This window comes from Roseobacter litoralis Och 149 (assembly GCF_000154785.2).
Lineage (GTDB): Bacteria > Pseudomonadota > Alphaproteobacteria > Rhodobacterales > Rhodobacteraceae > Roseobacter > Roseobacter litoralis.
This window is the reverse complement of the sequence record NC_015730.1, coordinates 4,208,498-4,439,183: the sequence shown is the minus strand read 5'-3', so window position 1 is coordinate 4,439,183 and position 230,686 is coordinate 4,208,498. Positions and strand designations below refer to the sequence as shown.

222 protein-coding genes and 2 pseudogenes (2 of these 224 cut by a window edge) are annotated in these 230,686 nt (G+C 57.0%); 98 read left to right on the top strand and 126 right to left on the bottom strand.

The genetic code is table 11. The annotated features are described in order from the left end of the window. On the bottom strand, positions 1-470 hold the 5' portion of the coding sequence (locus RLO149_RS21310; RefSeq protein ID WP_013964156.1) for an LOG family protein. Its footprint begins 367 nt before the window's first position; the window shows 470 of its 837 coding nt (coding positions 1-470); its start codon is at positions 468-470; its stop codon lies beyond the left edge, outside the window. A gap of 171 nt (positions 471-641) precedes the next feature. Between RLO149_RS21310 and dapD the strand changes: the two genes are divergently transcribed. From dapD to rnr, 6 genes are all read left to right on the top strand, one after another. Further along, positions 642-1,469 carry a 2,3,4,5-tetrahydropyridine-2,6-dicarboxylate N-succinyltransferase gene (dapD, locus tag RLO149_RS21305; RefSeq protein WP_013964155.1) on the top strand — a complete coding sequence of 276 codons (828 nt, stop codon included), beginning with the start codon at positions 642-644 and terminating at the stop codon, positions 1,467-1,469. 137 nt (positions 1,470-1,606) lie between these two features. Beyond that, positions 1,607-2,485, top strand: a complete 879-nt coding sequence (locus RLO149_RS21300; RefSeq protein WP_148264416.1) for a hypothetical protein — start codon at positions 1,607-1,609, stop codon at positions 2,483-2,485. 9 nt (positions 2,486-2,494) lie between these two features. Beyond that, a complete protein-coding gene (locus RLO149_RS21295) occupies positions 2,495-2,848 on the top strand; it encodes a hypothetical protein (RefSeq protein WP_013964153.1) in 354 nt (117 codons plus the stop codon). Positions 2,849-2,915: 67 nt separating this feature from the next. Beyond that, positions 2,916-4,061 carry a succinyl-diaminopimelate desuccinylase gene (dapE, locus tag RLO149_RS21290; protein WP_013964152.1) on the top strand — a complete coding sequence of 382 codons (1,146 nt, stop codon included), beginning with the start codon at positions 2,916-2,918 and terminating at the stop codon, positions 4,059-4,061. Next, positions 4,058-4,657 (top strand): TIGR04282 family arsenosugar biosynthesis glycosyltransferase, encoded by a 600-nt coding sequence (locus RLO149_RS21285; protein WP_013964151.1) that lies wholly within the window; start codon positions 4,058-4,060, stop codon positions 4,655-4,657. Before dapE ends, RLO149_RS21285 begins: the two co-directional genes overlap by 4 nt. A gap of 5 nt (positions 4,658-4,662) precedes the next feature. Further along, a complete protein-coding gene (gene rnr / locus RLO149_RS21280) occupies positions 4,663-6,918 on the top strand; it encodes a ribonuclease R (RefSeq protein WP_013964150.1) in 2,256 nt (751 codons plus the stop codon). On the opposite strand, the gene RLO149_RS21275 is transcribed toward rnr, so the two are convergent. Further along, positions 6,915-7,607 carry a glutathione S-transferase family protein gene (locus RLO149_RS21275; protein ID WP_044025779.1) on the bottom strand — a complete coding sequence of 231 codons (693 nt, stop codon included), beginning with the start codon at positions 7,605-7,607 and terminating at the stop codon, positions 6,915-6,917. The genes rnr and RLO149_RS21275 overlap by 4 nt on opposite strands. Positions 7,608-7,804: 197 nt before the next feature. Here RLO149_RS21275 and RLO149_RS21270 point away from each other — a divergent pair, with 197 nt between their 5' ends. Beyond that, positions 7,805-9,160, top strand: coding sequence for a lytic murein transglycosylase (locus RLO149_RS21270; protein WP_013964148.1), 1,356 nt, complete (start codon positions 7,805-7,807; stop codon positions 9,158-9,160). Positions 9,161-9,200: 40 nt separating this feature from the next. Here the strand turns inward: RLO149_RS21270 and RLO149_RS21265 are convergent, their stop codons facing one another. From RLO149_RS21265 to RLO149_RS21235, 7 genes are all read right to left on the bottom strand, one after another. Continuing rightward, on the bottom strand, positions 9,201-10,379 hold the full coding sequence (locus RLO149_RS21265) for an ABC transporter permease (protein ID WP_013964147.1): 1,179 nt from the start codon (positions 10,377-10,379) through the stop codon (positions 9,201-9,203). Positions 10,380-10,382: 3 nt separating this feature from the next. Next, positions 10,383-12,023 carry an ABC transporter permease gene (locus RLO149_RS21260; protein ID WP_013964146.1) on the bottom strand — a complete coding sequence of 547 codons (1,641 nt, stop codon included), beginning with the start codon at positions 12,021-12,023 and terminating at the stop codon, positions 10,383-10,385. Positions 12,024-12,026: 3 nt separating this feature from the next. After that, complete coding sequence (locus RLO149_RS21255; protein ID WP_013964145.1) at positions 12,027-12,314, bottom strand: DUF1330 domain-containing protein; 288 nt, start codon at positions 12,312-12,314, stop codon at positions 12,027-12,029. 72 nt (positions 12,315-12,386) lie between these two features. Continuing rightward, positions 12,387-13,493 (bottom strand): extracellular solute-binding protein, encoded by a 1,107-nt coding sequence (locus RLO149_RS21250; protein ID WP_013964144.1) that lies wholly within the window; start codon positions 13,491-13,493, stop codon positions 12,387-12,389. Between the two features lie 120 nt (positions 13,494-13,613). Next, the gene (locus RLO149_RS21245) at positions 13,614-14,729 is read right to left on the bottom strand and encodes an ABC transporter ATP-binding protein (protein ID WP_044025477.1); all 1,116 of its coding nucleotides are present in this window, start codon (positions 14,727-14,729) and stop codon (positions 13,614-13,616) included. A 237-nt stretch (positions 14,730-14,966) separates the two neighbouring features. Further along, positions 14,967-16,364: an aspartate aminotransferase family protein gene (locus tag RLO149_RS21240; protein WP_013964142.1), complete on the bottom strand. Its 1,398-nt coding sequence runs from the start codon at positions 16,362-16,364 to the stop codon at positions 14,967-14,969. 78 nt (positions 16,365-16,442) lie between these two features. Beyond that, positions 16,443-17,291: a GntR family transcriptional regulator gene (locus tag RLO149_RS21235; protein ID WP_342626639.1), complete on the bottom strand. Its 849-nt coding sequence runs from the start codon at positions 17,289-17,291 to the stop codon at positions 16,443-16,445. On the opposite strand from RLO149_RS21235, the gene RLO149_RS21230 reads away from it, so the two are divergent. From RLO149_RS21230 to RLO149_RS24430, 6 genes are all read left to right on the top strand, one after another. Further along, positions 17,291-18,373 (top strand): polyamine ABC transporter substrate-binding protein, encoded by a 1,083-nt coding sequence (locus tag RLO149_RS21230; protein WP_013964140.1) that lies wholly within the window; start codon positions 17,291-17,293, stop codon positions 18,371-18,373. The genes RLO149_RS21235 and RLO149_RS21230 overlap by 1 nt on opposite strands. A gap of 81 nt (positions 18,374-18,454) precedes the next feature. Continuing rightward, positions 18,455-19,582 (top strand): ABC transporter ATP-binding protein, encoded by a 1,128-nt coding sequence (locus RLO149_RS21225; protein WP_013964139.1) that lies wholly within the window; start codon positions 18,455-18,457, stop codon positions 19,580-19,582. A gap of 37 nt (positions 19,583-19,619) precedes the next feature. Next, a complete protein-coding gene (locus RLO149_RS21220) occupies positions 19,620-20,495 on the top strand; it encodes an ABC transporter permease subunit (protein ID WP_013964138.1) in 876 nt (291 codons plus the stop codon). Continuing rightward, positions 20,492-21,310, top strand: coding sequence for an ABC transporter permease (locus RLO149_RS21215; RefSeq protein WP_013964137.1), 819 nt, complete (start codon positions 20,492-20,494; stop codon positions 21,308-21,310). Before RLO149_RS21220 ends, RLO149_RS21215 begins: the two co-directional genes overlap by 4 nt. Next, positions 21,310-22,281: an NAD(P)/FAD-dependent oxidoreductase gene (locus tag RLO149_RS21210; RefSeq protein ID WP_013964136.1), complete on the top strand. Its 972-nt coding sequence runs from the start codon at positions 21,310-21,312 to the stop codon at positions 22,279-22,281. Before RLO149_RS21215 ends, RLO149_RS21210 begins: the two co-directional genes overlap by 1 nt. 40 nt (positions 22,282-22,321) lie before the next feature. Beyond that, positions 22,322-22,636 carry an FAD-dependent oxidoreductase gene (locus RLO149_RS24430; protein ID WP_083825494.1) on the top strand — a complete coding sequence of 105 codons (315 nt, stop codon included), beginning with the start codon at positions 22,322-22,324 and terminating at the stop codon, positions 22,634-22,636. Here the strand turns inward: RLO149_RS24430 and RLO149_RS21205 are convergent. Next, complete coding sequence (locus RLO149_RS21205) at positions 22,633-23,313, bottom strand: flagellar hook assembly protein FlgD (protein WP_013964135.1); 681 nt, start codon at positions 23,311-23,313, stop codon at positions 22,633-22,635. The genes RLO149_RS24430 and RLO149_RS21205 overlap by 4 nt on opposite strands. Positions 23,314-23,322: 9 nt before the next feature. Then, positions 23,323-24,660: a flagellar hook-length control protein FliK gene (locus RLO149_RS21200; RefSeq protein WP_013964134.1), complete on the bottom strand. Its 1,338-nt coding sequence runs from the start codon at positions 24,658-24,660 to the stop codon at positions 23,323-23,325. Positions 24,661-24,776: 116 nt separating this feature from the next. Between RLO149_RS21200 and RLO149_RS21195 the strand changes: the two genes are divergently transcribed. From RLO149_RS21195 to RLO149_RS24230, 7 genes and pseudogenes are all read left to right on the top strand, one after another. Continuing rightward, complete coding sequence (locus RLO149_RS21195; protein WP_013964133.1) at positions 24,777-25,058, top strand: rod-binding protein; 282 nt, start codon at positions 24,777-24,779, stop codon at positions 25,056-25,058. Then, the gene (locus RLO149_RS21190) at positions 25,051-25,410 is read left to right on the top strand and encodes a flagellar export chaperone FlgN (protein WP_013964132.1); all 360 of its coding nucleotides are present in this window, start codon (positions 25,051-25,053) and stop codon (positions 25,408-25,410) included. The genes RLO149_RS21195 and RLO149_RS21190 overlap by 8 nt, the downstream gene beginning before the upstream one ends. Before the next feature lie 208 nt (positions 25,411-25,618). Further along, complete coding sequence (locus tag RLO149_RS21185) at positions 25,619-26,941, top strand: flagellin (RefSeq protein WP_013964131.1); 1,323 nt, start codon at positions 25,619-25,621, stop codon at positions 26,939-26,941. Between the two features lie 70 nt (positions 26,942-27,011). After that, a complete protein-coding gene (flaF, locus tag RLO149_RS21180; protein WP_013964130.1) occupies positions 27,012-27,383 on the top strand; it encodes a flagellar biosynthesis regulator FlaF in 372 nt (123 codons plus the stop codon). Continuing rightward, complete coding sequence (gene flbT / locus RLO149_RS21175) at positions 27,380-27,784, top strand: flagellar biosynthesis repressor FlbT (RefSeq protein ID WP_013964129.1); 405 nt, start codon at positions 27,380-27,382, stop codon at positions 27,782-27,784. Before flaF ends, flbT begins: the two co-directional genes overlap by 4 nt. After that, entirely contained in the window at positions 27,784-28,572 is a 789-nt protein-coding gene (locus tag RLO149_RS21170; RefSeq protein ID WP_013964128.1) for a DUF1217 domain-containing protein, read from the top strand. Before flbT ends, RLO149_RS21170 begins: the two co-directional genes overlap by 1 nt. Before the next feature lie 135 nt (positions 28,573-28,707). Continuing rightward, positions 28,708-29,418: pseudogene (locus tag RLO149_RS24230) on the top strand (IS6 family transposase). Positions 29,419-29,520: 102 nt separating this feature from the next. Here RLO149_RS24230 and RLO149_RS21160 read toward each other — a convergent pair. The 19 genes and pseudogenes from RLO149_RS21160 to RLO149_RS21065 form a co-directional block, all read right to left on the bottom strand. Then, positions 29,521-29,934, bottom strand: coding sequence for a hypothetical protein (locus tag RLO149_RS21160; RefSeq protein WP_013964126.1), 414 nt, complete (start codon positions 29,932-29,934; stop codon positions 29,521-29,523). Continuing rightward, complete coding sequence (gene flhB / locus RLO149_RS21155) at positions 29,931-31,019, bottom strand: flagellar type III secretion system protein FlhB (protein WP_013964125.1); 1,089 nt, start codon at positions 31,017-31,019, stop codon at positions 29,931-29,933. Before flhB ends, RLO149_RS21160 begins: the two co-directional genes overlap by 4 nt. Next, positions 31,016-31,786 (bottom strand): flagellar biosynthetic protein FliR, encoded by a 771-nt coding sequence (locus tag RLO149_RS21150; protein WP_013964124.1) that lies wholly within the window; start codon positions 31,784-31,786, stop codon positions 31,016-31,018. Before RLO149_RS21150 ends, flhB begins: the two co-directional genes overlap by 4 nt. Next, a complete protein-coding gene (flhA, locus tag RLO149_RS21145; RefSeq protein ID WP_013964123.1) occupies positions 31,783-33,867 on the bottom strand; it encodes a flagellar biosynthesis protein FlhA in 2,085 nt (694 codons plus the stop codon). The genes RLO149_RS21150 and flhA overlap by 4 nt, the downstream gene beginning before the upstream one ends. Positions 33,868-33,869: 2 nt before the next feature. Next, positions 33,870-34,580: a transglycosylase SLT domain-containing protein gene (locus RLO149_RS21140; protein ID WP_013964122.1), complete on the bottom strand. Its 711-nt coding sequence runs from the start codon at positions 34,578-34,580 to the stop codon at positions 33,870-33,872. Positions 34,581-35,003: 423 nt separating this feature from the next. Next, positions 35,004-36,177 (bottom strand): annotated as a pseudogene (locus RLO149_RS21135) (IS3 family transposase). Positions 36,178-36,571: 394 nt separating this feature from the next. Continuing rightward, on the bottom strand, positions 36,572-36,868 hold the full coding sequence (locus tag RLO149_RS21125; protein WP_013961423.1) for a hypothetical protein: 297 nt from the start codon (positions 36,866-36,868) through the stop codon (positions 36,572-36,574). Further along, the gene (gene tnpC, locus RLO149_RS21120; protein WP_013961422.1) at positions 36,868-38,481 is read right to left on the bottom strand and encodes an IS66 family transposase; all 1,614 of its coding nucleotides are present in this window, start codon (positions 38,479-38,481) and stop codon (positions 36,868-36,870) included. Before tnpC ends, RLO149_RS21125 begins: the two co-directional genes overlap by 1 nt. 61 nt (positions 38,482-38,542) lie before the next feature. Beyond that, positions 38,543-38,890, bottom strand: coding sequence for an IS66 family insertion sequence element accessory protein TnpB (gene tnpB / locus RLO149_RS21115; protein WP_013961421.1), 348 nt, complete (start codon positions 38,888-38,890; stop codon positions 38,543-38,545). Beyond that, positions 38,887-39,255, bottom strand: a complete 369-nt coding sequence (gene tnpA, locus RLO149_RS21110) for an IS66-like element accessory protein TnpA (protein ID WP_013961420.1) — start codon at positions 39,253-39,255, stop codon at positions 38,887-38,889. Before tnpA ends, tnpB begins: the two co-directional genes overlap by 4 nt. Positions 39,256-39,575: 320 nt before the next feature. Next, positions 39,576-40,076, bottom strand: coding sequence for a hypothetical protein (locus RLO149_RS21105; protein ID WP_013964119.1), 501 nt, complete (start codon positions 40,074-40,076; stop codon positions 39,576-39,578). Positions 40,077-40,085: 9 nt separating this feature from the next. Continuing rightward, on the bottom strand, positions 40,086-40,817 hold the full coding sequence (gene flgH / locus RLO149_RS21100) for a flagellar basal body L-ring protein FlgH (RefSeq protein ID WP_013964118.1): 732 nt from the start codon (positions 40,815-40,817) through the stop codon (positions 40,086-40,088). A gap of 9 nt (positions 40,818-40,826) precedes the next feature. Beyond that, a complete protein-coding gene (gene flgA / locus RLO149_RS21095; RefSeq protein WP_013964117.1) occupies positions 40,827-41,249 on the bottom strand; it encodes a flagellar basal body P-ring formation chaperone FlgA in 423 nt (140 codons plus the stop codon). After that, positions 41,246-42,031 (bottom strand): flagellar basal-body rod protein FlgG, encoded by a 786-nt coding sequence (flgG, locus tag RLO149_RS21090; RefSeq protein ID WP_013964116.1) that lies wholly within the window; start codon positions 42,029-42,031, stop codon positions 41,246-41,248. Before flgG ends, flgA begins: the two co-directional genes overlap by 4 nt. Before the next feature lie 30 nt (positions 42,032-42,061). Further along, positions 42,062-42,775 carry a flagellar hook-basal body complex protein gene (locus RLO149_RS21085; RefSeq protein WP_013964115.1) on the bottom strand — a complete coding sequence of 238 codons (714 nt, stop codon included), beginning with the start codon at positions 42,773-42,775 and terminating at the stop codon, positions 42,062-42,064. A 2-nt stretch (positions 42,776-42,777) separates the two neighbouring features. Beyond that, positions 42,778-43,047, bottom strand: a complete 270-nt coding sequence (locus RLO149_RS21080; RefSeq protein WP_011566604.1) for a flagellar biosynthetic protein FliQ — start codon at positions 43,045-43,047, stop codon at positions 42,778-42,780. Position 43,048: 1 nt separating this feature from the next. Continuing rightward, positions 43,049-43,375 (bottom strand): flagellar hook-basal body complex protein FliE, encoded by a 327-nt coding sequence (fliE, locus tag RLO149_RS21075; RefSeq protein ID WP_013964114.1) that lies wholly within the window; start codon positions 43,373-43,375, stop codon positions 43,049-43,051. A gap of 53 nt (positions 43,376-43,428) precedes the next feature. After that, positions 43,429-43,818: a flagellar basal body rod protein FlgC gene (flgC, locus tag RLO149_RS21070; RefSeq protein WP_011566602.1), complete on the bottom strand. Its 390-nt coding sequence runs from the start codon at positions 43,816-43,818 to the stop codon at positions 43,429-43,431. A 13-nt stretch (positions 43,819-43,831) separates the two neighbouring features. Further along, a complete protein-coding gene (locus RLO149_RS21065) occupies positions 43,832-44,230 on the bottom strand; it encodes a FlgB family protein (RefSeq protein ID WP_013964113.1) in 399 nt (132 codons plus the stop codon). Between the two features lie 81 nt (positions 44,231-44,311). On the opposite strand from RLO149_RS21065, the gene RLO149_RS21060 reads away from it, so the two are divergent. Continuing rightward, on the top strand, positions 44,312-45,661 hold the full coding sequence (locus RLO149_RS21060) for a FliI/YscN family ATPase (RefSeq protein ID WP_013964112.1): 1,350 nt from the start codon (positions 44,312-44,314) through the stop codon (positions 45,659-45,661). 570 nt (positions 45,662-46,231) lie between these two features. Here the strand turns inward: RLO149_RS21060 and RLO149_RS21055 are convergent. The 8 genes from RLO149_RS21055 to RLO149_RS21020 all read right to left on the bottom strand — a co-directional run bounded on the left by RLO149_RS21055 (position 46,232) and on the right by RLO149_RS21020 (position 54,580). Beyond that, complete coding sequence (locus RLO149_RS21055; RefSeq protein WP_013964110.1) at positions 46,232-47,437, bottom strand: acyl-CoA dehydrogenase family protein; 1,206 nt, start codon at positions 47,435-47,437, stop codon at positions 46,232-46,234. 179 nt (positions 47,438-47,616) lie between these two features. Beyond that, positions 47,617-48,645 carry an AraC family transcriptional regulator gene (locus RLO149_RS21050; RefSeq protein WP_013964109.1) on the bottom strand — a complete coding sequence of 343 codons (1,029 nt, stop codon included), beginning with the start codon at positions 48,643-48,645 and terminating at the stop codon, positions 47,617-47,619. A 212-nt stretch (positions 48,646-48,857) separates the two neighbouring features. Then, complete coding sequence (locus RLO149_RS21045; RefSeq protein ID WP_013964107.1) at positions 48,858-49,058, bottom strand: hypothetical protein; 201 nt, start codon at positions 49,056-49,058, stop codon at positions 48,858-48,860. A 163-nt stretch (positions 49,059-49,221) separates the two neighbouring features. Continuing rightward, on the bottom strand, positions 49,222-50,112 hold the full coding sequence (locus RLO149_RS21040) for an AraC family transcriptional regulator (protein WP_013964106.1): 891 nt from the start codon (positions 50,110-50,112) through the stop codon (positions 49,222-49,224). Between the two features lie 162 nt (positions 50,113-50,274). Beyond that, positions 50,275-51,267 (bottom strand): LacI family DNA-binding transcriptional regulator, encoded by a 993-nt coding sequence (locus tag RLO149_RS21035; RefSeq protein ID WP_013964105.1) that lies wholly within the window; start codon positions 51,265-51,267, stop codon positions 50,275-50,277. 24 nt (positions 51,268-51,291) lie between these two features. Further along, a complete protein-coding gene (locus RLO149_RS21030) occupies positions 51,292-52,269 on the bottom strand; it encodes an aldose 1-epimerase family protein (RefSeq protein WP_013964104.1) in 978 nt (325 codons plus the stop codon). A 63-nt stretch (positions 52,270-52,332) separates the two neighbouring features. Beyond that, complete coding sequence (locus RLO149_RS21025) at positions 52,333-53,520, bottom strand: Gfo/Idh/MocA family protein (protein ID WP_013964103.1); 1,188 nt, start codon at positions 53,518-53,520, stop codon at positions 52,333-52,335. A 4-nt stretch (positions 53,521-53,524) separates the two neighbouring features. Next, positions 53,525-54,580 carry a sugar phosphate isomerase/epimerase family protein gene (locus tag RLO149_RS21020; protein ID WP_013964102.1) on the bottom strand — a complete coding sequence of 352 codons (1,056 nt, stop codon included), beginning with the start codon at positions 54,578-54,580 and terminating at the stop codon, positions 53,525-53,527. A gap of 304 nt (positions 54,581-54,884) precedes the next feature. Here RLO149_RS21020 and RLO149_RS21015 point away from each other — a divergent pair, with 304 nt between their 5' ends. From RLO149_RS21015 to RLO149_RS20975, 9 genes are all read left to right on the top strand, one after another. Continuing rightward, the gene (locus RLO149_RS21015) at positions 54,885-56,480 is read left to right on the top strand and encodes an ABC transporter substrate-binding protein (protein ID WP_013964101.1); all 1,596 of its coding nucleotides are present in this window, start codon (positions 54,885-54,887) and stop codon (positions 56,478-56,480) included. Positions 56,481-56,546: 66 nt separating this feature from the next. Further along, complete coding sequence (locus RLO149_RS21010) at positions 56,547-57,395, top strand: carbohydrate ABC transporter permease (RefSeq protein WP_013964100.1); 849 nt, start codon at positions 56,547-56,549, stop codon at positions 57,393-57,395. Further along, positions 57,392-58,324, top strand: a complete 933-nt coding sequence (locus RLO149_RS21005; RefSeq protein ID WP_013964099.1) for a carbohydrate ABC transporter permease — start codon at positions 57,392-57,394, stop codon at positions 58,322-58,324. Before RLO149_RS21010 ends, RLO149_RS21005 begins: the two co-directional genes overlap by 4 nt. Beyond that, a complete protein-coding gene (locus RLO149_RS21000; RefSeq protein WP_013964098.1) occupies positions 58,324-59,403 on the top strand; it encodes an ABC transporter ATP-binding protein in 1,080 nt (359 codons plus the stop codon). The genes RLO149_RS21005 and RLO149_RS21000 overlap by 1 nt, the downstream gene beginning before the upstream one ends. A gap of 1 nt (position 59,404) precedes the next feature. Continuing rightward, positions 59,405-60,448, top strand: a complete 1,044-nt coding sequence (locus tag RLO149_RS20995; RefSeq protein WP_013964097.1) for an ABC transporter ATP-binding protein — start codon at positions 59,405-59,407, stop codon at positions 60,446-60,448. Beyond that, positions 60,445-61,389, top strand: a complete 945-nt coding sequence (locus tag RLO149_RS20990; RefSeq protein ID WP_013964096.1) for a 3-hydroxyacyl-CoA dehydrogenase — start codon at positions 60,445-60,447, stop codon at positions 61,387-61,389. The genes RLO149_RS20995 and RLO149_RS20990 overlap by 4 nt, the downstream gene beginning before the upstream one ends. Further along, a complete protein-coding gene (kce, locus tag RLO149_RS20985) occupies positions 61,386-62,309 on the top strand; it encodes a 3,5-dioxohexanoate:acetyl-CoA acetone transferase (RefSeq protein WP_013964095.1) in 924 nt (307 codons plus the stop codon). Before RLO149_RS20990 ends, kce begins: the two co-directional genes overlap by 4 nt. Then, the gene (locus RLO149_RS20980) at positions 62,309-63,184 is read left to right on the top strand and encodes an SMP-30/gluconolactonase/LRE family protein (RefSeq protein ID WP_013964094.1); all 876 of its coding nucleotides are present in this window, start codon (positions 62,309-62,311) and stop codon (positions 63,182-63,184) included. Before kce ends, RLO149_RS20980 begins: the two co-directional genes overlap by 1 nt. An 11-nt stretch (positions 63,185-63,195) precedes the next feature. Next, entirely contained in the window at positions 63,196-63,972 is a 777-nt protein-coding gene (locus tag RLO149_RS20975) for an oxidoreductase (RefSeq protein ID WP_013964093.1), read from the top strand. A gap of 92 nt (positions 63,973-64,064) precedes the next feature. Here the strand turns inward: RLO149_RS20975 and RLO149_RS20970 are convergent, their stop codons facing one another. The 5 genes from RLO149_RS20970 to RLO149_RS20950 all read right to left on the bottom strand — a co-directional run bounded on the left by RLO149_RS20970 (position 64,065) and on the right by RLO149_RS20950 (position 71,133). Continuing rightward, complete coding sequence (locus tag RLO149_RS20970; protein ID WP_013964092.1) at positions 64,065-66,248, bottom strand: xanthine dehydrogenase family protein molybdopterin-binding subunit; 2,184 nt, start codon at positions 66,246-66,248, stop codon at positions 64,065-64,067. A 3-nt stretch (positions 66,249-66,251) separates the two neighbouring features. Continuing rightward, positions 66,252-66,713, bottom strand: coding sequence for a (2Fe-2S)-binding protein (locus RLO149_RS20965; protein ID WP_013964091.1), 462 nt, complete (start codon positions 66,711-66,713; stop codon positions 66,252-66,254). Positions 66,714-67,100: 387 nt separating this feature from the next. After that, positions 67,101-68,705, bottom strand: coding sequence for an FAD-dependent oxidoreductase (locus RLO149_RS20960; protein ID WP_013964090.1), 1,605 nt, complete (start codon positions 68,703-68,705; stop codon positions 67,101-67,103). A gap of 124 nt (positions 68,706-68,829) precedes the next feature. Beyond that, complete coding sequence (locus RLO149_RS20955) at positions 68,830-70,464, bottom strand: FAD-binding oxidoreductase (RefSeq protein WP_013964089.1); 1,635 nt, start codon at positions 70,462-70,464, stop codon at positions 68,830-68,832. Between the two features lie 45 nt (positions 70,465-70,509). Beyond that, on the bottom strand, positions 70,510-71,133 hold the full coding sequence (locus RLO149_RS20950; RefSeq protein ID WP_013964088.1) for a glutathione S-transferase family protein: 624 nt from the start codon (positions 71,131-71,133) through the stop codon (positions 70,510-70,512). 356 nt (positions 71,134-71,489) lie between these two features. Between RLO149_RS20950 and RLO149_RS20940 the strand changes: the two genes are divergently transcribed. Then, a complete protein-coding gene (locus tag RLO149_RS20940; RefSeq protein WP_044025476.1) occupies positions 71,490-72,416 on the top strand; it encodes a LysR family transcriptional regulator in 927 nt (308 codons plus the stop codon). Here RLO149_RS20940 and RLO149_RS20935 read toward each other — a convergent pair. The 11 genes from RLO149_RS20935 to RLO149_RS20885 form a co-directional block, all read right to left on the bottom strand. Then, on the bottom strand, positions 72,397-73,587 hold the full coding sequence (locus RLO149_RS20935; RefSeq protein ID WP_044025475.1) for an MFS transporter: 1,191 nt from the start codon (positions 73,585-73,587) through the stop codon (positions 72,397-72,399). The two genes, RLO149_RS20940 and RLO149_RS20935, sit on opposite strands and share 20 nt — an antisense overlap. A 220-nt stretch (positions 73,588-73,807) precedes the next feature. After that, the gene (locus RLO149_RS20930; protein ID WP_013964084.1) at positions 73,808-74,545 is read right to left on the bottom strand and encodes a trypsin-like serine peptidase; all 738 of its coding nucleotides are present in this window, start codon (positions 74,543-74,545) and stop codon (positions 73,808-73,810) included. 365 nt (positions 74,546-74,910) lie between these two features. After that, the gene (locus tag RLO149_RS20925) at positions 74,911-75,996 is read right to left on the bottom strand and encodes an ABC transporter ATP-binding protein (RefSeq protein WP_013964083.1); all 1,086 of its coding nucleotides are present in this window, start codon (positions 75,994-75,996) and stop codon (positions 74,911-74,913) included. Further along, a complete protein-coding gene (locus RLO149_RS20920; RefSeq protein WP_013964082.1) occupies positions 75,993-76,784 on the bottom strand; it encodes an ABC transporter permease in 792 nt (263 codons plus the stop codon). The genes RLO149_RS20925 and RLO149_RS20920 overlap by 4 nt, the downstream gene beginning before the upstream one ends. Beyond that, a complete protein-coding gene (locus RLO149_RS20915) occupies positions 76,781-77,758 on the bottom strand; it encodes an ABC transporter permease (RefSeq protein WP_013964081.1) in 978 nt (325 codons plus the stop codon). Before RLO149_RS20915 ends, RLO149_RS20920 begins: the two co-directional genes overlap by 4 nt. 77 nt (positions 77,759-77,835) lie before the next feature. After that, a complete protein-coding gene (locus RLO149_RS20910; RefSeq protein WP_013964080.1) occupies positions 77,836-78,942 on the bottom strand; it encodes an ABC transporter substrate-binding protein in 1,107 nt (368 codons plus the stop codon). 44 nt (positions 78,943-78,986) lie between these two features. Continuing rightward, positions 78,987-80,093 (bottom strand): NAD/NADP octopine/nopaline dehydrogenase family protein, encoded by a 1,107-nt coding sequence (locus RLO149_RS20905; protein WP_013964079.1) that lies wholly within the window; start codon positions 80,091-80,093, stop codon positions 78,987-78,989. Beyond that, entirely contained in the window at positions 80,090-80,677 is a 588-nt protein-coding gene (locus RLO149_RS20900) for a peroxidase-related enzyme (RefSeq protein ID WP_013964078.1), read from the bottom strand. Before RLO149_RS20900 ends, RLO149_RS20905 begins: the two co-directional genes overlap by 4 nt. Continuing rightward, positions 80,677-81,156 (bottom strand): hypothetical protein, encoded by a 480-nt coding sequence (locus RLO149_RS20895; RefSeq protein ID WP_013964077.1) that lies wholly within the window; start codon positions 81,154-81,156, stop codon positions 80,677-80,679. The genes RLO149_RS20900 and RLO149_RS20895 overlap by 1 nt, the downstream gene beginning before the upstream one ends. Continuing rightward, on the bottom strand, positions 81,153-82,625 hold the full coding sequence (locus RLO149_RS20890) for an NAD(P)-binding domain-containing protein (protein ID WP_013964076.1): 1,473 nt from the start codon (positions 82,623-82,625) through the stop codon (positions 81,153-81,155). The genes RLO149_RS20895 and RLO149_RS20890 overlap by 4 nt, the downstream gene beginning before the upstream one ends. Before the next feature lie 35 nt (positions 82,626-82,660). Continuing rightward, positions 82,661-83,998, bottom strand: coding sequence for an MFS transporter (locus RLO149_RS20885; RefSeq protein ID WP_013964075.1), 1,338 nt, complete (start codon positions 83,996-83,998; stop codon positions 82,661-82,663). A gap of 181 nt (positions 83,999-84,179) precedes the next feature. On the opposite strand from RLO149_RS20885, the gene RLO149_RS20880 reads away from it, so the two are divergent. Continuing rightward, positions 84,180-84,896, top strand: a complete 717-nt coding sequence (locus tag RLO149_RS20880) for a VIT1/CCC1 transporter family protein (protein WP_044025474.1) — start codon at positions 84,180-84,182, stop codon at positions 84,894-84,896. Positions 84,897-84,914: 18 nt separating this feature from the next. On the opposite strand, the gene RLO149_RS20875 is transcribed toward RLO149_RS20880, so the two are convergent. After that, on the bottom strand, positions 84,915-85,523 hold the full coding sequence (locus RLO149_RS20875; RefSeq protein ID WP_013964073.1) for an enoyl-CoA hydratase/isomerase family protein: 609 nt from the start codon (positions 85,521-85,523) through the stop codon (positions 84,915-84,917). After that, entirely contained in the window at positions 85,520-86,269 is a 750-nt protein-coding gene (locus RLO149_RS20870; protein WP_013964072.1) for an SDR family oxidoreductase, read from the bottom strand. The genes RLO149_RS20875 and RLO149_RS20870 overlap by 4 nt, the downstream gene beginning before the upstream one ends. 133 nt (positions 86,270-86,402) lie before the next feature. Between RLO149_RS20870 and RLO149_RS20865 the strand changes: the two genes are divergently transcribed. The 6 genes from RLO149_RS20865 to lpxK all read left to right on the top strand — a co-directional run bounded on the left by RLO149_RS20865 (position 86,403) and on the right by lpxK (position 92,662). Next, a complete protein-coding gene (locus tag RLO149_RS20865; RefSeq protein ID WP_013964071.1) occupies positions 86,403-87,911 on the top strand; it encodes a DUF2125 domain-containing protein in 1,509 nt (502 codons plus the stop codon). A gap of 84 nt (positions 87,912-87,995) precedes the next feature. Beyond that, on the top strand, positions 87,996-89,342 hold the full coding sequence (locus RLO149_RS20860; RefSeq protein ID WP_013964070.1) for a TldD/PmbA family protein: 1,347 nt from the start codon (positions 87,996-87,998) through the stop codon (positions 89,340-89,342). Further along, on the top strand, positions 89,329-90,105 hold the full coding sequence (locus RLO149_RS20855) for a 3'(2'),5'-bisphosphate nucleotidase CysQ (protein ID WP_044025473.1): 777 nt from the start codon (positions 89,329-89,331) through the stop codon (positions 90,103-90,105). Before RLO149_RS20860 ends, RLO149_RS20855 begins: the two co-directional genes overlap by 14 nt. Positions 90,106-90,183: 78 nt before the next feature. Then, entirely contained in the window at positions 90,184-90,426 is a 243-nt protein-coding gene (locus RLO149_RS20850; RefSeq protein WP_013964068.1) for a DUF4170 domain-containing protein, read from the top strand. Positions 90,427-90,432: 6 nt separating this feature from the next. Beyond that, on the top strand, positions 90,433-91,680 hold the full coding sequence (locus RLO149_RS20845; protein WP_013964067.1) for a 3-deoxy-D-manno-octulosonic acid transferase: 1,248 nt from the start codon (positions 90,433-90,435) through the stop codon (positions 91,678-91,680). Beyond that, a complete protein-coding gene (gene lpxK, locus RLO149_RS20840; RefSeq protein ID WP_013964066.1) occupies positions 91,667-92,662 on the top strand; it encodes a tetraacyldisaccharide 4'-kinase in 996 nt (331 codons plus the stop codon). The genes RLO149_RS20845 and lpxK overlap by 14 nt, the downstream gene beginning before the upstream one ends. A 78-nt stretch (positions 92,663-92,740) precedes the next feature. Here the strand turns inward: lpxK and RLO149_RS20835 are convergent, their stop codons facing one another. Next, on the bottom strand, positions 92,741-93,412 hold the full coding sequence (locus RLO149_RS20835; RefSeq protein WP_013964065.1) for a DsbA family protein: 672 nt from the start codon (positions 93,410-93,412) through the stop codon (positions 92,741-92,743). 13 nt (positions 93,413-93,425) lie between these two features. Beyond that, complete coding sequence (locus RLO149_RS20830) at positions 93,426-93,935, bottom strand: DUF721 domain-containing protein (protein WP_013964064.1); 510 nt, start codon at positions 93,933-93,935, stop codon at positions 93,426-93,428. A gap of 84 nt (positions 93,936-94,019) precedes the next feature. Here RLO149_RS20830 and mutY point away from each other — a divergent pair, with 84 nt between their 5' ends. Then, positions 94,020-95,087, top strand: coding sequence for an A/G-specific adenine glycosylase (mutY, locus tag RLO149_RS20825; RefSeq protein ID WP_013964063.1), 1,068 nt, complete (start codon positions 94,020-94,022; stop codon positions 95,085-95,087). A 190-nt stretch (positions 95,088-95,277) separates the two neighbouring features. Here mutY and RLO149_RS20820 read toward each other — a convergent pair whose 3' ends face one another. The 3 genes from RLO149_RS20820 to RLO149_RS20805 all read right to left on the bottom strand — a co-directional run bounded on the left by RLO149_RS20820 (position 95,278) and on the right by RLO149_RS20805 (position 97,791). Then, a complete protein-coding gene (locus RLO149_RS20820) occupies positions 95,278-96,375 on the bottom strand; it encodes a site-specific DNA-methyltransferase (RefSeq protein ID WP_044025774.1) in 1,098 nt (365 codons plus the stop codon). An 89-nt stretch (positions 96,376-96,464) separates the two neighbouring features. Next, the gene (locus tag RLO149_RS20815; RefSeq protein WP_013964061.1) at positions 96,465-97,094 is read right to left on the bottom strand and encodes a ribonuclease HII; all 630 of its coding nucleotides are present in this window, start codon (positions 97,092-97,094) and stop codon (positions 96,465-96,467) included. 199 nt (positions 97,095-97,293) lie between these two features. Further along, positions 97,294-97,791, bottom strand: a complete 498-nt coding sequence (locus tag RLO149_RS20805; RefSeq protein ID WP_013964060.1) for a hypothetical protein — start codon at positions 97,789-97,791, stop codon at positions 97,294-97,296. A 24-nt stretch (positions 97,792-97,815) separates the two neighbouring features. Between RLO149_RS20805 and RLO149_RS23875 the strand changes: the two genes are divergently transcribed. The 4 genes from RLO149_RS23875 (at position 97,816) to RLO149_RS20790 (ending at position 99,777) form a co-directional block, all read left to right on the top strand. Continuing rightward, the gene (locus RLO149_RS23875; RefSeq protein ID WP_158308174.1) at positions 97,816-97,968 is read left to right on the top strand and encodes a hypothetical protein; all 153 of its coding nucleotides are present in this window, start codon (positions 97,816-97,818) and stop codon (positions 97,966-97,968) included. After that, complete coding sequence (locus RLO149_RS20800; protein ID WP_013964059.1) at positions 97,965-98,252, top strand: hypothetical protein; 288 nt, start codon at positions 97,965-97,967, stop codon at positions 98,250-98,252. Before RLO149_RS23875 ends, RLO149_RS20800 begins: the two co-directional genes overlap by 4 nt. Position 98,253: 1 nt before the next feature. Further along, positions 98,254-98,928 carry a winged helix-turn-helix domain-containing protein gene (locus RLO149_RS20795; RefSeq protein ID WP_013964058.1) on the top strand — a complete coding sequence of 225 codons (675 nt, stop codon included), beginning with the start codon at positions 98,254-98,256 and terminating at the stop codon, positions 98,926-98,928. Between the two features lie 78 nt (positions 98,929-99,006). Continuing rightward, positions 99,007-99,777 carry an HpcH/HpaI aldolase family protein gene (locus tag RLO149_RS20790; protein WP_013964057.1) on the top strand — a complete coding sequence of 257 codons (771 nt, stop codon included), beginning with the start codon at positions 99,007-99,009 and terminating at the stop codon, positions 99,775-99,777. Here RLO149_RS20790 and RLO149_RS20785 read toward each other — a convergent pair. Then, positions 99,774-100,925, bottom strand: coding sequence for a DUF3095 domain-containing protein (locus RLO149_RS20785; protein ID WP_013964056.1), 1,152 nt, complete (start codon positions 100,923-100,925; stop codon positions 99,774-99,776). The two genes, RLO149_RS20790 and RLO149_RS20785, sit on opposite strands and share 4 nt — an antisense overlap. 152 nt (positions 100,926-101,077) lie before the next feature. Between RLO149_RS20785 and RLO149_RS20780 the strand changes: the two genes are divergently transcribed. After that, positions 101,078-102,100: an aspartate-semialdehyde dehydrogenase gene (locus RLO149_RS20780; RefSeq protein WP_013964055.1), complete on the top strand. Its 1,023-nt coding sequence runs from the start codon at positions 101,078-101,080 to the stop codon at positions 102,098-102,100. 77 nt (positions 102,101-102,177) lie between these two features. Here the strand turns inward: RLO149_RS20780 and RLO149_RS20775 are convergent, their stop codons facing one another. The 6 genes from RLO149_RS20775 to RLO149_RS20750 form a co-directional block, all read right to left on the bottom strand. Beyond that, entirely contained in the window at positions 102,178-102,732 is a 555-nt protein-coding gene (locus tag RLO149_RS20775; protein ID WP_013964054.1) for a hypothetical protein, read from the bottom strand. Beyond that, positions 102,729-104,576: a glycerophosphodiester phosphodiesterase family protein gene (locus RLO149_RS20770; protein ID WP_013964053.1), complete on the bottom strand. Its 1,848-nt coding sequence runs from the start codon at positions 104,574-104,576 to the stop codon at positions 102,729-102,731. Before RLO149_RS20770 ends, RLO149_RS20775 begins: the two co-directional genes overlap by 4 nt. 122 nt (positions 104,577-104,698) lie before the next feature. Next, positions 104,699-105,109 (bottom strand): hypothetical protein, encoded by a 411-nt coding sequence (locus RLO149_RS20765; protein ID WP_013964052.1) that lies wholly within the window; start codon positions 105,107-105,109, stop codon positions 104,699-104,701. A gap of 36 nt (positions 105,110-105,145) precedes the next feature. Further along, the gene (locus tag RLO149_RS20760) at positions 105,146-105,457 is read right to left on the bottom strand and encodes a P-II family nitrogen regulator (RefSeq protein WP_013964051.1); all 312 of its coding nucleotides are present in this window, start codon (positions 105,455-105,457) and stop codon (positions 105,146-105,148) included. A 4-nt stretch (positions 105,458-105,461) separates the two neighbouring features. Further along, positions 105,462-106,439, bottom strand: coding sequence for a sodium-dependent bicarbonate transport family permease (locus RLO149_RS20755; protein ID WP_013964050.1), 978 nt, complete (start codon positions 106,437-106,439; stop codon positions 105,462-105,464). Between the two features lie 80 nt (positions 106,440-106,519). Beyond that, the gene (locus RLO149_RS20750; RefSeq protein ID WP_013964049.1) at positions 106,520-107,170 is read right to left on the bottom strand and encodes a carbonic anhydrase; all 651 of its coding nucleotides are present in this window, start codon (positions 107,168-107,170) and stop codon (positions 106,520-106,522) included. 145 nt (positions 107,171-107,315) lie between these two features. Here RLO149_RS20750 and RLO149_RS20745 point away from each other — a divergent pair, with 145 nt between their 5' ends. The 3 genes from RLO149_RS20745 (at position 107,316) to RLO149_RS20735 (ending at position 109,933) form a co-directional block, all read left to right on the top strand. Further along, the gene (locus RLO149_RS20745; RefSeq protein ID WP_013964048.1) at positions 107,316-107,696 is read left to right on the top strand and encodes a hypothetical protein; all 381 of its coding nucleotides are present in this window, start codon (positions 107,316-107,318) and stop codon (positions 107,694-107,696) included. A gap of 63 nt (positions 107,697-107,759) precedes the next feature. Then, positions 107,760-109,142 carry a leucyl aminopeptidase family protein gene (locus tag RLO149_RS20740; RefSeq protein WP_013964047.1) on the top strand — a complete coding sequence of 461 codons (1,383 nt, stop codon included), beginning with the start codon at positions 107,760-107,762 and terminating at the stop codon, positions 109,140-109,142. Continuing rightward, the gene (locus RLO149_RS20735; protein WP_013964046.1) at positions 109,139-109,933 is read left to right on the top strand and encodes a C40 family peptidase; all 795 of its coding nucleotides are present in this window, start codon (positions 109,139-109,141) and stop codon (positions 109,931-109,933) included. The genes RLO149_RS20740 and RLO149_RS20735 overlap by 4 nt, the downstream gene beginning before the upstream one ends. 12 nt (positions 109,934-109,945) lie before the next feature. Here RLO149_RS20735 and RLO149_RS20730 read toward each other — a convergent pair whose 3' ends face one another. From RLO149_RS20730 to RLO149_RS20720, 3 genes are all read right to left on the bottom strand, one after another. Further along, entirely contained in the window at positions 109,946-110,293 is a 348-nt protein-coding gene (locus tag RLO149_RS20730) for a DUF2794 domain-containing protein (protein WP_013964045.1), read from the bottom strand. Between the two features lie 69 nt (positions 110,294-110,362). Continuing rightward, on the bottom strand, positions 110,363-112,024 hold the full coding sequence (locus tag RLO149_RS20725) for a Y-family DNA polymerase (protein ID WP_044025470.1): 1,662 nt from the start codon (positions 112,022-112,024) through the stop codon (positions 110,363-110,365). 83 nt (positions 112,025-112,107) lie between these two features. Next, a complete protein-coding gene (locus RLO149_RS20720; RefSeq protein WP_013964043.1) occupies positions 112,108-112,725 on the bottom strand; it encodes a TetR/AcrR family transcriptional regulator in 618 nt (205 codons plus the stop codon). 285 nt (positions 112,726-113,010) lie between these two features. On the opposite strand from RLO149_RS20720, the gene RLO149_RS20710 reads away from it, so the two are divergent. The 6 genes from RLO149_RS20710 to RLO149_RS20685 all read left to right on the top strand — a co-directional run bounded on the left by RLO149_RS20710 (position 113,011) and on the right by RLO149_RS20685 (position 117,785). Beyond that, positions 113,011-113,940, top strand: coding sequence for an AEC family transporter (locus tag RLO149_RS20710; protein ID WP_013964041.1), 930 nt, complete (start codon positions 113,011-113,013; stop codon positions 113,938-113,940). A gap of 69 nt (positions 113,941-114,009) precedes the next feature. Beyond that, a complete protein-coding gene (gene fghA / locus RLO149_RS20705) occupies positions 114,010-114,840 on the top strand; it encodes an S-formylglutathione hydrolase (RefSeq protein WP_013964040.1) in 831 nt (276 codons plus the stop codon). Continuing rightward, on the top strand, positions 114,837-115,292 hold the full coding sequence (locus tag RLO149_RS20700; protein WP_013964039.1) for a YaiI/YqxD family protein: 456 nt from the start codon (positions 114,837-114,839) through the stop codon (positions 115,290-115,292). The genes fghA and RLO149_RS20700 overlap by 4 nt, the downstream gene beginning before the upstream one ends. A 20-nt stretch (positions 115,293-115,312) precedes the next feature. Continuing rightward, a complete protein-coding gene (locus tag RLO149_RS20695; RefSeq protein ID WP_013964038.1) occupies positions 115,313-115,945 on the top strand; it encodes an HAD-IA family hydrolase in 633 nt (210 codons plus the stop codon). Next, positions 115,942-116,865, top strand: a complete 924-nt coding sequence (locus RLO149_RS20690) for an ornithine cyclodeaminase family protein (RefSeq protein ID WP_013964037.1) — start codon at positions 115,942-115,944, stop codon at positions 116,863-116,865. Before RLO149_RS20695 ends, RLO149_RS20690 begins: the two co-directional genes overlap by 4 nt. Beyond that, positions 116,862-117,785 carry an alpha/beta fold hydrolase gene (locus RLO149_RS20685; protein ID WP_013964036.1) on the top strand — a complete coding sequence of 308 codons (924 nt, stop codon included), beginning with the start codon at positions 116,862-116,864 and terminating at the stop codon, positions 117,783-117,785. Before RLO149_RS20690 ends, RLO149_RS20685 begins: the two co-directional genes overlap by 4 nt. On the opposite strand, the gene RLO149_RS20680 is transcribed toward RLO149_RS20685, so the two are convergent. After that, the gene (locus tag RLO149_RS20680; RefSeq protein WP_013964035.1) at positions 117,782-119,023 is read right to left on the bottom strand and encodes an MFS transporter; all 1,242 of its coding nucleotides are present in this window, start codon (positions 119,021-119,023) and stop codon (positions 117,782-117,784) included. The two genes, RLO149_RS20685 and RLO149_RS20680, sit on opposite strands and share 4 nt — an antisense overlap. A gap of 133 nt (positions 119,024-119,156) precedes the next feature. On the opposite strand from RLO149_RS20680, the gene zapE reads away from it, so the two are divergent. Beyond that, entirely contained in the window at positions 119,157-120,215 is a 1,059-nt protein-coding gene (zapE, locus tag RLO149_RS20675) for a cell division protein ZapE (protein WP_013964034.1), read from the top strand. A gap of 5 nt (positions 120,216-120,220) precedes the next feature. Here the strand turns inward: zapE and RLO149_RS20670 are convergent, their stop codons facing one another. Genes RLO149_RS20670 through RLO149_RS20655 form a run of 4 tightly spaced genes read right to left on the bottom strand, consistent with a single transcriptional unit; the run spans position 120,221 to position 126,526 of the window. Continuing rightward, positions 120,221-121,495, bottom strand: a complete 1,275-nt coding sequence (locus tag RLO149_RS20670) for a bifunctional folylpolyglutamate synthase/dihydrofolate synthase (RefSeq protein ID WP_013964033.1) — start codon at positions 121,493-121,495, stop codon at positions 120,221-120,223. Continuing rightward, the gene (gene accD, locus RLO149_RS20665) at positions 121,492-122,436 is read right to left on the bottom strand and encodes an acetyl-CoA carboxylase, carboxyltransferase subunit beta (RefSeq protein ID WP_013964032.1); all 945 of its coding nucleotides are present in this window, start codon (positions 122,434-122,436) and stop codon (positions 121,492-121,494) included. The genes RLO149_RS20670 and accD overlap by 4 nt, the downstream gene beginning before the upstream one ends. 58 nt (positions 122,437-122,494) lie before the next feature. Next, entirely contained in the window at positions 122,495-123,394 is a 900-nt protein-coding gene (locus RLO149_RS20660; RefSeq protein ID WP_013964031.1) for a CPBP family intramembrane glutamic endopeptidase, read from the bottom strand. 9 nt (positions 123,395-123,403) lie between these two features. Beyond that, complete coding sequence (locus tag RLO149_RS20655; RefSeq protein ID WP_013964030.1) at positions 123,404-126,526, bottom strand: ABC transporter transmembrane domain-containing protein; 3,123 nt, start codon at positions 126,524-126,526, stop codon at positions 123,404-123,406. A gap of 203 nt (positions 126,527-126,729) precedes the next feature. Here RLO149_RS20655 and ilvD point away from each other — a divergent pair, with 203 nt between their 5' ends. Continuing rightward, positions 126,730-128,493: a dihydroxy-acid dehydratase gene (ilvD, locus tag RLO149_RS20650; protein ID WP_013964029.1), complete on the top strand. Its 1,764-nt coding sequence runs from the start codon at positions 126,730-126,732 to the stop codon at positions 128,491-128,493. 303 nt (positions 128,494-128,796) lie between these two features. Here the strand turns inward: ilvD and RLO149_RS20645 are convergent, their stop codons facing one another. The 4 genes from RLO149_RS20645 to RLO149_RS20630 all read right to left on the bottom strand — a co-directional run bounded on the left by RLO149_RS20645 (position 128,797) and on the right by RLO149_RS20630 (position 135,838). Further along, complete coding sequence (locus tag RLO149_RS20645) at positions 128,797-130,137, bottom strand: S41 family peptidase (RefSeq protein ID WP_013964028.1); 1,341 nt, start codon at positions 130,135-130,137, stop codon at positions 128,797-128,799. 6 nt (positions 130,138-130,143) lie between these two features. After that, entirely contained in the window at positions 130,144-131,286 is a 1,143-nt protein-coding gene (locus RLO149_RS20640; RefSeq protein ID WP_013964027.1) for a murein hydrolase activator EnvC family protein, read from the bottom strand. Then, positions 131,271-132,788: a 2,3-bisphosphoglycerate-independent phosphoglycerate mutase gene (gene gpmI / locus RLO149_RS20635; protein WP_013964026.1), complete on the bottom strand. Its 1,518-nt coding sequence runs from the start codon at positions 132,786-132,788 to the stop codon at positions 131,271-131,273. The genes RLO149_RS20640 and gpmI overlap by 16 nt, the downstream gene beginning before the upstream one ends. 74 nt (positions 132,789-132,862) lie before the next feature. Then, a complete protein-coding gene (locus RLO149_RS20630) occupies positions 132,863-135,838 on the bottom strand; it encodes an error-prone DNA polymerase (protein ID WP_013964025.1) in 2,976 nt (991 codons plus the stop codon). 130 nt (positions 135,839-135,968) lie between these two features. Between RLO149_RS20630 and RLO149_RS20625 the strand changes: the two genes are divergently transcribed. From RLO149_RS20625 to polA, 3 genes are all read left to right on the top strand, one after another. Continuing rightward, positions 135,969-136,436, top strand: coding sequence for a DUF1203 domain-containing protein (locus tag RLO149_RS20625; RefSeq protein ID WP_013964024.1), 468 nt, complete (start codon positions 135,969-135,971; stop codon positions 136,434-136,436). Between the two features lie 80 nt (positions 136,437-136,516). After that, positions 136,517-136,693, top strand: coding sequence for a zinc-finger domain-containing protein (locus RLO149_RS23325; protein WP_083825492.1), 177 nt, complete (start codon positions 136,517-136,519; stop codon positions 136,691-136,693). Positions 136,694-136,789: 96 nt separating this feature from the next. Further along, complete coding sequence (polA, locus tag RLO149_RS20620; RefSeq protein ID WP_013964022.1) at positions 136,790-139,591, top strand: DNA polymerase I; 2,802 nt, start codon at positions 136,790-136,792, stop codon at positions 139,589-139,591. 99 nt (positions 139,592-139,690) lie between these two features. Here polA and RLO149_RS20615 read toward each other — a convergent pair whose 3' ends face one another. After that, positions 139,691-140,443 (bottom strand): hydroxypyruvate isomerase family protein, encoded by a 753-nt coding sequence (locus RLO149_RS20615; RefSeq protein WP_013964021.1) that lies wholly within the window; start codon positions 140,441-140,443, stop codon positions 139,691-139,693. A 75-nt stretch (positions 140,444-140,518) separates the two neighbouring features. Then, on the bottom strand, positions 140,519-141,094 hold the full coding sequence (locus tag RLO149_RS20610; RefSeq protein WP_044025469.1) for a DUF1285 domain-containing protein: 576 nt from the start codon (positions 141,092-141,094) through the stop codon (positions 140,519-140,521). Between the two features lie 69 nt (positions 141,095-141,163). On the opposite strand from RLO149_RS20610, the gene RLO149_RS20605 reads away from it, so the two are divergent. The 5 genes from RLO149_RS20605 (at position 141,164) to RLO149_RS20585 (ending at position 150,245) form a co-directional block, all read left to right on the top strand. Continuing rightward, on the top strand, positions 141,164-142,171 hold the full coding sequence (locus RLO149_RS20605; RefSeq protein ID WP_013964019.1) for an AAA family ATPase: 1,008 nt from the start codon (positions 141,164-141,166) through the stop codon (positions 142,169-142,171). Between the two features lie 71 nt (positions 142,172-142,242). Then, positions 142,243-143,073, top strand: coding sequence for a DUF58 domain-containing protein (locus RLO149_RS20600; RefSeq protein ID WP_044025771.1), 831 nt, complete (start codon positions 142,243-142,245; stop codon positions 143,071-143,073). Beyond that, positions 143,070-145,847, top strand: coding sequence for a DUF4159 domain-containing protein (locus tag RLO149_RS20595; RefSeq protein ID WP_013964017.1), 2,778 nt, complete (start codon positions 143,070-143,072; stop codon positions 145,845-145,847). Before RLO149_RS20600 ends, RLO149_RS20595 begins: the two co-directional genes overlap by 4 nt. Next, positions 145,844-147,886, top strand: a complete 2,043-nt coding sequence (locus RLO149_RS20590; protein WP_013964016.1) for a membrane protein — start codon at positions 145,844-145,846, stop codon at positions 147,884-147,886. The genes RLO149_RS20595 and RLO149_RS20590 overlap by 4 nt, the downstream gene beginning before the upstream one ends. Before the next feature lie 100 nt (positions 147,887-147,986). Beyond that, entirely contained in the window at positions 147,987-150,245 is a 2,259-nt protein-coding gene (locus RLO149_RS20585; protein WP_013964015.1) for a response regulator, read from the top strand. Here RLO149_RS20585 and yaaA read toward each other — a convergent pair. From yaaA to RLO149_RS20570, 3 genes are all read right to left on the bottom strand, one after another. Next, positions 150,230-151,009, bottom strand: coding sequence for a peroxide stress protein YaaA (yaaA, locus tag RLO149_RS20580; RefSeq protein ID WP_013964014.1), 780 nt, complete (start codon positions 151,007-151,009; stop codon positions 150,230-150,232). The genes RLO149_RS20585 and yaaA overlap by 16 nt on opposite strands. Before the next feature lie 34 nt (positions 151,010-151,043). After that, a complete protein-coding gene (gene recQ, locus RLO149_RS20575; RefSeq protein WP_013964013.1) occupies positions 151,044-153,086 on the bottom strand; it encodes a DNA helicase RecQ in 2,043 nt (680 codons plus the stop codon). Positions 153,087-153,194: 108 nt separating this feature from the next. Further along, a complete protein-coding gene (locus RLO149_RS20570) occupies positions 153,195-153,482 on the bottom strand; it encodes a YggT family protein (protein WP_013964012.1) in 288 nt (95 codons plus the stop codon). 156 nt (positions 153,483-153,638) lie between these two features. Here RLO149_RS20570 and RLO149_RS20565 point away from each other — a divergent pair, with 156 nt between their 5' ends. The 13 genes from RLO149_RS20565 to RLO149_RS20505 all read left to right on the top strand — a co-directional run bounded on the left by RLO149_RS20565 (position 153,639) and on the right by RLO149_RS20505 (position 164,284). Continuing rightward, positions 153,639-155,003 carry an MFS transporter gene (locus RLO149_RS20565; RefSeq protein ID WP_013964011.1) on the top strand — a complete coding sequence of 455 codons (1,365 nt, stop codon included), beginning with the start codon at positions 153,639-153,641 and terminating at the stop codon, positions 155,001-155,003. Continuing rightward, the gene (mepA, locus tag RLO149_RS20560; RefSeq protein WP_013964010.1) at positions 155,000-155,929 is read left to right on the top strand and encodes a penicillin-insensitive murein endopeptidase; all 930 of its coding nucleotides are present in this window, start codon (positions 155,000-155,002) and stop codon (positions 155,927-155,929) included. Before RLO149_RS20565 ends, mepA begins: the two co-directional genes overlap by 4 nt. Further along, positions 155,902-156,822 (top strand): esterase-like activity of phytase family protein, encoded by a 921-nt coding sequence (locus tag RLO149_RS20555; RefSeq protein WP_044025468.1) that lies wholly within the window; start codon positions 155,902-155,904, stop codon positions 156,820-156,822. Before mepA ends, RLO149_RS20555 begins: the two co-directional genes overlap by 28 nt. A gap of 69 nt (positions 156,823-156,891) precedes the next feature. Further along, a complete protein-coding gene (locus RLO149_RS20550; RefSeq protein ID WP_013964008.1) occupies positions 156,892-157,512 on the top strand; it encodes a queuosine precursor transporter in 621 nt (206 codons plus the stop codon). 350 nt (positions 157,513-157,862) lie between these two features. After that, positions 157,863-158,282: an alternative ribosome rescue aminoacyl-tRNA hydrolase ArfB gene (gene arfB / locus RLO149_RS20545; protein ID WP_013964007.1), complete on the top strand. Its 420-nt coding sequence runs from the start codon at positions 157,863-157,865 to the stop codon at positions 158,280-158,282. A gap of 193 nt (positions 158,283-158,475) precedes the next feature. Beyond that, on the top strand, positions 158,476-159,366 hold the full coding sequence (locus tag RLO149_RS20540) for a DMT family transporter (protein WP_013964006.1): 891 nt from the start codon (positions 158,476-158,478) through the stop codon (positions 159,364-159,366). 156 nt (positions 159,367-159,522) lie between these two features. Then, positions 159,523-160,137 carry a ribonuclease D gene (locus RLO149_RS20535; protein ID WP_013964005.1) on the top strand — a complete coding sequence of 205 codons (615 nt, stop codon included), beginning with the start codon at positions 159,523-159,525 and terminating at the stop codon, positions 160,135-160,137. Further along, positions 160,134-161,096 (top strand): KpsF/GutQ family sugar-phosphate isomerase, encoded by a 963-nt coding sequence (locus tag RLO149_RS20530; RefSeq protein WP_013964004.1) that lies wholly within the window; start codon positions 160,134-160,136, stop codon positions 161,094-161,096. Before RLO149_RS20535 ends, RLO149_RS20530 begins: the two co-directional genes overlap by 4 nt. Before the next feature lie 5 nt (positions 161,097-161,101). Next, positions 161,102-161,710 carry a hypothetical protein gene (locus RLO149_RS20525; RefSeq protein ID WP_013964003.1) on the top strand — a complete coding sequence of 203 codons (609 nt, stop codon included), beginning with the start codon at positions 161,102-161,104 and terminating at the stop codon, positions 161,708-161,710. A gap of 3 nt (positions 161,711-161,713) precedes the next feature. Next, on the top strand, positions 161,714-162,205 hold the full coding sequence (gene lptA, locus RLO149_RS20520) for a lipopolysaccharide transport periplasmic protein LptA (RefSeq protein WP_013964002.1): 492 nt from the start codon (positions 161,714-161,716) through the stop codon (positions 162,203-162,205). Beyond that, on the top strand, positions 162,206-162,964 hold the full coding sequence (gene lptB, locus RLO149_RS20515; protein ID WP_013964001.1) for an LPS export ABC transporter ATP-binding protein: 759 nt from the start codon (positions 162,206-162,208) through the stop codon (positions 162,962-162,964). Between the two features lie 248 nt (positions 162,965-163,212). Next, positions 163,213-163,779 carry a ribosome hibernation-promoting factor, HPF/YfiA family gene (gene hpf / locus RLO149_RS20510; protein ID WP_013964000.1) on the top strand — a complete coding sequence of 189 codons (567 nt, stop codon included), beginning with the start codon at positions 163,213-163,215 and terminating at the stop codon, positions 163,777-163,779. Positions 163,780-163,819: 40 nt separating this feature from the next. After that, positions 163,820-164,284, top strand: coding sequence for a PTS sugar transporter subunit IIA (locus RLO149_RS20505; protein WP_013963999.1), 465 nt, complete (start codon positions 163,820-163,822; stop codon positions 164,282-164,284). A 257-nt stretch (positions 164,285-164,541) separates the two neighbouring features. Here RLO149_RS20505 and galU read toward each other — a convergent pair whose 3' ends face one another. The 4 genes from galU to RLO149_RS20485 all read right to left on the bottom strand — a co-directional run bounded on the left by galU (position 164,542) and on the right by RLO149_RS20485 (position 168,105). Further along, positions 164,542-165,435: a UTP--glucose-1-phosphate uridylyltransferase GalU gene (galU, locus tag RLO149_RS20500; RefSeq protein WP_013963998.1), complete on the bottom strand. Its 894-nt coding sequence runs from the start codon at positions 165,433-165,435 to the stop codon at positions 164,542-164,544. A 214-nt stretch (positions 165,436-165,649) separates the two neighbouring features. Beyond that, positions 165,650-166,450, bottom strand: a complete 801-nt coding sequence (locus RLO149_RS20495; protein WP_013963997.1) for a 3-deoxy-manno-octulosonate cytidylyltransferase family protein — start codon at positions 166,448-166,450, stop codon at positions 165,650-165,652. Beyond that, entirely contained in the window at positions 166,450-167,250 is an 801-nt protein-coding gene (gene cysQ / locus RLO149_RS20490) for a 3'(2'),5'-bisphosphate nucleotidase CysQ (protein ID WP_013963996.1), read from the bottom strand. Before cysQ ends, RLO149_RS20495 begins: the two co-directional genes overlap by 1 nt. A 255-nt stretch (positions 167,251-167,505) precedes the next feature. After that, positions 167,506-168,105, bottom strand: a complete 600-nt coding sequence (locus tag RLO149_RS20485) for an alpha-ketoglutarate-dependent dioxygenase AlkB family protein (protein ID WP_044025467.1) — start codon at positions 168,103-168,105, stop codon at positions 167,506-167,508. A 144-nt stretch (positions 168,106-168,249) separates the two neighbouring features. Between RLO149_RS20485 and dnaK the strand changes: the two genes are divergently transcribed. From dnaK to radC, 3 genes are all read left to right on the top strand, one after another. Then, positions 168,250-170,226, top strand: a complete 1,977-nt coding sequence (dnaK, locus tag RLO149_RS20480) for a molecular chaperone DnaK (protein ID WP_259650484.1) — start codon at positions 168,250-168,252, stop codon at positions 170,224-170,226. A 78-nt stretch (positions 170,227-170,304) separates the two neighbouring features. After that, a complete protein-coding gene (gene dnaJ, locus RLO149_RS20475) occupies positions 170,305-171,459 on the top strand; it encodes a molecular chaperone DnaJ (protein ID WP_013963993.1) in 1,155 nt (384 codons plus the stop codon). A 101-nt stretch (positions 171,460-171,560) separates the two neighbouring features. Then, complete coding sequence (gene radC, locus RLO149_RS20470; RefSeq protein ID WP_013963992.1) at positions 171,561-172,322, top strand: RadC family protein; 762 nt, start codon at positions 171,561-171,563, stop codon at positions 172,320-172,322. A 4-nt stretch (positions 172,323-172,326) separates the two neighbouring features. Here the strand turns inward: radC and RLO149_RS20465 are convergent, their stop codons facing one another. Then, positions 172,327-173,886 (bottom strand): phosphate ABC transporter substrate-binding/OmpA family protein, encoded by a 1,560-nt coding sequence (locus tag RLO149_RS20465; protein WP_013963991.1) that lies wholly within the window; start codon positions 173,884-173,886, stop codon positions 172,327-172,329. A 134-nt stretch (positions 173,887-174,020) separates the two neighbouring features. After that, on the bottom strand, positions 174,021-176,735 hold the full coding sequence (gene secA / locus RLO149_RS20460; protein ID WP_013963990.1) for a preprotein translocase subunit SecA: 2,715 nt from the start codon (positions 176,733-176,735) through the stop codon (positions 174,021-174,023). 174 nt (positions 176,736-176,909) lie between these two features. Between secA and RLO149_RS20455 the strand changes: the two genes are divergently transcribed. Genes RLO149_RS20455 through RLO149_RS20445 form a run of 3 tightly spaced genes read left to right on the top strand, consistent with a single transcriptional unit; the run spans position 176,910 to position 179,417 of the window. Further along, complete coding sequence (locus RLO149_RS20455; RefSeq protein WP_013963989.1) at positions 176,910-177,767, top strand: peptidylprolyl isomerase; 858 nt, start codon at positions 176,910-176,912, stop codon at positions 177,765-177,767. A gap of 6 nt (positions 177,768-177,773) precedes the next feature. Then, complete coding sequence (gene argJ / locus RLO149_RS20450; RefSeq protein ID WP_013963988.1) at positions 177,774-179,000, top strand: bifunctional glutamate N-acetyltransferase/amino-acid acetyltransferase ArgJ; 1,227 nt, start codon at positions 177,774-177,776, stop codon at positions 178,998-179,000. A gap of 18 nt (positions 179,001-179,018) precedes the next feature. Beyond that, positions 179,019-179,417 (top strand): (deoxy)nucleoside triphosphate pyrophosphohydrolase, encoded by a 399-nt coding sequence (locus RLO149_RS20445; RefSeq protein ID WP_013963987.1) that lies wholly within the window; start codon positions 179,019-179,021, stop codon positions 179,415-179,417. Between the two features lie 333 nt (positions 179,418-179,750). Here RLO149_RS20445 and infB read toward each other — a convergent pair whose 3' ends face one another. From infB to pip, 6 genes are all read right to left on the bottom strand, one after another. Then, positions 179,751-182,225 carry a translation initiation factor IF-2 gene (infB, locus tag RLO149_RS20440; protein WP_013963986.1) on the bottom strand — a complete coding sequence of 825 codons (2,475 nt, stop codon included), beginning with the start codon at positions 182,223-182,225 and terminating at the stop codon, positions 179,751-179,753. Positions 182,226-182,234: 9 nt separating this feature from the next. After that, complete coding sequence (locus RLO149_RS20435) at positions 182,235-182,855, bottom strand: RNA-binding protein (protein ID WP_013963985.1); 621 nt, start codon at positions 182,853-182,855, stop codon at positions 182,235-182,237. 22 nt (positions 182,856-182,877) lie between these two features. After that, the gene (gene nusA / locus RLO149_RS20430; protein ID WP_013963984.1) at positions 182,878-184,494 is read right to left on the bottom strand and encodes a transcription termination factor NusA; all 1,617 of its coding nucleotides are present in this window, start codon (positions 184,492-184,494) and stop codon (positions 182,878-182,880) included. Continuing rightward, positions 184,495-185,085 (bottom strand): ribosome maturation factor RimP, encoded by a 591-nt coding sequence (gene rimP, locus RLO149_RS20425; protein WP_013963983.1) that lies wholly within the window; start codon positions 185,083-185,085, stop codon positions 184,495-184,497. A 143-nt stretch (positions 185,086-185,228) separates the two neighbouring features. After that, positions 185,229-186,122 carry an ABC transporter substrate-binding protein gene (locus RLO149_RS20420; protein WP_013963982.1) on the bottom strand — a complete coding sequence of 298 codons (894 nt, stop codon included), beginning with the start codon at positions 186,120-186,122 and terminating at the stop codon, positions 185,229-185,231. Then, positions 186,119-187,090, bottom strand: a complete 972-nt coding sequence (gene pip, locus RLO149_RS20415; protein WP_013963981.1) for a prolyl aminopeptidase — start codon at positions 187,088-187,090, stop codon at positions 186,119-186,121. The genes RLO149_RS20420 and pip overlap by 4 nt, the downstream gene beginning before the upstream one ends. A 48-nt stretch (positions 187,091-187,138) precedes the next feature. Between pip and ubiG the strand changes: the two genes are divergently transcribed. Continuing rightward, on the top strand, positions 187,139-187,885 hold the full coding sequence (ubiG, locus tag RLO149_RS20410; protein ID WP_013963980.1) for a bifunctional 2-polyprenyl-6-hydroxyphenol methylase/3-demethylubiquinol 3-O-methyltransferase UbiG: 747 nt from the start codon (positions 187,139-187,141) through the stop codon (positions 187,883-187,885). Here ubiG and RLO149_RS20405 read toward each other — a convergent pair. From RLO149_RS20405 to RLO149_RS20390, 4 genes are read right to left on the bottom strand one after another with little or no spacing between them, the layout of a single operon-like run. Next, complete coding sequence (locus RLO149_RS20405; RefSeq protein WP_013963979.1) at positions 187,882-188,325, bottom strand: MarR family winged helix-turn-helix transcriptional regulator; 444 nt, start codon at positions 188,323-188,325, stop codon at positions 187,882-187,884. The two genes, ubiG and RLO149_RS20405, sit on opposite strands and share 4 nt — an antisense overlap. Further along, a complete protein-coding gene (locus RLO149_RS20400; RefSeq protein WP_013963978.1) occupies positions 188,326-189,156 on the bottom strand; it encodes a carbon-nitrogen hydrolase family protein in 831 nt (276 codons plus the stop codon). It lies immediately after the preceding gene. After that, positions 189,156-189,413, bottom strand: a complete 258-nt coding sequence (grxC, locus tag RLO149_RS20395; protein WP_013963977.1) for a glutaredoxin 3 — start codon at positions 189,411-189,413, stop codon at positions 189,156-189,158. Before grxC ends, RLO149_RS20400 begins: the two co-directional genes overlap by 1 nt. Before the next feature lie 39 nt (positions 189,414-189,452). Then, complete coding sequence (locus RLO149_RS20390) at positions 189,453-190,202, bottom strand: ComF family protein (RefSeq protein WP_044025466.1); 750 nt, start codon at positions 190,200-190,202, stop codon at positions 189,453-189,455. Here RLO149_RS20390 and RLO149_RS20385 point away from each other — a divergent pair. Both RLO149_RS20385 and hemH read left to right on the top strand, forming a co-directional pair. Then, positions 190,201-191,019: a methyltransferase domain-containing protein gene (locus tag RLO149_RS20385; RefSeq protein WP_013963975.1), complete on the top strand. Its 819-nt coding sequence runs from the start codon at positions 190,201-190,203 to the stop codon at positions 191,017-191,019. The two genes, RLO149_RS20390 and RLO149_RS20385, sit on opposite strands and share 2 nt — an antisense overlap. Positions 191,020-191,074: 55 nt before the next feature. Further along, positions 191,075-192,154 carry a ferrochelatase gene (gene hemH / locus RLO149_RS20380; RefSeq protein WP_013963974.1) on the top strand — a complete coding sequence of 360 codons (1,080 nt, stop codon included), beginning with the start codon at positions 191,075-191,077 and terminating at the stop codon, positions 192,152-192,154. Positions 192,155-192,220: 66 nt separating this feature from the next. Here hemH and RLO149_RS23975 read toward each other — a convergent pair whose 3' ends face one another. After that, positions 192,221-192,397 (bottom strand): hypothetical protein, encoded by a 177-nt coding sequence (locus RLO149_RS23975; RefSeq protein WP_044025465.1) that lies wholly within the window; start codon positions 192,395-192,397, stop codon positions 192,221-192,223. 141 nt (positions 192,398-192,538) lie between these two features. Further along, positions 192,539-193,150: a L,D-transpeptidase gene (locus tag RLO149_RS20370; RefSeq protein ID WP_013963973.1), complete on the bottom strand. Its 612-nt coding sequence runs from the start codon at positions 193,148-193,150 to the stop codon at positions 192,539-192,541. A 164-nt stretch (positions 193,151-193,314) separates the two neighbouring features. Between RLO149_RS20370 and dalA the strand changes: the two genes are divergently transcribed. Next, positions 193,315-193,860 carry a divisome-associated lipoprotein DalA gene (gene dalA, locus RLO149_RS20365; protein ID WP_013963972.1) on the top strand — a complete coding sequence of 182 codons (546 nt, stop codon included), beginning with the start codon at positions 193,315-193,317 and terminating at the stop codon, positions 193,858-193,860. Positions 193,861-193,864: 4 nt separating this feature from the next. On the opposite strand, the gene RLO149_RS20360 is transcribed toward dalA, so the two are convergent. The 8 genes from RLO149_RS20360 to hslO all read right to left on the bottom strand — a co-directional run bounded on the left by RLO149_RS20360 (position 193,865) and on the right by hslO (position 203,084). Then, on the bottom strand, positions 193,865-194,365 hold the full coding sequence (locus tag RLO149_RS20360; protein ID WP_013963971.1) for a L,D-transpeptidase family protein: 501 nt from the start codon (positions 194,363-194,365) through the stop codon (positions 193,865-193,867). A gap of 87 nt (positions 194,366-194,452) precedes the next feature. Beyond that, complete coding sequence (locus RLO149_RS20355; RefSeq protein ID WP_013963970.1) at positions 194,453-195,232, bottom strand: ion transporter; 780 nt, start codon at positions 195,230-195,232, stop codon at positions 194,453-194,455. Between the two features lie 19 nt (positions 195,233-195,251). Then, entirely contained in the window at positions 195,252-196,478 is a 1,227-nt protein-coding gene (locus RLO149_RS20350; RefSeq protein ID WP_013963969.1) for a class I SAM-dependent RNA methyltransferase, read from the bottom strand. A 38-nt stretch (positions 196,479-196,516) separates the two neighbouring features. Further along, positions 196,517-198,349: an ABC transporter ATP-binding protein gene (locus RLO149_RS20345; RefSeq protein WP_013963968.1), complete on the bottom strand. Its 1,833-nt coding sequence runs from the start codon at positions 198,347-198,349 to the stop codon at positions 196,517-196,519. Continuing rightward, entirely contained in the window at positions 198,346-200,184 is a 1,839-nt protein-coding gene (locus RLO149_RS20340; protein ID WP_013963967.1) for an ABC transporter ATP-binding protein, read from the bottom strand. Before RLO149_RS20340 ends, RLO149_RS20345 begins: the two co-directional genes overlap by 4 nt. A 170-nt stretch (positions 200,185-200,354) precedes the next feature. Beyond that, on the bottom strand, positions 200,355-201,533 hold the full coding sequence (locus tag RLO149_RS20335) for a CCA tRNA nucleotidyltransferase (protein ID WP_013963966.1): 1,179 nt from the start codon (positions 201,531-201,533) through the stop codon (positions 200,355-200,357). Continuing rightward, entirely contained in the window at positions 201,512-202,069 is a 558-nt protein-coding gene (locus tag RLO149_RS20330; RefSeq protein WP_013963965.1) for a CoA pyrophosphatase, read from the bottom strand. Before RLO149_RS20330 ends, RLO149_RS20335 begins: the two co-directional genes overlap by 22 nt. Before the next feature lie 25 nt (positions 202,070-202,094). After that, entirely contained in the window at positions 202,095-203,084 is a 990-nt protein-coding gene (gene hslO / locus RLO149_RS20325; protein WP_013963964.1) for an Hsp33 family molecular chaperone HslO, read from the bottom strand. 81 nt (positions 203,085-203,165) lie between these two features. On the opposite strand from hslO, the gene RLO149_RS20320 reads away from it, so the two are divergent. After that, positions 203,166-203,615, top strand: coding sequence for an NUDIX domain-containing protein (locus RLO149_RS20320; RefSeq protein ID WP_013963963.1), 450 nt, complete (start codon positions 203,166-203,168; stop codon positions 203,613-203,615). Here RLO149_RS20320 and RLO149_RS20315 read toward each other — a convergent pair. Then, positions 203,591-204,880 (bottom strand): PP2C family protein-serine/threonine phosphatase, encoded by a 1,290-nt coding sequence (locus tag RLO149_RS20315; RefSeq protein WP_013963962.1) that lies wholly within the window; start codon positions 204,878-204,880, stop codon positions 203,591-203,593. The genes RLO149_RS20320 and RLO149_RS20315 overlap by 25 nt on opposite strands. 144 nt (positions 204,881-205,024) lie before the next feature. Here RLO149_RS20315 and RLO149_RS20310 point away from each other — a divergent pair, with 144 nt between their 5' ends. Then, positions 205,025-205,357, top strand: a complete 333-nt coding sequence (locus tag RLO149_RS20310) for an Hpt domain-containing protein (protein WP_013963961.1) — start codon at positions 205,025-205,027, stop codon at positions 205,355-205,357. Here the strand turns inward: RLO149_RS20310 and RLO149_RS20305 are convergent. Both RLO149_RS20305 and ilvA read right to left on the bottom strand, forming a co-directional pair. Continuing rightward, a complete protein-coding gene (locus tag RLO149_RS20305; RefSeq protein ID WP_013963960.1) occupies positions 205,354-206,148 on the bottom strand; it encodes an SDR family NAD(P)-dependent oxidoreductase in 795 nt (264 codons plus the stop codon). The genes RLO149_RS20310 and RLO149_RS20305 overlap by 4 nt on opposite strands. An 8-nt stretch (positions 206,149-206,156) precedes the next feature. After that, a complete protein-coding gene (gene ilvA, locus RLO149_RS20300; protein ID WP_013963959.1) occupies positions 206,157-207,389 on the bottom strand; it encodes a threonine ammonia-lyase IlvA in 1,233 nt (410 codons plus the stop codon). A 128-nt stretch (positions 207,390-207,517) separates the two neighbouring features. Between ilvA and RLO149_RS20295 the strand changes: the two genes are divergently transcribed. Next, positions 207,518-208,738 (top strand): argininosuccinate synthase, encoded by a 1,221-nt coding sequence (locus RLO149_RS20295; protein ID WP_013963958.1) that lies wholly within the window; start codon positions 207,518-207,520, stop codon positions 208,736-208,738. A 2-nt stretch (positions 208,739-208,740) separates the two neighbouring features. Here RLO149_RS20295 and RLO149_RS20290 read toward each other — a convergent pair whose 3' ends face one another. Next, positions 208,741-209,439 carry a sulfotransferase-like domain-containing protein gene (locus RLO149_RS20290; RefSeq protein WP_013963957.1) on the bottom strand — a complete coding sequence of 233 codons (699 nt, stop codon included), beginning with the start codon at positions 209,437-209,439 and terminating at the stop codon, positions 208,741-208,743. A 192-nt stretch (positions 209,440-209,631) separates the two neighbouring features. Between RLO149_RS20290 and msrA the strand changes: the two genes are divergently transcribed. Next, on the top strand, positions 209,632-210,294 hold the full coding sequence (gene msrA / locus RLO149_RS20285) for a peptide-methionine (S)-S-oxide reductase MsrA (protein WP_013963956.1): 663 nt from the start codon (positions 209,632-209,634) through the stop codon (positions 210,292-210,294). Here msrA and RLO149_RS20280 read toward each other — a convergent pair. Together RLO149_RS20280 and RLO149_RS20275 are read right to left on the bottom strand one after the other, a co-directional pair. Further along, positions 210,291-211,163 carry a ribokinase gene (locus tag RLO149_RS20280; protein WP_013963955.1) on the bottom strand — a complete coding sequence of 291 codons (873 nt, stop codon included), beginning with the start codon at positions 211,161-211,163 and terminating at the stop codon, positions 210,291-210,293. The two genes, msrA and RLO149_RS20280, sit on opposite strands and share 4 nt — an antisense overlap. After that, on the bottom strand, positions 211,163-213,418 hold the full coding sequence (locus tag RLO149_RS20275; protein WP_013963954.1) for an NADP-dependent malic enzyme: 2,256 nt from the start codon (positions 213,416-213,418) through the stop codon (positions 211,163-211,165). The genes RLO149_RS20280 and RLO149_RS20275 overlap by 1 nt, the downstream gene beginning before the upstream one ends. Before the next feature lie 135 nt (positions 213,419-213,553). Here RLO149_RS20275 and mutS point away from each other — a divergent pair, with 135 nt between their 5' ends. Then, positions 213,554-216,190 (top strand): DNA mismatch repair protein MutS, encoded by a 2,637-nt coding sequence (mutS, locus tag RLO149_RS20270; RefSeq protein ID WP_013963953.1) that lies wholly within the window; start codon positions 213,554-213,556, stop codon positions 216,188-216,190. Positions 216,191-216,217: 27 nt separating this feature from the next. On the opposite strand, the gene RLO149_RS20265 is transcribed toward mutS, so the two are convergent. Both RLO149_RS20265 and hrcA read right to left on the bottom strand, forming a co-directional pair. Beyond that, entirely contained in the window at positions 216,218-216,781 is a 564-nt protein-coding gene (locus RLO149_RS20265; protein ID WP_013963952.1) for a nucleotide exchange factor GrpE, read from the bottom strand. Between the two features lie 9 nt (positions 216,782-216,790). Further along, on the bottom strand, positions 216,791-217,855 hold the full coding sequence (gene hrcA / locus RLO149_RS20260) for a heat-inducible transcriptional repressor HrcA (protein WP_013963951.1): 1,065 nt from the start codon (positions 217,853-217,855) through the stop codon (positions 216,791-216,793). A gap of 113 nt (positions 217,856-217,968) precedes the next feature. On the opposite strand from hrcA, the gene rph reads away from it, so the two are divergent. The 3 genes from rph to hemW are packed head-to-tail and all read left to right on the top strand — an operon-like array spanning position 217,969 to position 220,440. Beyond that, the gene (gene rph, locus RLO149_RS20255) at positions 217,969-218,682 is read left to right on the top strand and encodes a ribonuclease PH (protein ID WP_013963950.1); all 714 of its coding nucleotides are present in this window, start codon (positions 217,969-217,971) and stop codon (positions 218,680-218,682) included. Further along, entirely contained in the window at positions 218,679-219,290 is a 612-nt protein-coding gene (gene rdgB, locus RLO149_RS20250) for an RdgB/HAM1 family non-canonical purine NTP pyrophosphatase (protein WP_013963949.1), read from the top strand. The genes rph and rdgB overlap by 4 nt, the downstream gene beginning before the upstream one ends. Then, on the top strand, positions 219,283-220,440 hold the full coding sequence (hemW, locus tag RLO149_RS20245) for a radical SAM family heme chaperone HemW (protein WP_013963948.1): 1,158 nt from the start codon (positions 219,283-219,285) through the stop codon (positions 220,438-220,440). The genes rdgB and hemW overlap by 8 nt, the downstream gene beginning before the upstream one ends. On the opposite strand, the gene RLO149_RS20240 is transcribed toward hemW, so the two are convergent. The 7 genes from RLO149_RS20240 to hemJ form a co-directional block, all read right to left on the bottom strand. Next, on the bottom strand, positions 220,437-221,330 hold the full coding sequence (locus RLO149_RS20240) for a ParB/RepB/Spo0J family partition protein (RefSeq protein WP_013963947.1): 894 nt from the start codon (positions 221,328-221,330) through the stop codon (positions 220,437-220,439). The two genes, hemW and RLO149_RS20240, sit on opposite strands and share 4 nt — an antisense overlap. Before the next feature lie 9 nt (positions 221,331-221,339). After that, complete coding sequence (locus tag RLO149_RS20235; protein WP_013963946.1) at positions 221,340-222,149, bottom strand: ParA family protein; 810 nt, start codon at positions 222,147-222,149, stop codon at positions 221,340-221,342. Then, positions 222,142-222,741, bottom strand: coding sequence for a 16S rRNA (guanine(527)-N(7))-methyltransferase RsmG (gene rsmG, locus RLO149_RS20230; RefSeq protein WP_083825516.1), 600 nt, complete (start codon positions 222,739-222,741; stop codon positions 222,142-222,144). Before rsmG ends, RLO149_RS20235 begins: the two co-directional genes overlap by 8 nt. An 11-nt stretch (positions 222,742-222,752) precedes the next feature. Continuing rightward, positions 222,753-224,663, bottom strand: coding sequence for a tRNA uridine-5-carboxymethylaminomethyl(34) synthesis enzyme MnmG (gene mnmG / locus RLO149_RS20225; protein ID WP_148264415.1), 1,911 nt, complete (start codon positions 224,661-224,663; stop codon positions 222,753-222,755). Beyond that, entirely contained in the window at positions 224,629-225,915 is a 1,287-nt protein-coding gene (gene mnmE, locus RLO149_RS20220) for a tRNA uridine-5-carboxymethylaminomethyl(34) synthesis GTPase MnmE (protein WP_013963943.1), read from the bottom strand. Before mnmE ends, mnmG begins: the two co-directional genes overlap by 35 nt. A 29-nt stretch (positions 225,916-225,944) precedes the next feature. Further along, the gene (gene rho / locus RLO149_RS20215) at positions 225,945-227,243 is read right to left on the bottom strand and encodes a transcription termination factor Rho (protein ID WP_013963942.1); all 1,299 of its coding nucleotides are present in this window, start codon (positions 227,241-227,243) and stop codon (positions 225,945-225,947) included. A gap of 125 nt (positions 227,244-227,368) precedes the next feature. Beyond that, on the bottom strand, positions 227,369-227,818 hold the full coding sequence (gene hemJ, locus RLO149_RS20210) for a protoporphyrinogen oxidase HemJ (protein ID WP_013963941.1): 450 nt from the start codon (positions 227,816-227,818) through the stop codon (positions 227,369-227,371). Positions 227,819-228,218: 400 nt separating this feature from the next. Between hemJ and RLO149_RS20205 the strand changes: the two genes are divergently transcribed. The 4 genes in view from RLO149_RS20205 to dnaQ are tightly spaced (each overlapping or abutting the next) and all read left to right on the top strand, a layout consistent with a single transcriptional unit that may run on beyond the window. Further along, positions 228,219-228,818: a Maf family protein gene (locus RLO149_RS20205; RefSeq protein WP_044025463.1), complete on the top strand. Its 600-nt coding sequence runs from the start codon at positions 228,219-228,221 to the stop codon at positions 228,816-228,818. Next, positions 228,815-229,648 carry a shikimate dehydrogenase gene (locus tag RLO149_RS20200; protein WP_013963939.1) on the top strand — a complete coding sequence of 278 codons (834 nt, stop codon included), beginning with the start codon at positions 228,815-228,817 and terminating at the stop codon, positions 229,646-229,648. The genes RLO149_RS20205 and RLO149_RS20200 overlap by 4 nt, the downstream gene beginning before the upstream one ends. Further along, the gene (gene coaE, locus RLO149_RS20195; RefSeq protein WP_013963938.1) at positions 229,645-230,238 is read left to right on the top strand and encodes a dephospho-CoA kinase; all 594 of its coding nucleotides are present in this window, start codon (positions 229,645-229,647) and stop codon (positions 230,236-230,238) included. The genes RLO149_RS20200 and coaE overlap by 4 nt, the downstream gene beginning before the upstream one ends. After that, positions 230,231-230,686, top strand: partial view of a DNA polymerase III subunit epsilon gene (gene dnaQ, locus RLO149_RS20190; RefSeq protein ID WP_013963937.1) — the 5' portion only. The gene runs 231 nt beyond the window's last position; the window shows 456 of its 687 coding nt (coding positions 1-456); the start codon lies at positions 230,231-230,233; the stop codon falls past the right edge of the window. The genes coaE and dnaQ overlap by 8 nt, the downstream gene beginning before the upstream one ends.

The following is a 230,686-nucleotide window of genomic DNA, read 5'->3' as shown; positions in this document are numbered from 1 at the left end:
TCGTGCGGCAGCACAATGTTCAGACCGATGGACCGCCCGCCCGCGTCCATTGCACCGCGGTTGCCCGCTTCCATCACGCCGGGGCCACCCCCGGTCACGATCACATGTTCCTTGCCCTCGGCTTCCATGCTCTTGAGGGTCATCAGCCGCGCAAACTCCCGCGCTTCGTCGTAGAAATGCGATAAATCAGCCAGTGTTTTAGTCGCAGCGCTATCCTTGCTCGACGGGCTCGGGATACGCGCGCCGCCAAAAAGCACGATGGTGCTGTTGATGCCAAGCGCGTCCAGATGCATCTGAGGTTTCAGCAATTCCAGTTGCAGCCGGACCGGGCGCAATTCCTCACGGCACAAAAAGTCATCATCCGCAAAGGCGAGCCGATACTGCGGCGCGCGGGTCTGCGGTGTGTCCGGGACCTCGCGAATGGCTTTTCGGTCGGCAGAGGCGTGGCGCAAAGGGTGGCGTCGGTTCATGGATAGTCCTCTTTGATCAATCGCTTTGCGTGCAGGGGCGCATGATGTGCGCCGATATGCAACGGCCTTTCCTACCTAACCCGAGGTTGTTCAACTTTCGTGAACGGATTGCACGGGCGCTGCGTGGCTTGTATAGGCGCGTGGAACACTGTCACCTGAGGGGAGAATCCGATGTCAAATGCTGAGCTGGAAACCGCGATCGAGGCCGCATGGGAGGCGCGCGACAGCATTACGCCCGCAACCAAAGGGGCCCAGCGCGACGCAATCGAAGCCACGCTTGCAGCGCTTGATGGCGGTGGTTTGCGCGTGGCTGAGCGCCAAAGCGATGGCAACTGGCATGTGAACCAATGGGCCAAGAAAGCCGTCTTGCTCGGGTTTCGGATCAAGGACATGGAGATGCAATCCGGTGGTGCGCAAGGCGGCGGCTGGTGGGACAAAGTGGACAGCAAATTCGCCGGTTGGGGTGAGGCAGATTGGAAAGACGCCGGTTTCCGCGCCGTGCCAAACTGTGTCGTGCGCAAATCAGCCTATATCGCGCCGGGCGTTGTCCTGTTGCCGTCCTTTGTGAACCTTGGTGCCTACGTGGACGAAGGCACGATGGTTGACACATGGGCCACCGTCGGCTCCTGCGCACAAATTGGCAAGAACGTGCACCTGTCGGGTGGCGTCGGCATTGGCGGTGTGCTTGAACCTATGCAGGCAGGCCCGACGATCATCGAAGACAACTGCTTCATCGGCGCGCGCTCCGAAGTTGTCGAAGGCTGCATCGTGCGCGAAGGCTCGGTTTTGGGGATGGGCGTTTTCATCGGCAAATCCACGAAAATTGTCGACCGTGAAACCGGCGAATTCACCTATGGCGAAGTCCCGTCAGGCTCTGTGGTTGTCGCGGGGTCCATGCCATCAAAAAACGGTGTGAACCTCTATTGTGCCGTAATCGTCAAAAAAGTGGATGCGCAAACACGGTCCAAAACATCCATCAATGAGTTGCTGCGCGACTGATTTTTACTGAATGTTATTGCTTGGGGCGGTTTCGCCCCAGTAATATCCGCATGATGACCTGATTACGATGCAATCCTGCCCGGATGTCATTTTAGTCAGGTCGCATGAGGAAAATAGCCGCCCCAAAAACTTTCACCATGCTTCAGATCTTGTCTGACCTGCAGAGCGCTGCGGTAGCCGGGTGTTCGGAATTGGCATTGCAGCTTAGCCCGCGCCTGCGCGAAGATCTCAAGCGTCTGGTGTTCGATCAGGAATGCAGGATGTCCACGGCGGATGTCGAAGCGCTGCATGCCGAACTGATGATGGTTGCGTCGATGCCCAACCAGAACCACCCGGCTTTCATGACGGCAACAATCATCCTGCTGGCGGACCGCCTGAACTATGGCGCCGGAGAGGACGATCTTTTCTGGAACTGGAGCGCCTTTCGCGACCGGTTCCGCGAAGCGCCCTCCCCCGTGCGCGCGGCATTGATGAATGGGTTTCGCCGGGCGGATACGCTGGGTCTCGTCAAGCTGGACCAACTGCCCAAGGGCACGGACCTGCGCACCTACGACGAAACAGATCTGACCCGGCTTCTCAAGATCATTGCACGTTCCATGACGGAAGACATGCGGGACGTCGTCTGCACGCTGGCCCCCCAGGAGACCCGCGAAGTGCACCGCAAAGCGCTGGACAACTGCCTGAAAGGCAGCTGCATTTTGTCAGAGTTCGGCGGGTGGTTCCCCTCCGAGGTGATCGAACGGGTATCATTGGACCCTGTGCACCCATCTTACGCGGCGGCCACCGCACTTATGATCCTTGATGCGATCGCGACGCGTGATTGCACCGGTAAAATGGCGCTACGTTATGAAAAACAGGCAGACGATTACATCATGTTGCCAACAGAACTGCGCATCCCGCTCTTGGCGGGCCTGCGGCATCTGCACGAGATGGAAGCGGATTGGGAACCCTATGCCGACTGGCCCGTCGAGCAGCGCCTTGATAAAGCCATTGTGATGCCCTTTGCCAAGCCCTAACTAGGGAACATGACAAAGGAAAAGAAACCCTCGCGCCAGCAGGTCTATACGCTTGTCGTCCAGATTGGCCGCAAGGAAGGCGACGGGCTGCCGAAAAAGGCAACCGGCGCGGCCCTCGTGATCTATGCCAGCGGCATCGACGAAGCAGAGGCCGTGCGCGAAACCGTGGCCATTCTCAAACAGGCGGATACGGCCCCTCTGGATGTGACAGGATATGGTACCTTGCAAGAACGCCTGTCCGAGGGTCATGAAATCAGCGATGAGGAACGCGTGCTGATGCAGCGCGCGCTTGATGAAAACGCCGTTATTGTCGCGCAGATGGAGCCTTTCTACGGGACGTTTCAAACCGAAGAGGCGGAATAAACTGCCGCCCTTGCAGCTTTCGCTCGCACCTGTAGGAATAGGGCTTTGTTAGATACGAGAATACACCATGACCGCTGTTGATCCTGTTCGTCTGACCGCTGATCTGGTCCGTTGCGCATCCGTGACGCCTGCCGATGAGGGCGCGCTGGATATCCTCCACGACGTGCTCAGCGATGCGGGGTTTGACTGTGCATGGGCCGACCGCGGCGGCATTCGCAACCTCTTCGCGCGCTGGGGCAGCAAGGGGCACCCTAAGACTTTTGGCTTTAACGGGCATACGGATGTTGTGCCGATTGGCAATGCGGATGACTGGTCCATGCCGCCTTTTGGCGCTGAGGTCAAAGATGGCATCATGTACGGGCGTGGCACCACGGATATGAAATCAGGCGTTGCGGCTTTTGCCGCCGCTGCGCTGGATTTCGTGCGCGACACGCCCCCCGATGGGGCGATTGTGCTGGCCATCACCGGGGACGAAGAGGGTGATGCAATCGACGGCACGACTGCGTTGTTGGCCTATATGGCGGCGCAGGACGAACAGATGAGCGCCTGTCTCGTCGGAGAGCCCACATGCCCGGATCGCATGGGCGAGATGATCAAGATCGGACGCCGTGGATCAATGACCGCATGGATCACAGTGACCGGCAAGCAGGGGCATGCCGCCTACCCCCACCGCGCATGCAACCCGCTGCCCGCACTTATGCGCCTGATGGACCGGCTGGCCAGCCATAAGCTCGATGAGGGCACCGAGTTTTTTGACCCCTCGACGCTGGCAATTGTCACGGTGGATACCGGTAACCCTGCCACGAACGTCATTCCCGCAAGTTGCTCCGGCACGGTGAATATCCGGTTCAATGATGCACATAGCGGTGCATCCCTGACCGAGTGGATCAAGACAGAACTGTCCAAGATAGAGGCTGAATTCGGGGTCCAGACCGGCCTGCGGATCAAGATTTCGGGGGAGAGTTTTCTGACCCCGCCCGGCCCCCTGTCCGCGCTCGTCAGCAAGGCGGTGAAAGCGCAAACCGGTATCGAGCCGGTGCTCAGCACCACGGGGGGCACATCAGATGCGCGCTTTGTCAAAGATCACTGCCCGGTGGTTGAGTTCGGTCTGGTCGGTCAATCCATGCATCAGGTCGATGAGCACGTCAAAACCGATCACATCGTCGAGCTGAAAGCGATCTATTCGAGAATACTCACCGACTATTTTGCATGAGACGCACCCTTGCGATCATGCTTAAGGAGCCGCGCCCCGGTCGGGTCAAGACCCGTTTGGGCCACGAGATCGGCATGACCAATGCGGCCTGGTGGTTTCGCCATCAGGCAACCGCGCTGATCCGGCGGCTGCAGGACCCACGCTGGGATGTCGTTCTGATGGTCTCCCCGGACAACGAAGGGCTAAAAAGCCGCGTCTGGCCCCGTGGTCTGCGCCGCGTCCCCCAAGGAAAGGGTGATCTGGGCACCCGCATGAAGCGCGCGTTGCGGGGGCAAGGACCCGGTCCGGTCTGCGTCATCGGTGCCGACATTCCGGGGATTGAGCGGCGTCATATTGCGCGGGCGTTCAGGGCGCTTGGCCATGCGGATGCGGTTCTGGGGCCTGCCTATGATGGCGGCTACTGGTTGATCGGTCTGAAGAATGCGCGCCCTGCCCGGCCGCAATTGTTTCAATCGGTGCGCTGGTCAACAGAATTTGCGCTGGCCGATACGTTACGCTCGCTCGGTGATTTTTCAGTGGCTTACGTAGATAAACTGCAGGATGTGGACACAACCGCTGATTTGCGCATGACGGCACGGGGGCAGCGTGCTACCTGACAGGGATGAGCAGCCTGCCCACAAAAAACGACATCCTTGAGTGGATTGAACAAAACCCGACCCTGACCGCCAAGCGCGACATCGCCAAGGCGTTCGGCATCAAGGGGGCCGCGCGGATTGATCTCAAGCGCGTGCTCAAGGAACTTGAGGCCGATGGCCACCTTGAAAAGCGCAACCGCAGCTATCAGGACCCCGAACGCCTGCCGCCGGTCAGCGTCTTGCAGATCACCGGGCCGGATGACGACGGTGATCTGTATGCCAAACCCATGGAATGGCACGGCACCGGGCAGGAACCCATCGTCCTGCTGATACCTCGTGCGTCCGATCCGGCGATGGGCGCGGGGGATCGTATCCTCGCGCGTCTGACGTTGGTCAAGAACGATACACATCACTATGAGGCGCGCCTGATCCGCCGCATCGGCACGAACCCACGCCGTGTTGTCGGCGTGTTCCGCCAGACGGCTGAGGGTGGGCGCATCCAGCCGATTGATAAAGGGTCGGACAAGGAATGGCAGGTTGCCAGCGGGGCAACACATGGTGCCAAGGACGGCGAACTGGTCGAGGCAGAACAAGCCGGACCCAAGGCACGGATGGGATTGCCGCGCGCGCGGATCGTTGAACGCTTGGGCGATCCATCGGCGCCCAAGGCGGTATCGCTGATTGCGATCCACCAGCATGGTATCCCAGACAGCTTTCCCGATGATGTGATCGCAGCGGCAGATGCCGCAAAACCCGTTGGCCCTGAAGGTCGCAAGGATTTGCGCGACCTTCCGTTGATCACCATCGACCCGTCGGATGCGCGGGATCATGATGACGCCTGTTTCGCGCATGCAGATGAGGACCCGAAAAACGAGGGCGGGCATGTGGTCTGGGTCGCGATTGCGGATGTTGCAGCCTATGTGACGCCGGGGAGCGCACTGGATCGCGAGGCGCGCAAGCGGGGCAACTCCACCTATTTCCCGGACCGCGTGGTGCCGATGCTGCCGGACCGGTTGTCCGGTGATCTGTGTTCTCTGCACGAAGGGGTGCCACGGGCCTGCATCGCGGTCGAGATGGTCCTTGATGCCGACGGAAACAAACTGCGCCACCGCTTTTACCGCGCCTTGATGCAATCACCTGCCTCCCTGCACTATGAAGAGGTGCAAGCCGCCATCGACGGCACGGCGAATGAACGCACACAGCCCCTGTTGGAGCCTGTTTTAAAACCGCTCTACGCCGCTTACGCTGCCCTTGTGACGGCGCGCGCCCGGCGTCAACCGCTTGAGCTGGATTTGCCAGAGCGGCGCATCGAATTGGCGGAGGATGGCACCGTCACCTCCGTCAGCTTCAAAGAGCGGCTCGATGCGCATCGCCTGATCGAAGAATTCATGGTGCTGGCGAATGTCGCCGCCGCCGAGACGCTGATCGAAAAGAAATCCCCGCTGCTGTTCCGCGTTCATGAAGAACCAAGCCCGGAGAAACTGGATGCGCTGCGCGAAACCGCCCGCGCCAGCGGGTATAATCTGGCCAAGGGTCAGGTGCTCAAGACCGCGCATCTGAATCGCTTGTTGCAGGAGGCTGCGGGCAGTGACGAGGCGGAGCTGATCAACATCTCCACCCTGCGTTCGATGACGCAGGCCTATTATGGGCCGATCAATCTGGGCCATTTCGGACTGGCCTTGCCGCGCTATGCGCATTTCACCTCCCCCATTCGGCGCTATGCCGATCTGATCGTGCACCGCGCTTTGATTTCTGCCCATGGGTGGGGCAAGGACGGTTTGCGGCCCGAAGACGCAGACGGCCTCGAAGACACCGGCACGCATATCTCGGACACCGAGCGTCGTTCGATGGTTGCGGAACGCGACACGACCGACCGTTACCTTGCCTCCTATCTAAGCGAACGGGTTGGCAGCGAATTTACCGGGCGCGTCAGTGGCATCGCGCGCTTTGGCATCTTTGTTAAGCTGGACGAGACGGGGGCGGATGGTTTGGTGCCGATGCGTTCCATCGGCAACGAGTATTTTCATTTCGACGCGGAAACCATGACCCTGATGGGCGCAGACAGCGGTCAGATCATTGGTCTTGGACAGCGCGCCACCGTCCGTCTGGCAGAGGCGGCACCCATCACCGGCGGGATCGCGCTTGAGCTGCTGGAACTTGAGGGCGCGAAACTGGCGCAGGGGCGCAGATCACCTGCGGGACGCACGCCGCGCAAGCGCGGTGTCAAAGCCAAGCGCAAGGCGGATAAAATCAAACGCAAGGTGAAACGCAGCCGGAGCTAACCGCAGCTTTCCTCGACCCCTGCGATATACGTCATCAAGACCTCATTCCCTGAGATCATCCGGCCCATCGGCGTTACTCCCGGCGATGCGGTTGCGGCCGCCAACATGGGCGCGACAGAGGCATCGGCGGCGGTTGGCTGGTCCCCAAACAGGAATTTACTGTGCCGTAAACGCACGGTGATCGCATCTATATCAGGCTCTATTCTCGCCAAACGTTCCTCTTGGCTGAGCCGACCGAGGCCCTGTGCGTGCAGCCCACTCAGGGTCTTTCTGCGCACACTGGCTGCGATGACATGGCGCAGGCCGGGCGGGACTTGCGAAAAATAGACATCGCGCACCTTGGGCCAAATGGCGTCATCGGCCCATCGGTCGAGCACCAGATGGAAATACAAATGTTCCTCAGACATGCGAATAAAGGCGCGGGCATTGGCCTTGTCGAGGTCCGATAACCCTTTGTTGAAATCCGCACCCTCGCTTTCAAGGTATGCCTGAATACGGTCGCTGTCTGCAATCAACCGGTCCCCTGCGCGGATGGCAGGCAGCTTTCCGTAGGGCATTTTGCGCGGGTCCAGAATATCCTCACGCTCCCATTTCTGGCCGGACATATTCAAGAGATAGGCAGCTTTGACGCAGAACGGGCTCGCCGCAAAGAGCCCGAACGCCGGTGGAAAGGTCAATAGTTTGATCATCATTCAATCCTGCGTGACGTGCAATGCTCAGCGCATGTTAGACAACTCATCTGTGCCGGTGCAACAAGCGCTGCGTAGAACGACCAATCCCTTTCGCTGTCGGCGACAGGCCGCGATAAAGACACAGAGTTCTTTTTCCGAAAGCAAAGTCGCGCTACACTGTCATTAATAATAAAAAACCGTAGCAGGATATTTTCATGAAACGCATGATCTTTTGGTCGGGTATGCTTGGCTTGGTGTTGGGGGCAAATGGTGCTTTTGCCCAGACGTCCGGGCAATCCTTACGGCCCGTAGTGCGCCCGGCCGTTGCGCCGCCGCTAAACATAGTCGACGTAGCCGCGTCAGGCACCGCGATTGAGCAGGTGATGCGACCCAAACTGAGGTCGGATACCATCAAGGGCCAAGCCGAAACTGCTCTTGCGCTGGCCACTTCCGCCGCCGGGTTTGACGCTTGGGTATCAGGCTTCAAACAGCGCGCCACCCGGCAAGGGATCAGATCGGCAACGCTGGACCCGGCATTTCGCGGTGTGACGTTTGACAGTGATGTCATCCGGCGGGACAGAAATCAGTCGGAATTTACCAAGACGATTTGGCAGTATCTTGCAAGCGCGGCCTCGGATCGGCGCATCGCGAATGGCAAGGCGGCACTGGCAAAACATCGCACAACGCTGGAGGCGATTGAGCGGCGCTACGGGGTCGAAAAAGAAGTCGTCGTCGCGGTCTGGGGGCTGGAAAGCGGCTATGGCGCGTATCGTGGCTCAAATGATGTGATCCGCTCGCTGTCGACTTTGGCCTATGAAGGACGGCGCGGCGCGTTTTTCGAAGAGCAACTAATCGCGGCGCTGAAAATCCTGCAAAACGGGGACACGGCCCCGCGCAATATGACCGGCAGCTGGGCCGGGGCCATGGGGCATACGCAGTTTATTCCCACGTCTTACCTTGCCTATGCCGTTGATTTCACGGGCGATGGGCGGCGCGACATCTGGTCGGAGGATCCAACCGACGCGCTGGCTTCCACCGCAGCCTATCTGAAAAACGCAGGCTGGAAAACCGGCCAGCCCTGGGGCGTTGAAGTGCAACTGCCGCAAGGGTTTGACTATGCGCAGGCCAACCGGAGCACCAAGAAGACGCCCGGTGCATGGGCGCGCTTGGGTGTCAGAGACATGAGCGGTCGCAAAGTGGCCAATCACGGGCGCGCGGCCATTCTACTGCCTGCGGGTGCGGGGGGTGCAGCCTTCATGATCTTTGATAATTTCGCCGCCATCGAACGGTATAATGCCGCGGATGCCTATGTCATCGGGGTGGGCCATCTGAGCGACCGTATCAAAGGGGGCGGCCCGATCCGGTCAAGCTGGCCCACGGACGAAAGAGCGCTGACTTTTGCGGAACGCAAGGAAATACAGCAGCGGTTGACCCGCGCAGGGTTCAACACACAAGGCGTTGACGGGCGTATTGGTCCAAACACGATTGACGCAATCCGCGCCTTTCAACGCAACCGTGGTCTGGTTCCTGATGGCTATGCCTCGTCAGCTTTGCTGCAAAAACTGCGGTGAGGTTTACCGCGCAATAGAAAAAGCATTGGCGTCGTTCAGGCTACGCGGGGCTCATCCCGCGTAGTCGTTCAGACCGCCGACGCAGCAATTCCACCACTGTCAGCAGGGCGATTGAGATAAACACGAGGATCGTCGCCACGGCGAGGATCGTCGGGCTGATCTGTTCGCGCAGACCTGTGAACATTTGCCAGGGCAGCGTTTTCTGACCGGCAGAGCCGACAAACAACACCACGACCACTTCGTCAAAGGAGGTGATAAACGCGAAAAGGCCACCCGATATGACACCCGGCAGAATAAGCGGCATCTGCACCCGAAAGAATGTTGTGACAGGGTTCGCGCCCATATTGGCCGCAGCGCGCGTCAGCGAGTTGTCAAAACCCACCAGCGTTGCAGTCACCGTGATGATGACAAAGGGGATACCCAAGGCCGCATGCGCGAGCACAACGCCCATATAGGTGCCCTGCAGGCCGATGCGGCTGTAGAAAAAGTACATACCCGCAGCTGAAATAATCAGGGGCACGATCATGGGTGAAATGAGAATGGCCATGATGGCGCGGCGGAACGGAACATGCGGCTGGCTAAGGCCGATGGCCGCCAATGTACCGAAGGTCACCGAGAGCAATGTCGCGGCCGGGGCGATCTTGACCGAATTGGCCAAGGCACCTTGCCAGTCCGAATTGGTAAAGAAATCCTCGTAGTGTTTCAGCGAATAGCCCGCCGGATCAAAACGCAGCATTTCAGGCGTGAAGGTAAAGAAGTTCTGCGCGTTGAAACTCAGCGGCATGACCACAAGGATCGGCGTGATGAGAAACACGAGGATCGCGCCGCAGATCACACGGAAGGTGTAATGCCACAGGACCTGCCCCGGTGTGAGGTAGGGCACGAGATGCTGACGATAGCGCGACTCGTAGAGCCAAAAGCTCAGCCAGGCAAAAAACCATCCGAATGCCGCCCCGATCAGACCCGCCGGAATACCGCCCATCAGGAACCCGGTTATACCCAGCAGAATGACAAGGCCCCAGACACAGATCTTTTCGTTTTTGATAACCTTGGTCAGAACAAAGGAAACAGCACCCATCAGCGCCGCGCCAATGATAACGCCGAGCAGAGAACTGCCCTGCGCCGTGCCGACCAAAAGGCCGGCAAAGGCACCGAACGCGGCCACAACCGGGACATAAAAGGACGGTTCAGTCCGGGATACAGGTGTCAGGGCTACCATGTGTCAGCCTCCCAATTTCACGTTGTCGATGCCAACAATTCGATCGTAAGCCCAATAGAGCGCCAGAACGACCACCAGCAGAATGGCCCCAAGTGCTGCGGCCAGACCCCAGTTCAGTGAGCTGGAAATGTGATAGGCGATCCGGTTGGAAATGAATGTACCGGTGGTGCCCCCCACAATCTCTGGCGTGATGTAGTACCCAATGGACAGGATGAACACGAGGATGGACCCCGCGCCGATACCGGGCACGGACTGCGGGAAATAGACCCGCCAGAAGGCCGTCCAGTTCGTGGCCCCCAATGACTTGGCGGCGCGCAGATAACTGGGCGGGATCGTTTTCATCACTGAATAAAGCGGCAGGATCATGAATGGCAGCAGAATATGCGTCATCGCGATAATCGTACCGGTCTGGTTGTTGATCAGCGCAAGGCGACTGTCATCCGCAACTATCCCAAGCCAGACAAGGGTATCATTCACGACGCCCTGTTGTTGCAACATCACCTTCCATGCCGAGGTACGCACCAAAAGCGATGTCCAGAACGGCAACAACACGAGGATCATCAGCAGGTTCGCCGTGCGCGCAGGCAGGTTGGCCAGTATCCACGCAACAGGATAGCCGAGCAGAATACAGCTCCCGGTGATCACCAGCGACATGAACATCGTGCGCATGAACAGCATGATGTGCAGCTGTTCGTTCTCCGGGCGCATTTCCGGGCCGTCGGGAGATTTTTTCATATCAACCGCGTTCAGGAAATAGCCGGAGGTGAAATCGGGGGTATAGGTCTGAATTGTCTGCCAGACTTCAATGTCGTGCCAGTCTTCGTCCACCTCGAAAAAGGCCGCAGTAAAATCGACGGTTTCAAACACCGCTGCGGCATTGGCTGCCGCCTGAAGCTCTGCACTGCCTGTGCCGGTGATGCCGGACAGGTCCGCGCCCGCTGATAAGTCCTCATAAAGCGCGGCATAAACCAACGCCCACGGGTCTTCGGTGGTAAGGCGTTCTTCTTCCTCGATCTGAACGAAGGTTGCGAATTCCTCGTAGATGGCAGTCGTTTCCGGCAAGGCGGCAGCGATGTCGTCACGCACCTCGAAAACCGGCTGCGCCTGTCCGCTGTCCTCGCTCCAGCCGTTCATTGCCGTGAGCCATGCGGCTGAGCCCATCAACTGGCTCCAGTTTTCGCCCTCTTTCCAGAAGTCGTTGAGGTCTTCGAACTGGTCCTGATAGACCTCCGCCATGTCATCGACACTGCGGCCTGACTTGCGAAACAGGGATGAAACACCCGTCAGTTCATAGTTGAGCCGCGAGCCCAGACGCGTATGCGCTTTGCGCTCAGCGGCGATAAAGACGTCCTTGAACAGCGCGTTGAACGTTTCCTGCGGTGGGATTTCTCCGGTGTCCGCATCCCATGCTGCCAGCTCGCTCGTGGTGCGGGGCAATGTGTCGGATACAATCTGGTTTTCGACGGAGCGGAACAGCATATCCGCGATCGGCGCGATGAACGTGACCAGCACGAACAGCAACAGCGGCGCAATCAGCAACAGCGCGCGCATCTTTTGGCGGCGCAACGCACGGTTCAGGCTTACTTTGAGCGGGCGGCCATCTGCCGCGAGCATCGGGCCGGAGTGTTCAGCGGTATCGGTCATGGCTCAAACGCCCTCCACAACGATGATGGATCCTTCGGCGTTTGCCTGCCGGATTTTCATGTTTTCCTGATAATCGGGGTCATTGTAGAACGCGAGCGCGTCTGCATAGGACGGGAATTCGATAATGACATGGCGGGGACGGCTTTCGCCCTCAAGGATTTCCGAAGGCCCGCCGCGCGCCAGAAACCGGCCGCCATAGCGTGGCACCAGTTCATCGTTGCGCAGACTGTAAGGCTTATATGCGTCGGCATTCTTCAGACTGATGTTGCCGATGATGTATCCCTTGGGCATTTTTTGTCCCCTTTTATTCTTGTGGGAAGGGCGGATGTACCGCCCTTCCTGATCTCAGACGCTCAGTGGCGCTTATTGGGCCAGCCAAGCCTGGAATTTCGCGTCGATATCGTCGCGATAGTCAGCCCAGAACTCGTAGTTATAGAGGAACGTGTTCTTGGCGTTTTCCGGATCGGTTGGCATGTGTGGTGCCATTTCGATACCCAATTCGGCATGTGTGCCAACCAATGGTGCAGAAGACGCACGCGCGGGGCCGTAGCTGATCCACTTGGACTGGTCTGCCAGACGCTGCGTGTCGGTCGCAAAATATACATAGTCAAGCGCACGGGCCAGACGGTCTTCGGGCAGACCTGCGGGAATGATCCAGCCGTCCAGATCGAAGACCTGAGCGTCCCAGAGCATACCCACGGGCTGTTTCTGCTCCTCGATGACCGAGAACAGGCGACCGTTGTAGGTCGAACCCATGACGATTTCGCCATCCGCCAAAAGCTGCGGCGTGTCCGCACCCGCGGACCACCAGATCACGTCATCTTTGATGGTGTCCAGCTTGTCCAACGCCTGCTGTTGACCTTCGTCCGTTTCCAGCACGTCGTAGACGTCGTCTTTTGCAACCCCGTCACACAGCAGCGCCCATTCCATGTTGTTGATCGGGCGCTTTTCCAGCGCGCGCTTTCCCGGATAACCTTCGGTGTCAAACAATGCGCAGATGGACGTGGGCGGTGTGTCACCAACCATGTCCGTGCGGTAGCCGACAGTGGTGGAGTAGACGATCTGCGGGATGAAGCAATCGCCCACAAGCAGGTCGCCGAAATCCTCGGAAGCTGGTGTTCCGTCTGGCGCTGCGGCCAGCATTTCGTCCGCGTCGATTTCCATCGCCAGACCTTCGTCACACAGGCGCAAGGCGTCAGCGGCAACGACGTCCACCACATCCCATGTGATGTTGCCCGCCTCGTTCATGGCGCGCAGTTTTGACACCGCTTCGGCCGAGCTTTCATCGTTGATGATATTGACGCCGGTCTTTTCCATATAGGGGTTGTGATACGCTTGCTGTTGCGAGTTTGAATACGCGCCACCCCAGCTTACGATGGTCATTTCGTTCGCCATTTCCTCTTCCGCGATGGCCATTCCGGTGGCCATAGTCAACGCGCTTGAGGCCAAAAGCAATTTGGTCAGTTTCATTCATCGTCTCCCGATTTATATGCCCGTTTCGAATGTGAGGCAGGTGACAACGGACTTATTCACCACCTCTTTGAGATCGTGACCCACTAAGGGCACGATACGTCGCGCGCCAAGAACCTGTCAGGCGTCCAAGGCGCGGCAATCTTCTGGCAGCCAACCAATTTCGATGGATTGGCCGGGTTGCAGGCGCTCTACATCAGGCGCATTGCGTGTTTTGATCACGAATTCTTCGGTGCCGGCCACTTTCAGACGCGTCCGGAAGATGTCACCCATATAGATGAACTCCAGCACTTCGGCATGCAGGGTATGCGCATCAGGGCTGAGGCGGTCCTTGTTATATTCGACCCGTTCAGGCCGGATGGAAACACGGGTCCGCTCACCGACCGCCGACACGTTGATCGGTTTGGCATCAATCAGGCCACCATCATCCAACTGGATCAGGCAATGATCGCCCTTGATCTCTTTGACCACGCCTTCAAGCGTATTATTCTCGCCGATGAACTGCGCGACAAAACTGTTTTCGGGCTCCTCATAGAGCTTGTCCGGCGGCGCGAGTTGCTGAATGCGACCGTCATCAAATACCGCGACACGGTCCGACATCGTCAAGGCTTCGGTCTGGTCATGTGTCACATAGACGACCGTGATCCCCAGAGCGTGTGCAAGATTTGTAATCTCAAACTGCAGCGTTTCGCGTAATTGTTTGTCCAGAGCCCCCAACGGCTCGTCCATCAGAACCAGTTCCGGCTCGAAGACAAGCGCGCGGGACAAGGCGATCCGCTGCTGTTGGCCCCCGGAAAGCTGTGCGGGACGGCGCCCGGCAAAATCACCCATCTGCACCATGTCGAGCGCGCGTTTCACTTTCGCCTCGCGGTCCGATTTTCCCATCTTGCGCACTTCCAACGGGAAGGAGAGGTTTTCCGCCACGGTCATATGTGGAAACAGCGCGTAGTTCTGGAAAACCATCCCGATGCCGCGCTTGTGGGGTGGAATGTTGTTGATGGACACCCCGTCAAGTCGGATATCCCCATGCGTCGCCGTTTCAAACCCGGCCAGCATCATCAGGCATGTTGTTTTCCCGGACCCGGATGGCCCAAGCATGGTCAGAAACTCACCCTTTGGCATGAACAGGTTCAGGTCTTTTACGACAAGATTTTCACCATCATAGCTTTTTTGCACACGTTCAAATTCGACGAAGGCGTCGTTTGAATTATTTCCAGCCAAGGTTTGGCTCCCCATTGTTCTTCCGGCGGTTAACCGCGCTTGTTGAGTCAATGTAAAACTACTGTGACACCAGAGTGCAAGCACTTAGGTGGAAATCTGTGGAATTTGCTTTGTAATAGTTAGCTTGACTGCAAAAACCTCAGTCACACGCCAAATAGCCTGCATGAAATACATCATTCAGGCGTTCTGACCGTTTGCGCAGGCCGTGTTCAAAGCAGGATTACAACCAAAAGCTGTATCAAGCCGCTGCTTTCAGGATGCAGCCTTCAAAAGCCCTTTGGATTTGACCTCTGAATAGGCCTCATCGAGGGCCTTGCCTGCGCGTTCGACCAGCGCGTCGATGTCTTCTTGTTGAATGATCAGAGGGGGCGATACGACCATGCGGTCGCCAACATGGCGCATCACAAGGTTGTTCGCAAAGGCCCTGTCGCGGCAGATCGTGCCAATCGTGCCGCGCTCTGATGCGAACTTTGCCCGGCTGTCCTTGTGCGGGGTCAGCGCCAATGACGCCATCATTCCCTTGATGCTCACTTCACCCACAAGCGGATGATCTGCGAGCGTTTCAAGCCCTGCTTTCAACGCAGGGGCTGCCGCAGTGCGCACGTGTTCGATGAGGTTTTCTTCCTGCATGATGCGCAGGTTCTCGAGCGCGACGGCTGCCGCAACGGGGTGCCCGGAATAGGTATAGCCGTGATTGAACTCAGTCTGCCCGATCACCTCGGCCACCTCATCGCAGACGATCGAGCCGCCGATGGGCTGATAGCCAGATGACAAGCCCTTTGCGATCGTCATGATGTGCGGTTTTATTCCCATCACCTCAGAACCGAACCACGCGCCGAGGCGTCCAAATCCGCAGATCACTTCGTCCGCGATCAGCAGGATTTCATATTCATCGCATATGCGCTGGATTTCTGGCCAATAGGTCTCGGGGGGGACGATCACGCCACCTGCGCCCTGCACAGGCTCTGCGATAAAGGCGGCGACTTTGTCCTCGCCAAGCTCAAGAATCTTGGCTTCGAGCTCCTTGGCGCAGGCCACACCGAACTCTTCGGGCGTCATGTCACCGCCCTCGGACCACCAGTCGGGCTGGTTGATATGATGGATGCCGGGAATGGGCATGCCGCCCTGTTCGTGCATGTAGGTCATCCCACCAAGACTGCCCGATCCGACCGACGATCCGTGATATGCATTCTTGCGGCTGATGATATGCGATTTCCCCGGCTTGCCTTTCTGCGCCCAATAGGTGCGCACGAGACGAATATTCGTGTCATTTGCCTCTGACCCGGAACTGGCGAAAAAGATCTGGTTCATGTCCGCTGGCGCTAGCTTCGCAACCTCTTGGGCTAAGGCAATCGCGGGGACATGGGTCGTCATGAAGAAGGTATTATAATACGGCAGTTCTTTCATCTGGCGGGCGGCGGCATCTGCCATTTCCGTGCGGCCATAGCCAATATTCACACACCACAGGCCCGCCATGCCATCCAGAATGCGGTTGCCGTCACTGTCCGTCAGATACACGCCGTCAGCACGGGTAATGACCCGCGCGCCTTTGTTGGCCAAAGCCTCGTTCGACGTGAACGGGTGCATGTGGTGCGCAGCATCCAATGCTTGCAATTCGGCAGTTGGCATATGATTCGAGATAACGGACATGAGGCACCTGACATTTCTTGCAATTTCGGTTTTTAAGCTGAATTCAGAATATGATCAAATTAAGGGGAGTCAATCGAATCAATTCGGTTCAGTTGTCGCATGCAAGGCTTCTCGAATTTGAATCATGCCCTGATGGACATCTTCAGCCATCGCATCATGAACACCCGTCGCGTCGTTGCGGTCCAACGCGGCCAACAAATCTGCGTGTTTATCGGGCAGATTCATGGTCCCATGCCTGCCGCATACAACCCGCAGGGACGGCCCGAATCGCAACCAGAGACGATCAACCGTAGCGGTCATGATGGGGGCTTCCGCGGCTTGGTACAGGGTCGCATGGAAGTGATAATTATGCGTCAGATACCCTTTGATATCGCCTTGCGAGATGGCCGAATTCAGCGCGTTGTCATGCGCACGCAACACCTCTTTCGCGGCATCCCTAATTTTCGAAACAGCGCGACGGGCCAGCTCTGGCTCCAGCGTTTTTCGCATGAATTCAAGCTCTTCAATGCAGTTATGCGTGATAACCGGAACGCTGACACGACGGTTTTCCGTCATATTTAACGCCCCGTCAGAAGTCAGCCTGCGGATGGCCTCACGAACCGGCGTCATACCCGCTTTAAGCGTATCAGCCAGCCCCTGAATAGTCACCGCTTGCCCCGGCGCCATGTCTCCAAAGAGGATCTGGTCGCGGATATCCTCGTAAACGGATTGATGCACCGGGCGTTTTACATATTCCATGAGGCGTCCTTTTGCCTTTTTTCCAAGCAGCGGCAGTGCGTCTTCATCTTCCTTTGCTTGTGCAGAACATGCATCCCTTGCACAAGCTAATCTCGCGTGAAAGCATAACGTGTCTTGCCGAGTTGGGCAAAAGTTGATCAAATTATGTGTAATCGGGAAAAACCCGGCCGCATCAAAGGGAGAATGCAATGAACAAGCTTATGATCACCAGTGCTGTGGTCGCGCTGTCAGCCACGGCAGCGCTTGCCGATGACGTACGTGTTTACAACTGGTCTGATTACATCGACGAGTCGCTGCTTGAAAAGTTCGAAGAAGAGACCGGTATCAATCTGGTTTATGACGTCTTTGACAGCAACGAAGTCCTTGAGACAAAGATGCTCGCCGGCGGCTCAGGTTATGATGTGGTAGTCCCCACCGGAACCTTCCTTCAGCGCCAGATCACGGCAGGTGCGTTTCAAAAGCTTGACCGATCCAAGCTGCCCAATCTGGAAAACATGTGGGATGTGGTAAAAGCGCGGACCGAACAATATGATCCTGATAACGCATACTCGATCAATTACATGTGGGGCACCACCGGCATTGGCACCAACGTCAACAAGGTGCAGGAAATTCTGGGGGCGGACGCGCCGATTGCCTCGCTCAGCTTGATTTTTGACCCGGCGAGCATGGAAAAACTGTCTGAGTGCGGCGTTCACTTTCTCGATGCTCCGACTGAAATGATCCCGGCAGCTTTGAAATATATCGGCGAAGACCCCGACAGCCATGACCCGGACGTAATTGCGAAAGCCGAAGCTGTGTTTGCCGCGGTGCGCCCCTACGTGCAGAAATTCCATAGTTCGGAATATATCAACGCGCTGGCAAACGGTGACATCTGCGTCGCGTTCGGGTGGTCCGGCGATATTCTTCAGTCGCGTGACCGCGCCGCCGAGGCGGATAACGGCGTTGAGATTGTTTATAACGCTCCAACCGAGGGTGCGCTGATGTGGTTTGACCAGATGGCCATTCCCTCCGACGCGCCAAACCCCGAAGGGGCGCATGCATTCCTGAACTTTATGATGGATCCGGAAAACATCGCTGCCGCAACGAACTATGTGTATTACGCTAACGGCAACGCGGCATCCAAGCCGTTTCTGGTCGAAGACGTGATCACGGATACTGCGGTTTACCCCGATGATGCGACCTTGGAAAACCTGTTCACCGTCACGCCTTACCCGGCAAAAGTCCAGCGCGTGGTCACGCGGATGTGGACCAGAGTTAAATCCGGAACCTGAGACAGAACCAAAAGGAGGCGGTGCATCTGTGCCGCCTCCTTTAAACCTGCCTGACCCTTAGGGCTTAAGTAAGGACATGTCGTGAACCAAGTCGTATTTGAACCTTGGACAGATCCAGCACAAAAACCTTTGATCCGGTTTAAGTCGGTGACAAAGAAGTTCGGTGATTTTACGGCAATCGACGACCTGACGCTGGATATTTTTGAGCAAGAGTTCTTTGCGCTGCTGGGCCCGTCAGGATGCGGCAAGACGACGATGATGCGCATGTTGGCCGGTTTCGAGAAGCCCACATCGGGAGTGATTGAACTGGCCGGGGCGGACATCGCGCCCCTTCCCCCCAACAAGCGCGCCGTGAACATGATGTTCCAGTCCTACGCGCTTTTTCCGCATCTGACTGTGTATGAAAACATCGCCTTTGGCCTGCGCCGTGACAGGGTATCGAGTGACGCGCTGGACGCGCGTGTATCTGAAATGCTCAAGCTGACGCGGTTGGAAAAATTCGCGCAGCGCAAGCCGCATCAGATTTCCGGTGGGCAACGTCAGCGGGTGGCGCTCGCCCGCAGCCTCGCCAAAGCACCGAAGCTGCTTTTGCTGGACGAGCCGCTGGGCGCACTGGATGCCAAATTGCGTCAGGCGACACAGTTTGAACTGATGGACATTCAGGAAAAAACCGGCACAACCTTTGTGATCGTCACGCATGACCAGGAAGAAGCCATGACCGTCGCCAGCCGTGTTGCGGTCATGGACGAAGGTCGCATCATGCAAGTTGAGACTCCCGAACGTATTTATGAGGCGCCAAACAGTCTTTATGTGGCTGATTTCATTGGTGAGGTGAATATCATTTCCGGAACGGCACGCGCCGTAGGGGATGAACAGTTCCACATCGACTGGGCAGAAGGGAATGCCCCTTTCGTCGCCACCTCAAGCAGACCCTTTTCCGAGGGGCAACCCTGTCACCTTGCGCTACGCCCGGAGAAAGTCAGCATTCACGCCGAACGGCCAGAGACTGCCGAAAACGCGGTGCATGGCAAGATTCTGGACATCGCGTACCTTGGCAACCTGTCCACCTATCACGTGGAACTGCCGGGCGGGCAGATCATCAAGGCACAGACAGCAAATACGCGGCGGGTATCGCGGCGCAGCTATACTTGGGAAGACACGGTTTGGCTAAGCTGGACATCGACCGCCGGCGTACTTTTGCCGGAATGATACATGCGCCCAAGATAATACCGGGAGGCCTCTGATCATGCAGCGCCTTTTTCTGATCGCCATTCCTTACGCGTGGCTGGTAGCGCTGTTTCTTGTCCCTTTTGGTATCGTCTTCAAGATTTCACTGTCAGACATTGCCTTGGCGATCCCCCCCTATACACCGACGCTGAAGGACGGGTTCGGGGCGTTTATTGCGGGTCTGGATTTCGAGAACTTTGCATTTCTCGCGTCGGATGATCTCTATTGGAAGGCTTATCTCAGCTCGCTGCAAATTGCTGTGCTGTCAACATTCATCACCCTGTGTGTGGGCTATCCAATCGCCTATGGCATGGCCCGAGCTCCAGAAGAATGGCGTCCGACCTTGATGATGCTGGTCATTCTGCCGTTCTGGACATCTTTTCTGATCCGCGTTTACGCGTGGATGGGCATCCTCAGCCAGGAAGGGTTTCTCAACCAGTTCCTGCTGTGGACCGGTATTATTGCTGAACCACTGACGATCCTGAACACGAATAAGGCGGTGTATATCGGGATTGTGTACACCTATCTGCCGTTCATGATTTTACCAATCTACGCGGCACTTGACCGTTTGGATGGCTCCCTGATCGAGGCCGCCGAAGACCTCGGTTGCTCACGTTTTCAAGCGTTTTGGCTCGTCACGATCCCACTGTCAAAAAACGGCATCATCGCGGGCAGCTTCCTCGTGTTTATTCCTGCCTTGGGTGAATTCGTCATCCCGTCATTGTTGGGTGGCTCCGGCACCCTGATGATCGGTAAAGTGCTATGGGAAGAATTCTTCAACAACCGTGACTGGCCGGTGGCCAGCGCCGTCGCCATTGTTTTGCTGTTGCTCCTGATCATTCCCATCGTTCTGTTTCAGCGCAACCAGCAACGGCAGGCGGAGGAAGAGGCATGAACAGGCTCAGCTGGTTCAATGTCACGTCGCTCACGCTGGGATTTGCGTTTTTGTATCTGCCGATGCTTATCCTCATCATATTTTCCTTTAACGAAAGCAAACTGGTCACGGTCTGGGCCGGGTTTTCGACGAAATGGTATGGTGAGCTACTCCAGAACGAAGCGTTTCTGGATGCGGCTTGGGTCACGATTAAGGTCGCGGTTCTTTCCTCTACGCTCGCGACGATTCTGGGCACGATGGCGGCCTATGTGTTGGTGCGTGGCGGGCGCTTCGTGGGTCGGACCTTGTTTTCGGGGATGATCTACGCGCCGCTTGTCATGCCGGAGGTGATCACAGGTCTGTCACTCCTGCTGCTGTTTATTGGCATCGGTCTGGACCGCGGCGTTCTGACGATTGTGCTGGCGCATACGACCTTTTCAATGTGCTTTGTATCGGTCGTGGTCTCGTCGCGGCTGTTGACCTTTGACCGCTCACTGGAAGAAGCCGCGCTGGATTTAGGCTGTTCGCCCTTTGACGCCTTCAGGCTTGTGACCCTTCCGATTATCGCCCCGGCCGTCATATCAGGATGGTTGCTGGCCTTTACCCTCAGCCTTGATGATCTCGTCATCGCATCTTTCACCGCCGGACCGTCCGCAACGACGTTGCCGATCAAGATATTCTCCGCAGTGCGCCTTGGCGTGTCACCTGAAATCAACGCACTGTCGACAATCATGATTGCGATTGTGACGGTCGGGGTGGTTGCGGCATCGCTGGTTTCGAAACGGAGTATGATCCGGCAGAAGAAAGATGAACGCGCCGCAGCCGTCCAAGCCTGATGCAGCGTATTTTCAATGCATATACTTATGGCGAGGGGCCGCGCGCTGGGTGCTGGTGGGATGAAACATGTGATCTGCCGAAACTGAGCGCGTTGAAAGGCGATTTAACCGTCGATGTGGCTATCGTTGGCGGTGGTTTTACAGGTCTGTCCGCAGCGCTGCATCTGGCCACGCAGGGTGTCAAAGTTGCTCTGCTGGAGGCACAAGACATCGGTTGGGGCGCTTCTGGTCGCAATGGTGGTTTTTGTTGTCTTGGCGGTGGGATCGCGAGCGACAATGAGCTGGATGCCAAATACGGGCGTGATGCGCGGCTGGCGTTCCGGCGCGCAGAAAAGGCGGCGGTTCTTTTCGTGGAGGAGACGATCACAAAGCTGGGCCTTGATGTTGACCGCCATTCAGGCGGCGAAACTGAATTTGCCTGCCGCCCCAAAGATATGGCAGCACTGGAGAAAATGGCAAAGCGGACCCATGAAAATTATGGCGTTGACCCAACAATAATTGAACAATCAGACCTTTCAAACTTGGGCATGACCGGCGGGCCGGGGTTTTTCGGGGCTTTGTCGATACCTATTGGATTTGGGCTTAACCCGCGCAAGTTGCTTGCCGGCCTTGCATCAGCGGCGATGAGCGTCGGCGCACGTCTTTTCGCGCACGCGCCTGTTCAGAATATCACCCGAAAGGGTCAAGGACACGACCTAAAGTGCCGGCAAGGCGTTGTGAGCGCGCAACAGGTCATCGTCGCGACCAACGGGTATTCATCCGAAGACGTTCCGGACTGGTTGGCGAGTCGCTTCATGCCGGTGCAATCGACCGTTCTCGTGACACGACCATTGAGTGACGCGGAGCTTGATGCTCAAGGTTGGACAACGGACCAGATGGGGTATGATTCGCAAAACCTGCTGCATTACTTCCGGCTGATGCCAGACCGACGCTTTTTATTTGGAATGCGTGGTGCTTTGCGCTCAGGCTGAAACGCAGGCCCGACAAAAAACGCAAGCAGACTTTCGAAAAATGTTTCCCGCATGGACCAATGTTGAAGCCCCGAATATGTGGTCCGGAATGGTAAGTCTGGCGAGAAACAAACTGCCCTATGTCGGGGAAATCCCGGCTTCAAAAGGTATCTGGACCGCCATGTGCTATCATGGAAACGGCGTTGCGATGGGCAGTTACGCTGGCAAGCTGGTCGCGGACATGGTGCTTGGGCGCGCCACCGGCGAATGCCCCGAAGTGATGTGCAAGCCACTCACCAAATTCCCATTGGGGCGTGCCCGTCGCATATTGATGCCGCCGGTCTATGCGCAGTTGATGCTGCAAGACTGCTTTTAAGGGTCGCTTTGCAGGGATGCTTCGCGCAGCGCTGAAACGTCAGCGGCAGAGACAGGTGATCCGCCATTCAGTATAAATACGGTATCCGTGCCTTCGCGCCGGGCTTCGGTAATTCGGCTGTATGTCTCGGCTGGGGAGGTTCCGATTGTTTGACCGACAGCACGGCTTTCAACCACAAAGCTGTAATTTCCAATTGGCAATGCCGTACCTTTATCATCCAACCCAAACCACTCAATTGGGTCCGTACCGGGTGTTATCGCTTGCCTTTGCACCTCAGAACCGTCCGGTCCGTATGCAACCAGATAAGCTTCATCCGCACCGGCTTCGGATTTTGGCAGTACTGTTATCGGCGAACCGTCAAAGGCCACGGGCGCGGTTGTGCGCGCTTCCATGCCGATCCATGCAGCCATCTGACCAATACTGTTTGAACCGAGTTGAGCGCCCAATTCGGTGAGCAGATCATTTGACAGGACCTGTTGTTCCACCATCGAAAACTGCGCCAACTGGGCCGCATATTCCGAGGAATCTATAGGCTCCAGAGGGTCCTGAAACCGTGCCTGTGCTGTCAGCATTTTCAAGAATGTTTCAAAATCGGAAGACAAGGCGGCGCTGTTGCTTGCCTGTGCTGTTCCCAGTTGTGTTGTGGGCTGTATCGCCTGGGCGTTCAGAATATCCATGTTTTATCCTTACAGTCGAATGTCTACGCCAGTTTGCGCATGCAATTTTGTTTCGTTGGCTTCGGCGACGTCTTCCGCTTCCAAAATCTCTAGCTGGGTAGATTGCACACTACTTCTTTCGTCCGCACCTTCGCCAAAACTCTGCTGCGTTTCCCCTTCGGAGAAGGCAAAATTAATATCGTTGTATCCGATCGCCTCAAATTCGCGGACGAGTTGGTCGATATTACGACGCATCAAATCCAACGTTTCCGGACGTTCCGTGACAATGGTTACGGTGATTCCCGCCTCCACTGCAGATATGTTCATGCGAACACGGCCTAGTTCCTTGGGATTGAGCGAAATTTCAACGGGACGGTCCGGCAGTTTTTGCAGTGCCTCGGCCATCTGGCGCGCAATCGCGGCAGGTGTTTCTGCACGCCCCAGAAGCTGATTAAGCGGCGTCGTCGCTGTAGATGATGTGCCACGGGATTCTGTCGCGCTTAGCGCTTCAATGTTTAATGCGCTTGTCGAATCCAAAAGCGTCTTTTCTTTACCGGCATCCACTTTGGCAAGGGGCGTCATTGGCACCATCGTTGCGGCTTGCGGAGTATTGGTTGCAGCCGGTGTAACCTGCTGACCCTGAGTGTCAGAACGCGATAAAACCGCCCGCGCTGCCAACTCTTCACTGAGCTTTATTGACTTCAGCTTTTCGGACACGTGATCATTGGAGGTAGGAGCGTTCACACCAGCGACTGGCGTGTTTTCCCGTGTGACCAAAGCTGCGGTCATGGACTGCGCGTCACTTCGTACGCCTTTTGCTGGTTGTTCTGTAAGTCGTTCTGATGTTGGCAACACCACATTTTCTGCTGCTTTGGCAGTCACAAAAATCTCCGCAGCCGAGGCCGCGAGTTTCTTGGTTACGCCAGCACTTTCACTGGGTTTTGCCGCATCTAAAGGCGGTGCTTGCACAAGGTCTTGTGTATTCGCGCGTTTCGCATTGCTCAGCTCGGCGGTTGGTGATGTTGCCTCGCTGTCAGGCAATTTCCCCGCCTTGCCGCTATCCACAATCGCAAAGGCCGGCTGATCAGCAGCTGCGGCCTCACTAGCTTCTGTGTCCGAATTCGAAGGGTTCTCGGGTGACGCTTCGTTGTCCTCTAGCGCACCCGTTTCATCCCCCGACTGCTGGTCCTCGGATGCTGCTTGTGCATCTTCGGCTTGCTGTTGTCCGGTCCTCTCTAGATCATCGCCAGTCGCAGCATACTCTTCCGCGAATGCTTGGTTTTTCGCGTCTGAAGTATCAGTCTTCTTGTTTTGGGCAGCCTTGCCCGTTTGCTGGGATGATGTCTGTGTCGTCAGTATATCAAGCATGTCGCCTCCGGGAATTCTTCCGCGTTTCTGGCACTGTTGTTACATAGCTTAGTTACCGCTTCTTTACTGGTTGCATGCAATATCACTGAAAGTAATTGCAATTGGAGCTAGTTAGAATGACAGAGCTTTCATCGGTGGCCGGGATGCCACCCAGTTCAACCGCGCGAAATGAACAGGCGCTACGAGAAGCTGCCAACAAGATGGAGGCAAGCTTCCTGGCAGAAATGCTCAAGTCCGCCGGTTTGGGCAAATCAAGCAGTGAATTTAGCGGTGGCGCCGGTGAGGACCAATTCGCGTCGTTTCTGGTTCAGGAGCAAGCGATGATGATGGTCAAGGCCGGCGGAATCGGCCTATCCGAAGCGCTTTTTGAATCCCTGAAGGAGAAGAGTCATGAGTAATGTTGTAGGTAGTGATGTCGTCGGTGCGCTCGATGATGTGCTGGAAAAGGAGCGTGAAGCGCTTTTGAGCGGCAACCTTGAGGCAATCGGACGCTTGCTGGAGCAGAAAGAATCACTGATTGAAGAACTTTCTGTCTTGGAACAGGTCGAAGCCAAATCATTGCACGACCTGACAGGGAAAATGAAACGAAACCAGGACCTGCTTGACCACGCACTTGCAGGCATCCGATCGGTCGCCGGGCGTCTTGCTGCAATGCGTCGTGTTCGCAGTTCGTTGGACACCTATGATGCCAACGGAACCAAACGCTCGATCAATATGACGAATGACGCGTCACTGGAAAAACGGGCTTAAGCCGAATTTGCGTAAAAACAGATATAATCACCAAGGCGCACTTTAGAACTCGTTAGGGTTTTTCGCGGCATGGTGCTCATGCATCCGAGGTCGGATGGCGCATTGTCTGATAATGGGCGAATGCATTGGTCAGAAAGACATATTTTGTTCGGGGACGTTTCTCCGGACGTAATCCACGCAAAGCGTGATTGATCAAAGGAACATGCTTATGTCAAGCATTCTTACCAACAACAGTGCAATGGTCGCACTGCAAACTCTCAAGTCCATCAACAACGATCTGGGCAAAGTACAAAGCGAAATCTCCACTGGTAAAACAGTCGCAAGCGCCAAAGACAACGCCGCTACATGGGCGATTTCCAAGGTCATGTCGTCGGACGTGGAAGGCTTCAAAGCGATCTCTGACTCGCTGTCCCTTGGTTCGTCCACCGTTGGTGTGGCGCTGAACGGCGCTGAAGGCATCACTGACCTGCTGACAGAGATCAAAGGCAAGATCGTCAATGCGCAGGAAGAAAACGTCGACCGTGACAAAATTCAGACAGACATCGAAGCGCTGCGCGACCAAATCCAGTCGATTTCTGGTGCAGCACAGTTCAATGGCCTTAACCTGCTGTCCAATACTGAGTCGGGCACAGATGCTGCTGGCTCAGGCACATCAAACATTCTGTCGTCGCTTGACAGAGCTGGTGATGGAACGGTTGCTGCCAGCAATATTGCTGTAGCAAAGCAGGATCTGGGAACAGGCGCATCGGCAATTGACTTCACAGCAACTGCAGTAACCGCCGCGACTGACATCATCTCAGTCGGTGGTGCAGCAACTCAGGTGGCCGTTGCTCAAGCTGGTGCTGCGGCGCCTACGGCGGACGTCGATGCCTTTTCTTTTGGCGCGGCTGCGACTGACGCAGTGGAGGCAGGGACAGGTTTCCAAATTATGCTTTCAGCTGACGGGGGTGCACTCGACAACCTTCTTGATACAGCGGATGGTGATATAACCTTTGTCGCACGAGATGGCGACACGGCAGCTGATGTTGCTACTGCGCTCGCAGACAAGTTCAATGCCTATGTAACAGAAGCTCTTGGTGAAAATGCCACGAACCCAGTCGCTGTTGCAAACGGTAACAGCATTGAGATTACACCAGCAACTGGTGTGGCTGCCGATACTTTCAGCATCAACGCTGAACAGTACGCAGCAGCAGACACAACAATCGGTGGTCGCCTTGAAGCGTTGAATGAAATCGACGTGTCAACTGCAGCTGGCGCAGAGTCTGCCTTGGCGGAAATCGAAACTCTGATCCAGACCTCAATCGACGCGGCTGCTTCGCTCGGTTCCGATGGCAAGCGCATCGAAACCCAGAATGAGTTCGTCGGTAAGCTGATGGATGGTCTGAAATCCGGTATCGGTTCTCTTGTCGATGCCGACATGGAGGCAGCATCCGCTAAGCTCCAGGCTCTGCAGACACAGCAGCAGCTTGGTGTTCAGGCTTTGTCGATCGCCAATCAGGCACCGCAGACAATCCTGTCTCTCTTCCGTTAAAACCATTTCAGGGGCGCGAACAATCGCGCCCCTGCTTCCAATTCTCTGAAACTTTCATGAAGGTTGCAACGTGAACTCATTCGCTCAGGCTCAACGCGCTTATGCGCCAACACAGGCCCCGATCAAAACGGCGCGCAGCACTGAGTATGAGGTGATCGCACGCATCTCGCACCGCATGAAACGTGCAATGCAACAAGACGATTTTCCCGCTTTGGCAGAAGCTTTGCATGAGAACAACAAACTATGGACGACGCTAGCCATAGACGTAGGAAATCCAGACAACCTTCTCCCCGATGAGTTGCGAGCAAGGATTGTGTATTTGGCGGATTTCACGCGGCTGCATTCACATAAGGTCATGCGCAAGACCGAGACAGCGGTGCCTTTGCTGGAAATCAATGCCGCGATTCTCAAAGGACTAAAACACGAGGTATCAGGCAAATGAGCGGATTGGTTCTAAAGTTAAGCCCAAAGGAGCGCGTGCTCATTAACGGCGTTGTCATAGAAAATGGCGACCGTCGAAGCCGCCTCGCCATCATGACGCCTGATGCCCATATTCTTAGGCTGAGAGATGCAATTCACCCGGAGGACGCAAAAACGCCCGTCCGCCGCGCGTGTTTCGCAATGCAGTTAGTGTTGTCAGGCGACAAAAGCCCCGACGATGCGCACTTGCCTTTGTTGCGCCAAATCGAAGAGCTTAGCCAAGTCTTTACAGATCCCGATAGCCGAAACGTACTGGCTGATGCAACACGTGGTTTGGTCGAAGGACAGCACTACAGAGCACTCAAAGCCCTCAGGGCCCTACTGCCCCGGGAAGATCGGTTGCTTGCAGCGCGGCCTCACTGATGTTTACTCCAATCATTCCATCCACCGGCCTCACCGGTTGGCGGTTTTTACAGCGGACTTACGATAGTCAGTTCGCAGCTTTCAACCAGTCGTCACAATTAGCACGCGCGGCGGAGTACTTTGAAGAGAAAATATCCAGTGTAACTACGGCTGAAGAACTGGTTGCCGATCGACGTCTGAGAGAGGTCGCTCTGGGTGCATTTGGGCTGCAAGACGATATTGATAACAGATTTTTTATCAAGAAGGTCCTTGAAGAAGGTACAACAAACGAAGACTCGTTGGCCAATAGGTTTTCAGATAGCCGATACAAAGACTTCTCAGCAGCGTTCGGTTTAGGGCCGGGAGAGCAATTGAAATTACAGGATACAGGGTTTGCGCAGGATATAATTGCGAAATACCGGGCAAATAGTTTTGAGATTGCCACCGGAAGCCAAGATGATTCCATGAGGGTCGCTCTTTTTGCGCAGCGCGAAATTCCGGCTCTGGCCACGGATGATACATCCAACGACGCCAAGTGGTTTGGAATCATGGGCCAACCTCCACTGCGCGCCGTTTTTGAAAAAGCGTTAAATTTGCCCTCGTCCTTTGGTCAGATAGATATCGATCAGCAGTTAGTTGTTTTCAAAGAACGCTCTCGCGCGGTTTTTGGTACAGATGAAGTAAGTCAGTTTGCTGGTGACGAAGCGGTACAGGACTTGGTCACAAAATACATCGTTCGATCTCAACTCGACAGCTTCAATGCTAACACGTCATCAGCTTCGATAGCATTGACGCTGTTGCAATCCTGAAGCCTCGGGCATTCTGGGTTTGAATTCACCGTCGGATATTATACTGGCGGCCTCTCCCACATCACTTTCGATGCTTCTGTTGCGTTATTCGTTTTCAGGACTGATGCTGTGATTTGATCAAGTAGTGAGGCATCAATGGTACAGCGCAATCCTTTTAAGAATCCTCGATTTCCCAAGGATGTGATCCTGCTGGCCTTGTGTTGGTACTGTCGATATCCACTCTCCTACCGTAATGTGCGTGATTTGCTGGCGGAACGCGGTATTTCGGTGGATGCAGCGACCGTGTATCGATGGGCCCAAAAGTTTGGCCCTGAGATCCGAAAACGTACCTATGGTCGGCATCGAAGTTGGCGCGGCCTGTAATGGCATGTTGATGAAACATACGTGCGGGTAAATGGCCCTTGGTGCTATCTGTGGCGTTCTGTTAATCAACGTGGTCGATTGATTGATTTTCGATTGACAGCACGGCGAAACGCCAATGCCGCGAGGGCTTTCATGCGACAGGCCAGCGAGACTGTTCGCTGTTACCAGCCGATGACGGTTATCACCGACAAGGCTCACAACTACGCCAAAGTGATCAGGGAACTGCACCTGTTTTGCGGACCGGACGACGCGATCCGGCATTTCGATCGAAAACATCTGAACAATCGAATTGAAGGCGGTCACGTGACATTGAAACAACTACTAAAACCTAAACGAGGGTTCCGAAGTCTGACGGCCGCGAAGAACACCTTGAAAGGAATTGAAACACTCAGGGCGATAAAGAAAGGCCATTTTGAGAATAACCAAACAGGTGTGCTCAACGAAATTGCCTTCGTTGCAGGGCTGTTCGATGAGGCTGCATAATCCCAAGGCTAAAGCCCAAATCCGACCACTTCCAAATAACGCAACAGAACCTTTTGAACAGGGAAGCACTTGGGCGGGGCAATCACGCTCTTTTGCTGCAGTCTAAGAGTTTCGTGCGGTAATTGTCGTTTCTATTGCAGAGACCAATAGCTTTGCCTGCGTTTGGTTGCGCTCAGTACTTTCTATAGATGAATACAGCTCACGACTTACCAACAACTTTCCGTAGTCTTTTCTTACATTGGAAAGCAGCGTTTCTTTCTGTGCTAAAACTTGGGCCAATTCCAAGTTCAGTGTTTTTTTGCTTCGCTCAACCCAGGACTGCCAAATGACGTCCGCGCCAATAGCTTGCATATTCTGGTGTTCGTGGATTTGCGAATTGCGTACTTGGGTGTCCAGTTTCTTCAATTGCCCACGCAACTGTTGTTCCTTTTGGACCACAGCCAGAAACGCGCCCTGTTTTTTTTTGAACTGTAGATCAAAGATCTGTTTTATTGCGTTTAGCTGACGCTTGCTCACGTCGCTTTTCCTTTCGATTGTTTTCTCATATTCTCAGCAAACCTGATAGCCGCGGCGACGGCTTTGTAATGTTCCGGAGCGATCTGATCACCTACATTGGTCGTTGAATGCAGGGCCCGTGCTGTAGGTGGATCACTATGAATCGGAACTGCATTTTCTTTCGCGATTTCCCGGATGCGCAATGCAGTTTCGTCAACGCCTTTGGCGACACAGACAGGTGCTTGTCCTGGTGCTCTTTCCCATTTCAATGCAACTGCAAAGTGTGTCGGGTTCACAATTACAACATCTGCAGCAGCGACCTCGACGGCCACCTGAGAGCCCGCCAGGGATTGGGCTCGTTGCCGCCGCTCTTGCTTCATGTATGGATCACCTTCACTATTTTTTGTCTCATCCATGACTTCTTTGCGTGACATTTTATTCTTACGAAGGTGTTCAAAATGCTGCCATATTGCATCTATGCCACCAATTATGGCCGATACAATTACAACATAAATAAGGAACTCGATGCAGATCTTGGCTAGCAAGATAACCGTGTATTGTGGTGTTGTATGCAGTGCTGCAACCATCTCGCTTGTACGGTGATAAAGGAAAATGGCTAATATGGCCGAGTAAATCATCAATTTTGAAAAGCTTAAAACAAACTGGAACAGTCCCGTTCGTCCGTATTTGTTTTTCGCATTCGAAATGATAGATACTTTGGACAGTTTAGGTTGCACTTTACTTGGAGCAAAGACGATGCCTCGCGTTGCAAATAAAGCCAGCATCACAGCTAACGCAGGGTAAACGAAAATAGGCAGCAGCGCCGAACCTGTTGCCTGAATAATTCCTCGCGCAGGAACCGTGCCGGCGCCGTCAAAAAAGAGCGGTGCAATTTGCGCAGATTGACCGATAATGACAGCCAGCGTAGCCCCCAAATGTGACAACCCGCTTTCGCCTGAAACAAGAATGGCGACTAAAAACCCTGCGTACGATGCCGCAGTCAAAAGTTCTGTCGACCGCGCAATTTCACCTTTTTTGCGCGCTTCCAGCAGTTTCTGTGGCGTCGCCTCAAAAGACTTGTCTGCCTCGTCATCAGGAGCGCTCACGGCAATACTCCAAAGGGATTAGCCAGATAGCGATCCATTGCGGCCAACCAAACAGTCAGCATATAGGGCGCGGAAATCAGTAAAAGCGCCAGCCCCCCCAAAGTGATCACGGGGGCACCAACAAAGGCGACCATAAGTTGCGGCATTGCCCTGTTTATTGCGCCCAGTGCGAAATTGTAGAGAACGGACAAAATGACGAAGGGCGCGGCAAGCGTGAAAGCCAAGGAAAAGGCTTGCGCGACTTGTTTCGTGCCCCATTCTGATACGTCTGCGGCAGCTACAAAACGCCCTACCGGCATAAAGTCGTAAGACAATATGATCAGATGCGCGACTTTTACATGCAGGCCCGCCATGACCGCCAGAGCCAAGCCGGCAATCACTAAGATGTACCCCATTGCTGGCAATGGATCCACAGCTGCCCCACCAAGAACCTGAGACAATGATGTCGACTGAGCGGCGATTGACCCGGCCGTTTGGAGGGCAAGTACAAACAAGCGAAGACCAATGCCGATTGCCAAGCCTGCGACGACTTCGGTAAGGATTACCAGTGATATCGAGCCAATCGCATTGGGTGGAGAAATTGTCGGCAAAGCTGGCGCCACAATCAGTGTAAATGCGAGAGCAGCCGCCAGTTTTACTCTGGCAGGCAGCGTCTGTTCTCCGAAGGCTGGTAAAACAGCTGCCAACGCGGCCACGCGGCAAAACACCACAAAGCCGTGCCAGATAGCCGAGTTCAGAAACGGAAGAAGCTCTTGTAGTGCAATCACGCGGCGACAACCCCGACCAAAGACGGGCGTGCGTCTAAACCGATTTCTTCAAAGGAGAAAACCGGATTATTAATACCTTTGGCGCGCATAACAGTTTTCAGGAAACGACGGCGCTTTGTGTTTGTAACCAGCGCTGCATTAATGCCGTTTTGGTTCGCCGCTTGCAGTTTTTCCGACACGTTTTCCGCCAGCTTGTTAAATAAATCAGGCGGCAAGGCTATATCCAAGCCACGGTCTGCTTCGACTTGGTAAATGGTAAACGTATCCTCCCATTCCGGTGCCAGTTGAATGAGTGGCAACGTTCCATCCTCTCGACGCATTTCAGCGACGAGTTGGAAACCCAAACGCTGACGAACGTGTTCGCAGATTGCTTCAACCTGAGAGTTCCTCCCACGAGCTTCAGCCGTTGCCTCAAGGATCAGGGGCAGATTGCGAATGGATACCTGCTCGTCCAGGAGCAGTCGAAGAACAGAATGCAGAACATCAATCGGCACCTTATCCGGTATCATTTCATCCAGTAGTTTTCGATTTGCTTCCGCCCTCGCAGGATTCGAGATGTTGCTCATCTCAGAGAGCAGCCTTCTCAGGGATTTCAATGTCAAAAGACGGCTGAAATTGCGTTTGACGGTCTCTAACAAATGCGTCGCGAGAATTTCCGCAGGTGTTACCAAGGTCAGGCCATCTAAAGCTGCACTCTCCTGATCTCTTCTGTTTATCCAGCGCGCCGGTGCCCCGTAAACTGGCTCATTCGTATCTGTACCACTTGGCAAGTTTACCGGGTTCTCCGGGATAAGTGCCAACACCTGCTCTGGGTTCAGCTGGGCTCTGGCCTGTTCAACACCTTGTATTTTCAACACATATGTACCGGTCGGCAGGCCAACATTGTCGGTCAAACGTATTTCCGGAAGTATTAAACCATACACCGTGGCCACATGTGTTCTCATGTTCGAAATACGTGCGTCCAAACCGGTGCCGGGATCGAGCACCATGTTCACCAAATCCTGCGAAAACTCTACATGGACGTCATCAATCTCCAGTATGTCGCCCAGAACCGCCTCTTTGGGTGTTGCGCTATCATCTTGCAGGGCCAGTGCTTCTTGAGGCACGCGTTTTTGCGCATTGTGGAGACGGTAGGCGACGACTCCTAACGCGATACTTCCGACAATAAACGGCCCAAAAGGCAGCCCGGGGAAAAAGGCGAAGAGGGCCATCAAAACGCCAACAGTGGCAAGTGCTGAGGGATGCCGTCCCAACTGTGCAAAAACTGCGAGGTCTGTCGCGCCCTGAGCGCCGCCACGTGCCAACAGAAGAGCAGATGCAATGGATATTACGACAGCTGGTATTTGTGACACCAGCCCATCGCCAACCGTGAGTATTGCATAGGTTTCGAACGCCTGGCCAAGTGGCATTCCGTGCACAACGATCCCCATGATCAGACCTGCAACAAGGTTAAGCAGTGTGATCAACAGGCCCGCAATTGCGTCGCCTTTGACGAATTTTGAAGCGCCATCAAGCGAACCAAAAAACGTCGTTTCCTGTTGTTCGCGTTCTCTGCGTTCCTTGGCTTCTGTATGCGTAATCGCACCGGCCGCCATATCGCTGTCGATGGCAAGTTGCTTGCCTGGCATGCCGTCCAAAGCAAAACGTGCGCCGACTTCGGCCATGCGCGTCGCACCTTTTGTGATCACCATGAAATTTACGATCAACAAAACGCAAAAAACAACCAGCCCGAGGAACACACTTCCGCCCATCACGAATTGTGCAAAGCCCTCGATGACCTCGCCCGCGGCATCGGTACCGGTATGGCCTTGCCCGATGATCAGTTTTGTTGATGAGACATTCAGGGACAGTCGAAGCATCAGGGATGCCAGAAGGATAGTGGGAAATGCCGAGAAATCCAATGGCCGTTCGATGAACAGGGTCACCGTAAAAATCAGGATGGCCAAAGCGAATGATGCGGCAAGCCCGGCGTCCAGCACCCATGACGGGACCGGTAAGATCATCATGACGATGACGGCCATCAGGGCCATTGCCAGCAGGATGGTCGGGTTGAACAGTGCTTTAAACGTGAAATTTTCCATCTTCAGTTTGTTCCGCCTATGGATATGAGCAAGTTACCTCTGGATGAAGCGCCTAAAGGGAACAACGAGCCTCGCGTGGAACCCCCGGATTGACCGATCAGAAGTGGAAAAGAATTGGTTTTTGTCGTACGTTTTTTTTGCATTGCGCCTAGGCCGGGCGCCTGATCAAGCTGCTCCAGAATTGGAATGTACTTTGCCAGATACAGATCTGAATGTGCCGTTGTTCGAGAGTGATAGGCGCCGGCAGCTTTCGTCCAATCCTCAAACTCATCGTGAAGCGAAGCTAGAAAATTCGCGGCATAGAGTGCGTTTTGGTATGGATTGAACATCTCTTGAACAGACGAAAAATTCGCCCCGTGCCATTTATAATTTATTTGGAAGCATCCGATATCAATGTTGCTTACCCCGCGTTGGCGGTTCAACCCAACGTATTCGATGGCTTCTTCAGCCGAAGAAAACCTAACGCCGCGTCCTTCTGAGTTTACCGTCCAAGGCCAAGGGGTAAACGCATCATTTACCGTGATACCGCTCTCTGTTCTGGCGATCGCTTTCAAGACGCTCAAAGGGACATTTGATATGCGCGAAGCTTGAACTGCAGCACTATCACACACGTGCTGAGCGGCGGTATTTTGGGTGGATGCGTATGCACTATCAGAGAAGCCCAACAGAAAAAGAGCGGAGAAAAGGTAAACGAAACGCTTGCACTTGTGCATTGATCCTCCAACATCCGCGTTCTGCGGTGCTCAACAAATATTGGAATTGAGTTTATTTTGAGTAACCAGCACAAAAGAATTCAACACTTTGAAGTGTTCTCGGAATATGAGACCAATCGCTAAGATGAAGCACAGGGTGAACGAAGCCGTCCATGATGAGATGGTATTTGCGGAGCTGACCGAGACATTCGGCGTGCATCCGATCCAGATCTGCACATGAAAGCGCGCTGTGGTCGATCACCGAGCCACTCCCGGAATTTCCGCAGCCAGAAACGACGGTAAAGAAGGAAGTTTTTATGAAAACAAAATGGCAAATCGCTACGCGGATGAGCGCAAGGCGCAGATCATAGTCGTTCAAAAAGAGGAGTTTCTGCCGTCATATGTTTGGAGCTGTCCCGCTTTAGTGCCGCCCCTAGTGCTCGTTTAAGCCACCTTCCGTTCGAATGCGACAGGGCTTTTCCATCCCAGTGCTGAGTGACGGCGGCGTGGACTGTAGAAGCCGTTGATGTATTCAAAGATTGCCATCTCAGCGTGCCGCCTGGTTTCCCATGACCGCCGCCAGATCAGCTCGGCCTTGATGGTTTTGAAGAACGTCTCGACAGCCGCATTGTCGTAGCAATTGCCCTTCCCAGACATCGACACCTTGAACCCATGTTGGCGCAGAATCTTTTGATAGTCGTGAGAACAATATTGGCTACCGCGATCCGTGTGATGGATGCAGCCCTTTGGTGGCGCACGGAATACGATGGCCATGTTCAACGCCCGTATCGCTAGATCACGCTTCATGCGGTTACTGACGGCCCAGCCGATGACACGGCGAGAATGCAGGTCCAAGATCACAGCCAGATACACCCAGCCTTCACGGGTCCAGACATAGCTGATGTCGCCCGCCCATTTCTGGTTTGGCGCATCTGCCGCGCAGTCACGATCCAGTAGGTTCGGTGCTATATTGAACTTATGATCTCTATCCGTCGTGACCTTGTGTTTGCGTGTTCTGACCACTGATATGCCGTTCTGGCGCATCCACTGCCCGACAGGCGATTTGGCAAAGCCAAATCTGCCGAGAGGGGGCGGCCAACACGGCGGTGACCGATATCCAGGCCAATCTCTTTCAACTCCTCAGTCATGCGCGGCCTGCCATAGCTGCCAAGGCTCAGACGAGATTGTTCTTTGATGTGCGCCAGCGTGACCAAATCAGACCGCTGTCTGCGACTGGCTGGCCGGCTTCGAAATGCGCGTAGCCCGCGTGTGCTGACGCCAACGACATCACACAGCCGATTGGTGGGGAAGCTCTCGCTGTGTTCTTCAATGAACCTAAATCTCATTGCTTTAGGCCCGCGAAGAACTGGGTGGCCTTTTTTAAGATCTCCCTCTCCTCCTTGAGAATACGGTTCTCGCGGCGCAGCCGGTCATTCTCTTGAACGAGGCTCATATCCTCTTTTGACACCACATCCGTGTCTCGATGCGCTGTGATCCACTTGTTCAGTGTGGACATACCTACACCCAGATCGTCAGCCACCTGTTTGCGTGTCAGCCCACTGGTCAGCGCGATACGCACCGCATCTTGGCGAAATTCGTCCGTCCGTTTCAGTCCCATAGTCAGTCTCCTTTGTTGCAGTAAATGCTATCAAAGGGGCGGCATCAAACCGCGACAGGTCCAGTGTGATCGGTTTGAGCGTCGGGGACTTTGGCTTGATTTTGTTGTTACAAGCGACGTTGTCGGATGTGCCGTCGTTCCGGCGCTCGGAGTAAAGTTGGAGTATCTCATTCCTCGAATTTCCCGGCCCTTATCATGCTTTTCTGAAGCAGGCGGTTCTCAGACGTCAAGTCCGCCATACGCTCTTTAAATGCCATCGACCTTCTAGAATACAGGCCCTCCGTGATACCTCGGTAGCATTAGAGAACGGCGATGCTCTCTTTGCCGCGCAGTCCCGAATAATCAATGCGGAACTTCTCTTCCGCGGAATGGGTTTTCCGTAACCGCTCCATTGTTACCGCGGTGATTTAGCCTTGATGCGGGCGACAAGTTCGGCGTCATCTACGAAGTCATCAAGGAATTCATGCCAGGTTTTGGTGATTGCGCGGGCGTCGCCGATCATGTCCTTCAGCTCCGTGATGCCGTCGTCGGTCAGTGCGGAGACGGTTTCGTCAGCGCCGGCATATACGCTGACGATGTTGCCATATGTGAGGTTGTCGTCGTTGGAGATGATCGCTTCGAGAAGCTCGACGTCCTCGCTCAGCATTTTGGCGACATAGTCGATGGTGCAGACATGTGTCACCGCAGCCATCAGGCAGCCTCTGAATGGGTCGCGTTCAGCGGTGCCCAGTTCCACGGCAGCAACTCATCCAGCCGGTTGACCTTATGATCGTGAATGCGGTCGAGAATGTCAGCAAGATAGGCCTGCGGGTCGAGACCGTTGAGCTTGGCCGTTTCAATGACCGTCATGGCGCGTGCGAGAGTTTCTGCACCGGTATCCGCCCCTGCAAATAGCCAATTTTTTCTGCCGATTCCAATCGGGCGCAGGGCACGCTCGGCGGGATTGTTGTCGATGGCCACACGACCGTCAGTCAAGAACAGGCTGAACGCATCCTTGCGGCTCAACCCATACCTGAAGGCTTTGGCCAGATCACTTTTGCCGGGAATGCGCAGGAGTTGTTGTTCAGACCAGGCAAAGAAGGCCGTGACCTTTGGCTTGCTCAACTTTTGCCGCGCGGCATGACGGACGTCAGCGGGTTGACCGTTGATGTCACGCTCAATGTCGTAGAGCTTGCCGATCCGGTCGAGCGCCTCGCGGGCGATCTCGGATTTGGTCGATGCCCAAAAATCATGGAAGTCACGCCGCAGATGCGCCCAACAGGCCGCTTCGCGTAAACGCGGCACGCCACCCGGTTCAGGCACGTAGAGTTTGGCATATCCCTTATAGCCGTCGGCTTGCAGAATGCCGCGCGCGTCAGCCAGATGGCTAAGGACATGCTCTTCCTTCCAGTCTGGCGCAAACCGATAGACGGCACCGGGTGGTGAAGTCCCCGCCCAGGGGCGTTGGTCCCGCACATAGGCCCAGATCCGGCCTTGTCTGACCCCTTTTCCAAGACCCTTGTCGCGCTTTGACCGATCCAGCACCCGGATCGGCGTATCGTCCGCATGCAGCAGATCGCTGCCCATGATGTCGGCCTCGATCCGCACTATAAGCCGCGACAGGGTTTTCATTGCCCGCCCACACCAGCCAACAAGCGTGCTTTCTGGGATGTCGGCACCCATGCGGGCAAATATCTCGTGCTGACGATAGAGGGGAAGGTGATCATCAAATTTGGAGACCAAAATGTGGGCCAGCAGGTTTGGTCCCGCCATGCTGCCCGAGATCGGGCGGCTCGGTGCGGGCTCCTGCACCATCTTTTCGCAACGACGGCAGGATTTCTTGATGCGGGCGATCTGGATGACTTTCATCTGCGCCGCGATCATATCCAGCAACTCGCTGACATCCTCTCCCACCACGCGCAGATCACCACCACAGTCAGGACAGCACGTGCCAGGATCAAGCTCATGGCGCTCCCGCAGGGTCGTATCCGAGACGCGCGGGCGGCGGCGCAAAACGGGCGCATCGGCAGCCTCTTGCGAGGGTTCGTCCAACCCTTCATCGATGGGCGCATCATCGGTTTCGGCCACGGCAACCAGCAAGTCTTCGAGCGCCAGTTCAAGTTGCTCGATCTCGCGTTCAATCTTTTCCGAGGACTTGCCGAAAGCCAGCTTCTGGAGTTTAGCGATCCGTAAACGAAGCGCCTGGACCAGCTGATCATGGACCCGCAGCGTCGCCGAGATTTTGGCGTTTTCAGCCTGTAGTTCTGCGATCATCGCCCTCAATACAGCAGGATCATCGGAGAGGTTTTCAGCGGGTTTCGACATGCGTCTGATTACCAAAAAGCAGGCTGAGGCACCATATAAATAACGCCCATACAGACGTAAATCACCCTACACGCGCGGGCGGAGCGCCCCAATCCGGACGTCGCCAGTCGATCCCTTCCCAGAGCATCGCAAGCTGCGCAGAGGTCAACCGCGCAGAACCATCTTTGGCGCTTGGCCATGGAAATCGGCCGCGCTCTAGAACCTTGTAGTACAGGCAAAACCCTTGGCCATCCCAATACAGCAACTTCAGCCGATCACCTCGCCGCCCCCGGAAAGCGAACACCGCACCACCCGCCGGTTTCTGACGCAGCACATCCTGGGTCAAAGCCGAAAGGCCCGCGATGCCTTTCCTCATATCCGTGACGCCACAAGCCAGATAGACCCGAACCCCAGTTCCCGGACCAATCACGCCGCGTCTACCGCGCGGATCAGTCGTGTCAGCGCGGCGGCGTCCACGGCAGTGTCAAATCGCAAACAACGTCCATTGCTCAAGCGAAGCTCCACAGCAGATGGCGGCGTGGGCTCAGGCGGTGGTGTCACAGCCTCTGCAATATGGAAGTCAATTGGCAGAAAAACTGCACCCTCGCCGGTGGGCCACAGCCCCTTCTTCTTAAGCTCATGTCGCCATCTGTAAATCTGCTGGCGCGTCACATCGTGCCTATGCGCAACATGCGTGACAGTCGCCCCGTCAATTCCGACGGATGAAACAATCGCCAACTTGTCATCGTCATTCCAGCGACGCCGACGCTCAACACCTAAAACCTCACCGCGCATGACACCCTCCACATAAGACACGTCACTAACGACGTCGTTATGCACGTGTCTTAACGCAACAAGCCAAAATCAGGCAGGCGGTACCAATCGCGCGGTTACGGTTTTCCGCGTCTTGCGGCGAACGTTCTTGGCCACTTTTTTGGTGGCGTCTGGAGGTTCCTCGCCATCTCGGTTTCGCAATCGATAGGATGAACCAAGTATCCTGCGTCGTCCAAACCCTCAAACCTAACACACAACCGCTGACGGCAGATAGTTTATGCAGCTTTGATCAAAGCATCATGAGAAAGAGCCGATAACAAATCACGTCAAGACAAATCCACCTAATAGTCCTGTCGAGCAATCTCAAAAATAAGAACGTCACTAATGAGATCTTTTCCAAAAGTTTTTATGGCACCGTCCCGCAGATTTCGACGCACGATGTCAAGGTTCTCGTTGTTCAGGAAAGCACCTCGAAACCCACCAATTGCCGCATGATCAAAGAGAATTCGCAAGAATACATCTCTTATTTTTGGCTCGAGGTCGTATACTGCTTGCCCTTGACCCTCGGGCGCTTCGACACTTAGCGTCATTACAATCATTGAGGACACCCGGTCTTTCTCAACGATCGGAACAACAAATTGATTGCTCAGTTTAACATATTCCTTACCCGCAATCGGCAATTCATCCTTGGCTTCTTCTTTTGCAGTGGTCTCGCTGCTTTCTTCGGCAAGCTCTTCTGGCGCAGCCGCCTCTTCAGCCGGTGGTGGCCGCAGGTATACGCCCGCCCCAACACCCGCCGCAGATCCGAGGAGTAGCATTAAGATAGGGAGGATCTTTTTCATAATGTAACCTCAATAAGGCAATACGATATCAAGGGCTTGCTGACCCCAGCGCGGCTGTTGAACATCTGTTATCTGGCCACGACCGCCGTAGGAAACGCGCGCGGTCGCAATTTTATCGTAGGTGATTTCATTCTGACGGGAGATGTCTTCTGGTCGCACGTACCCTGAAACCAGCAACTCACGCATTTCGAAATTGACCCGCAACTCTTGACTTCCAGCGATCGACAGCACGCCGTTCGGGAGCACATCAACGATCGTTGCGGCGACACGCAGAGTAAGCTTTTCATTCCGCTTCACAGATCCATCACCGGACGAATTGCTGGAGGAATTGATTGAAACGGCGTCCGAAAGTGTTGCACCTGCTGGTAGCTGTCGATCTATCCGTTGTGGAACGCCAAACAGGTTTGGTATTCCCAAACTCTCTGACCCGGACCTGGATCGATCTGTTGCATTGGAAATCTCCGCTTCTTCGTCAATTTCAATCACAACAGTAAGGATGTCACCCTGCTGAACAGCTCTGCGATCGCCAAATAGAGATTGCCGAGCCCCGGACCACAAGGACGCATCGTCAGTTGGAGTTGGTGCGTCTACGCGAAGCGGCAGCCCGGGAGACAGCATCGCTGTGTGCTCTTTTGTTGCGCTCGCGGGACTGAACGACGGAGGTTTACCCAAGTGGTCGAACCTTGCACAGCCTGACAATATCAAAGCAACCGTAGTGAAGCAGAAAAAGGCGTTTTTCATCGAGTTTTCCTAATTTGATACTCTGATCGAGCCGTCAGCCTGTACTTGGCCAAAAAGTGTTGCACGCGAGTCGAGGTTCATTATGCGAACCCGGTCACCAACGCCGCCCCGTTGAAGGGCACGTCCTTCTGTCAGAATTTTCAACCCAGATGATTGATAGCTAAGCAGCACAATCTGGTTGCGCGACACGATGGCAGGAGGGCCAACATCGTCGAAGAGTATCGGTCGGCCCGCGTATAGTGTGGTTCGCGCTTCCTGACCCACCACATCAGCCATCAGTGAGTACGCGTTTTCGTTCTTGATGGGCTTAAGCGTGATATCACTGGCGGAAATTGTCGCGTTCGCTCGGATTGTCTTGGCGGGCACCACAACTTCTGCGAACACAAAGAAGGGCGAACACACCAACCATGAGATGAGGGCAAATCTGATCATCGGATTTGCGTGGTCGCGCCCATCATCTGATCGGCTGCTGATATGACTTTGGCATTCATCTCGTAGCCGCGCTGCGCTTCGATCAGTTCGGTTATTTCACGCACAGCATCCACGGAGCTGCTTTCGAGATACCCTTGGCGCACCGTGCCAAGACCGTCTTCTCCGGGTGTGGAAACGATTGCAGCACCAGATGCCTCAGTTTCTGCAAACAAGTTGCCACCCAATGCCTCAAGCCCTTTGGCGTTCGTGAACCCTGCCATATTGAATTGGCCAAGCAGTTCCGCATCTGTTGCATCAGAGAAATATGCGAACACTTCGCCCGATGTGTTGATGGAAATGCTTCTGGCGTCATCGGGGATTACGATTTCCGGCTCAACCGGATATCCATCCGAAGTTACAATCAGCCCTTCTGCATCACGCTTCAGCCCCCCGTCTCGGGTATAGGCTGCTTGCCCGGAAGGCAAAGTAACTTCAAGGAACCCGATACCCTCAATCGCTAAATCCAAATCGCCACCTGTGGCTGCCAGAGACCCTTGTTGCAGCTGGACTGAAACCGCGGAAGGGCGCACGCCTAGGCCCAGCTGTACGCCCGTGGGCAACACCGTTCCATCGGTTGCGTTCACAGTGCCCGGCCTCGACATCTGCTGGTAGTGCAGATCGGCGAATTCAGCGCGGCGCGCATTATAGCCCGTTGTGCTCATGTTCGAGAGGTTGTTCGAGATTGTCTCAACGCGCATTTGCTGGGCACTCATACCCGTCGCAGCAATTTTTAAAGCTCGCATGTCATTTATCCTAGTTTGATCGTTAAATTACTATTGTGATATTGTCCGCATGGCTTGTCGGACGCGTTCATCTTCAGCTTCCAGAAAACTTGCGCCCAGCTCATAAGCGCGTTGGACTTCAATCATACGGGTCAGCTGCAGGATCGGGTTTACATTGGAATTCTCAACAAAACTCTGAAGAATCCGGCCCTGCTCTGCTGGTTCGTACCCTTCATCGGCACGGAACATTACCCCATCTTCACGAAGGAGGCCTTGTGGGTTCAATGGCTGAACCAATCCCAATTGCCCAACGGGGTCACCATTTGTTGAGATCGTTCCATCCGCAGAGACGGCTATATCTTCTGCACCGGGTGGAATAAACACAGGTGCACCACCAGCATCAAGAACGCGATATCCGTCTGGTGTAACCAAATCGCCGTCTGCGTTCGGTGAGAATGCCCCGGCACGCGTGAGGCGTTCGCCCAAAGGCGTCTCCACCAGAAAAAACCCATCGCCTTCAATTGCAAAATCAAACTGGCCACCTGTCTGTGTCAGCCCGCCTTGGGCAAAAGACGTATTCCGAGCATCTGCCTGGCCCATAGATAAGCTTGAAGCGCCGTCTACTGATTTTACGTATTCAGAAAAGATGACACCTTCCTGACGAAAGCCGGATGTCGCGGCGTTGGCAATATTGTTTGCAACAACGCGCATCTCTTTCGCGAGGCCCGACTGTCTTGTGATCGTGGTATATCCTGAGTTTTCCATCGTTAGCCTCCTACAATCAGTGGGATGATTTGCTCGTGAAAGAACGACACAAGAGTTTGTGTCATGAAGCCCATCGACATCCAGAACACGAGGACGATGGCCGCGAGTTTCGGCACGAAGGTAAGTGTCATCTCCTGAATGGAGGTAAGTGCTTGCACCAAGCCAATGGATACACCGGTGACCAAAGCTGCGGTCAACACTGGTATTGAGATCAATACCGCGATCCACAGGCCATGCCGTAAGGTATCAAAGAAGATGATTTGATCGGCCATTTTAAACCGGCATCCTCAAGATTTCCTGGTAGGCTTCGACGACTTTGTTACGCACCCGAACGGCCGCTTCTACAGCCAGTTCCGTTTGTGCGAGCGCCTGTACAAGCGCGTGTGGGTCAGCGTCACCCACCATGGATGACTTAGCGATTTCTTCGCTTTCGGCCAGTGTCGCCGCAAAATCCTTTGCAACGCGGCCCATGGTTTCTGATGCCGAACTTTCTTCTGGAAAAGGCTCAGTCGCGGGTCGGGCCTGTTGATAGCTTTCTATCGCCGACGTCGCACGGGCGTTCGTAAAGTTCTGAATCGCTGAAACTGCTTTCATATCCATTCTGGATCTCCTTTTGTTCTACCTATCGCTTCGCTTGAGGCAGTCGTTACTTGTTACTTGCGCAGAAGCTCCATCAAGCTGCTGGACATTTTCCGTGTTTGTTCAAAGACTTTCAGATTAGCTTCATAGCTTCGCTGCGCTTCCCGCGCGTCGCTCAACTCGATTAACAGATCGACATTTGATCCATCGAAATATCCGCTTTCATCCGCCATCGGGTGGGACGGGTCATAGACCCTTTCCAGCGTGCTTTGGTCCAAACGCACGCGGCTGGTTTCAACCGTCGAAACGCCCTGTCCGCCGAATGCGGTTTCAAAAGATACCAGCTTACGACGATATCCCGGCGTGTCAGCATTTGAAATATTCTCGGACAGATGACGCAGCCGCGTGGCTTGGGCTTTCAGGCCGCTGGTCGTTACGTCCAGAGATTTAGAGAATTCACTCATGATTTTGATCCCTCTAGCTTCTACTCAACGTGGCACGCAAAATGCTCAGTGACGATTTGTAGATTGCGAGTGCGCGGTCATGCTGCCGCTTTGCATCCAGCGACTTCAGCATTTCATTTTCAAGCGAGACAGTATTGCCGTTGGGCGAACCGACGCCATTCTCGTCGACAATCGGATCAGGTGTCTGGCCAGCGGCCGCACCGTGTATATGTGTTTGACGTGTTGCTTTTTGGGATCCCCATCCACCGTTGGACGGATCAAGCCGATATGCGTCAGAGAATGCGATCAGGTCTTTAGCCTTAAAATCAGGCGTATCTGAATTCGCAACATTCTGTGCCGTCACCGCCTGCTTTTGACCGGCATGAACGGCCATTGCATGCGACATACGAAAGAGTTCTAATTTTTCAAACATCCGGGTTTCTCCCTCATGTGATTTCATCAAGGCTTAACTCTGATTCCTTTAGAAAGAGTGTGCAGAAAGCAAAGGAATGACATGAACCAGCCGATTCCCTTCGCCGGTCTCACTGCGCAGATCACTGAATTGAACCCTGTCCGGTCAATCGGTCGTGTCTGCCGCGTAGAGGCTGGGGTGATCCACATTGCCGGGCTTGCAGGAAAGGCAAGGATTGGGGATTTAGTCGTTGTATATCGACAAGGCGACCCCTTGTCGGGCGAGATCTTGCAACTCGATGGCGATACTCTTGTTATTCTGCCGGATCAGGATGCAGAGGGTGTCGCCCTCAATGACCGCGCGGCACTTCTGGAGGCGCGCGGCATCGCGCCATCAGAGGGTTGGATCGGTCGAATCATTGATCCCTTCGGCAATCCAATTGACGGAAAACCACTACTGCGCGGCGCACACGCGAGAAGCTTGCGAAGCGCCCCGCCCGAGCCTGCATTGCGCCGGTCGATGGGCGCGCGCCTTAACACGGGCATGTCCGTTCTGAACACCATGCTCCCGGTCGTAAAAGGTCAGCGTGTGGGACTGTTTGCAGGGTCAGGTGTGGGAAAGTCCAGTTTGTTGGGACATCTAGCACAAAACATGACAGCAGATGTTGTGGTTGTCGCATTGGTTGGGGAGCGCGGTCGCGAACTGCGCCATTTCGTGGAAGAGGTTCTAGGGTCGGAAGGGCTGAAACGTTCCGTCGTCGTTTGCGCAACATCAGATCAATCGCCACTCATCAGAAGACGGTGCGCTTGGGCCGCCATGTCCGTTGCTGAGCATTTCCGCGACATGGGGTTATCAGTTCTTATTCTGGCAGATTCGATTACGAGGTTTGCAGAAGCGCATCGCGAAGTTGCTGTCGCATCGGGCGAAGCACCCGTTCTGCGTGGCTATCCTCCGTCCACCGCACATTTGATAATGTCGCTGTGTGAGCGCGCCGGACCCGGTGAGGGCTCACAAGGCGATATTACCGGAATTTTCAGCGTTTTGGTTGCAGGGTCGGATATGGAAGAGCCTATTGCAGACATCCTGCGTGGGGTTCTTGATGGCCATATCGTTTTAAACAGAGAGATTGCAGAACGAGGGAGATACCCGGCCATCGACGTGCTCAAGTCTATTTCGCGCAGTCTACCAGCTGCAGCAGATGACATAGAGAATGAATTGATCTCTATCGTCAGACGCTATTTGTCCGTTTACGAACAAAATGAGATGATGATCCGAGCCGGCCTTTATTCGCAGGGCTCCGATCCGGAAATCGATGCGGCAATTCAAGTTTGGTCAGAATTGGACGCGTTCTTCGCTAAACCGGAAAAACAAGACGTCACGAACAGCTTCTCGCAACTGGAACTCTTACTGAGGCGCAACAAGATCCAAACCAGATCGAACATGGTACAATGATGCTTTAAAGGCAATTTCCTAGTCGTGAAATCAAAGGTGCGTCGACGTAACTGTACAATGACCTTCCTCGGCAAGCGGCCTCTTGGTTTTTGGACAGTCTGGCCTTTGTCTCTTTCAAGCTGTGTTTCCAATGTAGGAGACCAAGAATGGGTATGGGGTTTACTATGGCGCAGTGCGCCTCGCAACGACCCTCAGTATAAACAGTCCACACGCAACCTCGGATCAGGGGTTTGGGCTTTGAACGCGAAGCAAGTGGGGGCAAACGCGTCCGTAAACTGACCCAATGGCCTGTCTGCATGAGAACGCTGAGAGCGAAAGCCATCGTAAGGAAGTCCGACGCCTTTAGGATGAGAGGGAAGCTGTAAAATGACGGTAGTGTTCTCTGCAAGCTTTGCCCAGTGAGGTTTCCTTTCATCGAAACCTCACTGGCCATTTGATCGGTCAGGATGCTCTATGTGGTTAAGGCCGCGACCCAAAGAAACGTTCATCGCCCGTTAAGTACCCGACGCATTGAAAGTTTCGACCGGTCAGGAGCCTCTGTCAGGCTAACCGCTGAATACGCCGCATGCGTTATTGCGCGGCAATAGACGGAGCATTGTCATCAGCTTCGCCAAAACCCTTGGGCACAGGAAGGTCAGGCAAGCCAGCCGCACGCTTTTGCAAGGCGCGCCCTATGACCACGCGGCTGATTTCGGTTGTGCCGTCCACGATCCGCAGCATTTGCGCAAGGCGTGAGAGGCGATCCAATCCATAGGGTTGCAACAATCCCATGCCGCCAAGGACTTGTGTGCAGGTATTGGCGGCCTTCACGGCGGCATCCGGCACAAAGCGCTTTGCATGTGCGGCCATCAGCGGGCCCTCCGGTGTACCCAGAGCCTCGGCCGCCTTCCGGTAGAGCAACCTCGATACCTCAAGATCGGTCGCGACCTCGCCCAGCATCCACTGGATCCCATCCAGATCGAGGTTTTTACCGCCAAACATCTTACGGTTCTTGGAATATGACAGTGCAGTGTCGAGCGCTGCCTGCATCAACCCGCAGCAGCCTGACGCGATGGATACGCGCGCGATGTCGATGGCCATCAAGGATCCCTGCAAGCCCTGACCAATCGGCAGGATGATATTGTCCTCGCTGACCACAACCTTGTCGAGATACATCTCGGACATCGGCAGGTAGTTGTAGGACGGCGTTTCATAAGGCGTACCAAAACTGATTCCGGGGGCGTCTGCGGGAATGGCAATCATCGCCATATCCTTGTGGCCGGGTGCGTCACTGGTCTTGACGACGGTGAAATAGATGTCCGCTTCGGTTGCAAGGCTTACCCATGCTTTCGACCCACTGATCGTCCATGTACCATAGTCGTTTATGGTCGCACGGGTGTACATCTTCATCGGATCGGACCCGGATTGCGGTTCCGTAAGGGCAAAATTCGCCAACTTACGGCCAGACGTCAGATCACGCGCCCATTTTTCCTTGAACGCATCGGTGCCATACCCACAGCCTGCAAAGGTGCAGATGTTATGCATCGACAGGGCAAAGGCATAAGCGCCATCGCCGAGGCCCAGTTGTTCATAGACCTGTATCCCTTCGGACAGCGGCAGGCCCTGACCACCCCATGCCTCCGGGGCATAAAGACCCATCAGCCCAGCCGCACCCGCCTTGTCGGATGCATCGCGCGGCCACGCCTTTGCGGCGTTCCATGCATCGACATTCGGGGCGATGATCTGCATGGCGTGATCATGGGCAGCTGTGAGAATTTCTTGTAACTTGTCTGACATGTGATCGATCCTTATCGGAAGGGCGCATTGTCGTATTCTGCCGCGAAGGGTCTGCGGTCAGCAAATACTAAACGGGGCATTGCGCAAGGGTGAGATGCTCTTTCATTGCTCTAATTAGAGATTTGGCAGAGCTTGCGCGATCTTCCAAGGTGACAGCATATTGTCCGAAAGTGACAAAATTATTCTTCAGCTGTGCGCCTGCGCCTATATTCACCCGGTCGGTTGCCGGTCCACCTTTGGAAGGCTTTGTGGAAATTGGCCGCTGAGGAAAACCCAACCTCATGTGCAACAGATTCGATGCTGTGCTGACCCGTTTGTAAGTGACGGATTGCAATGTCGCGGCGCAAGGCGTCCTTGATCACCTGAAACGACGTGCCATCGGCCTCAAGCTTGCGGATCAGGGTGCGCGGTGTCAGATGCAGGGCGCGCGCGGCCCCCGTCAGGTTCGCATTGTCCCAACCTGTCTGGCTGAGATAGCTGCGCACCCGCAAGGATTGGGTGTGCACTTGGGAGCGTGTAAAGATCCAGTCTCTGGGCGCATTCTCCAAAAAAAGGTCTAAATCGGCCGAGCTGCGCACCTGAACCGGCCCCAGAACGCGCAAATCGAATGTAATCGACGTTGTGGGCTGATTGAACCGCACGGGCGCGGGAAAAATCACGGCGTAGTCTTCATCGAAAGCGGGACGCGCAAAGGCGAAACCCACCGCCTTGACGGGCACCTCGTGGCGCGCCAACCACGAAATCAGGCCATGCGCCAGTTTCAGGATCAGCATATGGCCAAACCGTTGGGGTATGAGATCGGTGCGTGGCATGAGACGCAGGGCAGACATGTCGTCGGTTTCCGAAAACACCAATTCATAGTCATCCAACAAAAGGTTCCAGAATGTCGAAAATCGGTAAAGCGCCGAGGACAGAGAAGTCGCCTCGCGGACGGAAGTTAAAAGGTGCTGCAAGGCACGGTGCCGGATCGGGCGCGACCACAGACCCATCATCTCATCCCCGGTCTCGACAGCCGCCAATCGATAGAGGCAGACGATCTGATCAAGCGTCACCCTGCCATTTGGCACGTCCTCACCGGTTTGCAGATCGGAACGCTGTAACAAGGAGGCAAAGTGATCCGCACTGCACAGAGGTCGCAACGCCGCCAGCCAGTCCGCAATGAACTGGCTGGAAACGGTCGATAACTGTGGCAGCTTCTCAATGGTCATCCCAAGCCCGTCGCTATCATCAAATGAGATGGCGAAAAACACTTTTAGTCACCCGCGAGGCCCCGCCCTAGACGGCCTTTACCGCGCCTTGTCCGTCTGGTTTCCTTGCAAAGGCTGCAATCGCACGGTGCGGGATGGCAGCAGTCTCGGAATGCACCAAGGCGAGGGGCTGTGTCAGATGACCCCCAATTGTTCGCTGCAAGATAGGTCCGTCAGCCAACCCAACCCGGGTTGTTCCGCCTACTTTCATAGGCGGGAATCGTGCCGGTCACGACACCCGCTGACAGAAAGGAGCCGTCATGCACTTCTGGCAGATAGCGCGTTCCGGGCAGGGTCGCACCTTCGTTGTCAAAGGGGACAGTGCTGGTTTTAACCTGCACAACAGCGGCGGCCGTCAAGGCGAAGTTTTTCATCTCAGTCCCTCCTGTGACAGCGTTTGGGCGTCTTGCCCGACGACACAGGAAATACAGCGCATCGTCCGCAATTCATTAAACCGGGCAGCTCGGTTTTTGTAGGATTCTGCTTTTCTTTCAGAGAGCACGAAATCAATTTGACGTGCAGATCACGCGCGGCTTTTTAATTACGCGCCGATAACGCGCGATACTGGCACGGGGTCTGGCCTGTGATTTGCTTGAAGCTGCGCGAAAAATGCGCCTGATCCGCAAAACCGCAATCGAGCGCGATACTGCCCAGCGGGAGACTTGCGTCTTTCATCATCTCGACGGCCTTTTCGATCCGGTAGGCCAGAACATATTGCATCGGCGTCTGACCCAGCGTTTCCTTGAACACCCTGCCGAAGTGCGACGGCGACATGCCAACTTCACCAGCCAGATCATCAACCGAAATCGTACGGTCCAGATTGGCGCGGATAAACCCAAGCACCTGCCCGTAGTGATCCGATGTGAAGCGGGCAGACAGCGCCATCTCTTCGGGACGTTTCTGACCGTATCGTTGCAAAAGTTTCACCAGCAAGACGCGGCTCATGGCCTCAAACATCACACCGGAGGTCAAATCGTCGCTCTCAAGCGCATCGCGCAGCATAACACCCGCAGCACATAGATCGGCATCACTGAACTGCGGGAGATCAGCAAACTGCTGTGTGTCCAGAATGATGCCCAACTCGCTCTGCGCGAACTTTTTTACCTTTGCTGGATCCAGCGTCACGACGATTACATCGGATTGACCGAACCAACGCCATCCCGATTTCATTCCCGCTGGCGTGACGATGATTTCGTCTTTGTAGAACGTGAAATCGCGCATTTCGCCGTCCCGCGTGTTCTGAACACGGTGCGGCGTATCGCACAGGTTCAACAGCACATGGTGTTCCGCAAAAACCTCCTCTGGCATGCTGTCAGGTTCGGCTTGAAAATAGCGGACGGACATCAAAGCTGCCGCCGAAACATGACGCATGGCATCACTGTTCAGCAGCGGCGAAGACGGATAAATTTCAGCGTATCGGCGGGGCATGGGCCGTTTTCTACCAGACCTGTGATCAAGAACACAAACCTGATCTATCAGGCGCGAATGGTCCCTTTTTGGACAGAAGCGCGGTGTCGTTCTGTGGCGCGTGCGCTGCAATCCGCAAAAGCAGTGCACCTGCCAGCCGCCGCGTGTTCGGACCGTTTCAGCCTAGCGCCGCAGAAGAAGATCATAGGGAAGGATTGCGTCTTGGGGCCGCTTTCCATCGATCAGCATCGCCATGCCCTGAACGGCCTCTTCTGCGAAACGAATATGAGGTACGCTGACCGTGTTGAGCCACGGTGCCAGCCATTGGTTCAACGGATTATCGTCAAAACCATATATCGCAGCATCACCCGGTATGGTCAGCCCTATCTCACGACAACGGCGGTAGGCACCGTAGGCTATCTGATCATTGCCACAAACGAGCGCATCGAAGTTGCCCTCATTGAACAAGCGGCGTGCGGCGTCATATCCGGATTCCATCGACAGCTCTGCTTCAACCATATCAGCGGGCTGCATCGGACGCCCACCAGCGGCGAAAGCTGACAGGAAACCTTCCAGTCGAACCCTGCTGGTGGCTGAACGTTGCGGGCCATGGATCAAACCGATGCGGTCGGGCTTTTCACGCAGCACGGCGCGCGCCACTTCGGTGGCTGCGGATCGATCATCGATGCCGACAAAGGGAATATCAGGCATGGAGTCGACACGCCGGTTGATGAACAAAACAGATGTATGTTTGGCCAACACCGTCAATCCGGGACTATCGACCGCACATAGCAGAAAGACCCCTGCAACTTGCCTCGAGGTCACTTCGCGCAGGCACCTGTCTTGCAGCGCCGGATCTTCGTTCGAATTGAACAGCAGCATCGCGGCGCCCTGATCATTCAACCTGCGTTCGATCTCCCAGGCGACTGCGGAAAAGAAGTTGTTCTGGATCGAGGATATGATCATCGCATAGGTATCATTGGTCTGCCCACGCAATGCCTGTCCGACCCATGAGGGGCTGTAGTTCAGCTCAGCCGCCGCTTTTTCGACCTTGGCGCGGGTAGCCGCCGAGACACCGCCCGTTCCTGCATTCATGGCACGGCTGACACTGGCGATGGACACCCCGGCCGCGCGCGCCACATCCTTGATCGAAGCCTTGCCGCTGGGAGAGGTCATATCGTGCGCAGCCTTTCGTGTTTTTCAGGGCAGCACATCCTCTTGTGTGTCCTGAACAGAAATATGCAACCTATAGCCCCTCTCTTCACCGGCTGCCAGCAATGCCGTACCTTTATCTGAAAGATCCGTTTGTGGTTCGAGCCCAAGCGCATAGGTCCCGGACTGGAAAGCACGCCACAGCGCCGTGACGGGCAGGCAGGACGGATCATAGCGCAACGACAGATCGACACCCCCGCCCCTCAGTCCGATCTGACCATCCGGGGGTGACGGCGCAACATCGACATTCTCGACATGGTCATCTTTCGGGAGCGCGCCCATCTCCATCAGCTTGGCCAATTCCCAGTGCTCTCCGGTAAGACGCGCGGTCTCGCAGAGAACCGGAAAGCCGACGTTCACATGATATAGAATACCATGGCGGGCAGGGCGAAATCCGCGGTTGGTGACGCGGTCGGTCAATATGATATCGCCCTGCTCAAGGGCAAAGCGATAGTCCCGCTGCAATTCGAAGTTTTCGCCAAAGACGGATGTCTGGCGGATCACCAGACGTATCACGATTTCGCCGGCCTGCCAGTCGATCTCTTTGGTAACAAGATCAGCGCGGGCGGTCGAAATGCGCCCATGCAAAGGGTGTACGTGAACATCGCGCGGCGGATAGCAAGCGTCGTCTGCGGACGTCTCGGCAGGCAGGCCGTGGTGGTCCAATCCGCATGTGACGATGAAACCATCAAATCCGCGCAGAAATCCAAGACCATGTTCGGCGTCCGTATTGGGCGAGGGATGCGGGGCCATGGCGGCAGAATGCCAGCCAACCTCGCGGCCTTTCCACGACAGGCGAAGAAGATCACCCCCGCGGTCAAGGGCGATATCGGCGGCAAGCCCGGCGGGCGTGCGCAGTTGCAGCAACCTGCCGCCGGTGCCCGGACCATCCGCGACGGTCACAAGTTTCAGATCGGCAAGAGCGCGCCCATGTGCGGAACGACGCGTGATTTCGTTGATGTCCATGGCACCCTTTCGCGAATGCGACGCCGCGCCGCCGGGAGATCGGCGCGACGTCAAAGCGGCACGTCAGTCGACCGCCGCAACCTTTTGCCAGTTTGCCCCGTCTTTGGCCGAGCGTACACAGGCTTCGATGAAGGCAAGGCCCTTGGCCCCGTCGCGCACCGTGGGTACGTCCGTCGCCATCGGGTCAGGGTCACGCGCTTCCTTGGTGGCCCAGATGACTTCAGCCGCGTTCGAATAGACGTTGCCGAACCCTTCGATATAGCCCTCAGGGTGGCGGGGTGGCATTCGGGTTGCCGCATTGGCCACGTCCATCGCCCCCGGACCCCCGCGCGTTATGCAGCGGGTCGGTTCGCCAAATGGCGTATAGTAGAGGTTGTCGTTGTCCTCGCCGACCCATTCCAACCCGCCCTTGGTGCCATAGATTCCGATGGACAGACGGTTGTAGTTGCCCGGCGCCACCTGCGAGGTCCAGAGCGTCCCCGTGGCACCGCCCTTATAACGCAGCAGGACGTTCGCGTTGTCGTCCAACTGCCGACCCGGCACATAAGAACGCATGTCGGCGCAGACCTCCTCCAGCTCCAATCCCGAGATGAAAGCTGCAAGGTTGAAGGCGTGCACACCGATGTCGCCGATGGATCCACCGGCCCCGGCCTGCGCGGGATCGGTGCGCCAAGCCGCCTGCTTCTGACCCTCGGCGTCCAGCGCGGTGGTCAGCCAGTCCTGAACATAGGACGTGCGGATCACCTGAAGGTCCCCGAGGGTTCCGTCCGCCACCATCTTGCGCGCCTGACGTACCAGCGGATAGCCGGTGTTGTTCTGGGTCAGCACGAACACTGCCCCGGACGCGTCCGCAGTTCTGACCAGATCGAGGGATTCTTCCAGTGTCACGGTCATCGGTTTGTCGCAGATGACGTGGATGCCCTTTTGCAGGAATGCCTTTGCGATGTCATAGTGCAAGTGGTTCGGTGTCACGATCGACACAACATCAATGCCATCTTTGCGGGCGGCTTCCTTTTCCAGCATGTCCGTCCAGCTGTCATAGGTACGTTCGGGGTCAAGGCCCAGTTCAGCCCCCGACGCCCGCGCCCGCTCGGCATCTGCCGAAAGCGCACCCGCCACCAGCATGAATTTGTCGTCGAGCCGGGCCGCCATACGGTGCACCGCACCGATGAACGCGCCCTGCCCGCCGCCGACCATGCCCAGCCGCAGCCGCTTGGCCGCGCCTGAGGCTCCGAATGATTCAATCGCCATGGGCTTACTCCAACCCGAGGATGGCGCGCACCCCGGAGGTGTCGCCCTTGCCACCGGCAAAATCGTCGAAGGTTTTATCGGTCACCCGGCGGATTTGATTGCGGATGAACTGAGCACCTTTGGGGGCCGCATCCTCTGGATGTTCGATGCAGTCTTCCCATTCGTAGACCGCCCAGCCGTCGAAGTCATATTCGGTTAGTTTCGAGAAGATAGCTCCGAAATCGGTCTGGCCGTCCCCAAGGCTGCGGTCGCGCGCTGCACGTTTCAGCCAGGGTTGATAGCCTGACAGGAAGCCCTGTTTGCCGGTCGGATTGAATTCGGAATCCTTGACGTGGAACATCTTGATCCGCTCATGGTAGAAATCGATGAACTGGACATAGTCGAGGCCCTGTTTCACGAAATGGCTGGCGTCATAGTTGATGTGGCAGCGGTTGTGGTTGCCGGTCTTTTCCAGAAACATCTCAAAGGTGATACCGTCGAACAGATCTTCTGTCGGGTGAATCTCGAAACACAAGTCGACGCCGCATTCTTCATACACATCCAGAATGGGTGTCCAGATTCGGGCCAGTTCGCTGAATGCCTCGTCGATCAGGGCACCATCACGCTGCGGAAAGGGATACCAGAACGGCCAGGCCAGCGCGCCGGAGAATGTCGCGTGTTCCGTCAGCCCCATGTTTTTGGAGGCATGTGCGCAAGCCTTTAGCTGGCCCACGGCCCATTCCTGCCGCGCTTTGCGATTGCCGCGCACTTCGGGCGGACACAAACCGTCCATCCAAGTGTCATAAGCCGGGTGTACAGCGCAAAGCTGACCCTGAATGTGGCTGGCCGTGTCGCAAATGACGACGCCATTCTCCTTGGCGATGCCGACAAGCTCGTCCGCATAATCCTTGGAGTCCGCAGCTTTCTGCACGTCAATGAAACGCTGGTCCCACATCGGCAGCTGAATCGCTTCAAACCCCGAATCGGCACACCACTTCGAAATCGCAGGCAGGCTATTGAATGGCGCCTCATCCCCTGCAAATTGCCCCAGAAACAGACCCGGTCCTTTGATTGTTTTCACTTTTCTTCCTCCCGTTGAAGCGTTCCCCAGTTCCGAGAAACAATATGTAATGTAAACGTTTTCTTTAATGAGTAGGCGAAATTGACGCCTATCTGTCAAGATGATCCCTTAACCTCTCAGAGATCAAATTGGTAAACTACTGAAAATGGACTATATTTTAGTGTGTTATTTGTTCTGCTATCCCCAAAATTCTCGCACCTCAGTATTAGCGTCTAGTTTGCACACTTGACGTATGTAAACGTTTCCTCATACCGTAAAGAAGCGGCGAGTCGCTTTCGCCGCCAATGTCCGGGGAGGGACCAATATGAAAAACACTATGACACGACGCAGCTTAATGCGCGGTGCTGCCACCATGACAGCGCTCGGTGCGATTGGCCTCAATCCACGCTTTCTGCGCCCGGCACATGCATCCAGTTTAGCCTCCGGCATGACTGGTGGGCCCACCGGCTTTCCCGGTGCGGAGCGGTTTCAATATGACGAATCCATGTCTGAAGGCCGAGCCATTGAGGCGATGAAGAAAATGGTCGCTGACGGTACGGCACCGGCCAAGATCACCATGCTTCTGACCGACGGTGCCATCGGTCAAATCACGCAGCCTTTCCCCTCTGGCCCTTCGGTCAAGGAGGTTTGGGAAGCCGAAACAGGCGTTGAGATCGAGATCATAGGCGCGCCCGCAGGTGACATCTGGAAGCGCGTGTTGCAGGACGTGACGACGCAATCGGGTGCCTTTGATATCTACACCCACCCTTGGAACAGCCTTGGCGATCTGGTGGAATCCGGCGGGGCGATGAACCTCAACGAGTTCGTCGCCAAACATCAGCCTGACTGGGCCGATGAGGAACGCGGCACGCCCACGGCACAAACGGCGGAGCTGCTGTATAAATACGGTGGTGATTATTACGGCGCTTCGCTGGATGGCGATTTCCAGACTTGGGTCTACAACGCGAATTATTTCGAAGAGCACGGTGCCGATTACGAGGCCGCCAATGGTCGCGCCCTCGCCCCACCCACCACATGGGAAGAAAGCGACAACATCAGCGCGTTTTTCACGGGGCGGACCGGTCTGGGCGGCACGCCGATTTACGGCAATGGCAACGATATGGCTCCGTTCTGGGGTCTGCCCCGGTTCTATGCGCGCTTCGCAGCACAGGCCGTGCCCAATATGTATTGGTTCGACGAAGACGGTCGCCCCAACCTCGATACCGATCAGGCAATCAAGGCGGCGACCGAATATGTCGCCACGCGAGAGTGGGCGCATCCGGATGCGCTGTCCTGGACCTATGCCGAAGGGTATTCCGGTATCGGGTCCGGCCAGACACCGCATCTGACCACCTACACCAACGTGACCAAATTCGTGGACCGGATGAACGCGGACGGCACCCCTGCAAGCCCTGCGGCGGGTATGTTGTCGGCCCATGCCCCGCCGGGTGTGCAGCATGACGACGGCCTCGTGCGCCGGTCGGTGATCTATTACAACATCACCGGTACCGTCAGCTCGCGCAGCGCCAACCCGGAGGCCGCATACCTTTTCCTGCAGTGGCTCAGTTCCACGCGGACCTATTCATGGATGGCGGGCAACCCCGCCGGGTATTTCGATCCCTTCCAGAAGGCAAACTTCTCGGAACCCTTCGTGGAGGAAACCTATCACCCCTATATGATGGACGCGATCCGCGAGACGATTGCACGCTCCGCGCCGACGATCAACTTTGCTGGACAGACAGCCTTGGATACCGCGCTGGACGAAGAGTTGCAGGCCGCCCTCACCGGGCAAAAATCACCCGAGGATGCCATGAAATCGGCGCAGCGCAAATGGGAGCGGACGATCCGGCGCAAGGGCGAGGACAAGATGATCCCGGTCATTCAGGCGAGCCGGGCCGCCTGGCCGACCATCGTCGAATAACCGATCCCTTACCCCGGGCCGCGCGGTCCGGGGACACACCCCCAACCTAATGACCCGGAGTCGCCGATGACCGGACTTTTCCTGCGCACCCTCGCGGTCGCCCTTTTCGCCGCAATCGCGTTTTTGCCGATCTCATGGATGGCAACGATGGCGTTCAAACCGGCGGCTGAGTGGACCTCTGCGGCCGGGGGCCTGACCTTTCTGCCCAAGGATCCCACGTGGGACAATTTCCGCTATGTGTTCACAGGGCAAAGCCCGGATCAACCGGTCGGTCTGGACCGCACAGTCTGGGGGCCGCTCTTTGCTTCGCTGCTGACCTCGGTGGTCGGCACGCTGATCGCGGTGGTGTGCGGTACGGCTGCCGCCTACGCCGTCAGCCGTGAGAAAATCGCGCAGAGCATCGGTTTGTCACTTTTGCAGCTACGCATCTTTCCGCCCCTCGCCGTGATGATCCCGGTGATGATCATGTGGGCTTTTCTGGGCATGATTGATACGTGGTGGGGGCTGTCGCTGATTTATGGCATCGTGACGCTGCCGTTTTCCTACTGGTTGATGAAGGCCTATTTCGACGAGCTGCCCCGCGAGATAGAGGAGGCCGCCATCGTCGAGGGCTGCACCCCCTTTGAGGCATTCCGCCAGATCGTGCTGCCCATCGTGGCCTCTGCCGTAGCGTCCACAGCGCTGTTCATCTTTATCCTGAACTGGTCGGATTACCTGATCGCGCTGCTGCTGACACGCAAGGAATGGACGACCATTCCCGTCTATATGAACTCTCTCGCGACAGCCGCCTCGGGGCAGCTTTACGGGGCCAAGGCCGCTCTTGGCCTGATCGCTGCCATACCACCCATCGTGTTGGGTATTTCGATCCAGCGGTTTCTGGTGCGCGGCCTGACTTTCGGAGCACTCAAGCAATGAGCGATGCACAGACACCTGACCCGACCGGCAGTGACCTTGACGACGCGCGGCGCGGTCTGGCCCGGCGCCTGCTGACACCGACGGTCGTGCTCTTGATTTTCATCGTGGCTTTTCCCCTTGTCATGCAGATCTATATCTCGCTCACATGGTGGACACCGCTGGACGGCGATCCCTGGTATCACGCCTGGCGGTCCTGGGCATGGGTCGACAATTACACGTATCTGTTCACTGATCCCGACCTTTGGGGGTCGGTCTGGCGGACCCTGCTGTTCGTCGCTGTCGCCGTACCGATCGAGGTCGGTCTGGGTCTGGCCCTCGCCGCGCTGTTCTACGAAGGTGTTGCGGCGCGTCCCGTACTTTATTCTCTGATCCTGATGCCGATGATGATCGTGCCTGCGGTGGCAGGCTATATATTCTTCCTGATTTTTCAGCAGACAGGTCCGCTCAACGCTGCCCTCTCAACCGTCTGGCCGGGTGCACTTGATGTTAACTGGCTCAACGACACCACCCGTGCTTTCATCGCGGTTGTGATTGCCGATGTCTGGCAATGGACGCCGCTGATGTTCCTCATTCTCTTTGCCGGTCTGATGAGTGTCCCGGACGATCAGATGCGCGCGGCCACCCTGCTTGGTGCGAACTGGCGTCAGCGATTCATGCGCATTGCGTTACCCCGGATCAAGACGGTGATCGCCATCGCCATTGGCCTGCGCGTCATCGAGTGTTTCAAGATTTTCGACATGCTCTTTGTAATGACCGGCGGCGGGCCGGGTGTGGCCACTGAATCGCTGTCCCTGTTTCTCTATAAGCGGACCTTTCAGGACCTCGAATGGTCCTATGTCGCAGCCATCGGGATCACGGTGCTGGTGCTGCTGTCTGTTTTGACGGCATTGATCATGGCGGCCGTCAACCGGTGCGGGGGGGATGCCTGATGGCCAGCGTTACACTGGAGGGAACGACCAAAAGGTTTGGCAGTTTCACCGCCGTTCAAAGCATGAACCTTGCGATCAGGGATGCGGAATTTGTGGCTATCTTAGGTCCCTCAGGTTGCGGTAAGTCCACAACCATGAACATGATTGCCGGCATTGAGGCCCCGAACGAGGGCAGCATCCATTTCGATGGGCGTGACGTGACGCAGGTGCCGATGGACAGGCGCGGCGTGGGTTTTGTCTTTCAGAACTATGCGCTGTTCACGCATATGTCCGTGCGTGGCAATCTGGCTTTTGGGCTGGAGGTGCAGGGCGTCCCCCGTGCAGAAACTGATCGCCGCGTCGGTGAGATGGCGGAGTTCATGGCCTTGTCGCATCGCCTTGATGCGCCCTCTGCCTCTTTGTCGGTGAACGAGATGCAGAAGCTTGCGATTGGACGCTCCGCCATTGTGGAGCCGTCGATCTTTTTGCTCGATGAACCGCTGTCGAACCTTGATGCGGCCTTTCGCGAAAAGATGCGCTCGGATTTACGGTCACTGCAACGCAGCCTGAAACAGACAATGGTCTACGTGACCCATGATCAGATCGAGGCGATGGGTCTGGCCGATCGCATTGCCGTGATGGACAACGCGACCCTTCAGCAATTCGCCTCACCCGCCGAAATCTATGCACGTCCTCACAACACTTTCGTTGCGGGCTTCATCGGCGCGCCGTCGATGAACCTGATCCCGCTGAAAATGTCCGAAGGGGCGGCCACCACGCCCTCCGGCCCGCTGCAACTTGATGCGCGACTGCAGGCACAGGCGAACGCTCACCGCGGGTCAGAATTGTTACTTGGTGTCAGGCCCGAAGACATGACGTTGAGCGACACGGGCATCTCTGCGCGCACCATTCTGGTTGAAACTGTGGGCCGTCGCCGGATCGGTCATTTTGATCTGGGCACGACGCGCGTGCTTGGCACCTGGGAGCGCAGCACGCCACTGGCTGCAGGTGATCTTGTTTCGTTGATGCCGGATCTGGCGAAATCGCATCTGTTCGATCCAAAAACCGGTTTGCGCCTGACCCATGGGGAGAGTTCCTGACATGGCAGAGATACACCTTGAAAACGTCTCCAAATCTTACGCTGGCAAACCCGCGCTGCAGAATGTCAGCCTGACCCTGCCCGATGGCAGCTTCACCTCGATCTTTGGCCCGCCGGGCGCGGGTAAATCGGTTCTGTTACGGCTGCTGCTGGGACTTGAACAGGTCGATGCGGGGCGCATTCTGTTCGACGGGCGGGATGTCACGAACGCAGCTCCCATGGCGCGCGATCTTGCGATGGTCTTTCAGAACCTCGCGCTCTTTCCGCATTTGACGGCGCGCGACAACATCGCCTTTCCCCTGCGCCGCCGTGGCAAGGATGAGGCCCACATCACGCAGCGCATCGACGCGCTGACGGATGTGCTGGGGATCGGGCACATCCTGCAAAAGAAACCCGCTGCCCTGTCGGGTGGCGAGCGCCAGCGCGTGGCCATCGGGCGCGCCCTGTCGCGCGACGCGGCGGCCTATATGATGGACGAGCCGATTGCCGCGCTGGATGCGAGGTTGCGTGACGGGATGCGGGTGGAGTTGAAACGTTTGCAAGCCGAGTTGGGTCATACCTTCATTTACGTCACCCATGACTGCGACGAGGCCATGGCCGTCGCGGATACGCTTGCCATTCTGAACGCAGGCAAGATCGAACAGACCGGGCCGCCGGGCGACGTGTACGCCAATCCGGCGGCACTGGCCGTGGCCGAACTGGTTGGCGCGCCGCGTCCCTCGGTCCTGCAAGCCTCAACCGGACCCGAGGGCATTACCTGCGCGCTTGGCACATTCCCCGGTGTCCAGGGAAGAGGCCCGGTGATGATGGCTCTGCGTCCCGAAGCCGTACATTTGACACCGGGTGGCACTGGTCCCGTTCAGGCACCCGTGCGTGACATCGAACGGCTGGGTGCCTTTTCAATCGTGACGGTCGGCACTGCGGACGCCGAGATCCGCGCCATCACCAGTGGCGATACCACGCTGACCCTTGGCATGGAGGTCGGTGTTGATGTGGCTGCTGATGGCATCCTTCTCTTTGCAACTGATACCGGGGTGCGGTTGTGAGCGCTGCGCATGTTGCCATCATCGGGGCTGGGTTGATCGGTCAATCCTGGGCCATCGCTTTTGCACGCGGGGGGTGCACCGTGGCTTTGCATGATCGCGACGGGGACGTGACAGCACAGGCGATGGAGGCGATTCCCGCATCCCTTGATGCCATGGCGACCCTTGGATTGATCCAGAAAGGGGAACCGCATACCATTTACGCCCGCATCAGGGCGGCCGATCGGCTCGAGGATGCGCTGGCGGGTGCGGTGCATCTACAGGAAAACACCCCTGAAGACCCCCGCATCAAGCGTGAGGTTTTCGCCATGCTGGATGCCGCCGCTGATCCAGATGCCGTGATCGCAAGCTCCAGTTCCGCGCTTTTGCCGTCGGACTTTGTAACCGGGCTGGCCGGGGCGGCGCGCTGCCTCGTGGCGCACCCCCTCAACCCGCCCCACCTTATCCCCGCGGTCGAGCTGGTCCCGGGTCCGGCGACGACAACTGAAACCATGGCCCGTACCCGTGCGCTGATGTCCGCCATCGGACAAAGCCCGATTGAGACCACCCGCGAGATTGAGGGTTTCATCATGAACCGCCTGCAGGGTGCCTTGCTGGACGAAGCATTTTCACTGGTGGACCGGGGCATTGCAACACCGGGTGATATCGATACCGCCATGCGCGACGGTCTGGCGCGGCGATGGGCCTTCATGGGACCCTTCGAGACGATTGACCTTAACGCGCCCGGCGGCATAGCTGATTTCATGGATCGGTATGGGCAGGCCTATGCCGAAATAGGGCGAGACAGACCATCGCGCCCGGACTGGAAGAGTGCTCTGCAAACACGCCTGAGCGACCACCGCCGAGCCGCATTGCCCACAAAAGATCGCGCCGATCGCATTCGTTGGCGCGATGCGCGTCTGGCCCATCTCGCCCGCCTTCTTGCTGAAAAGGACCCAGAATGAGTCGCAAGGTTATCGTCACCGCCGCCCTGACCGGGGCAATCCACACACCGGGCATGTCGCCCCACCTGCCCGTCACACCAGAGCAGATCATTGCCGAAGGTCGCCGTGCCGCTCAGGCGGGCGCGGCTATTTTGCACGTGCATGCACGTCACCCCAAGACCGGACAACCCGATCAATCCATTGCAGGTTTTGGTCGCATCCTGCCCGCCCTCAAGGAAACCGGCGCCGTCATCAACGTCACCACAGGCGGCAGCCCGTTCATGCAGGTGGCTGAACGCGTGGCACCTGCTGCGCACTTCCGCCCTGAACTGGCCTCTCTCAACATGGGGTCGATGAACTTTGGTCTGTACCCGATGCAAGCCCGCTTTCCCGACCTGCCGCAGGAGTGGGAAAATGCGCATCTGGAGGGATCACGCGATCTGGTGTTCCGTAATACCTTTGCCGATGTCGAACATGTTCTGGGGGCTTGTTCCCCGAATGGCACGCGGTTCGAGTTCGAATGCTACGACACGGCCCACCTGCGCAACCTGCGCCATATGATCGACCGGGGCCTCGTGACGGGGACACCTTTTGTGCAGACTGTTTTTGGCCTGTTGGGCGGGATTGGCGCGGACCCCGAAGATGTCACCTTGATGCGCGCGGTTGCAGATCGCCACCTGGGCGATGAATACGCATGGTCCGTGCTGGGGGCCGGGGCCGCACAATTGCGTATCGCCGCCATGTCCGCTGCGATGGGGGGGCATGTGCGCGTCGGGCTGGAAGATTCACTTTGGGCCGGGCCGGGGGTTCTCGCGCAAAGTGCGGCAGAGCAGATCGCCGCCGTTGGCAAGGTGCTGGATGGTCTGGGCCTGAGCATGGCCAGCCCGGATGAGGCGCGCGGCATTCTGGGCCTGAAGGGCGCGGAGGATGTGAATTTCTGATGCAGATTTCGGTTCTTGCAGACGTCAAACCCCTGCTGGGAGAGGGCCCGCTCTGGGACACGGAGGGCGAGCGGCTCTGGTTCATTGACAGCCTCGGGTGCCGCATTTTTCGCTGCACCAGTGAAGGTGCGGAAATGCGAGCTTGGACCGTACCCTCGGCCATCGGGTCGATGTGCCTGCGGGCGGGTGGCGGGGCAATCGTGGCGCTGACGGACGGGTTTCACGCCTTGGATCTGGACAGTGGAGAGATCCAGCACATCATCGACCCGGAACCCGACCAACCGGACAACCGCCTGAACGACGGAAAGGTGGATCCGAAGGGACGGTTTCTCTGTGGCTCAATGGACACCGGCGAGGCAGTGCCAACCGGCACCCTCTGGCGTCTGGACACGGATATGAGCCTGCACGCGCTGGAAAAGGGCATCATTTGTTCCAACGGCCCGTGCTGGTCACCTGACGGGCAGACGCTCTATTTCTCGGATAGTTTTTCAGGTGAAATCTCTGCTTTCGATTACGACGTGGAAACTGGATGCGTTGCCAACCGCAGAACCTTTGCCGCACTGCCGACGGAACGCGGCGGCGCGCCGGATGGGGCGACAGTGGATGGCGAAGGCGGAATCTGGTCGGCATGCGTATTCGATGGCCGGATTTTCCGTTTCATGCCTGACGGAACCGTGGATCGGGTGATCGAAATGCCCGTGTGTAAGGTCACATCGGTTGCCTTCGGCGGTGCAGACCTTGGCACGCTTTACGTGACCTCAATGGCGGAACCGCCTTTGCCAAAATATCCCGGCGATGGCCCGTTGAGGGGCGCCACGTTTCGCATCGATGGGCTGGGTGTGACGGGCCGCCCTGAACCCCGTTTTGCAGGATAAGGGAGACGCAGATGACCAAAACTGCCATCATTACAGGTGCCGCACAGGGCGTGGGTGCGGCCTGTGCCGAGCACCTTGTCGCGCAGGGAACCAAACGCCTGCTGCTGATTGATCGCGACGCCGCGGCGCTGTCTGATACTGCCTCCACATTGAGCGACGCCGGTGCCGAGGTGCAATGTCTGACCATTGATCTGCAAGATGCCGAGGCGTTGATGCGCGACCTGCCGCACGCCATCGCGGGTTTGGGCACAGTTGACGTTCTGGTAAACGCAGCGGGTACCACCGCGCGTGGGGGCCTGACGGACACGACGGCAGAGCTCTTTGATTTTGTCTTTCAGATCAATGTACGCGCGCCCCTTTTAACGATGCAATGCGTAACGCCCGCGATGACCAACGGCGGCACCATCGTGAATGTGACGTCCATGCTTGCCCATGGTGGGCCACCGTTTCTGGCCACCTATGCCGCCAGCAAGGCCGCGCTCGTGGCGCTGACAAAAAACACCGCGAACGCCCTGAAGCGCGACCGAATTCGCGTGCATGCGATCAATCTGGGCTGGACCTGGACCCCCGGCGAACAGCGCACACAGGTTGACGTACATGGGCTGGCCGAGGATTGGTGCGAGACGGTCGGGGCATCGCAACCTTTCGGGCGGTTGCTGATGCCCGCAGACCCCGCCGCGTTGACGTGTTTTCTCGCCTCTGAGGGGGCCAGCATGATGACCGGCGCGGTTATAGACCTTGATCAGTTTGTAGCTGGCACGGTGGACGATAACCCCGGTAACGGATGAGTGTAGCGACGTTTTTGCACGCCAGATGGCCGGTTTATTGATGGTTCCCAAGGCAATTCAACTTTGCCTTGGGAACCGTAGCTCTGGGAATATCACGCCCCGATGATCGGCAACCGCCTCGGGGTTTGCCCTGTATGAGCGCGCCAGGCATTCCCGACGGCGGCCGAGATTGGGGGTGTCCCGGGTTCCCCGACACCGGTCGGGGCAACCTCGCTTGGCATGATATCAACCATTATCTCGGGCATTTCCTCCAGCCCGAGCACGCGATACGCGCCATAGTTACGCTCGCGTACAGTTCCGCCTGCTTCCAGCGTCAACTGCTCAAACAGGGTCGCACTGAGGCCAAATCCAATGCCGCCTTCCATCTGCGCGCGGATAACATCCGGCGTCACCGCAACACCGCAATCCAAGGCACACCAGACGCGCGTAACATGAGGGGTGCCGTCCCGGTCCTCCACCTCCGCAATCTGTGCAACGAAGCTGCCGAAAGAACGATGCAGCGCCACACCGTAGCGGCGCTCGCCCGTGCCGGGACCGCTCCACTGCGCCATTTCAGCGACACGCTCCAAAACGGCGCGATCGCGCGGACGGTCCTCTGTGATCAGATCAAGCCGACCCTGAACCGGATCACGACCTCCGGCGATCAGAAGTTCGTCGAGGAACGTCTCTGTCGCATAGGCGGTGTGCGTATGCCCCACTGCGCGCCACCATAATACGGGGACACCAGTCTGCATCTGCGCCCAGGACACGCGTCGCGCGGGAAGCGCGTAAGGCAGATCAGTCGAACCTTCATAAGAGGTTCGGTCAAGACCATCGGTCATCAAGGCTTGTTCAAACATGGTTCCAGCCATAATCGATTGATTTGCGACCGTATTATCCCAACAAGTTATGTTACCATCTGCATCAAGACCGCCGCGGAAGCGATGAACCGTAAGCGGTCGATAATACCCTTGGGTCATATCGTCTTCTCGGGTCCACTGTAACTTGTAAGCCCCCGGACCCGCTGCCGCTGCCACATGCGCGAGTTCACTTTCAAAATGATTGGTCGGTGTAGACCGATGCCCGAAACTGCCACCGGCGTACATCGTGTGAATCGATACCGCATCAGGTGCCACGCCTAAAGTCGACGAAAATACCGGTGCCGCAATGGTCGGGATTTGTATCGCAGACCAGACATCAGCCTGTTCGGGTGTCCATTCGATGACGCCGTCCAATGGCTCCATCGCGGCATGCGCAAGATAGGGGAAAATATATTCCGCCTCAAAGGTGCGCTCTGACTGATCAAGCGATGCATCAACGTCACCAATGTTTTCCGCAACGCGGGCCGGACTGCGCGCGGCTTCGAGAAACTGCTCCTCGAGATCGCGAGATGAGCGTGTTTCCGCGTTCGTTTCATCCCATTGCGCAATCAGCGCATCCCTGCCACGCAATGCGGCAAATGTATCCACGCCGTATACAGCAACGCCGCTCGGAATTTCGCGTACTGCATTCACGCCGGGCACGTCCAATGCAGCTGACGCATCAAGCGACGACAATACAGCGCCAAATTTTGGCGGATGAAGTACCGTCACCACCTGCATGCCTTCCCGCATGACGTCGATGCTGAACGTCGACTGGCCGCGCGCTTTGTCCGCCGCATCAAGTCGGGTTATTCCTTCGGCCCCGATCAGTTTGAAATCGGAGGGGTCTTTCAATTGTACATCTTGTGGCATGGGGAGCGTTGCCGCGCGCTCTGCCAACTCTCCGAAGGTGGCCGTTTGGCCGGTCGTCTCGTTGGTGACGACGCCCGTCGAGACAGAAATGTCACCTGCCGAGATGCCCCATGTCTGCGCTGCGGCTTCCACCAGCAGGGCCCGCGCCGTCGCACCGGCCTCACGCATCGTCATATAGCTGTTCGCAAGGCCCGTAGACCCGCCCGTACCTTGGACCCCAAACGCAAGGTTTGCATATAAGGCTGGATCATCCGGTGCCTGCTCTGCGCGTATCTGGCTCCAATCCGCGTCCATCTCATCGGCGGCGAGGATCGCCAGACCGGTATTCGCACCCTGACCCATTTCCAGATGTTTGATCAGCACTGTAACAACGTTGTCGGGCGACACACGGATGAAAGCATTAGGCGCGAATTTTGCATCAGCCGCTGCAAGGGCCTGTGTGCGCCCTTTGATGGGAAGCGCCATCGCGACGACGAGACCAGTGGCACCAACAAGAAAAGACCGGCGCGAGGGTCCCGGCGATTTTACAGTTGCCTGCAGCTCAACGGGTTTGGTGAATTGCATGATCTAAACCTCCAATGCATCTGAAGCGGCGCGAATGCCTTTGCGAATGCGGGCATAGGTTGCGCATCGACAAATGTTCGCTCCCATTGCCGCGTCAATCTCCTCGTCGGTTGGTTTTGGGGTATTCTCCAGCAATTCAGTTGCGACCAAAACCTGTCCAGACTGACAATAGCCACATTGCGCCACGTTGAGGGTCGTCCATGCTTCCTGCACGGCGCGCGCAGCGGCGCTTTCCACGCCCTCGATCGTTTGAACCTCAGCGCCCGCAACGTCCCCAACCGCTGTCACACAGGACCGAGTGGCAAACCCGTCAAGCATAATGGTACAGGATCCGCACTGCGCTATCCCGCATCCATATTTTGTTCCGGTGAGTTTAAGATGATCCCGCAAAGCCCACAGGAGCGGCATATCGGGATCAACATCCAAGGTCACTGAATTACCGTTTACACTGAATGTGGTGGGCATGGTTTGCATCCTTTCGAATCCGAAGCGACAGAGATGTCAGAGTAGCACAAAGGTGTGCTGAAATCCGGCAAAGTCAAATTGAGCAACTGCTGGATGTCATGCATGTCCAGAGAGCAGATACCCATCCCGTTTGCACACATGGCGCAGCGTTTTGACGACGTTCTGGGTTTCGCAACCGGTAACATGTACGCAACGATCATCCTGCAGCGCAGAAACCGCGAGGGATGACATAATAGTCCTTCCACAGGCGAAAGCTGACGTTTTAGCGCGGCGTGAACGGCTATTTAAAGCCCTTCGACGCGTCTAAAGGCAGCGTTGAAATCTGCGCACAGACAAGACTGACGAGATAAGCGACTTAATACTGTGCTTGTACCGTATTTCCCCCGGTTAGCTATTCACATGTTCCCAGACTTTGGAAATCACAACCGATCCTTCACCGACCGAAGAGGCAACCCGCTTGACCGAGTTCGCACGGACATCTCCGACCGCGAAGATGCCTTTGCAGGTGGTTTCGAATGGTGAGGCGGCGTCCTCTCCGGTCAGGACAAAACCGCGCGGATCAAGGGCGCAGTGGCTTTCCAACCAGCCGGTATTGGGGGCGGCCCCGACCATAACGAACACCGCAGGCGTATCGAGATGCCATTCCTCTCCGTTTCGGTTGATTGTCAGACCACCCAGATCAGCCTCGCCGTGCAAATCTGTGATCTGTGACTTGTAGTGGACGGTGATGTTCGGTGTGCTTTCCAAACGCTCCGACAGGTAGCTTGACATCGACGCTGCGAGACTCTCGCCACGAATGAGAACATGAACATGCCGTGCCGTCCGCGACAGGAACATCGCCGCCTGACCGGCCGAGTTCCCGCCACCGACAATAACCGCCTCGGATGCCTTGCAATACCGGGCCTCCATCTCGGTTGCCGCATAGTAGATGCCGCTTCCTTCAAAATGCTCAAGACGCTCAATCGGCAAGCGGCGGTATTGCACACCCGTGGCAACAACGACTGACTTGGCGCAAAGTTGCTGCCCGTTGTTCAGGTGGGCGACAAAGATCCCATCAGGACGCCTTTCAAGATTCTCGACCCGGCGCGGCATCATGAAACGCGTCCCGAACTTCATGGCCTGTATCTCTCCGCGCCAGACGAGGTCAGCACCGGATATACCAGTGGGAAAGCCAAGGTAATTCTCGATCCGGCTGGACGTGCCCGCTTGTCCGCCCACAGCCACATCCTCCACCACGATCGCGGACAAACCCTCCGCACCCGCATAGACGGCGGCGGCAACACCTGCGGGTCCGCCTCCGACAATCAGCGTATCGACGACTTCGTCTTCTTTCACATCAAGCACGAGGCCCAGAAGCTCAGCAACCTTTTCAGGTGTCGGGTCTTCGACCAGACGGTTGCTTCCAAAAATCACCGCAGGCTCATCTGCAGGTACACCACAAACGCGCGCCTTTGCTTCGGCATCGGCCGAGCCGGGCTCTTGTATCTTGAAGGGGATTTTGTTGCGCGAGGCGAATTCGGCAATCCTGCGGATATTGCGGTCACTATCGACACCAATCAATGTAAGCGAGGTATCACCCGCTTCGATCTGACGGCGGCGACGGGCGGCGAAAACAGTGATGATGATATCGGACATTTCGGGCAAGCCAGACATCAGTTCCAACATCTTCTCACGGGGTACCTGTATGGCCTTGGTCGCCATCGTGGTGCGCATCGGCAGTGAATAGGCACCTCCGTTGAGAAATGCAATCTCACCAACAAACTGCGTTGGCCCAAGTGAAGTCGGCAGATAGGCTTCACGCGTGACCGGATCGATAATCTCCATTCCGCCTTCAATAATATAGGTGAACTTATCCATGGCATCGCCAACCTCGAAGATCACTTCGTCAGCGGGAAAATCAACAACCTCACCAGCAGATCGGAGCGCTTCAACATGCATCTCGGAGAGCGGCGTGCGCGTCATTTCCTGAATGTTTGGAGCGAGGCTTTCCATATCGATCTCTCTTTGAATGATGTGGGTGTGAGGTCGTATGACATCTTTTATCGGCGTCAGTTGAACAAATAAGCTTAAACCGGATGATCTCAAGGCGCCGTCAAGCCATACCACGGCCAGACAATCATCCTGTTGGGCCGAACGTTTCAAAGTGGATCATATCGGGTTGAACGCCGGCCTCTTCCAGACCCGAACGGATGCTTGCCAGAAACTGCGCCGGACCACACAACATATAGTGCGCGCCGCTTCCTGCCCCAAGAGTCAAAAGGGTTTTGGCGTCGATGCGTCCTGCTACATCAAATTGTTCGCCCAAGGTGTCTTCTGGCTCTGGGCGGCTGTAGAACGTGATTTGCCTCGCATGCGTTCTGCGCCCCACGAGATCAGCAATCTCTTGGGACATGGCATGGTCTTGGCCGCCGCGTGCGCCGTGGACAAACCAGACAGGGCGCTCAGTACTTTGTCGCACAACCGCATGCAGCATTGATACCATCGGTGTAAGGCCCACACCGGTACTGACCAACACCAGCGGGCAAGTGCTGCAGGGAATTACAAAGTCACCAGCAGGGGGTGACGCTTGCACGGTATCTCCGATCTGGACGTCGTCATGCAAAAAGCGAGAGACGAGGCCATGCGGTTCACGCTTGATGCTCAGGCGGTAGCCGTCTTTGGCATCCGGTGGGCCCGACAGCGAATAGGTCCGCTTGGCGGTGCCCGTCTGCCCCGGAATCTGAACCTCGATCGGCAGGTGCTGACCCGCTTCAAAGGGTGCGGCATGCGCGCCATCTGATGGTGCGAGGTAGAAAGAAGTGATTTCATTCGTTTCCCTGACGCGCCGCGTCACGCTAAACTGGCGCGGCAGTGTTTCTTGCTTTGCCCACCTAAGTCCAATTGCGCCGGGGCGTTCGACAACGGCGCAGATTTCGATCTCGATGATGCGTCGCGCTTCGGGTTCGTCTGTTGCCGATGGGGCCCATTCGATGTGCGCATGCCCCGTGATGTGCAACAGGCTCCCGGTGTCAAAGTCGACAAACACGATACCGATACGCGGGTCAGCCAAGAGATTGCCGATGGTATTGAAGAAATTGTTCCCGGCGTAATCTGGTATCCGCAGACGATCTGGCGCGGTGACTCGCACAAATCCCGAAGGCCCGCCGCGATGCGAGGCATCAAAACCATATGAAGGATGATCCGGATTGCCTTCATGTCCAGAACCGATGAACATCGTATCGGCAGTTTCGATCCACCGGATTTGTGATGGATCGAGAGCCGTTCGACGAACCGCCGGGGACATCGCGTCTTTTGGTGCTCGGCTCCAGACCCGCTGTGAGATGTATTGGGGGCAGTTGCCAAATGACTGGCGGACCTCAACCGACAATCCGCTGCGCGTCGCATGCAACTTTCCGCTGAAACGGTTGCGCCGTCTTGATCCAAGCTCAATGCCAATTGCACCGATCTCGGTCCCTTGTGCCAAGGCCTTGGCCAGCGGATCGCGACTGTCGATGAGCGTGTCCAACATCAGGTGCTGTGCATCGGGCGCGGCAATGAAACCGTCGTCGCCATCCACAAGCGTGACCCACATGCGCCCCTTGTGATCTGCACCCGCCATCACCAGAAATGGCAGGGAGCTATAAAAGTCCCGGTGCTGTTGCGGCAGGTAATCGCGGATAAAACCCCCCGCCCAATCCGCTACATCCTTGGCACCTGCACGGTCTTGGGCCGCCAGCTCTCCTGCATGGAAGGGGTTTACATGGTCAGTCATGATATCAGCCTTTGTTGTGTCACGAAGTGCAGCGACCCTTTGGTTTCAGGACAATGCGGAAATGGGGGATGCGGCCATGGCCACAAAATTCGGCTGTGCTTCTATCCGTGCCAGCCACGCCCGGATGTGGGGATAAGGGGCGAGATCGACGCCACCCTCAGGTGCGTGGGCGATATAGCTGTACGCCGCGACATCCGCGATGGTGATCGTCCGCGCTGCCAGCCAATCGCGTTGCGCCAGATGTGCATCCATTATTGTGAACAGATCATGCGACTTGCTTACTGCAACCGCATGATCAAGCGCGACACCAAAAACCTTTACAAGCCGCGCAGCACAAGGGCCAGAATAGACGTTGTCCGCCACGATTGTCAGCCAGCGCTGCACTTGGGCAGCGGTTTTGGGGTCTTCTGGCATCCAGGTCGATCCTTTCCCGTAGGTTTGAACCAAATAAACGAGGATCGCGTTGGAATCGGCCAATGTGTAGCCGCCATCGTCAATCGCGGGAACCAGACCAAAAGGGCTTATTCTAAGGTAATCAGGCGCTTTATGCGCGCCGTTCGCCATGTCGAGGTCGATCGTCTCATAAGGGACGCCGAGAAAAGCCAGCATCAGTTCGACGCGGTGGCAATGACCCGACTTCGGGTTCCGATAGAGTTTGACAGGTGTCATTTTGAAATTCCAATCAAGAGAAGGGTTAAAATTTAAGGTCGCTCAGACCTGAGTGGGTTTTGCACTGGGGGACGGGTGGCCCGTGAAGTTTCCCGTGCGGTCCAGCAATGGAACGGTCATTGATGGATGCAACGCGGTGTTCCACATGATCGTCAGACAGCTTTCGATCAGCGCGGCAGACCTTTTCTGTGGCGGTTTCAACTGTAAACGCTGGACGGGGATGGCGGGTCATTTCGGTTATCTCGGTTTTTCTGTGTGCTTGAGGACCAAGATAGATTAGTTTGCTTTCTGAATGAATGTTCGCAATATGAATTTCATTATTTTGGAAAGTAACTATAATAAGTGAGGAACGCGCTCTGGACCGCCTTCAAACCCTTGAAGTCTTTATCGCCGTCGCCGAAGCAGAAAGCTTTGCAGGCGGTGCGCGCCGGTTGGGGCTCAGCGCACCCTCGGCCACGCGCGGCGTCAATGCGCTGGAAGAACGGCTGCAAACGCGCCTGTTCACACGTACCACCCGTACCGTTCGGCTGACCGATACCGGGCGGGCCTATCTGGATGATGCCCGCGATATTCTTGCGCAACTCCATGCTGCGGATGCGATAGCTGCGGGCGCGGCGACAACACCGACCGGTTGCTTGCGGATCACCTGTTCAAATGAGTTCGGGCGCCTCTATGTGGCCCCGATCCTGACCGAGTATCTGGATCTCTATCCATCGGTGACCGTCGATGTCTTGATGGTCGACCGGATCGTGAACATTGTCGAAGAGGGGTTTGACATAGCAGTGCGCATTGGTGCGCTGCCATCCTCTGGTTTGACGGCGGTGCGCATAGGCGAGGTGCGGCGGGTGGTTTGCGCAACACCTGCGTATTTTGAGCAGAACGGAGTGCCAAAACAGCCCGCGGATTTGGTGCATCACAAAATTATCGCTGCGGCCCCGGTCAGCCCCAGTGCGGAGTGGCGGTTTGGCACAGACGCGCAAAGCACCGTTCATGTCAGACCAAGGCTGACAGTCAGCAGTGTTGCCACGGCACGGTCTGTGGTGCGCGGAAATTGGGGGCTGTGCAGGGTGTTATCGTATCAGATCGGCCCGGATCTTGAGGCAGGCGTGCTACAAACCGCGTTGGATGAATATGAGCCCCCGCCGATGCCCATCAATCTGGTTCACACAGAAGGACGCCGGGCACCCGCGAAAGTGCGCGCCTTTCTGGATCTTGCGAAAAAGCGGTTGCGTGCGATCCCCGCTCTTACACCAACGCATAATTCTAGATCTTCGATAGCCTAGCCCGGTCCACAAACAGCATCGCCAGAGCGAGAACCAAACCACCCCCAGAGATCATGGCGAGAACCACCCACCCCAGACTCGAAACTATAAATCCGGCCGCAAAGGCACAAATGGTCGACCCAAACGCAATGATGGTATCGTTGGCACCTTGCACCGCCGGTTTTTCTTCTTCGGAAAGCGCTGCGTCCAACATCGCGGTCGCACCGATAAACCCAAGGTTCCATCCAACCCCCAAGACGATCAACGCGCCGTAAAAATGCGTCGCGGACAGGCCCAGACCAGCTGCACCCGCGGCCGCGATCATGATAACCAACCCGGTGATGGCGACGCTTGACGCTCCAAAGCGCTTGATCAGAAAGCCAGTGAAAAAGCTGGGGGCAAACATCGCAACAATATGCCAGCGCACAACGTCGCTTGCGGTTTCTTCACTGAACCCGCAGCCAACCATCGCAATAGGGGTCGGGATCATCAGGAAAACCATGACGCCCTGCGAAAGGGCGGCGATCCCCACGGCGTGCCTGATGGCCGGGCGACGAAGCGCAGTCAGAGCGGAAAGCCTCCCGGAAGGCTCACGCTTCAAACGCCTCTCTGGTTGCGGCATCCGAACAACGATGAGAGGGATGAGGCCGAGCACTGCAATCACGCCGGTCGCCACATATGCGCCAGCGAAAGGGATGGGTGTGAGCACGTCTTTCGCGACAATGAATACTTGCGGCCCAGCCACTGCCGCGATCAAAAGCGAACTCAGCATCAATGAGATTGCAACCGGTCGCCAGTCCCGATCAACGGCCTCGCTTGCGGCGAAACGAAAATACTGGAACGCAGCCCAGCCGGCCCCCATCAAAAAATGTGCCACACAAAGCAGGGTGAAGTTTTGAAAATAGAGGGCTTGGGTGGCTATGACTGCACCAGTCAGCGTCATTAAACCGCCGAGCGTAAATCCAACGCGCCGCCCTATGCGCCCCATGAGAAGCGAAAATGGTGCTGCGGCGATCATGCCAGCCAATGTCTGGATTGATGCTGGCACAGTCGCGAGGTTCGGGCTTGGTGCCAACATCAGCCCCGCAAGCCCTCCGAGGATCAACTGAACAGGAAACGCCGCGCCGAGGATCGTGTTGGCAATCAATAAACCCGCGAAATTGCGATTGAAAAGAACGGATACTACGGACACGAACGGCAAGGCCTTTAATGGACTTCTGTGTGACAGATTATAGGGCGACCCGTGGCATCTTCAGCGCAGCACGCCGAAATTCGCTTTGAACAGACATCCACGCCCATGCTCAGGACTGAGGGGATAAGCAGAACGGGCATTCCCAAACGAAATGCGCCCGGGTTGCCCATAAGCGGCAAACCGATCACGTGTCAGTATAAAAGCGGAAGCGTTTCAACCTTCATCTGGCCAGCCGCTGCGCTTCTCTATTCAACGCAGCGCTGACATGGCCGCGCAGCCAATCGTTCAACTGAGCCGCCAGCGCGGTTCCCTCTGGCTCCCTGCGGGCGACGATTGTCCCGGCCAGATACCAGTTCTGCTCCAGTCGAACCACAACCGCGCCACCCGAATTTCCCCTGATCACGTGACACTCAGACGTGAGAAGCCCTTGGGTCGTTAGCGGATAAAGAGCGCAATCAAAGCGACCGTGAAGACGTGGACCAGTGTCATTCTGATACCCTAGAAATACGGCCTCTTGTGGCAAACGCCGCTGGGCAGGCACGAGCAGCACCGGGCTTACCACATCCCGCGAAATAGGACGGCTCAAACGAACGACGGCCACGTCGAACCGGTATTTGTCTGAGCCAGTCGCATCTGCCCAATCTGGATGGCGGATGATGTCGCTCGACCCGCTGCTTGCGACAAATCGGGTCCCATCCTGACCGGCAAAGAAACGCAGGCTGTCGAGCAACCCTTCTTTCTGGGTGGTACAATGTGCTGCGGTGATGATCAAATCCGGCGCGACCAATGTTCCGCTGCAACTTGATCCACCTTCGGTTCCTTGCGCAATCACGGCGCCCACCGCGGTCCAATCTGACCGTGTCGACCCATCAACCACTGGCAAGCCCTCACTCAACGCAAGGGTCGTGAGGCAAACGGAAACGACAAATCCGCAAAACAGCGTTTTTAAAAATGGCAATGTGCCCGTCCTTCTAAATGGTCCTGACACTGCCAACCAGTTTTGCGTTTCAAACCGAAAGCCAAGAACGCGTTTCCTGCTTTGTTGCAACTGTAGATAAAGTGAAGTTTCAAAAATCTGTCCTTGCCGTTTGCTTGGGGACTTTTCTTTTCTGGTTCTGCTGCATTGTTGATATCTGAGCCAAATCCGGCTCAAGTCGTATGTCTCAAACCGTCCTTTCGAACAAGTTTACAGCACAGAAAAATTCGTTGCGAACGCCGGTTTGATGGTTCTGGAACGGACCTCAGATGAACGATCTGAGCAGTCCATCAACCCGGGCGTTTACCTGCGCGCACAGGGGGGGAGAGGTGATTTTTGGGCAAGGTCTAGTCTTGCAGCACTGCCATACTGTCGCTGTCCCAGCCAATCCATACGGGGTCCGACCCGACGGCTTGACCAGTTTCCGCATCCACGAAAGCGCGCAGGGTCGCCCCTTCGGTCTCTTCGATGATCAGGTCGAGCGCCATGCGGCTGCCCAGAAAGGTTTTACCGACAACCTTGCCCTGTACGGCGTTGGCTGAATCCGGTCGCGCCGCGTGGAACCCCAGTTTTTCCAGCCGGACGGAAGCGGTTATGTCATCGCCCGTTTTCAGCGGCCCGGCTGGTGCATGACCGCTGAGCGTGTGGCCGAACCAGTCCATTACGATCCTGTCGCCCTCGCGCCCGCGCATCTGACCGGAAAGCAGGTTCGTCTCTCCGATGAATTCTGCCACGAAGCGGGTTGCGGGGTGAAAATACAGCTCTTCGGGAGTGCCGTCTTGCTCAACGCGGCCCTTGTTCATCACCACGATACGGTCGGACATGGTCAACGCTTCCTCCTGATCGTGGGTGACAAAGAAGAACGTCTTATGCGTGCGCCGCTGAATCGATTTCAGTTCCTGTTGAACCTGCCCGCGCAGTTTGGCATCCAGCGCGCCCAAGGGTTCGTCCAGCAGCAAAAGGGCCGGATCAGGCGCAAGCGCGCGGGCCAGCGCCACCCGCTGTCGCTGCCCACCCGAAAGCTGGCCGGGATAGCGATCCCCAAATCCATCCAGTTCGAGAAAGGCCATGATCTCGTCCTGACGGCGTTTTATATTCGCCTTATCCATGCCCTTCAGCTCAAGCCCGAAGGAAATATTCTGCCGCACGGTCATATGGGGAAAAAGCGCATAGTCCTGAAACACCATGTTGACGTGGCGCTTTTCGGGCGGTTGCGTGGTCACATCCTCACCATCCAGAATGACGCGGCCTTTGTCGGGTCGTTCAAACCCGCCAAGGATACGCAGCGTCGTTGACTTGCCACAGCCCGAGGGGCCAAGAAACGTCACGAACTCGCCGCGCGCGATGTCCAGCGTCAGATTATCCAGCGCAACGGTATCGCCAAAGTTCTTGGAAATACCTTCGATGCGGACAAGGGGGTGTGCGTCGCTCATGGATTTGTATCCCTGTTCATGCGGCGGGTGAAGCGTTCTGCCCAGATGCCAATGGCGGCTGTCAGGACCAGCGCAACCGTTGCGATGGCGTTGATCTCAGGCGACATGCCCGACCTCAACATGGCGAAAATCAGAACTGGCAGCGTTGGTTCGTAGCCCCCGAGGAAAAACGACCGTACGAAATCATCAAAGCTGAGCAGCAGGCAAAAGATACTGGCCCCTAGGATCGCGGGGATCAGGTATGGTACGGTGATGCGCAAAAAGGCGATGATCGGGTCAGCCCCCAGATCGCGCGCCGCCTCAATCTGGCTTTTCGGCAGGGTCGACAGCCGTGCCATGACAACAAGCACCACAAAGGGCACGTTATGCACCGCATGTGCCCAGATAATCGCGCCCATCCCCGGCTCGATCCCCAGCCAGCGGGCATAAATGCGAAAGGCGATGGCGGAGATGATACCCGGCACGAGGGCTGGCAGCAGCGTGAGGCCAAAGACAGCCGCCCGGCCCATAAACTTGCGCCCCTCCAGCAGCACGGCGATCCATGTGCCCACCACGATAGAGATCAACGTCGACAGGATCGCAATGGTCACCGAATACCCCAAAGTGGACAGCAGTTCAGCATCGGCAAAGACGCCCAAATACCAATCCAGTGTCCAGGATCGGATGGGAAACCCGATGAATTTGCTGTCCTTGAACCCCATCAGGATCATCAAAAGCAGCGGCACAAACACATAGAGCACAAAGGCCCAATAGATGCAGGACAACAGGATGCGATTGCCGCGGTTCATTTGGTGTCTCCCTTGCGCAGCGCATACATCAGCTTTTGGAACACAGCCGTGAGCACGATCGCACCCGCAAACATGATGGTGGCAAAGGCAGCGCCCGTGGGCCATTCATCCCCCGCCACGTGGAAGAACCCCGCAATGGTTTGTGCAAAGACGGTGGTGGACGGCCCGCCCAACAGCACCGGCGTGGCGTAAAACCCGGTCGAGATCAGGAACACCAGCGTGCAGCCCGACGATATCCCCTCAAACGTCAGGGGCAATGTCACGCGGCGAAAGCGGGTCCACGCCCCTGCACCGAGGTCAGCGGCGGCTTCGTTATAGCTATTGGGCAGTTTCTCCAGCGCGGAATAAAGCGGCAAAAGCATGTATAGGGCAGTCAGGTAAACGATGCCGACCCCCATGGAAAAGCTGGTGTACATGAAAGGGATGGGCCGGTCGATCAAGCCAAACCACTGCAACACCAGATTGACCGCACCGGTATTGCCCAACAGGATCATGATCGCGTAGGTGCGCACGATCTCCCCCACCCAGAATGGAATAAGAAGCAATAATAGCAATAACATCCGGTTCTTGCGGCTGACGTGACGCGCAAGGAAATAAGCCACGGGATAGGTCAGGATCAGCGTGCAAAAGGTAAAAACCGCCGCAAAGCTCAGCGTGCGAAAGAAGGGTTGCCAGAAAATCTGATCGCCGAAAAAGCGCGCGTAATTGTCCAACGTGAAGCTCTGTTCGACGCCGGGGGCGACGGGGTAGGCATCCAACAGGCTGACGCGCAGCATCTGCACCATCGGACCCAAATGCTGCGTCAAAACCCAAAGGATCGGAAAAGCTGCCAGAATGATGAACTGCCGCCGGGGCGATGCCGTGGCGATGCCCATCACCGTGCGATAAGCCGTCCAGCCGGAAAGACGCCCCCAGAACGTGCGATCGCCCCCGTTTTGCGGGATGCTGCCTTGGGCCGCGGCCTCGTTGCGCATGGACAGGTTCCTTTGGTGGAAAAGTTCAGGGTCCCCGCCCGCCGGAAAGGGGCGCGCGGGGAGAAGTTAGCGCAAGATCAGGCGGCTTTGACCGCTTCGACGGCCGGATCAACCAGTTCGTATTTCATCTTGTTCGCCTCAGCGCGGAAGAACTGCAATCTGGCCAGTTCCTCATCCGGGAAGGCCGTTGATTTCTTTTCCAGATCCGTGAGGTGGTTCGATGCATCCTTGTAGGTCGAGATAAAGCCCGATGCCTTGGTCATGGCCGCGCCGATCTCGGGCGAGGCGAGGATCGCATTGATGAACGTATAGGCGTTGTCCACATTCGGCGCGTTGTTGGCGATATTATAGGTATAGACAAAGCCGTAGGACCCTTCCTCGGGGATAGTCATCGCCAGCGGGAAGCCATCGTTGATCAAGGCAGCCGCAGGGCCGTTCCAGCTATGACCAAGCGCGATGTCCTGATTGACGAACATCTGCTGAATTTCGGCACCGCTGTCGTAGTATTTGCGCACCAGCGGTTTATGCTCGATCAGGAATTGCTTGGCCTCTTCGACGATGGCGGCGGCTTTTTCCGGATCGTCCATATAGGCGACCATATTACCGTCATAGCCCATCTTGAGCATGATGATCGACATCATGTCCTGAATGATATAGGCGGTTTGACCTTTGAATTTCTCGGAGAACAGAGCGTTCCAGCTTTTGACTTCATCCGCGCTCACCAGATCGGTGTTGTAGGACAGAACCTCCATGCCCGACAGGATCGGCGCGCCCCATTTGTTGCCGTTGATCGTGGCCCAGTCGCTTTCGGAGAACGTCGGGTTGATGTTGCCCCAATTCGCCAGACGGTCGGTATCCAGCGGTGCCAGCAATTCGCTGTCGATGAACTGCAGGAACCGGTGCCCGGCAACCGTCATGATATCGACCGTCGGGTTCGGGGCTTCGGCGGCCAGCAGGTTGAACTGCTTGCCCTGATCGTCCACGAGGCGGACGTTGACCTTAATGCCGGTTTCAGCTTCGAACTGGTCCTTGAAGGCGGCGGGCACAAAATCGTTATAGGTCCAGATGTTGACCTCCCCGCCCGAAGCGGAGGCACGGCGCAGATACGCCGGGCTGGCAAGCGCCACACCCGTCATCGCAGCAGTGCCCAGAAAGCGGCGGCGGTCGTAAATCAGTTTCGTCATGTCTCAGGTCTCCTTGTTGGGTGAAGTGATTTCCGCATCGTTTATTATTGTGGCACCGATGGTGCCGTCCCGAGCAGGCCGGTACGGGCGGCCTGCGTCAGGTCATCAAGGGTAAACTTATCCAGCTCCAGTGCTGCCAAAAGCGCATTCTCCTTACTGAAATCACGGCCGTACATGGCGGAAAATATCGCGATCCCCGCCTCATGCAGCGGCGCAGGTATCCCGGCAAGCTGGCCCAGAACAGCGGTCAGTTGCAACCCATAGGGCACATCTTCGGTCACATATCGACTGTCGGCACTGGCAGGTCCGGTGCCGCCATTGCCCTGCGCGTGCATCTGTTGGTTCATCTCGGAAATCGAGGCCACGGGCACATGAAAACTCAGATGGAAGTGCTCGAATATGGTCTTGACCTGCAACCCCAGCGCCTCGGCAATGGCAAGCCGTTCCAGATCAAGCTGCTCCAGCAACCGCCCCACGGTTGGGGTCACATTCTGGCCTTGGCTCCATGTCTCGCCCCGCTCCATTCGGGTGATGTTGCCAAGGGCGATGCCCATGTGGTTTTGCGGGTTGAGGTTGGACAGGGAGATCGCCAGCAACCCGTCGCGCTGCTGGAACCGGTCGCCGAAAAGCCGTTTGCACTCATCAAGGGCGCGATCCGACTGCGTGTCAGGCACGGTGCAAAGATCAACGCGTTTGCGCACGGTATTGACCTGCACGGCACTGCCGGTCTGCCGCCTGCCGGTCACGACCGTCGTCCCCCATGCGGTAATGGGCGCTTTGATGCCGCGCGCCGCCAGCAGTTGCATCATATAGACCGCCCCCAGGGATGCATGGGAGGAAATGATGACATGCTGTCCGTCGCGGATATGCGGTGCCAGCGCGTCCATGACCGCCTTGTGCCCATAGGCGGGCAGGGCCAGCAGCAGAATGTCGTTTTCCCGCGCCAGTTCCGCGGCAGAACCCGCGATGCGCGGTTCGAACGTGACCTCAATTGCGCCCGAAGCCTGCAGTGGTGCAGTTTTCAGCGCCTCGGTCCCGGCACCGGAAGGGGACCAGAGCATCGGATCATGCCCTTGCTGGTGCAACAATGCAGCGGTGCCAAAGGCAACCGAACCTGCCCCGGTGATCCCTATGCGTACCGCGTCGCTCATGCGTCCTCCGTCTTGCGCACAGGATCACCGAGCACGTGCATCAAACGGTTGGCCCAACCAAAAAGAGCCGCCGACAGGATCAGATCAAGGATTTCCGCATCCGACAAACCGGCCTGCCGCAACGCCTCCATATCCGCCTTGCCGGCGGTGGGCGGTGCCTCTGCTGACTTGCGGGCGAAGTCGAATATCGCCCGTTCTCTGGGATTCAGATCGGCCTTTTCGCCCGCGGCGAACAGGGCATCCGTTGTCGTCGTGTCTTTCTCGATCTTGGCATGACGATCCGCATGCACAGCCGCACAATAGATGCAGCGGTTGACCATGGATGCCGCCAGCGCGCCCAACTCGCGTTCCGAGCGCGACAACCCGCCAGCGTCATACATGATCGCGTTGAACAAAGGCGAACGCACCTTGAGGCTTTCCACGTCATGCGCCAGCGTCAGCACATAATCCGACACTTTGGTATTTGACGGCGTGACCTGAAGCGCCTCAAGCTGTTCCGGCGTGGCCTCGGCCAGTTTGACCGGCGTCAGACGTGGCTGCCAATGCGGTACATTGCGGGTGAATTTATGAATGACACGGGCCATCACGCGGCCCCTTGCATCAAACGCAACCCGGCGATGAGGCGGGTTTGATAGGCCAGAAACGCCACCAGTTCACAAAGCCGCACGATATCCGCATCCTCAACGCCTGCCGTCTGCAAGCCGGAAACATCCTCAGCCGCAATATCGCGGGTCTGATTGGCGACCTTGTCGACAAAGGCCAGAACGGCGGACAGTCCCTGCGCCGCCCCGGTTTCAGAGGGATCAGCCAGCGCAGCCTTGTTCCCTGCCTTTGCAAGGTAGTGGGACGCCAGCGCGTCATCCTCCGCCAACCTTGCAACCCGCGCCGCCAATGCCGCCCGCAGATCGTGACCAAAAGCACCGGCATCGCGCGGGCGTAAAACCGCATCCTCGGCGGCCTGCGTCATTTCGATGATGTTGTGCCGACCGCTGATCGCTTCGGCAGTCTTACCATCGACCTCAACACCCGCCACGCGCAGGCTGGTCGTTTCGAATATGCTCATGCGACGCGCCCTTTTTGCGGCTCTGGATGGGCATCAAGGGGGGTCGCCTCCCACTCGTCGCCTTTCAGTTCGGGCGTGTCGTAAGCCTGGATGCCCTCCCAATGCGCCGCGATATCCTCGGCATATAGCTTTGCCGCCACGGCGCGCGACAACCAGGCCGCGCCCTCGCTGATACCGGGAATATCCCCGCTGACCTTGCCCAGACTGGCCGAAGCCCCGTAGTTGAAACAATAGACGTTGGCGAGCCATGGGGCCGTGCCGGGCTGTTTTTCGCGAAACGTAAAGTCCGGGTTCAAATAGGGGAACCGGCCAAGATCACCTGATTTTTCATCCTCCGGCGGAGTGTACACGTCCTGCCACAGCAGTATGTCACCCGCTGTGTCCCCGAATTCGCGCCGCGCCATGGGGTCGATCACGAAACCGGTGCCCAGAATGACGAAATCCGCTTCGTAAAAGGTGCCATCGGCGAAATGAATGATCGCTCCGTCGCCCTGCGGGTCGATCCGGGTCGTGGCCTTGCCGAAATGGAAATAGGCGTTCTCATGGCGGCTGACCCGCAGGGTCGAGCCGTGCGGCGGCGGGGTCTGGGTTGCAAAGCTGTATTGCATGAAGCGCCAACGCCATTCATCCGGCAGATCAGCAAACCCCGCTGTGAACCCAAAACTGCCGATGCCCATCATCTTGTTGATCGTCGGCATTTCCTTGCGGCGGATCAGGTGGCGCACTTCGGCAGCCCCATGCTCCAGCGCTTCGGCGGCGTTGTCCACGGCAGAGGCCCCGACACCGATAACCGCGACCCGCTTGCCCGCAAGCCGGGTAAAGTCGATTTCATCCGCACTATGCGCCCAAAGATGGCCCGGCAGGTGCTTGATGAAATCAGGGATATTCGCCCCCCCCGTCCCATCCCGACCCGTCGCAAAGATCAGTTTGCGGGTCAGGATCGTTGGTGTTTCGGCCCCCGTGACGGTGAGGCGCAGCAAATCGCCCTCTGGCTCCACATGATCAACCGAGATGCCGTTTTCCACCGGAACCTCCAGCACGGTGCGATACCATTGCAGATAGGCCATCCACATCGGTCGCGGAATTTTATCCAGCGCATCCCATTTCGCGGCCCCGAATTGCGCGCGATACCATGCCTGAAACGTCAAGGCGCCGTGCCCGAATGCAGGACCGGTCAGCATCTTGGGCGAGCGCAGCGTCTCCATCCGCGCATAGCTCAGCCATGGACCTTCGCGCCCGGTCTCTGCCCGGTCAAGAACACGCACATTCTGGATGCCGCCCGTCGCCAGCCCCAGCCACGCGACCATGCCACACATGCCGCCGCCGATGATGACCACATCGGTGACGCCCTCGCGCTGCGGCACCCATGCTTTGCCGGGATAGCACAAAAACGCCAGATCTTCCTTGATCCGACCTTCAAGTGCGGGCAAACCCATGGCGTCGATTGGCGAGAAATCCTTAACCGTCATAGCCCTCTTCCTGCAAAAGTCCTGTCATTTCAGCATCAAACCGACCGCTCTGTCCAGATCGGATGCAGCTCGTCGATGCGAAAAGCGTGTGTGTGGCGGTGCTGCGCGCTATAGGCGGGCACCTGTTGTAGATGCGGATGATCGTCTGGCAATTCCGGATGGCTGTGCGCCAGATCCAGAGGATCATCCACAGGCCACACCCGAAGCGCAATCAGTGTCAGAACGATCGATATCAATGAAAGATACAATAGAGCCGTTTCGAGCGACAGCAAGCTACCCAACCAGCCGGCCAACGGATAGGCAATCAGCCAACCGGCATGGCTGGCAGAAAACTGAGCAGCAAATACCGAAGCGCGATCCTTTTGAGCCGCAGACTTGGTGATCACCAAACCGCCGGGTGTCAGCACGAGGGACGATGCCACACCAAAGGCCACCCAGACCGCGCCCAGAAACGGCATTTGCGGCGCGGGCAGGAGTGAAAAGGCGACACCAACACCCGCAAAACCCAATGCCCCTAGGATCATCGCCCGGCGTTCGCTGATGCGGGTCAGCAATCTCGGTACGGTGACAGCCCCCAAAGCTGCACCAGCGCCGTAACAGGCCATCAGGATGGGAAAGTAATGTTCGGAATCGCCCAGTCGCGTGCCCGCATAAACCACGGAGTTGACCAGCACCCATGCCATGGACAGGGAGAGCGACAGGTTCAACAGAAATAATCCCCGTAGACGCGGTGTGTGACTGTAGATCCAAAACCCATGGCCGACCCGTTTCAGGAACGGCCCTTTGCGGGGGGCTTGTGTGCCGGTTGGAAAGCGTGTCAGCAACAGCGCCAGCACAGAACCTGCAAAAGCAAGTGCAGCGGCGTAAAACAGAGCCTCCCCCGCCACGATCTTGAGCATGACCGCTGCAATGACCGGGCTCATGACGGCTTCCGTCGTGTAGGCGACGCGCGACCACGCCAGCGCTTTGGTATAGGCGGCCTCCTGAGGCAAAATGTCCGGGATCACCGATTGGAACAACGGCGTGAACCCGGCGGCCAGCACGAAAAACGCAAAGGCCAGCATGGCGACTTGCCAAGGTTGCGTGACAAAGGCCATGGGCAAAAGCAACAGCAGACGCCCCATGTCCAGCGATACCATTGCGCGCTTGCGCGAAACCCCTGATAACAGGGTTTCTGCAAGCGGCGCGAGCATGACATAGGCCACCATTTTCAGCGCCAGCAGCAGCCCTAGAATTTGCCCGCCCGCAGCGGCGCCGCCAATCCGAAACGCCGCAAGCGACAGCGCGACCGTGAGCAACCCGACTCCGATCAAGGAGCAGATCTGCGCGGCGAATAGTCGACGAAACGTCGGGCTGGAAAGCGGGCTGCTCAAGACGTGAAATCCCTTCGGGTGTACGGGCCAGCATAGAAGTTAACGTCGTGGGATCAACATGATAGTGGCAGCGCAGGTGTCCCGCAGCCCCGCCGGATCCGTTGCGCAAAAAGAGGCATTTGGCCGCCAGTCCCTTGATCTTGCTCAATTACGGCGCGTTTTAATCGTGTAGATTGAAGGCATGACACAGGAACACGGACACAGCCCGACAGAAATAGCCCAGCGCCTTTCGATAGGTCAGCGCGCGGGGCACCTCAAGGATATGATCTATGGCGGCATTGACGGGGCGGTCACGACCTTCGCCATCGTCGCCGGGGTCGCAGGGGCAGGGCTGTCGCACCACATTATCGTGGCATTGGGTGTGGCGAATATCATCGCTGACGGCTTTTCAATGGCGGCCAGCAACTATTCAGGCACCAAGGCGGAACTTGATGACCGAAAACGCATTATTCAGGTCGAAGAGCGCCACATCGAACAACACCCCGAAGGTGAATTGGAAGAATTGCGTCAGATCCTGCAATTGCGCGGCCTGTCCGGCACCGTCCTTGAAGAGGCCACGACGGCTATTTCCCAAAGCAAGACGAATTGGATTGGCCTGATGCTGACGGATGAATACGGGCTGTCGCGTGTTGAACCTGAACCGATGAAAGCAGCGCTGGCAACATTCGCGGCCTTTCTGGTGGCCGGCAGTATTCCCCTGATCCCTTTCCTGCTGAACCTTGATGCGGCTTTTTCGATTTCAATTTATGCGACTTTGTTGACGTTCTTTCTGATTGGCACCGGAAAAAGCAGGTGGTCTTTGTCAAAATGGTGGAAATCAGGGCTTGAGACGCTGTTGATAGGCGGCGTCGCGGCATTGCTCGCGTTCTCGGTCGGGAGCCTTTTTCACCCCGGATAACGCGGGGTTATCCATGGCTTAGCGGCACATTTCCTTGATGCCGGTCGCGATTGAACTGTTCGCTGCGACAGTATCAGCGACCAGCGTTTGCGCGACCGCCATCAGATCATCCGGTGCAACGATCCGGTCGATCAATCCAAACGCCAGCGCCTCATCCGCCGCGATCTTTTGGCCGCCCATCAGGATCAGCTTGGCCCGCGACGGCCCGATCAGGGCAGCCAGCCGACCCGGATCGCTCGGTTGCGGTAAAAACCCCAGTTTCATGACCGGGTAGAAGAATTTTGCACTTGGCACGGCGATACGCAGATCACAGGCCAGCGCCATACCAAAGGCGCCACCGGCCAGCGTTCCGTTCAGCGCAGCCACCGATAACCCCGGCAGACTTGCAACAGCCTGCGATAGTTCTTCCCACAGCGGCGATGTCGCAAGACCGGCGCGCGCAGCTTCCAGATCAGCCCCCGCGCTAAAGACTTTACCTCTGCCCGACAGGATCACGGCGCGCGCTGTCTGTGCGGCGCGCATCGTGTCCCTGAGATCGACCAACATCTGCTCAGTCAGGGAATTCGCTTTTTCCGGGCGGTTCAGCGTGATGGTCCAGATCTCGCCCGTGCGATCAACATCAATCATGTCAAACCGACCTTCCGGCGGATACCCTCGTCGCGCAGCGATATTTCGCGCCCACACCATTCATCCGCCTCGGGACTGCACATCCACAGCAGGGCGCGGGCCGGCCAGTCGGCGGGGATATGAACCTCCCACTCCAGTTGGCTGACCGGGTTTATACCGCTCGATTTGATCTCACGCTGCATTTGCGTGGCGACAGTGCCGGGCGACAGGCCCATGGCCCGGATGCCGTGTTGCGCTTCCTCATGATCGAGACAGCGGGTCAGCATATGCGCACCGGCTTTTGAGGTGCAGTAATGGCTCCAGGCCTCGACCGGCCCATGCGCGGCACCCGAACTGATGGTGATGATGGTCCCGCCGCCTGCGGGCTTCATCACCTGCAAAGCGGCATGCATACCGTTGAAAACACCCTTCAGGTTCACATCAATGACGTCAGCCCAGGCATCCGGCTCAGCCTCCGCCAGATGGGAAATCGGTTCGATCGCCCCCGCATTGTTGATCAGAACATCGAGACTGCCGAACATTTCTTGTGTCGCGGCAACGGCCTTGGCCATGTCACTGTAGCGCGCGACATTGCAGGGGATGGCAACTGCCCGCTCACCAATTTCACCGGCCAGATCCGCAATCTGTTGCTGACTGCGGGCCAAAAGGGCGACATTGGCCCCCGCTTGCGCGAAAACGCGGGCCGCTTCGGCGCCAATCCCGCGACTCGCCCCCGTGATCATCACCGTTTTTCCTGTCATATTCATGTTACCGCACCTCCGCTCAGGTTGTTATTGCTGTGGTAAACCCCCAACTGTTAAGCGTCCAGCCCATCGGCTCTTGACCATCGCAGGACGTTGGCAGACCATGCGCGCTTAACCGTGTAAAAAGGATCGCTTTATGCCCCGTATCATGCGCCGTTTCATGGCGAGCACTGCCCTTGTTCTGATCGCACCCGCCGCCTTTGCGGAGCTTTCAGCAGATGACGTCTGGAGTGATTGGAAAACCTATATCAGCGGTCTTGGGTATTCTGTGACAGGGCAGGAAGCGCGCGCGGGCGATGTGTTGACCGTCACCGGTGTGGCGATCACAAGCGGTGATGCAAGCCTTGGCGGGGGCAGCATTTCAATGGATCGGGTCGTGCTTACGGAACGTGACGATAGCACGGTGACGGTTGCCCTGCCCACGGTGATGCCATTTGAGATGGCAACCCCGAACGACACCGGCAGCATCACCCGCGTTTCTGCGGACTACCGACAAACCGGCCTGAGCATCGTGGCGTCAGGCACCCCGAATGACCTGCAGTATGACTATTCAGCGCAGACGGTTTCACTGGAATCAACCGGTTTTGAAGTGAATGGGCAGGTTTTGCCCGCGCAGAGCAATGCGTTTGTGATCACTTTGGATGATATCTCAGGTACGACAGATATGGTGCTGGATGCCCATCGGCGATACACGCAGGATATGGAAATTGGCGCGGTGCGCTACGCGCTCAAAGCGAGCGATGCCGCCTCTGGCGATAGCAGCGACATGTCAGGGCAGATGCAGTCCCTGACATTTGATGGGCAAAGCACCCTGCCCCTGCGTGCCGTTGATACAAACAACGTCGAGGCGATGCTTGCTGCAGGATTCACGGCCGGTGGGACGTTTAACTACGCCGCAAACGCGCTGACTCTGAATGTCACGTCGCCGACTGGGCCATCGGATGCATCGGTGATCAGTCAGTCAGGTCGCATCGGCGTGACACTGGGTCAGGACGGGCTTACCTATGATGCGGCACAAGACGACATGCAGGTGGAAATGACCTCGCCCCAGTTCCCGCTGCCGATCAATTTCAACGTGGCCCAGACAGCGATGAACATCGCGATGCCCATTCGCAAATCCGAGGCGCCGGACGATTTTGCACTGGGCTTTACGCTTGATGGCTTCACCATGTCCGACATGCTCTGGGGGCTTTTTGATCCCGGCGGGCAACTGCCCCGTGACCCTGCGACCATCGCGCTTGATCTGGCCGGAAAGGCGCGTTTGATGTTCAACTTCCTCGACCCGTCAGTGGCCGCTGAGATCGACCCCGGCACGGCACCGGCTGAAATCGACAAGCTCGACATCAACCGTATGCAGATCACAGTCGCTGGCGCGGAATTGGTCGGCAACGGCGCGTTTGAGTTCGACAATAGCGCGGAGGGTGCACCCAAGCCTGAGGGGGCGGTTGATCTGACCCTGACGGGTGCAAATGGGTTGATCGACAAACTGGTGGCGGGCGGCTTGTTGCCCGAGGAACAGGCCATGGGCGCGCGCATGATGATGGGCTTGCTTGCGGTGCCCGGAAACGCGCCGGATACGCTCAACTCAAAGATCGAAATCAACGATCAGGGCCATGTGATGGCAAACGGGCAGCGCATCCAGTAACCGCGCAGACGCGGTTTTTGAGCGCAGCCCTTGCAGAGGGGGAGCGAGGCCGCTACCTCAATCCCACCTCTAACGGAGCATATGATGACGCAGGCCCTCAGCGATCTGAACGAACAACTCTTGCAGGCCGCCCGGCGCGCGGGGGCTGATGATGCCGATGCGATGGCCGTGCGGGGCACGTCCCTTGGCATCGAAGTGCGCCACGGCGCGCTGGAACAGGCCGAACGCTCGGAAGGTATCGACATTGGTCTGCGCGTCTTTCTGGGCCAGCGCAGCGCGATTGTCTCGGCCTCCGACACACGATCGGATACGCTTGAAGATATGGCCGAGCGGGCCGTTGCCATGGCAAAAGAAGCCCCCGAAGACTCCTGCGCCGGACTTGCCGACGCCGATCAGATTACCCAAGGCTACGACATCGCCGCCTTGGAGTTATATGACCCCACACCGGAACCATCGCCTGCCGCGCTGCAAGAGGACGCAGCCCGCGCCGAGGCCGCAGCCCTTGGCAACCCGCAAGTCAGTCAGGTGCAATCCGCCTCCGCCGGGTATTCATCGCGCGAGGTGCATTTTGCGGCTTCCAACGGATTTCGGGGGGGCTATGCGCGCACCGACCGCGGGTTGTCCTGCGTCGCCATCTGCGGCACCGGCACCGAGATGGAGCGAGATTACGATGGCGACAGCCGGATATTCCAATCGGACCTGCGCAGCCCTGAGGACATCGGCACCCGCGCCGCTGCGCGCACTGTTGAACGCGCAGGCGCGCGCAAGCCCCCAACCGGCAGCTATCCGGTTCTGTTCGACGAACGTGTTTCCTCAACGCTGATTGGTCACTTGTTGATGGCGGCCAATGGGTCCTCCGTGGCGCGGGGTGCGTCTTGGCTGCGCGACGCGAAAGGCGAGCAGGTTCTGCCATCAGGCATCAGCCTGCATGAGCTGCCCCACAGGCCCCGCACCTCTGGGTCCCGCCCCTTTGATGCCGAAGGATTGCCAACCAAGGCGCGTGACATCGTGGCAGATGGTGTGCTGACCGGCTGGACCATGGACCTTGCAACGGCGCGCAAACTGGGCATGTCCTCGACAGGGAACGCCGCGCGCAGTGCCTCTTCGGGGCCAAGCCCCACAACGTGGAATGTCACACTCACCCAAGGGGATCAAAGCCGCGCAGACCTGATTGCCGACATGGGCACGGGCCTGCTGGTCACCTCAATGATCGGCTCGACGATCAATTCCAACACCGGGGATTATTCCCGTGGTGCTGCAGGCATCTGGATCGAAAACGGTGAAATGACATATGCCGTCAACGAATGCACGATTGCGGGAAACCTGCGGGATATGCTGCTGACCATAGTCCCCGCAAACGACGCACGCGCACATCTGAGCCGGGTCGTGCCCTCGCTTCTGGTGCCGGGGATGACACTTGCAGGCGTCTGACCTTGATCTGATCACAGACGCAATCGTCATGGCCGGCCGCGTTGCGACCAGTTTCAGCGGCCAGAGTGCACAAAGCTGGGACAAACCCGGCGGTGCAGGCCCCGTGACCGAAGCCGATCTGGCTGTGAACACCTATCTTGAAACCGTCTTGCGGCTGGCACGACCAGACTACGGATGGCTCTCTGAGGAGAGCGAAGACACAGGCGAGCGCCTGTCGCGCGATACGGTGTTCATCATCGATCCGATAGACGGCACCCGCAGTTTCGTGGATGGCTCAAGCACCTGGGCGCATTCGGTTGCCATATCCCACAAAGGCCGCATTACCGCAGGCGCCGTCTATCTGCCGCTGCGCGGATTGCTCTATACGGCGGCGCGGGGCAAAGGGGCCATGCTGAATGGTTTGCCTATTTCGGTTTCCACCGCAAACGACATCGAAAACGCAGAAGTTTTGGCTGCCAAACCGATGATCGCAGCGGATCACTGGCCCAACGGCGTGCCGGGATTCAACAGATCACACCGTCCATCTCTGGCCTATCGTCTGGCGCTGGTCGGACAGGGTCGTTTTGATGCCATGCTGACCTTCCGACCAACGTGGGAATGGGATGTCGCCGCAGGTTCCCTGATCGTCGAAGAGGCACAAGGGACGTCCACGGACCAGTCCGGCAAGCCACTGCTTTTCAATAATCGTGACCCAAGGCTCAATGGCATGGTGGCGTCGGGCAAACCGTTGCACTATAGCCTGATGCAAGCACTCGCGCAGTAGAGCGGGGGCACCGCTTGACCGCGACGGGCATATCAGCAACGCTGAATGCACCCGCGTTTCGTTTTGAGGACTGCTTGCATGGCACAAAGGCTACATCTTGTTTTTGGCGGTGAACTGGTTGATCCCAGTAAGAATACGTTCAAAAACGTCGACGACATCCACATCGTCGGTATTTACGCAAATTATGCTGGCGCTTTCGACGCCTGGAAAGCCGAGGCGCAACGCACGGTGGACAATGCGCATATGCGGTATTTCATCGCGCATATCCACCGCTTGCGTGACGAGGAAACCGCCGCCTCCTCGACGGAAGAACTGGAGTAATTCACTATGGCCCGTTCCATCGGGCTGACGGCCTATCGCGCGTTGTCCAAACGCTCAACCGATCGGGCCTATAAGCCACGTGGGAAACGTCCGCGTGGCACCTTGGTATGGATACACGCAGGTGAGCCGGAAAATATGCTGGCGGTTCAGGATCTCGCACAGCGCTTGTGCAACACCCGCTTTGGGGTTCATGTTCTTATCACGCTGCCCGACCCTGCATCCTATGAGCAAACCCTGCACAGCTGGGTGCCCCATGATCTGATCCAGATTGAACAGATCCCAAGCGAGCACCCCCATGCAATCACGTCCTTTTGGCGGTATTGGATGCCGGAGGTTGCGATCTGGGCGTGGGGTGATCTGCGGCCCAATCTGGTGGACAAGGTACATGCGGCCGGGTGCCCAATCGCGCTGATTGATGCCGATGAGGCCGGGTTCGACGGCAAGCGTGACCGCTGGCTTCCGGAGCTTTCGCGCCAATTGCTCGAACCCTTTGTCGCCATTATGGTCCGCTCAAACGCCGCTGTGCAGAAATTGCAGGCTCTGGGTGTTGAAACCGCGCGGATCGACAAAAAGCCACCTCTGCAGGCGGGCGGGAATGCGCTGGCTTGCCGCGAGGCGGATCTGACTGATTTAACCGAAACCCTGCGGGGGCGGCCCGTGTGGCTGGCAAACAATGTTCAGGAAGAAGAACTGCCAATTATCCTGCAGGCGCATCGGCAGTCGCTCAGGCTGTCCCATCGTTTGCTACTGGTACTGCATCCCGCCCATGGTGGTCTTTCTGAGGTATTTGCCGAGAAAATCGTGGCGGATGGTCTGCGAAAAGCAGACTGGACCCTCGGAGAGGAGCCCGATGATGCAAGCCAGGTTTTACTGACCGAAGATCATGGCGACCTTGGTCTTTTTTATCGCCTTGCACCTGTGACCTTCATGGGCAGCTCACTCGTTGCGGGCTATAGTGGGCGCAATCCTTTTGAAGCCGCAGCGCTGGGTTCAGCGGTTTTATATGGACCCAATGTGCGTCGCTTCATGCCATTCTATTCACGACTGGCCAAAGCGGGCGCGGCACGGATCGTCAAGGATGGCGAGACCCTCGGGGCCGCGGTCACGCAGTTGATTGCACCTGATCAGGCGGCAGCAATGGCGCATGCAGGCTGGGATGTGGTCAGTGAGGGGGCGGACTTGACCGACCGCGTCATTGATCTGGTCCAAGCGGCATTGGACGGCGAACTGGAGACGACACATGCGCGCCCCTGACTTCTGGTATACGTCTCCGCATGCGCCGTCGGTCTTTGCACGGCTCTTACAGCCGCTTGGGGCAGTCTACGGCATTGCAACAGCCCGTCGCCTTGCAAGCGGCCAACCTCTGAAGTTGGATGTACCTGTCATTTGCGTTGGCAATCTGAACGCCGGCGGGACCGGTAAAACGCCCACGGTCATTGCGGTTCTGACGACGCTCATGGATATGTTTGAAACGCCACATGTTGTCACGCGCGGGTATGGGGGCTCTCTTAAGGGGCCAGTTCAGGTAGATCCGTCTCAACACAATGCAGAGCAGGTCGGGGATGAGCCTTTGCTGCTGGCGGCCTTTGCCGAAGTGTGGGTTGCGCGCGATCGTGCCGCAGGCTGCGCAGCCGCCGTAAAAGCAGGCGCGAGCGTGGTTGTACTGGATGATGGGTTTCAAAACCCGTCCGTCCACAAGGATTTCAACCTGATTGTTGTTGATGCTGAAAAGGGATTTGGCAACGGGCGGTGTCTGCCTGCGGGCCCCTTGCGCGAACCGGTGGACGTCGGTCTGCAACGTGCCGATGCTGTGCTGTCTATTGGCACGACGGATGCACAAGCACGGTTTGATACCAGCATCCTGCCCCGCGATTTGGTGCATATCCGGGGTGCATTGACCCCGCTGCAAACGGGTATGGACTGGTCCGACATGCGCGCGATTGCTTTTGCCGGTATCGCGCACCCGGAAAAGTTCTTTGCGACCTTGCGCTCTTTGGGCGCAAACGTTGTGCACAGTGAACCGCTGGATGATCATCAGCCGCTGAGCACAGCCCTGATGACACGCCTCGAAGCAGATGCCAAAAGGCATAACGCGCAGCTTGTGACCACCGAAAAAGACGCCGCACGCCTGCCAAACAGTTTCCGCACCAAAGTGATTACGCTGCCCGTTCGTCTGAGTTTTGAGGGTCAGGAAAACGAGTTGGCAGACCTGCTGAAACCCGTTTTGAAACCTTGAATATGAGACCTTGATCAGGCCAGCTAAACCGCCAGCCTGATCAGATACCCTGTGTGCCGTATTCCTTGCGCGCCCGGATCACTCCGCTGCGGCGTCGATCGCTTCGGCCATTTCCGCATAGGACATGTTGCTGTATTTCTGGCCGTTGATCAGGAAACTTGGGGTGCTTTCAATGCCGTCGGCTGTTGCATTTTCCTGATACCAGGCGACGAGTGTCTGCGCCTTGTCACCATTTTGCAGGCAGGCTTCCATCGTGTCGCGATCCAGACCAGCCAGCAGGCCGACCTTGCGCAGTTCGTCAACGATCGCTGCCGGTTCACCCGCGCGGGACCATTCAGACTGCTTTTGATAGATCAGATCGCTCATCCCGAAAAACGATTCTGGCGTGCCGGCACAGCGCGCGATCATCGACGCCCACAGCCCGTAGCGGTCAAAATACACCTCGCGGTAAACAAAGTTGATCTTGCCCGTGTCGATGTAATCGGTCTTGAGTTGCTTGAACGGCCCCTCATGGAACCGGGCGCAATGCGGGCAAGTGTAGCTTGCATATTCAATCACGGTCACAGGCGCGTCAGGGTTCCCAAGCGACATATCAACAATCGTGGAGGTATCGATATCAGCCGCCTCTTGCGCGTTTGCAGCCCCCAGAGGGTTCGCAGGCGTCACCGGGTTTGTGCCCGTCGACGTAACAAAATAGGCCCCAAGGCCGATGACTGCGACTGCAGCCGAAATAATCATCATACGCGACATAGCGTTTCCCTTTTCATCGGTTTGTCTTGTTCAGAATGTTCTCGCCCAAAAGCGCCAGCGCACTTCTGAGCCCTTCGTCCGCGACAGGCTGAACGGTGTCAGCCGCTTTTTGGCGCAGCGCAGGGTCGATTGGGGCGGTCTTTGGCTTGGCATCACCAAGCATGAAATCCACCTGCCCTTCGGCAAATCCGGTCGCTGCGGTTTGTGTCACACGCACACGCGCGATGGCGTTGTAGCCGTAAACCGCATTCACCCGCGCGCGCAGCTTTTCCTTTTCCATCTCCAGCATGGGCGCGTTGGCCCCGGTGGTCAGTAACGTCAGCGTCGCCCCTAGCCCGCCACGTCCATAGCTGACCTCAACCGGGCGGGAAATTCTGGCAATTGCTTCGCCTGCCACTTCTTTCCAATGGGTCAGCAAACGGCTTTGTGCAAAGCCACGTGTTTCAGACGCCGTGCGAATACGCTGCGTCAGCAGGCTCGAAGTCCGGGTAAATCCTTTTGTACTGGCGCGGCGAGGCGGCATCGCTATGTTCCTTGAAACGTCGATCTAGCATAGCGTCGGAAGTGCTGCGCAACCAGCCTTACTGCGCCCCAAAGGATATAAACATTGCGTGACAATGCAAATGACCCACTGGTTCTGAGCGATGCGATCCTTGCGTGGTACGACGTGCATGCGCGCAATATGCCGTGGCGCGTGCCACCGCAGAACCGCCGGGCTGGGCAAATGCCGGACCCCTACAGGATTTGGCTCTCCGAGGTGATGCTGCAACAAACCACGGTCGCCACGGTCAAAAGCTACTTTGAAAAATTCACCACGCGCTGGCCGACGGTGCGTGATCTGGCGGCAGCCAAAGACGCCGATGTGATGGCGGAATGGGCAGGTCTTGGGTATTATGCGCGCGCGCGAAACCTGCTGAAATGCGCACGCACAGTCGTTCAGGACTATGGCGGCGCATTTCCAGCCGATCATGCCGAATTACTGAAACTGCCCGGCATCGGACCCTACACGGCTGCGGCGATTGCCTCGATTGCTTTTGATCTCAGGCAAACGGTGCTTGATGGGAACGTCGAACGCGTGATGGCGCGCCTGCATGACGTTCACGTCCCCTTGCCCGCGTCCAAACCGATCCTGATGGAAAAGGCGGACGCGCTGACGCCCGCAGATCGCCCCGGTGATTACGCGCAGGCGGTCATGGATCTGGGCGCGACGATCTGCACTCCAAAATCACCCGCCTGCGGCATCTGCCCGTGGCGTGACCCTTGCACCGCGCGCGCAGAGGGGACCGCCGCCGGTCTGCCGAAAAAGACGCCGAAAAAAGCCAAGCCAACCCGTCATGGCACGGTCTTTCTGGCTCGGCGGGCGGATGGCGCGTGGCTTTTGGAGACGCGGCCCGACAAAGGTTTGCTTGGGGGGATGCTGGGCTGGCCCGGATCAGACTGGATCGATGTCGGCCATCCCCTGCCCGAGGCCCCGCCGCCTTGCGCGGCCGAGTGGCAGTTGATCGACGGCGAAGTGCGTCACACGTTCACACACTTCCACCTGATCCTGCATGTGTTTCGCGCGCAGGTGGCCATCGGGACGAAACCCGAAACGGGGGAATTTCGCGACGCTGCAGAATTCAAACCCACCGATCTGCCGACGGTCATGCGCAAGGCCTTTGACCTCGCAAGGTGATCCGGTGCCAGCGAAAAATTCCTGTGCCACCGACCCCTTTCACCATGTCGCAGTTAAAACACCAGAACGTTTTATAGACGCAAAGACAAAAAAACCCCGCCAATAAAGGCGGGGTTAAGGTGAGTGCCCCTCACAGGCAGCCTTGTTCAAAAAGGCCACAGGCACCGGCGGTGTTCGAATGTTTGAATGTCTAGTTGGTCATTTCTGAGCGGATTTGCTGGCGCAAAACGTCGATTGGAACTTTTTTGCCATCCTGTTTGAACGTCCAATAGGTCCAGCCGTTGCAGCTGGGCGCGCCTTCGAGATGCGCACCGACCTGATGGATCGATCCTTTGACGTCATTCCCAATCAATGTGCCGTCGGCCCGCACCTTAGCAACTTGACCACGGGGCGAATAAAGCGCTTCGCCCGGGCGCAGCATGCCACGCTCGACCAGCTGCCCGAACGGCACGCGCGGCTCGGCACGTTTGGACACGCTGACCTGCAAGGCTTCGCGGTCAAACTTGCGCACCTTGGCGATGCGTTTCTCGGCGACCTTGCGATAGGCCGCTTCGCGTTCGATGCCGATGAAATCACGGCCCAGCATCTTGGCCACTGCGCCGGTCGTTCCGGTGCCAAAGAAAGGATCGAGAATGACGTCGCCGGGGTTCGTGGCCCCCACCAGTACCCTATGCAGCAGGCTCTCCGGCTTTTGTGTCGGATGGGCCTTGTCGCCATTCTCGTCCTTCAAACGCTCATGACCCGTGCAGATCGGCAGCACCCAGTCAGAGCGCATCTGAATACCCTCGTTCAGCGCCTTGAGCGCCTCATAATTAAACGTGTATTTGCTGCTTTCATCGCGCCCCGCCCAGATCATCGTTTCATGGGCATTGGTGAACCGCTTGCCGCGGAAATTGGGCATCGGGTTGGATTTGCGCCAGACCACGTCGTTCAGAATCCAATAGCCTTGGTTTTGCAGTTCGGCCCCCACGCGAAAGATGTTGTGGTAGCTGCCGATGACCCAGATTGCCCCATCAGGTTTGAGGATACGGCGCGCAGCCTTCAGCCACGCCTTGGTGAAATCATCGTAGACCTTAAAGCTGGCGAACTGATCCCATTCATCATCCACCGCATCCACGCGGCTGTTGTCAGGCCGGTGCAGATCGCCCTTGAGTTGCAGGTTGTAAGGCGGATCCGCAAAAATCAGATCGACGGACGCCTCCGGCAAACCGTTCATCACCTCGATACAGTCGCCATCAATAATCGTGTTCAAAGGAAGTGCTGCAGCACTTTTGGTCTTTGTCATCATCATTCTGCCTCTGGTCCCGGTGCATTTTGCACTCGTTCGTTGGGAGTAAGATGAGTCAAAGTCGATTCGCGGTCAAATTCTTTATTGAATCAAGGCTTTACGATTTTATCTTGATACAACATATGGTGTACCGGTTTGAAGGTACGTCTATGGTGTGGGGTTACCCCAAGATTTCGCAACGCAGATATGTGGCTTTTCGATCCATATCCCATGTTCGTCTCCCAGCCATAGCCCGGATGCTGTTGCGCTAAATCCACCATGATCTTGTCGCGGGCTATTTTGGCGATGATTGAGGCTGCGGAAATCGACAGACATCTGGTGTCGCCCTTGACCACAGGTTGTGCGCGCAGATTTAGTCCCTTCGGCACCATGGAGCCATCGATGAGCACATAATCCGGTCGCAGCCTGAGACCGGCAAGCGCGCGCAACATCGCAATGTGACTGGCGCGCAGGATATTGTGTTGCTCGATCTCTTCGACACTGGCGTGGCCAACACTGATGTCTGCGCTGCTGGCCAGCGCTTCGCCCAGCAGGTTGCGCCGCTTTGCGCTCAATTGTTTGGAATCGTTCAACCCGTCAGGAATGTTGGCCGGATCAAGCACCACCGCCGCCGCCGTCACGGGTCCGGCGAGTGGGCCGCGCCCGACTTCATCAACGCCTGCCACGCGCAGCGCGCCCAGCGCCATTGCGGCCTCTTCCATCTCAAAATTCGGTTCCATGGGCTTTCTTCCAATGTCTCGCCATCCGGCACAAGACCCCGGCTGCCGCTTGCAGGGTATTTACTGCGCTGAGAACGAAAAAACGCCCCCGGTAACCGGAGGCGCAGAACTCGTTAACAAGGAGGGAAGACGCCCGAACGCCCTCCCTCAGGCGCAAGTCCGCTTTGAAGGGACCGATGCAGCCTTGGACTGACCCGCTTTAACTGCGGGCCAATTGGTATCCCGCACGGCGCAGGCAGCGCGCGCCATAGCCCGAGCGTTTCTTATTGTTGGTGCGAAATTTCACTTTGCAGGCGTCCGGCAATTGGCGTGTAGCGCCATAGTTGCGTTCAAGACATTTTTTACCAAAGACCCGGTAGCGCCCATCATCGGTGCTAAAGCTGCGCAAACACTCACCGGGCAACAACCACCGGTTTGCGCGATTTGGCGCGCGGTACGGTGTCGCGCGTTGGATCGCATGATCCTGATGCCAAGTATTTGAGTGGATCACCTCAGACCGGTTTTTCGACGCGCGTTTCGCCCGCTTTTCCTTTTTGTCATCGTCCAGCTTGTTCTTGATGACCGCCCCGACAACCGCGATGCCAACGATGGCAGCGAGCGTGCGGGTCAGGTCTTCATTGGCGCGTGCGGGTGTGTTTCCGATAACCGCAACTGCGATCGCAGCGCTCACCACTGTGGCAATAAATCTACGTGTCATGGGGCAAGTCCTTATCTGATGTGCATGGGGCAGCCTTTGGGTGCTGCCGTTCTGGACACAAACTGGGACGGACCCGTGCCGACAGACAATATCGTGGGATGGTTATCCGATATCACATGGCTCAGACCCCTTTTGTTATTGAATATCGCGGTGATCCTGCGCAGGTTCTTCACATGAGATATTCTGTCATTATCAGCGCCGCACTTGTCGCCTTATGCATGGCGCAGCCCGGCATGGCCGCCGGGTGCTATGCCGATTACAAGGCGAAACAGGACGATCCGCTGCGACTGCATTACGGGGTTGCGGAGGTTTCTGAATGTTCCAAAAAGGCGGCCCGCGCGGAACTGACTGCCCGACTTGCGCCAAAGGGGTGGACGCTGCTGAACGTGATATCGGTCTTTGACCAAAGCGGGCTGGCGGAAAGGAAAGACAGTGCAGGACCAAACTACCTCCGCTACTGACATGCGCCGCTCGGGTGGGCGGATCGTTGGGTATGGCATTGCGGGAATTCTCGCCATTCTTGCGGTCGGGGTCGCCCTGCTGTTCTGGGCCTTGCCGGATGCGAATGCGTTCAATGCCCGCGTTGAAAAGCTATTTGTGGAGAACGACGATCTGACCACGCAGGCGGAAATCAAACTGCTTGAGATTCTCGCACAATCCGGCACCGCCTTTTCTGAAACCCTGATGAGTTACCGCGTGGTGATATTCGTGCTTTTGGTCTTTGCCACGGCCATGCTGATCGCGGCACTGGTCTTTCTGGTGATGCTGGTCGGTTTCAACCGGCGTATGGCGCAGATCGAACGGGTCGGCATACAGGTGAATTCGCTGCTGATCAGCCGCGAGGAAAACACGGTCTACCTCAACAATCTGGGCTTCAAACTGACCGACGCCGCGATGGAGACGATGTCGGTCCTTGCTGAGGCGCGCATGGATGACGATGTTCTGTCCGGTTCAGAGATCGAAGGCATGATTTCAGGGCGCAAGGCGATCGATTGCGAAGAGGCCGCAGGCGCCACACGGATCAAACGCTTGCGCGACACGCTTGGCAACCAGATCGTATCAGAGCTGTTGGTCAAGAACATCGCGCGGCGTGGCTATATGCTCGCCATCGACAAGGACGTGATCAAAGTTATCTGAAACCGCGCGCTGCACTGGTGTTTCAGCGCGTGAACGTCCAGAACAGACCCCGCAAATACCCCAAAAAGGAAGCCTGATATGTCCGCGCCACTGAACACGTTCAAAAAATCCCTGTCCGAAGGGGAGACGCTTTTTGGCTGCTGGATGAGCATGGCCGAGGGCTACACCGCAGAGATATTGGGCAATGCGGGGTTTGACTGGTTGCTGATTGATGGCGAGCATTCGCCCAATGATGTGCGTTCGATCCGCGACCAGATGATCGCGCTGAAAAGCAGTGACAGCCACCCTATCATCCGCGTGCCGGTGGGCGAGACGTGGATCATCAAGCAAATGCTCGACCTTGGGGCCCAGACGATCCTCGTGCCCATGGTGGAAACCGCGGAGCAGGCGCAGGAACTCGTGCGCGCCTGCCGATACCCGCCGGAGGGCAGGCGTGGCGTGGGCTACGCGGTGGGGCGTGCATCAGGCTTTGGCCAGATCGAAAACTATGGCCCGACCGCGGATGCGCAGACGTGCCTGCTGGTGCAGGTTGAGAATAAAACCGGCCTTGATAACCTCGACGCTATTCTTGCGGTCGATGGCGTTGACGGTGTGTTCATTGGCCCGGCAGATCTGTCTGCAAGCCTCGGATACCTTGGGCAGACCATGCACCCGGACATGCAGGCGACAATCCTGAAAACCATCAAGCGGATCAGCGACAGCGGCAAGGCCGCAGGTATTCTGACCACAGACGACGGTATGATCAAGGCGTCCTTGGATGCCGGTGCCCGGTTTGTTGCTGTTGCCATGGATATCGCGATGCTTTTGAACACCGGGAAATCAATCGCTGCCAAGTGGAAACAAGGTTAACGCGTCTTCATCTGCGCGGCCGCCTGCGTATATCCCCCCGCTGCCCCATCAATGAAATGCAGATGGTCGTCGGTAAGGATCGACGGAACGATACAGGTCATCATGGCCTCGTCCTGTGTGGCCATCCCAAAGCGAACGATGCCCCGATCAGCCGCAGCGGTAAGGACCGCTTGCAGGCGCGTCTGGGTTTTTGCATCGCAATCCAGCGTCATCTTTAACCCGTCATCCAGCTTTCTGAAATCAGCGTTATCCGCAACAACCCGCGCATAGCGTCGCGCATCAAACCCGCCAATTTTCAGCCCGGTACGGATCAGGACCCAAGCGACCAGTGCTTCGAACAGCGCCTTGCGCCGCGCGGCACCCAGCGATCCGGACCCGCGCGCGGCATGCGCTTCAAGCGTGGCACCCGCCGGTGGCCAACGTGAGACCATGCCGACCTGAGGGGCCGGATGACCGCCCCGGTCCAACTGCTCCGCCACATCAATGACCTGCTTATAGACCTCCGCCACATCTGCGGCGTCCGCTCCTGGCATTGCGGCGACCACCAGTGACAGGATTTTGCCGTTGCGCGCTTTCATATGGGCCCAACGGCACGACAGGCCGGTCAAATCCGGTATCGTCCCGGCAGCGGCAGGGGCAACGACATAGCGCTGCCTTTTCATTTCCGTTTCCGCCCAGAGCAGCCCGCCGCCGGCAAACATCGCATAATCCGCCCCCGGTGAGGCCTGAAACCGGGCGACTTGCACATCGTGACCCGCAGCGCGCGCGTCGGCCACCGGCACCAATGCCACCCGCATGCCAATGTCAAATTCTGCGCGCGCCCAAACCGCGACCGCCGCCAATGCCTGTTGTGCCGCCGCAGCATCATACGGGCCAATTGCAAATCCGGCTCCGTCGCCACCAAAGACGAATGGAAACGGCTGCCCATCCAGCGCGTTCATAACCGCTGATATGACCGCCGCCCCCACCATATTGACCGTCTTATATCGCCCGGCGGCGACTTCTCCGGTGGAATTCACGATATCAGCGACGCCAATCTGCCAATCATCCGGCAAGGGCGTGTATCGACCAAGGTCCGTCAGGTGATCAAAGCTCGTTTCACGCGGCAAGCCATCGTAAAAATTATCCCCCTGATGGTGAGAAACCATAGACTTGCACCTCTTTGCCCCATGTTCCACGTATCACAAAACGACCTGCGCACTCTATGCCGCAGCACAGGCAGGCACGACGGCCCTTTCCACAGGGGGCTGAGCGGTATAAGACGCGCCCACCATCACATCAAACACATTGGAGTATTTAGATGGGTTACCGCGTCGTTGTTGCGGGTGCCACAGGCAATGTGGGCCGCGAAATGCTGAACATTCTTGCTGAACGCCACTTTCCGGTGGACGAAATTGCTGTGCTTGCGTCACGCAAATCACTGGGGACAGACGTCAGCTTTGGCGAAAGAACGCTCAAGACGAAGGACCTTGATACGTTTGATTTCACGGGCTGGGACATGGCATTGTTCGCCGTTGGGTCCGAGGCGACCAAGAAATATGCACCCAAAGCGGCAAAAGCCGGATGCGTGGTGATCGATAACTCGTCACTGTACCGCTATGACGCGGATGTGCCGTTGATCGTGCCCGAAGTGAACGCCGATGCGATTCTAGGATATGCCAAGAAGAACATCATCGCCAACCCGAACTGTTCGACCGCGCAGATGGTGGTGGCCCTCAAGCCACTGCATGACCGCGCGACCATCAAACGCGTTGTTGTCTCGACCTATCAGTCGGTTTCAGGCGCGGGCAAGGAAGGGGCGGATGAACTTTGGGACCAGACCAAATCCATCTACAATCCGACCGATGACAAGCCACCGAAGAAATTCACCAAGCAGATCGCGTTCAACGTGATCCCGCATATTGATGTGTTCATGGAAGACGGCACCACCAAAGAAGAGTGGAAAATGGTCGTTGAAACCAAGAAGATCATCGACACCAAGATCAAGGTCACGGCAACCTGCGTGCGCGTGCCCGTATTCGTCGGCCACTCCGAAGCGATCAATATCGAGTTCGAAGACCATCTTGACGAAGACGAGGCCCGCGAAATCCTGCGCGAAGCACCGGGCGTCATGGTGATCGATAAACGCGAGGACGGCGGCTATGTGACGCCCGTCGAATGCGTTGGCGATTTCGCGACGTTCATCAGCCGTATCCGTCAGGATTCCACGATTGATAATGGTCTGAACCTGTGGTGTGTGTCCGACAACCTGCGCAAGGGCGCGGCACTCAACGCGGTGCAAATCGCTGAACTACTGGGCAACCGGGTCCTGAAAAAGGGCTGATTTACCCAAGGCACTTGGAAAAACCGTCGGGTCAAACCGGCGGTTTTTTTTCGCCAGCTTCGAACCTGCGCGCCGGATCAAAGCCCCGGAATGCACCCCGGATATCCGAACCCCCAACGCCAAGGCAGGCCGGAACACGGCCCGCCCCCAAAACGGACGGCGTTGAACATAGACGTGGCGATCATGTCATAGGCGAGCCGGATGTTGTCTTCACCGACATCATAGCGCAGGGCGAGGTCTTTGACCTGCGCCTCACCCTGTTCGACGACACAGGCCTGCAACGCCTGATCTGCCGATAGACGCGCCTCGAAACTCTGGTCTGCGGACGTGACTCCGGCCGCGTTGTGGTAGGCGCGGTCGTGAGCGACGCAGCATTGCTCCCAAGGGGGGTGCGCGCCTTGCGCTGCTTCAAAGTCAGGAAAGAGATCGGCCACCACGCGCCAGCTCCATGACATGCCGCCGCTGCATCCATCCGTTTCAAAAACAGACAACTCGGAGTCAGAGATCACCGATTGCAGGGCGCGGTGGGATGGCATCTCAAGCCCGCGCTGTACCTTGGCCATTGCGTTATCCTCTTGCGCCAGTCCAACCTGAGGCACCACGAGCCCTAAGATGAAAACGGTAGCTCTCATATTTCGTCCCCGGTTTCGGGGGTGAGGTCAAAGGCAAATCCGATCGTGTCGCCAAGGCGCAGCATCAGACGTTCCGGGGTGCTGAGTGTTTTGTGATAGGCGATGACCTCGCGCGCGAGTTTGGGTTTGTCTGTGATCAACCCGTCCACACCGAGCGAGATCATCCGCGACATCGATACCGCGTCATTGACGGTCCATGCGTAAACGTCTTTGCCCACGCTTTGCGCCTGTGCCAGTAAACGCGCTGACACGCGCCCGGCACTGACCGCCAGAAAATCACCGTCGAGGCCAGACAGATCACCCACAGCGGTCGCTGCCAGAACACCGCTGCGCCAATCCGGGCGCAATGCCCGCATTTTCTGCACCGCCGGGTATTTCAGTGACATCGTTGCAATCTGATCCTGCATACCCGCCGCTTCGACCAAGGCGATCACGCGGTTTTCCAGATCAACGTCATGGCCATAGTACTTCAGCTCAATAATCAGCTTGGAGCGGTCTTTGACCACCTCAAGCACATCGCGCAGCAAGGGGGGCCGTTCATCCGCATAGACGGGATCGAACCACGTGCCGATGTCAATCTGCGCGACATCTTCCATGGTCACATCCCAGACCTTGCGATTAACACCTGCCGCTTTCATGAAATCACTGTCGTGGACTACCAGAACCTCACCGTCGGCAGTCTCCTGCACATCGATTTCGACCCAGTCGGCCCCGTCCTCAATCGCCTTGATCACGGCCGCCATCGTGTTTTCCGGACGGCTCGCCGCGGCACCCCGGTGACCGATCACATCCACTTGCTCAACACCGCCGACCTGATTGAACGCCGTACCCCCAACAAACAGACTGCCCACCGCGAGCAGCACAGCCAACACAGGCAACAGGGCGAGGCGGGGTGAAAAGGCTTCGGCTCTGGCATCATCTTTGGCCGCGCGCGCCTCAAGGCAGCGCTCAAACTCCTCGTTCAGGATATCGGCCAAGGCCCCATTGGCAATCGCGCTCAAAGCGGCGTTCACAAAAACCCATATGCCGATCAGAACCGCTGTGACGGTAAAGAACAGGGCAAGGTTTCCACTAAAAAACGGAGGGATTTCAGCGAGCAAAAACCCGATGAACCCAATCAGGACAAAAGCCACCCCAGCCCGAAGCACAAGCCAGGACATAATTCGTTTCAGGAGATCAAACCGATGGCCGCGCATCTTTTCACGGCTGTTACGAAAGGCTTTTTTTGCCGGCACAAGATCAAACACGCTCATGTGCAGCGCAACCGCCCATGCGGATAACCGCTCCAATAGTAAAAAACCCAGTGCTATGGCAATCACACCACCGCAGGCGATGGCGGTCATAAACGCAGGGGGGCGGTTGGCCAGATAGTAATTGATGTCAAAGTCGCGCAGCAGAAACAGCGCAATAGCGCCACCGACCAGCAGAAACGGCAGAGATATTATCAAAACGCGCATCAGAAGGTGGCCGGCAAATACAGCCAGTCGCGGCAGTGATCTGGTCAGGAACCCGAAAGCAGCCGCCAATGCCCTGCCAGCACCCCGCTGATCAGATCGCAAGACGGCGGTCATGACGGCGATATCAATGGTCGCAGCAACGATGACCAGTGACGCAATCACGACAGCTCCGATTGCCCCTACCGGCGTCAATAAAAACCGGGCGATATCCTGATCCGTGAGGGCGGATTGGTCGGAAAAGGACAATGTGATCGCAAGCAGTGCCGCAATCAACGGGACCAAGACCGCCGCGATAATCAACCGCACGAACATGTGAACACACAGCAGCGGGAACCACAGCGCAAGCGCCTGCCTGTAGCTGATCACAGCGTCCCAAACCAAGGTCATACCTCGCCTGATAAAAATCCCGAACTTTGAAAACAGCACAACAGGAACATGCCCAATAAGCAAGCACTGCTCAGGATAATATTCGGAATCACCGCGATATCCCGATCACGCGTGCCACGTCTTTATAGCTCACGCGGGTCCTTGGGTTTGCCGGGTCCGAATCGGCGCACGAAAGTTCCATAGGAAAAACCAAGGTCATGCGTATGGCAGACCCGCTTGCCGCTGGTTTCGGTATGTAAGGCCAATCCACCCAACGTGATCTTCATATAGTACCCGTGCTTGCGCATCCGATCATCCAGATCAGCCCAGTCGCGGGCCTCAGCCATGTCGCGAAAAAGCAGCTTTTGCAGGGCAAATATGAGCTTATCACCCGCGCGTGGCAGTTTGCGGGCCGGGCTTTTCGGGCTCCCCAGATGTTCGGTCACAAGATGTTCGACGACCTCGGCAACCGTCCCCTGTTGCTCCGTGGCAAGGTCATGGACGGCTTTGAAAAGATCATCAGAAAGCTGGAGGGTAATGGCGTGCTTCGTCATAGCGGGCAGATTTGCTTAAACATAGTTTATAAAGGGTTAAAAACGCTCTGCGCGCACGACGTCACAGTCCATTATCGAAACGACGCCGATATGCTTGTCCACCACGGCAAAAGCAGCTTCCAACAGCCCATCCAGACGCTCCGGTCGAATGATGCACACAACTTGCACCATGCCACTGGCGCGACCGATCTCGCCGGAACGCACCCACTCACCAGACCGCCCGGACCCACCCAGAACAGGCAAAACCGTGTAGCCTGTGACCTTCGCAGCGCTCAGCGCATCCGTGAGGCGCGACTGCATGATCGCTTCTATCGTGATTTCGACGCGTTTGGCTTGATGTGTTTTCACGGGCTCAGACTCCTGTCAGCGCAGAGGCAACGGCCACATATAACGGGATGCCCAGCGTCAGGTTAAAGGGAAATGTGACGCCCAGAGAAAGCGTCAGGTAGATGGAGGGGTCAGCCTCTGGCAAGGCCACGCGCATGGCCGCTGGCACAGCGATGTAGGATGCCGACGCAGACAGTACCATCAACAGCGCGACACCCCCCGTAGACAGCCCGAGCAACAGGCCAAAGACCGCTCCAAGGCTGCTGCCGACCACAGGCATCAGCAGGCCGAACGCCAACACACCGGATGTGAGAACGCCGCTGCGGCTGCGCAGACCACGCCCCGCAACAAGGCCCATATCCAGCAAAAAGAGGCACAACACCCCTTTGAACGGCGCAACAATAAAGCTTGAGATTTCGCTCAGACCATCCTCGCCGGTGATCCAGCCGATAAAAAACGCGCCGACCAGCAGTACGATGGACCCGTTCAGCATGATTTCGCGCCACAGATCCTTGTCCATGCGGCGTCCATCTCCGCCGCGCGAGATCAGCCAAAGCGCTGAAAGGATCGCCGGGGCTTCCATGGCCGCAGCAACCGCCACCATGTACCCTTCATAGGCGATGCCACTGCTTTGCAGCACCGAGGTGGCGGCCACAAAGGTCACAATAGAAATCGACCCGTAGTGCGCCGCGACCGCAGCAGCATCCAGTCGGCTGAGCCTTGTCATGACCTGCAGCAAACCAAAAGCAATCAGTGGCAGGCCCGCGGAAAGGATGATTCCCACCAGCAGGGTCAGGCCAAGCTTTGCATCCACCCCGTGTGCCGCAACGCTGACCCCACCCTTAAAGCCGATGGCGAACAGCAGATAGATCGACAGGGCCTTGGCGGCGGCCTCTGGCACGCTGAGGTCAGAACGGGCCAAAGAGGCGGCGACGCCCAGAACAAACGACAAAATGATCGGAGACAACAGGTTGTTGGCTGCCAGTGATAAAATTTGGTCCACGAGCGCCTCCGTTGCTGGTCCTGAGGCGTTTAGGACTGTTTGCCGGTACGATCAAGGTCCTGATCTGTATTCACCGTCTTTCAAATTGCATGAAAGGCCTGATCATCGGAGTGAAACACCTCAAGGCTGCCCTCGCCGATGTCGGTCCAAAGCCCGTGCAACGTGAGCAAACCGCCGTCGACACGGGTGCTGATAAAGGGGAAAGTCATCAGGTTGCGCAGACTGACGAGCACCGATTGTTTTTCCAGCGCCTGCGCCTGTATTTCAGGATCGTTTTCTGCGGCAACAAGGGAATAGCTTGGCCTGAGGATATCCATCCACCGGCCGATAAAGCTCGATTTTTCTTCGAGGTCCGGTGCATTACCCTGACACATATCGATGCATCCCTGTATGCCGCCACAGCCCGAATGCCCAAGAACGATCACATGCGCCACATTCAACATGGTGACGGCATATTCTACCGCCGCCGACGTCCCATGTGGATCCCCATCCGGTTCATAAGGTGGCACAAGGCTGGCAATATTGCGGTGAATAAACAGCTCCCCCTGATCGGCACCAAAAAGGGCGCTGACATGCACACGGCTGTCACAGCAGGAAATCACCATCGCACGGGGGTGTTGACCACCACGCGCCAGCTGCTTGTACCATGATTGGTTTTCTTGATACCCGGTGGCCTTCCACCCGTGATAACGCTGCACCAGATAGCCTGGAAGCGGTTTGGCTTGATCCATATTTTACGACTTTCAACCTCTGTCCCACGAGGATTACCTGCAATTATCCAAAAATTCGAGAGGAAACATTGATCTGTCTCAACTCTTTAGTCAGAATTTCGCGCGAAAACTCTTCGTGCCGTGGGGGCAATAAAGGGTGAGAAAAATGGATCATGTCCTGAAGATCAGGCTAAATGAAAAGGTGCATGTCTGCCAGGACAGGCTCAGCGCGCTATATGCGCAGCTCGGTGAGGCCGGTGCAGAGGACGTTGTTTGCCGCGCGATGGAAGAGCTGGCACTGCGGCTTTCGCATTGCAGCCGGCTGCACGCGGCGGGCGAGGCGAACGATCTACGCAAATGCGCCCGTTCCCTGATCGCGATATCAGAACAGATCGGCATGTTGGTGCTGGCCCGCGTCGCGGCCGACGTCATCGAAGCGCTGGATGGCAATGATGGTCCAGCCGTGGCAGCGACGCTCGGCAGGCTGTTGCGGATCGGCGAGCAATCGTTAAGCGCCATTTGGGACTTGCAGGACATCACGATCTGATCCCTTGCGCCGCCATCAGATCAGACTAGGCTGCGAGGGCGATTTTTTGAAAGGCGCCCTCTTATGACTTCCCTGTTTGCCGATGCTGACGATCAGACAATTCCGCTACACATCATAGATGAAGACTCGCTTGAGGTGTGGTTGGGCGACCAGCCCCAAGCGGTTCAGGCATGGGTATCCGCGAATGGGTTCGCGGCGCGGATCGGGCAGGTTTTACTGATCCCGAATGATGCTGGTTTACCACTGATGGCGCTTGCGGGATATGGCACAGCGAAATCGCGCGCACGGGGACGTTTTCATCTGGCGGCTGCCGCAAGCAAACTGCCCGCAGCGTGCTATAAGATCGCATCGGGCCTGCCGGAAACCAATGCCGACATGGAAGTTCTGGGATGGCTTTTGGCCGCCTATCGGTTTGGCCGCTACAGCGAAACCACCGCCATGGGGGCGAAGCTCACGCGGCCTGAGGAGCTGGATACCGCACGGCTGGAAATCCTTGCGCAGGCTGAAATACTGACCCGGGATTTGATCAATACGCCCGCAAATGACATGGGCCCCCCGGATCTTGAAGCCGCAGCGCAAGACCTCGCCCAACAGCATGGCGCATCGATCGAGGTTATTCTTGGCGATGACTTGCTGGCGCAGGATTTTCCGCTGATCCACACGGTCGGGCGCGCGGCGGATCGCGCGCCACGCCTGATTGACATGAAATGGGGCGACAGCGGACCCAAGATCACCTTGGTTGGCAAGGGCGTGTGTTTTGATACCGGTGGGCTGAATCTGAAACCGGGCGCGTCGATGGGTTTGATGAAAAAGGACATGGGCGGGGCGGCCAATGTCCTTGGACTGGCGCATATGATTATGGCGTCCAAGCCTGACATCAGCCTGCGCGTCCTTATTCCGGCTGTTGAAAATTCAGTGGCTGGCAATGCGTTTCGACCGGGCGATATCCTGCCGTCGCGCAAGGGTCTGAGCGTTGAAATCAACAACACCGACGCAGAGGGGCGTCTGGTTCTGGCCGACGCGCTGACCTACGCACAGGAAGGCGCGCCAGACCTCATCATCTCGATGGCGACGCTAACCGGGGCGGCCCGTGTTGCTGTGGGTCCTGATCTGGCACCTTATTACTGCGACGATCCTGATTTTGTTACCGCGCTTGAAAACGCTGCCACGCGCCAATGCGACCCGGTTTGGCGCATGCCCTTTCACACTCCTTACGAATCGATGATTGAACCGGGAATTGCGGATCTGGACAACGCGCCAAAAGGCGGGTTTGCCGGTTCCATCACCGCAGCGCTTTTCCTGCGACGATTCGTGGGCGAAAGCGCCTACGCGCATTTTGACGTTTATGGCTGGAACCCGAGCGATGCGCCGGGACGCCCGAAGGGTGGCGCAGGTCAGGCGACCCGCGCCTTGCTGGAGGTCATTAAAGCCATGCAAACGTCATGACAGATCGTCGCGTGACGCCTGATCCGGCCCATGTGACCCTCGACACACCTGCGCAGATTAAGGTGCCCGTCGCCGATTTGCATCAAAACCCTGCGGGACCGCGCGACAGGCAGGTTCTGTTTGGCGAGCGTGCGACCATACTGGGGCGTATGGAAAATCACAGCCTGATCCGGGCACAAAAGGACGGGTATTGCGGATGGGTATCCGATATTGCTTTAGGGTCGGTGTATCCGGTGACGCACCGTGTCACAAGCCGTGCCACGCATGTCTATGCGGAGGCGAATTTCAAATCACCGGACCTGATGCATGTGGGCTTTGGTGCCGGGCTGAATGTCGTTTCAGAAACCGCAACCTTTGTTGAGACGCCGCAGGGGTTTGTCCCGAGGCAACATGTGCGACCAGCAGAAGCGCGCGCCACCGACCCGGCCACAATCGCGGAACTCTTTTTGGGGGTGCCATATCTCTGGGGCGGAAACGCGCATCTCGGGATTGATTGTTCCGGTCTGGTGCAAGCGGCCTGTCTGGCCTGTGGCATCGCCTGTCCCGGTGACAGCGACCAACAGGAAAAACAGCTTGGCGTAACGTTGCCGCCCGGTTCAGCGTTACAACGCAATGACGTGATTTTCTGGAAAGGTCATGTGGCGCTGGTTCTGGACAAGGATACGCTGATCCATGCGAATGCCGGGCATATGCTGGTGACAACTGAACCCATCACAGACGCCTTGGCGCGAATTGAAATGCAAGGCGACGGGGTGCCGACAGAATTCAAAAGGCTGGAAATGCCCACCTGACGGGGGCAATGGTCACTCGACGGCGCGAATGAGTTTGCGTTCCAGCACCCTCAGTACTTTTTTCAGATCATGACCCCGGCGGATGATCTGCCCATCCATCCCGACAACAGCATACATCCCTTGCTTGTCGCGCATCTTTGGACGTTTTTCGATACGATAGAGCGGCGTCTCGGCGGTGCGGCGGAATACCGAAAAGATGGCAACATCCTTGAGACAGGAAATTCCGTAGTCACGCCATTCTCCCGCTGCCACAAACCGCCCGTAAAGCGACAGGATCACGGATAACTCTGTGCGGTGAAAAGCAACCTGACTGGGCGGCATCTGATGAAGGGTGCTGGTCGGGGGGACATGGTAATTCATATGGCCAGAGTTGCGCCCTTTTCCACGCGAATCAAGCTCTGAAATGCGCAGGCGCGTCAGAACATCCTCTCAGGCATAGGTACCTTGGCAAAACCATCCCGAAGACATCAGATGCCCATGGGCATAGAACAACCATAACCGCTGGCCGTCTTCGGTCTCAGTGCTCCAGTAATCCCGCACACCACTGCGCCAGTTGGGATCATCCAGCCACCATTCGGGCGCGATACGTTCTGGCCCGATCGCCCGGACAGCGCGCAGGCGCTGCCCCCGCCAGCGAAAGACATCGGGTACTTTCGGGCTGTCCGGGGCCTGTACGGGTTCAGGCTGCCAGATCAGCAGGGGCCGCGGGTTGGGCGGGTCGGGCCATGGCCCGTCAAAAGGGGTCGACCATGCCGCGGCGTGGACGGTTGAGGCCTTTTCAGGGATATGGCTGGAGGCAGGTTTGAGCCGCGTAATCGCCTCAAGCCCGACGCGCGCGCCAATCCGCCCGATCAGATCGTCCATCGACGTGTTACTGGCCAGACGGGTGCTCACTGCGGCACCTGCCTCAAGATGCCCCACCGGGGTGCGGGCGTGGATCGGTTCGGTCTGCACCGCTTCGAGCCGGAGCATGTCGATCCCGAAGCCTGCGTCGATACTGCCCAGCTTGAGCGCAATCAGCGGTTTGATCTGCGCAGGTTCGCGCGCGGCACGCGCCAGCCCCACCTCAACCGATTGTATGTCGTGATCCGTCCGATAGGCCTGAAACAGAACACGGCGCGCCCCGCGCCCCTTTTTCTCAAGACTTTCGCACAGCCGGGGCAGCAAGCGGTCAAGCCCCGCCAGCAAATCACTTTCCAGCCCGATGGGGTCCGGCAGGGTCATGCGGACGGCAAAATGCGCAGGCGCGCGCGCGGGCGAGACCGGTTCGGGGGCAGAGCCCATCGCCTGATCCATCCGCATCACAAGACCCCGGCCAAACCTGCGGGCCAGCACGGCCCTCGGTTGGCCCAGCAGATCACCGACGCGCCGGATACCAAGACGGGACAGCTGCGATGTCATCTCAGCATCAAGCCGCAGCGCCGCCACAGGCAAAGGGCTCAGCGCGCAATAGGTCTGCCCCGGGGCCGAAATAGGGTGTGCCCCTGCCGCAGGTCCCGGCGTGACAACAGGGGCCGCACCACCTTTGGTCCAATGTCGGCGCTTGCTGGCGCGTGAGCGTGTGGCGCGGGCTTCCTGATCAATGGCGTCGCCTGTGCGGTGCGACCCTGCGGATTGCCCGGCAAAGCGCGCCAATGCCCACGCTGCCCCACGGGTATCCGCAAGCCCCATCCGCACCGACAGCCCCAGATCCTCGCAATCCTGTTGCACCACCTGCAACAACGATTCCTCGCCCCCGAAAAGATGCGCGCATCCGGTCAGGTCAATCACCAGCGCGTCATCCCCTTCGGGCGCAACCCATGGGCTGAATTTTCCGGCCCAGCGTTGCAATGCAGTTAAAAATGCAGCCTCGGCTGGCTGGCTGCGCGCCCGTGTCACCAGTTTTTCACACATGGCATGGGCATCGCGCACCGGCTGACCCACACGCAGACCGGCCTGCGCGGCTGCCGCGCTCAAAGAGGTCAACACCTGGCTGTTATGCTGTTCCTCGACCACACCCAAAGGCACAGTGGCCAGTTGCGGATTGCGCCGCATAAGCCGATCCGCCCCGAAATGCGGAAACCAGATGGAGAGGATACGTCGGGTTTTCATGGCAGCAGCGACCAGACAGATTCGTTTGTTCTTATTTTGTTCTCAACATATCTAGCCCTGTGACAGGGGCGAGTCGAGTCCGCTCAAGCGCCGTATCGCGCCATGAAGGTTTCGACGGCACTGTCCACCACGCGAATGATTTCCGCCTCGCTGACCTTGTCAATCACACCAAAGATCAGACGCGGCCAGACGTCTGATTTGCATAATTCGCCGAACTGATCCGCCGCCATGAGAGGGTCAGACATGCGCAATTGCCCGCGCGCTTCGGCGTGCTTGAAATAGGCCGCCATTTCGGTGCGGAAAATCGCTGGGCCCGAATTATAGAACTTCTGCCCCAGATCCGGGAACCGCTCGGATTCAGCGACGCAGATCCGGAAAATCTTTTGTCCGAAATCTGACGTGATAAACCGCAGGAAATGCTGCCCCGTCTGCGCCAGCACATCTTGCGGAGAGGCCTCCATATCAATCTTGTCCATCGCGCCGCGGGCCTGACGCTGACATTCGGCGGTTGCAACCTCCATGAACAGCAGTCGTTTGTCCGGGAAATAGCTGTACAAGGTTGCTTTTGACACATTGGCCACGCGCGCGATTTCATCCACGCTGGCCCCCTCAAAGCCATCCGCCATAAAGACGTCGCGCGCCCCATCCAGAACCTGATCGAATTTTCGTCCCTTGCGGATCGCCAGAGTTGCAACAGTCATAGGGTCCTCGGATGCCAGAGGCCTCAACTATAAACCGAACGGTTCAGTTCCCAAGGAGAAAATACAAATTGCTTTAGTGTCTGAATGTCTGGCGACCTATTTGCATCTGTTAACAACGCTGGTGCTGGACCCTGTGCGCCCGTTCTGTTTGGGACAATCCGTTGGATGTGATCAGAATAATGCGCACATCGTTCTGGCGCATCACGCATCAAGTGATAAGACACAGAAAGCAGTTTGCCTGACCGGACCAGACCACAGAAAGGGAAACACGCCCGGCGTGTCGGTATGATTGAAATCTTCTTTAAGACAGTCCCGTTCTTTGCGCTGATCGGCCTGGGCTATTGGGCCGGTCGCATTCGGTTCTTTACCGAAGAGGCGACCGCCTATCTGACGAAATTCGTCTTTTACTTTGCCCTCAGCGCGATGTTGTTCCGGTTTTCCGCGAATCTCTCTTTCGCGGATGTGTGGGACACGAACCTTGTCAGCGGCTATCTGCTGGGCACCGTTGCTGTCTATTTGATCGCGACCATCGTGGGCATGATCCGCCGGCTTGATGTGGCAACGGTCGCGGTCGAGGCGCAATGCGCAGCCATCGGCAATGTTGGCTTTCTTGGCATTCCCATGCTTGCTTTGTTGCTGGGCGAGGCTGCGATTGGCGTCATCATGATGGCGCTTGCCGTTGATCTGATCGTGTTTTCCAGCCTGATTGTCATCCTGATCACCGGGTCACGCGACGGGCGCTTCAGCCTGCGTATCCTGCGCACGATTGCGCTGGGGCTTGTCAAAAACCCCATGATCCTCGCGATCACCTCCGGCCTTTTGTGGTCCGCCCTTGCCATTCCGATCCCCACACCGATGAACGACTTTCTGACCATATTGGGTGGGGCCGCGACCCCCGGTGCCCTGTTCGCCATCGGTGCCTCACTGGCCTCAAAATCGGCAGAGCGGCTTGTGATCGCGGGCTGGCTCAGCTTTTGCAAACTGGTGCTGCACCCGCTTTTTGTGGCCATCGGTGTGATCATCCTGTTCCCGGTCGACCCCTACACCGCCGCCGTTGTCATCTCAGCCTCCGCGCTGCCTGTTGCAGGCAATGTCTATATTCTGGCGCAGCATTACGGCGTTGCATCGCACCGGGTATCCGCCGCCATTCTGGTGTCTACCGTGATCAGCATCGTATCCGTTAGCTTTGTCATTGGCCTCGTGGCACCGATATGAAAGCTCGGGGGCTTGCCGACGGGCGGATCACGCGATAGCCAATGAGCGAACACAAAAGGGAGACCCGCAATGGAAACGATTTCTGAAAACGCCTGTTTCGGCGGCACACAGGGTGTCTATTCTCACACATCGGCCAGTTGCAATTGTGACATGACGTTCGGTCTGTTTCTGCCGGAGGAAGCACAGGACGGCCCCGTGCCGCTGTTGTGGTTCCTGTCGGGCCTGACCTGCACGCATGAAAACGCGATGATCAAGGCCGGTGCGCAGTCCTGGGCGGCAGAGCACGGCATCGCGCTGGTCTTTCCCGATACCTCACCACGCGGTGAGGGCGTGGCCGATGATGACGCCTATGATCTGGGACAAGGTGCGGGGTTTTACGTGAACGCCACGCAAGCTCCTTGGTCGTCGCATTTCAAGATGTGGGATTATGTGACCGAGGAATTGCCAAATTTGCTGGAGCAGAATTTTGCGCTCGACATGAAGCGGCAGGCCATCACGGGCCATTCCATGGGCGGGCATGGCGCTTTGACGATTGCGATGTCCTTGCCGGGGCGTTTCCGCTCCGTCTCTGCCTTCGCGCCGATCTCTCATCCGACCGCCAGTGACTGGGGCCGCAAACAGCTAGGCGCCTACCTTGGCGATGATCAAAGCACATGGGCCGCACATGATTCGACGCTTTTGATGCGCGAAAAGGGCTTTGACGGGCCGATGCTGGTGGATACCGGCACCAAAGACCAATTCATTGATCTGCTCCAGCCCGAAGCGCTGGCCGAAGCGGTCAATACACGCCGTCAACAGGCGGTGCTGCGGCTGCAACCGGGCTATGACCACAGCTATTTCTTTATCGCCACCTTCATGGAGGAACACATCGCCTTTCACGCCGACGCGCTTTACGCATGACAGCGCTTTACATCGACGCGGATGCCTGCCCGGTCAAATCCGAAGCCGAGCGCGTTGCCACAAGGCACCGGGTCAAGGTGTATATCGTGTCCAATGGCGGGTTAAGGCCATCGCAAAACCCGCTGGTGGAAACCGTGATCGTGCCGGACGGGCCGGATGTGGCAGACATGTGGATCGCGGATCGCTGCGGCACCGGGGATGTGGTCGTGACAGGCGACATTCCACTGGCCGCAAAGTGTATCGAGGCGGGCGCGCTGGTGCTGAAACACAATGGCGAAGCGCTCACCTCGGCCAATATCGGCAATGTGCTGGCCAGCCGCGATCTGATGACAGACCTGCGCGCCGCTGATCCATTCCGGCAAGGCGGTGGCAAGAGCTTTGGCAAGGCGGATCGGTCCCGGTTCCTCGACGGGCTGGAACGCACTTTGCGCAAGGCCGCCACGCTGGCCTAACCCAAGGAAAGAAAGCCGATATGAGCGATAACCCGACACCACAGGCCGTCATTTTCGATGTGGGGAATGTATTGATCGAATGGGATCCGGACCGATTTTACGACCGTGCCATCGGCGAGGACCGCCGTCGCGCCATGTTCGAGGCGTTGGACCTGCATGCGATGAACGAGCGTATCGACCTCGGCGAACACTTCACCGACACGATCTATGCCGAGGCCGATAAATACCCCGACTGGCGGGCGGAAATCCGGATGTGGCACGATCGGTGGATCGAGATGGCCTCACCCGTGATCGACCATTCCGTCAGGTTGATGAAAGCACTGCAGGCCAAGGGGGTGCCGGTGTTTTCGCTGACGAATTTTGGTGTGGAAAGCTATGATCATGCCGCAACGCATTACCCGTTCCTGCGCGAGTTTGATCGCGATTTCATCTCGGGCCATATGCGCATGATCAAGCCCGACCCCGCAATTTACGCTCAGGTTGAGGCGACCGCAGGCATCAAGGGCGACGCACTGCTGTTTGCGGATGATCGCGATGACAATATCGCCGCCGCACAGGGTTTTGGCTGGCAAACCCATCTGTTTGAAGGGCCGCAAGGCTGGGCCGACCGGCTGGTGGCATCGGGATTGCTCGACCCCGGAGAAGCCGCATGACCACCATTCCCATCATCCCCTTTTCTGAAGGGGAGGCAGTGCTGGACTGGATTGGGCTGACGGATGCCTTGGCCGCAGGCCACCTGTTGCCCAAGGCTGAAATTGCCGACACGTTTTTGTACCGCGACCCTGATACGCTGCTGAACCGGGCGGCGTGGATCGACGGTCTGGGCCTTGCGGTCAAGTCGGCCACGATCTTCCCCGGCAACACGGCGCAGGGGCTGTCGAGCGTCAATGGCGGCGTCACGCTCTATTGCGACAAGACCGGCACGCTGGAGGCGATTGTCGATTTCCACCTTGTGACCAAATGGAAAACCGCCGGGGACAGCCTGCTGGCCGCGCGCCGTCTGGCACGGGCCGACAGCCGCACCATTCTGATCGTGGGCGCAGGCACACAGGCGCGTGCACTGCACAGCGCCTATTCAGCGCTTTTCCCGGACGCGCAGTTTACCGTCTGGAACCGCACCGCGCAGAACGCAGAGCAGCTTGCCCGCGAAATCCCCAGCATCGCCATCGCTGAGGATCTGGAAACAGCGGTCAGGGCCGCAGATATCGTAACGGCGGCGACCATGACGACCACGCCGCTGATCCGTGGCGCGTGGCTGCAACCGGGTCAGCACATTGATCTGATCGGGGCCTACCGACCCGATATGCGCGAGGTCGATGACGATGCCCTGCAGCGGGCCCGCGTTTTTGTCGACAGCCTTGACACGACCGTCGATCACATTGGCGAGTTAAAAATTCCGATTGCGGCAGGCGCGTTCAGTGCCGATCAGATCGTGGCGGATTACTATGCACCGGAATCGTTCAAACGCCAGAGCGACGATGAAATCACCCTGTTCAAGAATGGCGGTGGCGCGCATCTGGACCTCATGACCAGCCGCTTCATTCTGGAGCGCTGGCAGGCACAGGCCGCATGATCTGGGCACTGCTGCTACTGGCGGGCATTGCGGCAGCACCCTTTGTGATCGAGGCCCTGCGCCGCCCCATGAACGCCGCCGCGCGCAAATCGGCCCCGGGCGCGTTTATTGAGCTGTCGCAAGGGGTCACGCATTATCAATGGTCCGGCCCGGCAGAGGGCCCTGTCATCGTCTGCATCCACGGGCTGACAACGCCGAGCTTTGTCTGGCAGGGTCTGCGCCCTGCGCTTGAGCGGCGGGGGTTTCGTGTTCTGACCTATGACCTATACGGGCGCGGCTACTCCGACCGACCCAAAGGCGTGCAGAACCCCGCATTTTTCCTGCAGCAGTTGAACGACCTGCTGGCCAGTCAAGGGGTACGAACGGACATAACCGTGATCGGCTATTCGATGGGCGGGGCGATTGCGGCCCTCTTTGCGGCGGATCGACCGCAGGATATCCGGCGGATGGTCCTGTTGGCCCCTGCCGGGATGCGCCCGGTCGGGTCGGGCCTGTTCAAAGCGGCGGTGCAAAACGCCGTTCTGGGACGCTGGGTCATGCTGTCCCTTTACCCGTCGATCCTGCGCAAGGGCCTGCGCGCAGAGGCGCATGTGCCATCCAGCGTGCCGGGGATCAATGCGCTGCAGCATGCCGAGTTGACGTGGCGTGGCTTTGTCCCGGCGGTCCACTCCAGCCTGCTTGGTATGCTGAGCGATGGTCTTGCGGCTGAACATGCCTCACTGGCGCAGCAGAAGGTTCCGGTCATGGCGATCTGGGGTGCAGCGGATGATGTGATCCCCTTGGCCGCCAAGGATCAGCTTGCTGAATGGAACCCAAACGCCGAGCAACGGGTAATCCCGGACGCAGGTCATGGGCTGACCTATACGCATTGCGATGAAATTGACGCCCTGCTTGCGCCTTTTCTTGCAAAGGATGCCTAAACGGTCTGCAACCCTTCCAGCCGCCGTTCGCGTATCGGCAGATGTATGACTGCGCTGAACGCCCCGACGGCCAGACCGATCCACCACACCAGCGTATAATCCCCGTAGACATCATACATGCGCCCACCCAGCCAGATGCCCAGAAAGCCCCCCAACTGATGGCTCAGGAACACGATACCATACAGAGTGCCCATATAGCGCAGCCCGTAGATATGCGCGATCAGCCCCGAGGTCAGCGGAATGGTCGCCAACCACAGTGACCCCATGGCGAGCGAGAAAAGAATGACGCTCGTCGGTGTGATCGGGAACATGATGAACAGCGCCCCGACAACCGTTCGCGCCGTATAAATTCCGGCCAGCAGGTATTTCTTGGAATAGTATTTACCGGCCCAACCAGCCAGCAACGTACCCGCGATATTGGCAAGCCCGATGAGGGAAATAGCCACCGCCCCCAATGCAGAGGTCGTACTGATCCCCATACTGTCGAGCATACCACCCGGCATGATCGGACCGCATAGCTCGGTCACAAAGGCGGGTAAATGCGCCGTGATGAACCCAAGCTGATACCCGCAGGAAAAGAACCCGAGGTAGATGAAGGTAAAAGACGGGTCCCGAAAGGCCTTGCCAAGGATCTCCTTGAGGCTTTCCTCAAGGTCGGTTTTTGTGGCCATGGCCGGTGCGCGCATCATCGGTAGCGTCAAAAGAATGGCGAGGATCGCGACAGCAAAAACCACAAAAGTCGCCTGCCACGACATGAAAGACAGCAACCATTCCGCGATGGGCGGTCCAAATATCTGCCCACCGCTGCCTGCCGCAGAGACAATCGCCAGCGACATGGACCGGTTTTCGGCAGAGGACGCACGCCCCACAACGGCGAGGATCACGCCAAACCCGGTGCCCGCAATCCCAAAGCCTAAGAGCCACGCATAAAGCTGATGCTCAATAGGCGTGCTGGCCCCTGCCGACAGCAAAAGCCCCAGCGCGTAAATGATGGCACCGAGCACGATCGACTTTCTGTCGCCAATCTTCTCTGCCAGCGCGCCGAAAAGCGGCTGACCGATCCCCCAGGCCAGGTTCTGGATCGCAATCGCAAGGGAGAATTCGGCCCGCAGCCACCCAAACTCCTCAGCAATTGGAATCTGGAACACGCCAAAGGTCGACCGGATCGCAAAGCTGACGATGATGATCGCGCAGCCAACAATCAGAACCGGCGTGAAAAGTGGGGCGGGTTTGGGCAAAATGTGATCCTTGATGTGTGGGCAGACTACGATGTCGGATCAAAACGTCAAATCAGCAGTTTTTATGCCCACCGCACAATTCTTGATATCACCCGCCTCTTTTCTCGCGCAGCCACAGTCGCTATTGGGGATTATGACCAGCCTGTCGCAACACTACATGAGCCTCACGCAAGACGGCACGCTCATCGCCGATCCGGCGCAGATTGCGGCTTTGCCCGAATTTGAACGTGTGCATGACGCCCTGTTGCAGCCCGTCAAGAAAGGGCTGTTCCGCAAGGCACCGGAACCGCCAAAGGGTGTCTATTTCTGGGGGGGCGTGGGGCGCGGAAAATCCATGTTGATGGATCTGTTCGTGGAGCACCTTGACGGCATTCCAGCGCGCCGCGTGCATTTTCATGCCTTCATGCAGGAAATACACGCCGCCATGCATGAGGTGCGCAAATCCGGCGTCGAAGACGCGATCAGCCCGGTTGCCGCCGATGTTGCCGCCTCCGTGCGCTTGCTCGCCTTTGACGAGATGCAGATCAGCGATATTACCGACGCGATGATCGTCGGCCGTCTGTTTGAGGCGCTGTTCAGCGCGGGCGTCGTGGTCATCACCACGTCGAACCGGCATCCGGATGAGCTCTATAAAAATGGGTTGAACCGCGATCTTTTCCTGCCGTTCATCGCCCTGATCAAAGAGCGCATGGTCGTGCATGAATTGGTCAGCCCGACCGATTACCGACAGGACCGGCTCGGGGGGCAGCAGGTCTATTTCACGCCGGTCAATTCTGACGCGCGCAAGGCCATGGATGCGGTTTGGGACGATCTGGCCGGGGGGCCGGGCACCCCGCTTATCCTCAAGGTCAAAGGTCGGGATGTCGAACTCCCGGCCTTCCGCAACAGCGTGGCGCGCGCCGGGTTTCACGACCTTTGCGGCAAGCCATTGGGGCCCGCAGATTATCTGACCCTGGCCGAAGCTGTAAAAGTGCTGATGATCGACGGTATTCCCTCTTTGTCCCGCTCGAACTTCAATGAGGCGAAGCGGTTCGTGACGCTGATTGATGCGCTTTACGAGGCCAAGGTGCGCCTGATCTGCTCGGCAGCGGCGAAACCGGAAATGCTCTATGTCGAGGGCGAAGGCACGTTTGAGTTCGAACGCACGGCCTCAAGACTGCGCGAGATGCAGGGGAGCGACTGGGGGCAATAGCGCCCCTACCCGTTTTCGCGCAAGATCGCACCGGCCAGATAGAGCGAGCCGCAAATCAGCACCCGCGCCTGTGGCGTGGTTGCGACGATTTTCGCCAGCGCCGCCCCCACATCATCCGCCACATCCGCCGAAAATCCGACATCGCGTGCCGCTTCGGCGGTGGCCTCGGCAGGTAGTGTGCTGGCTTCACCGGGAATGGACACAGCGGTCAGATCCTGCGTCACAGCGGCCAGCGGGCGCAGATACCCGTCGATATCCTTGGTGTTCAACATCCCGCAAATCAGACGCGTTGGCCGCTCAGACAGGGTTTGAAGGTGCGCGGCCAGTGCATCACCCGCTGCGGGGTTATGCCCCCCATCAAGCCAAAGCTCCGCCTGCGGTGCGGCATCCGTCAGAGGCCCGGTTTTCAGGCGCTGCATACGGGCGGGCCAGAAGGCGGTTGTGACCGCAGCTTCGGCGGCGTGTTCGTCAAACCCGAGATGGCGCAGAGCGGTCAGTGCCGCGCCCGCGTTCATAATCTGATGCGCGCCGGGCAGGTTGGGCATCGGTAAATCCAGCAAGCCGGTATCATCCTGATAGCTGATCCGATCGCGATCAGGCCCCACGTGCCACTGCTGCCCATAGGCCAGCAGCGGCGCTGCGTGACGGCGTGCGACCTCTTCGATAACCTCCATGCCATCATCGGCCTGACGCGACACGATGCAGGGCACGCCCGGTTTGATAATGCCCGCCTTTTCAAAAGCAATCTTGCGCAGCGTATCCCCAAGAAACTGCTCGTGGTCCATGGAGACCGGCGTGATCATGGTCAGCACCGGGTCATCCACCACATTCGTCGCATCCAGCCGCCCGCCCAGACCAACCTCAAGCAGCGTAAAATCGGCGGATGTGCGCGAAAACGCCAGCAGGGCGGCACAGGTAGTGATTTCGAAATAGGTGATGTCGCCACCCCCGTTCGCGGCGTAGCATTCATCGAGCACTGCCGTGAGGTCTGCTTCGGAAATCAAATCTCCCGCCACACGGATGCGTTCGTGAAAGCGCGCCAGATGCGGACTGGTATAGGCGTGAACAGACTTTCCCGCAGCCTCCAGCCCGGCGCGGATCATCGCTTGTGTCGAGCCTTTGCCATTCGTGCCTGCGATGTGGATCACAGGCGGCAGATTGCGTTGCGGATTGCCCAGCGCATCCAACAGCCGCCAGACGCGGTCCAGCGTGAGGTCGATCACCTTGGGATGCAACGCCATCATCCGCTCAAGAATAACGTCAGACGACTGAGCGTTCATTTCCCGGCACTATCCGATGAAGTCTCTGACGCGCCTTCGCTCAACGGTGCTGCATTCGGATCAGGCGGCGGCAAATCCCCCCGCACAGCGGGTGGCAGGCCCAGCAACATGCGCGTGATGGTGATCAGTTCATCCCGCATTTTCATGCGGTGTGTCACCCGGTCCAGCATGCCATGATCCAGCAGGTATTCAGCGCGCTGAAAACCCTCGGGCAGCTTTTCACGGATTGTCTGTTCGATCACACGCGGACCGGCAAAACATATCAGCGCATTGGGTTCGGCAATATGCACATCCCCCAGCATGGCGTAGCTGGCTGTCACACCGCCCGTGGTCGGATGGGTCAGCACGACGATATAAGGCAGACCCGCCTCTTTGAGCATTTGCACCGCAACTGTCGTGCGCGGCATCTGCATCAGCGACAAAATACCCTCCTGCATGCGCGCGCCACCGGCGGCGGAAAACAGGATCAACGGGCGCTTGAGCCGGACCGCTTCCTGCGCGGCTGCAATGATGGCATTGCCCACATACATGCCCATGGATCCCGCCATGAACGAAAAGTCCTGCGCAGCGGCAACAATGGGTGTGCGACCGATTTCCCCACAGCCGACAAGCATTGCTTCGGCTTCCGATGTTTCTTTCTGGGCCGCCTTCAAACGATCCGGGTATTTTTTCTGATCCCGAAACCCGAGCGGATCAACGGTTGGCGGCGTGACTTCAACATCCGTGAAAACACCGCCATCGAACAATGCAGTCAACCGATCGCGGGCGGTGATGTTCATATGATGATCGCAACTGGTGCAGACATTCAGATTGTCCGACACCTCGCGATGAAAAAGCATCGTGCCGCATTCCGGGCATTTGGTCCAAAGATTGTCTGGTGTCTCTCTGCGCGAAAAAATCGAATTGATCCGCGGGCGGACGTAATTGGTGATCCAGTTCATAGCGACGCCCCTGTGGCCTTGTTCAGCTTTAGATAATCGCCCTCGCGGGAAAGTGCAATCAGCGCCGGATCGCCAATCGGGCCGCCAGCCACGTTACCACCATCATGGCGAATTCTACCGGCAGCCAAGCGCGCAGCTCTTGGGTGTCAGTCAGGGCAAAGGGGCTGAGATAGAGCGCCAGACCAGACAGGCTGTCGGGCATTGAGACAAAAAGGATGGCGATGACGTTATTGACGAAATGCACGGCAATCGCTGGTCCCAGTGTGCCAGCACGCGCCGTCAGATCAGCCATCAGAACGCCGAAAATCACTGACCAGACCATGATGATATTGGCGTTTTCCCCGGCCTCTTCAGGCATATAGTGCCCCAGACCAAACAACACCGACGGCACCAAAAGAAAGATCAGCGGCGATCTGAAGCGTGCCGCCAGTTGTTGCTGCAGATACCCGCGAAACAGGATTTCCTCGGCACTGACCTGCACGATGATCGCAACGATCGCAAAAGGGAGCACCACAAGCCAAGCGCCGAAGTTCACATTGGGCACCAACGGCGCGCCCATGTCCCAAGGCGGCAGCGCAAATACCGCAGCGTTAAGGATCACAAGCATCAGCAGAACCACGGTAAACTGGCTGCGAAACAGGGTGGCGTTCCCAAAGACGGCGGATATGCCCCGGTTATGGGCGACCTTCAGCGCGACGGTAACCGCCACCGTCAGCAGGCCGAACGATAACAACAAGAACATAACCGATAGCTGTGACATCTGGCCATCTCTGCCAGTCAACGCCCCATAGGTTTCAGAGCCGAGAAGCGTAAAAAGAGACTGATGCAAAAACTGATTGGCCAGCAGAAAAACACCTGCGATCAGGATCACGCCAATCACCAACCGCCAAACCTGTGCCTTGGGCCGCGCCGGTGTAATCAGCGCCTCATGTGCGCGGTATGCTCTAAACAAGGACACGCAAACTCTCTATTCCGCTGCCTTTGAACGCTGCTGATCCGAGCGCCCTGCGGCTTGCTGCTCTTCGGCAACTTCGCGAATGCTCACCCCTGATGCACGCAGCACTTCCGCAGCACCAGACAGATGGCTTGCCACTGTTTTCAAAAGGCTCATCAGCACGTCGGGATCGTCCCCGATCACGGCGCGAAACTGCTCTGCGCCGATCCGCAGGAACTGGCTGTCTGTCTGGGCGATCAGGTCAAGCTGGCGCGGCTCATCCAGAATAATCGCGAGGTCGCCAATCAACCGCCCCGGCTCAACCTTTGTCACTTCCTGACGGGTGCCGGAGTTGTCGACATAGCTCATCATCGCGTTGCCGGAGAGGCATAGATAGACCGCATCCGCCCGCTCACCCATTGAGAATATCTGTTTGCCCTTGGGCGCGTCATACCACTGAGCAGCGAAAGCCAGCAGCCGCTGACTGCGCGCCTCCAGATCAGAAAACAACGCAGTGCGCGAGATCACCCGGATTTTACGCCTCAGATCGTCCGAGCCAGAGGCATCATCCTCAACCTCTTCCACATCGGATTCGCCGTCAATCCGGCCATTTTTGATTTCGATATGCAGATCATACGCCTGCGGGTTTTCAAAATTATCCTCAAGGAAAATCATGGTGGTCTTGGGCAGCAACTCCTGAAGGCGCGCCCGGGTGCGCTGGCGGGACGTTGCATCATGGCTGGCCAAAACCGTATCGAGGATGAGAATATCGGGCCGCTTGATGCCCGCCCTGCTGAAAGCTGCACGTTCCTGAAAGATGTTCGTCATATTCGAGCCCGCCAACCCGGTTGGAACATCAAGGACCGTCTCTGCGACGAGCCGTTTCAGGCCTTTTTCCGCGAGCACCTCGGCGACGATGTCCTCGATCAATTCGCCCTGTACACCCGCAAAGGCCGCAATTCGCCCATAAAGAACGTTGTCCATCAACGTCAGACGCGGCAGGTAATTCTCGGGCGCGACAGGAACAAACAAGTCCTTCAGGCGGTTGCGAATTTCCTCGCTCTTGGTTTTACGGATTTCAACGATTTCCTGTTTGAAGCTTTCGGGAAAACCCGGGCCTATCTGCTCTGCGGTGAAGGCAAATGGCACTGTCAGCAACAGTGCGAATTCTTCTTCGCTGATCGCCTGATCGCCTCTGTCCTTACGGCGCATGGCGATATCTACCAGCTTTTCATACAGTTCTTCTTCGATCCCCAGTGCGGTAAACAGGGGGTGGCTCGTGCCATCCATGCCAAAGGTCTGGTGCAACGTTTCGATCAGCGTCTGGGAAATGGCGATCCCCTGCTCTGCGAGGCCAATTTCGGTGAACAGGCGCAGAAAGTTGCTCTCTGATGCAAGGTTCTGTTGCGTGATGTGTTTTCTGGGCGAGGCGAACATCAGGTTCCCCCCCAAGGGGACCGACGGGTTGAACTCATCCGGGTCAAAGCGATTGACCAGCGACGCAAGCCCCCGTTCCTGTAGCCGCGCATGCACGTCATCGCGCAAATCAACCAGCTGCTGCGCAAGTTCCGGGTGTTTCGCCGGGTCCATGCGCGCATCCAGCATGCGGCGGAACATGATGTCATCCGTGCCCATGGCTTCGACAAGATGGAACCACCATCCGCGTATTTCTTCGGCGGTATTCAGACCGGCAAGCTGCGGGTCGAGCCAGTCCGCTTTGGTGCTGTCCAGACTGTTGCCGGAACGTTGCGCCTCGATTGCCGCTTTGTCTTTGTGCTGTGGGTCCCACAAAACGGTTTTCGGGCTGGTTTTGAGCGGCATGAACAGGTTTTCACCCAAAGTGCCGTTAAACAGGTAGGGCCGCGAGTGTGCATACCCGATGCGCGCGGCCACAACAGCTTGATGCAATTCATTCAGATGCCTGCCGGCAATTGTGATATCGCCCCGCGCGGGGATGACCTCTCGCGTCAACAGTTCGGCAAAAGCGATACGCTCGGACTGGTTGGTGGATTTGACAGCAACGCGCGCACCTGCTGGAATCTCAAGATTGATGTTTTCCAGCACCGCATTGCCGTCGGCGTTGCGCACGGTCACGTTCTTCATCGAGATTGCGCCATCAAGACGCGGCATTTCGTCGGGCTCACCTTCGAACAGGCTTTCCTCAATCATGCCCTTGGGCGCGAAACGCTCGACCACAATTTCCCATCGCAGGGACATGTCCTGCACCTGATTGTAGTAGGTCAGCAACTCCTTCCACGGCGAGCTCAGATCCTTATACGCCGCGAGTGCCGCCACCAGCGCGCCCACGGTAATATCACCGCGAATGGCCAGAACGCCGCCGACCGAATAGAAAAAGAATGGCGTCAGCTGTGTGATGAAATTGTTGAGGAACTTCATGAAGAATTTTTTCTGGTAGATCTGAAAGCGAATGTCGAACAGGCGGCCCAGCCGGTCCGTGAATCCGGCCAGACGAAAACGCCAGCCACCATTGGTCCGCAGGTCCGTCACACCGGCAGCGGTTTCGCCGATTTCAGCGGCGAACTGGCGGACCTCGACAATCCGCCTTTTGTTCAACTGGTTGATTTGCCGTTGCAACATGGGGATCAGCCACGCCTGCAAGGGAATAAGCGCGATCCCCGCAAGGCCAAACCAGACGCTTTGCGCAAACAAAAAGGCCACGATGATCAACATCTGCCCGGCCTGGAAGACCGGCTGCGCCACGGCGTCCCCCATCAAACCGCCCATCGGCTCGGCCTCGGAAGTGACCATCGACACAAGCTCACCCTGCGAGGTCGATCGGAAATAGGCGCGCGGGAACCGCATCATGCGGCTCACCAACTGAAAGCGGAACCTGCGCAAAAGGCGTTCCGCCAGCACACCTTTCATGGTGTTCAGGCGCATCTTGAGCAAACCGTGGACCAGCACCGACAACAGGTAAAGCCCACACAAGATCATCAGGAACTCGACCTGCGAAACTTGGATACCATCCCAGATTTCAACGATCGAAGACGTGGCACCGATGGCGTCGTTGATGATCCGCTTGGGCAACTCCAGCGTGGCATAGAGAAACGGGAAGGTGAAAACAGTAAACAACAGCAGAACAATCTGCTGTCGTCTGGAATACTTCCAGATGAAAGAAAAAATCGAGGATTCCATATACCGGCTTTCGTCATAGGCCTGAGGACAGGCCGACTGGACCCGCAGGGCGACAGCAGTGAGTGTCCCTGCCTGACGTGCAACTTAGGTCTGTGGGCACATCAATACAAGGACGCATGTGTGGGCTGCCGTTACGCTTGAGCCTTGCGGCCCGCAGGGCGGTTGGCTATGCCTGTTCAAGGTTTTTGTTACGGAGAGACACCATGTCCAGCCAGCGCTTTGATAAATCCAAGCTGCCCAGCCGCCATGTGACCGAGGGGCCCTCACGCGCGCCGCATCGGTCCTATTATTACGCGATGGGCATGACAGAGGAAGAAATCCATCAACCGCTTGTTGGCGTGGCCACCTGCTGGAACGAGGCAGCCCCCTGTAACATCGCCCTGAACCGTCAGGCGCAATCGGTCAAGATGGGTGTGAAACGCGAAAGCGGCACGCCACGTGAATTCACCACCATCACCGTCACCGACGGCATCGCCATGGGCCATGAGGGCATGCGGTCGTCACTGGCGTCACGCGAGGCGATTGCCGATACGGTCGAACTAACCATGCGCGGGCATTGCTATGACGCGCTTGTGGGGCTGGCGGGTTGCGACAAATCCCTGCCGGGCATGATGATGGCGATGATCCGTCTGAATGTGCCATCGGTTTTCCTTTATGGCGGGTCGATCCTGCCGGGACGTGCGCCCAAGGGGGCGTCCGTGCCTGCGGAATACGTTGATCGCGATCTGACCGTTCAGGACATGTTCGAAGCGGTGGGCCATCAGCAAAACGGCACGATGACCGAAGCAGAGCTGGAAGTGCTCGAACGCGTCGCCTGCCCCTCGGCCGGAGCCTGTGGCGGGCAGTTTACCGCCAACACCATGGCCTGTGTATCCGAGGCCATCGGTCTGGCGTTGCCCAATTCTGCCGGGGCACCTGCGCCGTACGAATCCCGTGACGCCTATGCCGAAGCCTCGGGTGCGGCCGTCATGAACCTGATCGAAAAGAACATCCGCGCGCGCGATATCTGCACGCGGCAGGCCTTTGAGAATGCAGCCCGGATCGTCGCTTGTACGGGCGGGTCGACCAACGCCGGTCTGCACCTGCCTGCCATGGCGCATGAGGCGGGCATCGATTTCTTCCTCGAAGACGTCTGCGAGATCTTCCGCGACACGCCCTACTTCGTCGATCTGAAACCGGGCGGGCAGTATGTCGCCAAGGACATGTACGAAGCGGGCGGCGTGCCCGTGGTGATGAAAGAGCTGCGCAAGGCGGGTCTGTTGCACGAGGATTGCATGACCGTCACCGGCTATTCCATCGGCGAGGAACTGGACAAGGTCAGCCTTGAAGCGGACGGGCGCGTTGTCTATCCGATTGAAACACCGCTGTCGAAAACCGGTGGCGTCGTCGGCCTCAAGGGCAATCTTGCCCCCGAAGGGGCCATCGTGAAAATCGCCGGGATGGAACCGCAGCATTTGCTGTTCACCGGCCCTGCGCGCATCTTTGAATGTGAGCAGGACGCGTTTGAAGCCGTCCAGAACCGCACCTATGAAGAAGGCGATGTCTTTGTCATTCGCAACGAAGGTCCAGCAGGCGGCCCCGGCATGCGCGAGATGCTGGCGACGACCGCGGCGCTTTCCGGTCAGGGCATGGGCAAGAAAGTCGCGCTGATCACAGATGGGCGTTTCTCGGGGGCCACGCGTGGCTTTTGTGTCGGCCATGTCGGTCCAGAGGCTGCCCATGGTGGTCCAATCGCGCTGCTTGAAGACGGCGATATGATCAGCCTGAATGCGATTGAGGGGACAATCTCCGTTGACGTGTCCGAAGAGGACATGGCCGAGCGCAAAGCCAACTGGAAGGGCGCGCGCCCGACGATCTATGGTGCTGGTGCCTTGTGGAAATACGCACAACTTGTGGGGCCGACCTATCTTGGGGCCGTGACCCATCCGGGCGGTAAAGACGAAGGCCACGAGTACATGGAACTGTAAAGCACTTTGCCTGTGATTCGTATCACAGGTCGCTGCCTTTCGCTTGGGGCGCGCATCTTGCGATACGAATGCACAAGATACAACGAAAAAAGCCTCACGCGGCCCGGTGCTGCGTGAGGCTTTTTTTGGGACCAAGGACAGTCAAAAGCAGGTTCTGATCCGGCATATTTTGACACTATGAGGGCACTATCTGGCCTTCATCGCATTAAAACCCACCCTCTCTCACAAAACCAAATGACCAATGTCCAAGCTGGATATTGCGCCTGAATTGCCCCGCCTGACACGGCGGGGCGCTTCAATAACCTAGCGGTTGCTGGTTCCGATGGCCGACAGACCTTTGAGAATATCAATGGCATAGGCCAGTTGGTAATCCTCTTCGCGCAGGGCCGCTGCAGCTTCGGCTTTGGCGCGGTCTGCTTCGATCTGCTTGATCTCATCTTCCGACAGGCTGTCATTGTTCAAAGAACCGCGCAGATCCGCTTCGGAGCGGGACGGACGGTTTGTTGTCTCGTCCTCTTCTTCTTCTGCCAGACTGCGGCGTGGCTGCTCAACAACGATGTCGGGGGAAACGCCCAGAGACTGGATCGAACGACCTGACGGCGTGTAATACCGCGCAGTCGTCAGGCGCATCGCACCATCGCTGCGCAGGGGCATCACTGTTTGCACGGAGCCTTTGCCAAAACTCTTGGTACCGACAACAATCGCGCGGCGGTGATCCTGCAAAGCACCCGCTACGATCTCGGAGGCAGAGGCAGAGCCGCCATTGATCAGAACCACGATCGGTTTGCCTTCGGCAAGATCGCCAGCGGTTGCGTTGAACCGCTCTCCGTCCTGAATTTCACGACCACGGGTGGATACAATTTCACCCTTTTCCAAAAAGGCATCCGACACCCGGATCGCTTGCGTCAGCAAACCACCGGGGTTGTTGCGCAGGTCAATGACGATCCCGTTGATCGCATCAATGCCGCCTGCTTCTTCGATCTGCTCTTTGAGACCGGATTGCAGGTTGGTGTAGGTCTGATCGTTGAACGTCGTTACCCGCAGCACAACCGTATCACCCTGTGTCCGCGTGCGCACAGCGGTCAGTTTGATCGTGTCGCGAATGATGGAGACATCAAACGGCTCTGGCTCGCCCTCGCGCACCAATGTGATGATGATCTCGGACCCAACGGGGCCCCGCATCAAGGTCACCGCCTCGTCCAGCGCCAGACCGAGAACGGATTCGCCGTCAACATGCGTGATGAAATCACCTGCTTCGACGCCCGCCTCATCCGCAGGGGTGCCATCAATGGGCGAGACGACTTTGACAAAGCCTTCTTCCTGCGTGACCTCGATGCCGAGGCCGCCAAACTCGCCGCGTGTCTGAACCCGCATTTGTGCTGCGTCATCCGGGCTGAGATAGCTGGAATGCGGATCAAGCGAGGTCAGCATACCATCAATCGCAGCTTCAATCAGCTCTCCGGGGTCGACCTCTTCAACATATTGCGCACGAATGCGTTCAAAAATATCCCCGAAAAGATCAAGCTGCTCGTATACGTTGCTCGACTTTGCGGAATCCTGCGCGAGCAAGGGACCTGCGATCTGGGTTGTCGCGATGACACCAGCCAGGGTTCCGCCCAATGCCGCCATGGCAAATTTTTTCATAAATCTCTATCCATCCTTTTCTGTCCGGAACCAATCGCTCGGATCCTCAGGCGTATTTTTCACTCTTACCTCTATATAGAGCGTTTCTGAACGCCCTGTACCAGTCTGATCACCATCTGTTGACAACTCTGCGGCAATTTTGTCGCCAACACCGCCCATAAGACCCAGCGGTGCATCCGCTTTAATCACGTCACCGGCCGCACCGTATACGGTCTCCAACCCCGCGAAGACAAAGAGAACTTCGGCCTGCGGTTCGAGAATCACCACCTGTCCGAAATCGAGCAACGGCCCGACATAGCGGATTGTTGCAGGAACGGGGCTGGTAACCAGGGCAGCGGGTTGCGTTGCCATAATGATGCCCGGACGGCGGATACCAGCCGCATCTGCTTCGCCCGCAGCGCGCAAAAGGCGACCCCGCACGGGCAGATCAAGCGCGCCTTTGTCTCCGGCCAGATCAGGCGGGACGATGGCGATCTCTTCGAGAATGACGCGGTCCAGACCAGCCGCGAATTCATCCAGCGTTTCAGCCGTGTCGATAAGGATGGCCTCGTTGATAGGATCGCTCACAAAGCGTTTGGGCAAATCTGTACGATCGGCCATGGCTTGATTGAGCGCCGCGCGCGCTTCCTGCACCTGTTGCAGGGCCGCTTCCAGACGGGTTGATGCATCCGTTTGAAGGGCCGCAAGCGCCTGCAATTCCTCAAGATCCCGGCGCACATCAGCCGCCTTGGCACTGAGCGCCGGGGTCACTTCGGCCACGAGCATACCAGCGCGTGCTGCCCCCGTCGGGCCACCGGGGTGAAGCAGTATGACCGGCGACGACGCGCCCCCAACCCGCTGCAAAACAGCCAAGAGGGACGCGATCTCCCGTTCTTGCGCGATGAGTTGCGCGGATAACTGCGCTTCACGGGCGGAGGCTTGCCGCAAGCCACTGCGCAAGGCACCAAGGCCTTCTTCGAATGCGGTGACGGTTTCGGTCAGGGCGCGCACCCGGTCGCGTGCAGACTGGGCAGCTTCCAGTTTACTGCTCGCCTCATCCAGCATCTCGACAGCCAGTCGCGCACGCTCCGCAGGCGTGGTTTGTGCGACAGCGAATGCAGGCAGCAATAGCACCATCAAAAGGGCCAGCAGCTTTATGACATCAGGCATTTGCCGGTCATTTCCTTTGGTGGTTCTAATCCCATCAAATGCAGGATGGTCGGGGCCAGATCGGCCAGCCGTCCGTTACTGAGGGTCGTGTTCTCTGGCGCGCCAACCATAACCACAGGCACAGGGTTCAGGGTATGGGCGGTATGCGGACCGCCTGTTTCAGGGTCAATCATCACATCGCAATTGCCATGATCGGCCGTGACGATCATCGCACCACCCGCCTTTTCCAGCGCGGCCAGAACCCGGCCAAGCCCGTGATCAACCGCCTCGCAGGCCTTCATCGCGGCCTGCAAATCGCCTGTGTGCCCGACCATGTCGGGGTTGGCGTAGTTCACGACGATCAGATCATAGCCTTCCTCAATCGCCGCGACAAAGGCATCCGTGACCTCTTTGGATGACATCTCAGGCTGTAAATCATAGGTCGCCACATCAGGGGATTTCGGCATCAAACGGTCCTCACCGGCGAAAGAGACCTCTTCCCCGCCGTTCAGGAAAAACGTGACATGCGGATATTTTTCAGTCTCCGCCAGCCGGTATTGACGCAAGCCCTGTTGCGCCACCCAATCCCCCAGCGTGTTCACGATTTCCGGTTTGGGGTACATGGTCGTCATATAAGCCGCATGCGCCTGCGAATACTGCGCCATACCCATCAGCCTTGCCCAATCGGGGCGGTCTCCGGTGTCGAATGCGCTGAATTCGGGATCGCCGATTGCCGCCATGATTTCGCGGGCGCGGTCGGCGCGAAAGTTCAGGCAAAAGAATCCGTCGTTGTCTTTTGCACCCGTGTATCCGTCCAGAACTGTGGGTAAGATGAATTCATCGTTTTCACCCTGCGCATAGGCCTGATCCACCGCATCAGATGCGGACGCGGCCTTGCGTCCCGTGCCCGTGACGATGGCCTGATAGGCTTTGGATACCCTGTCCCAGCGATTGTCGCGGTCCATGGCAAAATAACGCCCGGTGACGGTTGCAATCTCAACGCCGTCCGGCAAAGCCGCCTGCAGCGTCTCAAAATACCCAAGGGCAGAGCGTGGGGCCACGTCACGCCCGTCTGTCAGCGCATGAATGACCACGGGAATATTTTCATCAGCGAGGGCCTTGGCGGCGGCAACCATATGGTTGATGTGCCCATGCACCCCACCGTCCGAGACGACGCCCATCAGATGCGCCGTGCCGCCGCTGTCTTGAAGGGTCACGATGAAGGCCCTGAGACGGGAGTTTTGCGCAAAAATCCCCTCTTCGATCGCCAGATCAATCTGGCCCAGATCCATGGCGACCACGCGGCCTGCGCCAATATTGGTATGACCGACTTCGGAGTTTCCCATCTGGCCGCTGGGCAGCCCGACATCGGGGCCAAAGGTCGTCAGCGTCGCATGCGGGCAGGTCGCCATGAGGCGGTCCATATTGGGCGTATCGGCCAGCAAGGGCGCATTGCCTTCGCGCCGCTCGCTCAATCCCCAGCCATCAAGGATGCAAAGTACCACTGGTTTAGGTCCGGTCATATGTGCGCCTGCTGTTTTGCCTTGTTTCGGGCCTTGTAACGCTTGGCAGGCGCGGGGTGAAGGGCACAGATGCCCTAGTCCGGATTACCGCCTGTATAGCTCAGTTTGGACAGATCGGGTGCTTTGCCCTCCGCAGGTGCAAGGGACACAGGTTTTGCTCCCGGCTGTGGGGTCAACCGGTGCCTGAGCAGCGCCATCGGATGCGCCCTGAGCGTCAGGCGCATGGCGACATAATCCTCGACCACCTCTTCGCCCAATGTCATTTCGGGCAACAGGGCTGCGGGTTCATCAATGGCTTCACCGTCGATATCGCCTGCAAACAGCGGCAGCGGCGCGCCCGGCACAAGTGCTTTGGCCTCCCACAGGGCGGCGCGGCGATTAAGGTCAAGGGCTGCAAAAACATCTGCCTCGGCAAGACGTTCGATCATCATTGGCTGCAGCCCGGCCCGTCGCCACACATCCCGCACGGAGCGATAGCCGTTACCGCGCGCCGCCGTCAGCCACGTGGCGTCCTCTTCGCTGACGCCTTTGATCTGCCGGAACCCCAACCGCAGCGCGAGGCCACCCTGACCATCCGGCTCCATCACGTTTTCCCAAAAACTGGCGTTGATGCAGATGGGCCGCACATCGACCCCATGTTCGCGCGCGTCCCGCACGATCTGGGCGGGGGCGTAAAACCCCATGGGCTGCGAATTCAGCAGCGCGCAGGCAAAGATGCCGGGGTGGTGGCATTTGATCCAAGACGAGGCATAGACCAGCAGCGCAAAACTGGCCGCGTGGCTTTCGGGGAAACCATACGATCCGAATCCTTCGATCTGACTGAAACAGCGCTCGGCAAAATCTTCATCATAGCCCTTGTTTTTCATGCCCCGCAGAAACAGGTTTCTGAATTCGCTGACGTTGCCGTGCTTTTTGAAGGTCGCCAGCGAACGGCGCAGACGGTCCGCCTGATCGGGGGTAAAGCCCGCGCCGACAATGGCGATCTGCATCGCCTGTTCCTGAAAAAGCGGCACGCCCAGTGTCTTGCCCAGCACCTCGCCCAACTCGTCCGAGGGAAAGGAGACCTCTTCTTCTCCATTGCGGCGGCGGATGTAGGGATGCACCATATCGCCCTGAATGGGACCGGGGCGGATGATCGCGACCTCGATGACCAGATCATAGAAACAACGCGGGCGCATGCGCGGCAGGAAATTCATCTGCGCGCGGCTTTCCACCTGAAACACCCCGATGCTGTCCGCGCGGCAGAGCATATCATAGACCACCGGATCCTCGGGCGGCAGGGAGGCCAGCGTGTGGCTGACGTTATGGTGCATCTGCATCAGATCAAACGCCTTGCGGATACAGGTGAGCATGCCGAGGCTGAGGACATCAACCTTGAGGATGCCCAGCGTTTCGATGTCATCCTTGTCCCAGCAAATGACCGTGCGCCCTTCCATCGTGGCGTTTTCAATGGGGACCAGTTCGTCAAGCCGCCCTTCGGTGATCACAAAGCCCCCCACGTGTTGGGACAGATGGCGGGGAAAGCCGTTGATCTCATAGACCAGTGCAAGGGTTTGTTGCAGGCGGCGGTCGTTTGCATCCAGCCCGATTTCGGCCATGCGTTCCGCCTCGATCCCCTTGGTGGAAAAGAACCCCCAAAGCTGTGAGGAGAGCGCAGAGATCGTGTCTTCGCTCAGCCCCATGGCGCGGCCCACCTCGCGGATCGCGCGTTTGCCCCGGTAGTGCACGACCGTCGCGCAAAGCCCCGCGCGGTGGCGGCCGTAGCGTTCATAGATATGCTGGATGACTTCTTCGCGGCGCTCATGTTCGAAATCCACGTCGATATCAGGGGGTTCATTGCGGGCCTCTGACACGAAACGCTCAAAAACCATCGTGCCGATCTCGGGGGACACGGAGGTGACGCCCAGACAATAACAGACCACCGAATTGGCCGCGGACCCGCGCCCCTGACACAGGATGTCGCGCGACCGGGCAAAGGCCACAATGTCGCGCACGGTCAGGAAATAGGGCTCGTATTTCAACTTGCCAATGAGAGTGAGCTCATGTTCCAGCAGGCGGTGAACCTTGTCAGAGGCCCCTGCCGGGTAGCGCCAGGCAAGCCCCTCATAGGCCAGACGGCGCAACCGGTCCGATGGGGTTTCATTCTCTGCAATCTCTGACGGGTATTCATAGCGCAGTTCATCCAGTGAGAACTTCAGGCTTTGGGCAAGGGTGTGGGCGCGGTCCACGGCAGCTTCAAACCCTTTGAAAAGGCGGCGCATCTCGGCTTCTGAACGCAGGCGTGCCTCACTGTTGGGCAAGGCGTCGCGGCCCAGATCATCAACGCGGCATCCGGTTCGGATTGCGGTCACAACATCTGCAAGTTTGCGGCGCGCGCCGTGATGCATGACAGGGGCCGCACTGGCCACCGTCGGCAAACCCAGACGCCGCGCCTGTTCGGTGAGGTCTGCAAAGCGCTGAGGGTCGCGGCCATCATACTGTGGGAAAAGGCCGATATGAATTTTCCCGGTAAAGCGGCGCGTCAACTGTCGCGCGGTTTGCGCCCATCCACCCGCGCCGCACGGCACCTCCTGCGCCTGTGGCCAGAGGATCAATTGCAGCCCGCTGCCCCCTTCCAACAGATCTTGCAGGCGCAATTCGCAAGAGCCTTTTTCGGCACGCTGCCGTCCCATTGAAAGAAGACGGCACAGGGTGCCCCATCCTACCCGGTTTTCCGGCAGGGCCGTGATTTCGCAAGCATCCGAGAAAACCAGCCGTGCCGCAGGGATCAGGCGCGGCATTGCGTAAAGGAACGTGGGCGTCACCCGCAACCCCGCCGGCAGGGCAGGGCCGATCTGGCCATTTGCGGCCTCCCATGTCTGCCGCTCGCGCACCTGCCGGGCGATGTCGCGCGCCTGCGCATGGGCACGGACGATTCCCGCCACCGTGTTTTCATCTGCGATTGCAATGGCTCCGATACCCAGCGCCGCCGCACGGGACATGTATTCCTCCGGGTGGGAGGCACCTTTGAGGAAAGAGAAATTAGAGGTGATATTGAGTTCAGCAAACATGGTTACAAATCACCATATTCCCTTTTTGTTCTCATTTGGAGTCACATTCGAAAGCGCAGGAAACGGATTGCGGCAAAAACATGAAATCCGCCATTCAGGGCGCGTCATCCAGACGATGAGGGAAGTCAAAATGCCACTTTACAGTGCCTTACCAACAGAGATGGTGCGCGCCCTTCAGGCCGGGGGAGTTGACGCGAACGGTCAGGTCGCCGAATTCAGCACCTCGGATGGGTTTTCCAACCCCTGCCGACACTGCCTGCAAGACATCCCACAAGGTCACGGCATGTTGATTCTCGCTCATCGTCCTTTTGCCCGGGTGCATCCCTATGCGGAAACAGGACCGGTTTTTCTGTGCTCAGACCAGTGTGACCGATGGCAAAGCGTCAGCAATCTGCCCCCCATTCTCGCCACCTCGCCTGAATACCTGATCAAAGGCTACGATGCGGCGGAGCGGATTGTCTATGGCACGGGCACCGTCGTGCCTGCCATAACTCTATCGGCCAGTATCGACGCGATCCTTGAAAACCCAGCCGTCGCATTTGTGCACATTCGATCCGCACGCAACAATTGCTATCAGGCACGTGCCGATAAAGGATAGCGGATCGCTGTTCAGATGGGCTTGCCCCGAGACGCGGCTTTGGCCATAAAGCAGCCGTGTAGAGTCAAGGAAACTTTCCCATGCAGCAGCCCCCTGAGACAAAGATTGTCGATCGCTTTCGTATTGCCTGCGACGGTGGCGAAGGCGCGCTTGGGCATCCGCGCGTGTGGCTGCAAATTCCAAAAGACACCGGCTGGGTGGAATGTGGCTATTGCGACTGCAAATATATCCACAAGGATTACGCAGACAAAACATGAGCGCTTGCACGCATTGCACCTGCCTTGGGGTTATGTGTAAGCCAAAGACAGGTGACGCATTTGTCATGTCTTGAGACATCTTGAGGGAGCGGTTCGATGACAAACACTTTTGGCAAAGGGCATCACCTTCACCTCATCGACGGGTCGGCGTTTATCTTTCGGGCCTATCATGCGCTGCCCCCTCTGACGCGCAAATCCGACGGGCTGCCGATTGGAGCCGTTTCGGGCTTTTGCAACATGCTGCACCGCTATGTTGAGGGAAACACCGGCCCTGATGCGCCAACCCATGTCGCCGTTATTTTCGACAAAGGCAGCCATACGTTCCGCAATGACATGTATGATCTGTACAAAGCCAACCGGGAGGCCATGCCCGAAGACTTGCGCCCGCAGATCCCGCTGACCCGGCGCGCGACGGAAGCCTTCAACATCGCCTGCAAGGAAAAAGAAGGCTATGAGGCGGATGACATTATCGCGACATTGGCCGTTCAGGCCCGCAAGGCCGGTGGCACCTGCACCATCATCAGTTCTGACAAGGATCTGATGCAGCTTGTGGGCGACGGCGTCGAGATGCTGGACGCGATGAAAAACAAGCGGATTGACCGCGACGGGGTCTTTGAGAAATTTGGCGTCTATCCGGAACGGGTGGTCGACGTTCAGGCGCTGGCGGGCGATTCTGTCGATAACGTACCCGGTGCGCCCGGGATCGGCATCAAGACCGCCGCCCTGCTGATCAATGAATACGGCGATCTGGACAGCCTGCTGGAACGCGCAGGCGAAATCAAACAGCCCAAACGCAAACAGACACTGATAGATCACGCAGACCAGATCCGCCTGTCGCGCAGGCTGGTTTTGCTGGATGAGGCCACGCCGTTGGACTTCACCCTCGAAGACCTTGAGGTGCGCGACCCCAATCCAGACCAATTGATGCCGTTTCTGGCCGAAATGGAATTCCGAACGCTGACCAAACGCATTGCCGACCAGCTTAAGGTCGAGATGCCAGAAATCAACGACACGCCCGCCAATGCGCCGGCGGCGCTTGAAATCGCCGATGTGCCTTTTGACAAGGCCGGATACTCTCAGGTCGACAGTGCGAAAGCCCTGCAAGAGTGGATCGATCAAATCTACGAGCGTGGCTATGTCGCCGTGGATACCGAAACAACCGGACTGAATGACATGACCGCGGATCTGGTCGGGGTTTCGCTCTGCGTTGAGCCGGGCAAGGCCTGCTATATCCCGCTAATTCACAAAGCGGCCAGCAGCGATGACCTTTTTGGCTCTGACGATCTGGCGGAAGGGCAAATGCCGCTGGAGACGGCGCTGGAAATGCTCAAACCCGTTCTGGAGGATGAGAGCATCCTCAAGATCGGGCAGAACATGAAATATGATGCCAAGATATTCGCGCAGGTGGGGATCACCGTCGCGCCCATCGATGACACAATGCTGATGTCTTACGCCATGCACGGCGGTCTGCACGGGCACGGCATGGACGCCTTGTCGGAACGGTATCTGGGCCACACGCCCCTGCCCATAAAGCCGCTGTTAGGCTCTGGTAAGTCTGCGATTACCTTTGACAAGGTGCCGCTCAACGATGCGGTGCCCTATGCTGCTGAGGATGCGGATGTCACCCTGCGCTTGTGGCAGCAGTTCAAACCGGCCCTTCACCGCGCACAGGTCACACGGGTCTATGAAACGCTTGAACGTCCGATGGTGGCCGTGCTTGCGGATATGGAGCGTGCAGGGATTAAGGTGGACCGTGATACCCTCAGCCGGATGTCCAATGCCTTCAGCCAGAAAATGGCCGCGCTGGAAGATGAGATTTACACGCTGGTCGGGCGTAAATTCAATGTGGGCAGCCCAAAACAACTGGGTGAAATCCTGTTTGATGAAATGGGCTTGCAGGGTGGCAAGAAGGGCAAAACCGGGGCCTATGCAACCGGTGCCGATGTGCTTGAGGATCTGGCGACCGAGCATGAACTGCCGCGCCGCATCCTTGACTGGCGGCAACTGTCCAAGCTGAAATCGACCTATACGGACGCGTTGCAGGACCACATCAACCCGGACACGGGCCGTGTGCATACATCCTATTCGATTGCCGGGGCCTCGACCGGGCGGCTGGCCTCAACCGACCCAAACCTGCAGAATATCCCAATTCGCTCTGAGGAAGGCCGTCGCATCCGCGAAGCCTTTGTCGCCGAAGAGGGCAAAACGCTGGTAGCACTCGACTACAGCCAGATTGAGTTGCGCATTCTTGCGCATATCGCCGACATCCCGGCCCTGAAAGCCGCCTTTGACGACGGGCAGGACATCCACGCCATGACCGCGTCAGAGATGTTCGATGTTCCCCTCGATGAAATGACACCGGAGATTCGCAGACAGGCCAAGGCGATCAATTTTGGCGTCATCTACGGCATCTCGGGCTTTGGTCTGGCGCGCAACCTGCGTATCCCGCGCAGCGAGGCGCAGGGCTTTATCGACCGGTATTTCGAACGATTCCCCGGCATCCGCACCTATATGGACGACACCAAGGCATTCGCCAAAGAACACGGCTATGTCGAGACGCTGTTTGGCCGTCGGATTCACACACCAAACATCGGGGCAAAGGGGCCTCAGGCAGGGTTTGCCGCGCGCGCAGCGATCAATGCGCCGATACAGGGCACCGCCGCCGATGTGATCCGCCGGGCGATGATCCGCATGCCCGCCGCCATCGTGGATCTGCCCGCAAAGATGCTGCTGCAGGTACATGATGAGCTGTTGTTCGAGGTCGATCAGGGATCGCAGGGCGCCTTGATCGACGCCGCACGCAGCGTCATGGAAAGCGCCGCCGACCCGGTGGTACACCTTGATGTGAAACTGACCGTGGATGCGGGCGAGGGGCCGAACTGGGCCGTGGCGCATTAAAGCGTCATGCGAAAAACCTGAATCACGTAACGCTGCCTGAAATCAATTATTTCAAAGCGTTACGTGATACTTGATGTCTCAGGCATTTCGTCAGACGCTCTAGGTCTGAAACAGGGCCATCCAGTCCAGATGTTCTTCGGTGCGCCCATCAACGGTGTAATCGGCAACCAGCCACCCGGCATATTGCGCCCGGTTGATCGCCTCCGCGAAAGCTCCAAAATCCATCGCACCGGTGCCGGGCGCGGCGCCTTCAGTATCCGCCAGTTGGATATGCCGTACGAGGTCGGCATAGGTCTCGAACACCGACACGGCATCACCGCCTAGGGCTGCGGCGTGTTGGCTGTGAAACTGCAAACCAAGGTTGGGCGCACCAACATCATGGATCACCCCCGCCGTGACCTCAAAATCGGATAGAAACGCATCGGCTTGTGCCTTGGGTTCCAGCGTCAGCGTGATCCCGTCGGGTGCTGCGTCACAGGCATGGCGCAGGTTTGCCACAAGCGTTTGGCGCGCTGCCGCGCCGGAGGCGACACCCGCCATGATGTGCAGCACTGGCACCCGCAGCGCCTCACAATAGCGCAACGCGCGGCGCAGATCATATTCAAACCGCTTTTCCAGCCCCGGCACTGCGGCGAATCCACGATCTCCACCCGTGTAGTTGGGGGGCGGTGCGCAGATATGCACCACTGGCAGGCCTGATCGCAGGGCGGCGCGTTGCGTCTCTTTGGCAGGCATTTCGTAGGGCAGCGGCACCGCGACGCCCTCAAACCCTGCCGCCTGCGCCGCTTCAAATCGGTCAAGATAGGGCAACTCAGCCCAAAGGGTGCTTAGGTTGGCGGCAAGTTTCGGCATGATCGTTCTCCCCTTCGGATCACGCTATCAATCGCGACCTCAAGACCCAAGCGGAAAGCCCTTAAAATGCCAACGTCACGGCAAATCCGCGCTGGGGATCACCGGAAAGAAAGCTCCAGACGACCACAGACCAAACCAGCCGTCATGATGCGCGCCAAGATCAACGAGCCGGTAAAAGCTCTTGCGGTCAATCAACGCATCCAGATTGCTGCGCACCCTGATATAGGGCGACGGTTCGCCGGTTTCGGGATCGCGTTCAACGCGGATGGGCAGCTCAGCGCTGGCCACGGCGCTGTCATCCACATGGGTGAAGAATTTCAACACCTGATCTTTGCCGGTGCCGCGCGCTTCGAAATCGACGGCGACAAAGGGCGCATCGTCCACCGTGATCCCGACCTTTTCCACCGGGGTGACGAGAAAGTAATCTTCACCTTCTTTTTTGAGAATCGATGAAAATAATTTGACCAAACCGGGCCTGCCAATCGGCGTTCCCTCGTAAAACCACGTGCCATCGCGGGCAATTCGCATGTCCAGATCGCCACAAAACGGCGGATTCCACAAATGAACGGGCGGTAAGCCGCGTGTTTTTGCTGCATTTATTGACGCTGCAAGGCCCTCTGCCGATGGGGTAACGGTTTTTTGTCCACTCATTGCTTTTGCCATTTCATTAGAGCGCCATAGATTTACAGTGAAGCATATAACCCAACGGAGCGGATTGTCATGAGTGAAGCAGAGGATTTGGTCGCCGAGATCGAAGCACTGGGCGAGAAACTGGCTGAGGCCAAGTCATCGATCACCAAACGCTTTATCGGTCAGGAACGTGTGGTTGAGCTGACGCTGACCGCGCTGCTTTGTGGTGGGCATGGCCTGTTGATCGGTTTGCCGGGGCTGGGCAAGACACGTCTGGTTGAGACGTTGTCGACCGTGATGGGGCTGCATGGCAACCGCGTACAGTTCACGCCCGACCTGATGCCTGCGGATATCCTCGGCTCCGAGGTGCTGGATACAGCCTCCGACGGCAGCCGCGCGTTCCGCTTCATCGAAGGGCCGATCTTTTGCCAGCTGCTGATGGCGGATGAAATCAACCGCGCCTCGCCGCGGACGCAATCCGCCCTGTTGCAGGCGATGCAGGAAAAAACAGTTACCGTTGCCGGCGAAAACCGCAGCCTTGGCGTGCCGTTCCACGTGTTGGCCACGCAGAACCCGATTGAGCAGGAAGGCACCTATCCGCTGCCCGAAGCGCAGCTTGACCGTTTCCTTGTGCAGATCGACGTGGCCTATCCGGACCGCAACACGGAACGTGACATTCTGCTGGCAACCACCGGGGAGGTCGAAGAAGCCTCAACCGAAGTCTTTTCCGCAGACGCGTTGCTGGCTGCGCAACGGCTGCTGCGCCGCATGCCGGTGGGCGAAAGCGTGGTTGAGATGATCCTTGATCTGGTGCGGGCCTTCCGCCCCGAAGAAGAAACCGCGAGCCAGCAGGTGCGTGAGACCGTGGCATGGGGCCCCGGCCCGCGCGCGGCACAGGCGCTGATGCTGACGGTACGCGCCAAGGCCCTGCTGGAAGGGCGGCTCGCACCCTCCGCCGAAGACGTCATTGATATGGCCCGGCCCGTTCTCAGCCACCGCATGGCGCTGAATTTCGCCGCACGGGCGCGCGGGGACAGCCTGACGGATCTGATTGAAAGCACTGCGGTGACACTTTCCGGGACAAAGGCCGCCGCGTGAGTCCCTTGTCTTCCCTGCCGCAGGACGCGCGACCAACCGCGCTGCGCGCGACTGCCGAAACGCAGGCCGCGATGCTGCCTGCCTTGCTCGCGCGGGCTGAGCATCTGGCGGGCGCCGTTCTGCTGGGCGATCATGGTCGGCGTCGCGCAGGCATGGGAGACGACTTTTGGCAATACCGCCCCGCGCAACCCGGAGACAGCCGCCGCCTGATTGATCACCGTCGATCCGCGATGGGCGACACGCAGTTCGTCCGAGAACGCGAATGGCAAATTGCACAATCGGTCATGCTTTGGGTGGATCAGGGCGCATCCATGCGGTTTTCCAGCACCAGCGACGTGCCGCAAAAAGCGGACCGCGCGCGGGTCTTGGCACTGGCCATCGCGATCCTGCTGGTGCGCGGGGGTGAACGGGTCGGCCTGACTGGCACGACGTTGCCACCACGGCGCGGAAATGCCCAGATACTGCGGCTCGCAGATATGTTCACCAAGGATGCAGAGGACGATTATGCGCCGCCCGAACACCGCGCGATGATCCCGTCAGCGCGTGCCGTGTTTATTTCCGATTTCATGGGCGACGTTTCAGAGGTGAAACTGGCGCTGACCAAAGCCGCCGACCGTGGAGTGCGCGGGGTGCTGTTGCATGTGCTTGATCCCTCCGAAGAGGAATTCCCCTTCTCGGGTCGCACCATTTTCGAAAGTGTCGGCGGCACAATTAGCCATGAAACGCTCAAAGCCAACGACTTGCGCACGCGCTATCTGGACCGACTGGCCGCCCGCAAGACCGAATTGCAGCACCTCTGTGCGGTGACCGGCTGGCAATACGGGCAGCATCACACGAATATGTCTGCGCAATCTGCATTGCTGTGGCTTTATTCTGCGCTGGATACAGGTGGCTTTCGATGACTGTTCTGGGTGGCATCGGATTTACCGCACCATGGCTTTTGCTGGCGCTTCTGGCCTTGCCGATACTCTGGCTCATCCTGCGCGCGATCCCGCCAGCACCGATCAAACGCATGTTTCCCGGCGTGGCGCTGCTCTTGGGTTTGCAGGACGATGAAAGCGTGTCTGACCGCACGCCGTGGTGGCTGCTATTGCTGCGGATACTGGCGGTCGCGGCAATCATACTGGGCCTTGCAGGACCCATCCTGAACCCGAATGAGGATCAGGCCGATGGCAGTGGCCCGCTGATGATTGTACTGGATAGCAGCTGGGCCGGTGCGACCCGCTGGGACGAGCAGATAGAGGCTATTGATGCGCAGTTGAGCCGCGCCAGCCGTGCGTCACGCCCGGTTGCATTCCTTGATCTGGCCAGACCCGAAGCCCCCGTTTTTCAGGCCGCCGATACATGGCGCAGCCGTTTACCGGGATTTACGCCCTCCGGATGGCAACCTGATGCAGCCCGCATCGCAGAGGCGACCTCATTTTTGAACGAAACCGGTGCATTCGACACGCTGTGGTTCAGTGACGGGCTCGACTATCCGGGTCGCGATGAGGCACTCGCCGCGTTTGAGGCGAAAGGCGCGGTCGATGTATATCAGACCGCCGCCAATGTCGTCGCCCTTGCGCCTGCGGACTTTGAAGACGGCGCTATTCTATTGACAGCATTGCGCGCCGCGCCCGGGCCAGAACGTGAAGTCGCATTGCAGGTGCAGGGCCGTGATCCGGTGGGCAATGCGACATTACTCGCCACGGCAACGGCCACCTTTCAGGCCGGGGAAACAACCGCGGACACCGCATTGACGCTGCCCGCTGAGCTGCGCGCGCGGATCACGCGGTTTGATATTCAGGGCCAGCGTTCTGCCGGGGCAACGACACTGGCGGATGATGCGCTGCGCCGCCGTGAGATTGCCCTGATCGCCGGGCGCGAAGACCGCGAGGGGTTGGAGCTTTTATCCCCGCTGCATTATCTTGAACAGGCGCTCGCCCCCAGCGCTGATCTGATCAAGGGCAGCCTGTCCGATATCCTGCCCGCCAACCCGGATGTGATCATTCTTGCCGACATCGCCACCTTGTCTGGCGGCGAGGCGGAGGACTTGGGCGAATGGCTGGATCAGGGCGGTATGCTGGTGCGCTTTGCCGGCCCGCGCGTCGCCGCAAGCGATGTCAGCCGCGTGGACGAAGACCCGCTGATGCCCGTGCGGCTGCGCACCGGTGGGCGAACCGTCGGCGGTGCCATGAGTTGGGGCGAGCCCAAGACCCTCGCCCCGTTCCGCGAAAACTCACCGTTTTTCGGCCTGCCGATCCCCGATGATGTGCAAATCACCAGTCAGATCATGGCGCAACCTGATCCGACACTGGCCGAACGCGTGATTGCGGAACTCACCGACGGCACGCCACTGGTAACGCGCAAAACCCGCGAGCAAGGGCAAATTGTGCTCTTTCACGTGACGGCCACGGCGGATTGGTCTACGTTGCCGCTTTCGGGTCTGTTTGTGCAGATGCTGGAACGTCTGGCCGTTGCATCCTCGGGCACGCGCCCTGATGCGACCCAATTGGACGGCACAACATGGACGCCAGAACAGGTTATGGATGGATTTGGAACACTCTCAGACGCGGGTAATCTGCCCGGTGTGCCCGGCCCTGACCTTGTCACGGCCCCGCCCAGCCCCGAGATGCAGCCGGGCATCTATGCCTCCGGTGATCGTCGCCTCGCGCGCAACGTTGTGACGGATGAAACCCTGCTGGAACCCGCCGTCTGGCCTGCGCGCATTCCCGTGCGCGGGTTTTCCGTGCCACCCGAACAACCCATCGCGGGTTTGCTGCTAAGCCTTGCGCTGCTGACCCTCATTGCCGATGTGATTGCGTCGCTCGCCCTGACGGGACGTCTGACAGGCGCGGCCAGTCGCACGGCGGCCATCGTCATCGCCTTGGGCGTACCACTCGCCATGCCCTCGCAAAGCGCCGCACAAAGTACTGAGCTTGACGAATTTGCCCTGCAATCGACCGAAGAGATGGTGCTCGCCTATGTGATCACCAGCGATGCGCGCGTAGATGATTTGTCGCGCGCCGGGCTGTTCGGGTTGTCGCAAACATTGACGTTCCGCACCTCGGTCGAACCTGCAAGCCCTGTCGGTGTTGACCTTGAGCGCGATGAGCTGGCGTTTTTCCCGATACTCTATTGGCCGATCACGGTGGATCAGCCCCGCCCCTCGTCAGAGGCCTACGCCAAGCTGAACGCCTATCTGCGCTCGGGTGGGTTGATCCTGTTTGATACCAAAGACGCAGATATCGCACGGTTCGGTGCGGCCAGCCCGAACGGTCGCAAACTGCGCGATCTGGCCGCCCCGCTCGATATACCGCCCTTGGAACCTCTGCCTGCGGATCACGTTCTGACCCGCACGTTCTACTTGTTGCAGGACTATCCGGGACGCCACACCAGCCGCGATGTCTGGGTCGAAGCGGCCCCCCCGGATGCCGAACAGATCGAAGGCATGCCGTTTCGCAACCTCAATGACGGCGTGACGCCGGTTGTGATCGGTGGCAACGACTGGGCTGCAGCCTGGGCGATGGCGGAGAACGGCGCGCCGCTGGTGCCAATTGGGCGCGGGTTTACTGGCGAACGGCAACGGGAACTGGCCTACCGCTTTGGCGTGAACCTCGTGATGCATGTGCTGACCGGCAATTATAAATCAGATCAGGTGCATGTACCCGCGCTGCTAGACAGGTTGGGCCAATGACCGGACAGATGATATTTGACCCGCTGATCCCATGGACGCTTTTGGTGACGATTGCGGTCCTTGCAATGGCGGGTATGGTTTTTGCCGCCCTGCGCGGGCTGAGCGGTTGGGCCCTGCGCGGTCTTGCGGCTCTCGTCGTCATCGCGGCGCTGACAGGCCCGAGTTACCAGCAAGAGGACCGCGCAGAACTCAGCGACATCGTGCTGCTGCTCGAAGATGAAAGCGCCAGTCAGAACCTGTCGGACCGCGCCGCGCAAACACAAAGCGCTGCCGATGAACTGGCGGACAGCATAGCGGCACGCAGCAATACCGAAGTGCGGCGGATAACCGTCGCAGATGGCGATGGGGATGCGGGCACACAGCTTATAACGGCGCTGTCCAAGGCCCTCGCCGAAGAACCGCGCAGCCGTGTGGCAGGCATCATCGCCGTATCGGATGGTCGTGTGCATGACGCGGACTTGCCGGTAAACCTGCCCGCGCCGATGCATCTGCTGATGACGGGTAAGAGCACCGACTGGGACCGTCGGCTCAGCATCAAAAACGCACCCGCCTTTGCGATCATCGGTGAACCTGTCACCCTGACCCTGCGTATCGAGGACATGGGGAATGGCCCGGCTGAAGCCTCCACAGCGCCCTTGCTAATCTCGGTCGATGGGGCGGAACCGCAGGAATTTCAGGTGCCTTTGGGTCAGGACATCGACCTGCCCGTGACCTTGCCCCACGGCGGGCGCAATGTGATCGAATTCACCGTGCCAGAGGCTGACGGCGAATTGACAGATCGTAACAACAAAGCCCTGATCCAGATGAATGGCGTGCGCGACCGGTTGCGCGTTCTGCTCGTCTCGGGTGAACCACACCCCGGCGGGCGCACATGGCGCAACCTGTTGAAATCCGACAGTTCCGTGGATCTGGTGCATTTCACGATCCTGCGTCCTCCGGAAAAGCAGGACGGCGTGCCGGTCAGCGAATTGTCCCTGATCGCTTTCCCCACACGCGAATTGTTTTTGGAAAAGATCGACGATTTTGATCTGATCATCTTTGACCGCTACAAACGCCGGGGCATTTTACCCGCGCTTTATCTCGACAATGTCGCCAATTACATCCGGCAGGGTGGTGCCGTTCTGGTTGCGGCGGGCCCTGATTTTGCGGGCGCGGATAGCATCTATCGCTCACCTTTGGGACCAGTACTGCCCGCGTCCCCGACCGCCCGCGTCCTTGATCAGCCGTTTCGACCCACCGTGACGGAAATCGGCAACCGCCACCCCGTGTCGACCGACCTGCCCGGTGGCGGCGATTGGGGCCGATGGTTGCGCCATATCGACATCACCGACCCAAAAGGCAATGTCGTCATGACCGGCGCTGGGGACAGACCTTTGCTCGTGCTTGATCGCGTTGGTGAGGGGCGCGTTGCTTTGCTGGCCTCCGACCACGCTTGGCTGTGGAACCGCGGGTATGAAGGCGGCGGGCCACAATTGGAGCTTTTGCGCAGGCTCGCGCATTGGATGATGCGTGAACCCGAACTCGAAGAAGAAGCGCTCACCGCTGAAGCCACGGGCCAAACCATGCGCATTTTGCGCCGTACCTTGCAAGAATCCGTGCCGCCTGTCGTGATCACTGATCCCTTGGGGAACGTCACCGAATTGCCCCTGCTACAATCCAGCCCCGGCGTTTTTGAGACCGTTTTCGACGGCCCGGAAATCGGCCTTTACCGACTAGAGAATGGCGATCAGATGGCCGTCATCGGCCTTGGCCCCGCTGCACCGCGCGAATTTGAACAAACCATAGCGACGCCGGATATTCTGGCGCCGGTTCTCGCGGGGCTGCGCGGTGGCACGGTGATGCTGGAAGACGGGCTGCCCCGACTGCGTGATGTGCGCGAAGGGCGACCAGCTGCCGGGCGCGGCTGGATCGGTCTGACCCCGCGCAACGCATATGAAACCCGCGATGTGCGCCAGACCGCCATCCTGCCGGGGTGGCTGGTTCTATTGCTTTCTGCCGGTCTGATAACCGCCGCTTGGCTGCGCGAAGGGCGTCGTTAAGGCGTGAATTGACGGTTATCGCGTCCGGTTAAACAGATATTCACCCAAAAGCGGCAGTTTGCAGCACAGATCGGTGTTGTTAATCCATGCGAATATCTGAATGAGCATTGCCAATAAACTGGCCCAGGAAAGGCGTAGCAGACTTGCTGCGGAGCGGCTGCTTGAACTCAAGCAGGCCGAGCTTTTCGCTGCGAACCGGAAACTGGGGCTTCATGCGCGCCAGCTGTCGAATGAAATCGTCGAAACACGCGCCGAAGTCGCCAATGTGCGGGATGAAAACAAACGGGTCAAATCGGACCTTTCTGCGGCGCACAAACAGATCGAGCGCGTTGAACGCAGGCTGTGGCAGTCCATTGAAACGATAAATGACGGATTCGCGTTCTACTCACCTGACTTAGAACTCATCATGGCAAATAACTCATATCTTGCTGTCTTTGACGGGCTCGAAGACATGCAACCCGGTGTGAGCTATGTCACAGTGCTGCAGTTTTTGACGGAAGAGGGCATCGTCAATATTGGCGATATGCAACCGGCAGAGTGGCGGCAGAAAATGATTGAACGCGTTCAATCCGCCGAGCCCGAAGCCGTCATTATCAAGCTGTGGAATAACGAGTATATCAGAATGATTGATCGTCGGGGACCTGACGGTGACATCATCTCACTCGGCATCAACATCACCGCCGCTGTGCAATACGAAGAACAACTAAAAGCAGCCCGCGCCAGCGCAGAGGCGGCAAGCCGCGCGAAATCGGCCTTCCTCGCCAATATGAGCCATGAAATCAGAACGCCGATGAACGGGGTCGTGGGCATGGCGGATGTTTTGACCGAAACCCCGCTGAGCGAAGAACAAAGGCTATATGTAGACACCATCAAGAACTCTGGTGAGGCGCTGCTTGTTATCATCAACGACGTGCTGGATTACTCAAAGATTGAGGCAGAAAAACTTCAACTGCACCCAGAGCCGTTTAACCTCGAAAAATCCATCCATGAGGTGCTGAGGCTGCTGCAGTCCATCGCGCGCGACAAGGGAATCTTGCTCTGTGTCGATTATTCCTTGCTCCTTACATCTGACTTCATCGGCGATCCTGGCCGCCTGCGCCAGATTCTCACAAATCTGCTCGGCAATGCGGTCAAATTTACGACCGAGGGGTCCGTTACTGTGCGCGTGTCGGGTAAACCTGACGAGGCCACTGGAAAGGTGATTGTGCAGGTCAGGGTGGAAGATACCGGCATTGGCATTCCGGAGGACATGATCGACCACGTCTTTGGCGAGTTCAATCAGGTTGAAAGTGAACGCAACCGTCAATTTGATGGTACGGGTCTGGGTCTGGCGATCACCAAACAGCTGATAAAAATGATGGATGGGCAGATCTGGCTCACCTCGGAAGAGGGCGTTGGCTCCTGCTTTGGGTTTGAAATCGCACTCGAGCCGCCGGGCCCGGTCACGCTAACGCATCCGGTTTTGGACCCCGCATTGCGACATGTCATGGTGGTCGACGATTTCCCGCTGAACCTAGACATATTGCAGCGGCACCTTGAGGAATTGGGCCTTAAGGTCACGGCCTGTCAGGATGCAGCCAGCGCTCTTGCCATGCTCGACAGTTCGGTCGACCTCGTAATCGTTGACCACATCATGGCAGATATGAATGGGTTACAATTTGCTGAAACAGCGAGGCTGGCCGGTCATACCCAGCAAATCGTTTTGCTCAGCAGCAACCACGGGCATGCCAGCAAGGACCCGCTGAGCGACAAAGTCGACGTTATTGCCCAGCGACCCTATCTGCGCAGTGACTTGTTTGGCTGGCTTGAAGCGGTAAAACCTGTGGCGGACCATGAGGAAATTCCTGAAACCGCCGATGAAACCAAGACACCACCGGTATTTTCACATCGCAAGGCGGCCTCACCGCCTGAACCGCAACCCGTTGAACCAACAGCACCACGCAAAATGCGTATCCTTGCAGCCGAGGATAATAAAACCAACAGGCTGGTCTTTGGCAAAATGATCAAAGCCCTTGATATCGAGCTACAATTTGCAAATGACGGGCAAGAGGCTGTCGATGCTTATCCGGTGTTCAAACCCGATCTGATTTTCATGGATATCTCAATGCCACGTCTGGATGGCAAAGAGGCAACCCGCGCGATCCGCGACATGGAAAAAGGGACGGATGTCCATGTGCCAATTATTGCATTGACCGCCCACGCGATGAGCGGCGATGACAAGGAAATCCTAGAGGCGGGACTTGACCACTATATGACAAAGCCACTGCGCAAGAACGAAATCATTGGAAAGATCGTGGACTTCCGTCCAGCCGACGCCGATCATCCCTGCCCTGACGAATTGGATCAGGCAGCGGGATAGGGCCGTACGAAAACAGGCTTGTCCGGCGTCGATTGCTCCGGCTGATACACGTATCCGCCCGTGTCGAAACTGGTCAGTGCCTCCGGGTCAGACAGGCGGTTTTGGATCACGAAGCGGGCCATGGCACCACGCGCCTTTTTGGCGAAAAAGCTGACGATCTTCGGGCCTTTACCGTCATTTTTGTCTTCCATGAACGCCGGGGTAATAGCCCGCAACTGCAGGGCTTTGGGCGCAACCGCACCGAAATACTCCTGACTTGCACAGTTGATAAGCACATCCGTCCCGACGCTTTGTGCCTGCGCATTCAGTGCTTTGGACAGGTCATCGCGCCAGTACTCATATAGGTTCGACCCGCGTCGCGTTTTCAGGCGGCTTCCCATTTCCAACCGATACGGTTGAATGGCGTCCAGAGGGCGCAAAACCCCGTAAAGACCCGACAAAATCCGCAGATGATCCTGCGCCCATGCGCGTTCATCTTCATTTAGGCTTGTCGCTTCCAACCCCTGATACGTATCTCCCGCAAACGCCAAAGCGGCGGGTCGCGTGGCCTCTGGAGCGGGCTCTTCCGAAAACGCATTGAACCGGTCGCGGTTAAGACGCGCCAGATCATCGCTTAATCCCATCAATGATTTCAAGTTTGCAAGGGTGAGGTTGCGGGCTGTTTTTGAAAGGCGCACCGCATCGTCCTGAAAGTCAGGTTGCGTGACCAAAACGTCCCGTTCCGCCCAATCCAACCGCTTAGCAGGTGAAATCACCACCAACATACATCATCCCCCGGAAATCTCTCTGCTGTTGTATCTAGCCCGCCTCTCGCAGGACGTCCAGAAAGGCCGACCCAAAACGTTCTGCACGGCGATCGCCCAGTAAACTCTCGACCGCTTTTTCGTCGGCGTTGTGCATCTGCGCGAGTTTGGCCAGCTGCGACGAGGAACAACTCAGCGGCTTGTCCTGACCCGCCTCGCCCCGCGTCAACCCGGCCTGCACTTCGAGAAGGCGGTCGTAGACTGTGCCTGCGGTTTTACCTGCCAGCTTGCGCCGGTTCGGGTGCATATGCTCCGCTTCGCCATTGATCACCTCGAGAAAGGCCGCGCCGTAGCGTTCGAGCTTCTTGGCCCCCACACCGCCAATACCTGCCAGATCATCGAGGGTCCGGGGTCGGTTTTCAGCCATTTCAATCAGGGTCCGGTCGGTAAAGATAATATATGCCGGGACCTTGGCATTCTCAGCGAACGCGCGACGCTTGGCCTTGAGCGCGGAAAGCAGCGGTGCGTCTTCTTCGGCAACCATGGACTTCACTGCCGGACGCCGCGTGCTTGCGTTGCGAATACTGTCGCGCCGCAATTCAATCGTCGCCTGATCGCGCAGGATCGGCAGCGCTGCATCCGTCATCTTCAATGCACCATGGCGCGCGGGGTCCGGACGCACCAGATCATGCCCCATCATTTGCCGGAAGACGGCTTGCCACTGGCGCTTGTCGTATTCCTTACCAACGCCGAAAGTAGGCAGAGAATTATGGCCGCGCTGCATGACTTTGTCGGTTGAAACGCCCAGCAAGATATCAATCAGATGCCCCGCCCCGAACCATTCCTCTGTGCGCAGGATGGCCGACAGGGCCTTGCGCACTGCAACGGTGCCATCAAATGTTTCGGGCGGCGCATCGCAGAGATCGCATTTGCCGCAGGTGATTTCGGTCTCTCCAAAGTAGCCCAAGAGCGTCGCGCGACGGCATTTCATCGCTTCGGCCAATCCCAGCAACGCATTGAGCCGCGCATGATCCGCAGTACGGCGTTCGGGGGGCGCCAGCCCTTCGTCGATCTGGTTGCGCCTTAGACGGATATCATCCGGTCCAAAGAGGGTCAGCGTTTCAGCCGGTGCGCCATCGCGCCCGGCCCGGCCAATTTCCTGATAATAGGCCTCGATCGACTTTGGCAGATCCGCATGCGCCACCCAGCGGATATCCGGTTTATCAATGCCCATACCAAAAGCGACCGTCGCCACGACGATCAGCCCGTCCTCTTGCTGAAAGCGGCGCTCCGCGATCCGGCGATCCTCCGCCTCCATACCACCATGATAGTGCAACGAAGTGCGACCCGCATCGCGCAGGGCCGCAGACAGGCTTTCGGTTTTTGCGCGTGTGCCACAGTAGACAATGCCTGACTGCCCGGGGCGTGCTGCCGCAAAATCCAAAATCTGGCGTCGAGGGCCATCCTTGGCCGCGAAAGACAAATGAATATTCGGGCGATCAAACCCGCCAAGGAAAATCTGCGGATTTCCGTCATCAAACAGTTTCTGAACAATTTCGGCGCGGGTTTCCGCATCTGCTGTCGCCGTGAAGGCGGCCAAGGGCACAGCCAACGCGCGCCGCAGTTCACCAATGCGCAAATAGTCGGGCCGGAAGTCATGCCCCCATTGGCTCACGCAATGCGCTTCGTCTACGGCAATGAGCGATACACCGATGCGCCGTAGCAGGCCCAGCGCCGACCCTGCCGCCAGACGCTCGGGCGCCATGTACAAAAGCTTGAGTTTCCCTTGATCCAACGCATCGAATACCGCGTCGGTTTCCTCGGGCGTATTGCCGGACGTCAGCGCCCCTGCGGCCACGCCTGCTTCTTGCAGGGCCCGCACCTGATCGCGCATCAGCGCGATGAGAGGTGAAATCACAACGGTGACACCATCGCGCAGCAGTGCAGGCAATTGAAAACACAGCGATTTTCCACCGCCCGTTGGCATAATCGCCAGCACGTTTTCGCCAGCAACCACCGCATCGACAATTTCTTCCTGCCCGGGTCGAAATGCATCAAACCCAAAGACATCGCGAAGCATCTGGGGTGCGCCGGTCATGTCGATCCTGTTCTTTATTTCTGCTTTGCGGGGCAGACTCCCACAGTCACGAATCGCGGACAAGGGCTATCCTGCGCATTTGTGAAAAATGCCGGCGTCAGCCCACGACTAGATGAAGAGCGCGTAGTTGTTGACCAGTACAATGCGCAGGATGGCAACGATCAAAAGCACGGCCAGAGGTGCCAGATCAATCCCACCCATTTGCGGTAAAATCCGACGCACAGGGCCGTAGATCGGTTCCAGCAAGCGGTTCAGCCCGTACCAGATTTGCGCAACGAGAGGTTGCTGCGTGTTGAGCACCTGAAAATTGATCAGCCAGCTCATGATCACATGCGCGATGATAAAGAACCACACAACATTCAACAGAAGCATCAGAATTTCAAAGATCGATTGCATCAGAATACCTTTCGTTGGGCCTTGTCCAGTTAAGCAAGCGGCGCACAAAGGGCAAGGCTGCGCTTGTCGTAGAGGGTGCGATTTAAAAAACCTTTACTTGCCTGCTCACAAAGGGCCTGTTCTACCTTAAGGAAACAAGGCAGAGCAGGCAGCTGGATGAGTTCAACGCGTCAACGCATTTGGGGTTGGTATTTCTTTGATTGGGCAAGCCAGCCCTACAACACCCTGTTGCTGACCTTCATTTTCGGCCCCTATTTCGCGCAGACGGCAACCGAAACATTGATCGCTGACGGCATGGCGGCCGACGCGGCACGCGCGCAGGCGCAGGCCTATTGGGGCTATGGTTTGACGGCGGCTGGGATCTCAATCGCAATACTCGCGCCGCTTTTGGGTTCAATCGCAGATGGCAGCGGGCGGCGCATGCCGTGGATCGTTCTGTTCAGCACGCTTTACGTCGTTGGGTCCGCTGGCTTGTGGTGGACAGCGCCTGCGGATTCTTCGATCCTTTGGGCCCTGTTCTTTTTCGGTATTGGTCTGATCGGCATGGAGTTTGCCACGATTTTCACCAACTCCTTCCTCCCCGAGCTTCACCCAAATAGCGACGAACGCGGTCGCATATCAGGCTCTGGATGGGCGTTTGGCTACCTTGGCGGCGTGGTTGCGCTGGTCATCATGCTTGTGCTGTTTCAGGCTGGTGAGACGGGGCGCACGCTCGCTGGCCTTTCGCCATTGTTTGGCCTGAACCCCGAAACAGGCGCAGATACACGCATCGTCGGGCCCCTTACCGCTGCGTGGTTTATGATTTTCATTATCCCCTTCTTTTTGCATTTCCGCGACACCGGGCCAAAACGCGCACAGAAAAACCATCTGCGCATCGGCTTGAATGGTTTGTGGAAAACCATTGCAAAGCTCCCACAAACGCCGTCTTTGCTCGCCTATCTGGGGTCTTCGATGTTTTACCGCGACGCACTGAATGGCCTCTACACATTTGGCGGCATTTACGCGTTGGGCGTCCTCGGGTGGACCATCATGGACATTGGTGTTTTTGGCATTCTTGCGGCCATCAGTGGCGCAGTTTTTTGCTGGGTCGGGGGCCGGGTTGATCGTCGCATCGGCCCAATGCCCGTGATCGTTTTCTGCTGTGTGACCCTGATCCTGACATCAGGGCTGATTTTGTCGCTGACGCCCACGTCAATTCTGGGAATTGGGCTGGCTGAAGGCTCTGCCGTCCCAGACATTGCGTTTTATATTGCTGGCGCACTCATCGGGGCGGCAGGCGGCGCACTGCAATCATCGTCACGTACCATGATGACCCATCAGGCCAACCCGGAACGAATGACCGAAGCCTTTGGCTTATACGCGCTTTCCGGCAAGGCAACATCGTTCCTTGCACCTGCATCCATTGCAATTGTATCAGACCTCACCGGAAGCCAGCGCATGGGGATCACGCCGATTGTCGTGCTTTTCATTCTGGGTCTGATCCTGCTCATATGGGTCAAACCCAAAGGGGATTACGCATGAAGACTGCACATTTCATCCTGACATCCGTGCTTGCATTTGGCCTGTTGGCCTGTTCCGAGCAAGGCGCGCCGCCCGCGCAGGTCGCGCCGCTGGCAACCATCGGAACCTCCGGACACAAAGACAGCCTCAAGCCTGCAAAACAGCTGTTTGGGGCGAAATCAGCAGCCTCGCAAAGCGCCGCCGCCCCCTTTGGCAGCTACGCAAAAGGCTGTGTCGCAGGGGCAGCGCAACTGGCCGAAACCGGCCCGACGTGGCAGGCAATGCGCCTGTCGCGCAACCGAAACTGGGCGCACCCCGAGACCGTGAGCTTTGTCGAAGACCTCAGCCGAAAAGCAGCGCAGCAACCGGGATGGAATGGTCTCTATGTAGGGGATTTGAGCCAGCCACGCGGGGGGCCCATGCTGTCGGGTCATGCCAGTCACCAGATTGGTCTGGACGCGGACATCTGGCTGCGCCCCGCCACAAATCTGTCGCTGAGCGTGGCGGAACGCGAAAACATCTCGTCCATTTCGCTGCGGCGCAACGCCGGGGCTTTTGTCAACGACAACTGGACCCCGCAACACGCCGAGATCCTCAAGGCCGCCGCATCGGACCCGCGCGTTGCGCGTATCTTTATCTTTCCCGGCGCAAAGGTTCAGCTTTGTGAGACTGCAACAGGTGACCGGTCATGGTTGCGCAAAATCAGACCGTGGTATGGCCATCACTACCATTTTCACGTGCGTCTGGCCTGCCCCAGCGGATCGACAGGTTGTGTGGATCAAACACCGCCACCCGCAGGGGACGGATGCGCAGATGCGCAGGCTTGGGTCAATAATATCCTGAATCCACCGCCACCGAACCCCAATGCGAAACCTAGAAAGCCCAAACCCCCCATTCGCCTTGCCGATTTGCCTGCACAATGCGCCGACGTTTTACAGTCGCAGTAATTGGCATTGTGGCGTTCGCGCCGTGGTTCTGGTTCAAGCCAGTCGCGCCAACGGATCAAACCGCACACCTGTTGTCAGTGACAGACATTCCACGCGACGAAGACTGGATCGGCGGCCTGTCCGGCATTGATCTGACGCCGGATGGCGCGGAATTTGTCTTTGTTACGGACCGCGGGCATGTGGCGCGCGGCCAGCTCCTGCGCAGGGGCGGGCAACTGACGGGTATCGAGATCGACACGAAACGTGTGTTGGTCGACCCGCGCGGTCGTGTCTGGGAAACACTGCAGACGGATGCGGAGGGGGTTGCCTGGGCGGCGTCCGGTTCGGTTTTCGTGTCCTTTGAACACGCCCACCGCGTGCACGCCTATCCGACGCTGGACACGCCCGAGAAACTGCCATCCTACACCCATGCATGGGGCGCATTGAAACAAAACGGCGGGCTCGAAGCGCTCGCCATTCAGGACGGTGGATCACTGTTCGCGATCCCAGAGCATGTCCACCCCGGTGCATGGGCCGCACTGGTCTATCGCCGCAAACCGGGGGAGACGTGGCAACAGGCCTTTACCCTTCCGGTCACGGACGAATTCTCCCCGGTTGGTGCCGATTTTGGCCCCGATGGGCGGCTCTATGTGCTTGAGCGCGGCCTGTATCCCTTCGCCTTTTACAGCCGTGTGCGGGCCATGACGGTGCAGGAAGACGGCGTGACGGATATCGAAACCATTCTGCACACCAAACTGGGGGCGCATGGCAACCTCGAAGGGATTGCCGTTTGGCGCGACGCCGCCGGAACCCTCAGGCTGACCATGGTGTCTGACGATAATTTCTATCCCTTCATGCGCGGTGAAATTGTCGAATACGCTCTGACGCAAAGGGTTGCCACGCAGCCGCAATAGGCCTAAAGACGCGGCGTCGGCGATGGTTGCCGACCAAGTGCCGCACCCTTGCCAAAACGGATTATTCACATGACACGCGCTCACCTCCCCGGCATCATTGCCATGGCTGCCATCGTTGTTGCCTCCAATATTCTTGTCCAGTTCCTGTTCGGGAATTGGCTGACGTGGGGGGCTTTCACCTACCCGCTTGCTTTTCTTGTCACCGACATCATGAACCGCGTTTACGGCGCGCAGGCCGCGCGGCGCGTTGTGTTCACCGGCTTTGTCGTCGGGATCATCTGTTCGTTGATCGGCACACAGATCATGGGCGAATATGGGCCACTGGTCACACTTCGGATCGCAATCGGGTCCGGCATCGCGTTCCTGACGGCGCAGTTGTTGGACGTGTCGATCTTTTCCGCGCTGCGCGGCGGGACATGGTGGCGCGCGCCGCTGGCCTCTACACTGATCGGTAGCACCGTCGATACTGCCTTATTTTTCAGCATCGCGTTTTCTGCAAGCCTCAGCTTTATCGAACCTGCCAATGACGTATCCTGGGCGGGCGAGGTTCTGCCGATCCTTGGATTTGGCCCTCAGGCCCCGCTATGGGTGTCGCTTGCCATCGCGGACTGGGGCGTCAAACTCAGCCTTGCGCTGCTGGCGCTGGTGCCGTTCCGCATGATCACTGCGCGGATGACCGCCGCGCAGTAACACATCTTTAACGAAAAAAAGCTTGGCAAATTTCTGAACCTATGCGACGATTCTAATATCAGAAACAGATAGGTAAAGGAGGTGATCCAGTGTCAAGAAAGGTATTGGAGCGAGGTGTCGGAACAGCTTTGGAGGTCGCCTGCTAAGGCAGCCCTTACCGGGCAGACCACAAGGTGGACGTGATCGTCTAACCGATCCCACCTCCGCAACCATTCGATTGGGCCGCACTGTAAAAGTGCGGCCCTTTTTGATAGGCCTATCCATGTGAACACCTGAGCGGAGACCGCCATGCGCCAAAGATCCATCCGGCAATTCAGTCAGCGTTTCAGGGCGGCTTGCCTGAGGTCATCATGAAAATCAGCGACAACATCACCATTGAGGATTGGGAACTGACGGAGAGCTTCATGCGCTCCTCCGGTCCCGGCGGGCAGAACGTCAACAAGGTTTCATCGGCCGTTGAATTGCGGTTTGAGGCCGCGCGTTCGCCGAATTTGCCCGCACCGGTCAAAACCCGCCTGAAACGCCTTGCCGGGCGGCGCTGGACAACCGACGGTGCGCTGGTCCTGCAATGCGAGGAAACCCGCAGTCAGGCCCGCAATCGGGAGATTGTACGCGAACGATTGTCAGAACTCATTCAAAAGGCGCTGGTGGCCCCCAAACGGCGGATCGCAACCAGACCCACACTGGGGTCGAAAAAGCGGCGACTGAAAGCCAAAAAGCAACGTGGCGAGGTCAAATCACTGCGTGGACGGGTCGACCCGGAAAAATAGCGCCGGGTGATCGCGGCAGCATTTGCAGGAAATACGTGACATTAAAGCGTCATGCGAAAAACCTGAATCACATAACGCTGCCTGAAATCAAAGATTTCAACGCGTTACGTGATGCTTGATGTTTCAGGTATTTCGTCAGACGCTCTGGTCGTGACGCTTCTACTGTGCGGGCGGAAATGCAGGATTTCACAACATGCCAGCGAAAGACAAAACGGCGCTTGCCATCGGTCTAAGCCTGATTGCTTTGCTGCTTTTCGACGCCATGGGGCTGGTGATCAAGCTGCTCTCTGAGAGATATTCCGCGATGGAGCTTTCTGCGTGGCGCAATATATTTGGGTTAATCCCGGCAATCATTGCCATATATCTGTCCCCCACGTGGCGCGCCGCAGGGCAACCGGTGAAGATCAGACAATGGAAGCTGGCGCTGATGCGGGGGTTTATCGTGACTTTCGCCCAGATGTGTTTCTATCTGTCCCTTGGATTGATGGCTTTTGCCACCGCTTCGACGATTACCTATGCCAACGCACTGTTCATGACCGCGCTTGCCGTGCCTCTTTTGGGTGAAAAGGTCGGACCCGTCAGGTGGGGTGCGGTGCTCATCGGATTTGCGGGTGTCATGCTGATTATGAAACCGGGCACAGATGCGTTCACCCCCTACGCGCTGCTGCCACTGGCGGCTGCAGCACTTTATGCATTGGTTGGCGTCACCTCGCGCCTTTTTGATGATACCGTGCCCAGTCCCTTGATCAGCCTCTATTCCGCAGCAACCGCGTTGGTCACATCAGCCATTATCGCATTGTTCTGGGGCGGTTTTACGCCCATCGCCAGTTGGTCAGACATGGGCTGGATCATTGCTATGGGCGGCTTCGGGGGCACGGCGGTTTTGTTTCTGGTGTCCAGCTACCGCATGACGGAACAAAGCAACCTCGCGCCGTTCAGCTACTTTGGTATACCGATGGCCTTTGTTCTGGGGTGGATATTCTTTGACGAAACACCCTGGAACACACTCTTCCCCGGTGCTTTGCTTATTGCGGCGGGCGGGTTAATGATCATTTGGCGCGAAAGACAATTGCGATCACGGTGAAACGCCTGCGCAGTCTCCCCTTTAATGCGCAGCCACAAAAGCCCACATATGCTGCAGGCTTGTGCCGTATCGTTTCCGGCGCTAACACGCAGCGCATTGAAACACCAACGACCCAACAGGCTATGCCGACGACGGCCAGCAGGATATAGGAAACCCATGACCCATAAAGTGTATAAGAATGATCTGCCGGATGGGCTCGACCTTGGGCCGATGGTCGCGATTGATTGCGAAACAATGGGCCTGCACCCGCACCGCGACCGCTTGTGTGTCGTGCAACTGTCAGGCGGGGATGGCAAAGCGCATCTGATCCAGATCGCTAAAGGCCAGACAGAAGCGCCGAACCTGTGCAAACTGCTGGAAGACCCAAATGTGCTCAAGCTGTTTCATTTCGGGCGATTTGATATCGCCGCCATGCTGAACGCTTTTGGCGCGACAGCCGCCCCCGTTTACTGCACGAAAATCGCCAGTCGTCTGGTGCGCACCTATACAGATCGTCACGGTCTGGCCAAACTGCTGCAGGAGCTTTTGAACATCGACATCTCGAAACAACAACAATCGAGCGACTGGGGTGCTGACACCCTGACCGATGCGCAAATCGACTATGCGGCATCAGACGTGCTTTATCTGCATCAATTGCGTGAGGCCCTGAACACGATGCTGACGCGCGAAGGCCGCATGGAAACAGCGCAAGCCTGCTTTGACTTTTTGCCAATGCGGGCAAAACTGGACTTGATGGGGTGGCCTGACACGGACATCTTTGCCCACTCATGAGCCAGGTTTTTCAAGACACCGCACGCCGTGTGATCCGCATTGAAATAGACGCCCTGCAACAGCTTGAGCAAAGCATTGATGACAGCTTTGCCAAGGCCGTTGATCTGATGATTGCAGCCACGGGTCGCATTATCGTCTGTGGCATGGGCAAATCGGGCCATATCGCACGCAAGATCGCCGCGACTCTGGCCAGTACCGGCACGCCTGCGCATTTCGTACATCCCGCCGAGGCAAGCCATGGCGATCTTGGGATGATGGGGGCGGGCGATGTTGTGATCGTCTTGTCCAACTCCGGCGAAACACCGGAACTGGCAGATGTCATTGCATATACGCGCCGCTTTGCGATCCCCATGATCGGTGTGGCAAGCCGCCCGGAGTCCACGTTGCTGAGGCAATCTGACGTCGCATTGATTTTACCCCGCGCGCAGGAAGCCTGCGGAACCGGCATCGTGCCGACGTCGTCGACGACGATGACGCTGGCCTTGGGGGATGCGCTGGCCGTCGCATTGATGGAACACCGCCAGTTCACACCAGAACACTTCAGAAATTTTCACCCCGGCGGAAAGCTTGGCGCACAGTTGAGCAAAGTCGCGGACCTTATGCACACAGGCGACGCCGTACCGGTCGTATCAGGAAACGCCCCCATGTCCGACGCGTTGCGCGAAATCGGCCAGAAAGGGTTTGGGGTCGTGGCCGTATCTGACCCACAAGGGCGGCTGCAGGGCATTATTACAAATGGCGATATCAGCCGACATATGGACGGCTTGGCGTCCTTTGAGGCGAATAACGTCATGACACCATCGCCCATTACGATCACGCCCGACGCCTTGGCCGAACAAGCCGTTGGCATCATGAACGATAAAAAGATCACCTGCCTGCTGGTTGTTGATCCAGAAGTCCCGCAGAAACTGATCGGGCTGATCCATATTCACGACTGTTTGCGCGTTGGGCTCGGATGATCTTGATGCATACCGATCGTTACTCACGGATGGTGGCATGGTTGAAGGTGACCCTGCCTCTGGTAGCGCTTGGTATGTTGTCGACGCTCTTTTTGATTTCGCGTGCCGTTGATCCGCCCAGCACGATTCCTTTTGCCGACAGCGAAGTGCAGGAACGCCTGACCAACCAGCAAGTCACCGGCCCATATTACACCAGCATGTCCGCGAATGGCGATCAGATTGCCGTGATTGCTGAAACCATGACAGGGCCAACTGGTGTCGGTGGAACCAACAAAGGCAAAAACGTCGATATTGAGATGAAGATGGCCAGCGGTTCGAACATTACCGCCTATGGTAACGATGCCCTGATTGACATCGCAAATGACCGCTCAACGCTCAATGGGGATGTGAAAATTACGACTTCAACCGGTTATGTCCTGTATTCCGATGAGTTGTTGCTGCGCATGTCCGTCACGGATGTGACATCACCACGTGCAGTGCGCGCCACAACACCCTTGGGTGATCTGGAGGCCGGTGCCATGCGCTTCTTTGTCCCGGAAGGGCAAGAAGATGGCCAATGGGTTTTTACAAAGGGCGTAAAACTGTTACACAATCCGGATAATGTGAAAGAATAATCTGTGACTTTTTTCAAAACCTTCGTTTTTTCCCTATCGCTTGTCTTTGCGGCCACCGGTCTGTTTGCACAAGGCACTCAGGTGGCTTTTGGCACGGTTCAGGAAAACAGCGGGCTGCCAGTTGAGGTCACGGCAGACAGCCTCGCAGTCGATCAAAACGCCGGAACTGCGCTGTTTACGGACAATGTGATCGTGATCCAGGGCGAAATGCGCTTGTCTGCCGACAATGTGCTGGTGATCTATGACACGACGGCACAGGCGATAGACCGCATTGAAGCCACCGGCAATGTCGTGCTGATTTCCGGACAGGATGCCGCCGAATCTGAGCGGGCAGACTATAATGTCGACGATGGGACAATCGTGATGAGCGGCAGTGTTCTTGTTGCGCAAGGCCCCTCGGCAATAAGTGCTGACACGATGACCGTTCAGATATCCGACGGCACCGCGCAAATGTCAGGCCGGGTTAAAACCGTGCTGCAAACCGGTGATCAGTAGATGGCACGCCCCAAGCTGACAGTCGCAGAGGGCTCTGCCGGGCTACGGGTTGAGCATTTGCGCAAATCATACCGCAAGAAAACCGTCATCCGCGATTTTTCGATGGAATTGGACAGGGGCGAAGTCGTCGCTTTGCTGGGGCCAAACGGGTCGGGCAAGACAACGACATTTTACGCCATCGCGGGGCTGGTCACACCGGAAGGCGGCAGCGTGCGGATCGATGGGCAGGATGTGACGACGTTCCCCATGTATCGCCGCGCGCAGCTTGGGATCGGGTATCTGCCTCAGGAAATGAGCATCTTTCGCGGCCTTTCCGTACAGGACAACATCGCCGCAATCCTCGACATTACCGAGTCCGACCGCCACAAACGGCGTGAGCGGCTCGAGGAATTATTGTCGGAGTTTTCCATCGAGCACCTGCGCCGCGCTCCGGCACTTGCCCTGTCGGGTGGTGAAAGACGGCGCGTGGAAATTGCCCGCTGTCTTGCGGCCAACCCGCGATACCTGCTACTGGACGAGCCTTTTGCAGGCGTGGACCCAATTTCGGTGGATGACATCCGCACGCTTGTGTCCGACCTCAAAAAGCGCGGCATCGGTGTGCTTATTACAGACCACAATGTGCGTGAAACACTGGAAATTGTGGATCGGGCCTATATCCTGCACGAAGGCAAAGTGCTGATGTCAGGCACGCCTCAAGATGTTGTCGACAACGAAAACGTGCGCAGAGTTTACTTGGGCGATAAATTCAGGATTTCCTGATATACCCTTTGTTAACCTTTACCTTTTTTCCGCTTATGCGTGTTTCTTTTGTTTGACTCCCGCCCCAATTGTCGGGCTGAATAGGGGTATGGCAAAGATCAGTCCTTGTGTTTCACTGTGTCAGACAGCTCGTCAGAGCACAAAAAACAACAACCTGAAGAGCAGCCATTTTCCGTAACCTGCCAAAAGTTCAGCAATGACGCTCACGCGAGTGATTTTTGGCAGTGTCTGACTTAAAAGGAGAACCTATGCGGTATCAAATCAGCGGCAAACAGATCGATATTGGTGAAGCGCTTCAGACCCATGTACGCGATGAACTCAGCGAAGCGGTCAAGAAGTATGCCGAGCGCCCGACCGAGGCCGTCGTGGTTTTCTCCAAATCGGCACATGAGTTTGTTTGCGAGGCGACCGTACATTTGTCCACGGGGCTGACAGCACAGGCCAAAGCGCACCAGACTGAAATATACGCAGCCTTTGATGCATGTCGCGAGAAAATGGAAAAGCAACTGCGTCGATACAAGCGTAGGTTGAAAGATCATCACAAAGATCGGGTGGAGCCTGTTGAAATCTACGGCGCATCCTCATATATCCTCGCATCAGAGGTTGAGTCGGAGGATCAGGAACCTGAAACACTGCAACCGATTATCGTGGCTGAAATGGAAACTAAAATCCCATCTCTTTCCGTAGGCGAAGCAGTAATGCAGATGGAGCTTCAAGGCGCTCCTGTTCTGGTGTTCCGAAACGAAGGCAAGGAAGGCGTAAACGTTGTGTACCGTCGGGATGACGGAAACATCGGCTGGATCGATCCTCAATAAAGTCTAACGGCGCAGGGTGCGTCAAAAAAGTGCGGGCGATATGGAATTTTCTGAACTCCTGAAGCCGGAGGCCGTAAAGGTGCTGAACTCGGCCTCCAGCAAAAAACGCTTGATGCAAGACATCAGCGACCTCTCTGCGCAAGTCTATGATTTGAATGCAGATGTGGTCCTTGATGCGATGCTGGCACGCGAAGCACTTGGGCCGACGGGTGTGGGGCATGGCATTGCCCTGCCACATGCGCGGTTGAACGATCTTGACTCGGTTCTAGGTGTTTTCGTTCTTCTCGATAAACCAATCGACTTCGGATCAGTTGACCGCCAGCCCGTTGATATCGCTTTCGCACTGTTCGCCCCCGAGGATGCGGGTGTCGATCATCTCAAGGCATTGGCGCTGGTCTCGCGGACCTTGCGTGACGCTTCCGTGTGTACGAAGCTGCGGGCAAATCGCAACGCAGCCACGCTCTATACCATCCTGACATCAGCCGAAGCTGAGCAAGCCGCCTGACACTGGGCTGCTGATCCGAGAAACCCAAAGTGATGTTGCCGCGGCCATCCTCTTTTGCGCCGACAAGGCCGAACTTTGGGACAGCGTCAAATGAAACTACGACCTGACGAATAATAGACGCGACAAGGGAAGTTGCCTGCGGTCAGGACACAGTTTTCCGTAGCCTCAGGCATGGACGCTTTTTGATTTCATTACCAATAGCAGATGAAGCCTGACTGCGGGACACAGGCAATCAGGCCTAAGGCAGTATGGCCACGCTACTGCGCTGCCTTACTCATGCTGACGATATCATGGATGTATTCTGACAGATCATCCCGAAGGTCGTCACGGGCCAGGCCGAATGAAACGGTCGCCTGTAAAAAGCCCGACTTTGAGCCACAATCGAATCTTTGACCCTGGAACCGGTACCCATAGACACCGCTTTCCTTGTTGATCTCGGTCGCGATCGCGTCCGTCAGTTGGACCTCACCGCCGGCACCTTTTTTCATGTCGTTGAGGTTTGTCAAAACCGCAGGGGCCAGAATATAGCGACCTATGACGGCAAGGTTAGACGGCGCTTTACCGGCTGGTGGTTTCTCAACCATGCCTTTGACGCGCACCATCGACCCCATGTCCGTTTCGATATCCAACATGCCGTAAGATGATGCTTTTTCCGGAGGCACTTCCATCGCGGCGACCATATTGCCGCCCGTTTCCTCATATGCCTCAACCATCTGCTGCAGGCACGGTTTGTCACCGGCAATGACATCGTCCGGCAAGATAACCGCGAAAGGTTCATCGGCAATCAGGCGGCGCGCGCACCAAACGGCGTGACCCAGCCCCAGCGCTTTGTGTTGTCTGATATAGGCAATTGCACCGCTTTCCATATTGGTGTTTTCGAGCATTTCCAACAGCTCTGTCTTGCCTTTGTCACGCAACGATTGCTCGAGCTGCGGCGCATGGTCGAAATAGTCTTCCAGCGCACCTTTGCCGCGAGACGTCACAAAGATGAATTCCTTGATCCCGGCGGCGCGCGCTTCGTCGATTGCGTATTGAATCAGCGGTCGATCAACGAGCGTCATGATCTCCTTCGGGACAGATTTTGTCGCGGGCAAGAACCGCGTGCCCATTCCTGCAACAGGAAAAATTGCTTTCGTTACTTTGCGCGTCATCTCGCCACCCTCGTTTGCCATATTCGTTCTTTCTTACCAATTTTCATCCTAGCCGAAGGGCCATGCAGGATGTCCATTTACCATTCTAATAAGTCGCGGATTGTTATACCTTTTAAATTGAAACACTTAGATAACAGGCATAACATCGGCTTTACCCTAGGTTATTTGCACCCAAATGACCACCGCTCAGGGAGAAGACGGTAAACATCCCGAATCATTCCAATCCCATCGCAGCCATCATTGCCTCAAGGCGCGGTACATCCTCAGGGTTGTTGAGTTCCCAGAATTGCCGGCCCTTCGCCTCGACCTCAACGCATAGAACAGACCTGCCGTTTTCCATGAAGCGAAGCTGTTCAAGCCCCTCCAGCCGTTCCAGCGGACCAACTTGCCACCCCGGATAGGCCGCGAGGGCCGCAGGACGATAAGCATAGACGCCCACGTGATGAAAAACCGGCGTTTGCGCATCTTCCGAATAGTCTTGCGACGTGAAGGGGATGACTTCCTTGGAGAAGTAGAGCGCATGATTGTTCTGCGCAAAAACCGCCGTGGTGCCACCGACCCGGCCCGCCTTGCGGTCGTTCAGAAGCCCCTGCAATGTTTCGCCGTCACATCGCAACACCGGCGTAGCGATTTCGGCCGTGGGAGCGTTCGACAGACCCGCGACCAGATCCTCGATAAACCATGCAGGCGTGAGCGGTGCATCACCTTGTAAGTTCACGACAATCTCAAAACCGCCACCCAGCGCTGCGTGTACTTCGGCGCATCTTTCGGTACCATTGGCGCAATCAGGCGATGTCATCACGACCTCTGCGCCAAAGGCCTGCGCCGCGTCCTGAATACGGGTATCATCCGTGGCCACGACAACGCGGTCGATCCCTGACACGTCCATGGCCGCGCGCCAGCTGCGTTCAATCAGACTGAGCGTTTCGCCAGATGCGCCACGCAAACCGACCAGCGGCTTGCCCGGATACCGCGACGAGGCATAGCGCGCCGGAATTGCGATCAGGACAGACATCAGGCTTTGGTCAGCTCAACACCGGGGGCATAGGCGATGAAAAACGGGTTCGCATACCCGGATTTACCATAGCGCAGCGGTGACAGATCATCGAAACGAACAACATCGCCACCTGCGCCCGCAAGAACCGCATGACCCGCAGCGGTATCCCATTCCATCGTGCGGCCCAGACGGGGGTACAGATCCGCCTCACCCGTCGCCACCAGACAGAACTTGAGCGAGCTTCCGGCACTTTTCATGTCGCGCACGGCGTATTTGTTGATGTAATCATCCGTCGCCTGATCCCGATGGGATTTTGATGCAACGACCATCAAAGCAGTGTTGTCCGGGACAGAAACGGACATGGCTTTGGTGTCGCCGATGGTTTCGGGGGCAAAACTTCCTGTTTCCTCGACGGATTGACCGCTTGCATCTGTAAAGAACATCCGCTCACGTGCAGGCGCATAGACCACGCCGCGTGTCGGCACACCACCTTCGACCAGCGCGATATTGACGGTGAAATCGCCGCGGCGCTGGATAAATTCCTTGGTGCCATCCAGCGGGTCCACGATCAGGAATGTATCGCCTGTTTGGCTGTGGGATGCCGCCTGTTCCTCAGTAACCAACATAACGTCCGGAAACGCTGCGCGGAGTCCCGCCGATATGATCGCATCGGCGGCCTCATCGGCGGCTGTAACGGGGCTTTGGTCTGATTTGGTCTGCACATCGAAGTCATCTGACTCGTAAATTTCCATGATCTTTGCGCCCGCCTCAATCGAAAGACGTCGCATGACCTGTGTCAGCTTGTTGTAATCAAACATGAATTTACCTTTTCGCAGCCCTGGCGTTTAACTTTATGCCGCCCCTTATGCGGCGAGAGTAACGGAACAGCAAGAATTCCATGACGCCCTGCCAGCTTTGAAAAGGTCTGCCTGTCCTGTTCAGAGCATCGCGCGTCCAAGGGGGCGGTTTTGTTTCGACATTCACGCTGGTCGATCTGATCTATCAATCGGCCCCACGCTCAGTGCGCAAATCCCACTGCAACCCGCTTTCCGAACGTGCGATCCACATCCAGATCAGGTCACAACGCGCAGCGTCAAATTCAGACGCCCGCCCTTTTCAAGCAGACTGGAAGAGCCAAATCGAATACGATCAACACCGTGATGGGCCAGTCGCGCCACGCCCCCCATGACCACCACGTCACCCGACTGCAGCCACACCGATTGTGTCTTGCCGCCCCGTTCTGCATGGCCCATCCGGAACAGCCCCTCATCCCCCAGTGAAATCGAAACCACCGGGAACTCAAAACTGCCTTCATCTTTGTCCTGATGCAGCCCCATGCGCGCGCCCTCGCCGTAAAAGTTCACAAGGCAGCATTCAGGATCGCGCGCGGAACTGCTCAAGTCTTTCCACACCTGCAGCACCGACGCCGGGATCGCTGGCCACTCCTGACCGTCGGGATGCGTCGTCGCATAGCGATAGCCCTGACGGTCCGTGATCCATCCATAGTTACCTGCCGCCGTCATACGCACTGACATCTGCTTGCCACGCGGGGTTACCGGGTGAACAAGCGGGGCCGCACGCACAACGTCGCGCACATCACCCAGCAGGCGCTGTTGGGCAGCGACATCAAGGTAACCTTTGTAAATATCAAAGCCCAAAACACCCAAATGCATCCCGCAATACGCCTTTGTTGCCTCAATAAAGAAAATTACATGCAGAATCCGCCTGCATAAAGAAGTGAAAGGTTGCAGCATACGAACCCCCTCCTTATATACGCTGCGAACCGCATGAAGCGTAGCGCTTTCATGTGATCATATATGGGGCAGCGGCGCCATAACGGGCCAACGCTCCGTGTCTTCGCCTTAAGCAAAAGGGATCAAAAAATGTCAAAAGTTATCGGTATCGACCTTGGAACGACCAACAGCTGCATCGCCATCATGGATGGATCGCAGCCACGCGTAATCGAAAACGCAGAAGGCGCGCGCACAACGCCGTCCATCGTTGCGTTCACAGATGATGAGCGTCTGGTAGGACAGCCTGCAAAACGGCAGGCCGTGACCAACCCGGACAACACAATTTTCGGCGTCAAGCGCCTGATCGGTCGTCGCAATGACGACGCGGCCCTCGCAAAAGACAAGAAGAACCTGCCCTTCAACGTGATTGACGGTGGCAATGGTGATGCTTGGGTCGAAGCGAAAGGCGAGAAATATTCGCCGAGCCAGATTTCGGCCTTTATCCTCGGCAAGATGAAGGAAACCGCCGAGAGCTATCTTGGCGAAGATGTCACGCAGGCCGTGATCACTGTGCCGGCGTATTTCAACGATGCACAACGTCAGGCCACCAAAGACGCAGGTAAGATTGCCGGTCTCGAAGTGTTGCGGATCATCAACGAGCCAACCGCAGCGGCGTTGGCCTACGGTCTGGACAAAGAGCAGACACAAACCATCGCGGTCTATGACCTCGGCGGCGGCACATTCGACGTCACCATTCTGGAAATCGACGACGGTCTGTTTGAAGTGAAATCCACAAACGGCGACACTTTCCTCGGCGGTGAAGATTTCGACATGCGGATCGTTAACTACCTCGCGGATACGTTCAAGAAAGAGCATTCCGTCGATCTGACACAAGACAAGATGGCACTGCAGCGTCTGAAAGAAGCGGCAGAAAAGGCCAAGATTGAATTGTCGTCCTCCAGCCAGACAGAAATCAACCAGCCGTTCATCTCGATGGGTGCAACCGGCCAGCCCCTGCACATGGTGATGAAGCTGACCCGCTCCAAGCTGGAAAGCCTCGTGGGTGATCTGATCAAGGCGTCACTGAAGCCCTGCAAGGATGCGCTCAAGGATGCGGGCCTGTCTGCCTCCGACATCGACGAAATCGTTCTGGTCGGCGGTATGACCCGGATGCCAAAAGTGGTCGAAGAAGTCACAAAGTTCTTTGGCAAAGAGCCGCACAAGGGCGTGAACCCGGATGAAGTTGTGGCCATGGGTGCCGCGATTCAGGCGGGTGTTCTGCAAGGTGACGTAAAAGACGTCGTTCTGCTTGACGTGACACCTTTGTCGCTGGGCATCGAAACGCTGGGCGGTGTTTTCACACGCCTGATCGACCGGAACACGACCATCCCGACAAAGAAATCGCAGATTTTCTCAACCGCCGAAGACAATCAGAATGCGGTGACAATCCGTGTCTTCCAGGGTGAGCGCGAAATGGCCTCGGACAACAAGATCCTTGGTGCTTTCAATCTGGAAAATATCCCACCGGCACCGCGCGGGATGCCACAGATCGAAGTGACCTTCGACATTGACGCAAACGGTATCGTATCCGTTGGCGCGCTCGACAAAGGCACGATGAAAGAGCAGAAGATCACGATCCAAGCCTCTGGCGGTCTGTCCGATGACGACATTGATAAAATGGTCAAGGACGCCGAAGAAAACGCAGATGCGGATAAAGCACGTCGCGAGTTGATCGAAGCGAAAAACCAGGCCGAAAGCCTCATCCACTCGACCGAAAAGTCGATGGAAGAGCATGCCGACAAGGTTGATCCAACCACCGTGGAAGCGATCGAACTCGCAATTGCCGCCCTGAAGGATGAGATGGAGACAGAAAACGCCGATAAGATCAAATCCGGCATCCAGAACGTCACCGAAGCTGCCATGAAACTGGGTGAGGCGATCTACAAGGCGTCGCAGGAAGAGAACGAAGATCTCGCCGAACCTGCCGATGCGCCGCATGATGGTCAGGATGACATCGTAGACGCTGAGTTCGAGGATCTCGACGGCGACAAACGGGCCTAAGGCTCTGCGAAACCCGGAACCACCGAACGGGCCGGCCTTACGGGCCGGCCCGTCACGTTCCATCTAGGGGATATTTTCATGGCAAAACGTGATTATTACGAGGTGCTTGGCGTCTCCAAGGGCGCTTCGAGCGATGACATAAAAAAGGGGTATCGCCGCAAAGCCAAAGAGCTGCATCCTGACCGGAACAAGGATGACCCGAGCGCCGAAGCCCAGTTCAAAGAAGCGAACGAGGCCTATGAAGTTCTGAAGAACGCTGAAAAAAAAGCCGCCTATGACCGCTACGGTCACGCAGCCTTTGAAGGTGGCATGGGCGGCGGCGGTGGCGGACGTCCCGGTGGCGGCTTTGGCGGCAATCAGGATTTCTCGTCGGCGTTTTCAGATGTTTTTGACGATCTGTTCGGGAATTTTGCAGGTGGTGGTCAGCGTGGCGGCGGAAACCGTGTCTCGCGCGGCTCGGATCTGCGGTACAATCTGCAAATCAGCCTCGAAGAAGCCTTTGGCGGATTGCAAAAAACCATCAACGTTCCAACCTCGATAGGATGTACAACCTGCAACGGTTCGGGCGCCGAAGGTGGCTCTGAACCAACCTCCTGCCCCACATGTTCGGGCATGGGAAAAGTACGGGCGCAGCAAGGGTTTTTCACGGTCGAGCGCACTTGCCCGACATGCTCCGGTCTTGGTCAGATCATCAAGAACCCCTGCAAAAGCTGCCAAGGCGCAGGGCGGGTTGAAAAGGATCGCGCACTCTCCGTCAATATCCCGGCAGGGGTCGAAACGGGCACGCGCATCAGGCTCGCCGGTGAGGGTGAAGCAGGCATGCGTGGCGGCCCGTCGGGCGATTTATATATCTTCATCGAAGTTGCGGAACATGAATTGTTCCAACGCGATGGCACAAACCTGTTTTGCCGCGTTCCCGTGTCCATGGCCAAAGCAGCGCTTGGTGGTTCCATAGAGGTGCCAACGATCGACGGCGGCCGTGGCCGTGTTCAGATTCCATCCGGCAGCCAATCAGGGCGACAGATGCGGTTGCGGGGCAAGGGTATGCCTGCCCTTAGGGGCGGGTCTGCCGGTGATATGTTTATCGAGCTTGCAGTCGAAACGCCGGTCAATCTGACGTCGCGCCAGAAGGAACTATTGGCGGAATTTGATGAGCTGTCCGAAAACAACAACCCGGAATCATCAAGCTTTTTCTCGTCCGTGAAGAGCTTTTGGGACAGCATGAAGGGCTAGGTTCACCGGTGGTTTTCCTAATTGGAGCGGACAGATCAAGTTCGCTCCAGAATCCTGATGCTTTAACCAATCAGAAACCATGATGCCGCTACCCTGCTCCGATGAGCCAGGACCCAAATACCTTCGCCGAGGCGCCGCAAGCATTCCTGTTTGATGAGGCCGAGCCGGTCGCCGTACCTCCGGGAAAAACCCCGTCCTACATGGTCGATCACCGGCAACGGCTTCGGACGCGTTTCATGGAAGGCGGGGCAAATGCTATGCCGGATTATGAACTGCTCGAACTCGTCTTGTTTCGCGCCATTCCCCGCCGCGACGTGAAACCGCTGGCGCGAACGCTGCTTGAACGTTTCGGAGATTTTAATCGGGTGATCACCGCCTCCCCGCAGCGCTTGCGCGACATCAAAGGCGTTGGGGATGCCATCATCACCGAATTGAAAATCGTTGAAGCAGCGGCGCATCGCATGGCCCGGTCGCGTGTTCTACAACGTCATGTGCTCAGTGGATGGGACGCTTTGCTTGATTACTGCCACACGACGATGGCGCACCGCGAAACGGAACAGTTTCGCGTTCTTTTTCTGGATCGGAAAAACACCGTGATTGCGGATGAGGAACAGGCCAAAGGCACCGTGGATCACGTTCCCGTCTATCCAAGAGAGGTCGCAAAACGCGCTTTGGAACTCAACGCCAGCGCGCTCATTCTTGTGCACAACCATCCTTCCGGCGACCCAACGCCGTCGCAGTCGGATATCTCAATGACGGATCAGATCAACGCAGCCTGCCAAACCTTAGGATTGACGTTGCACGACCACCTGATCATCGGTAAATCGACCGAATTGAGCTTTCGCGCCGAAGGGTATCTTTGACCTTTTACCGCACCCAGACTTCGACCCGGCGGTTCGCCTGACGTCCCCAAACACTGTCGTCACAGGCCAGAGGCATGGCCTCGCCGAACGCATCCACCTGCATATCAATCTGCATCAAATCCGCCGTTTCGGCCTTGGTACGAACAGCGTCCGCAACGGAATTGGCGCGCGATAATGCAATTTCCATATTGGCCTCTGCCGATCCCTGCCCATCACTGAACCCCACAAAAATCATCTGGCGCGCGTCAAACCGACCCTGTTCAAGGTCATGGGCCAGTTGCACGACGTTTGAACGCGATTGTGCATCTAATCGCGCCGACCCGGCCTCAAAACGAAACGAGGTGGTTAGGCGTTTCATTCCACCCAACCGCTGAACAATCCGTTGTAATTCTGACAACGGTATCTCGGCCCCGGCGGCGGCAATTGCGTTGGCAAGGCGGTCACCTTGCTGCGTGATCGGGACCTCTTCGGGTGCCTGATCCACAAACCCAGAACGCCTGATCACAGCCTGCGCCGCAGAACTTTGCGCGAAAGCCAGAAATTCCCGCGCGACTTTGGGCAAGCGACGCGCGGGCGTGTATAAAAACATCGGCGCCGTAAGCGGATAATCCGCCGTTTTTATCGAGCGCCGCGTCGCGCGCAACACGCCCCCACAGGTGCCTTTCAAGACCAACGGTTGGGCGTTTCCAATCTCAGCGAAACTCGCAAGGCCCAGGGCAAAGGGATCACTGGCGACGGCAACAGCCATGGCATCCCCGCCTGTCACGCGGATCACATCATCAGACATGCCAAGATCGGCAGGCGACAGAATGCCATCGTTGGCCGCCTGGGCGAGACCTGTTTGCGCGTCAGGCGCATACACGGATATCGGCGCATCAGGGCCGCCCAAAAGCGCCCAATTGTCGATCTCACCCGCAAACGACAGCGCCAGATCTAACGGAGAGATCTCTTGCACCGGGTTTTGCGGCGAAACAATGGGCAGGATGGCGTCCAGGGCAAGCACACGGGACCGGTTCTGGTCCGTCATATCCCCCATACCCGCCTCGTAAGCGCGCTGCTTTTCATCCGCGGTTATTTCGCGCAAGGACATCACCACATCCGCCTCATTGGCCAAGAGATCCGCGAAACCTTCGTCTGTGGTTGTGATTCGAAATCTGAAAACAGCGGCCCGCTTTGACGTGCCGGGGTCAGTCAGAGAATAGTTAAAATGCGTGGCATCAAGGGTTTCACGCTGCGCTTCATAGCCATTGCGCTGTGCAAACCCCTCCACCAGCGCGGGCATCAGTACGGAACCCATCGTTGCTGAGCCTGATATCGACAACTCCGCGACGAAGTCTTCGAGTTGCGGGCATCCGGGGCCCTCGCAGGTCACACCGCTCCCGTCGATCGTAAGCTCACCATAAATCGTATCAAGGCGATAGAATTCGCCGTCATAACCCATCAAAGCGCCCATGATCTCAATACGACCGTCGCGCGACGTTAGGGTGACGTCCTGCGCTGCGGCAATGACCGCACTGCCGAAAAGGAACAACACTGCGCCGAGTACCGCAGTTTTCATCGCCATATTGGGCCGCCCTGTGCAGTTTCTACTTAAGGGCGACTTTCAGGCTTGGCGCCGAATTATTCAACACCGGAAAGACACGTACATCCGATCAGGGAGCGGCCCAACAGGTGACACCAGCACCCAAATCAGACCGCTCAGATCAACCGCCCGTGACAGTGTTTGAATTTCTTGCCCGATCCGCAGGGGCAAGGTTCGTTACGGCCCGGATTGCCCCAAGTTGACTGATCGCTTTCGTCAAATGCGACAGCTGTATCCGCCGTCGCCGCGACGGGCCCGGCCTCTGCCGAAATTGTGGGACCCGCGGCGGCCGCCTGCGCAGCAGCTTGTTGCGCGCGGATCTGTTCAATCATGGCCTGTTGTTCTTCTTCGGTCATCGGGCGGATTTGCGACAGTTTTTGCGTTACGTCCTCACGAAGGCTGTCCAGCATGGTTTCGAAAAGCTGGAAGGATTCGTTTTTGTATTCGTTAAGCGGGTCACGCTGCGCGTAGCCGCGAAACCCAACAACCGAGCGCAAATGCTCAAGCGTCAGCAGGTGTTCACGCCACTTTGTGTCAATCGCCTGCAGCAAGAGCTGCTTTTCGATGTTGCGCATGTTTTCCGCGCCGAATTGTCCGGCCTTTTCAGTCATCATGCTGTCTGTCGCCTCGACCAGACGTTCGCGGATGGCTTCGTCATCCACGCCTTCTTCCTCGACCCAGTCCATCACGGGCACATCAATGCCCAGTTGCTCCTGAACCGCCGCATAGAGACCGTCGGAATCCCATTGATCGGCGTAGGTATTAGGCGGCAGATATTGTTCGATGAAATCGTCGATGACCTGATGGCGCATATCCGTCGTGATCTCGGACAGGTCCTTGGCTTCCATGATCTCGCGGCGCTGACCAAAGATCACCTTGCGCTGCTCATTCATGACGTCGTCGAATTTCAGCAGCTGTTTGCGGATGTCAAAGTTGCGGCCTTCGACCTTTGATTGCGCCCGTTCGAGTGATTTATTGACCCAAGGGTGCACAATCGCCTCACCCTCTTTGAGGCCAAGCGTCTTGAGGACTTTCTCCAACCGTTCCGACCCGAAGATACGCATAAGGTCATCTTCGAGGCTCAAGAAGAAGGACGACCGACCCGGATCCCCCTGACGACCGGACCGACCACGCAGCTGGTTGTCGATTCGCCGGCTTTCGTGGCGTTCCGAGGCGAGAACATACAAACCACCCGCCGCAAGCACCTTGGCCTTTTCATCGGCGTGCTGCGCCTCGATGCTGGCGCGCAAAGCTTCGGGGTCCGCATCGGGGTCTTCTGTCAGCGCATTCATGACCTGCAGATCAACATTACCGCCGAGCTGAATATCAGTCCCACGGCCCGCCATGTTCGTCGCAATCGTAACCGCGCCGTATTTACCCGCATCGGCCACAATCTGCGCTTCCTGCTCGTGCTGGCGCGCATTCAGAACATTATGGGTAATACCCGCTTCTTTGAGCATATTGCTCAACATCTCGGATTTTTCGATCGAGGTTGTACCAACCAGAACCGGCTGGCCTTTCGCGTTGCTGTCCTTGATCTTTTCCAGCATCGCTTCGTATTTTTCGCGTGCGGTGCGATAGACCTGATCGTCTTCGTCAACCCGCGCGATGGGCTTGTTCGTCGGCACTTCGACCACGCCAAGCCCGTAGATTTCCATGAATTCTTCGGCTTCGGTTAACGCCGTTCCGGTCATGCCGGACAGCTTGTCATACAGGCGGAAATAGTTCTGGAAAGTGACGGAGGCCAGCGTGATGTTTTCCGGCTTGATATCAACGCCTTCCTTGGCCTCAATCGCCTGATGCAACCCGTCGGACAAGCGACGTCCGGGCATCATACGGCCCGTGAATTCATCAATCAGAACGATGTTGTCGTCGCGCACAATGTAATCCTTGTCGCGCTGAAACAGTTTATGCGCGCGCAGACCCTGATTAACGTGGTGAACGACCGTTGTGCTTTCCGGATCATAGAGCGACTGGCCCTCTTCCAAGAGGCCCTGCGCGTGCAGGATTTCTTCAAGAAACTCGTTGCCCTCATCCGTAAAGGTGACGTTGCGGGTTTTCTCATCCAGTTCAAAATGCTCATCACTGACCTGAGGGATCACCACATCGACGGTTTTGTACATCTCGGAACGGTCCTGAGACGGTCCTGAAATGATCAAAGGCGTGCGCGCTTCGTCGATCAGAATGCTGTCAACTTCGTCCACAATGGCGAAATTATGCTGTTTTTGATAAATCTGATCCAGCTCGGATTTCATATTGTCGCGCAGATAGTCAAACCCAAGCTCATTATTGGTCGCGTAGGTGATATCGCTGGCGTAGGCGACGCGCTTTTCATCTTCCGGCATCTCGGAATAAGCCACACCGGTTGTCAGACCCAGCGCGCCAAAGACGCTGCCCATCCATGCGGCATCGCGTTTTGCCAGATATTCATTGACCGTCACGATGTGCACGCCACGGCCCGTCAGACCGTTGAGATATGCGGCAAATGTCGCGGTCAGCGTCTTACCTTCGCCCGTTTTCTGTTCGGCGATGTTACCCTGATGCAGGAACATGGCCCCCATCAACTGGGTATCAAAGGCACGCAGCCCCAAGGCACGGCGTGCTGCTTCCCGGCAATTGGCAAAGGCTTCGGGCAACAGCGCATCGAGGCTTTCCCCCTCCAGTGCACGTTTGCGCAGCTCTTCGGTCTTTTCCTTTATCCCCTCATCACTGAGTTTTTCAAACTCAGGTTCAAGCGCATTGATCTGGGCAATGACAGGACGGGTCGCTTTAACTTTACGGTCGTTGGGCGAGCCAAAGATCTTTTTTGAAATAGTTCCGATGCCCAGCATGCGTTCTCCAGCCGAAGTGATACGGGCAGGTGCTGATCTGCTTGCTCGTCTGCGACGCAGCCCATAGAAAGTTATTAAACGCTACACTCTTGCAGCGCCACACGCGGGATGTAAGGGTCGCGCCAAACCGTGTCAATGTCGCGCCCCGTCGCGGCCCCCTCATAGGACGATTACATGCAAAAACATCTCAGAATTCTGGCTTTTTCCGCGTTGACCGCAGCGATTGCTGCCCCTGTGGTTGCACAAGATGAAGTTACCTACACGGCGGACACGGTTGTCGCGTCGGTGAACGGTGAAGACATCAAGCTGGGTCACATGATCGCGGCGCGCGCCACGCTGGATGAACGGTACAATCAAATACCTGCTGATCAACTCTGGAACGGTCTTCTTGAACAGCTCGTTCAGCAAACGGCACTGGCACAGGGAATCGAAAGCCTATCCGCAGGGGAGGCGATGGCGCTGGACAATCAGGAACGCTCACTGAAGGCTGCCAAGGCAATCGAGATCGCGCTGGAACAGGCCATCACCGAAGAGGATATTCAGGCGGCCTATGATGCAGAATTTGGCAACATCGACCCCGAAGAGGAATTCAACGCCTCACATATTCTGCTCGAAACCGAAGAAGAAGCCATTGCGGTGAAAGAGGCGATCGACGCTGGTGCGAATTTCGCGGCAACCGCGCGGGAAAAATCGACAGGCCCGTCCGGACCGAATGGCGGCGAGTTGGGATGGTTCGGCACCGGCATGATGGTCCCGAGCTTTGAAGCCGCTACCATTGCGCTGGAAGTCGGAGAAGTCTCTGATCCGGTTGAAACGCAGTTTGGCTGGCACGTGATTGTCCTCAATGACACGCGGAAAAAAGAGATCCCGACGCTTGAGCAAGCGCGGGAAGGCATACAGTCACGCCTTGCAAGCGAAGCTGCCGCAACCATCATAGCCGCCGCAGCCGATGAAGCAGACATTCAGGTCAGCCCTTTTGAGAACACGGATGAGAAGGTCGAATTGATCAACCGACTGGATCTGTTGGAATAGCAGCGCATGGCCAAGATTACCGCTGTTTCGCCATTGGCGCCTGAGGCGTTTCCAAAGATGCCGATCATCGACGGTGTTTCGTTTTCAACCGTTGCTGCCGGGGTCAAATACGAAGGTCGCGCCGACGTAATGCTGGCCAAATTGGCACCCGGAACGGCGGTTGCCGGTGTCTTTACGCAGTCGGCAACCCGCTCCGCGCCCGTTCTGGACTGCCAGCGTAAATTGGGAGGGCCAACGCCTGATGGTGCGGCCATTCTGGTGAACTCGGGCAATTCAAATGCGTTCACCGGGCGCAATGGGCTGGACGCGGTCGCCCGGATCGTGAGTGCTTCGGCGCGCGCGTGTGATCTGCCAGAGGCCCGCGTGTTCACCGCATCAACCGGGGTGATCGGTGAGCCGTTGCCCTTTGAGCGCATTACCGACCGCCTCGAAACACTGGCCGCGACGCTCGATCCTGCCGCCATGGAGGCCGCCGCCTCGGCAATCATGACGACCGACACCTTCGCCAAGGGCGCGACGGCTTCCGTTGAGGTTGCAGGGGAAACAGTCTCTATTGCGGGCATTGCCAAGGGTTCGGGGATGATCGCGCCTGATATGGCGACCATGTTGGTCTATATCTTTACGGATGGCAAAATTGATCAGGCCAATCTGCAGACACTCGTCGCCGCCCACAACGAAAACACCTTCAACTGCATCACCGTAGACAGCGACACATCCACATCAGACAGCCTGTTGGTCTGTGCCACGGGTGCATCGGGCGTCGCCGTGGATGACAGCCAGACGTTCAGCGATGCGTTGCACGGCGTAATGCAAGAACTCGCCCACTTGGTCGTTAAGGACGGGGAGGGCGCAACCAAGTTTGTCGAAATCACCGTAACTGGAGCCGCATCAGACAGGGATGCAAAGACGCATGCCTTGTCGGTCGCCAATTCGCCTTTGGTCAAGACGGCCATCGCCGGTGAAGACCCCAATTGGGGGCGCGTTGTCATGGCGATTGGCAAATCAGGCGCTCCGGCGGACCGCGACCGGCTGTCGATCAATTTTGGCGATATTATGGTCGCCAAAGAGGGCTGGGTTAACCCGGATTATGTCGAAGCGGATGCTGCCGCGCATATGAAGGGGCAAAATATCCGCATTCACGCCGATATCGGGTTAGGGTCTGGCGAGGCGACCGTTTGGACATGTGACCTGACCCATGGGTACATCGAAATAAACGCGGACTATCGGTCCTGACACTGCAAAGGTTATGACATGAAAACTGTTCTGGTGTCCGCCGTCGCGTTAATCGACATTGACGGACGCATTTTGCTAGCGCAACGGCCAGAGGGTAAATCAATGGCCGGTCTGTGGGAATTCCCCGGCGGCAAAGTCGAGTCGGGTGAGACACCTGAACACGCCTTGATCCGGGAGTTGGAAGAAGAACTGGGGATCAACACATGGCAATCCTGCCTGGCCCCCTTAACCTTTGCCAGCCATAGGTATGATGATTTTCATTTGCTCATGCCCCTTTTCGCCTGTCGAAAATGGGAAGGCACGCCCATGCCCAAAGAGAATCAATCCTTGAAATGGGTATTTGCAAAAGACCTTAAAAACTACCCGATGCCCGCCGCAGACCTACCGCTGATCCCGGTTTTGCGAGATCTTCTTTAAGATTCCGGTAAAAAAGTGCCGAAAAAGATAAATTTGTTAACACATTTGAATCAAATGTGTGACAAGTTTTGAGATACAACCTAGATTTGAATCGTGTCATTATCCTGGGGAGGAGAGACATGCTACGGACAATAACTCAAGGCAGTACGATATCTGTTCAAGGAACCTATGTGCGGGCGCTGCCTGATGGTAGGATTGTCGTAAGAGTAAATAACACCACCTACGCAGGCATGCCGGTCACAAAAGCCGCCTGACTAGGACAGAAGGGTACGGAATAGAAACGAAAAGAGGCAGCGTAAAAGCTGCCTCTTTTTGTATTTAGTTGACGGTCTTTTAGGTCAGGGTCCGCGTAATCTCTTCACGCTCGAAGATTTCGATCACGTCATCGGGCCGGATATCGTCGTAGTTCTCGAACGCCATACCGCATTCCTGACCAGACTGGACCTCAGCTACTTCGTCTTTGAAGCGCTTGAGCGTCTTGAGCGTTCCTTCATGGATCACCACGTTGTCACGCAGCAAACGCACACCTGCCGAACGGCGCGCGACACCTTCGGTCACCAGACAACCCGCGACTTTGCCGACGCCGGTCACCTTGAACACCTCTTTGATGGTCGCATACCCGATGAAATTCTCGCGGATTTCCGCCGATAGCAACCCAGATGCAGCCGCTTTCACATCATCGACCAGATCGTAGATGATTGAATAATAGCGCAGCTCGACGCCTTTCTGGTTAGCTGTGTTTCGGGCAGACGTGTTCGCCCGCACGTTGAAGCCCATGATCGGTGCGCCCGACGCTTCTGCCAAACCCACGTCGGTTTCGGTGATCGCACCAACGCCCGAATGCAAAACCCGCACGCGCACTTCATCATTACCGATTTTCTCCATCGCCTGTACGATCGCTTCGGCAGAGCCCTGCACATCCGCTTTCACCAGAATCGGCAGCTCGCTGACGTCTTCGTCCGCCTTGGCGTTCGCCATCAACTGTTCAAGCGTCGTTGCAGCACCCGCCGCCGCACGTTTGTCTTTGGCTGCATTGGCACGATAAGACGCGATTTCGCGCGCCTGCGCTTCGGTTGATGTCACGTTCAGAACATCGCCAGCCTCGGGCGTGCCATTTAGGCCAAGCACCTCAACCGGAACGGATGGACCGGCCTCCTTGACGCGTTCACCCTGATCGTTGATCAGCGCGCGCACCTTGCCGTACTGCTCCCCGACGACAAAGATATCGCCTTGGCGCAGCGTCCCGTTCTGAACCAGAACAGTCGCAACAGGTCCCCGACCAACGTCAAGTTGTGCTTCGATAACAGCACCTTGCGCCGCACGGTTCGGATTGGCCTTGAGTTCAAGAAGCTCTGCCTGAAGGGCGATCGCCTCTAGCAGCTCATCAAGACCTTGCCCGGTGATCGCAGACACTTCAACGTCCTGAACCTCACCAGACATCTGCTCAACGATAACCTCGTGCTGCAACAGATCCGTACGCACTTTGGTCGGATCAGCCGCCGGGCGGTCAATCTTGTTGATCGCCACGATCATCGGCACGTTAGCAGCTTTGGCGTGGTTAATCGCTTCGATGGTTTGCGGCATAACCGCGTCATCAGCAGCAACGACAAGCACGACAATATCTGTCACCTGTGCACCACGGGACCGCATCGACGTAAAGGCCGCGTGACCGGGCGTGTCGAGAAAGCTCAACAACTGACCACTGTCTGTTTTGACCTGATAGGCCCCGATATGCTGCGTGATTCCGCCAGCTTCGCCCGCGACGACTTTGGCTTTTCTTATGGCGTCCAGCAGAGATGTCTTGCCGTGATCGACATGGCCCATGATCGTAACAACCGGTGGGCGCGTCTTGAGATCGGCATCGTCATCTTCGATTTCCTTGATGACATCTTCAACGTCAGCATCGGAAACGCGCACGATTCTGTGGCCGAATTCCTGAACGATCAGCTCAGCTGTATCCGCATCAATCGCCTGGTTTTGTGTCACCATCATGCCGTTGTTCATCAACGCCTTGACGACTTCGCCGACCTTTTCGGACATGCGGTTCGCAAGTTCAGAGACGACAATCGCCTCAGGCACCTGCACATCGCGCACGACCTTTTCACGCTCGACCTGACCGCCCATCGCTTTTTGGCGTGCGCGTTCCTGCTTGCGCTTCATCGCCGCCATTGAGCGTTGACGACCGCCTTCACCCCCGGCAAGCGCTTGATTCAGCGTCAGTTTACCGGACCGGCGGCTATCGTCGTTGCCCTTGCCGCCCCGTTTGTTTTCACGGTCACGATCTTGTTGTTTCCGTTGTGCTGGCTCTGGCCCTGTTTTGGCTGCAGGGCGCTGAACAACAGGTTCGGCGGCTGGCGCTGCGGCAGCTTTGGCAGCAGCTTCGGCCTCGTCCTTGCGGCGCTTGTCTTCTTCGGCCTTGGCTTTCAGGCTTTCCTCACGCTCACGTTCCGCACGTTCGCGTTCTTCCTGTTCGGCACGACGGCGCTCGCGGTCTTCGGCACGCGCTTTCTCTTCGGCAACACGGGCCGCTTCTTCTTCGACCTCACGTGCTTTCGCCGCTTTGACCGCTTTCAGGCGGCGCTCCATCTCCGCATCGGAAATTCCGGCGGGTCGTCTGGAGGGATCCCCGATGGGTGCTTTACCACCTGCCGACGTCGTCGCACCTGCTTTGGGCACCACAACGCGCTTGCGCTTGGTCTCCACCACGACGTTTTTGGTCCGCCCGTGGCTAAAGCTTTGCTTTACGTTGCCTGGACGCGGCGCACCGCCGCGAAGACCCAGAGTTTTTTTGCCGTCAGTATCGCTCATGTAGCTCGTCTATCCTTTCGGATGGCCCCTGCCATCCTCTTTTACGCGCACGCCTTTAAGTCGTTGGGCTTCCTCTACAACACGTTGCGTGAGTCCACCAGAGGCGAGCGCCCCATGTATCACAGTTTGGCGCCCAAATGCCAAACCCAATTCGTCTGCCGTCAACCAGCCAATATATGACCCGTAATGCGGCGTGCTTAGTTTCGATTTCCCACGGCCTGAGCCGTCAACTGCCTGGATAAGCACTTCTGCCTCTTCCATTTGCAGCCAGTTTTTTACCTTTTCAAACCCGGCAACGGCCCGGCCCGCCTTGCGCTGAAGCGATATCAAATCGACAACACGACGTGCCAATTGCGTTTCAACCTCGTCCACAAGTGTTTCGGCCACTTTAACGGGTTGTTTCGCGGAGCGCGAGAAGAGACCTTTGCTGACGGCCTTCTCCAACGAAGCACGATCCGCAGAGACATACATACCACGCCCCGGCAGTTTGCCAAGAATATCAGGCACGACATCCGAATCCGGCCCAACCACAAAACGCACAAGCCCATATTTAGGCTGCACCTCGCCTGTGGCAATGCACTTGCGGTCGGGACCGTCACCGCGGTCTTTGGGAGCGCCACCGCGACCCATCAGGTGCCACCGAGGCCTGAAATCAGACCTCGGCTTCCTCCGCTTCAGCGTCTTCCGACACTTCTTCGTCGGGCTCAAGATCTGCCGGATCAACCCAGCCCAACATGACACGAGCGGTCATGATCAGGTCCTGTGCCTCTTCCAGAGTCATTTCGAATGGCTCCAGAACACCGTCGTCTTTTGACCGTTCTCCATCGACCGTGGTCCAACCGCCTGCCAGTTCCCAGTCCGCGCAGGTTGCAAAGTCTTCAAGCGTTTTCACATCATCCTTGGCCAGTGCTTCAATCATTTGGGGCGTCAGGCCCTCAAATTCAATCAGGCTGTCTTCAACTCCCAAGGCGCGTGCGCTTTCAATTGCAGCTTTATTCTGCGCCTCAAGCACATCGCGCGCCCGGGCCTGCAGTTCATTTGCTGTATCCGCATCGACCCCGTCGATCACCAGCAGCTCATCCACTTCGACATAGGCGACTTCTTCGAGGCTGGTGAAACCTTCGGACACGAGCAGCTGGGCAAAGAATTCGTCCAGATCCAGATTGTCGACAAAGAGTTGCGTGCGCAGTTCAAACTCGGCCTGACGGCGCGCGCTTTCCTGCTCTTCGGTCATGATGTCGATGTCGAGGCCGGTCAGCTGAGACGCCAGACGCACGTTTTGACCACGCCGCCCAATGGCGAGGCTCAACTGCTCTTCGGGGACAACAACTTCGATCTTGCCCGCTTCTTCGTCCAGAACAACTTTGGACACTTCGGCTGGCTGCAGCGCGTTCACAAGGAACGTCGGCTGGTCTTCATTCCATGGAATGATGTCGATTTTTTCGCCTTGCAGTTCATTTACCACCGCCTGAACGCGCGATCCGCGCATACCCACACAGGCGCCAACAGGGTCGATGGAGTTGTCATAAGAAATCACGGCGATCTTGGCGCGCGATCCCGGGTCACGGGCAACGGCTTTGATCTCGATGATGCCGTCGTAAATCTCAGGCACTTCCATTTTGAACAGCTCGGCCATGAATTCCGGTGCCGTGCGGCTGAGGAAAATCTGCGGGCCACGCTGCTCGCGGCGCACGTCTTTGATGTAGACCCGGATACGGTCGTTCGGACGATACGATTCGCGGCCAATCTTTTCATTGCGACGCAGGATCGCTTCACCAGCCCCCACATCCACGATGACATTGCCGTATTCTTCGCGCTTAACGAGACCGTTGATGATGCTGCCGGCGCGGTCTTTGAACTCTTCGAACTGGCGATCCCGTTCGGCTTCACGAACTTTCTGCAAGATCACCTGTTTGGCGGATTGCGCGGCGATTCGGCCCATTTCAACCGGGGGGACTTCTTCGATCAGTTGCTGACCGACCTCAGGGTTTTCCATGTACTGCTTGGCCTGCTCGACGGTGAACTCAGCCTGATAGTTTTCCAGCAGCTCATCTTCGACCACTGTCCGCACGCGGGTAAAGGTCGCCTTGCCTGTCTTGCGATCAATATGCACCCGAATGTCCATTTCCGCGCCGTAGCGAGACTTCGCAGCACGGGCGAGCGATTCTTCCATCGCTTCGACGACCAGACCGGGGTCGATCATTTTCTCTCGTGCCACGGCCTCAGCGGTTTGCAAAAGCTCAAGCTGGTTTGCGGATGTAATCGCCATTTATTGGTCTCCCTCAGCAGGCGTATCGGTCTCTAGCTCGGTAGAAACCTCGTCGAAATTTGTCTCATCAAATGCACCGGCAGCCTTACGCTGGCGCAACATTTCTTTGATCAGGTCGTCCGTGAGCACCAGTTTGGCATCACTGAGCCAGTCAAATTTCAGGCCGATCGTGCCTTCTTCGACATTGATCAGAACCTCATCATTCTCAACGCCGGCAAGTGCGCCTTTAAACCGTCGGCGGCCATCAATCATTTCGCCGGTTTCGATCTTAGCCTCGTATCCTTCGAACATCTCAAAGTCTTTGAGCCGCGTCAGGGGCCGGTCGATTCCCGGGCTTGAAACCTCAAGCGTGTATTCATCAAGGATCGGGTCCTCCACGTCGAGCACCGCACTCACCGCCTGGCTGATCTCGGCGCAGTCGTCCACCTCGATCCCGCCATCGGGCTTATCCGCCATGATCTGCAAAATGGTCGACTTGCCGGACATCAGACGCACGCGCACCAGTTCGAACCCCATGTCCTCGATCACCGGGGTGATGATCTCGGCCATGCGGCGATCTATGGCAGCTTTTGCAATCAGGTCGTTGTTCATATGTCTTTCGTTTTGCTTCAAGCACAAAAAAACGGGCGCAGGGCCCGTTCGAAATTCCGGTTGGGCTTTCGGTTTGGACCCGAGAGCGCCACTGTTGAAATCCATATAGACCCGGTGTGCAGTCACTGCAACCCCTGATCGTCTCAGGCCATCCACCAACGCTCAGCAGCGCGTAAATTATCCAACGGCCAGCGCGATCCGGTATGATGAGGCAAGGCAAGCCGCTCTGAAACAGCGGCCGTCATTGAAACCGTTTCCGGCAAAAGCGTGATACCGGACAGGTCCGCCAAATCCGAGGTGTCCGACAGCTCCGCAGCATCCACGTAGTTGTCTCTCAACGCTTCTGCCCGCACGGCACTTGAGGAAAGCGCAACAAGCTCGACCGTATCAAACCATCCGGCACGCCCGTCTTTATAATGCTGCGCCACCCGCTGACCGAGAAAATGCCGCCCGGGCTGAAAGCGCTGAACCCTGTACAGGCCCGTGCCGATTCCATCCGACATCGCCACTGCCATGTTCCCGGCCGGATAAATAACCAGCCGTGGATCGGATAGCCGGTAAGGGAAATGCGGATCACCTTCGTGCAATTCGACCAAAACACGTTGCGCATCAAGAACTGACACCCTTGCGACATCCGCAAGCAACGTCTGACGGTGCAGATCAAAGGATGCGACCACATCCTGTGCCGAAAACCGCGTCCCGTCATGAAAATCGACATTCTCACGCAAGGTAAGGGTCCAGACCTGCGCGCGCGCATCCCCTTCCCAAGCGGTCGACAACTCGCCATGAAGCGTTCCGTCAGCAGCAACTTCGGTCAGGGTGTCAAACACGGCACCCACCATGGCCACCTGCATGAACAGACCGTGGTCTTGTCGTGCGTCAAAACTATCTGTGCGGCGCGCACCTGACAGGGCAGCGCGCAACCGACCGCGCCGCGCCGGACTTGCCTGCGCAGACACACCGGTCGCCGCCAGCAAAGCCGCAGCAGCACCCGTGGCAAAAAGCGCCCGCCGGTCCATATGTGAGCGCCGTGTCATCGACCGCCAATCCTGTCCATGGTGCGCACGAGTTCGGCGCTGATCCCCGGTTCCGAAAGCGCATGACCTGCATTGCGAACGATCTTCAATTCGCAATTGTCCCAAGCCTCAGCGAGGCGATAGGCGCTTTCGGGTGGGCAGATCATATCATAGCGACCCTGAACAATGACGCCGGGAATATGTGCAATCCGACCGACATTCGCCAGAATCTGCCCGTCAAAGTCCAGAAAGCCAGCGTTCGAAAAATAGTGATTCTCGAGCCGGGCGAAAGCGCGGGCATATTCACCGGGACTGTCCCCCGTTGATCCCGAAGAATGGATTGATGCCAGCGCGTTTTCCCACGACGACCAAGCCTTGGCAAAGCGCGTTTCCTGCGGCATGTCGCCGGAAAACAACCGGCGGCGGTAGGCTTCGATCAGATCGCCCCGCTCGTCTTCGGGGATGGGTCCGGTGAACCGCGCCCAAACCTCTGGCCAGAACTTGCCCGCGCCGCCGCCATAGAACCAGTCAAGCTCGGCCTGGGTCATCAGGAAAACGCCGCGCAAGACCAGATGACGCGCGCGATCCGGGTGCGTTTCTGCATAGATCAGCGACAGCGTTGCGCCCCAGCTGCCGCCAAACACGATCCAGTCATCGATATCCAGCGCGCGCCGAATCAATTCGATGTCATCGACAAGATGCCATGTGGTGTTATGCGTTACGCTGGCATGGGGCCGTGAGCGACCGCACCCGCGTTGATCAAACAGGATGACGCGAAAAATTGAAGGGTCAAAATAGCGCCGCATTGCCGGGCTGCATCCGCCACCGGGCCCCCCATGCAACACGATCACCGGTATGCCCGTGGGGTTGCCACATTGCTCAACATAGACGCGATGTCCCTGACCAACATCCAGCATCCGCTGATCGAAAGGATCAACCGGGGGGTACAGGTATTGCACTGCGCGCTTTTGGTCCGAGAATTTATCCATTAGGGGCCTATATAGTACGGAAAGATACATGATCATATGGAGCCGAGAATGCAAGCGCCACAAACAACTGTTGATCCGTCTGAAATTGCTAAATTTGAGGCAATGGCGGCTGAATGGTGGGACGAAAACGGGAAATTCAAACCACTGCACATGCTGAACCCGTGCCGGTTGGATTATATTACCGCGCAGATTGCGGGTGAATTTGACCGGGATCTGGCCACGTCAGAGCCGTTCAAAGGATTGCGTATCCTCGACATCGGTTGCGGGGGCGGTCTGCTGGCTGAACCCATGGCGCGTCTCGGGGCGGATGTCGTTGGCGCAGATGCGGCAGAACGCAACATCCCGGTCGCGCGCGTGCATGCTGAGCGGTCAGGCCTGACCATTGATTATCGTCACACCACCGCAGAAGCGCTCGCCGCGGCGGGAGAGCAATTCGACGTGGTCCTCAATATGGAGGTGGTGGAGCATGTGGCCTCCCCCATCGACTACCTGATCGCCTGTCGTCAGCTTCTTAAACGCGGTGGGTTGCAGGTCTGTTCGACACTGAACCGGAATCCGAAATCCTATGTGATGGCCATCATCGGGGCTGAACATGTGATGCGCTGGCTGCCCAAAGGCACACATGAGTGGTCCAAGTTCATCACCCCTGATGAGCTATATGACCTTTTGCGTCAGGCGGGAATGGACCCCGTTGACCGCAAAGGTTTTGTGTTTAACCCGATCACATGGTCGTGGAAGCTGTCGGATCGGGATCTGAGCGTGAACTACGTGACGGCAAGCATCAAGCCCGCCTAGCTCTCATCCCCGAGTAGCATGCGCATCTCGCGCAGAATGGGTATCGCACCGCGCACCTGTTCTGCGCCCATTTTATCGACCATCTGAGTGATCACAGGCGTGACAGTCCCGACCGCATAGTCGCGCGCCTGACGCCCTGCGGGGCTGATGGCGACAAGTTTGCGCCGTGCGTCATCCCAATCGGGGCGAATGTGCACGTAACCTGCCCACTCCAGCTTGCCCAAGGTGTTGGTCATAGCGCCCCGCGTCACATGCAGTGTCTCGGCAAGTTGCGCCGGGGTGCGTTCATCCGCGATCCACGCCAGGTGATTCAACACCGAGAAATGCGAGATTTCCATCCCCTTGGGCAACACGCGGCTGAGGCGGGCGCGCACGAGCTGATCAGCCGCCATAACTTCGGTAAAAAGAGCTATCGCAAGGGCGTTTTTGTCGTCATTCATTCAGGGACCATCGAAAAGGCGCGCATTCGCAAGGCTTGGAATTCTCGCCCGCGCTGACCCTACTTGTTCCATATGCAGATCGGTCATGTAAACGCCCGGTTGCGTACCTGCGTCCAATTGCACATCTCCCCATGGGCCAACCACCAGCGAATGGCCGTAGGTGGCCCGCGTCTTGTGCTGTTTGCTGGGATGTGTGCCGGTTTGTGCGGGCGCCAGAACATAGCATCCGGTCTCAATCGCGCGCGCGCGCAGCAACGCATGCCAATGCGCCGCACCAGTTACCGGGGAAAACGCGGCAGGCACGGTCAGGATGTCCGCACCTGCGCGCGCCAGCGCTGAATGCAGCGCCGAAAAACGCACATCATAACAAACGGTCATGCCTATCGTCGCAAACTCTGTTTGCGCGGTCACGGCATGTTGCCCCGGCCGATACCCATCCGATTCGCGATAGGTTTCTTCGGGCGTGACCTGCACATCGAACATATGTATTTTATCGTACCGCGCCACAATGGCCCCCTGGGGGTCGATCATGAAGGACCGGTTCGCAAAGCGCCCATCCGCATCCCCGGTCTTTAACGCCAGCGACCCGATGAGAATCCAAACACCCAGCGCGCGCGCCTCTTGTTGCATTGCTTGCAGGGTCAGATCGTCCGCCTCATGCGACAAGACCTCACGCTGATGCGACCGGCTTGTGGACAGACAATTCGTAACTTCAGGCGTGAGTATGAACTGTGCGCCCTCAGCAGCGGCCTGCCGCAGGTACCCCAACGTGACCGGGAGGTTTTCTGCCGGATCATCCGAAACACTAAGCTGTAACAAGGCGGTTTTCATTACGCGGCCAGCAACTGATCCAGCTTGCCAGCACGCTCAAGCGCATAAAGGTCATCACAGCCACCGACATGGAGATCACCCACAAAGATTTGCGGGACCGTACGGCTGCCGTTGGCGCGCTGCACCATTTCCGGCTTGCGGCCCGGGTCCGCCAGAACATCAACCTCGGCAAAGGTGATTCCCTTTTGCGACAGCAGCCGCTTGGCCGCATGACAAAAGCCACAGAGGGGGGAGGTATAGATTTCCACGTTTTTCATTTAACCGATCCTTGTTCAACACAGGTGCTGACAAGGCATTTAGGTATTTTTTATCACGCGCGCTAGGGTGACGACGTAAACCGGGCCTGATCCGGCGGCAAGACAGGCATCTGTGGCCGATGACAGAGTGGCCCCAGAGGTAAAGACATCATCCACCAACAGGATCGGTCGGCCCGCCAACCGGTGGCGTCTTTTTGGATGCGCGCGGATAGCACCCTTGACCGAGGTGAACCTGACTTCTTTGGTCATGCCGTCCATGGGCTGCGTGCGCCGCTGTCGTTGCAAAAGGTCGGGACAGACAGGCAAGCCGGCATGCCGGGCAAGGGCCTGCGCCAGTAACGCGGATTGGTTATAGCGACGCTTCAAAAGGCGCATCCAATGCAATGGAATCGGGGCAACCAGCATATTTTCCAACGGCAGGTCTTCAATCGCGCGCGACATCCAGAGCGCGGCAGGCTCGGCTATTTCCTGACGGTCGCCGTGTTTGAGCGCAAGCACCATGCGCCGCGCATTGTCTTTATACAAAAGCGCTGCACGTCCCTTCGTCCATGATCTAGGTGTGATCATGCAGTCATCGCATTTAAGGCAGTCGTCATGGTTATCGCCCGGCAAAGGCGTCCCGCAACTGTCGCAGATCGACCCGCCGATAAATGGTGTATCCCGCCAACAGCTGCCACAAAGACCGAAATCGCTTTCGACCTGTCCACCGCATCCCAGACACCGGGGAGGGTACACAAGTGAAACTGCCGTTTGAAAACCTAGCTGCGACACCTTAATTGATCCTTTCATGACCAAACACACAAAACTAACCGACACGCAGGCTCTTAAACGCCACCGCGCACGCGCTGTGCCGGAGGAATTGTTTTTGCAAGAATCGGCAGCGGACGAAGTGCAGGATCGACTGTCCTTGGTTAATAGGGCGTTTACGGCACCTGCCGTTGTCACGCCTTTTCCCGATGTCTGGCAGAAACATATGCCCAAGGCGCTCATTGTACCGGACAGTGAGACGCTGGACCTTGAGGTCGGCGCGCATGATCTGGTCATCCACGCCATGTCGCTGCACTGGGCGAATGATCCTGTCGGTCAGCTGATCCAGTGTCGGCGGAGCCTGAAACCCGACGGGCTGATGATTGCAGCCACATTGGGCGGACAAACCCTGCAAGAACTGCGCAGTTGTCTCAGCGAGGCGGAAATTGCCCTTACCGGGGGGTTGTCACCACGGGTCGTCCCAATGGGAGAAATCCGCGATCTGGGTGCGCTGTTGCAGCGGGCAGGATTCGCGCTGCCGGTTGCTGACAGCGTGACGCTTCGCGCACAATACCGCGACGCGTTTCACCTGATGCATGATTTGCGAAACATGGGTGAGACAAATGCGCTCGATCAAAGGCGACGTTTAGCCCCCCCGCGCAGGCTTTTTGAACAAACGGCAGCGCTTTATGCAGAAAACTATGCAACCGAGGCAGATCAGGTCAATGCAACGTTTGAACTGGTCTTTTTGACAGGCTGGGCTGCAAGTGACACGCAGCAAAAGCCGTTACGTCCGGGATCTGCAAAACAACGCCTTGCGGATGCCCTGAGTGTACCAGAGCTGCCGTTGCATGATTGACCCGAGCCAAAAACCGTCTATCTGACGGTCATGGCCTGTAGACAAGGAAGACAACATGCTGGATAGCAGCTCCACAGTGAAGGCAATGGCACGGCCCACGCATGCAGCGACCGACCATCCGGAGGTCGCCAAGCCCAAGATCGGCATTTTGCTGGCAAATCTTGGGACGCCGGACAATTACGACTACTGGTCGATGCGCCGGTATCTCAACGAGTTCCTGTCTGACCGCCGCGTTATCGATTATAGCCCCTGGATCTGGCAGCCGTTGCTGCAGTTGATCATTCTGTCCAAGCGACCCTTTTCCAGCGGCGCTGCGTATAAATCTATCTGGAACGAAGAAGACGGTGAAAGCCCGTTGATGACGATCACAAAAGCCCAGACCAAAAAGGTCAAAGAGGTGATGACCAAGAGGCATGGCGACGAAGTCATGGTTGATTTCTGCATGCGTTACGGCAATCCGTCCACCCGATCCAAAGTTGCCGCGATGACGGCAGCAGGATGCCGTAAGATACTGTTTTTCCCGCTTTACCCGCACTATGCGGGTGCGACATCAGCCACGGCAAATGATGAGTTTTTCCGCTCGCTGACCTATGAGAAATGGCAACCGACGACCCGCACGGTCGATCCCTATTTCGATCGCCCCGACTATATTGAGGCGCTGGCACAGTCGATTGAAAAAGCCTACGCCGGGATGGTGACCAAACCCGATATTCTGGTCTGTTCATACCACGGCGTTCCGATCCGCTATCTGATGGAGGGTGACCCCTATCATTGCCAGTGCCAGAAAACGACGCGACTGCTCAAAGAGCGGTTGGGCTGGGCGGATACCGAGATCACGACGACGTTCCAGTCCAAGTTTGGTCCCGAAGAATGGTTGCAACCCTATACCGTCGAGGAAGTCGCAAGGCTGGCAGAAGCGGGTAAAAAGAACATCGCCGTCTGCGCGCCCGCATTCTCGGCGGACTGCATTGAGACACTTGAAGAGATCAACGAAGAAATCAAAGAGAGCTTTGAAGAGGCGGGCGGTGAACAGTTCACCTATATTCCCTGCCTGAACGATGATGACGCGCATATAACCGCGCTGTGCAACACGATCGAAGACAACCTCAAAGGTTGGATCGAGCCACAAAACTGATCATATCGGACAATAAAAAAAGGCGGCGCTGAAAAGCACCGCCTTTTTTAATAGCTTGAATTCCTATTAGGAAACAGCTGCTGCAACGATAACGAGCAGGAGCAGTGGAAGCAGGATACCCGCGGAAGAACCTTGTGTTTCTTCTACGATGACCGGTGCTTCAACAATTGGCTCTTCCAAAGAACCAGCAAATGCTGTCGATGCTGCTGCTGCGAAAGCCGCTGCGAGAACGAGTTTTTTCATGTATTAAACCTCCAGAAAAGGCATGCCACGCAAAGCGATAGCACACGCCCAAGTATTACGTCGTGATTGACTGTAAAGCACCAAAGGTTTGTTTTTGCAAACCAGATTCCACTTTTTTAGCCGCAAACCGCCGAGATGTCGTCAAATTAGCAACACCTGTGTGCCGACTTCAGACAGTTCGAAAAGTTCAGCAATGTGTTCATTGAAAAGCCCGATGCAGCCATTGGACGATTGCCGACCGATTTTCCGGGTGTCATGCGTTCCGTGGATTCTGTAGTAGGTCCAGCTCAGATAAAGAGCGTGCGTACCCATGGGGTTATCGGGTCCCGGGCCAATAAATTCTGGCCAATCCGGGTTGCGTTCCAACATGGAGGGCGTGGGCCGCCAGCTTGGACCCTCGACCTTGCGCACGATTTTGGTGCGTCCACGACGGGTCAACTCTTCGGAGAGCGGCACGCTTGATGGATAGAGTTTATAGAAATCGCCACCCTCCGCCCAGTAATGAAGCGCCCGGCTGTCGATATCGACAAGGATCGCGCCTTTTCTCAGGTCTGAGAAATAAGGCTGCCAGTCAAGTGTGCGAAAGCTCGATATATTGCGGCGCACCGATTCCGTCAGATCCCGCTCACCCTGTGTGGTGCCCGAGGAATTGACCGATCCCAGATCCTGCGCGATCACCGGAGACGCCAGCAAAGCAGCACTGCCTGCCAGAAATGCCCGGCGTCCGGGTTTCTTGAAGTTCGGTTCAGACATTAGATGTCTCCATAAATTTCGTAATACTGGGTTTGCGCAACAATATGGCCAGAATGCCTCAGTCGCAAATCAAAGAGATGTCATCACACCGGCTTGATGCGAGTGCGTTTGATATATCGCCGATTGCGCGATATGTGGCAACACGACCGTTTGAGGAGAACCGAATGATCCGCCTGATATCGCTGCTTATTGCGTTGACCGTCGCTCTGTCTGCCTGTGCGCCGACGTCATCGAGCTCGCGGTTGGGCTCTGACGGTAAACCATTGCCGCAACTTTACCGAATCAAAGACCGTGATACGGCGAATATTCAGTTCCGAATGCTGGATGCGGTGAACGCCTTGCGCTCCGCCTCGGGTCAGGCCCCTGTAGCGCTCGATGCACAACTAAATGCAGCCGCGGCGACACATTCGCGGGATATGTCCGTGCAAAACAGGCCATGGCACTTTGGATCGGATGGCTCGTCGCCGATTGATCGTGTGCAGCGGGTTGGTTTTTCCGGCACGCTTGTTGGTGAAAACATCTCGGAAACCTATGAAACCGAGATCGAAACACTTGCCGCCTGGATGGAAAAGCCCGACACCCGGCGCGTTATTCTGTCCCCCGACGCAGACCGTCTGGGTTTTGCCTGGTTTCAGGAGAGCAAAGGCAAGATTTGGTGGACCTTGATCCTTGGCAAATCTTCAGGTGCTTCTTCAGGTCTCGGGACCTGATACGTCAGGCATTCAACTGGATCAGCGTATCGTTTTGGACCATCGCGTAGATTTCTTCCATTTCCGGATTCGTGACGGCGATACATCCCCATGTCCAATCAGGGTCGTCATTTCTAAAGGGTGATTTCTGCCCATGTATGAAAATGTCACCACCCGCTGATTTCCCGACCGCCTTGGCCGCCGCGTAGTCGTTCACATTGGGGTAGGAAATGCCAAGCGACAGATGGAAATCACTGTTCGGGTTGCGGCGATCAATGCGATACAGCCCCTCAGGTGTTTTACCATCCCCTTCGAACTGTTTGTGTCCAACCGGCGCAAAGCCAAGATGGATATCGTAACTTTTCAGCAGCGATTCGTTGTGCAAAAGATGCATCCGTCGCGCACCCTTGTTCACCACAACAAATGTCACTTCCGGGCCTGAGTATCGTTTAAATTTCGATCCTGTCGCGCAGGCGCTCAAGGACAGCAACGCGGCTGTCCCCATCAATAACTCTCGTCGACGCATTTTTGCTGTCCTGTTTTGTCGTTCCGACATTCTGCTCTTTTTTAAACGTTTAGCATGGCCAAGACGTTAAGCAAGGTCACAAAAACGTTAGGACGGCGGCTTGTCGTTCAGTTTCTTTTCAATCGCCACCAATCGGGAAAGCACCTCATCCCGGTAGGCATCCGTTTGCTCGCCCGCCTCTTGCTGGTGCGCGTCCTGCATGGAATTCACGATCAAACCCACCAACAGGTTCACGACCGCAAACGTCGTCATCATGATGAAGGGAATGAAAAACATCCAGGCATAGGGATAAACCTCCATCACAGGGCGCACGATTCCCATCGACCAGCTTTCCAGCGTCATGATCTGAAAAAGCGTATATCCACTTTGCGGCAGCGACCCGAACCATTGCGGAAAACTGGCCGCAAACAGTTTCGTTGAAATGACCGACCCGATGTAAAAGATGATCGCCATCAGAACGAAAACACTGCCCATACCCGGCAGGGCCGTCACAAACCCTTCAACCACGCGGCGCAGGCTGGGCGCGACGGAAATAACGCGCAGCACCCGCAGGATACGCAGGGCCCGCAGCACCGACATCGTTTGCGATCCCGGAACGAGGGCCGCGCCAACAATCAGGACATCAAAGATATTCCAGCCGCTTTTGAAAAAACGCCGCCCGCGTGCGACCAGTTTCAGGAAAATCTCGACAACGAAAAAGGTAAGACAGGCCTTGTCCAGCATGATGATCAGATCGCCCGCCACGGACATGATCTCGGGCGAGGTTTCCATCCCCAAAAGAATGGCGTTGAAGATAATCACGGCAATCACGAGGTTCGTCACCCAACGATTGTCCAGCCAGATATCAAGTTGCTCTCTTACACCCATCGGGCTCTCCTTTATGCGCTTACCGCATATGTGCAGCGGTAAAGCTCGCGGCAAGCTCTACGTGCGCGGACCAGCGGAATTGATCCACCACCTGAACCCAGTCCAGCACATAGCCGGCAGCACATAACACGGCCGCATCGCGCGCGAATGTCACGGGATTGCACGATACATAGGCCAGTCGCGGCACATCAGCCTTGGCAAGCTCGACCACCTGCGCCTCGGCCCCTGCGCGCGGTGGGTCCAGCACGACCGCATCCACCTTGGTCAACTCCATCGGCACGAGTGGGCGGCGGAACAGATCGCGCGTTTCTGTTGTGACATTTTTCAAACCATCCGCATGACGCCAACCCGCATCCAGCGCTGCGATCATGTCGCCGTCGCCTTCAACCGCGTGCACTTCGCTGTGGCGCGCTAAGGGCAACGCAAAGGTGCCGCAACCGGCAAACAGATCGACGATCCTGCCCGCGCCGCGCGTGATTTCGCGCACGGCGGACAGCAATGCCGCCTCCCCATGGAGTGTCGCCTGCAAGAAGGCGCCGGGCGGGGGTGAAACACTGATACGGTCGAATTCGTAAAGCGGCGGGGTCCGCACAGCGACGATCTCGTCGTCCCACGACAGTCGCGCAATGACTTCTGCCTCGCAAATCGCGGCAAGACGCTGGCGCAGCGGCCCATCCAGCGGCTTTCCTTTTGATGCCGCCACATCCAGCCCGGATTTGCCCAGCGTTACGCTGACCGCCAGTGCGGTTTTGCGACTGGCGCCTGCGATCGCCAACTCTTCTGCGATGCGCGCGCCCTGCAAAACGCCCGGGTCCAGAATCTCGCAGCGTTCGACCGGGATGATCGTGTCTGAGGCGCGCCCGTGAAACCCGACCATGGCACCCTTCTTCGTGCGCCGCGCCGCAAAGCCAGCACGGCGACGCGATTTAGGCGGTGATGTTTCGATCTCGCGAAAAACGGTCTCAAGGTTGTGGCTGGAAAGCGCCTGACGGACGACGTCCACCTTCCAATCGGCCACAAACGCATCATCCGCATGTTGCAACTGACATCCACCACAGGATTTGTAATGCGGACAAGGTGCGGCAACGCGCCGATCTGAGGGCCGGAGCACTTTGACATCGTGCAGCATCTGCCCGTCGATACGGCCCTCAACCGTTTCACCGGGCAAAACGCGCGGCACATAGACCGGGCCTTCGGCGATTCCATCCCCATGAAGCCCCAAGCGTTTGATCAAAAGTTCTGTCATGGGACTGCTTTACGTTTGAATGAGGGCCGCTGCCAGCCCTACTCCGCCGCCTGCGTGCGAATAAACCCGCCCGACTGCCGGTCCCAGTACTGCGCATAGAGGCCTTGCTGTGCCAGCAGTACCTCGTGACGGCCATCTTCCACGATCTGGCCGTCTTTCATTACAATGATCCGGTCCATTTCGGTCAGCGTGGAAAGCCTGTGCGCAATGGCCAGAACGGTTTTACCATCCATCACCCGCTCCAGCGCGGATTGAATGGCCGCTTCGACCTCACTGTCGAGGGCGCTTGTCGCTTCGTCCAGAACAAGGATCGGCGCATCCTTGAGAATGGCGCGCGCCAAAGCAATCCGCTGGCGTTGCCCGCCCGACAGTTTCACGCCCCGTTCGCCCAGATGGGCATCGTAGCCCGTGCGTCCGCGATGATCCTCAAGGTCCTGGATAAAGGCGTGTGCCTCGGCCTTTTGCGCCGCGGCAATCACCTCTTCGCGTGTCGCATCGGGTCGACCATAGAGGATATTATCCATGGCAGAGCGGTTGAACATGGCCGTTTCCTGCGTGACCATCCCGATATTTCTGCGCAAGCTTTCCTGTGTCACCTGCGTGATATCCGCGCCATCAATCGTGATCTTGCCCTTTTCGGGATCATAAAGACGCAACAAAAGTGCCACGAGCGTGGATTTACCCACCCCGGATGCCCCGACAATGCCGATTTTCTCGCCTGGGTGAACGGTCAGGTTGATCCCCTGCACACCACCCGTTTGACGCCCATAGGCAAAGCCCAGATCATGCAGTTCGATCTGCCCGGCGGGCACCTCAAGCGCCATAGCGCTGGCATTATCCTCAATACGCTGGCGCGGTGTCAGCGTTTTGATCCCGTCTTCGACTTCACCGATGTTGGAGTAAATCTGCATCAGCGTGAAGCTGACCCACCCGGTCATTTGCGCAATGCGGATCGCCACGGCACCCGCCGCAACGATATCGCCTTGTGTGGCCTGCCCTGCCTGCCACAGCGTGATCGTCCCGCCGATCAGCAATACAGGTAAAAGCCCCGCCAGCGACATGAGCGCAAAGCGGAACCCTGCTGAAAGATACCCGAACGCAAGGGCGCGTTCGCGGAACGTCTGCATCGCGCCCAAAGCGGCCCGGTCTTCGTACTCGGCATGGGCAAAAAGCTTGACCATTTTGATATTGGTAATGGTATCGACGATCTGCCCGGACACCATGGCCCGCGCACCAGCACGCCGCGCCGAACGCTCACGGATGCGGGGCAGGAACCAGTTGATCAGCGCGAAATAGACAACGAGCCAAACCGCAAAGCAAAGTGCGACACGCCAGTCGATTGCAAAAAGCAACGCAACAGAACCGATCAGGGCCGCCAGCGCAAAGGCCACGACATTGATCAGTTCAGACACCACATCCGTAACCGCCCGCGCCGCCTGCATCTGTTTCTGCGCAATCCGCCCTGCAAAATCATTGTCAAAAAACCCGACCGTCTGGCCCAAAGTCCACCTGTGCAAACGCGACAACACCAGCGGGTTCACATTCGGCATCACAACGATGGAGTTCGTGGCCGACGACAGACCATATAGAACAGGACGCGCCAGCAGGAAGAAGGCCACAGCGCCGACCACGACAGGCAGGTTGTCACCGGAATAAAACTGATCCGGCGTGGAATTCGCCGTGGCGTCAATGACCAGCCCGAGAATCAGGGCCGTGCCGACCTCCATCGCGCCGGCCAATGCCGAGAATATGGTGGCCAACCACAATGCAGGCCACGATCCTGACAGGCACCAGCGCATAAACGGCCCAAGCGACTGCGGCGGGGGTCCCTCGGCACGGCGAAACGCGTCTATCCAGCCTCCAATATTCACACGTTTTCCTCAACACTCAGAAATCCACCTGACTGGCGGGCCCAGAAATCTGCATATAGCCCGCCTTTGGACAAAAGCGCGTCATGGCTGCCATCTTCGACAATTCGCCCCTTATCCATCACCAGAATCCGGTCCATCTTGGCGATGGTGGAGAGGCGGTGCGCAATCGCAATGACGGTTTTACCTTCCATCATGCCATAGAGCGTATCCTGAATGGCGGCTTCGACTTCGCTGTCGAGCGCGGAGGTCGCCTCGTCCAGCAACAGGATCGGCGCGTCTTTCAGAATGACCCGTGCCAGCGTGATACGCTGACGCTGCCCCCCTGACAGTTTGACGCCCCGCTCACCGACATGCGCGTCATATCCACGACGACCTTCGGGATCCTCAAGGTCGAGGATGAACTCATGCGCCTGTGCCTGTTTGGCCGCCGCAATCATCTCATCTTCGCCTGCACCCGCCCTGCCATAAAGCAGGTTGTCCCGCACAGAACGATGCAAAAGCGAGCTGTCCTGCTGCACCATACCAATGGCCAGACGCAGACTGTCTTGCCGGACCGTGCTGATATCCTGCCCATCAATGGTGATCCTGCCCGCTTCGACGTCATAAAAGCGCAGCAGCAATTTGACCAAGGTGGATTTACCGGCACCAGATCGACCGATCAACCCGACCTTTTCGCCGCGACGAATGGTCAGATCAATCCTGTCCAGACCACCGCTGGTGCGCCCGTAATGGTGGCTTAACCCTTCGATCGAAATCTCACCCGAGGTCAGGTGCAGCGGTTTTGCAGCGGCATTATCGGTGAGCGTTATGGGCTGCGCGATGGTCTGCATCCCCTCAGCCACCACGCCCAATTCCCGGAAAAAGCTGGTCAGCGCCCACATGATCCAACCCGTCATCGCATTCAGCCGAAGCGTCAGCGCCGTGGCCGCCGCGACCACACCAACGCTGGCCGTTCCCTGCACCCACAACAACATCGCCCAGCCGACAACGCCGATGATCAACACACCATTCAGTATGACCAGAACCACATCCATCTTGGTGAAAATGCGCATTTCTTTCTGGAATGTGACGCGGGTCTCTTCGATCGCCTCGCGGGCATAATCAATTTCGCGTTCGTGATGGGCAAACATCTTGACCGAATGGATGTTGGTATAGGCATCCACCAACCGCCCCGTCAGCTTGGAACGGGCATTTGATGCAGCTTCAGACGCAGGCCCCACGCGCAAAACCGTCCAGCGCACCAACGCACCATATAGTACAAACCATCCCAACAGCGGGATCAAAAGCCGCGGGTCAGCGGTGCTCAGCAGGATGGCGGCACCCAGAAAATACGCCAGCGAAAACGACAGCGCATCAAAGATCTGAAATACGACCTCGCCTGCGGCGGACGGCGCCTGCATCATCCGGTTTGCAATCCGGCCCGCAAAATCATTTTCGAACCAGCCAACAGATTGCCGCAAAACGTGGCGATGATTACGCCACCGCATCAGGTTTCCAAAGTTGGGCAGGATAGCGTTGTTCAAAACCAGAACATCCAGCGCCTGTATTGCAGGGCGCAAGAACAGGATGAACAGCGACACAAGGATCAATTCCGTCGCATGCGTCGCCCAGAAAACGGCCGGATCGCCGTTCATCAGATCAACGACGCGGCCCATATAATAGATCAGCCCGACCTCGATCCCGGCGACGATGATCGACATAAACCCCGCCACGAAAAAAAGTTTGCGAAACTGCCCGGCGAAACTCCACAAAAAGGGCCAGAGTTTTGCGGGCGGCTGATCGGTTTCCACATAATCAGCATAGGGGTCGATAAGGTTTTCGAAATAACGGAACATGGGCGGAGGCCTTGGATTCAAGATGTACGAAATGTCCGGACGCCGTTGCGGCAAGTCCGGCAGGATAGGGTTATGACAAGCTTAGCTGTCCCAGATCCCGCGATACATTTCGTATTCCTCCGTTGTGGTGTGAACGGCGTAGCAGAAAATCAGGGCGGTTGTCGAGTGCCTCACTCCAAAGCGAGCAACGCATCGCGCGTCAGCGAAAAACCCGATGCAATCCATTGCTGTTCCAACAGGCGCACCCGGTCACCCAGCGCCTTGCCCTGGTAGGTCGGCATCAGATCTGCCGCCTTGACGGGAAATTTTGCATCAGCCCCCTTGGAAATCTCATCCAGTGTTGAGGCTGGCACAGGCTGGCTGGCAAAAGCCGCGCGCAAGATCGCCGCGCCGCGCGCAAGATCAGCGTTTTCACGATAGGCAATCTCAGCGAGTGACATGGGGCCAAAGCCAAACGCCTGAAGTTGCTTTAGTTTTCGCGCCTCTGCCCGGCTGAGCCTCAGGGAGTCTTCTGCCGTATCGCCCCCCAAGGCCGAAAGCCGCAATACCGGATCAGGCCCATGGCCCATGGCGGCTTCAAGATGGACAACTGGCCCCAAAAACTGGTCATCGCTGCCCGGCAAAACGATGCCAAGACACCCGGTCTGCCGCATCACTGCCACCGAAGGCGCCGGGTCGGGCGCGCGCAAAAGCTTCATCATTTCTGCGCCAATGCGTTCAGCTGAAAGTTGCGCCAGTCTGGCGGTATTTTGCGCAATTGCATCCAGCGCATCCGGGTCAAACCCAGCGTCGGGATCCGCATACCACGCATGAAATCTGAAAAACCGCAGGATCCTAAGATAGTCTTCGCGGATACGTTTTTGCGGGTCTTCGATAAATCTGACGCGCCGGTTCAGACAGTCTTGCATCCCGTGCAGAGGGTCCACAAGCTGCCCAGCAGGTGCGGCATAAAGGGCATTCATCGTGAAATCCCGCCGACGGGCATCTTCCCGAATATCGGTTGAAAAACACACGACTGCATATCGCCCATCGGTCGATGTGTCGCTCCGAAAGGTCGTGACCTCAAACCCTGTGCCGCCGCTCACGATGGTCACAGTTCCATGATCCAGACCCGTGGGAACCGCCCTGAGCCCCGCCGCATTGGCCAGACGCATCACGTTTTCGGGCGTCTGATCGGTTGCAAGATCAACATCGGATCCGGCAATCCCCAACAGTGCGTCGCGCACACAGCCGCCCACGAAGTAGACCGCACCGCCCTCAGACGACAGAGCCGCGCAGACAGCTTGCGCATCCGCGTCATGCAGCCAAGCGGTATCAGCCGGCAGGTTTATGACATCTGATCGGTCCATGCCCGCAACATACGCGCAGTTGCGCCCCAAATGTAATAGGGCCCGAACGGCACCGCAAAGTAAGACCGCCGCTGGCCGCGCCACATCCGGCCTTCAATGGCGAAGTTGGCCTTGTTCAGAACATGGCTGAGCGGAACCGTGAAAATCTCTTCGACTTCGCCGGGTTCAGGACGCTGCTCGAACGCGGTATGGACGTATCCGATTACAGGCGTCACCATAAAACCTGTAACCGTTTCATGTGCAGGCAACTGACCCAAAACCTCTACATTTGACGGATGTAAACCGATCTCCTCATGGGCTTCCCGTAGTGCCGCGGCGGTGACATCGGTGTCCCCCTCATCCTGTTTACCCCCCGGAAAGGCAATCTGGCCGGGGTGATGTTTCAACCCCGAAGACCGCTTTGTCAGGATGAGGTGCAGACCCTTTCGGTCTTCAAAGACCGCAACCAGAACCCCGGCGGGGCGTAGTTTCCGCCCCACTGGCAGCACGGTATCCGGGTTAAGATCAAAATCAGACGAAGGTCGCCCAGCGCGCATCAGAGATTGCCTGATTCGCGCCAGATCAGTCACCCGTCTGGTCATCTGTGGCCTCAAACCCAACGGTTTCCGGGTCAAGATCATAGTGCGCGCCACAAAACTGGCAGTCAGCGGTTACGCGACCTTCATCCGTAGTCATCGTTTTAATGTCACGTGCAGAATAAATGGACAGGCTTTGGCGCACGCGGTCCTCAGAACACGAGCAGCCAAACCGCACCACCTGCGCGTCGTAGACGCGCGGTATTTCTTCGTGAAAGAGTCGCAGAAGCAAGTCGTTCGGCGCGACTGTCGGCCCGATCAACTCCATTTCCTCAACTGTATCGAGCAAAATGTTCACCCTGTTCCAGTTCTCTTTCTCATCCCCCTCCACAAGGTCGGAAGGTTGCAGAACATCCCCACTGCCGTCTCCTTGCGCAACAAACGGCGATGCCTTGGGCATGTGTTGCAGCATGATACCGCCACCGCGCCAGTGTTCACCCACCTGCGGTTGCGTCGAGCGTCCGAAGCTGAGCGAAAAGCGCGTGGGCAACTGTTCGGATTGCGCGAAATAGGCCTCGGCACAGGCCGCGAGAGAGTCACCCGCAATAGGCGTGATCCCTTGATAAGGTTTCATTCCCTGACCCTGATCGATCATGATCGCGAAATACCCCTCACCGATCTGATCAAAGGGTGTGCCATCGGTTAACCGCGTTTCGTCGTAGCTGGCGTATGCGCGGATGCGGGCAGCGCCACCGGCTTCCTCCGGACCATAGTAGTCGGTCGAGATCATCCGGACCGGCCCTTTGGACTGAACCTGAAGTTGCAGCTTCCAGCGCAGTTTGACCGTTTGACCTATCAAAGCTGTCAGCAACGCCATCTCAGCAACCAATGCCTCGACCTGCGCGGGGTAATCATGCTGCTTGAGAATACCGTCCAGCGCACCATCCAGACGGGCGACCCGCCCGCGGATATCGCTTGCATCAAGCTGGAAGGGCAGAACAGTGTCGTCCCACGCGATCTTATGTCCAAGTGTCATTGGGGTTTCCTTATGGCCAGGCGATTGGCATACCGCGTCCATATAAGGGCCTCAACCCTGATGAAAAGAGGAGAAGCCAGAATGATACCGAGGGTCGGCCATGCGCCAGAAGCAAACCGTCGTTATACTGCGCGTCCCGGAACCTATGCCATATTACCGCTCAAGGATCGGTTTTTGCTGACGCTACAAGTCGCGGACAGACTTGATGTTCAGCTGCCGGGCGGGGGTATTGATCCCGGCGAACACCCTTTGCAGGCCCTGCACCGCGAGGTGATGGAGGAAATCGGCTGGCGCATTTCGCGGCCTCAAAAGATGGGTGTTTTTCGACGGTTCACCTATATGCCGGATTATGATCTGTGGGCTGAAAAAATCTGCCATATCTATGTGGCCAAGCCCGTTTTGCAGATTGCCGATCCTATTGAAGAAGATCACGAAACACTGTTGCTACCGGCAGATCAGGCCATAGATGCGCTGGGCAATGATGGTGACAGGTTGTTTTTGTCACGTTACGTTTCGCTGGGATCGAGCTGAAACTCAAACATGATACCTGACACGTCATCCGGAAAGTCCGAGGTTCCGGCAAACTCGCCTAGTTTCCACATCAGTGTTTCAAACAAGGCCGGGCCAGTCACATGATGCATCTCGCGCAGGTACGTTTCGAGCCCCTCTTCGCCCAGCATCTGACCTGTCGTGTTCGGACACTCCGTCACGCCATCTGAAAAGATTACCAGACGGTCTCCCGGTTCCAGCGTCATTTCGAATTCTTCAAAGGTCACGTCCGGCATCAGACCAACCGGAAACCCTCCGGTGCCTGTTTGTACGATGTCGCCGGATTTCCGCTGTACAATAGGATGCGGATGCCCGGCTTGTCCAAGCCTCACCTCGCCGGTTTTGAGGTTGATGTCGGCCAGCATCAGCGTGAAATAATGCTCCGTCTCCATTTCATCGAGAACCATTTCGTTCAGGGTTTCGATGGCCTCAAACAAGGGACGTGATCGGTAGGAGCCGTCGTCGGTCTTTTCCAGCGCGATGTTTTGATCCGGCGCACTCCCGGATAGATACCCCGCCAAGCGCGCCGTCATCAGCGCCGAACTGATACCATGCCCTGAGACGTCGAGTGAATACAGACCCAGATGCCCGTCACCAGCGGAATAGTGCCCCACAAGATCGCCGCCGACGTGACCGCTGGACCTGAGAAAGAGGGACAAATGGCTATCGCCGATTCTCTTGAACCGCTCGGGTATCAGCGATTCCTGTAGTTTGTTGGCTTCAATCAAATCATTATCGAGCGAATCATACAGGCGTTGCAGCTCTTTCAGCGTGTCACCAATGACGCGATTCTTTTGCGTCAGTTCCAGTTGCATCTTGAGAATACGCTCGCCCGCCGTGATCCGTGCGCGCAACTCGTTACCGTTCACGGGCTTGGTCAGGAAATCATCTGCGCCCGCGTCCAATCCTTCAGCGACGTCGTTCTTTTCGCTCTTGGAGGTCAGCAGGATGAAATAACCGTAGCTATCCGACGTCAACGCCCTGAATTCTTTGCAAAACTGAATGCCATCCATCGTCGGCATCACCCAATCACTGATGACCAATTCGGGGCGCTTCGCGATACAGATATCCAACGCCTCTTCGCCAGAGGCCGCTTCGATCACGTCATAGCCCCAGCGCACCAACGAACTGGACAGGATTTTCCGCTGAAGCCGACTGTCATCCACGACCAGAATAAGCCGTTTTTCCACGACCTCCGTCTGGGGTGGTTGTGAGGGTTCAGGGGAAAGCGAAGCGGACATTTGCATACCATTTCTTGGAATCCCGTCCAGAAATATCTGCGGACCCTTAAGGTGAAGTGAACGGTAAAATTGAACGCAAAACAGACAGGTTCTAAACACAGATTTAGGAATTCAACGTCATACCCGCGAAATCATGCATAGGATAACGAGATGATCGATTGGGACCGTGTTGCCGCATTGCGAGAAGAAGTCGGCGAGGAAGACTTCGATGAAGTTGTCGAGCTTTTCTTGCAAGAGGTCGACGAGGAGATTGAGACCCTCGCGGCGCAGTCGCCTCAGGATGGGTTGTCGGAAAAGCTACACTTTCTGAAGGGCAGCGCACTCAGCCTGGGGTTTCGCGAATTCTCTGGTTTGTGCCAAAATGGCGAAGCGGCCTTGGCCAAGGATCCCACCGCACATGTTGATGTGGCGGAGCTGCATAGTAGCTATCAATCCTCCCGAAGCTCTTTTCTAAGCGACCTACCCAAAAAATTTGCGTGCTAAACGAGTTTGTAAAACCTCTGTGGCAGCGCATCGCCAAACTGTTTGATGGACCGCGCGCGGAGGTTTTGCATCCCCGAAACCCAACGGTCATGGTCTTCAGCACGCGCCAGCGCATATTTTTGTACCTCAGAATGTGGCAACACGAGGAACTGGCGCGCAGCCATGGCATGAAGCACGCAGCTTGCAACGTCGTCCGCCGTCAGCAAAGACCGCCCCTCCGCCGTCTCTGCATTCTTTAAACCAATCATAGGCGTTGCGACGTACTGCGGGCAGACCAGCGATACGTCAATTTTATCATGCGCATGTGCGATGGCGATCGATTCCGCAAAGCCAACCGCAGCATGTTTGCTTGCCGAGTATGCCGCATCGCCGATCTGATTCAAAAGCCCCGCCGCAGAGGCAATATTGACCAGATACCCACCGCCGCGCGCCGCCATCAAAGGGATGAGAAAACGCGCAGCATAGACATGCGCCATGAGGTTAACGGACAAACAACGCGCCCAATCAGCATCATCACCCATTGACGACCCGGCACTCATGACACCGGCGTTGGACACAAAGACATCAATCGGCCCGACCTCACGTTCGACCCTTTGGGTTGCATCTTGCAGATCCTGCTGGACGCTGACGTCACATTTGACAAACGCCGCGATGTTCACCCCGGAGGCAGGCGCATCGGCGATATCAAACACACAGACCTGTGCGCCCAGCGCCTCAAATAATCGAACCAGCGCAGCGCCGATGCCGCTGAGGCCACCGGTTACAACCACTGTTTTGCCGGTATAGTCCATGAAAGCCCTCAAATTACAAACTGAGCAAGGGTCTCGTCATTTGTGATATCCGTATAGGTGAATCCCGCGTCATCAATCCGCTGGAACATATCAATGAAGTTGTGCGGATCATCCGTTTCGATCCCAATGAGCACGGAACCAAAATTGCGGGCTGACTTTTTCATATACTCAAACCGGGTGATATTGTCCTGCGCCCCCAGCGTTTGAAGAAAATCTTTCAATGCCCCGGGTCGTTGCGGCAAGCGCAGGATGAAGTACTTTTTCAACCCGGCATAGCGTTGCGCGCGCTCTTTCACTTCGGGCAACCGTTCGAAATCGAAGTTGCCCCCGGAAGCGATACAAACAACTGTTTTTCCTTTGATTGCATCGGAAATTTCCGCGAGCGCCTCGACCGCGAGCGCACCCGCCGGTTCCAACACGATGCCTTCGATGTTCAGCATTTCGACGATGGTGCCGCAAATGCGATCTTCAGACAGATCGATAATATCTTCCGGCGCAACATCATGCAGCCTTGCAAATGTACGCGCGCCGATCTTGGCAACCGCGGCGCCATCGACAAAGCTGTTGATGGGCGACACATCCACGGGTGCGCCCTCGCTCACCGCGGCGGCAAGGCTCTTGGCGCCTGACGGTTCTACAAATGTGTATTGCGTATCCTGCTGGAAATAGCTGCGTGTTCCGGCGGACAAACCGCCACCGCCCACCGGCAGAACGATGCGATCGGGGGCACGGCCCAGTTGATCCAGGATTTCCGTCGCGACCGATGCCTGCCCTTCGATCACGTCTTCATCGTCAAAAGGGGACAGAAAATGCGCATTCTCCTGTGCGCAAAACGTCTGCGCCTGCGCCAGTGTCTGGTCAAAATAGTCACCCACCAGCCGAACTTCGACGAAGGCGCCGCCGAAAACTTTCGTTTTCATCACCTTTTGATCAGGCGTTGTCACCGGCATGAAAACCACGCCGTGCACACCGAAGTGTTTGCACATAAAGGCAACGCCCTGCGCATGATTGCCCGCGCTGGCACAGACAAAAACATCATGCGCAGGGATCACTTTGCGCATGGCGTTGAAAGCGCCGCGCAGCTTGTACGATCTGACGGGGCTTAAATCCTCGCGCTTGAGCCAGATGTCAGCATCGTATTTTGCGCTCAGCAGATCATTGCGCATCAACGGCGTCGCAGGAAAGACATCGCGCATGGCAAGGGTTGCAGCATCGGCACTTTGGCGGAACGGAGTGGTCATCTTGAGCCTTTTGATAGGTAATCCATTGTCGATACGCCGCACCCCTGCTCAGGTCAACGCAGGCTTCATTCTTGCCGACGACTTCAAAACCCGTTAGGCCGCTTGGCAAATCGAAAAGGAAGATTTCCATGTCCGCGCCAAAAAAAGTTGTGCTCGCCTATTCAGGTGGCCTTGATACCTCAATCATTCTCAAATGGCTGCAAACGGAATACGGCTGCGAAGTCGTGACCTTCACTGCCGATCTGGGACAGGGTGAAGAGCTTGAACCCGCCCGCGCCAAAGCCGAGATGATGGGCGCATCCGACATCTACATCGAAGACGTGCGCGAAGAATTCGTGCGCGATTTCGTCTTTCCGATGTTCCGCGCCAATGCGGTTTACGAGGGGCTGTACCTGCTGGGCACGTCCATCGCGCGCCCCTTGATTTCCAAGCGTCTTGTCGAAATCGCGGAAGAAACCGGCGCGGATGCCATCGCCCATGGCGCAACCGGCAAGGGCAACGATCAGGTGCGGTTCGAACTGGCCGCCTATGCGCTGAACCCGGACATCAAGGTTATCGCCCCCTGGCGTGAATGGGATCTCTCCAGCCGCACCAAACTGATTGATTTTGCTGAAAAGAATCAAATTCCGATTGCCAAGGACAAACGCGGCGAAGCACCGTTTTCCGTCGATGCCAACCTGCTGCACACCTCCTCCGAAGGCAAGGTTCTCGAAGACCCCGCCGTGGATGCGCCCGACTATGTCTATCAGCGGACCGTCAACCCCGAGGATGCGCCAGACACGCCCGAGTATATCGAGATCGGTTTCGAAAAAGGCGACGCGGTCAGCATTAATGGTGAGGCGATGTCCCCCGCCACGATCCTGACCAAGCTGAATGAGATCGGCGGCAAACACGGCTGCGGGCGTCTTGACCTTGTTGAGGGGCGTTTTGTCGGGATGAAATCGCGCGGTATCTATGAAACACCCGGCGGCACGCTTTTGCTCGAAGCGCATCGTGGAATCGAATCGATCACGCTGGATCGCGGGGCAATGCATCTCAAGGATGAGTTGATGCCACGCTATGCTGAACTCATCTACAACGGTTTTTGGTTCAGCCCCGAGCGCACGATGCTGCAAGCCGCAATTGACGCCAGCCAAACCCATGTCACCGGCACCGTGCGTCTCAAGTTGTACAAGGGTCTTGCCCGGACCGTCGGACGTTGGTCTGATCATTCGCTCTATTCAGAGGCGCATGTGACCTTTGAAGATGACGCAGGGGCCTATGACCAGACCGATGCCGCAGGCTTTATCCAGTTGAACGCCCTGCGCCTCAAACTGCTGGCAGCGCGGGACCGTCGCCTGAAAAAGTGACACTAATAGGCGGTTTTTAACGCTGCAAGCTGCTGGTAATAGGGTAAGGCAGCGTCGCAAAGTTCCTGAAGGTGGGGCGCCAACACCGGCATCTCCCCTTCGGGACCGGCAAACCCCGTGCTGCGGTGCACCGCACCATACCAATGCGCGGCCCAGACACCATCATCGCGCCGCGCACCCGCAGGCCAATTCAGCATCGCAGGATCAAACGGCAGATTGATGGCCGCGCACAGCGCTGTCAGACTGCGTTCTGGGTCTGCGCGAATGTCAAAACTGTCGATCACCACGCCGCCCACCTGCTGAAACAGCGCCAACTGCTGCGGATAGCCGATCATCTCCAGCGTCAGTTCGTCCCATTTCGCGGCATAGCTCGCGATCACCCGTGCGGGATGACGGATCAGATGCACATTCACGCATTCCCGCGCCCAATCCATCGGGAAACCATCCAACATATGATGTGGCATGTGCTTCATATAGACATGCGGCGTGGTCTGCGGGGCCAGACACAGGGCTGCAACCGCCTCCGGATCGTTTTCATGAGCGCGCAGAATTTCGTCCCGCATCGGGTGTTCAGTACCCGTCGCAGCCAGAAAGGGCGCGTAAAACGGCTCGTCCATGATCGAGAAATCAGACCGCGCGCCAAAGCTGTACATCATCGCTGTTGAGAGGTTTCTGGGTCCCGACCACATGGCAATACGCATTACGACACCAACCTTGCGTCGTGTTTTATTTCAAAACCCATGATGTGATCCTCTGGAAGTGTTGCAAAGCACCGTAAAAATGCCGGTACAGGCTATCAAGATGTAAACTGTTTTCACCTGCGCGTGAAAGAGCATGAATATACATTGCGCGATGATCGCAATCTCGTCACCCTTGCTGCAAGGAGACACAAAATGCTGAACATTTCATCCCTTAAAACCTATGCTTTGGCCGGTATGATTGCCCTTGGGCTGTGCGTTCAAGGCACGCAGAGCCACGCAGCCGAGCTTGAGACGATCACCGTCGCAGGCGGGTGTTTCTGGTGTGTCGAATCCGATTTCGAACGCGTCACCGGCGTGAAAGAAACCGTATCGGGGTTCATGGGGGGGTCAGTTTCAAATCCCACCTACAAGGAAGTCACCAGCGGCGGCACCGGCCATTACGAGGCTGTGCAGATCACCTTCGACCCTGACGTGGTCAGCCGCGACACACTTTACGCAATGTTCTTTAGATCAGTTGACCCCACGGATGAAGGCGGGCAGTTTTGCGACCGGGGTGAGAGCTACCGCACCGCAATTTTCGCAGAAACGCCCGCGCAAGCCGCCGCTGCGTTAACCGCCAAGGCGAATGCAGCCGCCGCGTTAGGTGTTCCCGTCGTGACGCCTGTGCTGGACGCCTCGACCTTCTATCCCGCCGAGGCCTATCATCAGGATTACTACAAAGGCACGCGATTGGTGATCACCCGCTTTGGCCCCAAACGACAGGCGTCTGCCTATAAAGCCTATCGCGAAGCCTGCGGGCGCGACGACCGCGTCAAGGAACTCTGGGGTGCGTCTGCCCCCTTCGTGGGCGGCTAACCCAGCCGCATATCCTGAATTTCTTTCAGATCGGGAATGACATCCGCCGTTCCAACCCGCGTCACCATCAATGCCGCCGCTCGCGTGGCAAGATCAATCGCCTGCGCCATCGGCATACCACGATCCAGCCCCGCAATCAGATAACCAGTGAAGGTATCGCCCGCGCCGGTCGTATCAACGGCGGTGACATCCAGCGCCGGAAACAGGCAAGGTTCGGCCCCGCGCGACAGCCACTTGCAGCCCCGCGATCCCATGGTCACGATGACATCAGAAACCGGCAAATCGCCTATGTCAGAGCCTGTTTGTGCGCTCAGTTGCGCCGCTTCAACTGCGTTGAGCACGAGCAGATCAAGATGTTCCATCACCGTATTGACAGCCGCCGCATCAAACGGGGCCGCGGCGTAGATCACCCGCACGCCCAGTTTGCGCGCTGTCTCTGCGCCGTAAGCCTGACCGCTGGTTTCATTTTGGGTGACAAAGCTGTCGCCGGGCGAGGCCTCGGCCAAAGCCGCACCGATCATCGCATCCGTAATCGCGCGGTTTGCCCCGGCGAACACAACGATGTCATTCTCGCCCGCCTCATCGACGCAAATGTTTGCGTGGCCCGTGGGTTCATCCACCCGTGCGATGTGGCGCGTATCAACACCATATTCCAACAGCCGCTCCGACGCCCATGCACCGTCGGGACCAACCGCGCCGATATGGAACACGCGCGCCGCCGCGCGGGCGGCCGCCACGGACATATTCGCGCCCTTCCCGCCCAGGCCTTGGGAAAAACCGGTCGCGGCCAGCGTTTCACCCGGTCCGACCAGATGCGGTACGCGATACACGTTGTCGGCGTTAATCGACCCGAGGTTATAGATCGCCATCAGCCGACCTTGCAGGCCGCCAACACGGCCATGTTCAGGATGTCATTTGCCGTCGCTCCAGTCGAACAAATCTGAATAGACCGATCCACACCCGCAAGGATCGGCCCAATCACCGTCGCCCCCGCCATTTCCTGCATCAATTTCACCGAGATGCTGGCAGAATGGCGCGCGGGCACGACAAGGATATTCGCAGGGCCCGTCAGTCTGGAAAACGGATAGCTCGCCTGCACCGTTGCGTTCATCGCAACATCGACGGTCATCTCGCCTTCGTATTCAAAGGTCACACCGCGCGCGTCCAGAACCTTGGCCGCATCCGCCATTTTGGTTGCCCGTTCCGATACCGGATAGCCAAAGGTCGAGAAACTGACAAAGGCGACGCGCGGCTCCAGCCCCATGTTCCGGGCAACGGTCGCTGCGCGTTCGGCGATATTGGCCAGATCGACCTCATCGGGCCATTCCTGCACCAGCGTGTCCGCGATGAAAACGATCCGCCCCTTGTGCAGGATTGCCGTGATCCCCGCAGCACCGCTTTTGACATCCGCGTCAAAGACGTGGTTGATCCGGTCCATGATATGCGCCGATTTTCGCGTCGCCCCGGTGACAAGCCCGTCCCCATGTCCATGCGCGAGCATCAGTGCGGAAAACACGTGGCGATCCCGCGCCGCAAGCCGGTGAATGTCCTGCGCGTCAAAGCCGCCCCGGTTCAGCCTGCTATAGAGAAAATCCTTGTAGGTATCGAGGTGCGTCGTGTTGGCGGCATTAACGATTTCAATCTCGCGCACCGCGTCGGGCATGCCGGCCTGCTCCAGCTTTTCTTTCACATCTTCCTTGCGGCCAACGACCAGCGCTTTACCCAAACCAGAGCGTTGATACATCACCGCCGCGCGCAACACGCGCGCATCATCCCCTTCGGCAAAGATCATCCGGGCCTGATTTGCCCGCGCGCGCGCATTTATGCCGCGCAAGATGCTCGCCGTCGGGTCCATCCGGGTCTTGAGCGATAGCTCATAGGCTTCCATGTCGATGATCGGGCGGCGCGCGGCCCCTGTGTCCATACCCGCCTTGGCCACGGCGGGCGGAACACGGTGGATCAGACGCGGGTCAAACGGCGTCGGAATGATGTAATCCCGCCCGAAGGACAGGTTTTTGCCATAGGCCAGTGCGACCTCATCCGGCACATCCTCGCGCGCCAGCGCTGCAAGGGCGTGGGCGCAGGCAATCTTCATCTCGTCATTGATCGCGCGGGCATGAATATCGAGCGCGCCGCGAAAGAGATACGGAAACCCGAGAACATTGTTGACCTGATTGGGATAGTCACTGCGGCCCGTGGCAACGATGGCATCCGCGCGCACGGCATGCGCCTCTTCGGGGGTAATTTCGGGATCAGGATTGGCCATGGCAAAGATCACAGGATCTTCGGCCATGCTGGCAATCATGTCCTCTGTCACTGCCCCTTTGACGGACACACCAAGGAAGACATCCGCCCCCTTCATCGCTTCTTCAAGCGTGCGTGCCTCGGTGGCGACCGCGTGGCCTGACTTCCACTGGTTCATGCCCTCGGCACGGCCCTGATAGATCACCCCCTTGGTGTCACACATGATGCAGTTCTGATGCCGCGCACCCATCGCCTTGAGCAATTCAAGGCAGGCAATCCCCGCCGCCCCGGCCCCGTTCAGGACAATGCGCACGTCTTCGATCTTCTTGCCCGACAGATGCAGCGCATTGATCAAACCTGCGGCACAGATCACAGCAGTGCCGTGTTGGTCGTCGTGAAAGACGGGGATGTCCATCTCTTCCTTCAGGCGCTGTTCAATGATGAAACACTCAGGCGCCTTGATGTCTTCAAGGTTGATGCCGCCAAAGGTCGGCCCCATCAGTTTGACAGCATTGATAAAGGCGTCGGTGTCCTCGGTATCAAGCTCTATGTCGATGCTGTTTACATCGGCAAAACGTTTGAACAAAACCGCCTTGCCTTCCATCACGGGCTTGGACGCGAGCGCGCCCAGATTGCCCAGCCCCAACACCGCCGTCCCGTTCGAGATCACCGCCACAAGGTTACCCTTGTTTGTATAATCATACGCCGTCTCGGGGTTGGCCGCGATTGCCTCACAGGGCACCGCAACGCCGGGCGAATAGGCAAGGCTCAGATCCCGCTGCGTCGTCATCGGTACGGTGGCCGTTACCTCGAATTTTCCGGGGGTCGGCTCCAGATGGAAGGCGAGCGCCTCTTCTGCGGTAACGCGGGTCTTTGTCATCGAATTTCGCCTTTATTGGTGATCTGAGCCATCAATCCTTATCTTAGGCAGCTCAGCGCCTCAAGCAGGCTGCGTTTGTGCTTTTCCCCCCTGCCGACGATTTGTAAGGTCACGCGAACCGCGGGGGATTATTCAATGACCGTCACGCCCATGATGGCGCAATATCTCGACCTGAAGGCAGACTACGCCGATGCGCTGCTGTTTTACCGCATGGGTGATTTCTACGAGATGTTCTTTGAGGATGCCGTCGCCGCTGCCGATGCGCTGGATATTGCGCTGACCAAACGTGGCAAACATGACGGTGCTGACATCCCCATGTGCGGCGTGCCTGTCCATGCCGCCGAAGGCTATCTGCTGACACTCATCCGCAAGGGGTTTCGGGTTGCTGTCTGTGAGCAGATGGAAAGCCCGGCAGAGGCGAAAAAACGCGGTTCCAAATCTGTGGTGAAACGCGATGTTGTGCGGCTGGTGACGCCGGGAACCCTGACCGAAGAAACCCTGCTGGAGGCGCGGCGCAACAACTATCTGACCAGTTTTGCCCAAGTTAGAGACGCGCAGGCCCTCGCATGGGCTGATATTTCGACCGGTGCTTTTCATGTCATGCCCCTCTCTGCGCTGAAACTTGGCCCGGAGCTTGCGCGCCTCTCGCCGTCGGAACTGATCTGTTCGGAAAGCGCGGAGAATGACCTGCGCGAGATTGCCGACGACTTTGGCATTGCACTGACGGGCCTTGCCCGCGCGTCTTTTGACAGCACCTCGGGGGAGCAGCGGATCTGCGATCTCTTTGGAGTGGAAACGCTGGATTCCTACGGCGCATTCACGCGCGCTGAGGTCGCGGCGATGGGCGGGGTCATCCAATACCTCGACATCACGCAAAAGGGTAAACTGCCGCTGCTGCGACCCCCACAAAGGGAAACCGAAAACCGAACCGTTCAGATTGACGCCGCCACCCGTCGCAACCTCGAACTGACGCAGGCGCTGTCGGGGGGGCGGGCCGGGTCCTTATTGGCCGTGATTGACCGGACGATCACCGCCGGCGGTGGCCGTCTGATGTCGGCACGCATTGCCAGCCCGTCGCGCGACCTTGAAACCATCACCAACCGGCATGATGCTGTTTCTTTTGCGCAAGAACGGCACGATCTGTGCAGCACCCTGCGCGATCACCTGCGCAAGGTGCCCGACCTTGATCGCGCACTGTCACGCCTGTCACTGGATCGTGGTGGACCTCGCGACATGGCAGCGATACGCAACGGCTTGACGCAGGCCGCGGTCCTCTTTGACACCCTGTCATCGGATGATCTGCCCATGCTTTTGGCCGGTTCGGTCAATGATCTGTCCGGCCACGAGCGGCTGATTGATCGGCTCGACACCACGCTGGTCGCGGAGCCACCCTTACTGGCCCGCGATGGCGGCTTTATCGCTGCGGGGTTCGACGCAGAACTGGATGAAGCACGCAGCCTGCGGGACGAAGGGCGCGGCGTGATCGCCAGGATGCAGAAGGAATTTGCCGCGCTGACCGGCATCACATCGCTGAAAATCAAGCACAACAATGTCTTGGGCTACTTTATCGAAACGACAGCCACACATGCTGAAAAGATGTTGTCCCCGCCCATGTCGGAAACTTTCATCCACCGGCAGACAACCGCCAATCAGGTGCGATTCACCACGGTTGAATTGTCTGAGCTTGAAACAAAGATCCTGAACGCGGGCGGGCGGGCACTGGAAATCGAAAAGCGTCTCTATGAAACGCTGAAATCGGATATTCTGGCCTGTTCCGCCCGGATCGCGCAGACCGCATCCGCACTGGCAGAGCTTGATTTAACTGCGGCTCTCGCGACCCTTGCCACGACAGACGGATGGGTGCGCCCCAAGGTCGATAAAAGCCGGGCCTTTGCCATTGAAAACGGGCGTCACCCTGTTGTGGAACACGCGCTGCGCCAGCAATCCGGTGATCCCTTTATCGCCAATGACTGCGACCTTTCCGCCGAAGGGGACACTGCGCAAATATACCTGCTGACCGGTCCGAACATGGCGGGTAAGTCGACGTATCTGCGGCAAAATGCGATCATCGCGCTGCTGGCACAAATGGGCAGTTTTGTTCCGGCTTCATCCGCGCATATCGGTCTGGTCAGCCAACTGTTCAGCCGTGTGGGCGCTTCGGATGATCTGGCACGTGGGCGGTCGACATTTATGGTCGAAATGGTTGAGACCGCTGCCATTCTAAATCAGGCGGACGACCGCGCGCTGGTGATCCTCGATGAAATCGGGCGCGGGACGGCGACATATGACGGGCTGTCCATCGCCTGGGCCACGCTTGAGCACCTGCATGATGTGAATAAAAGCCGCGCGCTGTTCGCCACGCATTACCATGAAATGACCGCGCTGGCGGGCAAGCTGACCGGCGTTGAAAATGCAACCGTGACCGTAAAAGAGTGGGAGGGGGATGTCATTTTCCTGCATGAGGTCAAAATGGGCGCAGCGGATCGATCTTACGGTGTGCAGGTGGCGCAGCTGGCAGGTCTGCCGCCTGCGGTCATCACGCGCGCACGCGCCGTGCTTGAGATCCTTGAAAAAGGCGAGCGCGAGGGTGGCGCGACACATAAGACGCTGATCGACGATCTGCCGCTGTTTTCCGTAGCCCCCGCCCCTGCACCACCTCCGGCGAAAGCTTCGGCCGTTGACGCGCAACTGGCTGAGATTCACCCGGATGAACTAACACCCAAACAAGCGCTTGAACTGCTGTACCAATTGAAAGAGGCGGCCAAACCCTGACCGCCCCCTGAAACTCGTCGCCGATGTTTAGCCCGCAGGTGTGGAAGAAACCCCAACCTGCGCTGGACGTAGCAGTCGGTCGTGCAGCATGAAGCCTTCGGCCGCGACCTGAATGATATCACCAGCTCTGGTGCCGGGCACAGGGGCTTCAAACATCGCCTGATGGTGCTGCGGATCAAACCGGTCCCCAACCTCTGGCGCGATCACTTCAATACCATGCTTTTTGAACACGCTGAGCAATTCGCGCATGGTCAGTTCAATGCCCTCCAGCAGGGCGGCGTTTTGTTCCCGCTGCTCATCAGTGACGGCCTCAAGCGCGCGTTTCATGTTGTCATACACAGGCAGCATGTCGCGGGACAGCTTGGATCCGCCATAGTTTTCAGCTTCGCGACGGTCTCTGTCCGAGCGCTTGCGTGCGTTTTCGGCATCCGCCAAGGCCCGCATGAAGCGATCCTTTAGCTGATCACGCTCAGCACGCAGCTGTTCGACCTCAAGCGCCTCTTCATCAATCTCTTCCATCTCTTCCGCATAGGCGTCTGCCTCGGCATCTTCGATGTCATCCAGGAAATCTTCGTTCTTCGGCTCTGCCATCTTAACCCTCTAGCTCCGATCAGCGATCAATTTACCAACCAGTTGCGCCGTGTAGTTCACAATTGGAACAATACGGCCGTAATTCAATCTCGTCGGACCAATGACACCGACGGCACCAATGATCTTTCGATCAGCGTTCATATATGGGGAAACCACCAGAGAGGAACCCGAAAGTGAAAAAAGTTTGTTTTCAGAGCCAATAAAAATGCGCACACCGTCGCCTTCTTCGGTTCGCTCAAGAAATTCGGCGATATCACGCTTGCGTTCAAGGTCATCAAACAACAGGCGAATGCGCTCGAAATCCTCTCCTTCGCCATCCTCGGTCAGCAAATTGGACCGACCCCGCACAATCAAACGCTCATTCTGATCGCCCTCGCCTTCCCAAACGGCCATACCGCTTTCCACAAGAGCCTGCGCCAGCGAATCAATTTCCTGTCGCCGGTTCCGAATTTCCTTTTTTATCGCGCCATGCACTTCGCTGAGCGTCTTGCCCTCAATCAGCGCGTTCAGGAAATTGGCCGCCTCGCGCATGGAACTGGGTGTCTGACCTGCAGGCGGCGAAAAGAGGCGATTCTCAACGTGACCATCGGCAAAGACCAACACCACCAACGCACGTTCAGGCGACAGCGATACAAATTCGATGTGCTTGATCGGCGCTTCGTGTTTGGGGGTCATCACCAGCGACGCGCCTTGCGTCACACCCGACAGCGCGGAGCCGACACGATCCAGAAGACCACTCACGTCTTCGGCGTTTGAGGACATGGTCGCGTCGATCTTCTCGCGGTCCGTCTCATCCGGGTCACCGATTTCCAACAGGCCATCAACAAACATGCGCAATCCCATCTGCGTCGGAATTCGCCCCGCGCTGATATGCGGGCTATCCAGCAGACCGAGGTATTCGAGATCCTGCATCGTATTGCGTATGGTTGCGGCACTTACCTTTTCGCTGAAATCACGCGTCAGGGTGCGCGACCCTACCGGGGCGCCATCTGCCAGATAGCCCTCAACCACGCGCCGGAAAACCTCGCGCGAGCGTTCGTTCATCTCTCCCAGAATATTCGGCACATCATTCATAGCTGATCCCTATACCAAATTTGATAAAAGCATAAACCACAGAGTTTTCAATCGGGGTTGCATCGGGACCGTTCGGCCCTGTATCGACATGACGCACATGTAAAGGAATTCCAATGCGTCCCTCTGGTCGAGAACTGAACGAAATGCGCGCCGTTTCTATTGAAACGGGTTTCACCAAGCACGCCGAAGGGTCGGCGCTGATCAAAATCGGGGATACCCATGTTTTGTGTACAGCTACGATTGAAGACCGCGTGCCACCTTTCATCAAGGGATCCGGTTTAGGTTGGGTCACGGCAGAGTATGGCATGCTGCCACGGGCGACGAACACGCGGATGCGGCGCGAATCCACGGCGGGCAAGCAAGGTGGGCGTACCGTTGAAATTCAGCGTCTGATCGGGCGCAGCCTGCGCGCCGGTGTTGATCGTGTTGCCTTGGGCGAACGTCAGATCACGGTGGATTGCGATGTTTTACAGGCGGATGGCGGCACGCGCTGCGCCTCTATCACAGGTGGCTGGATCGCACTGCGTCTGGCGGTCAACAAACTGATGAAAGCGGGCGATGTGATCAGTGATCCGCTGGTTGATCCGGTCGCTGCGATCAGCTGTGGCATTTATGCAGGTCAGCCCGTCATGGACCTGGATTACCCCGAAGATTCAGAAGCTGGCGTGGACGGTAACTTTATCATGACCGGCACAAAACGGCTGATCGAAGTGCAAATGAGCGCCGAAGGGTCCACCTTTTCACGCGATCAGATGAACCAGTTGATGGATTTGGCTGAAAAAGGCGTCGGGGAACTGGTGACCGCGCAACGCGCTGCGACTGCATGACGCGGAAATTCGACGGCACCCGCATTCTGATTGCAACGCATAACGCGGGCAAGCTCGAAGAGATGCAGCAACTCTTTGCGCCCTATGGTGTGGATGTCGTCGGCGCCGCAGAGATGGGTCTGGCCGAACCGGAGGAAACCGAGACCACCTTTATCGGCAACGCGCGCATCAAGGCGCGTGCTGCTGTTGCGGCCACGGGGTTGCCGGCTTTGGCCGACGACTCAGGGATCGAGGTCGAAGCCCTGAATGACGCACCGGGGGTCTATACCGCCGATTGGGCAGAAATCCCCAACGGTCGGGATTTTATCATGGCGATGACCAAAACGCATACCAAGCTGGAAGAAATCAACGCCCCCCACCCGCGCCGCGCCCGTTTCAGAGCCACGCTCGTGCTGGCATGGCCCGACGGGCATGACGAGGTGTTTGACGGGCGCGTCAACGGCACCCTCGTCTGGCCAATGCGCGGGAAAACCGGTCACGGGTATGATCCGATGTTTCAGCCTGACGGCCATGACATCACCTTTGCGGAAATGGACCCGGAACAGAAAAACCGCATCAGCCATCGTGCGGACGCTTTTCAAAAACTGATCGCAGGCTGTTTTGGCTGAAGATTGGGAAAACGGTGGGTTTGGCCTCTATATCCATTGGCCGTACTGCGAAGCCAAATGCCCCTATTGTGATTTTAACAGCCATGTTGTGCGTCAAATTGATCAGGCAGCATGGCGCGATGCCTATCTGGTTGAGCTTCGCCGTGCGGCGGCTGAAACGCGGGGTCGTGTCCTGCGGTCCGTGTTTTTCGGGGGTGGCACCCCCAGCCTGATGGACCCGGATACGGTTGCGGATGTGATCCGAGAAATTCGCGCGCTCTGGCCCGTTGCGAATGATCTGGAAATCACCTTGGAGGCAAACCCAAGCTCAGTCGAAGCTGGTCGCTTTGCCGCATTCCGCGAGGGCGGTATTACCCGGATTTCGATGGGCATTCAGGCGCTGAACGATGATGACCTGCGCCGCCTTGGCCGCATTCATACGGTCAAAGAAGCGCAGACAGCGTTTGATATCGCGCGTTCAACATTTGAGCGTGTCAGCTTTGATTTGATCTATGCGCGGCAGGGTCAAAGTCTGCAGGCTTGGGAGCAGGAATTGAAACAGGCGCTGGATATGGCGGTGGATCATCTGTCGCTTTATCAGCTTACCATAGAACAAGGCACGGCATTCGGTGACCGTTACAACGCCGGAAAATTGCGTGATCTGCCTGATGAGGACCTCAGCGCCGATCTGTACACACTGACGCAAGATCTCTGTGGTTCGGCGGGCATGCCGGGCTACGAAGTGTCCAACCACGCGCGCGACGGGGCGCAATCGCGGCACAATCTGATTTACTGGCGCTATGGTGACTATCTTGGGATTGGTCCCGGTGCGCATGGGCGCCTGACGGCGAACCGCCAGCGATGGGCGACGGAATGTCATTCCAATCCAAACAGATGGCTCAATAGCGTCACGGGCAAAGATGCTGAAAAGCCACGCGCCGCCCTCACGTCACAAGATCAGGCCAGCGAATTCCTACTAATGGGGCTGCGTCTGAAAGAAGGTATCGACAAGAACCGCTATGAGACGCTATCGGGCAAACCGCTGGATGCGAATGCGATTTCAGACCTCGTAAATCTTGGCATGATTTCAGACTCTGAAAACAGATTAGTTGTTTTAGATCAAGGGTTTATAGTTTTAAACGCTGTCATTTCCCGCCTGTTGGAAGGTTAAGAACCGCCTAGAATCCGGCATAACTCGTCCAGATCATCCAATGATTTGTAATGCAGCGTCATCTGCCCGCTTTCAGCACCCGGTTTGTGAGAAAGCTCAACCTTCATGCCAAGATTCGCGGACAAGTCACCCTCAAGTGCTTTCGTGTCCGCATCCTTTTCTGGGGTCGGGCTTGCCGCGGCGCGTGGTGTTTCAGCAGGGCCTGAGCGCTCTTTCTTGACCAAGGCCTCCGCTGCACGCACCGAAAGACCGCCCTTAACGATCTGTTGCGCCAGTTTGAGCGGGTCCTGCGCCGGGATCAGCGCCCGCGCATGCCCCGCGCTGAGCGCGCCCTGGCGCACCATCTGCAGAACGGCCTCGGGCAGACCCAACAATCTCAGAAGGTTTGCAATATGGCTGCGGCTCTTACCCAAAGCTTCGGCCATCTTTTCCTGCGTATGACCAAATCGATCCATAAGCTGGCGGTACCCCGCAGCCTCTTCAATGGGGTTGAGATCAGCGCGCTGAATGTTCTCGATAATCGCAACCTCGAGGACCTCAACATCCGTGAATTCACGCACAACCACTGGCAGTTCGTGAAGCTGTGCACGTTGGGCCGCCCGCCAGCGACGTTCACCCGCGACGATCTCAAACTGATCCGCGCCGGTTTTTCGAACGATCAGCGGCTGGATCACGCCCTTTTCTTTGATGGAGGCTGTCAGATCATCAAGATCGCGGTCTTCGAATAGTTTCCGAGGTTGATCCGGATTCGGTGAAATCTGATCGATTGGTATCTTCTGATTCGAACCGGGCGCCCCGGGACCTGCAGCGGTTTCCGCCTCCGCCACATCCGACATCAGAGCCGATAACCCTCGCCCCAATCCGCGCTTCCGATCTGTCCCGCCTGCCATATCCGCCCCCTAAGCCACTTTTACCCGATTTTTCTGTATCAGTTCTTTTGCAAGGGCGCGGTATGCCTGCGCACCCTTGGACAGCGTATCATAGGTGAGCACGGGCATCGCAAATGATGGTGCTTCGCTGACACGTACATTCCGAGGTATGCGCGTGTTGAACACCATGTCGCCCAGATTATCGCGCGCGTCTTGCTCAACCTGCAAAGACAAATTGTTCCTCTTGTCGTACATCGTAAGAAGGATGCCCTCAATGCGCAGGTCTTTGTTCCCGGTCTGCCGGACCTCGCGGATCGTCAGCATAAGCTGGGATAACCCTTCAAGCGCAAAAAACTCGCTTTGCAGCGGAACCAGTACGGAGTGCGCGGCAATCATAGCGTTGACTGTCAGCAGATTGAGCGATGGCGGGCAATCGATAAGGACGTAATCAAGGCCAAAATCATCCATCTGAATCTGCCGCAACGCATCATGAAGCAGAAAGCTTCTCTTCTCACTGGACATCAATTCCAGATCAGCAGAACTCAAGTCAACAGTGGCGGGAACAATAAGCAAGTTCGGCGTAACTGTTTGAAGAACAACGGCTTTAATATCAACGTCACCCAGTAATATATCGTAGGTGGTGTATTTCCGATCTTCGACTTCAATGCCCAAACCAGTCGACGCATTGCCCTGCGGGTCAAGGTCAACCACCAAGACCCGCCGCCCCGCTTCGGCCAGCGCCGCAGCCAGATTTATCGTGGTCGTTGTCTTGCCCACGCCGCCTTTCTGGTTTGCCACCGCGATAATTTTTGGGCCAGCTGGACGCGACAAATCAGACACGCTGTATTTCCTTTATTTCAAGAATGGCCGCCGTCGGGCTTGTCTTGCTTTTATGGGCCTTGAGATCGAAAGACCACGTTTCTTGTGCGCTTGAAACCTCTTTTTCCCAGCTTTGACCCTTCATGAACAGCGCAGTACCCTGTGGGGAAAGATGGCGATGTGCAAAGGAGAGCAAGACCGACAAATCCGCAAGGGCGCGCGCAGAAACAACATCCGCGCGCAAGGGCGCGACAGTCTCAATGCGGTCAACGATGACGCGCGCATTTAACGATAGCTCACGGATGACAGTACGCAGAAACGCGGCCTTTCGTTGATCACTTTCAACAAGGATAGTCTTCCAATTGGGGTCCGCAACTTTGGCCATAATTGCAACAACAAGACCCGGCAACCCACCTCCACTGCCCAAATCAACCCAGGTTTTCACGTCCTCTGCACAATCAACAATTTGTGCTGAGTCCCAAATGTGCCTCTGCCACACATCATCAATACTAGATTTAGATACCAAATTTATCCGCGAATTCCACTTCAACAGCAATTCGTGGTAAGCGCGCAGAGCGTCCAATGTTTCACGTGAAACAGTCGAAGCGTCCATGCCCATACTCATCAAGCAGACCGCTTTCTCGCATTTTGCCGTAATTTCGCCAAAATAAGTGTCAAAGCTGCGGGAGTCATCCCATCAATACGGCTCACCTGCGCCAAGGACGTTGGCCTTGTCTGGTTCAGTTTTGCCGTCAATTCATTCGACAGTCCGCCAAGCTGATCATAATCAAAATCGGTTGGAATTTTGTGCGCTTCATCTTTCTTCAGCAAATCAACGTCTTTTTGCTGCCGATCTATATAATTGGCATACAGCGCTTCACGCTCCATCTGACGCTGCACCTCAGGATCAATGCTGTGCAAAGATGGGTCGAGTAAAGCAATGTCTTTAAATGTGGTGTCCGGAAACGCCAGCAACTGCATTGCCGTTCGACGGGAGCCATCTTTGCTGATAGAGATCCCGACTTCCGCCGCCTGTTTCGGCGTGTATGATGACCCCGACAAAATACGACGCGCGCCTTCGAGCGCCGTCGATTTTTCCTCAAAGGCCCGTTTCCTTTCATCAGAAACGCAGCCTAGATCCAAACCCAAGGGTGTTAGCCGTTGATCAGCGTTGTCCGCACGCAAAGACAAACGAAATTCAGCCCTGGAGGTAAACATTCGATACGGCTCCGTCACACCACGGGTCGTCAAATCATCTATCATCACACCAATATAGCTATCAGACCGTGAGAAAACGACCGGATCATGATCTCGCGCCTCCAATGATGCATTCAACCCCGCCACCAAACCCTGGGCAGCGGCCTCTTCATATCCCGTCGTTCCGTTAATCTGCCCCGCGAGATACAACCCCGGAACCAACTGGACGGACAGCGAAGAATCCAACGCGCGGGGATCAACGTAGTCGTATTCGATTGCGTACCCCGGTTGCAAAATCACCGCATTCTCAAGGCCTGGAATGGAATGCACATAGGCTGTTTGCACCTCTTCCGGAAGTGACGTCGAAATACCATTCGGATATACTGCATCAGTGCTAAGCCCCTCTGGTTCCAAAAATATCTGGTGAGAGTCCTTATCCGCAAAACGCAAAATCTTGTCTTCGATGGATGGACAATAGCGAGGACCGACTCCGTCAATGTGACCGCCATACATCGCTGACAATGCTATGTTTTCTCGGATGATATCATGCGTTTTTTCATTAGTGTGCGTAATTCCGCAAGAGACTTGTCGCGCGGTGACCCCCTTTGACATAAAGGAGAAAAGAGTCGGCTCTTCATCGCCGGGCTGTTCTTCAAGAATATCCCATCGGATTGATTTACTGCTTAGTCTTGGCGGTGTGCCGGTTTTTAAACGCCCCATTGGTAAAGCGAAACTATCAATCCTGTCCGCAAGCCGCACAGACGCTTTGTCGCCCATACGCCCACCAGACCTCGACACGTCTCCAATATGAATAACTCCACGTAGAAACGTTCCTGTCGTCAAAATCACGGTTCTCGACAGAATATGACTGCCATCGTCCAAAACGACGCCAGCGACACGATCACCATCCATTACAAAATCGACGGCTTCTCCAATCACGATATCTATATTTTGTTGCTGTTCCGTCGCTTCCAACATTTTGTGGTGGTAGATTGCACGATCAGACTGGGCCCGAGGACCCTGTACTGCTGGACCCTTCCGCCGATTTAGCAGTCTGAATTGAATACCCGCCAAGTCAGCAACACGGCCCATGACACCGTCCAAAGCGTCAATCTCTCGTACCAAATGGCCCTTTCCAAGGCCGCCAATCGCTGGATTGCAGGACATCACCCCTATTCCGGATTTCGACATGGTAATAAGGCCAGTGACTGCACCCATACGCGCAGCTGCATGTGCAGCTTCTGTACCAGCGTGCCCACCACCAATCACCAAGACATCAAAATGTTTCACGTGAAACACTCCACTATTTTCCAAGGCAAAAACTTGAAAAGATTTCATCCAGCAGGTTTTCTGCGTCAATACGGCCGACAAGCGTTTCAAGTGATCGAATCGCTGATCGAAGCTCCTGCGCTGTTATATCATAAAACTCGGGGCCTCGAAGAAGAGCGTCGAACGAATTGTCGAGATCTTTTAAGGCCCGTTGCATCGCGAAACGATGCCGCTCGTGCGTTGCCAACCCAACACCAGAAACACGCTTTCCAAAAATAGTTCCAATTTTTTCAAGGAGTTCTGGAATCCCCTGGCCAGTCTTTCCTGAAATACCCAGATCTGTCTCTGGCAACAAATCTACCTTTGGTATCAATTGAATGTCGTCTTCCACCGGATCAATCAGCAGCTTCTCGCTTGGTTTCGACAAAAATACACGTAGGTCCGCGTCCCGCGCGCGCGCAATTGCCCGCTCTATACCGATCTTTTCGATTTCGTCCGTGCTTTGGCGCAAACCTGCCGTGTCCAAAAAGGTGACTGGCAACCCGCCCAAGTCCATCCGTACTTCGATCACATCTCGTGTGGTGCCAGCAATTTCTGATGTAATTGCCGCGTCTCGACCGGACAACTTGTTCAGTAACGTGGATTTCCCCGCATTTGGCGCTCCGACGAGGGCCACCTCAAACCCAGATCGGATGCGTTCAGCAACATGCGTTCCGGCGATTTCAGATTCAATGTCGCAAGAAACATCTTTCAGCAGCGATGTAACTTCAGGCGTCACATCAACGGGCACATCTTCGTCAGCAAAGTCTATAGTTGCCTCGATCAACGCTGCAGCACGGATCAGCTTCGTTCGCCATATTTCAACCTTGTCACCCAGAGACCCGGTTAACACGCGAACCGCCTGCTTGCGTTGCGCCTCAGTTTCCGCATCTATGAGATCCGCCAACCCTTCAACCTGTGAAAGGTCCAGCTTTCCATTTTCCAAAGCACGGCGGGTAAATTCGCCAGCTTCGGCCATTCTTGCAGACCCTTGGTCGGACAATTCAGCTAGAATGGCACGCACCACGGCAATGCTGCCATGTACGTGAAACTCTACCACATCTTCTCCGGTGAAACTATGTGGGCCCTTGAAGGCTAGAACAAGCGCTTGATCAATAACCGTCCCGTCCTGAGACCTGATAAACCTAACCGCAGACTTGCGCGGTTCCGGCAATGCGCCGCACAGATGCTCAGCGACCGCCCAAGCAGTATGTCCGGATATGCGAATGACCGACACGCCAGCGCGACCCTGAGCGGAGGCAAGTGCAAAAACAGTATCCATGATTTAAACCATTGTAATTAAACAATAATTTACGTGTTCATTGAATCGAAGAAGTCGGAATTCGTTTTTGTTTGTTTCAACTTCGAAATCAGGAACTCGATGGCGTCTGTTGTACCCATCGGGTTCAGAATGCGGCGCAGAACAAAGGTTTTCTGCAGATCAATCTTATCAACCAGCAAGTCTTCTTTCCGCGTACCGGATTTCAAAATATCCATGGCCGGGAATACGCGTTTGTCTGCGATCTTGCGATCAAGCACGATTTCAGAGTTACCCGTCCCTTTGAACTCTTCAAAGATGACTTCATCCATGCGGCTGCCCGTATCAATCAGCGCGGTTGCGATGATCGTCAGCGAACCGCCCTCTTCAATGTTACGCGCCGCGCCAAAGAAACGCTTAGGGCGTTGCAAGGCGTTTGCGTCAACACCACCAGTCAAAACCTTACCCGAGGATGGCACAACTGTGTTAAACGCCCTACCAAGTCTTGTGATCGAATCCAAAAGTATCACAACATCTCGCTTATGCTCCACAAGGCGTTTTGCTTTTTCGATCACCATATCGGACACCGCAACGTGGCGTGTTGCAGGTTCATCAAAGGTGGAAGACACAACTTCGCCCTTCACGGACCGCTGCATATCGGTGACTTCTTCAGGCCGCTCATCAATGAGCAGCACAATCAGATAACACTCCGGGTGGTTCCGCTCGATTGAATTTGCGATGTTTTGCAACAAAACCGTCTTACCTGTACGAGGTGGTGCGACGATCAAGGACCGTTGCCCTTTCCCGATTGGTGCCACCAGATCAATGATCCGCGCAGAACGGTCTTTTGTTGCTGGGTCCTCAGTTTCCATCGTCAGGCGCTCATCCGGATACAACGGCGTCAGGTTTTCAAAAGCGACCTTATGGCGCGCCTGTTCGGGGTTCTCAAAGTTGATCTGCGTAACACCAAGCAGCGCAAAATACCGCTCGTTATCATCCGGCGCTTTGATCAGCCCGTCGATCGTGTCCCCCGTTCTCAGGGAGTACTTTCGGATCATCTCGGGTGAGACGTAAATATCATCAGGGCCCGGCAGATAATTCGCCTCTGGTGAGCGCAGAAAGCCAAACCCATCCTGTAGAACTTCAAGCACACCGTCGCCAGAAACTTCCCACCCTTCATCCGCACGTTCGCGCAGAATCTGGAACATCATTTCGCCTTTGCGCATCGTCGAGGCATTCTCGATCTCCAGATCTTCAGCCATCGACAACAAATCCTTCGGACTCTTACGCTTAAGGTCCGCCAGGTTCAGCGTTTCTGTAACCGTTTCGGTATCAGTGTCTTGAGATGTCATAAGGAACTCGCCTAAACCGGATGGAATACATCGGTTTTTTGTCTGTGCTAATATGTGGGTCTGCGCCGGTCCCGGACGGGACGGTGCCGATCACATAAGCCGCCGGCACGACAGAGTCAATCAAATCAGAATTTGACGACAACCGAGATGACAATAATCACCATTAGAATTGTCGGTACTTCATTCATCATCCGGTACTGTCGTCCGGTCAGCTGATTTTCACCGGCAGCAAAAACCTTGCGCTTTTTAGCAAGCCACATGTGAAACACTGTCATGCCAACCACGCCGAGAAGCTTCATCCAAGGCCAGGCAGACGACCAATCCACGATCCCGGGCGTTAGAACCAGACAAATTCCAAGAATCCATGTCGCAATCATCGCCGGGTTCATGATCACTTTGAGCAGTTTCAATTCCATCGTCTGGAATAACAGATGGGTTTCGCCAGATTGTCCGACCTGCTCCGTGTGATAAACGTAAAGACGCGGTAGGTAAAACAGACCCGCCATCCACGCAATCACCGACATAATATGAAACGATTTGATCCAAGGATAGCCAATGGTCAAAAGATCAGTCATCACGCGCTCCCCTGTCGATGCCTCCTTATAAATAAATAAGTAAAGATAGAAAGATGATGATGATGTAGGGAAGCCAACTTCTGTGGATTATTGTTTTATCACCCGTCTTATACACAATGGATATGTTTCCGCGCCGCGTGTTACTGGATTCCCAGAAAGAAATAAAAGATAAACATATCAATGTATTAAAATACTAATATCCCGAGAAGCATAGGATAAAGCTGTGGATAGATCTGCAGAATGGTTTTATACCAGAATGACTCTTATCCTTGTTCCGTGATGGACTGTTTCGCTGGCGGGTGACGGGGAGACCACGTTATGAACCGCCTTGAACCGTGCTTGGGATTTCCGCAGAAGTATCCCTTAACAAATCCTTAACCTTGCCCCCAGGCTTATACACATGACCCAACCCCTGATCCTTGCGTCTAACTCGGAGATCCGCGCGAAAATGCTCAGCAATGCGGGCGTTCCACATGTTATAATACCTGCACGAATAGATGAAGGAATGGTAAAGGAAGCCCTGCGGGCAGAGAATGCGCCACCCAGAGATATTGCAGATACCCTGGCTGAAATGAAGGCGCGCAAAGTCAGCGACAAAAACCCTGGATCAGTCGTTCTGGGCTGCGATCAAGTGCTGGACCATCGTGGAGAATTGCTGTCGAAACCAGCGGATCAACAGGACGCTCTTGCGCAGCTGCAGGGATTGAGAAACGACCGCCATACGCTTTTGTCTGCCGCTGTTGTTTATGAAGATGGTAAACCGGTCTGGCGGCATGTCGGTGTTGTAAGATTGCGGATGCACGACGCCTCTGATGCATACTTGCAGGACTATGTTGCGCGCAATTGGGACAGCATTCGTCATTCGGTCGGTGCCTATAAGCTGGAAGAAGAAGGTGTGAGATTGTTTTCACGCATAGATGGGGATTATTTCACGGTGCTTGGCTTGCCTCTGCTCGAATTACTGTCCTACCTCACCCTACGCGGAGATTTACCGAGATGAGCGAAAAGAATGTCCCACTGGCAGGCGTGATCGGCTCCCCCATCGCGCATTCCAAGTCGCCTCAACTGCATCGCCACTGGCTGGACACATATAAAATACGCGGTTTCTACGTCCCTATGGAGGTTTCCGCCGCAGACCTCGAACAGGTGTTGCGCACGCTACCCAAGGTGGGTTTCGTTGGGCTGAACGTCACGCTCCCTCACAAAGAAGCAGTGTTGAAGCTCGCCGATGAGGTCACAAACCGTGCGGGGCTGATTGGTGCTGCCAACACGCTGACATTTGGAGAAGATGGCAAAATTCACGCGGATAACACCGACGGGTACGGCTTTCTCGAAAACCTGAAATCAGGTGCGCCGGATTGGAATCCTTCGCAAGGTCCCGCTGTGGTTCTGGGGGCTGGTGGTGCGGCGCGCGCTGTGATCGTCGCATTGCTTGACGCCGGTGTGCCAGAGATCGTTCTGAGCAACCGTACCCGCGCCCGATCAGAGCAGCTTCAATCGGATTTTGGCACCCGTGTGCGTGTGGTCGATTGGGCGCAGGCATCGGATGCTGTCCGACAGGCGCATCTATTGGTGAACACGACATCGCTCGGTATGGTTGGCAAACCGGAATTGCAGCTCTCGTTGGATGGGTTGCAGGAACACACAATTGTAACCGATTTAGTATATAACCCCTTGAAAACAAAACTTCTTAAGGTGGCCGAGGAAAAAGGCTGCGTGGCGGTTGATGGCTTGGGCATGTTGTTGCATCAGGGCGTGCCGGGATTTGAACGATGGTTTGGACGACGCCCGACCGTGACAGAGGCAACGCGATCAGCGGTGTTGAAGTGACCTTTAAACTTGGGCTCACCGGTTCAATCGGCATGGGCAAATCGACCACCGCAGACCTCTTTGTGGAACTTGGCTGCGCGCTTTGGGACGCAGACAAGGCCGTTCATCGGCTCTACGAAAAAGGCGGCGCAGCGGTTGCCGAAATAGGCGCGGTTTTCCCAAGCGTCGTTCAAAACGATTGCGTGTCACGTGATGTCTTGCGCGAGTTGATCCAAGAGGATCCGTCTGTCTTGCCCCGGATTGAAAAGATTGTGCATCCATTGGTCGCCGCGGATCGGGCTGACTTTCTGAACCGGACGACACATGACATTACGGTCCTCGATATACCGCTTCTGTTTGAAACTGGCGGGGACAAGGAGATGGATGCGGTCGCCTGTGTCAGCACGACCGATCAGGAACAGGAAAGACGTGTACTGGCGCGGGGCAAGATGACGGCAGATCAGTTCCAACAGATCAGGCACAAGCAGATGCCAAATGTGGAAAAATGCGCGCGGGCGGACTTTGTAATTGTTACTGATACGCTTGAACATGCAAGACAGCAGGTCCAGACTATAACGGATCAGATACGACAGGGACTGGCAGATGCGTGAAATTGTGCTCGATACAGAGACAACCGGGTTCGACCCGGAATCCGGCGATCGGATCGTCGAGATTGGTGCGGTGGAACTGATGGGCCATGTGGCAACCGGCAAAACGTATCACCAGTACATCAATCCGGAGCGTATGATGCCGGACGAAGCTTTTCAGGTGCATGGTCTGGGCGATGAGTTTCTGAGGGATAAACCCAAATTTGCCGAGGTCGGACAGGCATTTCTGGATTTCATCGGTGATGCTAAACTGGTCATTCACAACGCAGCTTTTGACATCAAGTTTCTGAACGCTGAATTGAAATGGATGAACCTGCCGCAAATCCCGTGGGAACAGGCCATCGATACGCTTGCCATTGCACGCAAACGCTTTCCCGGCTCTCCTGCTTCGCTCGACGCATTGTGCCGACGCTTTGGTATTGATAACGCCTCGCGAACGCTGCATGGCGCG

Bases quoted from the DNA above. Each gene is read 5' to 3' on its own strand.
- RLO149_RS21010 (WP_013964100.1), top strand. From the start codon at position 56,547: ATGACCGGACTTTTCCTGCGCACCCTCGCGGTCGCCCTTTTCGCCGCA.
- radC (WP_013963992.1), top strand. From the start codon at position 171,561: ATGAGCCAGGACCCAAATACCTTCGCCGAGGCGCCGCAAGCATTCCTG.
- polA (WP_013964022.1), top strand. From the start codon at position 136,790: ATGACAAACACTTTTGGCAAAGGGCATCACCTTCACCTCATCGACGGG.
- ilvA (WP_013963959.1), bottom strand. From the start codon at position 207,389: ATGACCACTCCGTTCCGCCAAAGTGCCGATGCTGCAACCCTTGCCATG.
- RLO149_RS20690 (WP_013964037.1), top strand. From the start codon at position 115,942: ATGACCACCATTCCCATCATCCCCTTTTCTGAAGGGGAGGCAGTGCTG.
- arfB (WP_013964007.1), top strand. From the start codon at position 157,863: ATGAAAATCAGCGACAACATCACCATTGAGGATTGGGAACTGACGGAG.
- rimP (WP_013963983.1), bottom strand. From the start codon at position 185,085: ATGAACAACGACCTGATTGCAAAAGCTGCCATAGATCGCCGCATGGCC.
- RLO149_RS20205 (WP_044025463.1), top strand. From the start codon at position 228,219: ATGACCCAACCCCTGATCCTTGCGTCTAACTCGGAGATCCGCGCGAAA.
- RLO149_RS20995 (WP_013964097.1), top strand. From the start codon at position 59,405: ATGGCAGAGATACACCTTGAAAACGTCTCCAAATCTTACGCTGGCAAA.
- RLO149_RS21240 (WP_013964142.1), bottom strand. From the start codon at position 16,364: ATGTCCGTTATCTCGAATCATATGCCAACTGCCGAATTGCAAGCATTG.
- RLO149_RS21025 (WP_013964103.1), bottom strand. From the start codon at position 53,520: ATGGCGATTGAATCATTCGGAGCCTCAGGCGCGGCCAAGCGGCTGCGG.
- RLO149_RS21230 (WP_013964140.1), top strand. From the start codon at position 17,291: ATGAACAAGCTTATGATCACCAGTGCTGTGGTCGCGCTGTCAGCCACG.
- RLO149_RS20820 (WP_044025774.1), bottom strand. From the start codon at position 96,375: ATGATGACAAAGACCAAAAGTGCTGCAGCACTTCCTTTGAACACGATT.
- RLO149_RS20525 (WP_013964003.1), top strand. From the start codon at position 161,102: ATGCATACCGATCGTTACTCACGGATGGTGGCATGGTTGAAGGTGACC.
- RLO149_RS20420 (WP_013963982.1), bottom strand. From the start codon at position 186,122: ATGACACGGCGCTCACATATGGACCGGCGGGCGCTTTTTGCCACGGGT.
- RLO149_RS20865 (WP_013964071.1), top strand. From the start codon at position 86,403: ATGCCCCGTATCATGCGCCGTTTCATGGCGAGCACTGCCCTTGTTCTG.
- RLO149_RS20275 (WP_013963954.1), bottom strand. From the start codon at position 213,418: ATGACAAAGACCCGCGTTACCGCAGAAGAGGCGCTCGCCTTCCATCTG.
- RLO149_RS21080 (WP_011566604.1), bottom strand. From the start codon at position 43,047: ATGGCCGATCAAATCATCTTCTTTGATACCTTACGGCATGGCCTGTGG.
- RLO149_RS20770 (WP_013964053.1), bottom strand. From the start codon at position 104,576: ATGACCTTGGTTTGGGACGCTGTGATCAGCTACAGGCAGGCGCTTGCG.
- RLO149_RS20295 (WP_013963958.1), top strand. From the start codon at position 207,518: ATGTCCGCGCCAAAAAAAGTTGTGCTCGCCTATTCAGGTGGCCTTGAT.
- RLO149_RS20590 (WP_013964016.1), top strand. From the start codon at position 145,844: ATGACCGGACAGATGATATTTGACCCGCTGATCCCATGGACGCTTTTG.
- RLO149_RS20880 (WP_044025474.1), top strand. From the start codon at position 84,180: ATGACACAGGAACACGGACACAGCCCGACAGAAATAGCCCAGCGCCTT.
- RLO149_RS20805 (WP_013964060.1), bottom strand. From the start codon at position 97,791: ATGACACGTAGATTTATTGCCACAGTGGTGAGCGCTGCGATCGCAGTT.
- RLO149_RS21170 (WP_013964128.1), top strand. From the start codon at position 27,784: ATGTTTACTCCAATCATTCCATCCACCGGCCTCACCGGTTGGCGGTTT.
- RLO149_RS20315 (WP_013963962.1), bottom strand. From the start codon at position 204,880: ATGCAAATGTCCGCTTCGCTTTCCCCTGAACCCTCACAACCACCCCAG.
- RLO149_RS21005 (WP_013964099.1), top strand. From the start codon at position 57,392: ATGAGCGATGCACAGACACCTGACCCGACCGGCAGTGACCTTGACGAC.
- RLO149_RS20495 (WP_013963997.1), bottom strand. From the start codon at position 166,450: ATGTCTGTCCTGATCGCAATTCCGGCGCGCTATGCCTCGTCGCGGTAT.
- RLO149_RS21185 (WP_013964131.1), top strand. From the start codon at position 25,619: ATGTCAAGCATTCTTACCAACAACAGTGCAATGGTCGCACTGCAAACT.
- RLO149_RS20360 (WP_013963971.1), bottom strand. From the start codon at position 194,365: ATGCGTCGACGAGAGTTATTGATGGGGACAGCCGCGTTGCTGTCCTTG.
- RLO149_RS20875 (WP_013964073.1), bottom strand. From the start codon at position 85,523: ATGATTGATGTTGATCGCACGGGCGAGATCTGGACCATCACGCTGAAC.
- RLO149_RS20750 (WP_013964049.1), bottom strand. From the start codon at position 107,170: ATGGATCAAGCCAAACCGCTTCCAGGCTATCTGGTGCAGCGTTATCAC.
- lpxK (WP_013964066.1), top strand. From the start codon at position 91,667: ATGCGCGCCCCTGACTTCTGGTATACGTCTCCGCATGCGCCGTCGGTC.
- RLO149_RS20435 (WP_013963985.1), bottom strand. From the start codon at position 182,855: ATGGGTCGCGGTGGCGCTCCCAAAGACCGCGGTGACGGTCCCGACCGC.
- RLO149_RS21220 (WP_013964138.1), top strand. From the start codon at position 19,620: ATGCAGCGCCTTTTTCTGATCGCCATTCCTTACGCGTGGCTGGTAGCG.
- RLO149_RS20870 (WP_013964072.1), bottom strand. From the start codon at position 86,269: ATGAATATGACAGGAAAAACGGTGATGATCACGGGGGCGAGTCGCGGG.
- RLO149_RS20280 (WP_013963955.1), bottom strand. From the start codon at position 211,163: ATGGCGATCTATAACCTCGGGTCGATTAACGCCGACAACGTGTATCGC.
- hslO (WP_013963964.1), bottom strand. From the start codon at position 203,084: ATGACACTTGGACATAAGATCGCGTGGGACGACACTGTTCTGCCCTTC.
- RLO149_RS20565 (WP_013964011.1), top strand. From the start codon at position 153,639: ATGAGTTCAACGCGTCAACGCATTTGGGGTTGGTATTTCTTTGATTGG.
- tnpA (WP_013961420.1), bottom strand. From the start codon at position 39,255: ATGCGCGGTGAGGTTTTAGGTGTTGAGCGTCGGCGTCGCTGGAATGAC.
- dapD (WP_013964155.1), top strand. From the start codon at position 642: ATGTCAAATGCTGAGCTGGAAACCGCGATCGAGGCCGCATGGGAGGCG.
- mnmE (WP_013963943.1), bottom strand. From the start codon at position 225,915: ATGGATACTGTTTTTGCACTTGCCTCCGCTCAGGGTCGCGCTGGCGTG.
- RLO149_RS21055 (WP_013964110.1), bottom strand. From the start codon at position 47,437: ATGTCAGACAAGTTACAAGAAATTCTCACAGCTGCCCATGATCACGCC.
- RLO149_RS20445 (WP_013963987.1), top strand. From the start codon at position 179,019: ATGAAAACTGTTCTGGTGTCCGCCGTCGCGTTAATCGACATTGACGGA.
- RLO149_RS20645 (WP_013964028.1), bottom strand. From the start codon at position 130,137: ATGAAAAAATTTGCCATGGCGGCATTGGGCGGAACCCTGGCTGGTGTC.
- RLO149_RS21285 (WP_013964151.1), top strand. From the start codon at position 4,058: ATGAGACGCACCCTTGCGATCATGCTTAAGGAGCCGCGCCCCGGTCGG.
- RLO149_RS20795 (WP_013964058.1), top strand. From the start codon at position 98,254: ATGCGCCGCTCGGGTGGGCGGATCGTTGGGTATGGCATTGCGGGAATT.
- zapE (WP_013964034.1), top strand. From the start codon at position 119,157: ATGACCAGCCTGTCGCAACACTACATGAGCCTCACGCAAGACGGCACG.
- RLO149_RS21050 (WP_013964109.1), bottom strand. From the start codon at position 48,645: ATGACCATTGAGAAGCTGCCACAGTTATCGACCGTTTCCAGCCAGTTC.
- RLO149_RS20240 (WP_013963947.1), bottom strand. From the start codon at position 221,330: ATGGCAGGCGGGACAGATCGGAAGCGCGGATTGGGGCGAGGGTTATCG.
- RLO149_RS21035 (WP_013964105.1), bottom strand. From the start codon at position 51,267: ATGACCTCTCCCAGCGGCAAGGCTTCGATCAAGGATGTGGCGCGCGCG.
- mutS (WP_013963953.1), top strand. From the start codon at position 213,554: ATGACCGTCACGCCCATGATGGCGCAATATCTCGACCTGAAGGCAGAC.
- rph (WP_013963950.1), top strand. From the start codon at position 217,969: ATGCGTCCCTCTGGTCGAGAACTGAACGAAATGCGCGCCGTTTCTATT.
- ilvD (WP_013964029.1), top strand. From the start codon at position 126,730: ATGTCCAGCCAGCGCTTTGATAAATCCAAGCTGCCCAGCCGCCATGTG.
- RLO149_RS20785 (WP_013964056.1), bottom strand. From the start codon at position 100,925: ATGGTTTCTCACCATCAGGGGGATAATTTTTACGATGGCTTGCCGCGT.
- RLO149_RS20835 (WP_013964065.1), bottom strand. From the start codon at position 93,412: ATGTCGCGTATGATGATTATTTCGGCTGCAGTCGCAGTCATCGGCCTT.
- RLO149_RS20775 (WP_013964054.1), bottom strand. From the start codon at position 102,732: ATGAGAGCTACCGTTTTCATCTTAGGGCTCGTGGTGCCTCAGGTTGGA.
- secA (WP_013963990.1), bottom strand. From the start codon at position 176,735: ATGCTGGGCATCGGAACTATTTCAAAAAAGATCTTTGGCTCGCCCAAC.
- RLO149_RS20695 (WP_013964038.1), top strand. From the start codon at position 115,313: ATGAGCGATAACCCGACACCACAGGCCGTCATTTTCGATGTGGGGAAT.
- RLO149_RS21140 (WP_013964122.1), bottom strand. From the start codon at position 34,580: ATGCACAAGTGCAAGCGTTTCGTTTACCTTTTCTCCGCTCTTTTTCTG.
- RLO149_RS20960 (WP_013964090.1), bottom strand. From the start codon at position 68,705: ATGGAAAGCCTCGCTCCAAACATTCAGGAAATGACGCGCACGCCGCTC.
- RLO149_RS20850 (WP_013964068.1), top strand. From the start codon at position 90,184: ATGGCACAAAGGCTACATCTTGTTTTTGGCGGTGAACTGGTTGATCCC.
- RLO149_RS20720 (WP_013964043.1), bottom strand. From the start codon at position 112,725: ATGACTGTTGCAACTCTGGCGATCCGCAAGGGACGAAAATTCGATCAG.
- RLO149_RS20350 (WP_013963969.1), bottom strand. From the start codon at position 196,478: ATGACAGAACTTTTGATCAAACGCTTGGGGCTTCATGGGGATGGAATC.
- rsmG (WP_083825516.1), bottom strand. From the start codon at position 222,741: ATGGACGCTTCGACTGTTTCACGTGAAACATTGGACGCTCTGCGCGCT.
- RLO149_RS20730 (WP_013964045.1), bottom strand. From the start codon at position 110,293: ATGAATTACCATGTCCCCCCGACCAGCACCCTTCATCAGATGCCGCCC.
- RLO149_RS20815 (WP_013964061.1), bottom strand. From the start codon at position 97,094: ATGGAACCGAATTTTGAGATGGAAGAGGCCGCAATGGCGCTGGGCGCG.
- nusA (WP_013963984.1), bottom strand. From the start codon at position 184,494: ATGGCGATTACATCCGCAAACCAGCTTGAGCTTTTGCAAACCGCTGAG.
- RLO149_RS20625 (WP_013964024.1), top strand. From the start codon at position 135,969: ATGCCACTTTACAGTGCCTTACCAACAGAGATGGTGCGCGCCCTTCAG.
- RLO149_RS21210 (WP_013964136.1), top strand. From the start codon at position 21,310: ATGCAGCGTATTTTCAATGCATATACTTATGGCGAGGGGCCGCGCGCT.
- hrcA (WP_013963951.1), bottom strand. From the start codon at position 217,855: ATGAATGATGTGCCGAATATTCTGGGAGAGATGAACGAACGCTCGCGC.
- RLO149_RS20340 (WP_013963967.1), bottom strand. From the start codon at position 200,184: ATGTTCCGTTATTTCGAAAACCTTATCGACCCCTATGCTGATTATGTG.
- RLO149_RS20725 (WP_044025470.1), bottom strand. From the start codon at position 112,024: ATGAAAACCCGACGTATCCTCTCCATCTGGTTTCCGCATTTCGGGGCG.
- RLO149_RS21300 (WP_148264416.1), top strand. From the start codon at position 1,607: ATGCTTCAGATCTTGTCTGACCTGCAGAGCGCTGCGGTAGCCGGGTGT.
- RLO149_RS20595 (WP_013964017.1), top strand. From the start codon at position 143,070: ATGACTGTTCTGGGTGGCATCGGATTTACCGCACCATGGCTTTTGCTG.
- RLO149_RS20600 (WP_044025771.1), top strand. From the start codon at position 142,243: ATGCTGCCTGCCTTGCTCGCGCGGGCTGAGCATCTGGCGGGCGCCGTT.
- RLO149_RS20710 (WP_013964041.1), top strand. From the start codon at position 113,011: ATGATTGAAATCTTCTTTAAGACAGTCCCGTTCTTTGCGCTGATCGGC.
- dapE (WP_013964152.1), top strand. From the start codon at position 2,916: ATGACCGCTGTTGATCCTGTTCGTCTGACCGCTGATCTGGTCCGTTGC.
- RLO149_RS23875 (WP_158308174.1), top strand. From the start codon at position 97,816: ATGGGGCAGCCTTTGGGTGCTGCCGTTCTGGACACAAACTGGGACGGA.
- RLO149_RS21015 (WP_013964101.1), top strand. From the start codon at position 54,885: ATGAAAAACACTATGACACGACGCAGCTTAATGCGCGGTGCTGCCACC.
- RLO149_RS24430 (WP_083825494.1), top strand. From the start codon at position 22,322: ATGTTTCCCGCATGGACCAATGTTGAAGCCCCGAATATGTGGTCCGGA.
- RLO149_RS23325 (WP_083825492.1), top strand. From the start codon at position 136,517: ATGCAGCAGCCCCCTGAGACAAAGATTGTCGATCGCTTTCGTATTGCC.
- RLO149_RS21105 (WP_013964119.1), bottom strand. From the start codon at position 40,076: ATGAAAAAGATCCTCCCTATCTTAATGCTACTCCTCGGATCTGCGGCG.
- flgA (WP_013964117.1), bottom strand. From the start codon at position 41,249: ATGATCAGATTTGCCCTCATCTCATGGTTGGTGTGTTCGCCCTTCTTT.
- RLO149_RS20200 (WP_013963939.1), top strand. From the start codon at position 228,815: ATGAGCGAAAAGAATGTCCCACTGGCAGGCGTGATCGGCTCCCCCATC.
- RLO149_RS20900 (WP_013964078.1), bottom strand. From the start codon at position 80,677: ATGGCCCGTGTCATTCATAAATTCACCCGCAATGTACCGCATTGGCAG.
- RLO149_RS21040 (WP_013964106.1), bottom strand. From the start codon at position 50,112: ATGCCCCGCCGATACGCTGAAATTTATCCGTCTTCGCCGCTGCTGAAC.
- RLO149_RS21045 (WP_013964107.1), bottom strand. From the start codon at position 49,058: ATGAAAAACTTCGCCTTGACGGCCGCCGCTGTTGTGCAGGTTAAAACC.
- pip (WP_013963981.1), bottom strand. From the start codon at position 187,090: ATGGATAAATTCTCGGACCAAAAGCGCGCAGTGCAATACCTGTACCCC.
- RLO149_RS20355 (WP_013963970.1), bottom strand. From the start codon at position 195,232: ATGGGTGTAAGAGAGCAACTTGATATCTGGCTGGACAATCGTTGGGTG.
- lptB (WP_013964001.1), top strand. From the start codon at position 162,206: ATGGCACGCCCCAAGCTGACAGTCGCAGAGGGCTCTGCCGGGCTACGG.
- RLO149_RS20925 (WP_013964083.1), bottom strand. From the start codon at position 75,996: ATGAGCGACGCACACCCCCTTGTCCGCATCGAAGGTATTTCCAAGAAC.
- RLO149_RS21200 (WP_013964134.1), bottom strand. From the start codon at position 24,660: ATGCTTGATATACTGACGACACAGACATCATCCCAGCAAACGGGCAAG.
- RLO149_RS20950 (WP_013964088.1), bottom strand. From the start codon at position 71,133: ATGACACCTGTCAAACTCTATCGGAACCCGAAGTCGGGTCATTGCCAC.
- RLO149_RS20980 (WP_013964094.1), top strand. From the start codon at position 62,309: ATGCAGATTTCGGTTCTTGCAGACGTCAAACCCCTGCTGGGAGAGGGC.
- RLO149_RS20965 (WP_013964091.1), bottom strand. From the start codon at position 66,713: ATGCCCACCACATTCAGTGTAAACGGTAATTCAGTGACCTTGGATGTT.
- RLO149_RS20540 (WP_013964006.1), top strand. From the start codon at position 158,476: ATGCCAGCGAAAGACAAAACGGCGCTTGCCATCGGTCTAAGCCTGATT.
- dalA (WP_013963972.1), top strand. From the start codon at position 193,315: ATGATCCGCCTGATATCGCTGCTTATTGCGTTGACCGTCGCTCTGTCT.
- fliE (WP_013964114.1), bottom strand. From the start codon at position 43,375: ATGGATATGAAAGCAGTTTCAGCGATTCAGAACTTTACGAACGCCCGT.
- accD (WP_013964032.1), bottom strand. From the start codon at position 122,436: ATGAACTGGATCACCAATTACGTCCGCCCGCGGATCAATTCGATTTTT.
- cysQ (WP_013963996.1), bottom strand. From the start codon at position 167,250: ATGTTTGATTACAACAAGCTGACACAGGTCATGCGACGTCTTTCGATT.
- RLO149_RS20895 (WP_013964077.1), bottom strand. From the start codon at position 81,156: ATGAGCATATTCGAAACGACCAGCCTGCGCGTGGCGGGTGTTGAGGTC.
- RLO149_RS20290 (WP_013963957.1), bottom strand. From the start codon at position 209,439: ATGCGTATTGCCATGTGGTCGGGACCCAGAAACCTCTCAACAGCGATG.
- argJ (WP_013963988.1), top strand. From the start codon at position 177,774: ATGGCCAAGATTACCGCTGTTTCGCCATTGGCGCCTGAGGCGTTTCCA.
- RLO149_RS20630 (WP_013964025.1), bottom strand. From the start codon at position 135,838: ATGTTTGCTGAACTCAATATCACCTCTAATTTCTCTTTCCTCAAAGGT.
- RLO149_RS20640 (WP_013964027.1), bottom strand. From the start codon at position 131,286: ATGCCTGATGTCATAAAGCTGCTGGCCCTTTTGATGGTGCTATTGCTG.
- RLO149_RS20655 (WP_013964030.1), bottom strand. From the start codon at position 126,526: ATGGAATCCTCGATTTTTTCTTTCATCTGGAAGTATTCCAGACGACAG.
- RLO149_RS20390 (WP_044025466.1), bottom strand. From the start codon at position 190,202: ATGAAAGGATCAATTAAGGTGTCGCAGCTAGGTTTTCAAACGGCAGTT.
- tnpC (WP_013961422.1), bottom strand. From the start codon at position 38,481: ATGTCGAAACCCGCTGAAAACCTCTCCGATGATCCTGCTGTATTGAGG.
- RLO149_RS21270 (WP_013964148.1), top strand. From the start codon at position 7,805: ATGAAACGCATGATCTTTTGGTCGGGTATGCTTGGCTTGGTGTTGGGG.
- RLO149_RS21190 (WP_013964132.1), top strand. From the start codon at position 25,051: ATGAGTAATGTTGTAGGTAGTGATGTCGTCGGTGCGCTCGATGATGTG.
- RLO149_RS20905 (WP_013964079.1), bottom strand. From the start codon at position 80,093: ATGAGCGACGCGGTACGCATAGGGATCACCGGGGCAGGTTCGGTTGCC.
- RLO149_RS20845 (WP_013964067.1), top strand. From the start codon at position 90,433: ATGGCCCGTTCCATCGGGCTGACGGCCTATCGCGCGTTGTCCAAACGC.
- RLO149_RS20955 (WP_013964089.1), bottom strand. From the start codon at position 70,464: ATGACTGACCATGTAAACCCCTTCCATGCAGGAGAGCTGGCGGCCCAA.
- RLO149_RS21250 (WP_013964144.1), bottom strand. From the start codon at position 13,493: ATGAAACTGACCAAATTGCTTTTGGCCTCAAGCGCGTTGACTATGGCC.
- RLO149_RS20530 (WP_013964004.1), top strand. From the start codon at position 160,134: ATGAGCCAGGTTTTTCAAGACACCGCACGCCGTGTGATCCGCATTGAA.
- RLO149_RS21215 (WP_013964137.1), top strand. From the start codon at position 20,492: ATGAACAGGCTCAGCTGGTTCAATGTCACGTCGCTCACGCTGGGATTT.
- RLO149_RS20310 (WP_013963961.1), top strand. From the start codon at position 205,025: ATGATCGATTGGGACCGTGTTGCCGCATTGCGAGAAGAAGTCGGCGAG.
- flgC (WP_011566602.1), bottom strand. From the start codon at position 43,818: ATGAGTGAATTCTCTAAATCTCTGGACGTAACGACCAGCGGCCTGAAA.
- rdgB (WP_013963949.1), top strand. From the start codon at position 218,679: ATGACGCGGAAATTCGACGGCACCCGCATTCTGATTGCAACGCATAAC.
- hemJ (WP_013963941.1), bottom strand. From the start codon at position 227,818: ATGACTGATCTTTTGACCATTGGCTATCCTTGGATCAAATCGTTTCAT.
- RLO149_RS20455 (WP_013963989.1), top strand. From the start codon at position 176,910: ATGCAAAAACATCTCAGAATTCTGGCTTTTTCCGCGTTGACCGCAGCG.
- msrA (WP_013963956.1), top strand. From the start codon at position 209,632: ATGCTGAACATTTCATCCCTTAAAACCTATGCTTTGGCCGGTATGATT.
- mnmG (WP_148264415.1), bottom strand. From the start codon at position 224,663: ATGAAATCTTTTCAAGTTTTTGCCTTGGAAAATAGTGGAGTGTTTCAC.
- RLO149_RS21295 (WP_013964153.1), top strand. From the start codon at position 2,495: ATGACAAAGGAAAAGAAACCCTCGCGCCAGCAGGTCTATACGCTTGTC.
- RLO149_RS20890 (WP_013964076.1), bottom strand. From the start codon at position 82,625: ATGACGGTTAAGGATTTCTCGCCAATCGACGCCATGGGTTTGCCCGCA.
- yaaA (WP_013964014.1), bottom strand. From the start codon at position 151,009: ATGTTGGTGGTGATTTCACCTGCTAAGCGGTTGGATTGGGCGGAACGG.
- RLO149_RS21000 (WP_013964098.1), top strand. From the start codon at position 58,324: ATGGCCAGCGTTACACTGGAGGGAACGACCAAAAGGTTTGGCAGTTTC.
- RLO149_RS20370 (WP_013963973.1), bottom strand. From the start codon at position 193,150: ATGTCTGAACCGAACTTCAAGAAACCCGGACGCCGGGCATTTCTGGCA.
- RLO149_RS20305 (WP_013963960.1), bottom strand. From the start codon at position 206,148: ATGGACTATACCGGCAAAACAGTGGTTGTAACCGGTGGCCTCAGCGGC.
- RLO149_RS20400 (WP_013963978.1), bottom strand. From the start codon at position 189,156: ATGAAAACCGCCTTGTTACAGCTTAGTGTTTCGGATGATCCGGCAGAA.
- RLO149_RS20740 (WP_013964047.1), top strand. From the start codon at position 107,760: ATGACTTCCCTGTTTGCCGATGCTGACGATCAGACAATTCCGCTACAC.
- hpf (WP_013964000.1), top strand. From the start codon at position 163,213: ATGCGGTATCAAATCAGCGGCAAACAGATCGATATTGGTGAAGCGCTT.
- RLO149_RS20330 (WP_013963965.1), bottom strand. From the start codon at position 202,069: ATGCGCGCTGGGCGACCTTCGTCTGATTTTGATCTTAACCCGGATACC.
- RLO149_RS20685 (WP_013964036.1), top strand. From the start codon at position 116,862: ATGATCTGGGCACTGCTGCTACTGGCGGGCATTGCGGCAGCACCCTTT.
- RLO149_RS20585 (WP_013964015.1), top strand. From the start codon at position 147,987: ATGAGCATTGCCAATAAACTGGCCCAGGAAAGGCGTAGCAGACTTGCT.
- RLO149_RS20700 (WP_013964039.1), top strand. From the start codon at position 114,837: ATGACAGCGCTTTACATCGACGCGGATGCCTGCCCGGTCAAATCCGAA.
- RLO149_RS20800 (WP_013964059.1), top strand. From the start codon at position 97,965: ATGAGATATTCTGTCATTATCAGCGCCGCACTTGTCGCCTTATGCATG.
- RLO149_RS21125 (WP_013961423.1), bottom strand. From the start codon at position 36,868: ATGGCTGCGGTGACACATGTCTGCACCATCGACTATGTCGCCAAAATG.
- RLO149_RS20920 (WP_013964082.1), bottom strand. From the start codon at position 76,784: ATGAACCGCGGCAATCGCATCCTGTTGTCCTGCATCTATTGGGCCTTT.
- RLO149_RS20780 (WP_013964055.1), top strand. From the start codon at position 101,078: ATGGGTTACCGCGTCGTTGTTGCGGGTGCCACAGGCAATGTGGGCCGC.
- RLO149_RS21065 (WP_013964113.1), bottom strand. From the start codon at position 44,230: ATGTTTGAAAAATTAGAACTCTTTCGTATGTCGCATGCAATGGCCGTT.
- RLO149_RS20975 (WP_013964093.1), top strand. From the start codon at position 63,196: ATGACCAAAACTGCCATCATTACAGGTGCCGCACAGGGCGTGGGTGCG.
- RLO149_RS20555 (WP_044025468.1), top strand. From the start codon at position 155,902: ATGCGCCGACGTTTTACAGTCGCAGTAATTGGCATTGTGGCGTTCGCG.
- RLO149_RS23975 (WP_044025465.1), bottom strand. From the start codon at position 192,397: ATGAAAAAACTCGTTCTCGCAGCGGCTTTCGCAGCAGCAGCATCGACA.
- RLO149_RS21195 (WP_013964133.1), top strand. From the start codon at position 24,777: ATGACAGAGCTTTCATCGGTGGCCGGGATGCCACCCAGTTCAACCGCG.
- RLO149_RS20615 (WP_013964021.1), bottom strand. From the start codon at position 140,443: ATGCCGAAACTTGCCGCCAACCTAAGCACCCTTTGGGCTGAGTTGCCC.
- RLO149_RS20765 (WP_013964052.1), bottom strand. From the start codon at position 105,109: ATGACGAAGCACGCCATTACCCTCCAGCTTTCTGATGATCTTTTCAAA.
- hemH (WP_013963974.1), top strand. From the start codon at position 191,075: ATGCTGGATAGCAGCTCCACAGTGAAGGCAATGGCACGGCCCACGCAT.
- RLO149_RS20385 (WP_013963975.1), top strand. From the start codon at position 190,201: ATGACCAAACACACAAAACTAACCGACACGCAGGCTCTTAAACGCCAC.
- RLO149_RS20790 (WP_013964057.1), top strand. From the start codon at position 99,007: ATGTCCGCGCCACTGAACACGTTCAAAAAATCCCTGTCCGAAGGGGAG.
- rnr (WP_013964150.1), top strand. From the start codon at position 4,663: ATGAGCAGCCTGCCCACAAAAAACGACATCCTTGAGTGGATTGAACAA.
- RLO149_RS20535 (WP_013964005.1), top strand. From the start codon at position 159,523: ATGACCCATAAAGTGTATAAGAATGATCTGCCGGATGGGCTCGACCTT.
- RLO149_RS20610 (WP_044025469.1), bottom strand. From the start codon at position 141,094: ATGAGTGGACAAAAAACCGTTACCCCATCGGCAGAGGGCCTTGCAGCG.
- RLO149_RS20570 (WP_013964012.1), bottom strand. From the start codon at position 153,482: ATGCAATCGATCTTTGAAATTCTGATGCTTCTGTTGAATGTTGTGTGG.
- galU (WP_013963998.1), bottom strand. From the start codon at position 165,435: ATGACGCGCAAAGTAACGAAAGCAATTTTTCCTGTTGCAGGAATGGGC.
- mepA (WP_013964010.1), top strand. From the start codon at position 155,000: ATGAAGACTGCACATTTCATCCTGACATCCGTGCTTGCATTTGGCCTG.
- RLO149_RS20265 (WP_013963952.1), bottom strand. From the start codon at position 216,781: ATGGCAGAGCCGAAGAACGAAGATTTCCTGGATGACATCGAAGATGCC.
- RLO149_RS21030 (WP_013964104.1), bottom strand. From the start codon at position 52,269: ATGGACATCAACGAAATCACGCGTCGTTCCGCACATGGGCGCGCTCTT.
- RLO149_RS20405 (WP_013963979.1), bottom strand. From the start codon at position 188,325: ATGAATGACGACAAAAACGCCCTTGCGATAGCTCTTTTTACCGAAGTT.
- RLO149_RS20605 (WP_013964019.1), top strand. From the start codon at position 141,164: ATGAGTGAAGCAGAGGATTTGGTCGCCGAGATCGAAGCACTGGGCGAG.
- infB (WP_013963986.1), bottom strand. From the start codon at position 182,225: ATGAGCGATACTGACGGCAAAAAAACTCTGGGTCTTCGCGGCGGTGCG.
- RLO149_RS20860 (WP_013964070.1), top strand. From the start codon at position 87,996: ATGACGCAGGCCCTCAGCGATCTGAACGAACAACTCTTGCAGGCCGCC.
- RLO149_RS20915 (WP_013964081.1), bottom strand. From the start codon at position 77,758: ATGCGCAACGAGGCCGCGGCCCAAGGCAGCATCCCGCAAAACGGGGGC.
- RLO149_RS20465 (WP_013963991.1), bottom strand. From the start codon at position 173,886: ATGGCGATGAAAACTGCGGTACTCGGCGCAGTGTTGTTCCTTTTCGGC.
- RLO149_RS21245 (WP_044025477.1), bottom strand. From the start codon at position 14,729: ATGGGGAGCCAAACCTTGGCTGGAAATAATTCAAACGACGCCTTCGTC.
- flbT (WP_013964129.1), top strand. From the start codon at position 27,380: ATGAGCGGATTGGTTCTAAAGTTAAGCCCAAAGGAGCGCGTGCTCATT.
- RLO149_RS20735 (WP_013964046.1), top strand. From the start codon at position 109,139: ATGACAGATCGTCGCGTGACGCCTGATCCGGCCCATGTGACCCTCGAC.
- RLO149_RS20670 (WP_013964033.1), bottom strand. From the start codon at position 121,495: ATGAACGCTCAGTCGTCTGACGTTATTCTTGAGCGGATGATGGCGTTG.
- flgH (WP_013964118.1), bottom strand. From the start codon at position 40,817: ATGAAAAACGCCTTTTTCTGCTTCACTACGGTTGCTTTGATATTGTCA.
- RLO149_RS21205 (WP_013964135.1), bottom strand. From the start codon at position 23,313: ATGGATATTCTGAACGCCCAGGCGATACAGCCCACAACACAACTGGGA.
- RLO149_RS20335 (WP_013963966.1), bottom strand. From the start codon at position 201,533: ATGGACCGATCAGATGTCATAAACCTGCCGGCTGATACCGCTTGGCTG.
- RLO149_RS20320 (WP_013963963.1), top strand. From the start codon at position 203,166: ATGATACCGAGGGTCGGCCATGCGCCAGAAGCAAACCGTCGTTATACT.
- rho (WP_013963942.1), bottom strand. From the start codon at position 227,243: ATGACATCTCAAGACACTGATACCGAAACGGTTACAGAAACGCTGAAC.
- dnaJ (WP_013963993.1), top strand. From the start codon at position 170,305: ATGGCAAAACGTGATTATTACGAGGTGCTTGGCGTCTCCAAGGGCGCT.
- RLO149_RS21060 (WP_013964112.1), top strand. From the start codon at position 44,312: ATGAACCAGCCGATTCCCTTCGCCGGTCTCACTGCGCAGATCACTGAA.
- RLO149_RS20550 (WP_013964008.1), top strand. From the start codon at position 156,892: ATGACACGCGCTCACCTCCCCGGCATCATTGCCATGGCTGCCATCGTT.
- ubiG (WP_013963980.1), top strand. From the start codon at position 187,139: ATGCAAGCGCCACAAACAACTGTTGATCCGTCTGAAATTGCTAAATTT.
- RLO149_RS20485 (WP_044025467.1), bottom strand. From the start codon at position 168,105: ATGCATTTGGGTGTTTTGGGCTTTGATATTTACAAAGGTTACCTTGAT.
- RLO149_RS21260 (WP_013964146.1), bottom strand. From the start codon at position 12,023: ATGACCGATACCGCTGAACACTCCGGCCCGATGCTCGCGGCAGATGGC.
- flhA (WP_013964123.1), bottom strand. From the start codon at position 33,867: ATGGAAAATTTCACGTTTAAAGCACTGTTCAACCCGACCATCCTGCTG.
- RLO149_RS20970 (WP_013964092.1), bottom strand. From the start codon at position 66,248: ATGCAATTCACCAAACCCGTTGAGCTGCAGGCAACTGTAAAATCGCCG.
- fghA (WP_013964040.1), top strand. From the start codon at position 114,010: ATGGAAACGATTTCTGAAAACGCCTGTTTCGGCGGCACACAGGGTGTC.
- flgG (WP_013964116.1), bottom strand. From the start codon at position 42,031: ATGCGAGCTTTAAAAATTGCTGCGACGGGTATGAGTGCCCAGCAAATG.
- RLO149_RS20910 (WP_013964080.1), bottom strand. From the start codon at position 78,942: ATGACGAAACTGATTTACGACCGCCGCCGCTTTCTGGGCACTGCTGCG.
- gpmI (WP_013964026.1), bottom strand. From the start codon at position 132,788: ATGACCGGACCTAAACCAGTGGTACTTTGCATCCTTGATGGCTGGGGA.
- RLO149_RS20830 (WP_013964064.1), bottom strand. From the start codon at position 93,935: ATGCCGCCTCGCCGCGCCAGTACAAAAGGATTTACCCGGACTTCGAGC.
- RLO149_RS21255 (WP_013964145.1), bottom strand. From the start codon at position 12,314: ATGCCCAAGGGATACATCATCGGCAACATCAGTCTGAAGAATGCCGAC.
- RLO149_RS20505 (WP_013963999.1), top strand. From the start codon at position 163,820: ATGGAATTTTCTGAACTCCTGAAGCCGGAGGCCGTAAAGGTGCTGAAC.
- RLO149_RS21275 (WP_044025779.1), bottom strand. From the start codon at position 7,607: ATGATCAAACTATTGACCTTTCCACCGGCGTTCGGGCTCTTTGCGGCG.
- recQ (WP_013964013.1), bottom strand. From the start codon at position 153,086: ATGACCGGCGCACCCCAGATGCTTCGCGATGTCTTTGGGTTTGATGCA.
- RLO149_RS21085 (WP_013964115.1), bottom strand. From the start codon at position 42,775: ATGGAAAACTCAGGATATACCACGATCACAAGACAGTCGGGCCTCGCG.
- RLO149_RS20745 (WP_013964048.1), top strand. From the start codon at position 107,316: ATGGATCATGTCCTGAAGATCAGGCTAAATGAAAAGGTGCATGTCTGC.
- grxC (WP_013963977.1), bottom strand. From the start codon at position 189,413: ATGAAAAACGTGGAAATCTATACCTCCCCCCTCTGTGGCTTTTGTCAT.
- dnaK (WP_259650484.1), top strand. From the start codon at position 168,250: ATGGGGCAGCGGCGCCATAACGGGCCAACGCTCCGTGTCTTCGCCTTA.
- RLO149_RS21265 (WP_013964147.1), bottom strand. From the start codon at position 10,379: ATGGTAGCCCTGACACCTGTATCCCGGACTGAACCGTCCTTTTATGTC.
- kce (WP_013964095.1), top strand. From the start codon at position 61,386: ATGAGTCGCAAGGTTATCGTCACCGCCGCCCTGACCGGGGCAATCCAC.